We start from the raw sequence: 230686 nt of genomic DNA, 5'->3' as shown, positions 1-230686 counted from the left end.
CTCGAACAGCGACTCAGCCGCTTCCTCGGCATGGAGGACACGATCCTGTATTCGTCGTGCTTCGACGCGAACGGCGGGCTCTTCGAGACGCTGCTCGACGAACAGGACGCGGTGATCAGCGATGCGCTGAACCACGCAAGCATCATCGACGGCATCCGGCTCTGCAAAGCCAAGCGCTTTCGTTACGCCAACGACAACCTCGATGAGCTCGAAGCACGCCTGAAAGAAGCGGACGGTTGTCGCGTCAAGCTGATCGCCACCGATGGTGTCTTCTCGATGGACGGCGTCATCGCGCGGCTGAAAGAGATCTGCGATCTCGCGGATCGCTATGGCGCGCTCGTGATGGTCGACGACTCGCATGCGACCGGATTCATCGGCGCGAAAGGCCGCGGCACGCACGAACTGCGCGGCGTCATGGGCCGCGTCGACATCCTCACCGGAACCCTTGGGAAAGCACTCGGCGGCGCCAGCGGTGGATACACGTCAGGCCGGAAGGAGATCATTGGCTGGCTGCGGCAGCGCTCCCGCCCGTATCTGTTCTCGAACAGCATTCCGCCGTTCATCGCAGCCGCCAGCCTGCGAGTACTGGATCTCCTCGAGGCGGACAATGAACTGCGCCAGCGACTTCAGGAAAACGCTACCCACTTCCGAACGCAGATGTCCGCCGCCGGATTCACGCTCGTGCCGGGCGAGCACCCGATCATCCCCGTCATGCTGGGCGATGCGAAGCTCGCCTCCGAGTTCGCGCAGCGCCTGCTGAGCCATGGTGTATACGTGATCGGCTTCTCCTTCCCCGTCGTGCCGCACGGGAAAGCACGAATCCGCACGCAGATGTCGGCCGCACACACGAAAGCCCATCTGGATAAGGCAGTTGCAGCCTTTACGACTGTCGGCCGCGAACTGGGTGTCGTGAAGTAGCGCGCTCTATTGAATACAGCATCAAAGCGGTAGGCTGCGCGTCCGCTTCGACCCTCGTCACACGTCACCGGTCACTCGTCACGCTCATATGCACGCCCTCGTCAAATCCCGCGCCGCTCCAGGCATCGAGCTGCAGGACATCCCCCGCCCCACCGTGGGACCCAACGATGTGATGATCCGCGTGAAGCGCACCGCGATCTGCGGTACCGACATGCACATCTACAACTGGGACGGCTGGGCGCAGCGAACGATTCCCGTGCCGATGGCAGTAGGTCACGAGTACTGCGGTGAGATCGTCGAGATCGGCAGCGAAGTCTCTGGTTTCAAGCTCGGCGACCGAGTCTCCGGCGAAGGCCACATCACGTGCGGTCACTGCCGCAACTGCCGAGCGGGGCGCCGCCATCTCTGTCGCAACACCGTGGGCGTCGGCGTGAATCGCCCGGGATGCTTCGCCGAGTTCGTCGTCATTCCCGCGCTCAACGCATTCAAGTTGCCCGACGCGATCGACGATGAGATCGCCGCGATCCTCGACCCGCTCGGCAATGCCGTTCACACGGCACTCGCATTCGACGTCGTCGGCGAAGATGTCCTGATCACCGGCGCCGGCCCGATCGGCATCATGGCCGCGGCGATCGTGCGCTTCGTGGGCGCCCGCCACGTGGTCATCACGGACGTGAACGACTACCGCCTCGATCTGGCTCGCAAGATGGGCGCAACGCTCGCACTGAACGTCACGCGCGATTCGCTGGACGATGCGATGAAGCAGCTAGGTATGCAGGAAGGTTTCGACGTCGGCCTCGAGATGTCCGGCAACGCCACGGCATTCCGCGACCTGCTGCGCACGATGCATCACGGCGGCAGCGTTGCGCTGCTGGGCCTGCCCCCGAACGACGTCGCCATCGACTGGAACGAAGTGATCCTGAAAGGCCTCACCCTCAAGGGCATCTACGGCCGCCAGATGTTCGAGACCTGGTACAAGATGGCAGCCATCCTTCAATCCGGACTCAACATCCGCCCCATCATCACGCACCGACTGCCTTATACGGAGTTCCAGCACGCCTTCGACGTGATGGGCAAAGGACAATCGGGCAAAGTGGTGATGGATTGGACGAAGTGAGCAGCAGCGGTTAGCAAGAGTCCGGTCGTTCCGACGCCGCGCGACAGCGCGCTCCGAACTAACCGCTAACCGCCAACCGCTTCCCTACTGCGCCGAACAGGCGCAGTAGTAATACACCTGCATCGGCTCACTGAACCGCGCCAGCCGCGCCAGCTCCGTCTCGATCGGCGACAGCACCTTCCGCGCCGAAATCAGTAGATCGTCCTTCGGAACCAGCGATGCGGTGATGCGCGCGGCCATCGCCTGAGTCTGCACCGCCAGCGCCTGGCGCCAGCCGAGCGGCGGTTCGATGTATTCGACCTTGTAGTCCTTACCCAATCCGGCACGTTCTGCCGCAGCGTTCAGCGCGTCCTTGTAAGAACCCAGCTTGTCGACGAGCCCGATGCGTTCTGCATCATTGCCGGCCCACACGCGGCCCTGCGCCACTGCGTCGATTTCCTCGAGCGGCTTCTCGCGTGCCGAAGCAACGTGCCCGATGAACGTGTTGTAAGCATGGTCGATGTACAGCTGCAGGATCTGCTTTGCCTCGTCCTTCATCGTGCGCTCGACCGTCAACGCGCCGGCGAGCGGTGTCGTACCGATGCCGTCTGTCGACACGCCGACTTTGCCCAGCGTGCGCTCGAATGTCGGGAACACGGCGAACACACCGATCGAGCCGGTCAGCGTCGCGGGATTCGCCCAGATCTCATCCGCATCCATCGCGATGTAGTAACCACCCGATGCAGCCATGCTGCTCATCGACGCGATCACAGGCTTGCCCGCTTCACGCAGCGCATTGATTTCGCGCCGGATCACTTCGGAGGCCTGCATGCTGCCGCCGGGGCTGTCGATGCGCAGCACCACAGCTTTGATGGAATCGTCATAGCGGGCCTGGCGGAGCAGTCGCACCGCCGAATCCGAACCAATGGTGCCCGGAGGCTGTTCGCCATCGAGGATTTCACCCGAGGCAACGACGACGCCCACGCGATCGCCCTCGATCTGCAACGCGTGCGACGCGCGCACTGCGCTGAGGTAGTCCCAGTGATAGATGCCCTGGTAGTTGTGATCGTCCGTGTCTTCCCCTACCAGCGTCTTCAGGTACTCCTCGGCTTCGTGCCGTGATTTGAGCTCGGTCACGAGCCCGCGATCGACGGCAACGGCAGCGAGATCACCGTTCTTCTCGCGCGCCGCAGCGGCAAGTTCGTTCACGTACGCCCCTACGACAGGCGCTTCGACGCCGCGAGCGCGATTGACGGCTTCCTGATACTGGCCCCACAGCGAATTCAGCCATGCGATGCTTTCTTCTTTCTCCGTGTCCGCCATGTCGCTGCGGCTGAACTGATCCGTGTACGACTTGAACTTGCCCGCCTTGAAAATATTGACGTCCACGGCGAGCTTGTCGATCGCGCCCTTGAGGAACGTGCGGTAGTAGCCGTAGCCCTCGATGAGCAGGATGCCCTGCGGGTCGAGGAAGATGTCATCCGCGTTGGCAGCGATGTAGTACTGCGACTGATCGTAGCTCTCGCCGATCGCAACGACGCGCTTGCCCGTCGACCGGAAATCGCGCACGGCCGCGGAAATCTCCTCGAGCTTCGCAATGCCGCCGCCGGTCATCGATCCGAGATCGAGCACGAGCGCCTTGATGCGATCGTCTTTCTTGGCCGCTTCGATCGAGTCGACGACATCGCGCACCAGTGTTTCCGCGCGACCGGTGCCGTAAACCTCGGCGACTGCGCGTTCGAGCGGGTCGCCCGACAGCTGCTCGACCAGCGCGCCCTGCGGCGCGATGACGAGTGCCGCCGACTGCGGGACGATTGGAATCCTCGGCGAGAGGATTGCGCCCACGATCGCGAAGATCAGCAGCAGGACGATCAGGTGCAGCACTTTGCGCACCGAGTCGAGTGCACGCCAGATGAAACCGAAAATGGCAGCGAGAGCTTTCATGGAACATCAATCCTTCACGGCGTGGCTCAATCGATAGATCGCGCCCGCCTGATCGTCGGACACCAGGAACGAACCGTCCTCGAGCAGCAACAGATCGACGGGCCGGCCATACACTTCATCACCGCGGTTGAAGCCCGTGGCGAACGGCTCGTAGGCCACTGCCTTGTCGCCGTCGAGCTTCACGGTCGTGATGCGATAGCCGCTCTTCTCCGAGCGATTCCAGGAACCATGCTCGGCGATGAAAACGAGATTGCGGTAGCGCTCGGGGAACGCGGTACCGGTATAGAACTTCACGGCAAGCGGGGCGACATGGGCTCCGAGCAATTGGACCGGCGGCGTGATCTTGCCGCACTCGCCGAGCCGGCCGAATTCGGGATCTTTGATATCGCGCCCGTGACAATACGGGAAGCCGAAGTCGAGACCAGGACGCGGCGCGCGATTCAGCTCGCAGGGCGGCGCATCGTCGCCGAGGTGATCGCGACCATTGTCCGTAAACCACAACTCACGCGTCGTCGGATGCCAGGTGAAGCCGACGGTATTGCGAACGCCTCGCGCGAAGACCTCGCGATCCGAGCCGTCCGGATTCATGCGCGTGATCACCGCGTACTTCGGCTGATCGCACACGTTGCACGGCGCACCGATCGGCACGTAGAGCTTCCCGTCGGGACCGAACGCGATGTACTTCCACCCGTGATGACCGTCCTTCGGAAAGTCATCGCGGACCACTTTCGCCTCGGGCACTTTATCGAGCGACGACTCGATCCCGTCATAGCGAGTAATGCGACTGACTTCGGCTACGTAAAGTGCGCCGTCGCGGAACGCGACGCCGTTTGGCTGATTCAGTTTCTCCGCGATCGTTCGCACCGTCGGTTTCGCACCGCTGCCGGGCGTGCCGCTGACTGCATAGACCGCCCCTTTGCGAGTGCCGACGAACAGCGTGCCCTTGGGCCCAAGCGCCATGGAACGCGCGAACGGAACGTTGTCGGCGTATACCTCCAGCTTGAAGCCAGGAGGCAGCTTCACGTTCGCGATCACCTTGTCAGTAGCGGGACTCGCGTGTGCGGCCGCAGCGAACAGCAGGGAGAAGAGGATGCCCAGGGGGCGGGCAAGACGACGATCAGTCATTGAAGATTCCTGCAGACCCCAATACCGGTGGCGGTATGAGTGTACGCGCCCCGCGCCCCGGCCGGCATGCAGCAAATACCCGATGTCGGATCGCTGGCGCGATGACGTCCGGCTAAAGCCGGACCCACATTAGGAGACGAGCCCGGCCGCAGGAGCAAAAAAGGCGCGATGGCCTGGCCATCGCGCCTTTCGGTGCTCCGATCCGCGGCAGCGGTCACTAACCGCCAACCGCTAACCGCTAATCACTATTCCTCAGACCTTCTCTTCGATGCGCGCTGCCTTACCGGTCAGGTCACGCAGGTAGTACAGCTTGGCGCGACGGACGTTGCCGCGACGCTTGACGCTGATCGAACCGATGGACGGGCTGTAAGCCTGGAACACGCGCTCCACGCCTTCGCCGTGGGAAATCTTGCGGACCGTGAACGAGGAATTCATGCCGCGGTTGCGGCGGGCAATCACGACGCCTTCATAGGCCTGCACGCGCTCGCGATCGCCTTCCTTCACCTTCACTTCGACGACAACCGTATCGCCGGGGGAGAAATCCGGAAGCTTCTTTTCACTCGCTTCGCGCTCGAGCGTTTCGATGATGTTCATGATTGCACCGATTCCAAGTTTGACTTCGATCCGTTACTCACGGCCCGCGACTACCGCGTTCCGCCTCAACCTCTGCGACGAACTCATCGAGCAACTTCCGTTGCTCCTTCGTCAGCTCCAGCTTCGCCAGCAGGTCCGGCCTGCGCTGCAACGTCCTGCCCAGCGCCTGCTTCGTCCGCCAGCGCTGAATCGCCGCGTGGTTGCCGCTCGTTAAAACCTGCGGCACCGCCTGCTCTTCGAACACTTCCGGCCGCGTGTAGTGCGGCCAATCCAGCAGCCCCGCGACGAACGAATCCTGCTGTGCCGATTCGTCATCGCCCAGCACGCCGGGCAGCAATCGCACGATCGCGTCGATCAGCACCAGCGCAGGCAGCTCACCGCCCGACAGCACGTAATCGCCGATCGATATGCTCTCGTCGATCTCCGTCGCCAGCAGGCGCTCGTCCACGCCTTCGTACCGCGCCGCCAGCAACAACAGTCCTGGCAGCTGCGACAGCTCGCGTGCCTTGGCATGCGTCAGCGTCGCACCGTCCGCGGCGAGATAGATGCTGCGGCTACCCGCCGGCAATCTCGCCCGCGCCGCCCTCAGGGCCGTGCGCGTCGGCTCGATCTTCCACACCATTCCAGGGCCGCCGCCATACGGTCGATCGTCGACCGTCTTGTGCGCGTCCTCAGCGAACTCCCGCGGCGTGCTTGCCGCGACGCTCACCGTGCCGCGCTCTATCGCGCGACCCAGGACGCCGACCCTGACCGCATCGGTGATGAACTCCGGAAACAGCGTCACCACTTCGATGCGCATGCCGGTCTCACCAGTCCGCGGCCCAGTCGATGACGATGCTCCGGGCATCGAGATCGACCTTCAAAATCCGCTCCTTCACGAACGGCACCCAGTGCTCCTGCTCGCCCCGGATCACCATAACGGTGCCGCCGGGCGTCGACTGGAAATTGTCGACCAGGCCGAGCCGTTCGCCCGAGAAGGACATCGCCTCGATGCCTTCCAGATCGCTCAGGTAGTACTCACCCGGCGCCAGCGGTGGCAGTTCGCTGCGCCACACTCCCAGTTCGAGACCGACCTTGAGCCGGGCCTCCTCGGGAGATTCGAGTCCTTCGAGCTTGGCGAGTACTCCCTTGTCGGTGACCCGCCCTTCTTCAATCTTCACCGGCGCCCAGTGGCCCGGTCGTCCCATCTGCCAGATCCCGTAGCCGAGGATGTTCTCGACCGGATCGGTGTAGGACTTGATCTTGATCCAGCCCTTGACGCCGAAAGTGCCTGCGATCTTTCCGAGGACGACGATCCGGTCTGAGGCGGAGGCCGGTGTCGTCACAAAACTCTGCAAGGCAGTCCCGTCAGCACAGGGCTGGCGGGTCGGTTTCAGGCCGCGACGGGCTGACGACGCTGCTTCGAGACGAGCTCAGCGACGCGATCCGAGGGCTTTGCACCCTTGCTCACCCAGTAGTCCACGCGCTCGAGATCGAGCTGGAGGCGCTGCTGCTTGCCGGTCGCGATCGGATTGAAATAACCGATCTGCTCGAGCGCCGGGCCGCCCTGGCGCTTGCGGCTGTCCGTGACGACGATGTGATAGAAGGGCTGCTTCTTCGCGCCGCGGCGCGTAAGCCGGATCGTAACCATGCTGCTGTAAGCCTCAGGAATCGCGTGGGTCGGGGCGTAAGCCCCGGAAAAGGGCGCGAATGGTACTGAAAGAACGGCCCACTGGCAAACGGGCCGACCGGCAAAGTGGCCAGAGAAATCAGAGGGAAAGCCTCATTCCGTCCGGCCAGCAGGCAAACCGGCCAGCCCACCGGCCTCCTCTCACATCCCCGGCATCTTTCCCCCGAAGGCCCGCATCATCTTGGCGAGCCCCCCGCCCTTGGACATGCTCTTCATAACCTTCTGCATCTGAAGGTAATTTTTCAGGAGCTTATTGATTTCGGAGACGTGAACCCCCGACCCGGCGGCGATCCTGCGCTTGCGGGAGGCGTCGATGTTCTTGGGATAGCGGCGCTCGCCCGGGGTCATGGACCGGATGATGGCGACCTGCCGCTTGATGTCCTTTTCCCCGCCTCCCTGGGGCATTGCGCCCGCCCTGGCGGTCAAATGCGCCGGGAGCTTGTCCATCAGCGAGCTCAGCCCCCCCATCCGCTCCACCTGGGCCAGCTGGTCGTGGAGGTCTTCGAGGTCGAAATCCTTACCCTTCTTGAGCTTGCGGGCGAGCTTCTCGGCCTGCTCGCGATCGACGGTCGTGGTGACCTTCTCGACCAGGGCCAGGACATCGCCCATTCCCAGGATCCGCGATGCCACGCGCTCCGCCTGGAAGACCTCCAGGGCGTCGGTCTTCTCGCCGGTGCCCATGAACAGGATCGGCTGGCCGGTGATCTGTCGGACCGACAGGGCGGCGCCGCCTCTCGCGTCGCCGTCCGTCTTGGTGAGGACGACGCCCGTCAGCGTCAGCGCGCTGCCGAAAGCGCGTGCAGCATTGACCGCGTCCTGGCCGGCCATGCTGTCGACAACGAATAGTGTTTCCGTCGGATTCACGGCCGCGCTGATCTCGCGGATCTCCGACATCATCTCGTCGTCGACGTGCAGGCGGCCTGCCGTGTCGACGATCAGCACGTCGAACAGCGACTGCCTAGCTTCGCTCAGCGCCTCGCGCGCCAGCGTCAGCGCTGGCTTTTTCGGATCGGATGGGTAGAACGCCACGTCGAGCTGTGCGGCCAGCCGCTCGAGCTGCAGGATGGCGGCGGGACGATAGACGTCCGTGCTGGCCAGCAGGACCTTCTTTTTCTCCGTGTCCTTGAGCCACTTTGCGAGCTTGCCGGCGGAGGTCGTCTTGCCGGCGCCCTGCAAGCCCGCCAGCAAAATGACGACCGGCGGCTGCGCGCGCAGATTGATCGGCCGGACCCCCGCGCCCATCAGCGCGATCAGTTCTTCGTGGATGATGCGGACGAGCGACTGACCGGGCGTCAGGCTCTTCTCGATCTCCATGCCGACGACTTTGCCGCGGATCGATTCGATGAACGTCTTGACGACGGGCAGCGCGACGTCGGCCTCGAGCAGCGCCATGCGCACCTGGCGCAGCGTGTCGCTGATGTTCTCGTCGGTGAGTCGCCCGCGGCCGCGCAGGCTCTCCATCACGCCCTGAAGGCGTTCGGTCAGTTTGTCGAACATTGGGGAGAAGAGGATGGCGGATAGCGGATGGCGGATAGTACAAGAACTAAAGGCCTCGGAAACCGGCTGCCGCTATCCCCTGACCCGCCGCCTCATGTAGCCTTTCGCCTTCGCCCCCGGAGACCCAGCTGCCCGTGCTCTCTGTCATCGTCCTTGCCTGTTACCTGGCCTGTGCGGCCTGGCTGGCCTCGAGTGTCTACCGCGCGGAGCGCACCACCGCACGCGGGCAGCGAGTGGCGGGACTGACGCTCGGCGTGATCGCGCTCGTGACGCACGCCGTCCTGCTCTGGTATTCCCTGCTCGCGAATCCCCAGGAAGCCCTGTCGATCGCCGAGACCGCCTCGATCATCGGCTGGCTGATCGCGCTCATCGCGCTCGGGCTCTCATGGCGTCGGCCGAGGTTCGCGGGGATCGGTGCGGTGCTGCTCGCCATCGCAGGCGTCGTCGCAGCCATGACGGACGAAGGTGCCCGCACGTTCGCCCTGAAAGAGCACAACTGGGAGCTCGCCGCTCACATCATCCTGTCGACCACTGCGTACGCATTGCTCACGATCGCCGCGGCACTGGTCATTGCGCTCATGCTGCTCGACAAGCGTCTGCGCCGCCGCGAACCGCTCGGATGGCTCTCGATCCTTCCCTCGGTCGAAGCGCTCGAATCGGCGACCTTCCAGGCGCTCGGCGCCGGCTTCGCGATCCTGACGCTGGCGTTGTTCAGCGGATTCATCTTCGTCGAAGATCTCTTCGCGCAGGATCTTTCACGCAAGACGATCCTGTCGTGTCTCGCATGGATCGTGTTCGCGATCCTGCTGTTCGGTCGCTGGCGGTTCGGCTGGCGCGGCCGGACGGCAGCGCGCTGGACGCTCAGTGGGTTCTCGCTGCTCGTGCTCGCTTATTTCGGTTCGCGCATCGTGCTCGAATCCATTCTCGGCCGTCACTGGGGCTGAGGCCATCTACCTTGGACGCCGCGGTAACTCTCCTTGGACCCTGACAGTATCGAGTGGCCGGCCGCGCTTGCGGCGGGTCCCGTCGTCGTCATCCTCGCAGCGATCGCTCTCGTGGCGATGCTCACCGCCGTCGAAGCGGCGCTGCTGAGCGTCAGCCGGTATCGGCTGCGTACTCTTGCGCGGCTCGGTAATCGCAGTGCGCGCCGCGCCGAACTTCTGCTGGCGCAATCCGATCGACCCGCCGCAACGCTGCTGCTGTGCCGAGTCGCGGTCACAGTCACAGCGGGTGCACTCGCCGGCTACGTGACGACACGCCTGACCGTCGGAATGACCCTGCCGATCCTGCTCGCGATTGCCGTCGCTGCAGTCACCGTGTTGTTGATCGTCGTGGGCGACATCGCCGCACGCGCGGTGGGCGTCCGGTTCGCCGAACCGATCGCACTGGCGACAGCGTGGCTCGCCAACGCGCTCATGGTCGTGCTGCAACCCATCACCTGGACTCTGGCCGCGCTTTCGAAGGGCGTGCTGCGCGTGGTGGGCGTTTCGTCAGCGCGGACGCAGCCCTTCACCGCCGATGGAAAAGATGCAGGGCCGGAGCGGCTCTCGCATCAACGCATGCTGACGAGCATCCTCGAACTGCAGACCATCGCAGTCGAAGACATCATGGTCCCCCGCAGCGAAATCGCGAGCATCGATGTCAGCGACGATTGGGACACCACGCTCGAACTGCTGCGAACCACACCGCATACCCGCTTGCCGCTCTGTGAGGACAGCCTCGACAACGTCATCGGCATGGTGCACATGAAGAAGGTCGCTCATGCATTGGCGCGCGACGATCTGTCGAGAGAGATGCTTCTGCGAATTGCCCGCGAACGCGAAGCGTACTTCGTGCCCGAGGGCACGACGCTCGATGTGCAGCTGCAGAATTTTCAGCGCGACCGGCGCCGCATCGCGTTGGTCGTCGACGAGTACGGCGACATCCGCGGCCTCGTTACCCTGGAAGACATCCTCGAGGAAATCGTCGGCGAGTTCACGAGCGATCCCGGCACGCTGCATCGGGACATTCATCGCGATACCGACGGCAGCTACGTGATCAACGGCGCGATCAGCGTGCGCATCCTGAACCGGACGCTGGGTTGGTCATTGCCCACCGATGGGCCGAGAACGCTGAACGGCCTGATTCTCGAATACCTCGAGAACATTCCGGAGCCCGGCACGACGCTGCGGCTGGGCGATCTCTCGATCGAGATCCTTCAGGCCATCGACAACGCAGTGAAGACGGCGCGCATTCGCCCGATCGAGGAACAGGAAATCCTGCGTCGCGAAGCCTGACGCTCAGAACGCGCTGCGCAGCGCCTGATCGAGCCGCTCGACGCCGATCACTTCGAGCCCCTCGATGGCGCGGCGAGGCTTGTTCGCCTCCGGAACGATCGCGCGCGTGAAGCCGTGCTTCGCAGCTTCCTTGAGCCGCTCCTCACCGTAGGGAACGGGCCGCACTTCACCGGCCAGTCCGATCTCTCCGAAACAGACGAGCTTCGCCGCGAGCGGCTGATCGCGCACGCTCGAAACCGCGGCGAGCAGCGCAGGCAGATCGACCGCCGTTTCTGAAATGCGCACGCCGCCGACGACGTTCACGAAGACATCACGCCCCGCGGTCGACACATTGCCGTGACGATGCAGGACAGCGAGCAGCAACGCGAGACGATTGGAGTCCAGGCCGACTGCGACGCGTCGCGGATTCATGCCCTGCGCTTCGTCCGTGAGCGCCTGCACTTCGATGAGCATGGGCCGACTGCCTTCGCGAGCGACCATGACGGCGCTGCCCGCAACGGGCTGCGAATGTTGCGACAGGAAGATGGCCGAGGGATTCTTCACTTCCTTCAGACCCTGCTCCGTCATCGCGAACACGCCGACTTCGTTCGCTGCGCCGAACCGGTTCTTGACTGCGCGCACGAGGCGATAGCGGCTGCCGGCATCGCTTTCGAAATACAGCACGGTGTCGACCATGTGCTCCAGAATTCGCGGACCGGCGATCACGCCCTCTTTCGTGACGTGACCGATGATGAGCACCGAGACACCGGTCGACTTGGCAAAGCGCACGAGCGCCGCCGCTGTTTCGCGAACCTGCGTGGCCGAGCCCGGCGATGAGTCCACATCCGCAACGTGCATCGTCTGGATGGAGTCGACGATGAGCACGCGTGCGGACGTTTTCTGCGCCTGCTCGAGGATCGTCTCGATCGCCGTTTCGGCCAGCAGTTGCAGCGTGTCGCCGACCACACCCAAGCGCTGCGCGCGCAGACTGACCTGTCGCAGCGATTCCTCGCCCGTGACGTAGAGCGTCGAAGTGACCTGGCTCAGCGCATCGCCCGCCTGCAGCAGCATGGTCGATTTGCCGATGCCCGGATCCCCGCCCAGCAAGGTGACCGAGCCCAGCACCAGTCCACCGCCCAGTACCCGATCGAGCTCCTCCAGGCCGGTCGCGATTCGCGGATCGTCCTTGTTGACCACTTGCGACAGGCGCTGCGGCGCGTCGCTCGATGCGGTCAGGGACTTCCTCTCAGGGTTTCCCTTGTTTCCCTTCGCGATGCTGATGGCCTTGAGTGAATCCCCCGCACCGCACGCGGGACAGAGGCCTTGCCACTGCAGGCTCTCATTCCCGCACTGCTCACATACGTAGATCTGCCGGGTCTTGGCCATGTCGAATGAACTGCGTCGCGAAAGCGGCGGAGCCTACCTCAGCAATCCGGATTTCGGTGAGCCAATTCACACATAGCAGACTTGAAATGCAAACGGCGGGTGTGACGCCGCCAGCAATCTGCGGAAGGCCATTCGTCTATACTGCCTTCAGACATAAGAATGGGGTTTCCGTGGCTTCCAGACTGGCGCGTTTTTCCTGGCTTCCAGGCGGCATTGCAGCAGCCGCGGTGATTGCCATTGGACGGCTGGTCACGCCCTCCCCGTTCGCTCCGCTCGAGCTGGCTGCGTACGATCGTGCACAACGCTCGTCCGATCCGCCTGCCGCGGAAGACATCGTGCTGGTCGACATCGACCAGCAAAGCCTCGCGGAACTGGGCACCTGGCCGTGGCCTCATGGCGTCCATGCCGATCTGCTCCGGGAACTGACTGAAAGCGGCGCGAAGGTCGTTGCTTTCACAATGCCGCTCGGCACGTCGCAGAGCGCCGCCGAGACCGAACGGGTTCGCGCCGCGCTGACCCTGCTCGAAGCATCCGAGCTCGGCAACTCCGAAGAAGCCGTGCAACTGCGTGAGTTGCTGAGAGCGTCGGGGAACTCGGTCGATCCCGATGCACAACTCTCCGCGGCGATCCGGCAGCACGGCAACGTGGTCCTGCCGATCGAGATCAGGACGACGACCGAAACGACGGATACCGCAAATCTTCCCGACCGGCTCTTCGCAACACCGGAACGGGCCGCCCATGCAGTCGCCACTAAGGCCCGCATTACACAGTCCCTCTCCGACACACTCGCGCAGCAGGTGACGGCGGTTGGCCACATCTACATCGCCGCCGACAGTGATGGCGTCCTGCGCGACGATATCGCGGCCGTGCGCGTGGGCGAGCAGTTGCTGCCTTCCATGGCCACCTCCATCGCGGCTCGTGCCATGGACTCCGACGCGCTCTTCACTTCCGACACGACAATGCGTATCGGCAACCGCAGCATCGCTCTCGACGATCAGCTGCGCAGCCATCCGCACTTCGTTCCCAACACGGCGTTCAAACGATATTCGTACCAGCAGGTGCTCGATGGCAGCGTGCCGTCCGCCGAGCTGCGCGACAAGATCGTGATCGTGGGCATCGTGGATTCCGACGATGCGATGGCGACGCCGGTCGGCAAGCTCATGACCGTAAATGCCATCACCGCCAGCACGACGGTGAACCTGATTCAGGGAACGACATTCGCGCGGCCGGGCTCGGCGATTGCTACTGAATGGGCCGTGGCGCTCGGCGTAATTCTGTTCGCTGCGTTCATACTGCCCGCGGCAGGCCCCGCCATGGGCGCGCTCGCCACGGTGCTGGTCGCGGCGATCCTGGCTATCGCGGACTTCGGTGTGCTCGGTTCGACGAATACGTGGGTTCAGTTGCTGACGCCTGCTGTTGCAGCCGTCGCCGGCTACATCCTTTATCTGCTCGGCGATCTGGTGCGGCAAGCAAACGTTCGCGCCACGAGTGCCAAGGACCCTACGGCGAATCTGCGTTCGCTCGGCCAGACATTCCAGCGACAGGGCCAGCTCGATCTCGCATTCGAAACGTATCGCCGCTGCCCCCTCGATGCGCCGACGATGGAGCTGCTCTATTTCCTCGGCATGGACTTCGAGCGCCGGCGTCAGAATCAGAAGGCCGCGGCGGTGTACGGTCACATCGCAACCCGGGACCCGAACTATCGCGACCTTCGTGCGCGACGAGCCCGCGTCGCCGAAGATCGCCCTGCACGCGAACAGCCACAGCAACCCGACAAGACGAAGATCCGCGCCGTGCCGCCGCCGCCTCGCAGCGACCGCCGCATCGAAGACTTCAGCGACGATCCGTTCGGCGAGCAGCAGCCGAAGTCATTGGGTCGCAAGCTCGGCCGCTACGAGCTCGAGCGCGAACTCGGCAAGGGCGCGATGGGTGTGGTGTACCTGGGCCGTGACCCGAACATCAATCGCGTGGTCGCCATCAAGGCGATTCCGCTGGCCGATGAGTTCGAGGAGAACGATCTCGAAGAGGCGCGGGCCCGCTTCTTCCGTGAAGCCGAAATGGCCGGCCGGCTGAATCATCCGAGCATCGTCACCGTCTACGACGCGGGTGAAGATGCCGGACTCGCGTACATCGCCATGGAATATCTGCGCGGTCAGCACCTGAGCCACTACACGGATAGCACAAGACTGCTTCCGCCGAAAACCGTGATGACCCTCGTGGCCCGAACCGCCGAAGCCCTGCACTATGCGCACCGGCAGAACGTGGTTCATCGCGATATCAAACCGGCTAATATAATGTTCAATGCCGAGACCGATGAGCTGAAGATCACCGACTTCGGGATCGCACGACTGACCGATACAAGCCGAACGAAAACCGGAATCGTCCTGGGCACCCCTTCATTCATGTCGCCGGAACAGCTGGAAGGCCGCAGCCTCGATGGCCGTTCCGATCAATTCGCACTCGGCGTCAGCCTGTACCAGCTGTTGACGGGTCAGTTGCCGTTCCGCGCCGAATCGATGCCGCGCCTGATGCAGAAGATCGCGACAGAGCCTCATACCCCGATCCGGCTGGTGCGCCCCGAGCTGCCGGAAGGCCTCGACGCCATCATCGATCGGGTCCTCGCAAAGTCCGCGGACGACCGTTACCCCACCTGTGCCCAGTTCGCTGCCGATCTGCATGCCTGCGCCAAGAGCCTCGAGCCTGAAAAGGCCAAGAGTGAACATGAGTGGTTGCTCCCATGACCGCCGCTAGCATGATCGGGAGACCTTCATGATGCGCGGCAAGATCCGATCCGTCGGGCTGAGCGATGTCGGCCGCGTCCGTGAGCACAATGAGGACACCATCGGGGTCGATGCGGATATCGGCCTGTTCGTCCTCGCGGACGGCATGGGCGGCTACAACGCGGGTGAAGTCGCCAGCGGCATCGCGGTAAAGACCATCGTGGGCCTGGTGAAAGAAGCGATCGAACACCAGGACATGAGCACGGAAGATCCTGAGACCGGCATGCAGCGGCCCAGCATCGTCCTGCGCGACGCCATCGCGCGTGCCAACAAGATCATTTACCAGACCGCCAAGACCCAGCCCCAGTGCGAGGGTATGGGCACGACCGTGGTGGCCTGTCTGTTCTTCAACAACAAGGTCGCCATCGCCCATGTCGGCGACTCCCGGGCCTACCGGATGCGGGCGAACCGGTTCGAGCAGATGACCATGGATCACTCCCTGCTCCAGGAGCTGGTGGACCGGGGGTTCTACTCCCCGGCCGAGGCCCAGAGGGCTACAAACAAGAACTACGTCACAAGAGCGCTGGGGGTCGAACCCACCGTGGACGTCGAATTGCATGAACATGCGGCGGAAAAGGGCGATTTTTACGTCCTTTGCTCGGACGGCTTGTCGGACATGGTCGAGGACGACGACATTCACTTAACTCTCAGCACCTTTAGTGCTAGTCTTGAAACAGTCGCTAAGCAGTTGATTCAGTTATCGAACGATAACGGCGGACGGGACAACGTCTCGATTATTCTTGCGCAAGTTGTCGACTCGTTCGCAGCAAAGAACCGTGTGGTTGACAAAATCCTGCGCTGGTTCGGTTAGTTTGCTGGCGCCGGCTGCGGCAACCACTTTGGGGACGAGGCATACGACATGGCACGGTTGATCCTTAGCCTGGATGGCCAGGTGATGGCCGAATACAACATGAACAAGGAACGTTATACGGTCGGTCGCCTGCCGGATAACGATATCCGGATCGACAATCCTGCCGTCAGCGGCCATCACTCGCTGGTCATCAACATCCTCAACGATTCGTTCCTCGAGGATCTGAACAGCACCAATGGCACTTACGTCAACGGCAAGCTGATCAAGAAGCACGCGCTCCAGCACGGCGATGTCGTGACCGTCGGTCACCATCAGCTGCGTTTCGTCGATACGCAGAGCATGGACTCCGAACCGGATGAGTTCGAGAAGACCATGATCATCACGCCGGGCTCCGCAGTCGCTGCTGCTGCGGCGAAGAAGGCACAGACGATGGTGCCACCTCCTCCCGCCGCGCCGGCACCGCCGAAGGCTGCTCCCGCTGCGACACCGTCGACAGCTGCGACCGCGGCACGTCCTGGCCTGGCATCATCGAGCGCGACTGGCGAACACCCCGTCGCCCTGCCGAAGGCAAAGCTCCAGGTGTTGAGCGGCGCATTCGCGGGACGCGAGCTCGAGCTCAACAAGGCACTGACGACCCTCGGACGCCCCGGCGTCCAGGTCGCGGCGATTACTCGCCGTGCCGACGGCTTCTTCATCGTGCATGTCGACAGCGGCAAGCCGAGCGATTACCCGCAGGTGAACGGAAGCGCGATCGGAGAGCAAGCACGCAAGCTGCAGGACAACGACGTCATCCTGCTCGCGGGCGTGAAGATGGGATTCTTCGAGAGCTGATTTCTTCCGACATCTGCACAAAGGCATGGACTCCCGCCTGCGCGGGAGTGACAGACTCTCTACCTCCAGACCCGCGTCACCCGCTGCGCAATCCCGCAGACGAGCTCGTACGCGATCGTATCCGCGTACGACGCGACCCGATCGGCGGGAACTCCCTCTCCCCACAGCACGACGGAATCACCGATCTTTGCGTCCGGAACATCGGTGACATCGATCGCTGTCATGTCCATCGAGACCCGACCGGCAACCGTGGCGGGATGACTGTTGACCAGCACCGGCGCGCCGCTTCGCACATTGCGCGCGTAGCCGTCGCCGTAGCCAATCGCAGCAATACCGATCAGAGAATCCTTGGGCGCACGCCAGATGGCGTTGTAGCCAACACCTTCCCCACGCGTCACGCGACGCACGGCGATGAGCTGCGTCGTCAGTGTCATTGCGGGACGCAAGCCGAGCTGATCGGCACTCTGGCCTGGAATCGGTGAAATGCCGTAGAGCATGAGCCCCGGCCTGACCCATTCGGTCCGGGCTTCTGGCCATGCGATCAGCCCCGCGGAATTCGCCACGCTGCGATCGAGGCTCATTCCCGCGGTCATCGCGAGAAAGTCGCCGATCTGCTGACGGGTCCCTACTCCGCCCGCTTCTTCGGCGCCGAACAGATGAGTCATCAAACGAATGCGGCCGACCGCGGCGCATGTTTGCAGACGACGACGCACCTCATCGAACTCTGCCGGCGTCACTCCCAGCCGGTTCATGCCGGTATTGAGTTTCAGCCAGACATCGAAGCGATGCGCTGCGCCCGCCTGTTCAAGCTGCTCGACCTGAGCCAGCGAATGCACGACGAGCTCGAAGTTCGCCGCCGCCGCCTGCTGCAGCTCATCGTTGCTGAAAACACCCTCTAGCAGCACGATCGGCCGCGTGATCCCACCAGCGCGCAGCGCCAGCCCTTCTCCGATGCGCGCCACACCGAATGCATCTGCACTGTCGAGCGCATGCGCAACGGGCACGATGCCGTGGCCATAGGCATTCGCCTTGATGACGGCCAGGACTTTCGAAGCGGGAGCGAAACGGCGGACCGCGGCGAGGTTGTGACGCAACGCGCTCGCATCGATCGTCGCGGTGGGGAAGCTCACCGGAATGAACCGTCGCCGTAGGAAGACTCGGGTGCGAAGTTTTCGAACTTGGTGTATTTGCCCAGGAAGGTGAGCGCGATCTCGCCGATCTCGCCGTTACGCTGCTTGGCGATGATGATGTCGGCGATGCCCTTGCGGGTGGTGTTCTTGTCGTACACCTCTTCGCGATAGATCATCATGATCAGGTCGGCGTCCTGCTCGATGGCGCCCGACTCGCGCAGGTCCGACATCACGGGCTTCTTGTCCGTGCGCTGCTCGACGCTTCGATTGAGCTGCGAGAGCGCGATCACCGGCACCGCCAGCTCCTTCGCCAGCGCCTTGAGCGAACGCGAGATCTCGGAGATTTCAGTCGCGCGGTTTTCCGTGTTGCCCGACACCTGCATGAGCTGCAAGTAATCGAGCACGATGAGATCGAGCCCGTGCTCGCGCTTCAGGCGTCGAGCGCGTGCACGAACATCCGTAGGCGTCAGCGCGCCGGTATCGTCGATGTAGATCGGCGCTTCCTTCATCATGCTGATCGCCGTGTTCACGCGGGACCACTCCTCGCCGTCGATGTTGCCGACGCGAAGATGGCTCTGATCGACTCGACCAAGCGACGAGACCATGCGGAACGCCAGCGAGTCTCGCGACATTTCCATGCTGAAGATGCCCACCTTCGCCTTCTTCGGACCGAAGGCGGCGTTCTCGGCAATGTTGAGCGCGAACGTCGTCTTGCCCATCGACGGTCGGCCGGCGATGACGATGAGATCGCCCTTCTGCAGGCCTGCCGTCATTTCGTCGAGCCGCGTGAAGCCGGTGCTGATGCCGGTGAGCTGGCCTTTGTTCTGGGCCAGCATGTCGAGGCGATCGATGACGGCGCCGAGCTCGTTGCGCAGCGGGACGAAGCCCGAACCCGCCTTGTTGCCGCTCTCGGCAATTTCGAAGACGAGCCGCTCCGCTTCGTCGACGATTTCGTTCGCTTCGCGCCCTTCCGGATCGTAGGCGCTGGCGGCGATCGTGCCGCCGACATGAATCAGTTTGCGCAGGACCGAACGCTTGCGGACGATTTCCGCATAGGCCCGGATGTTGGCTGCGCTGGGAGTGTCGCGGACCAGGCCCGCGAGGTAGATGAGGCCGCCGGTCTGTTCCGACAGCGATTTGCGTTCGAGCGCTTCGGAGAGCGTGACGGCGTCGAAGGGCTCGCTGCGGGCCGCCAGGTCGGCGATGCCCTCGAAGATCAGCTGGTGATCGCGACGATAGAAATCGTCGGCCGTCATGCGATCGGCGATCGCATCCCATCCCCGGTTGTCGAGCATGAGACCGCCGAGCACGGCCTGCTCGGCTTCCACCGAATGCGGCGGCACACGGATGTCATCGACCACCGCACGGTCCCGATCGCGGCGCGAACCGCCGAACGGGACTTTTGGCTCGGTGCCCGGCATCTGTGTTGCCGCCGGTAACGCGATTACTCTTCGCCGATGATGATGACCGGCAGGTCGATCGTCAGATCGGTGTGCAGGTGGACCTGCACTACGTGCTCGCCGGCCTGACGGATCGGGCCGTTCGGCAGGCGCACTTCCGCACGCTCGATCTGGTGACCCGCCTTGCGGGCACCTTCAGCGATGTCCGTGGTGCCGATCGAGCCGAAGAGCTTGCCTTCGCCGCCGGCCTTCGCCGTGAGCGTGAGCTTGAAGCCTTCGAGCTTCGCAGCGCGAGCCTGGGCGGCATCGAGCTCGACCTTCGCGGCCTTTTCGATTTCGGCGCGACGCGACTCGAACTTCGCGACGTTCTCTTCAGTGGCGAGCGTCGCCTTGCCCGCGGGCAGCAGGAAGTTGCGGCCGTAACCGGACTTCACCTTGACGCGATCGCCGATGTTGCCGAGGTTCGCAACCTTCTGCAGCAGAATGACTTCCATAGGACACCTATGCCTTGAAACTGACCAATAGCCTTGACGCAATACTCACACAGTCTGGGCGCGGGGTCGCAACCAGTTGTCCGCGAAGCCCCAGATCGCCAAAACCAGCACCGTAACCGACATCGACAGCGGCACGACCAGCAGGACGTAGATCGCCGCCAGCCAGCCTCGATTCAACTTTCCGCCCGCCTTGCTCCGATGGGCCGCGGCCAGTCCCTGGAAGGACAAGGCTGCGAAGGCCACCCAGGCCAGCGAAGCGACCAGACCCGAATCGCTCAGGAATGCGGTCACGAACAGTACCGTTACCGCCAGTCCGAGCACCAATCCCAACCGCAGCTTGCGGTATTCGGCCCCGAACCGGCCGGGGGCGTCGAGCAGCGTCTGCCACCAGCACCCCAGGAACAGCGCCCCAAGCACTGTGGTCATCGACAGGGCCGCAAGCGCGCCCCACATCGTTCGGGCCCAGATGGCGATCATGGCCTCGGTGTCCCCACCGAAGTGCAATCCCGCCGCTTCCATCGAATCCAGCGCCCTGCGCAGCAGTTCGACCCAGATTGCGGTCGGATCCGACAGCGCGAGGTAGACCCCTATGACCGCCAGGGCAACCACCGACGCGGCGATCTGGAAACAGAGATTCAGCGAACCCGTTCGCTTCAGCAGCGCCGCCAGCAGGGCCGGCCCCACGATCAGCACGAGCAGTCCGGCGATCAACCCCGGCACCATCTCGCCCAGCGTCACCACGATCCAGATGGCAGCGGCCGCTGAGGTTGCTGCGACCGGCAACGCCTGGCGCCAGTCGGCACGCAGCATCACCAGCACCGGAATCGCTCCGGCCAGCACCATGAACGGCATCGGCATCTGCAACGACAGCGCGCCGCAGAAGGCGGCGGCGACTGCTGCATGCCAGGGACGCTGGGTCAGCCAGGCTGCGATTGCGTGATGCATGGACACACTGCCCTGAAAAGGGCGCGTGCGCCGGCCCTGCGGCCGACGCACGTTACGAAGAACGGATCAGTGCTGATCGGTGTACGGCAGCAGTGCCAGGTAGCGCGCGCGCTTCACAGCAACGGCGAGCTGACGCTGATAGTGCGACTTCGTCCCGGTGATGCGGCTCGGAACGATCTTGCCGGTTTCCGTGATGTAAGCCTTGAGAATGCCCAGATCCTTGTAATCGATCTGTTCGATGCCTTCAGCCGTGAAGCGGCAGAACTTACGGCGGCGGAAAAAACGTGACATGGCAATAACCTCTTGAACGGATGGATCAGGCGGCCGCGGAAGGCGAATCGTCATCGCCGTCATCGGCGAAGCGCTCGTCGCGGGACTCGTCAGTCGAACGCGCCATCGGCGACGGTTCGGTGACGGCCTTGTCCATCTTGATCACGAGATGACGCAGGACTGCATCGCTGAAGCGGAATGCACCGGTCAGTTCGTTGAGGGTCTTGCCGTCGCACTCGAGGTTCAGCAGAACGTAGTGCGCCTTGTGAACCTTGGCGATCGGGAACGCCAGCTGGCGGCGGCCCCAGTCTTCCAGGCGGTGGATCGTGCCGTTGCCGGCGCTGATCATGCCCTTGTAGCGTTCCAGCATGGCCGGAACCTGTTCGCTCTGGTCAGGGTGGACCAGAAACACAATCTCATAATGTCGCATTGCTGCTCCTTATGGAGATGCTTCCTGGGTGATTAATTCCAGTGAAGCAAGGAGTTAGGAAACCACGTTACCGCCGCCCCCGGATTCCGGGCGCAAAACGGGCGCGAATGGTAGCGGAAGGACCTTGAAGAAGGAAGGGGACCCGAGGAACTCACCCCCTCTGCCGGAGGGCCTCGAAGAGCACGACGCCGGTCGCGACCGACACGTTCAGGCTTTCCACTACCCCCCGCATTGGAATGCTGATCAGGGCGTCGCAGTTCTCTTTCGTCAGACGGCGCAGCCCGGGGCCTTCCGCCCCAAGGACGATGGCCAGCGGGCCTGTCAGGCTCGTCTCGTAGAGAGACTTCGCCGCTTCGTCGTCGGTGCCGACGATCCAGACCTCGCGTTCCTTGAGCCACCGCATCGTGCGCGCCAGGTTGACGACCTGGATCAGCGGCACGGTCTCGGCCGCACCTGACGCCACCTTGCGCACCACGGGCGACAATCCAGCCGCGCGATCGCGCGGAACGATCACCGCAGTGACGCCAACCGCATCCGCGGTACGCAGGCACGCCCCGAGGTTGTGGGGATCCTGAACGCCATCGAGGATGAGGAGCAGTGGCTTCTTCGCCTTATCGAGCAACTCATCGAGTGCGCCCTCACCCAGCACGCCCGACGATTTCATCTGTATGCACACGCCCTGGTGGCGATCACCCGCCGCCATGCGATCGAGCTCCGTACCGTCGCGATGAGCGATCTTCACGCCCGCTGCCTGAGCGAGCTTTACAACCTCGGCAATTCGCCCGTCGTCGCGTCCCTTCTGCAGGATCAGAAGTGACGCGCGCTGCGGATGCTGTTGCAGAAGCGTCCGCACGGCATGCAGCCCGAATACGATCGTCTCATCACTCATCGCCGGCCTCTTCGTCGCTGCCACGGACCGCGGATCACCGGTGGCCCCTGGCGTGCCTCTGCCAGTTCGAAATCGATCTTGCGCTCATCGATGATCACGTTGATCAGCCGCACGCGCAGATGATCGCCGAGCCGGAAGACCCGGCCGCTGCGTGCTCCGACGAGACGGTAGCCGGTGCGATCGCGGGAGAAATAATCAGACCCGAGCGCGCTCACATGCACGAGGCCGTCGATCTGCAATCCCTTCGCCTGCACGAACAAACCAAAGTCGACGACGCCCGTGACGAGCGCATCGAACTCCTCGCCGATCTTGTCCTGCATGTATTCGCACTTGAGCCAGGACATCGCATCCCGCGTGGCTTCGTCGGCGCGACGCTCGGTGAAAGACGTCTGCTGGCCGAGCTCGACCATGCGAGAACCGCTGTATTCGAAGTTCGTCGCCGTTCCTCCGCGCAACACATGGCGGATGCCGCGATGGACCAGCAGGTCCGGATAGCGGCGGATGGGCGACGTGAAATGCGCGTACTCCGCAAGCGCCAGGCCGAAGTGACCGACGTTCTCCGGCTGATACGCAGCCTGCGGCATGGACCGGATCACGACGGTCTGAATGAGATGGGCTTCTTCGTTGCCGACGATCTTCTGCAGCACCGCGTTCATGTCCTGCGGCTCGAGATCCCGGTCCCGCGGCAGTTCGATACCGAAACCGCTCAGGAACTGGCGCAACTGCTCGAGCCGATCCTCATCCGGCTGACCGTGGACGCGATAGAGCGTCGGAATCTTGTGCTTGCGCAGGAAGCGCGCTGCCTCCACATTGGCAGCGATCATGCACTCTTCGATCAGCCGATGCGCATCGTTGCGCGGCTGCTCGACGAACGCTGCAATGCGCCCCTCGGCATCGAACCGCACCTTCAGCTCCGGCGCATCGAAATCGAGCGCGCCGCGACGCAGTCTTGCGCTGTACAGCGCACGAAAAACGTCATGCAGGTGGCGCAGCTGTTCGCCGCACCTCGTGACGTCAGGATCGGCGCTCGCAGCAGGATTCGCGAGATACGCGGCGACCTTCGTGTAGGTCAGTCGCGCCTTCGAATTCATCAGGCCTTCGAAGAATCGCGCGCGCGTTACCTTGCCCTCCTCGTTCACGCGCATTTCACAGCACATGCACAACCGGTCGACGTTCGGATTGAGCGAACACAACCCGTTCGACAGCGCCTCGGGCAGCATCGGCAACACACGATTCGGGAAATACACCGAAGTGCCGCGATGCTGGCCCTCCTGATCGAGCGCGGAACCCGGCGATACATAGCTCGCGACGTCCGCGATCGCGACGATCAATCTCCAGCCGCCGCGGACGGGTTCACACCAGACCGCATCATCGAAGTCCCGCGCGTCCTCGCCGTCGATGGTGACGAGCGGTACGTCGCGCAGATCTTCGCGACCGCGCTTCGCTGCCGCACTCACCGAATTGCCGAACGCTTCGGCTTCGGCGACCGCGTCCGGCGGGAATTCGAAAGGCAGGCCGTGCGAATGGATGGCGATCTCGGTTTCCATTCCAGGCGCTGCATGCTCGCCGAGGACCCGGGCGACGTAACCCAGCGGTTGCGCGGTCTTCGACGGCTGCTCGAGTAGCTTCAGCAGCACTACCTGCCCGGGTTTCGCGCCGCCGAGCCGATCGCGGGGAACCAGCACTCGATGGCCGATCCGGGGATTGTCCGGCACGACGAAGCTGATCCCGGATTCGTCATAGAGACGGCCGACGATCTCGGTCGTTCCGCGCTCCAGCACTTCGACGACCGTGCCTTCGGGGCGGCCGCGGTGATCCGTCCCACTCAACCGAACGGCGACGCGATCGCCATGCATGACTTCCCGCATCTGTCGATGCGAAAGAAGAATCGGCGTCGAGCGATCCTCGGGGTGAACGAATCCGTGGCCATCGCGATGACCGGACACGGTGCCGACGATCAGCGTAAGCCGCTCACGCAGGCAGTACTCGTCGCGCCGGTTGAGAACTATGTCGCCCGCGTGCAGCAGTTCTTTGAGTTGCGCATGCATGCTGCGTCGCTGGGGACTCGTCGTCGCACCGACGCGGAGCGCCAACTGGTCGAACAGCAACGGCTGTCCGGCCTCCTTCAGGGTTTCACTGATGGAGAACTGTTCGTCCGCCTTGGTGCGCTGCTCAGCGACCTTGGCGCGCGGCGTCCGGGCGGGACGGGGCGAAGTCTTTTTCGATTTCGCCGTGGGGGTTTTTCTGGTTTTCTTTTTGCTTTTCATAACAAGTGGTTGAAGTGTAGCTCAGCCATGCCGCCAAGGCCCCGGATGGCGCTGTAACGCGCGAACGCCGGGTTTGTGCGGGATGCACTGAAAAATGGATGGATAGCTGCGTGCCGGTGGCGTCGTATGTCGACGCTTCGGATTGACGCCGCTTGGATTGACACTGCGGGATGCCGCCGGTAGATTTGCGCGCCTTGCGGGGCTGGGCCCCGCATTCCTTCCCCTGCCCAGGTGGCGGAATTGGTAGACGCGCTGGTTTCAGGTACCAGTGGAGCGATCCTTGGAGGTTCGAGTCCTCTCCTGGGCACCAAGTTCCTTATCGACAGCCGGTGACATGCACCCGACGCGGTGCGTGCTCGCGTCGGCTGTCCCGCTTGCGCCGTGCTCCAGTGGGGCGGGCCTGTCAATCCAGCGGATTGCGCAGGACGATCGTCTCGCTGCGATCAGGTCCGGTCGAAATGATCGCGATCGGCGCTCCGACGAGCTCCTCGAGTCGTTTGAGGTAGGCCTGCGCTTCGCGCGGCAACGCGTCGAACGACTTCACCCCGAACGTGCTCTCCTTCCAGCCGGAGTGTTCCTCGTAGATCGGCTCGCAGATCGCCAGCGCCTCGGCGCCAACCGGGAGGATGTCTCGCTTCTCGCCGCGCACCTTGTATCCGACGGCGACACGCACGGTGTCGAGACCATCGAGCACGTCGAGTTTCGTGATGCACAGTCCCGAAACTCCGTTGAGCTCGACCACTCTGCGCAGTCCCGCGGCATCGAACCAGCCGCAACGACGGGGACGTCCCGTGACCGAACCGTATTCGTTGCCCTTCACGCGCAGATGCTCGCCGACTTCGTCGTCGAGCTCCGTGGGGAATGGGCCGCTGCCGACGCGCGTTGCGTAAGCCTTCGCGACGCCCAGGACGTAGTGCAGATGCTGCGGACCGACACCGACACCGGCTGACGCCTGACCCGCAACGCAATTGCTCGACGTGACGAACGGATACGTGCCGTGATCGACGTCCAGCAGCGCAGCCTGCGCGCCTTCGAAGAGCAATCGCTTGCCGGCACGTATCAACGCGTTCACTTCAGCGGAGACGTCGGCGACCATCGGCTTCAGCCGGTCGGCGAACTGCAGCGACTCATCGAGCGTCTGCTGGAAATCGACCGTCTGAGCCTTGAAGTAATTGCGCAGGACGAAGTTGTGATAGTCGAGAACTTCGCCGAGCTTGGCAGCGAAACGTTCGCGCGCGAACAGATCCTGAACCCGGATCGCACGGCGGGCGACCTTGTCTTCGTACGCCGGACCGATACCGCGGCCCGTCGTACCGATCTTCGCCGCGCCCATCGCCGCTTCGCGCGCCTGATCGAGAGCGATGTGATGCGGGAGAATCAGCGGACAGGCTTCCGAGATCCGCAAGCGGCTCGGTGCGTCGATTCCCGCACGCTGCAGCTCCGCCATCTCCTCGAACAGGGCCTTGGGCGACAGCACGACACCGTTGCCGATGAAGCACGTCACGCCGTCATGGAGGATGCCCGACGGAATCAGGCGCAGGATCGTCTTCTTGCCATTGATGACGAGCGTATGGCCCGCGTTGTGGCCGCCCTGGAATCGAACGACGCCGGCGACGCGATCTGTCAGCAGATCGACGATCTTGCCCTTGCCTTCATCACCCCACTGGGCGCCGATGACTACGACATTGTTGCTCATGAGAACACACAGCTAATAAAGAAGACGGGGCCGCGAGACACACGCTCACGGCATGGATTCATTGATGCGGACGTTCGCCGCACGCCGACGATCACGATCGCACGACATACAGGAGCACCAGTCCGCCGATCATGCTGACGAGACCCCAGACCCGCAGCTGCCGGTCGGGAAGATTCGCCATCGTCAGCATGAAGCGTTTCATGGCCTGGGGATTCAGGAACGGCAGGATGCCTTCCAGCACGAGATACAACGCGAAAGCCGCGAGCAGATCTGTCCAGTTCATGGCGCCTTGACGTCAGCCGAAGCAAATCCGCGGACACGCCGCAGCGCCGTACACCGGCAGGCTCAACGCTTGCCGGAGCGATTCAGGTACTTGAAGAACTCGCTGTCCGGTGAGATCACGAGCACGTCGCTTTCCGTTCCGATCGACTCGCGATACGCCTGCATGCTGCGATAGAACGAATAGAAATCCGCGTTGCGCGAATAGGTCCGCGCATAGATCTCCGCCGACTTCGCATCGCCTTCGCCGCGGATGCCTTCGGCTTCGCGATAGGCCTCCGCAAGGATTTCGGTACGCTGGCGATCGGCCTCGGCGCGCAGCTTCTCGGCGTTCTCGTCACCTTCCGCGCGCAGCCGCTTCGCCTGGCGGTCGAAGTCCTGACGCATGCGATTGAACACCGATTCGCTGACCTCATCGGGCAGGTCGATCTTTTTCACGCGCACGTCGACGAGCGTCAAGCCCAGTCCGCGCGCATTCGCCTCGGCCAGCTTGAGAATTTCGCCCGTGAACTCGGCACGCTCCGCTGCGACGACCTGCTGGATGGTCCGGCGCGCAATCACGCCCTTGATGCCATCCTTCACGATCGCGCCCAGTCGCCCTTCGGCGATGCGCTTATCACCGCCCGAGGTCGCCTGGTAGAACGTCGAGACGTCGGAGATCCGCCACTTCATGTAGAAGTCGATGCGCAGGATCTTGCCTTCGCTCGTCAGGAACTGCTCCGGCGGCACGTTACCGGTCAGCACGCGCTTGTCGAACTTCTGCACCTTGTTCACGAACGGCGTCATGAAGTGCAGGCCCGGGCCGTAGTCCGCGCGCACGATCTCGCCGAAGCGGAACTTGATGGCCATCTCCGTTTCACGCACGGTGAACGCGGACATGGCGAACAGCAGCGCAGCCGCTGCGATAGCGATCAACACCAGAAATGCACGGTTCGCCATCAGCGTGATCCTCGCGTACGGCGATCGGTGGTCGTGTTGTCAGTCCCGGATCCCGCGGGACGTTCGATGGTCATCGATGCGTCAGTCGACTCCACCCGCGGCCGCCTCGTCTGCTCGAGCAGCTTGTCGATGGGCAGGTAGACCAGGTTGTTACCGCCACCCGAAGTGTCGAGCACGACCTTCTTGCTGGATGCCAGGACCTGCTCGAGCGTTTCGATGTAGAGACGTTCGCGGGTCACAGCCGGCGCCTGTTCGTATTCGGCGAGAAGCTTGCCGAAGCGCGCCGTTTCACCCTCTGCGTCCGCGATCTTGCGGGAGCGATAGGCTTGGGCGTCCTGAATTTCGCGGGCTGCCGAACCACGCGCACGTGGGATGATGTCGTTCGCGTAGGCCTGCGCGGCCAGCGAGAAACGATCGCGGTCTTCGCGAGCCTTGATGGCATCGGCCTGCGCGGGACCGACTTCGTTCGGCACCTTCACGTCCTGCAGGTTCACCGAGGTGACTTCGAGGCCCGTCTTGTAGGCATCGATCGTGCGCTGGATCAGCTCCTTCGTGCGCACGACGATATCGAGACGGCCCGACTCGAGAACGTAATCGAGCTTGCTGCGGCCGATGATTTCGCGAATCGCGCTCTCGCTGACTTCGCGCAACGTCGTGTCGGGCGACTCGACGTTGAAGGCCCAGTCCAGCGGATTGGCGCGACGGAATTGAACTTCGAGATTGATGTCGACGAGGTTTTCGTCCGACGTCAGCATGCGGGTGGTTTCGCTGAAGCTGTCGATCGTCTGGATATTGACGAGCTGCCGGGTTTCGATCGGCCACGGCATGTGCCAGCGCAGACCCGGTTCAGTGGTTGCGACGTGCTTACCGAACCGCAACACGACGCCGCGTTCGGCGGCATCCACCTGGTAGAGACCGGTGAAAGCCCAGATCGCGACGAGCACGAGCGCGATCGTCCCGATGCCGAATCCCCGTGCGGCACCACCGCCGGTCCCGGCGCCGCCGCGACCGCTGCCTCCGCCGAAAATGCCCGAGAGCCGGCGCTGCAGGTTGCGCACCACTTCATCGAGATCGGGGGGACCCTGATCGGGCCGGTTGCCGCCACCGCCGCCCCAGGGGTTGTTGCGCTTGCCGCCGGAATTTCCGCCGGATTCGTTCCAGGCCATAAGAAGCTCGATACTCTCCGGAAGAAAAAAGTCAGCCAATCCAGCGGGTCGGAACGGGCGATTGTAGGAATGGCCCGCCGGTGGCACAAGGTTGAAGTGGGTCGTTGGGACTAAAAGGGAGGCCTTCCGTCCGGCAAAGGTCTTCGAACGCCAGCCGGGGCATGGAAATCTCCAGATCCGTTTCGCCACCCGGAAGCGTTTTCTCCGCGAGCACCGCGCCGGCGGCAAAGAAACGCGCACGCGCCCGGCCGCGGGCGGGATCGAGCACGATGTGCCGATGCACGATCTCGGGCCCCAGGAAGTCCCCGATGGCGTTGACCAGCAAATCCGTACCCGCTCCGGTCTGGGCAGACAGCCACACGCGGCGGACGTGCCCTTCGGCCGCGGCTTCGACGCGAGGCGCCTCACCCAGGAGGTCCGCCTTGTTATAGACCTCGATCTGCGGCAAAGATCCCGCGCCGACCTCTTCGAGCACGCGATTGACCTGTTCGATCCGTTCGCCGCGCTCGGGATCAGCAGCATCCACGACGTGAAGGAGAAGCGTCGACTCGCGCGCTTCCTGCAAAGTCGAGCGGAACGCGGCCACCAGTTCGTGCGGAAGGTCGCGGACGAATCCGACCGTGTCGGCCAGCAATGCAAACCGTGCATCCGGCAGATTCAGTCGGCGGACAGTCGGATCCAGCGTAGCGAAGAGCTGATCGGCGGCGAACGCTTTTGCGCCGGTCAGATAGTTGAACAGTGTCGACTTGCCGGCGTTGGTGTAGCCCACGAGCGCGACCGTCGGAATCTCTGCGCGCTTGCGTTCACGGCGCGTGGTCTCGCGCTGGGTAAGTACCTTGTCGAGACGCGCGTTCAGCGTCTTGATGCGATTGCCCAGCAGGCGTCGGTCGGTTTCGAGCTGGGTCTCACCGGGACCGCGCAGGCCGATACCGCCCTTCTGACGCTCGAGGTGCGTCCAGCCGCGAACCAGTCGCGTCGACAGGTGCTTGAGCTGTGCCAGTTCGACCTGGAGCTGACCTTCGAACGTACGCGCACGCTGCGCGAAGATGTCGAGGATGAGACCGGTGCGATCGATGACGCGACACTGCAGGAGCGCTTCGAGGTTGCGCTCCTGGCTCGGCGACAAGGCGTGATCGAATACGACGAGATCCGCGCCCAGCGATTTGACCGCCGAGTGGATTTCCTCCGCCTTGCCGCTGCCCACGAAGAGTCGCGGGTCGGGCGCACGCCGGGTGCCGGTGATCACGCCAAGGACTTCGGCGCCGGCAGAAGCTGCCAGCGACGTCAGTTCGTTCAATTCATCCTTGCCGGGAGGCTGGCCGAGACCGATGCGTACCAGCAGAGCGCGTTCGCCGCTGCGTGGACGTTCAAACAACAGACTTCTCCGCGTATTGCGTCGGGCGTCCAGCGTGCATCGTCAGAGCATTCATCGTCCGCGGACTGTCCGCGGAGATTTCATCGCTTGAGGAATTCTCACTCGCTCGGCGTCGTCGCTTCAGTGCCATCCTCATCGCCCGTCGGCACACGAATGCTGCGCGCGGGAACGACTGTGGAAATGGCGTGCTTGTAAACCATCTGGCTTACGCTGTTCTTCAGCAGCACGACGAACTGATCGAACGAGTCGATCTGACCTTGCAGCTTGATGCCGTTCACCAGGTAAATGGAGACCGGGACGCGCTCCTTGCGCAAAGTATTCAGGAACGGGTCCTGCAATGATTGCCCTCTGGCCATCATTATCTCCTTGTTATTACTCTGAAATTCTTTGATGTTGGAACGTTTCCGGCACGCCGCTTCCATGCTTCCGGACGACAGCTCACGAACGCCATCCTCGCGTTCGTTGCAGTGCCGCAGTCTAGCACAGCGAGGTCAGGTTCGAGATCGTGCTTTCGTTTAATACTGAGCCTCAAGCGGACCCTCGGACGTTACTTATCGAATCGATCTCGCGCTCCATTAGGGCGCTCGCGGAAGATTCAAGGGCATCGATCCACTTTACATCCGCATCTGCACGTAACCACACCAATTGTCTGCGTGCGAGATGACGCGTCGCAACGATTGCGTTCGTGATCGCTTGCTGCAACGGCACAGTGCCTTCGAGATGCTCCCACAACTGGCGATACCCCACCGAACGTATCGAGGGCAATCGCGAGTGCAGATCTTCCCGCCGATGTAGATCTCCGACCTCGGCCAGCAACCCCGCTTCCATCATTGCCGCGAATCGTCGGGCAATCGCGTCATACAACCGATCGCGATCGCCCGGCACCCAGGCATAAGAGATGAAGCGCAGTCCTGGTTCCGGTGTGACGGTCGCCGCGTGAAAATCCGTCAGCGTCCGGCCGGTCAGACGGAAAACCTCCAGTGCACGCTGGATCCGTTGACCGTCATTCGGCTGGATTCGTGCTGCTGAGACCGGGTCTATGCGCGCAAGTTCAGCGTGCATCGCCGGCCAGCCGCGTTCGGCCGCCTCGGCATCGATCGCTGAGCGGAGCTCGGGGTTCGCCGTCGGCAGCTCCGCGAGACCCTGCCGCAGAGCACGGAAATACAACATCGTGCCGCCGACCAGCAGCGGAATGCGACCGCTCCCATGGCTCTCCTGGATGGCCTGCCGCGCATCGCGCACGAACTGGCCCGCCGAATAGGCTTCGGCGGGATCGAGGATATCGACCAGCCGATGCGGGAAGCGACGCAGCACATCCGGCGACGGTTTGCCTGTCCCGATGTTCATCCCGCGATACACCATCGCGGAGTCGACGCTCACGATGTCGATCGGCCAGCGGGCGGCGAGATGCAATGCGAGGTCGGTCTTGCCTGCCCCCGTCGGCCCCATGAGCAGGACGACAGGCCCCTGCGGCTTGGCCCGATCGTCCTTCATCGTCCGCGCAGAAACATTCGATCCAGATCGCTCATGCTCACGAAGGTCCAGGTCGGTCGCCCGTGATTGCATTGGTCGCTGCGTACCGTGCGCTCCATCTCTCTCAGCAGCGCATTCATCTCCGGAACGGTGAGATTGCGATGCGCACGCACGGCGCCATGGCACGCGATCGTTCCGAGCACTTCGTTCAATGCTTCTTCCACGCCGCGCGAAGTGCCATTCGCTACCAGGTCCGCACCGATGCGAGCGATCAACGCGTCGATGTCCTTCGCTTTCAGGAATGCAGGCAGCGCACGAACATGAATGCCTGCCGGCCCTGACCGCTCGATGTCCAGACCAGCCTGCCTCAGCATCGGCGCGTGCTCTTCCAGCGCGTCCGCTTCTGCCTGCGAAACGCTGATCGACAACGGCACGAGCAGCGGCTGGCTCCCGACGCCACCGTCGCCAAGCGCAGCCTTCATGCGCTCGTACGTCGTGCGCTCGTGGGCAGCATGCATATCCACAAGGATCAGGCCTTCGGGCGCCTGCGAAAGAATGTAGATGCCATGGAGTTGAGCAATCGCGAAACCCAGCGGCGGCGCCTCGGACGGTAGCGATTGCGCCATCGACGCTTCCGCCGACCCGGAGACGGCGAACGGCACCATCGCTGGCTCGGCGACGCGCAGGCTCAGCGACGACTGGCCGCCGGCGAACGATCGATTCTCATATTGCACCGGCCCGCGGGCCGGCCACACAACGCCGGCATTCGCTGCTGGCATGAATGTGTTGATACTCGCTGGCGCGGGAGCGGGCGTGCTTGCGCCGGCGTACGTGTCGCGCAGCACGCGCTCGACCGTTCGGAACAGGAAATCGTGGACGTGCCGGCCATCGCGAAACCGGACTTCGAGTTTCGCCGGATGTGCATTCACGTCGACCTGCGTGGGATCCATCTCCATGAACAGCACGAAAGCAGGCTGCCGCCCGCTGAACATGACGTCGCGATAGCCGAGCCGGATCGCGCTCGAGATCAAGCGATCGCGCAGCATGCGGCCGTTCAGATAGAAATGCTGGAGATCGGGCTGGGCACGGGCGTATGTCGGCTGGCAAAGCCAGCCCGAGAGTTTGCAGCCCGCGGATTCGTGCTCGACGAACAGCGCGTTCGCCATGAACTCATCGCCGACGATGGCGGCGACGCGGCGTTCGCGCTCGATCTGCGTATTCGCGATCGGATAGTCGGCGACGACCTTCCTGCCGACGGTGAGCGAGAATGCCGTACCGAAGCACGAAAGCGCGAGGCGCTCGATCATCCGGGTGATGTGCTGCGTCTCCGTTCGCTCAGCACGCAGGAATTTGCGGCGCGCCGGCACGTTGAAGAACAGATCGCGCACCTCGATCGTCGTGCCGAACGGATGCGCAGCCGGTGCTGCCTCACTCAGGTTGCCGTTATCCGATGCGATTTCATACGCCTGCGGGCTGCCGGCGGCCCGGGAAACGAGCCGCATGCGTGAAATCGAGGCAATACTGGGCAGCGCCTCGCCGCGAAAGCCGAGCGTTGCCACGCGCTCGAGATCGTCGATCGTCGTGATCTTGCTCGTCGCATGCCGCGACAGCGCCAGCGCCAGCTCGTCGCGCTCGATGCCTTTGCCATCGTCGCGGATCCGGCAGAGCTTCACTCCGCCCTCTTCGATCTCGACTTCCACACGCTTCGAGCCCGCATCGAGACTGTTCTCGATCAGTTCCTTGATGACGGACGCAGGGCGCTCGATGACCTCGCCGGCGGCGATCTGATGAATGAGTTGCTCGGGAAGAACGCGAATCGGCATGGGAGCGACCAGCGGGAATCAGCGGTCGCGCGAGAATACCAGAGAGGGGTCAGCGGGCTGCGGCGTTTCCGGCGGCGCCAGCGGAAGCGATCCGGCTGCCGTCGCGCTGCTGTCGCAGTTGCGCGATGTAGGAACCCGGCGGCGGATTCTCATAGAAGTACGTGCGCACGCCGGCGTGAATCGCTTCAGCCAGTCGCTGCTGGTGGCGTGTGTCCTTGAGACGCGCTTCCTCGTTTACGTTCGAGATGAACGCCGTCTCCACGAGCATCGAGGGAATGTCCGGAGACTTGAGCACAAGGAATCCCGCCTGCTTCACGCCACGTCGCGTCACGTTGCCGATGCGATCGAGCTCGCCCATGACCTTCTCGGCGGCGACAATGCTCGCGCTCATGCTGGCCCCCTGCGACAGGTCCAGGAGCACGGACGCCAGAACGTCGCTCTTGTTGTCGAGTGAAACGCCGCCAACCAGATCGGCCGCGTTCTCGCGTTCCGCCAACCACCTGGCCGCCTCGTCCGACGCTCCGCGAGCGGACAACGTGTAGACGGACGAACCGACGACCGAGCGATCCGTATACGAGTCCGCGTGGATCGACACGAACATATCCGCCTGCTGGTCGCGTGCGCGCTTGATCCGGACCCGATGTGCGAGGAAGTAGTCGCCGTCGCGCGTGAGGATCGCTCGCATGCCCGGCTCTTTGTCGATGACTGCCTTGAGCCGGCGTGCGATGGCCATCGTCACGTCCTTTTCACGCAAGCCGCCGCGCCCCATTGCACCGGGATCGTCGCCACCGTGCCCTGCATCGATCGCAACGATCACGTCACGGCCATTGCCGACCGGCGCACTCTTAACGGGAACAGGTTCAGCGACCGCCGGCTTCGGAGCCGGCGCCGCCATCTGTACGGCTCCGCCAGCGAGATCGAGCACCAGCCGATGACCGAGCTCACCCTGCGGCTCGACCATGAATGAATTCGCCGTCGCCGCCGAAGTCAGATCGACGACCAAACGCAGATCCTGACCCTGCGGGCCTGCACGCAATTGCTTTGCGAAACCCTGACCGGCGGGCATCGCGAGTGTGCCCTTCTCGAACCGGGCCGCAGTGATGTCGACGACGACACGATCGGGATTCTGGAGCGTCGTCAGGGAATAGCGCGCGGGACCGCTGAGATCGAACACGACGCGGGTGCCGTCGGGACCGGCCCACAGGCGAATGTCTTTGACGAGAACGGAAGGCGCCGCGAGCGCCAGAGAGGCAAAGAACACCGCGCAACACGCACCGAGCGCTAGCCGGAAGCGAGCCCAGAAGGACGCATGGCGCATGGCGAGTGTCATGTTGCAGCGTAATGTACCCGCAGGTAGCCAATAATTTCAATAGAAATTATGAAGATAGGGCACTTACCTTGAGTCCGATCGCACTTCGAGGACCTTCCGGAGCACTTCCTCCCCCGCCGCGGTCTGCGCCGCGAGTGAAACTTCACGGGTATCGCCCGCCGAGTAGTCGATCGAAATCGCGAGATCGGCGACGGGCAGCACTCCTTCGCCGCGCTCCGGCCATTCGATCAGCAGCGCCGAATCGCTCGTCAGAAGATCGCGCAATCCCAGCGCCTCCACCTCGCGCGGATCGGCCAGCCGATAGAGATCGAGATGATAGAAATGCCGCTGCGGCGTCTCGTACGGCTCGATGAGCGTGTACGTCGGGCTTCGCGCATTCCCCTTGAATCCCACACCGTTGAGCACACCGCCGACCAACGTGGTCTTTCCGGCGCCGAGATCGCCGCGAATCGCGACGACGATCGCCTGGCGCGATGGCATCAGCAATGCCTCGCCCAGTGCGCGGCCGAGCGCCTTCATCGCCTGGACGTCGGCGACTTTCAGAATCGTTGAGTTGGATTGACGCACGTCGGCAGATAGTTGAAGAGATCGCTCGCGAGCAAACCGCGCTCACCGCGCCGCGCCGCCATGTCGCCCGCCATCGCATGCACGAGCACACCGGCGCGAGCCGCTTCGGCAAGTTCCGCGGTCTGAGCCGCAATGCCCGCGATTACTCCGGTCAGCACGTCACCCATGCCGGGCGAGGCCATTCCCGGATTGCCCTGATCGCAGATGGAAGGCAGCGCATTGCGCTCGACGACCAGGGTGCCCGCCCCTTTGAGCACAACGGTGCCGCCATACCGATCGACGATGCCTCGCGCAGCGGCCAGTCGATCCGATTGCACCTGCGCTGTCGAGATCCCGAGCAAACGCCCCGCTTCACCGGGATGTGGAGTCAGGATGCGGTGTTCGCCCTTCGACGGCGATTGAGCGAGAAGATTGATGCCGTCCGCGTCGATGACGGTCGGCAAGGCGAGACGGATGGAATGATTGACCAGCGCTTGTGCCCAGTCGTCCTGCCCGAGGCCGGGACCGATCGCCAGTACGTCCGCACGCTCCAGTAACGGCGTCAGCTCGTCGACACGCTCGATTCCGCGACAGATCAGTTCGGGCCTCTGCCCGACGATCGCCGCAACGTTTTCGGGCCGCGTCGCGACGGTCACGAGCCCTGCTCCGACTCTGAGCGCCGCTTCGCCGGCGAGACGCGCAGCGCCGGCCATGCCCGGACCGCCGGCAACGATCAGCACGTGGCCCTGTTGCCCCTTATGTGTCGTGCGGCGTCGCCTCGGCAACAGGCGCGCCAAGGCATCATCCCCGATGCGCAGTGCGGATGGGTCCACATGCGAAAACGCCGCGGTCGGCAGCTCGAGGCCATCGAACATCACGATTCCGGTGCAGTTCGGACCTTCACCGAGATAGAACCCGAGCTTGAGGCCCATGAACGTGAGCGTGCGCTCCGCATGAATCACCGCGCCATGAATGTGGCCGGTATCAGCATCGAGCCCGCTCGGGATATCGAGCGCCAGGATCGACGCGCGACATTCGTTGATCCTGCGAATCCGCTCGCACATCGAACCATCGAGCGTGCGGGACAAGCCGATACCGAAGATCGCATCGACCACGATCTCGGCGTTGTCGAGACAGTCGTCGGACCATTCGCGCGTCACACCCCCTTCCGCAACGAAATCGGACCATGCGCGCTGCGCGTCGCCACGCAGGGAGCGCGGATCCGTCATCGCGACGACACTGACATCCAGGCGGCGAGCGCGAGCGAGCCGCGCAAGCACATAACCATCGCCGGCATTGTTTCCCGGACCGCAGAGCACGGCGATTCGCTGAGCGGCAGGCCAGTAACTGCGAAGCGTCGTCAGCGCGGCCTCGCCTGCCGATGTCATCAACGTGTAACCCGGGATGCCGAGCTGCGCGATTGCATGCCGATCGAGCGACCGGACCTGTTCGGCGGTATGAATGGCAAGCGGCAGCGGGACCATGCCGCCAGTATACTTGCGCCACGCATGTCCGGACTTTCCTCCAGTTTTTCCGCCGACACGCTCGTCGACGAGATCCGCCAGTGGGGCCAGGACCTTGGCTTCCAGCAGATCGGTATTGCGGCGATCGGGATCGATGACGATGAAGAAAAGCTCATGCGGTGGCTCGAGCTGAGCCGGCACGGTGCGATGGACTACATGCATCGTCACGGCCGCATGCGCGCCCGACCCCAGGAACTGGTGCCCGGCACCATCCGCGTGATCTCGGCGCGAATGGACTATCTCCCGCCGGACGCAGCGCCGGCCGAGGAAGTGCTAGAGAATTCTTCGCTCGGCTACATCTCGCGCTACGCACTCGGTCGCGACTATCACAAGCTGCTGCGCGCACGGCTCGCAAAGCTCGCGGACAAGGTGTCCGAACGCTGCAGCGGAACGCGCTATCGGGCGTTCGTCGACAGCGCACCGATACTCGAGAAGGCATTCGCGCGACAGGCGGGCCTGGGCTGGATCGGCAAGCACACGAATCTCATCAATCGCAATGCCGGCTCGTGGTTCTTTCTGGGCGAGATCCTGACGGACCTGCCGCTGCCGGTCGATGAACCCGCGACGGCTCATTGCGGGACCTGCACTGCCTGCATCGATATCTGCCCGACGCAGGCCATCGTCGGTCCGTACGAGCTCGACGCACGCCGCTGCATCTCCTACCTCACGATCGAACTGCGTGAGTCGATCCCACTGGAGTTTCGCAAGGCGATGGGCAACCGGATCTACGGTTGCGACGACTGCCAGCTCGTCTGCCCCTGGAACAAGTTCGCGCAGCTGGCGGTGGAGAAGGACTTCATCGTCCGGCATGGACTCGACGCACCGACGCTCGTCGGGCTCTTCGCCTGGTCTGAAGCGCAATTCCTGGAGAGGACGGAAGGCAGCGCGATCCGCCGCATCGGCTACGAATGCTGGCTGCGCAACATTGCAGTGGCACTGGGGAATGCGGCGACTTCCGACGACGTCGTTGCGGCGTTGCAGTCGCGATCCGACTGCGAATCCGCGATGGTGCGAGAGCACGTGTCCTGGGCGCTGGCCCAGCACGCGCGATAGCTAGCGCCTGCGGGAGGCTCTGACGTTGTCGATGAGACGAGCGCGGCCGATCCGTGCCGCGGTCAGGATCACGAAATCGCCGCCCGTGTCCGGCTCGCCGAGCGTTTCGGCATCGCGAATGGAAAAATAATCCGGACGAAATCCATTGCGCTTCAGCGCTTCGAGGCCCGTCTGCTCCAGGCCGGCGAAGTCGTTCGATCCCGCTTCGATTGCCTTTCGCGTGCGTTCGAGCTCCGCAAAGATCACCGGCGCGACGCGGCGATCATCCGCCGACAGATAGCGATTGCGTGAGCTCATCGCGAGCCCGTCTGTCTCGCGGGTCGTCGCCACGCCGACGATCTCCATCGGCATGCACAGATCCTCGACCGTGCGCCGGATGATCATGAGCTGCTGGTAGTCCTTCTCGCCGAACAGCGCGACATCCGGCTGCACCAGGTTGAGCAGCTTCGCAACGATGGTGGCGACGCCGGTGAAGTGACCTGGCCGAAATGCGCCGCAGAGGATGCTGTCGATCCCCGGCACCTGCACTCGCGCGGTGGCTTCCTGCCCGCGCGGATACATCTCATCGACTTCCGGCATGAACAGGACATCCACGCCGAGCGATTCGAGCAACCTGGCGTCATCCTCCGGCGTGCGCGGATAAGCCGCGAAGTCTTCGTTCGGACCGAACTGCAATGGATTCACGAAGACGCTGACGACGACCCGATCGGCAAGCTCGTTCGCGCGATGCACGAGGCTGCCATGTCCCGCATGCAGATTGCCCATCGTTGGCACGAAGGCAACGCGCTCGCCCGCCGTGCGCCATTGCGTCACGAGGCGGCGCAGATCGCTGGTACGTGTGATCGTTTGCATCGAAGCGCTTGCGGGAATCGTCAGAAGCAATGCTCGGGAGCGGGATACGTGCGCGCTTTGACAGCCTCGGTGTAAGCCTTGACCGCTTCGAGCGCACTGCCGTGCCCTTCCATGAAGTTCTTCGAGAACTTCGGTTTGCGGCCCGCCGTGATGTCGAGCACATCGTAGAGCACCAGGATCTGTCCATCTGTCTCGGGGCCGGCACCGATGCCGATCACAGGCACGTGCAGTTCCTTCGTGATGCGTGTACCCAGCGCAGAGGGAATGCACTCGAGCAGCACTACGTCCGCGCCCGCGCCCTCGAGTGCCTTCGCGTCATTGAGCATCTGCTCCGCTGCAGCGTCCTCACGTCCTTGCACACGGAAGCCGCCGACTTTGTGGACGGACTGTGGCTTCAGACCGAGATGCGCGCAGACCGCGATGTCGTGATTCGCTAGGAACTCGACGATATCGACCTGACCCGCGCCGCCTTCGAGCTTCACCATCTTCGCGCCGCCTTCCTGCATGAGTCGCACGGCGTTGTCGAGCGCCTGCTCCTTCGAGGAATAAGTCATGAACGGCATGTCGGCCATCATGAACGGGCGATACAGACCCTTCGCGACAGCGCGGCAGTGATAGATCACATCGTTGAGCGTGACGGGCACGGTGGTGTCGTGCCCCTGGATCACCATGCCGAGCGAATCGCCGACCAGCACCATGTCGATGCCCGCATCGTCGACCAGGGTGGCGAAGCTCGCGTCATACGCTGTGATGCACGCGATCTTCTCGCCCTCGGCCTTCATGCGATGCAGCGTCGCAATGTTCACTGGCGGACGCGGTGCGTACCGCTCTTGCAGATGCTTGTACATCGAATCGCTCGCGATTTGAGTGCCTGAAGTTGGCGGGGAGATCGCCGAGCCCGGCATCGATGCCAATCAGCGCGTCAACCCCCCGGCCGACGGGCGCCAAGAATGAACGACAGGCACCCAAACATCAACCGCGTGCAGGCCGGGAAATGCAGCACCGAACCCGCGGCAGGTGCGCGGGTATACCGGTATCAGTCGGCCGTGCTCTTGAGGGGATTGTAGTAGTGCCTTCCCTTGCGAACGCGCCGGACCTGCTCGAACAATTGCTCGTAGTCGCGATCATTGCTGACGAAGTCGGCCTGCGCCGCGTTGACGATCAGCAGCGGCGAGGTGTCATAAGCATGGAAGAACCGCGCGTACGCTTCCTGCAGACGCTCGAGGTACCCGCGGTCGATCTGCTGCTCATAGCGGATACCGCGTCGCGCGATCCTCTCCAGGAGCACATCGATCGGCGCCTGCAGATAGATCACGAGATCGGGCACCGGCGTGTCGATCGCAAGCCGCGCGTAGATCTGCTCATACAGTCCGAACTCCTCGTCATCGAGGGTCAGGCGAGCGAAGAGTCGGTCCTTGTCCAGCAGATAGTCGGCGACGCGCACGGTGTCGAAGAGATCGTGCTGGCGGATGTCCTCGAGCTGCCGGGTGCGCTGAAACAGGAAGAACAACTGCGTCGGCAGGGCGCCCGCGCGCGGATTCTTGTAGAACCGCTCGAGGAAGGGATTCTCCTCCGCCTGCTCGAGGATCAGCTCGCTGCCGAAGCTGCGCGCGAGGCGGCGCGCAAGACTCGTCTTGCCGACGCCGATCGGTCCTTCGACGACGACGAAACGATGCGGCGGTGGCTGAATGGAAGGCTTGTCGGACATGCGGCGGCGAATTGTTATGGAATCGGTACGAGGCCGGCGTCGCCGATACGTTCTGCGAGACTCGCCACGGAGGCGTGACCCGGAACGATCACCTCCGGCGCGATATCGCGCAAAGGATACAGGACGAAGTTGCGCTCCGGCACGCCCGGATGCGGCACTGTCAAATCAGGCTCGCTCACTCGCCGGCTGCCATACATCGACAGGTCGAGATCGATACGTCGCGGGCCCCAGCGAACGACGGGCGAGGCCCGCCCCATCGATCGCTCGATCTCCTGCAACTGCATCAGCAATTCACGCGGCGACAACTGCGTGAGCAAACCGGCGGCGGCATTGACGAACTCGGGCTGATCCTGGGGACCGAGCGGCACCGAGCGATAGAGCCGGGAAGAGACGACCAGGCGGGTTCGTTCGATCGCAGCCAGATGACGCAGCGCCGAGCGCACCTGCGCAGCGGGATCGTCCAGATTGCTGCCGATCGCGATATACGCCGGCGTCCACAGGACCGACATCGACGTCACCGATCAGGGATTGCTGACGGCAGGATGACGACGGCGGCGACGGCGACGGCGGTTTCCCGAGCGAGGCGCCTCACCCTGCACTGCTCCCGCCGGACGCTGCTCGACGCGCGCGATGCGCTCCTCCGCGGGCAGCGATTGAATCTCCGTCCACCAGTCGCCGAGTTCCGGATCCGCATCACCCGCGGCGACACGCAGCAACAGAAAATCGTACGCAGCACGGAAGCGCGGATGATCGAGAAGACGCAGCGCCCGTCGACCGGAACGCATGTTGAAGCGGGGCTGCATGCTGATGATCTCGCGCATCGGCAACGTGAAGCGCTTGGGCACGGCAACGCGTGCCTGCTGGCGCGCCGTCGCTTGTTCGCACGCCAGCGTCATCTGCTGGAACTCACTGCCCGGTTGCGGATTGAGCCGCTGATACGCGCGACTGATCGCGGGCCACAAGAGCAGCGCGAACAGAAATGTCGGCGTGACGGACTTGTCCGCGCGCACGCGCTCATCGGTTCCTGCGAGACCCAGTCGCACCAGCTGAGCAGCGACGCCATCAGGCGACTCGTTGAGCGCCTGGGTGACATCGGGAAAAAGGTGCTCGAGCAATCCGTAGCGAATCAGAAGATCGAAAGCGCTCGCCGCGCTGCCCGACAGGAACAACTTGTTCACCTCGTCGAACAATCGTGCAGGCGGAACACCGTCGAGCATCCACGCAAGCTTGCTGATCGGGGCGGCGGTATCCGCATGAATCTGAAACTCGAGCTTCGCCGCGAAGCGAATCGCCCGCAGCATCCGGACCGGATCTTCGCGGTAGCGGGTTTCCGGATCGCCGATCAGGCGCAGGACTTTCGCCTGCGCGTCCGCAACACCACCGACGTAGTCCCAGACCGAGAAGTCTTCGATGTTGTAGTAGAGCGCGTTGGCGGTGAAGTCGCGGCGCCACACGTCTTCTTCGATCGTGCCGTACAGATTGTCGCGAAGGATGCGGCCACGGTCGTCGAGGACGCGGTGCCCGCCTTCATCGACGCTGTTGTCCTCGTCGATCGGCGTATGGGCGGCGCGGAAGGTCGCAACCTCGATGATCTCGTAGCCGAACCGGACGTGAGCCAGGTGGAAGCGCCGGCCGATCAGCCGGCAGTTCCGGAAGAGCTGCTTGACCTGGTCCGGATGCGCATTGGTGGCGACGTCGAAATCCTTGGGACTCAGCCCCAGCAAGAGGTCGCGCACGGCACCGCCCACCAGGAAAGCCTGATACCCGGCCTCCTTGAGCCGATACATGACCTTGAGCGCGTTCGGCGAAATGTTGGCCCGCGAGATCGGATGATTTTCGCGCGCAACGATGAGCGGTCTGCTGGCATCACCGCCGGTTTGAGGCATTGTTGATTCGTTCAATGAGCGCACGCCGCTTGAGACAGGAACCGCGACGTCTATAATACAGCCTCGACCGGCGTTCGACCGGTCCAATGCGCTCCCATCGTCTAGAGGCCTAGGACACAGCCCTCTCAAGGCTGGTACGAGGGTTCGAATCCCTCTGGGAGCGCCATCTTTCCCGCTTCGGCCGCGATTCCCGCGCGTATACGCCCTGTCTCTGGGAGGACCATCTCAGAACTGCCTGAAGTCCCGTGCATAATGCGGCCGAAGTGACCGGGAGCTGACATGACCCCTGCGGATCGCCGCATCACCGAACTGATCGACAAGTGGCTTGCGAGCGTCGATCTGCATTTGAAGTACGCGGAGCTGAGCGATGCCGCGTACAGCCGGGCGCAGCCCTGGCCGAAGCACGACCGCCCCACCCGCTGGGTTCTCGAAGTCGCCCGCCAGAAGATCCTCGAGCTGAAGAGTCACTGCGAAACCCGCCAGGCCATGGGCGACAGCCGTTTTGCCGAATCACTGGAATTGATGGCGTTTCTCGCGAACCTCGTCGGGATCCAGCATATCCAGCGTTTTGTGCCGCTCGCTGAACCGGGGCGGGAGAACACGTCCTCGACGATGAGCCAGACCGTGGAAGCCCCTTTCATCCAGAAAGTGCAGGCTGCGGCCCGCGCTCGTCCGGCCACTGATGAGTCGACGCGGGAAATGCCCCGGCTCAGAGTTCCAGCGGTGGCAAAAGCGGCTCCGACCGCGGCACCCAAGGCCGCTGAGCCCAAGGCTCCAGAACCCAAACCCGTTGTCCGACCGACCCCGGGAGCCAGACCTGCGGCACCAGCCGCCGCGGCAGCACCCGCCAAAGCTCCCGCACCCAAGCCCGCAGCCGCCGCCGACCTGAAAGAAAAGATGCTGGCCGACGCGGTGCGCCTGCTCAAATGGGGCAAGCCGTGGCACGAACTGGCGGAGCTCATCGGTCGCATTGCCGATCGGCCGTCCGTGCCGGATATCCGCAAGTTCCTGCGGGCAAACAAGGCCGAAATCGAAGCGCGGGCGGCGAAGTCGAACTGACGTCGCCGCTCGATTCCTTAAACTATTTCTTTCTGGCGGGTCGCCGGGCCTTCTTCTTCGCGGACTTGGCTTTGGCACGCGGAACGACGCGAGCTTTCGCCTTCTTCTTGGCCGCCTTCTTGCCAGTGGCTTTCGCGGCTGCCTTCTTCTTCGGCGGCGCTGCCTTCCTTGCAGGAGCCGGCTTCTTTGTCTTCTTCGCGGACCTGGCCGGTGATGCGCGACGGCGTCGGGCGGCAGGAGCGTCGTCCGGATCGGGTTGCCCAGCCAGGCTTTCGGCGACATCGCGCAACGAATTCCATGCCTGCTCTGCCCCGGCCGAGATGCTGTCCCACGCGTCGTCGCTCGCCTCGGCGAGCCGATCGATCTGTCCCCGCCCCTGCTCGATCAATTGACTCACATGGGAAGCGCGGCGGCGGTAAACGGCCGTGGCATCGTCGCGTAGTTTGTCCGCGAGCGCCTTTCCCTGGAGCTCCTGGACCCACCGGGTCCACGAAGCGAGCTGATCCTGCAGCTGAGTGAGAAACTCCTGACGAGTCGCCATCGCGATACCTCCCGTGAGTGAACCCCGCTTCGATCCCGAGCGGCGAAATATAACGGGAAGCACACGAAACGACAGGGCAAAAAAAAGGCCGGTCATCTTGCGATGGGTCCGGCCAATCAGGGGGATTCGAGCTACGTCGCGCCACGCAAAACCGGGCACGACACTCAGCAACCTTTGCATTGACCGCCAGCGTCGGATTAGTTCCCAGGTTGTCCCTGGAGGCTTGCCGCTTCCGGCCCGCCGCTGCGTCATTTTGCGGTGCCAAATATACAGATTGCTGTCACGCAGCACAACACCCCTTTTGTGAAGGAATCGACAAAAACTTTCAAATAAATCATAAGGGAAACTACTAGCCGACCTTCGGCTGCGGCCGATGAAAGCCATTTTGGCGGTGCGAAATGAACGTCCATGACCTGGTACGGCTGGTCCGGGTCAACCGCCCCTCCCTGAAAATTAAGTCGACGTCACCGAGGCGATCGCAAACCTGTCCATCCTTGAAAAGCCCGCCGGACCCATAGAAAAATCGCCGCCCTCTCGCGGGAACACTCACCACGCTTCGCGAACCTCAACGGGTTTGCGCAGTCTGACTGCAGTCTTCGAACTACCGAAAAACGAGCGACGAACAAGACAACATGATCGAGATCAACCATCTGACCAAACGCTATGGCGTGCTCAAGGCGGTCGACGACCTGACCTTCAGCGTCGCGGCAGGAGAGGTCCTGGGATTCCTCGGACCGAACGGCGCCGGCAAATCCACGACGATGAAAATGATCACGGGCTTCCTGGCCCCGACATCGGGAAGCATCCGTGTGTGCGGCCACGATGTTGAGTCAGCGCCGCTGGCCGCGAAGACGTGCATGGGCTACCTGCCGGAAGGCGCGCCCGCGTACGCTGAGATGACGGTTCGCGCGTTCCTCGACTTCATCGCCAACGTGCGCGGACTTGCGGGCGATCGGCGCAAGAGCCGACTGGACGATGTGATCTCCCGCCTCGCGCTCGGCAGTGTGCTCGAGCAACCGATCGAAACACTCTCGAAGGGTTTCAAACGTCGCGTCGGACTCGCGCAGGCGCTGCTGCACGATCCACCGGTGCTGATTCTCGACGAACCCACCGACGGCCTCGATCCCAACCAGAAGCACGAAGTCCGCACGCTCATCAGCGCGATGTCGAAGGACAAGATCATCGTGATCTCGACGCACATCCTCGAAGAGGTGGATGCGCTCTGCAATCGCGCGATCATCATCTCGAACGGACGCATCCTTGCCGACGACACGCCGCGGAATCTGAAGGCGCGATCGGCGACCGGTCGCCTCGACGATGTGTTCCGCGCCATCACGACGGGTGCACCGGTCCAGGGAGTGGCTGCCCATGCATAACATCTGCACGCTCTTCAGACGCGAATTCGCGAGCTACTTCGCAACGCCGCTCGCGTTCGTGTTCATCGTGATCTTCCTTTTCCTGACCGGCGTATGCACGTTCGTCCTGGGCGGCTTCTTCGAGCGCGGCCAGGCGGATCTTGCGCCGTTCTTCACCTACCACCCCTGGCTGTACCTGTTCTTCATCCCTGCCCTGTCGATGCGACTCTGGGCGGAGGAACGCAAGTCAGGAACGATCGAACTGCTGATGACGCTGCCTGTCACGCTGTGGCAGGCCGTGCTCGGCAAGTTCCTCGCGGCCTGGGCTTTCGCGGGAGTCGCGCTCGCGCTGACGTTCCCGATGTGGATCACGGTCAACTACCTCGGCGATCCGGACAACGGCACGATCCTCGCTGCGTATGTCGGAAGCTTCCTGATGGCAGGCGGCTTCCTTGCGATCGGCAGCTGCATCTCCGCAACGACACGCAACCAGGTCATCGCCTTCATCCTGACGGCGATGGTGTGCCTGGTGCTCTTCCTGCTGACGGGCTTTGGCCCTGCGATCAACGCGCTCGATGGCCTGCTGCCGCAATCCATCATCGATGCGATCGCGTCGATGTCTTTCCTGACGCACTTCAGCTCGATCGCCAAGGGCGTGATCGATCTGCGCGACCTGCTCTATTTCGCGACGCTGATCGCAATAAGCCTGGCCGCGAACGCCATCGTGCTCGATATGAAGAAGGCTGACTGACATGACCTCATCTCACTCCCAGCTGTCAGCCACTGCGAAAGGCCACAAGATCTACGGTGTCGGCGCGCTCGTCGCGCTCGCAGTGTTGTTCATCGGCCTGACGATCCTGCTCACGTTCCTGCTGCGCGGAGCGCGACTCGATCTCACGGAGAGCAAGCTCTATTCGATCGCGCCCGGCAGCGAGCGGATTCTCGAATCGCTCAAGGAGCCGGTGAACCTGTATTTCTTCTTCTCGCAGGATGCGAGCCGCGAGTCGCCTCCGTTGCGTGCTTATGCGCAGAGGGTTCGCGAACTGCTCGAAGAGATGGCGCAACGATCGAAAGGCAAGCTGCGCCTCACTGTCATCGATCCGCAGCCGTTCTCCGAAGATGAGGACCGGGCGACCGAGTACGGCCTGCAGGCGGTTCCGCTCGGTGCCGGCGGCGAGTCGCTGTACTTCGGCCTCGCGGGTACGAACTCGACCGATGGCCACGAGATCATTCCGTTCTTCCAGCCGGACAAGGAAGAATTTCTCGAGTACGACGTCGCCAGCATGATTCATCGGCTCGATCATCCGCAGCGCGCGAAGATCGGCCTGCTGTCGAGCCTGCCGGTGGATGCGTCCTTCGATCCGTCTTCGGGCGGCATGCGCCCGGGTTGGGCAAGCATCTCGCAACTGCGAGAGCTGTTCGACGTGCAGACCGTCGCGACGGACTCGGCATCGATCGCTCCGGACATCGACACCCTGCTCGTCGTTCACCCGCGCGATCTCGGGCCGAAGACGCTGTACGCCATCGATCAGTTCGTGATGCGCGGCGGCAAACTGATCGCGTTCATGGATCCGCAGTCGGAGAACGATCCGCAGGCGGCGCAAATGGCGCAGATGGGCGGGATGATGGGCAACCGTTCTTCGACGCTGGGACCGCTGCTCGACGCCTGGGGCGTGAGCTATGACCCTGGCCAGGTCCTCGGCGATCGCGAACTGGGACTCACCGTCGCGCTCCAGGCGGGCCAGACGCCGTCGCAGCACATTGCGATCATCGGCTTCAATCGCGACAGCATGGACAGCAAGGACGTCGTGACCTCGGCCCTCGATTCGATCAACGTCATGACTGGCGGCGTGCTCAGGAAAAAAGATGACGCGGAGATCGAGTTCGAACCGCTGATTCAGTCGAGCACCAACGCAGCGCTGGTGCCGACGGCGAAAGTCGCATTCCTTCCGGACAGCGACGCGCTTCTCGACGGTTTCAAGGCAACGGGCGAGCGTTACGCCCTGGCCGCGCGCATTCACGGCAAGCTGAAATCGGCCTTCGCGGATGGCACTCCCGAAGGCGCCGCGCCGGGCGAAAGCCTCAAGGAGACGGCACAGGACGCGAACGTCATCCTCGTCGCGGATACCGACATCCTCGCCGACCCGCTGTGGGTTCGCAGTCAGAACGTCTTCGGCCAGCGCGTTGCCGTGGCGTGGGCGAACAACGGCGACTTCCTGGCGAACGCGCTCGACAATCTGTCGGGCAGCTCCGATCTCATCAGCATCCGCGGACGGCAGAGCTTCTTCCGGCCGTTCACGAAGGTCGAAGATCTTCGCCGTCGTGCGGATGATCGGCTGCGCTCGACCGAGCAGGAACTCGACCGCGAATTGCGCGACACCGAGCAGAAGCTGACGCAATTGCAGGCCGGCCGTGCAAATCAGGGCGATCTCGAGCTGACAGCGGAGCAGGAAGCGGAACTGACGCGCTTTCAGCAGGAACGCGTGCGCATCCGCAAGCAACTGCGGGACGTGCGTCGCAGCCTCGACGTGGAAATCGAGGGACTCGGCACGAAGCTGAAGGCGATCAACATCGCGCTGATCCCGATACTGATCGCGGTTGCCGCGATCGCATTGGCCATCACGCGTCGCCGCAAGTTGCAGGCCGGCCGCGCAGCCGCCCACACAGGTTGAGGGAGCAGCGATGACATCGAAGAGGCTTCTCCTGCTCGCAGCGGCCGCTGTTGCCGCGCTGGTGATCGCGCTGCAGCTCTCGCATCAACGCTCCTCATCCAGCGAGGCTGTGAGCGATACGCTCTACCCGGGACTGAAGGACGATCTGAAGGCGGTCACTGCGGTCCGCATCTTCAAGGCAGGCGACGAACGCGCGCTCGAGCTGGTCCACAAGGATGGGCAATGGAGCGTGACCGAACGGTCCAACTATCCCGCGGACGCCGCGAAGGTCCGCAAACTCCTGCTCGCCATTGCCGAAGCCAAGCCGGTCGAAGAGAAGACATCCAATCCGGAAAACTACGCCGCTCTCGGTGTGGAAGACGTCAGCGGGACAGCCGCCACCGGATCGAGAGTCGAACTCGAGGGCACCGCGAAGCCGGTCAATCTGATCGTCGGCAAGTCCGGCGGCGTCAAAGGCACGTACGTGCGTCGGGCCGGCGAGCCGGCAAGCTGGCTGATCAACGAGTCGATCGGCGCATCGACGACAGCGCACGATTGGCTGCGCGCCTCGGTCGTCGACGTGACTGCGGATCGCGTGCAGTCAATTCACGTGACGACGGACGCCAAGGCCTCCTACACGGCAGCGAAGAGCTCACGGGCAGACGCTGACTTCAAGGTCGAAGGCCTGCCGAAGGGCAAGGAAGCCGACGCGTTCGCGGTCAACGGGCTCGCCTCGACTCTGGCCGGACTCTCCCTTGCAGACGTGTTGCCGGCACAGGACTTCGCCAGCGAGAAGCCGTCGGCCAAGGCGACCGTGAAGACCTTCGATGGACTTGTTGTCGATCTCGACGGCTATTCGAAGGCCGACAAGCGCTATGTCGCAGTGAGGTCAACCTACGATGCTGCACTCGCGGAGCGCTTCCATGTAACGACGAAGACACCGGAACCTGCCGAGGGTGAAAAGGCTGAACCGGCCCCGACAACGCCGACCGAGAGCGTCGAAGCCGCGGCGAAGTCGACGAACGATCGACTGCAGGGCTGGGTTTTCGAGATCCCCGACTACAAGTACGAGGCGATCTTCAAGCCGGCGGATTCGCTGACACAGAAGTGACGGCTCCTGCGAGGCCCGTCTGTCGATACAGTCGGGCCCGCTACTTCTTGCGCTTCGGCAGCACAGTCACGCGCGTATCCGTCCAACGGTCGTGCCATGCGAGCCGGTCGCGGTCGATCCAGATCCATGCGTACGCGAATACGACCGGCAACAGCGAAGCAGCGATCGCCAGCCCGCGCGCCGTCCGGTCCGTCCAGTGTCCCCAGAAGAGCGCATTACCGACGAAGAACGGCACCCATAGCGCCATGACGGATAGCACACGGGCCGCGCCCTGCTTCCAGTCGATCAGCGAGCCGTCCGCTCGCTGAACACGCAACCGCCAGGCCATCATTCCGATGGTCTGGCCGCGCGTCGTCCAGAAATAGATGAAGAACCCCGCCGCCGCTGCAAGGACAAGCCCCCGATGCAGATAGGCCAGTGCCCCGACTTCAGCGGGAATAAATCTACGGCCGTTCAGGAAGGGCAGAAACGCAAACGTCACCACAACCCCGATCGCCATCATGGGAAGCAGGTCGTAGACCATTGCCATCACCCGCCGCAGCACACCAGCACTGCCAGGTAGGGCGGGATTGGAATCGGATATTGCGTCGTTCACGGACATAGCGAGTTAGCGGACACGCGCCACCACGATACTGGTGACGAGCGCCAGCACGACTGTCGGCGTCCATCCCACCACGATCGGCGGCAGATCGAACAGTGCGCCGCTGCTGTCCATCAACTTCGCCAGCAGCAGGAACACGACGCCGATCATGATGCCGACGACTGTGCGGGCTCCCGTTCCAGTCGAACGCATCGGCCCGAAGGCGAACGGCACCGCCAGGACGACGATGATCGATACGGCGATCGTTCGGGCGATGCGTGCCCACAGCGCCGTCTCCGCCGTGCGTGCATCGAGGCCGTTGCGCTTCAAGTGACCGACATAGCTGATCAGACCGCGAACCGGCATCGAGTCCGGCTTGACGGCTGCGAGTCCGAGGAACTCGGCGGACAGGTTCGTTTCGAGCGTCGTCGATGCCTGGTGCGTCGGGATGATCCGGTCGTCCTCGACACGCGATTCGCGAAAGTCGGACAGCTCCCACCGGTTGTTGTCGTCGATACTCGCACTGGTGGCGCGGCCGATGCTGCGCAACCGTCGCTGCGCATCGAACTGGAAAACGTACACGCCGCCGTAGCTCCTGTCCGCGCTCTGCCGCTGCACCGAGAAGATCGTGTCGCCGTCCTTCGCCCAGGCGCCGCGATTGCCGGCCATGCTGTAGTCCTGGAACTTCTGGAAGGTTTTCATCTCGCGTGCGTACTGCTCCATCTGCGGTGCGAGGTATTCGCCAAGCACCCACGTAAGCCCCATCAGCACCACACCCGCTCCAAGAACCCACGTCGCGATTCGCGCCACCGAAACGCCGGCCGCCCGGATGACAACCAGTTCGAGCGAGCGTGAAAGATTCCCCAGAGAGAGCAGCGATCCGATCAGCGAAGCGATCGGCAGCATGTCGAAGGCGGTCTGCCCGAGATTGAGCGCGACGAAGAGCAGTGCACTGGTCGCCGAGTAGTTACCCGTGCCGATGTCGTCCTGCTCGGTGATGAGCATGTACAGGCCGCTCAGCACGCACAGAACGAGCAAGACGAGCAGCGTGTAGCCGATCACTGCCCGCATCACATAGCGCGATAGGACCGACACGATCAGGCCCCCACCGCGACAGCGCGCGCCCGTGCAACGGGATATTCGCGAGTCAGCAACCAGGCAGCACCGCAGAGCGCGATCGCATGCACCCACCACAGGCCGACGCCCGGCGGCACGACCCCCTCTTCCAGCCACGTGCGCGCGGCAACGAGCGATTGCTGATACAGGAAGTAGACCAGGATCGCGATGCCGATCCGCCCAAACCGTCCCTGTCGCGGCCGCAGCTTCGCGAGCGGTATCGCCAGCGCCATCAGAATCACGGCGCTCACCGGCACAGCGAGGCGCCAGTGAAACTCTGCGTTGTCATCCAGCTTTCGCGACGCCAGTAGCTGCGCCGTCGTCTTCATTTCCGCCTTCGGCGCCTTGCTCGACAGTTCGCCGAGACGGATCGGAATACCACCCTCGCTGAACTTGATCATCCGGAACTCGCCCTCGCCCGGCACTCCCTCGAACCGTTCGCCGTCGTAGAGCACGAAAGTCTGTTCGGCCTGACCAGCGCCACGCTGTTCCGCTCGCGTGGCCGTCCAGATCTCGAAGCGGCCCGGCGGCCGGTTCGCTGCATTGGTCAACGGCACTTCGCCGTTCGTCTCACGGTCGCGCTCGACGAAGACGTTCACGTTGTGCAGTACGCCGTTACTGTCCACACGTTCCGCGTAGACCATTACGCTGCCGCCCGCGAAGGGACGGAATCGTCCCGGTTCCAGCAACCCGAACTGCGCTTCACGCAATGCCTCGGCCCGGATCGCCTGCGCACGGGCGCTGGCCGATGGAATGGCGACGAAGGACAGCCACGCCAGCAACCCGACGATGACGACGCACAGCACCGCGATCGGACGAAACAATCCCGAAGGGCCCACGCCGCACGACTGGATCGCCGCCATCTCGCTCTCGTGATAGAGCCGGCCGAGGCCCAGCATGATGGCCAGGAAGAAACCGATGGGCATGATCACCGACAGGTTGCCGGTGGTCGTCAGTCCGATGAGCGCGAATACGACCTCGCGGGGAAAATCGTTCGCAGCGGCCTGCGAAAGCACCCGCGCGAGCTGATTGGCCAGCAGGATGGCGAGCAGCACCACCGTCACCGCGATCCAGGTGATGGCGACCTCGCGGAAGATATAGCGATCAAGCGTGCGCAGTGCCCGTACCTCGAAAGTCCTGATCTCGCCTCGGGCCCGGGCGGCCCGGGTCGACCGAATCGGGTAGACTACGCCCGCGTTCAAATGATCCCTCACGATGCCCTGGGCGATCCCCGAAGCGATCTCTCTGACACCGGCGTCACGATGCGGATCGGCATAGCACGCGGGCTTGCGCATAAGTTAAGCGACGCGGCCCGCCCGCGTAAACCACTGAAGAGGACTGCCCATGGATTTCTTTGCGACCAGCACTTCGCCTGCGCGCCAGCGCACTGAATGCGCGATCGTCGGCGTGTACGACAAAGGCGTGCTGACCGACGCTGCCGCGGAAATCGACGGCCGGATCGGCGGGCGCATTGCTCGCCTGGTCAAGAAGGGCGATCTGCAGGGTAAAGCGGGTGACGTGGTGACTTTGTCCGATCTGGGCGCGGGTCCCGTCGAGCGCGTCGTGGTCGTCGGTCTGGGCTCGAAGAGCGGCCTGGGCCGCAAGCAATATCGTCGGGCACTGAACTCGGCACTCATTGCCATCGGCAAGACGGCGGCACGCGAGGCGATCAGCTACCTGTCACTCGAGGCCGTCACCGAAGCGGACAGCTACGCGCTCGCCCGCATCGCTGCCGAAGTGGCCGGCAATTCGGCGTATCGCATCCCCGACCACAAGACGACCGCCAGGCGCGCGAAATCGAAACTCACCCGTTTCGGGGTTGCCGCGGCGAGCCGCGGCGATCGCGGCAGTGTCGAGCGCGGCCTCGAGCATGGCCGCGGCATCGTGGCCGGCATGTCCCTGATGCGTGATCTCGCCAATCAGCCCGCGAACGTCTGCACTCCTTCCTATCTCGCCAATGCAGCCAAGGCGCTCTCCCGCGAGCATCGCAAGATCAAGACCCGCATCCTGAACGAGGCGGACTGCCGCAAACTGAAGATGGGATCGTTCCTTTCAGTCACCGCTGGCACGGAAGAACCCGCCCGCCTCATCGTCCTCGAGTACTACGGCGCCGAGCGCAGCAAGGCTCCTGTCGTGCTCGTGGGCAAGGGCGTCACGTTCGATACCGGCGGCATCTCGCTCAAGCCGCCGCCCGGCATGGACGAAATGAAGTTCGACATGAGCGGTGCCGCGAGCGTGCTCGGTACGTTCAAGTCGGTCGCCGAACTCGAATTGCCGATCAATGTCGTCGGCGTCGTTCCAGCCTGCGAGAACATGCCGAGCGGCCTCGCCACGAAGCCCGGCGACATCGTGAAGAGCATGTCGGGCCAGACGATCGAGGTCCTGAACACGGATGCGGAAGGCCGGCTGATCCTGTGCGACGCGATCACGTACGCGCGCCGCTTCAAGCCCGACACCATCATCGACATCGCAACGCTGACCGGCGCCTGCGTGATCGCCCTCGGCAATCACGTCTCGGGTCTATTCAGCAATGACGAAGAACTCAGCAAGGACCTCGCCGAAGCCGGCAAGCGTGCCGACGATCGCGCGTGGCCCATGCCGATCGGCGAAGAATGGGCCGAGGGGCTGAAGAGCAACTTCGCGGACATGGCCAACGTCGCAGGCCGCGAAGGCGGCGCCATCACCGCCGCATGCTTCCTCGCCAAGTTCACCGACGGCTTGCGCTGGGCTCACCTCGACGTGGCGGGCACGGCATATCAGTCAGGCTCGCAGAAATCGAGCACGGGCCGTCCGGTGCCGCTGCTCGTCGACTATCTGCTGAACAAGAAGAAGTGAACAGCGGTTGGCGGTTAGGAATGACAGCTGACGAATCATGAGCCGGGTCGATTTCTACGTGCTGTCGCAGGAAGGCCCCGATGCGCGGTTGCGCATCGCGTGCCGGCTGGTCGAGAAGGCGTTCGACCAGAACATCCGTGTCTATGTTCAGACCGGCTCGCTCGCTGACGCCCAGCGACTCGACGACATGCTGTGGACGTTCAACGAGCGCAGCTTCATTCCGCATGAAGTCCTGCACGGCGACGCAGCCACGCACGAGCGCGTGGCTGTATTGCTCGGCGATGCGCCGCCGCCCTCCACTCACCGGCAACTGCTGATCAATCTCACCAATGCGCTGCCGACCGAAGTCGAGAGCTTCGAACGGATCGCGGAAATCGTCGATGTCGATCCGGAGAACAAGCGGCTGTCGAGAGAACGGTACAAGGCTTATCGGGAGCGCGGGTGCGAGCTGGAGTCGCACAACCTCTAGTCACTGAATTCGCCACAGCGCGCCGACCTCACCTGCTCGCGGCCCACCCCGCGTGATCGATCGCCACTCCGCTCGCGCCTCGCGTGAGCGCATCACGGAATTGCCGCGGCAAAGCCTGCTTCTGCAGTGTGTGCGTGTCGACATGGACATAGACCGTCTCGGCGGTGGCGATGACCCTTTCCTCTCCCGCGATCCGGAACTCGGTCGCGAGCGTGAACGACGTATTCCCGAGATGCTTCGCCGCGACTGAGACTTCGAGGACCTGGTCATAGCGCGCGGGCGCTTTCCACTCGATCGTCTGCTTGACGAGCTGGTAGTCCAGTTCAGCCGTCTGTATTTCGTGCTCATAACCAAGAGCACGCAGCAGTTCCGCCGTCGCCAGATCCACGTAGTCGGCATAGCGTGCATTGAAGACGACTTTCTGCGCGTCGCACTCGCCGTAACGTACACGCAGAAAGTAGCGAAACCGTTCCTCGGACACGACTCACCTGATCCAGTAATAAACAGCCAACGCGAAGCCGACGCTCACGACGATCCAGCGCAGCGTGTCGGGCTTCATGCTCCCCGCCAACCGGCCGCCGGCTGCGCCGCCGATGAGCGCGCCGACGGCCATTGCCGCGGCGACGATCCAGATTACTTTCCCGGAGAACAGGAAGAACACCGCAGCGGCGATGTTCACGCAGAAAGCGATTGCCTGCTTCAGTGCGTTCAGTCGCGTCAGCGAATCGTCGAGCATCGAGCCCAGCACCGCCAGCACGATGACACTCATCCCCGCTGTGAAGAAGCCGCCGTAGATTCCCGCGAGCAGGACCGGAATGGCAACGATGAGCGGATCGCGCTTCGCGTGCCCGGGATCGGCAAGCCGCTTCACGACCGCATCGCGGACCTTGTTCTGCAGCGCCAGCAGCAGCGACGCTGCGAACAGCATGTAGGGCACCAGCGACTGGAAGGTTCGCTCGTGCGTGTGCAGCAGGATCACTCCGCCCGCGAGCCCTCCGATGATGGCTGCCGGGACACAGATCCAGAGTCGCCGGCGCTGCCCCCGCAGATTCTTCCACTGAGCGAGCGTCGCACCGAAATAGCCCGGCGAAAGCGCCACGGCATTGGTCACGTTCGCCATGACCGGCGGAACCCCCATGGCCAGCAGGGCGGGAAAACTGATCAGCGTTCCGCCGCCCGCGAGCGCATTGATAGCGCCCGCCCCCGCGGCTGCAAGCGCGGCCAGAAAGAGTTCGAGGGGTGTCATCGCCGGGAAGTATGAGGGGCAATACCGGGCCTGCCCACCGTCGTGCCCGGCAGACGGCCAGTCGCCCGCCCTCGTCCGCTATAATCGCCGCCCCTTTTCGCGTCTCCCGCTCCCGATTCCCATGGAAAAGACTTACACCCCCCGCGATATCGAACAGCGCATCTACGAGCGGTGGGAGGAAAATGGCTGGTTCGCCCCCCGCGAGAGCGGCGGCACCGGCAAGTCGTACTGCATCATGATTCCGCCGCCCAACGTGACGGGCACGCTGCACATGGGGCACGCGTTCCAGCACACGCTCATGGACGCATTGACCCGCCTCCACCGCATGGAAGGCGACAAGACGCTCTGGCAGCCCGGCACCGATCACGCCGGCATTGCGACGCAGATGGTGGTCGAACGCCAGCTCAACGCGGAAGGCATCCATCGTCGCGACATTGGCCGCGACGCGTTCGTCGAACGCGTGTGGCAATGGAAGGCGCAGTCGGGTGACACGATCTCCCGCCAGGAACGACGCCTCGGCAATTCCGTCGACTGGTCGCGCGATCGCTTCACGATGGACGAGGGCCTCTCCGTCGCCGTCACCGAAGTCTTCGTGCGTCTGTATGAAGACGGCCTCATCTATCGCGGCAAACGGCTCGTGAACTGGGATCCGGTGCTGCACACCGCCCTTTCCGATCTCGAAGTGCTTGCTGAACAGGAACAGGGCAGCCTCTGGCATCTGCGCTATCCGCTGTCCGACGGTTCGGGTCATCTGGTGGTCGCAACGACCCGCCCGGAAACCATGCTCGGCGATACAGCCGTTGCCGTTCATCCGGAAGACGAGCGTTATCGCCACCTGATCGGCAAGAAGATCCACCTGCCTCTGACCGATCGACTGATCCCCGTCATTGGCGACGACTACGTCGACCCGGCCTTCGGCTCGGGCTGCGTCAAGATCACGCCGGGACACGACTTCAACGACTATGAGATCGGCAAGCGCCACAGCCTGCCGCTCATCAACGTCTTCGATGCCAATGCAGCGATGAACGACGAGGTGCCCGCGGAGTATCGCGGCCTGGACCGTTTCGAAGCCCGCAAGCAAATCGTCGCCGCGCTCGAAGCGCAGGGTCTCGTCGAGAAGATCGAGCCTCACTCGCTGCCGGTCCCGCGCGGCGACCGCAGCGGCGCCATTCTCGAGCCATGGCTCACCGATCAGTGGTACGTGCGGATCGCGCCTCTGGCCGAGCCCGCGATCAAGGCGGTCGAGGATGGCCGTATCAGGTTCGTGCCGGACAACTGGGCGAAAACGTACTTCCAGTGGATGCACAACATCCAGGACTGGTGCATCAGCCGCCAGCTGTGGTGGGGACACCAGATTCCGGCGTGGTACGACGACCAGGGCAACGTGTACGTCGCGCGCTCGGAAACCGATGCCCTCCAGCAGGCGCAGGGCAACCTCGGCCGCAACGACGTCAAGCTCACACGCGATGACGACGTGCTGGATACGTGGTTCTCCTCGGCACTGTGGCCGTTCTCGACGCTGGGCTGGCCCGACCAGACGGCGGCGCTGAAGACGTTCTATCCGACGACGGTTCTGGTGACGGGCTTCGACATCATCTTCTTCTGGGTCGCGCGCATGATCATGATGGGGATGAAGTTCGCGGGCGAAGTGCCTTTCAAGGAGATCTACATCACCGGCCTCATCCGCGATGAGAACGGCGACAAGATGTCGAAGTCGAAAGGCAACATCATCGATCCGCTCGATCTCATCGACGGCATCGATCTCGAGTCGCTGGTGACGAAGCGCACCACCGGGCTGATGCAGCCGCATCTGAAGGCCAAGATCGAGAAGGCGACGCGCAAGCAGTTCCCCGAAGGCATTCCCGCCTACGGCACGGACGCGCTGCGATTCACCTTCGCGTCGCTGGCGACGATGGGTCGCGACATCCGCTTCGACCTCGGCCGCATCGACGGCTACAAGAACTTCTGCAACAAGCTGTGGAATGCAGCGCGCTACGTTCTGATGAACACCGAAGGCCACGACAACGGCTTCGACAACCAGCCGGTGGAATACTCGGTCCCCGATCGCTGGATCCGCTCGCGACTCGGCTCGACGGTCGAAGAAGTGCGGCGCCTCTTCGGCGAGTACCGCTTCGACCTCGCCGCGCAGAAGCTCTACGAATTCGCGTGGTACGAGTACTGCGACTGGTACCTCGAGCTCTCGAAGCCGGCACTGCAATCGGAAGCGTCGACGGATGCCCAGAAGCGCGGCGCACGACGCACGCTGCTCGAAGTGCTGGAAGCGTATCTGCGCCTCCTGCACCCGCTCATGCCGTTCGTGACTGAAGAGATCTGGCAGTCCGGTGCCGGGCCGCGGGTTCGCGGGTTCGACGACGATAACCCGCGAACCCGCGACCCGGCACCGCAGACGATCATGCTGCAGCGCTATCCGCTCGACTCGGATTTCCCGATCGACCAGGAGGCCGAGGAAGCCATTTCGCCGATCAAGGCCATCATCCTCGGCGTGCGCCAGATCCGTGGACAACTCGACGTCGCGCGCTCGCGTCAGTTCCCTGTGTTCATCAAGGCCAGCTCGGCCGCTGACTGGAAACTGATCGAAGGCAGTGCCGCGCTGATCCGCTTCCTGGCGAACGTCACCGAGATCCAGCCGATTGCAGACGAGGCGGCGCTGCCGCCGACGGCCATGCAACTCATCGATGGCCAGACGATCCACGCGCCGCTGGCGAGCCTCATCGATGATCCGGACGCGGAGCTCGCGCGACTTGCCAAGCGCAAGGCGAAGATCGTGCAGGAGATCGCCAAGTCGGAGGCGAAGCTCAGCAACCAGAACTTCGTGGCGAACGCGCCTCCGGCCGTCGTCGAAGAGGAACGTGGCCGCATCGCCGACCGGCGCAGCGAGATCGCCCAGATCGAGGAACAGGAACGCCGGGTGCGGCGGCTGAAGGGCGAGAATACGTAAGGTGTGAAGTGCGGCGTGCAATCGGGCCCAAAGTCCGCTACACGTTACAGGTCACCCGCTAACGCGACGGCTGCTGCTCATGGAATCACCTGTTCCGACGCTCATCACCCAGGCCGATCCGGTCGAACTGATCGGCGCCACGATCCGGCAGCTGGGCAAGATCATCCTCGGAAAGGAACAGCAGCTGCGGCTGAGCATCTCCTGCCTCCTCGCCCGTGGACACTTGCTGATCGAGGACATTCCCGGTGTCGGCAAGACCACGCTGGCCCATGCCCTCGCGGAAACGCTGGGCCTGCACTACCAGAGAATCCAGTTCACCAGCGACCTGCTGCCCGCGGACATCATCGGCGTCTCGATCTTCGAGCGTGACTCGGGCGAATTCCGTTTCCACAAGGGGCCGATCTTTTCGCAGCTCGTGCTGGCGGACGAAGTCAATCGCGCGACGCCGAAGGCGCAGAGCGCGCTGCTCGAGGCCATGGAAGAACACCAGGTCACGGTCGACGGACAGACCTATCCGCTCGCCGCTCCGTTCTTCGTGATCGCGACCCAGAACCCGGTCTATCAGATCGGCACGTTCCCGCTGCCCGAATCGCAGCTCGACCGCTTCCTGCTGCGCATCGAGCTGGGTTATCCCGATTCCCTCCTCGAGCGCGAGTTGCTGACCGGGCAGGATCGCAGGGATCTTCTCGCCACGATTCCACCGATGCTGACGCCACAGCAATTGCTGCTCATGCAGACGATGGTGCCGCGCGTACACGCGTCGGATGCGTTGCTCGACTACGTCCAGGCGATCATTCGCTATACCCGTGAATCCCGGCATTTCGAGTCCGGCCTTTCGCCGCGCGCAGGGATTGCGATGCTGCGGGCAGCACAGGCGTGGGCGCTCATTCATGGCCACGCAGGGGTTCTCCCCGAAGACGTGCAGGCAGTGCTTCCCGGCGTCGTGGGTCATCGCCTCAAGCCGCGTGACGATTCCTCAGTGAAGTCCGCGGCCGAGGTCGGCGAACTGGTGCTCAAGGCGGTCGCGGTCCCCTGACCCACCCGGAGCCCTGAAGCCGTGCTGCGTTCGCTCATTGCACGCCTGCGACGAAGAACCCGAGCCTGGGCCCGCAAACGTCACGGCATCGACGCCGACCCCACGGTCCTGTCCGGGCGCCGCATCTACATCCTTCCGACCGGCCTCGGTGTCGTCTTTGGCCTGATGATCTTCGCGATGTTCCTCGGCGCGATGAACTACGGGAACAATCTCGCGCTCGGGCTCGGCTTCATGCTGGGATCGCTGGGCCTCACGGCGATGCACTACTGCCATCGCAACATCGCATCGATCCGCGTTGCATCAGGCGCGTCGGATCCTGTGTTCGCTGGCGAGGAAGCACGTTTCCGGGTGGCGCTGGAGAACGATGCGCCGCTTGCGCGTCACGAGGTGACGATCGGGAATGACTTCGGCGTGGCCGATCCGGTGCGCATCGAACCCGGCAGCCGGAGCGTGCTGACGCTGCAGTTGCCCGCTGGCCGGCGCGGCTATCTCAAGCTGGATCACTTCGAGATCTCTACGCGCCACCCGTTGGGCCTCTTCCGCGCGTGGGCGCATCTGCACATGGACATGACGTGCGTGGTTTATCCCCGGCCAGCGGCGCGCGGCCTGGCGCCGCCTCCGGTCGAAACGGACATCGGCGGCACGCACGAATCAGCACGTGGTGACGAAGACTTCGCTGGACTGCGAAGCTTCCACTCGGGTGATTCGCCAAGACGCATCGCATGGAAAGCATTCGCGCGCGGCCAGGGATTGCACGTGAAGGTTTACGCGGGCACCGCTGTCGCTTCGCACACATTCGATTGGGAGAGCCTGCCGGGTCTCGGCACGGAAGCCCGCCTCGCGCAACTCTGTCGCTGGATCGAGGATGCGCACGCCGAAGGCCGCGCATTTGGACTCAAGCTGCCCGGTGTGGATATCCGGACGAACATCGGGGCTGCGCATCGCCAGCGCTGCCTCACCGCGCTGGCGCTCTACGGCCTCGAGGAAACGCAGTCATGATGGCTGCGCTGTCACGGCTGCCTCGATTCGGTCAGCAGCTGCTGTGGGCCATCAGCGGACTGCTGCTCGCTCTGACTCCGCACGTCGCCGATCTCCACATCTGGATCGTCCTGCTGGTCCTGGTTGCAGTCGTGGTGCGCATGACGATCGAAGTCCGGCAGTGGCGACTGCCGCCGAAACTCGTCCGCATTGCCATTGCCGTCGCGGCCATGCTGGGCGTGCTCGTGAGCTATCGCACGCTCAACGGACTCGAAGCGGGCACCGCGCTGCTGGCGTTGATGGGCGCAATGAAGCTCTTCGAGACTCAGAATCGCCGCGACCTGACAGTCCTCGTATTCGTCGCCTACATGCTGGTGTTCGCAGGCTTCCTCTACAACCAGTCGCTGCTGCGTCTTCCGTGGATGCTCGTCACCGCATGGGTGCTGACAGCCACTCTGATGCGACTCCATCAGACAGCGCCGATGAGCATGCGCGAAGCGCTGGGCCTGACCGGCAAGATGGTGCTGCAGGCCCTGCCGCTGGCCGTTCTGCTGTTCCTCTTCTTTCCGAGATTGCCGGGACAGTTCTGGTCGGTTCCTCCCCGGGGCGCGGCCACTACAGGCATCGACGATGAGATGTCGCCGGGCGACATCTCGGAACTGAGCCAGTCCTCGGCGATCGCCTTTCGGGTGCGGTTCGAAGGTGAAATGCCCCCTCCGAACGAGCGCTACTGGCGCGGCCCCGTCCTGCATCAGTTCGATGGTCGCACCTGGCGCAGGCTGCAGCAGTTCCTGCCCCGCCAGCCGCTCATCCCAAGTGGCCCCACCTACCGGTACGACATCAGCATCGAGCCGAACAATCAGTCATGGGTATTCGGCCTGGATGCGGTCACCGCATGGTCCGATCGGCGCGTGAGCCAGAGATTCGACAGCGAGCTCGTAACGTCGCACAGGATTTCAACGCTGCGAACGTTCTCGCTGGAATCGCGCACGCAGTATCGATCCGACGGGCCGCTCGCCACCACGGCACGAACCGTGGAGACGCGGCTCTCTCAACACAATCCACGGTCGAAAGCACTCGCGCAGGAGATCTACGCCCGCACGGGAAACACCCGGGGTTTCATCGACGCCGTCCTCCGGAAATTCCGTGACGAGCAGTACTACTACACGCTGGAACCGCCGCGCCTGGAAACAGACTCGGTCGACGACTTCCTGTTCAACACGCGGCAGGGATTCTGCGAGCACTTCGCTTCGGCCTTCACGACGCTGGCACGAGCCGCGGGCATTCCGGCCCGTGTCGTGGCGGGATATCAGGGCGGTGAGTTCAATCCGATGGGCGGCTATCTCATCGTTCGCCAGTCGGACGCGCATGCCTGGTCGGAAGTCTGGATCGACGGCGAGGGCTGGGTGCGCGTCGACCCGACAGCGGCTGTCGCACCGGAACGCGTCCAACGCGGCATGGCCGCTGCGCTCGGTGAAAACGAGCCGGTCCCGGACAGGCTGCTGAACGAGTTCGACGCGCTGGTGAAGCTGCGCCTCGCGTGGGATGCCGCGAACACGTTCTGGAACGATCAGATCGTCGAGTTCGGCGAACAGCAGCAGCGCTCCCTGCTCGACGACCTGGGTTTCGAGAACGCGGATTGGGAAGCCCTGGGAACGGCGCTCGTGATTTCGCTGATCGGATTCTTCGCCGTATTGACGTCGTGGCTGGCATGGCAATACCGCTCGCGGCAGCGCGATCCGGTCGCGCAGGCTTACGACCAGCTTTGCCGCAGGCTGGCGGGTCGACAACTCCCGCGCGCTGCCTACGAAGGACCGAACGACTATCTGGCTCGCGTCACTGCGGCAAGGCCCGATCTGCGGGATGGCCTCGCTGAGATCCGCGCGCTCTACCTGAGCCTGCGTTACGGTCCGACACCCCTCGACTCCCAGCTCAGCCGTCTTAAATTTCTGGTGAGCCAGTTGAAAGTCTGACCTCAGGGCAACATAGACCCAGGATGCCCGCCCTACTTCTAGCCATCGCCATCGCGGCCGGCGCACTGTTCTGGTTTCTCGCCGTACCGTGGCTGAAGAGCCGCCGGCGCGTGGCGCAGAGCCGCCAGCCGTTCCCACCCCTATGGCGCGATTGGCTTCTGGCAAGCGTCCCGGTTTATCACCGCCTCCCAGCCGACGTTCGCGAGCGGCTGCATGGCCTGATCTACGTATTCGTCAAAGAGAAATCGTTCGTCGGCTGCAACGGACTCGAAGTGACCGACCGGATGCGCGTCATCATCGCGGCGAACGCATGCCTGCTGGTCATCAACCGCCCTGGCGTACCGCGCAATCATCTCTACGACGATCTGCTCTCGATCCTCGTGTATCCCACGCCCTTCATCGTGCCTGAAACGTTCAGGGATCCCGCCGGTCTCGTCTCCGAAGGTCATCGCGTGCTGTCGGGCCAGGCATGGGATTCGCGACGCATCATTCTGTCCTGGGAAGACATCGAGGAAGGCCCCGGCGCCGGCCACAACGTCGTCATGCACGAATTCGCGCATTACCTCGACATGGAAGATGAAACGATGGATGGTGCTCCCGGACTCGGCAGCCCCGAAGCGTTCCGCCAATGGTCGCAAGTCTTCTGGAGCGAATACGACGCGCTGCGCGCGAACCTCGGTGCCGGGCTGCCGACGCTGATCGATCCGTATGGAGCCACGGCGCCCGCGGAGTTCTTCGCGGTCGTGACTGAAGTGTTCTTTGGGCGATCAGCGGAACTCGAAGCGCAACATCCGCGGCTGTATGAACAGCTGCGAAGGTATTACAGAGTGGATCCGGCGCGATGGCAGGAAAGCGCGACGTACGAGTCTTAGCCTCGGCTGCGTCACCCCGTCACGTTCCCCTGTTCCTCGCCGCGACCACCAGCATCGCCGCGCCACCGATAAACAACACCACGATCGACAGGATTGCCGAGCGCGAGTCTCCCGTCAGCAGCGCCGTGGCGCCCATCAGGAACGGTCCAAGCACAGCGGCGAACTTGCTCATCATGTTGTAGAAGCCGAAGAACTCGCCTGAACGCTCGGCGGGAATGATCGAGCCGTAATACGAGCGGCTGAGTGCCTGGATACCGCCCTGCACGCAGCCCGTGGCGGCTGCCATGATGAAGAACTCCGTCGCTGTGTTGAGCACGGTCGCATAGACCGTGACACCAGCATAGACCGCGATACAGATGAAGATGCCGACGATGGCGCTGATGCGCTGACCGATCCAGCCGAACAGCAGCGCAGCGGGGAAACCGATGAACTGCACCATCAGGATGGCCATGACGAGACTGCTGGACGGCAGGCCGATCGCAAGCCCGTAGTCGACAGCCATCTTCTGGATCGTGTTCACGCCATCGATGTACATCCAGTACGAGAGCAGGAAGAACACCACTCCGCGATAGCGACGCACTTCACGCACGGTCTTCGCAAGCTCGGCGAGGCTCTCGCGCAACGCCGGGCCCTTCCTGACGCTTGGGGCACTGCGCTCGTGCACGTTCATGAAGATCGGAATGGCGAACAATGCCCACCAGACGGCCACGGTCACGAACGATGCCTTCACGGCCTCGGTCGCGTTGGCGAGCCCGAAGAACTCCGGCTTCTGCGTCATCCAGATATTGATGGCGAGCAGGACGCCGCCACCCAGATAGCCGATCGAGTAGCCGAAACCGGAAACGGTATCGAGCTTGTCTCGCGGCGCGACGTCGATCAGCAGCGAATCGTAGAAGATGATGCCGCCCCAGAATCCGATCGAGCCCAGCGCGAACAGGATCGCTGCGAGCTGCCACTCGCCCTGATGCACGAAGGCGAGACCCGCCGTCGTGACGACGCCGAGCAGCGTGAACCCGAACAGGAATTTGAGGCGCGCGCCGCCCCGGTCACCGATCGTTCCCAGCAACGGCGCCAGCACGGCCAGCACGAAACTCGCGCCGCCGTTGGCAAACGCGAGCCACGCTGTGCTCTCGGTCGCCGAGACGTCCGCGCTCCAGTACTGTTTGAAGAAGACCGGGAAGAACACGACCATCACGGTCGTTGCAAACGCCGAGTTGCCCCAGTCGAAGAGCGCCCAGGAAACCGTCTGCTTGTTCCACACCGCTGATGCCATTTTCTTCTCCGTGGATGCGAACAGGAACGGGAGTTTCACACGGAGTTCACGGAGAGCACGGAGAGCACGGAGGCCGGATCAGAAACGTTAAAAAAATTCTTCTCCGTGTTCTCCGTGAACTCCGTGTGAAACTCCTCTTGCGACGACTAAGCCGCCGCCGCCAGATGCTCGCGCGTCTCCCTGAACGTGATGCCCGGCCAGCGCTCGAGCGTCAGCTGCAGGTTGACGCGTGTCGGCGCGAGATACACGAGCGCGCCGGAGTGATCGACCGCGAGGTTCTCGTAAGCCTTCGCACGGAATTCCTCGAGCTTCTTCGCATCGTTGCAATACACCCAGCGGGCGGTGAAGACATTCACGTTGTCGAATGTCGCCTGAACGCTGTACTCGTCCTGCAGACGGAACGCGACCACATCGAACTGCAGCTGTCCGACCGCGCCCAGGATGAGATCGTTGTTGCGCAACGGACGGAACACCTGTGTGGCTCCCTCCTCGCACAACTGATCGAGTCCCTTCTGCAGCGCCTTCATTCGCAGCGGATCGCGCAGCACGACTCGCCGGAACATTTCCGGGGCAAAATTCGGGATGCCGGTGAACATGATCGACTCGCCTTCGGTGAAGGTGTCGCCGATGTTGATGGTTCCGTGGTTGTGCAGACCGAGAATATCGCCGGCGAATGCTTCGTCCGTGTGCTGTCGGTCGGCGGCAAGGAACGTCAGCGCATCGCTGATGCGCATTTCCTTCCCGAGCCTCACATGGAACAGGCGCATGCCCTTCGTGTACTTGCCGGAGCAGACCCGCATGAATGCGATCCGGTCGCGGTGACCGGGATCCATGTTCGCCTGGATCTTGAAGACGAAACCGGAGAGCTTCTCTTCGGTCGCCGCGACTTCACGGGATGTCGTGGCGCGCGGCATCGGACCCGGCGCGGTGGCCACGAACATGGCAAGCAACTCGGTGACGCCGAAATTGTTGATCGCGGAACCGAACATGACCGGCGTCTGCCGGCCGGCGAGATACTCCTCACGCGAGAACTCCGGAGCCGCACCGCGCACGAGCTCGACCTCATCGCGAAATGCCTGCGCCTGGTCGCCCAGGAATTCGCCGGCTTCGTCGCTCTGCAATCCGTCGATCGTCGCGACAGTTCCGGCGCGGCCCTTCTCCGCCGCCTGGTAGATGTAGATCCGATCCTCGATCAGGTGATAGATGCCGCGCAGTGCGCGTCCCATGCCGATCGGCCACGTCACCGGAGCGCACGAGATCTTCAGGATCTTCTCGATCTCATCGAGCAGCTCCATCGGCTCGCGCCCTTCGCGGTCGAGCTTGTTGATGAAGGTCATGATCGGCGTGTCGCGCAGGCGGCAGACCTCCATGAGCTTGATCGTGCGATTCTCGACGCCCTTCGCGCAGTCGATGACCATCAACGCGGAGTCCACCGCCGTCAGCGTCCGGTAGGTGTCCTCGGAGAAGTCTTCGTGACCCGGCGTATCGAGCAGATTCACCATCCGTCCGTCGTACGGGAACTGCATCACCGACGATGTCACCGAGATACCGCGCTGCTGTTCGAGCGCCATCCAGTCCGACGTCGCGTGCCGGGCCGCCTTGCGCCCCTTCACCGTGCCGGCGAGCTGGATCGCGCCGCCGAACAACAGCAGTTTTTCCGTGAGCGTGGTCTTGCCGGCGTCCGGGTGGGAAATGATGGCGAACGTACGCCGACGGGAAATTTCGTCTTGAAGCGAAGGCATGGGGTACCGGGAGGGAGGATCGAGCGCGGATTGTACCCGGAAGAGAAGAGAGGATTCTCCACGGGGAGCACGGGGCACCACGGGGAAGAATGACGCCTGCCGGGAACGGGAGGATTCAGGTGGGATTATTTCTGTGCTTCCCCCGTGGCTCCCCGTGTACCCCGTGGAAAATCTTCCTCTTCGGCCCTGCTACGACGACGGGCTGACCGCACTCTTCGGCTCGAGGGCGAGCTTGTACACCAGGGCATCTTCTCGCCCACCGACGGCCTGGTAATAACCCTTGCGCACGCCGATCCGCTCAAAGCCCATCGACTCGTACAGGCGGATCGCGACGGTATTGGAGGGCCGGACTTCCAGAAAGATGTCCTGCATGTACTCATCACGCGCCCGATCCAGCAGGTAATCCATCAGGCGACGCCCGACGCCGAGCGTGCGAAGGTCCTTCCGGATGCAGACGTTGAGGATGTGGGCTTCGCCCGCGCCGAACGACATGATCCCGTAGCCACCGACTTCGCCGCGGAATTCGACGACGCGGCAGAGATAGCCGACCCGGACGCAATCCCGGAAAACGCCTTCGCTCCACGGAAACTGGTAGGACGCCTGCTCGACCGCGGCGACCAGACTGACGTCCGGAATCGTCATGGGACGGAAGCGGACGTCGCGCAGCCGGGTGGCGAGGTCGAGTTCGGCGCTCACGGTTCAGCGCTCACTGGGCCCGGCCTTTTTCCTGCGTGAGCTGTTCGAAGGTCTGCATCGCCAGCACGAGATCCGCCCACGATTTGCGCTTTTCGCCGGGGCTGCGCAGCAGGTAGGCCGGATGATACGTGACGATCATGGGACGCCCGGACGCCAGGTGGTGAAGCCTGCCGCGCAGTTTACCTATCGGCGAATCCGTTTCGAGCAGGGTTTGTGCGGCTATGCGCCCGACGCACAGCAGGAGCGTCGGGTTGACCAGCTCGATCTGCCGCATCAGGTAGGAGATGCACGCCCGGGCCTCGTCGGGGCGCGGATCGCGGTTGCCCGGCGGCCGTGACTTGAGAATGTTCGCTATGAACACATCCTCGCGGGCCAGTCCGATCGCCCGGAGCATGGAATTCAACAGCTGCCCCGCCTTGCCCACGAACGGCTCGCCCTGCCGGTCCTCGTCCGCCCCCGGAGCTTCGCCGATGACCATCCAGCGTGCGCTGCGATTGCCGACACCAAAAACCGCCTGGGTTCGCGTGGTGTGCAATGGGCAGCGAGTGCAGCTGCGCACTGTCTCGGTCAACGCATCCCAGTCCATTGCAGCCACAGCCGCATCGGGAGTCGAGAAGATGCTGTCGGCCGCCGGTTTGCGAGGCGGCTCCTCAATGACGGGCTGCGACACTGTCGCGGGTGGCACGACCGCGCTGACAGCCGGCCGCACGGGGCTGGGCTGCTGCTGCTTCTCGACGACAGCGGCCGCCTGGCGGGTCGCGATCAGCTCACGCCGTTGCCAGACGTCGATGTCGAGCGCTTGCAGATAGTGGAGACGTCGGGAATCCATGCGCTACGCGTTCTCGACCGGTCGCTTTTTCTTCGTCATCTTGACCCACAGCCAGACCCCCGGCCCGGACAGCGCGTACGTGCCGAACGCGACGAACAACGACAGCGGCGCCAGCGAAACCAGCACGTAAATCAGCGGAATGACGAGCATGTACATCCACGGGATGCGGCCGCGCACGTTCAGTTCCTTGCCGCTCCAGTAGGCGAATTTGCTGACCATCAGCGCGCCCGCGATGATCGAAACCGTGAACGCGAGAACGAGCCGCGGCAGGCCGGTGACCTCGATTTCGCTCACCAGCCAGATGAAGCCAGCGACTGTTGCCGCGGCGGAAGGACTGGGCAGCCCCTCGAAATAACGCTTGTCGGCGACAGCAGCGCGCGAATTGAAACGTGCGAGGCGCAATCCCGCGGCAACGGCATAGAAGAATGCGGCGAGCCATCCGAAGCGCGTCCAGAACTGCCCGTAATCCGCGATGCGCTCGATCCCCCACTGGTAGACGAAGATCGCGGGCGCGAGCCCGAACGCGACCATGTCGCAGAGGCTGTCGTACTCCTTTCCGAAGTCGCTCTGCGTCTTGGTCCATCGCGCGACGCGGCCATCGAGTCCGTCGAAGACCATCGCGATGAATACGGCAGTGGCCGCGCGCCCGAAATTGCCGTCGATCGCGGCCACGATGGCGTAGAAGCCCCCGAACAACGTACCCGTCGTCAGCAGATTGGGGAGCCAGTACACGCCCCGTCCGGGCCGGGCTTCCTGCGCGTTGTCCTGCTGCATTTCCGATTCCGAGTCGGCACTCATGCGATCTTCTTTCCGGCGGCGGTGTTCAATGGGGAAATGCCCGGTTGCGGCGGCGGTTCCTCACCTGACCCGAGCCGCAGGCCCAACCTGATCCTCGGTCGCTGGCCGGGGGCGGCAGTATATCGACGTTTTTCGCCATGATAGGGTGCGCACCGCGGACCCGACAACACGGAACAACCGCGGCGCTGTGACACAGGTCGCTGCAACGCCGGTGCCGCGATATCACGATGCCGCCAGGTACGGATTTCCCTCGTCATGCACGCGTTGCGCACGATTCTGCTGCTCGTTCTGTGTTCGCTCGCCGGCGCGGCCCTCGCCGATCGCCAGCAGGATCCCGAGCTCGGCAAGCTGCTGCAGCAGGCGCTGAAGGCCGAGCAGTGCTTCGAGGACAAATTCGATCAGCAGGTCTGGCTCGCCGCCATGGAGCCGCAACTCAAGCGCATCCTCAAGGATCCCGCGGAACGCGCGGAAATCCTCTATCACGTTCACTGCGAATCGAAGCGACTGAACCTGCCACCGGGCCTGGTGATGTCGGTGATCGATGTCGAAAGCCGGTTCGACCGCTGGGCCGTCTCGCATGCGGGGGCCGTCGGACTGATGCAGATCATGCCGTTCTGGCCGCGACAGCTCGGGATGACGAACGAGCAACTCGTGCGCATCCCGCAGAACATTCGCATGGGTTGCACGATCCTGAAGTTCTACCTCGATCGCGAAAAGGGCGACTACGCCCGGGCATTGGCGAGATACAACGGGAGCCTCGGAAGGCGGACGTACTCCGATCTGGTGCTGACGAGGCTGGCGAATCGGTGGCAGTACAACTGAAGAAGCTGGTAGCCGGCCAGCCGCGAGCCACTAGCCTGAAACGAGCGCGCGCCCCCTATCTCGTCGCGAAGCCCGCGGGGAGCTTTCCGAGTTCATCAAGCGCGATGTCCGACACGTCGACGTTTGTGACGTGGGCGGCGGGCGGACCGATAGCGAGCCAATCGACGAGCGATTGAACGGCGGCGGGATCACCGACCGCCAGGACCTCCACCCGTCCATCCGGCAGATTGCAGGCGTAGCCGCTCAGGCCCAGTTCGATGGCGCGCTGGCGGGTCGATGCGCGATAGAAGACGCCCTGGACCCTGCCCGAGACGAAGCAGCGGCGTGCGATCACGGAAGCCATTGTGGGAGCGGGTGAGATCCGGTCAGCCGGACTCTTTGCGGGTCGTGGGCTGGACGGCGCTCAGCGCTTCGGTGGCCCTGCCCTTGGCAGCGACGGCGCTGCGGCGGGCGCCCTTGTAGTCGCCCTTCTGCAGACTCGATTCGGCCTGTTCCAGCAGGGACTGCGCTTCGTTCAGCTTCTGCGGAGCAACTTCAGCGGCACCGGCGTCCCGTGCGGCCTTGATGGCTTGTCGCGCATTGCTCATCTCCTGGGCCGGTGCGCCCGCGCAGCCGCAGACCCCGACACACAAGAGGGTCAGCAGCAACGTACGCAACGATGCGGACAATGAGAGGTAAGCCATGAGGAGCGCTGGAATTTTCGATCGAACCTAACAACGCCAACCTACACCGTCAAGACAGCCGCGAATACAATGCTGTCGCGTTTATCGCCCGTGATGCGTTGCGCTCAACCCACACCGGTGGCGAGCGCGTCGCATCCATCGATTCAATTCACGGAGCATTTGCGGAGTTTCGTTGCGTGGCTGAAATACTGGTCGTGTTTTATTCGCGCAAAGGCAGCACTGCCGAACTCGCGCGACAGGTCTGCAGAGGCATCGAGTCCGTGAGCGGCGCGACCGCGCGGTTGCGCACCGTTCCGCCCGTCGTGACCGCCGTGGACCAGCCGCAGCCGGCGGTTCCTTCCGACGGGCCGCCCTACGCAACGCACGACGATCTGCGTGAATGCGCGGGGCTGATCCTCGGCAGCCCCACCCGTTTCGGCAACATGGCTGCGCCGCTCAAGCACTTCCTCGACGGCACGAGCGCTCTGTGGGCCGGCGGCACACTGTCCAACAAACCCGCGGGCGTGTTCACGTCGACGCAGACGATGCACGGCGGACAGGAGACGACGCTCGTCAGCATGATGCTGCCGCTGCTGCATCACGGGATGTACATTGTCGGATTGCCTTACACCGAGGCGGCACTGAATCACACGCGAACCGGCGGGTCGCCGTACGGCGCAAGCCACGTGGCCGGTGGCGAGACGCAGCCGCGCCTGTCGGATGACGAGAAGACGCTCGCTCAACTGCTCGGCCGGCGCGTGGCTGAAGTCGCAGTCAAACTGCGCGCCGCACCGTGACGCCTTCTTCGACGGCCGAATCGTTGCGAACCGCGACGATCGGCTTGCTCGCGGCACTCATCGCACTCGTGCTTGCGTGGAACCTGTGGGGCGAGATCGCAGTAGCGCGAGCCGCTGTTGCCTTGCTGCTCACCGTTCCGCTGTGGGCTCCGCTACCAGGAGTGATCCAGCGCAATCGCCGCACCTATGCGTGGGCAACGCTGTGCGTGATTCCGTACTTCGTGATGGGACTGACCGAAGCGATCGCGAACCCGCAGCGGCGTGCCTGGGCAGGAGCCTGCCTCGCGCTTGCATTGCTGCTCTTCGTTACGCTGATCGGCTATCTGCGAATGACACGCGCACCGAGCGAATGAACGTCAGTCGATCACTTGCCGTCGATCACTTCCCGTACGAACGGGACCGTGAGCTTGCGTTGCGCGGCCAGCGAGGCGTCGTCGAGCTCATCCAGGAACTCGCAAAGTGATGCCATATCGCGAGGCAATCGGCGCAAAAGGTACTGAGCCGTCTCCAGCGGCAGCTCGAACCCGCGGATCTGCGCGCGCAGACGCAACGCTTCGATCTGTTCCGATTCGTCGAGCAAATGCAGCGTGAGCACCCAGCCTCCGCCGAGACGCGATCGCAGATCGGCCAGCGCGATCCCGGTCGCCGCCGGCGGCACTACCGCCGAAACGACCAGCCGGCCCTGCCGCTCATCGAGTTGCTGATGTAGCGCGAAGAGTGCGCGCTCCCATGCAGGGTCGCCCGCGATGGTCTCGATGTCGTCGATGCAGACGCACGCGAGCTCACCGCAGCCCGTCAGGATTTCGGACCCCATCGATGCGATATCCGTAAGCGGCAGATACGCGGCGGATTGCCCTTGCCCGCCCATCCTCGCGCAGATCGCCTGCAGGAGATGCGACTTGCCAGTTCCGGCAACACCGTGAATGAACACGCAGGTGGGCGGCTCGCCCGCGCGCAGCGTGCGCAGGATTTCGACCGTCGATTCGTTGCGGCCGGCCAGGAAGCTGTCGAAGACCGAGCTGTCCCGCAGCTTCACGCCCAGGGGAAGTTGATTCGTCACGATCAGACCGGCAGGCCGCGGCGGCGGCGACTCACATGGACAGCCTTGCGCGAATAGGTCAGCACGTAATCGATGCCGCTGATGACGGTCGTCACGAACACCAGCGCCCCGAGACCGATGACGACATTCCGCGGCACGTGGCCAACCGCATGCGCGGCGACCACCAGCAGTACGAACACGATCTGGCACAGCGTGTTCACTTTGCTGATCCAGGTCGGATGACCATCGATCTCGCCGAAGAGGGCGTTATAGGTGATTGCTCCGGCCGTAATGATGACGTCGCGACCGATCGCCGTGATCGCCAGCCACAGCGGCACGAGCCCCATGATCGCCAGCGTCAGGAACACTCCCACGAGCAGGATCTTGTCGGCGAGCGGGTCGAGGATCTTGCCCAGTTCCGTCGTCCATCCGCAGCGCTTGGCGAGAAAGCCGTCGAGAGCGTCGGTAGCGGCCGCGAAGGCGAAGAGCCAGAGGGTCAGGCGGAATTCATGATTCGCGAGCAGCCAGGCGACCGGCACCACCAGGAGCATGCGCAGGATGCAGAGCGCATTCGGGATGAAACGCAGGCTGGACGACATTTCGCGAAACGCGGCGCCGGCAACTTAAGGCTGATACTGGAACTGCAGACGATCCACCGGCGCCGCCGCGTCCGCCGGCGCAAGCGGGACGAGCTTGCCGTCGAGCGCCAGTGCCCGACGCAGCGTCGTCGCGTCGCCGCGGATCGCGAGTTTGAATCGCAGTGTGTCGCCGAGCACCTGCTCCACCGCGACGCCACGAACCAGCGTCATGCCTTCGAGATAGTTGAGCGTGGTCGCATACGCACCGAGATTGCCGATCCCCGACACTTCGACCATCACGCTGTCGAGCGTCGTGCCCGATGCCGAGTACACGCGGGCGAACGTGTCGGCTGCGAGATTGACGCCCTCCTCCAGTGATCCCGCGGCACTTGCAGCGCCGTCATCGGAAGCAAGGGTCCAGCGCACGGAAAGCCCGCCCGCGCCGTCGGTTCGCGCGGTGCCGAGCAATGCTGCGTTGGCGTTGTAACGAGCTGCGGCCTGCAGCAACGCCGACGGGTCGGCGCTGGCATCGACGCCCGCATTGATCTGTGTCCGATCCTGAGTCGTCATTTCCGGCCAGATGATCGGCAGCCCACGCTGTTTGGCGGCCCGGCTGATCGCTTCCCGCTCGACGGTGGAGGCCGCGGAATCGATCCAGTAAGAGGAGCCGTCGGTGGCCTGCACATTCAGCAGGACGAGTGTCGCGGGCCGCTCGCGCCCCCAGACCGGCAACCCCGCATCGGTGAGCAGTTTGTCCACCGAAACACTGTCAAATCCGACCTGGAGAACGTTGTCGGCGGTGAAACCGAACCGCTGCACGTACTGGCGTGGATTGTTCAGCGCCCCACCCAGCCGGACCGCGGCGTCCCTGCGGCCACTGACCCGGACGACGACCACCTTCAGCGCGTCCACGAAAGCCGCATCCCGGCTGGCGGCGACCGGCATCGCGACCTCGTACAGGTCCGGGACGGTCACGGCGAACGCCGGAGCGACCGCCAGCAGCGCCGCCAACAGGAGAAACCGCAGTCGTGGGAGAAGTCGTGAAGTCATTGCTGGCCGTCGGGCAACTTTGCATCCCCGCCATGGGATATTGGCCGTGTAAAATACCACACGCTCCCATATCCGCCGGTAGCCGCCAGCCCACACGCTCTGGCCGCCGCCGCCACAAGAGGCTCGAATGTCTGACTCGATCACTTACAAAGACGCCGGCGTCGATATCGAAGCCGGCGACGAACTCGTCGAACGCATCAAACCGGCCGTCAAGCGCTCCATGCGGCCCGAAGTGCTCGCCGGCCTCGGCGGCTTCGGCGCGCTGTTCGAAATTCCCGTCGAGCGGTATCGGCGCCCCGTGCTCGTTTCCGGGACCGACGGCGTGGGCACGAAACTGCGGCTTGCGATCGAGACCGGCCGGCACGACACGATCGGCATCGACCTCGTCGCGATGTGCGCGAACGATGTGGTCGTCCAGGGCGCTGAACCGCTCTTCTTTCTCGATTACTACGCCACCGGCAAGCTGAGCATCGACGTCGCCGAGTCGGTCATCAAAGGCATCGTCGAAGGCTGCGTGCAGGCGGGCGCCGCGCTGATCGGCGGCGAAACGGCAGAAATGCCCGGCATGTACGCCGAAGGTGACTACGATCTCGCCGGATTCTGCGTGGGCATCGTGGAGAAGGACGCCATCATCGACGGCAGTCGCACGCGCCCGGGCGATGTCCTCATCGGACTGCCCTCTTCCGGCCCGCATTCGAACGGCTACTCGCTCATTCGCAAGCTCATCAAAGTCGGCAAGGCCAGCGCGACGACGAAGCTCGGCTCTGGTCTCCTTTACGACGCGCTGCTTGCACCGACGCGAATCTACGTGAAGCCGCTGCTCGCGCTCGCCAAAGCGGTGCCGATCCACGGCATCGCGCACATCACCGGCGGCGGCATCACGGAAAACATTCCGCGCGTCGTTCCCAGCGGACTCGAGGTCCAGCTGAGTGCGAAAACCTGGCAGCGCGCCGAAGTGTTCGACTGGCTGCAGAAGACAGGCAACATCGCTTCGCAGGAGATGTATCGCACCTTCAATTGCGGCATCGGCATGACAGTCACCGTCGCCGCCGAGCACGCCGACAAGGCTGTGAAGCTGCTGCGGGAACAGGGCGAACAACCGGCGGTGATCGGCGAGATCCGGCGCGGCGACGGCGGCGTGGTCATCCACGGATGACCGGCGGCACCGCGTCCGAACGATCGGCCCCTCTGCCGATCGTCATTCTGATCTCCGGCCGCGGCAGCAACATGCGAGCGATCGCGGAGCAGGCGACGAAAGGAAAGCTCACAGTCGAAATCCGCGCGGTCATCAGCGATCGCGCCGACGCCGTGGGGCTCGCGACGGCCGCCGAGTTCGGCATTCCCGCCGCAGCCCTGAGTCCACGCGACTACGCCGATCGCCCGGCGTATGACGCTGCTCTCGCCAGTCTCGTCGCTTCCTATTCGCCGTCGCTCGTCGTGCTGGCGGGTTTCATGCGTATCCTGACGCCGAATTTCATCGGCCCCTTTGCTGACCGGATCCTGAATATCCACCCCTCGCTGCTGCCGAAATACCGTGGGCTGCATACCCATCGTCGCGCGCTCGAGGCCGGTGACACGCATCACGGCGTGAGCGTGCATTTCGTCACACAGGAACTGGATGGCGGCCCAGTCATTATTCAGGCACGCGTGCCAGTGCTCGTGGGCGACACCGAAGCTGACCTTTCAGCGCGAGTTCAGCGCCAGGAGCACAGGATCTATCCCGAAGCCATCGAATGGTTTGCGCAGGGCCGGCTCGAGTTGCGCGAAGACAGGGCCTGGCTCGATGGCAGACGCCTCGATGAGCCCGTGACGACGGAAGGAGAGTGAATTGCACCGTGCCAGGTTTGCCCAATGCGCGTGGTTCGCCCGATCGCTCGCGATCGCTTCGCTCGTATTCATGAGCTTCGCGACGCAAGCGACAGCGACGCTGCCGAAGCCGTTCGTTGCCACCTATGCCGTGACTTTCCGCGGCCTGAATGCAGGCACGCTTCGCATGGAGTTCCGGCAGGACAGCAGCCCGCAACGCTACGTCCTGGAAACCCGGGCCAGCCCTTCCGCGCTGGCGAGCTTCGTCGTCAGCAGCGCTGCCTTCGAACGCACGATTCTCGAAGTGACGCCAGACGGCCTGCGGCCCGTTCAGTGGGAGCTCGATGACGGCAAGTCAGGCAACAAGGGCGACGGGCAGCTGACTTTCAACTGGACCGATCTCACCGTCAGCGGCAGCTACGAGGGCCAGCCCGTCAAGCTGGCGCTCGAACCGGGAATGCAGGATCGGCTGTCGATTCAGCTGGGCGCGATGACATCGCTGCTGCAGGGACACGAGCCCGGCACGATCGCCATGGTGAACGGCGACAACATCCGTCACTACACCTACACGCGCGGCAAGACCGAGACAGTGCAGTCCAAGCTCGGCGCGCTGGACACCGTCGTCTACGAAAGCACGCGCCCGAATTCGAATCGGATTTCCCGCGTCTGGCACGCACCATCGCTGGAGTTCATCGCCGCCCGCGCGGAACAGATACGCAAGGGGAAGGTGGAGACGGTGATGACGCTGGTGGAGCTGACGCACGGCCAGTGACGACTGACGAGCCGGCCTTCTGACTCGTCACGCGTCACCGGTCACCCATCTCCCCAATCAGGTCTTCGGCAACGTCACTCCGCGCTGCCCCTGGTACTTCCCGCCGCGATCCTTGTAAGAGGTCTCGCAGACTTCATCCGATTCCAGGAAGAGCATCTGGGCGACGCCCTCGTTCGCATAGATCTTCGCGGGCAGCGTCGTGGTGTTCGAGAACTCCAGCGTCACGTGACCCTCCCACTCGGGCTCGAGCGGCGTCACGTTCACGATGATTCCGCAGCGTGCATAAGTCGACTTGCCCAGGCAGATCGTCAGCACGTTGCGGGGAATGCGGAAGTACTCGACCGTCCGCGCCAGCGCGAAGGAGTTCGGCGGAATGATGCACACGTCCGACTGCTGGTCCACGAAGCTGCCCGAATCGAAGTTCTTCGGGTCGACGATCGTCGCGTTGATGTTCGTGAACACTTTGAATTCGTTCGCGCAGCGCACGTCGTATCCATAGCTGGACGTGCCGTACGACACGATCTTGCCGCCGTTGGCGACTCTGACCTGGCCGGGCTCGAACGGGTCGATCATCCCCTGGGCGGCCATGCGACGGATCCAGCGATCGGACTTGATGGTCATAAGGAGTAGCGGTTAGCGGTTGGCGGTTAGCGGTTGGGGGGAGTGAGACGTTAAATGTCGGGGGTTGATGCTCGATCGTCAACCTCGACGAAGAATCAGGTGTCTTCGACCTCGATGGTCGGGAACGGTGCATCGGGTTGGAAACTCCTTCGGGCGAGCCGTGCGGCGGTTCGGCGGCCGAGGTCGATGTAGGCGCGGCCCAGCGGCGAGTCGGGTTCGGCGACGACGGTGGGTTCGCCGCGGTCCATCTCTTCCCGGATCCGGATATCCAGCGGCAGTTCGGCGAGGAGATCGACGCCATACTGCTGCGCCATGCGCCGGCCGCCGCCCGAACCGAAGATGTGTTCTTCGTGGCCGCAATTCGAACAGACGTGCGTGCTCATGTTCTCGACGATGCCGAGCACCGGCACCTCGACCTTCTCGAACATGCGCAGACCCTTGCGCGCGTCGAGCAGCGCAATGTCCTGCGGAGTCGTGACGATCACGGCGCCGCTCACGGGCACCCGTTGCGACAACGTCAGCTGCGTGTCGCCGGTGCCCGGCGGCATATCGACGATCAGATAATCCAGCTCGCCCCAGCGCGTGGTTTCCAGGAGCTGCACCAGCGCCTGTGTCACCATCGGACCACGCCAAACCATCGGCTGTTCTTCGTCGATGAGAAAGCCGATGGACATCACTTTCACGCCGAATGCCTCGGGCGCGATCATCGATTTCTGATCCGGGCTCACGGGTCGCTCGCCGCCGAGGCCCATCATCCGCGGCTGGCTCGGCCCATAGATATCAGCATCCAGCAGACCGACGGCCGCGCCTTCGTGAGCGAGCGCCAGCGCCAGATTGGCGGCGGTCGTCGACTTGCCCACCCCGCCCTTCCCCGATGCGACAGCGATGATGTTCCTGATCGCCTGAATCGGACGCAGGTTGTTCTTGACCGCCTGGGATTCGACTTTCCATTGCACATCCACGTCGACTGCTTCGACCCAGCCAAGCGACCGGACCTGCTCGCTGAGCGCAGCCGTCAGTTCACTCGCGTAGCGCCGCGCAGGAAATCCCAGGCGAATGTTCAGCCGGACGTTGCCGCCGGCAACGGTCACGTTCTCGACGGCGCCCACGGCACCGAGCTCGCGGTCGAGATAGGGCTCGCGAAAAGATTCGACAAGACGGCGCACCGCCGTGTCACGTTCAGTGGTCATGTAGCGATCGGTCCCGGATGAATCCCGCATGCGCGGGAGCGAAAACGGCCGCTGAGGGAAAACCCCAAGCGGCTCGAATGGGGCACGGATTGTAGCGGAATGCGCCCGTCATGCTTCCGCGCAGCCTCGTAGCAGCACCGGAACTCGCATCTATGAGGGAAATTCTGATGCGCGGTGGGCGGTTGCTGCGCAGCAGTCGTGGCATAATCCGCGCCAGCGCTCGAATGCACCGGACAAAGGTTCATTTCGCCCCACAGCCAGAGGCGGTTACGCTTGCGAGGATCTGGCGAAATAAAACCTGGGGCGAACCAGGATTCGCATTCAAAGCCCGGCCCGGAGCGAAGGATACCGAGACGACTCGATGAGTTTCTTTTCCGACCTGAAAGCCGAACGTCTGATCGGGGAGATCAGAGCCCTCGGCGACCCGCTTCATCCGGACGCACAGAAGGCGTTCCAGAGGCTGGCCAAGATCGGCGCCGGCGCCATCCCCAAGATTCTCGACGCCGTTTCGGTCGCCGATAAGCGCGAGACCGCTTCTTACGTCGAGATCCTCGCGCAGCTCGTAGACAACAAGACGTTCCCGATCCTCGCCCAGGGCCTCGTCGATGGCAGCCCGCGCACCATCGCGGCGGTCGGCTGGGCGCTCACGGCGAGCACGAACTACAACGCATCGATGCTGATCGACCTGCTCGGCCGCGAAGAGGTCTCCAAGTCCGCGGTGATCGAGATCATCGCCGCCCAGAAGAACCGCTTCACCGTGCGCGAACTCCTGCAGCACGCCTACAACCAGGAGTCGAACGAGAAGGCCGCGCTCTTCCGCATCATCGGCGAGCTGGCGGACGCATCCACCGTCGGCGAGCTCACGAGCCGCATCGACGGCAAGGACACGACGGCGCGGATGCACATCATCGGCATTCTGTCGCGCTTCAACCGGCCCGAAGTATCGGCGGCGCTGCAGACGCAGCTCAAGGATCCGAACAAGCTGATCCGCCAGGCAGCGCTCAACGCGCTCAGCAAGATGGACGGCCCGGTGAATACGGCGCTCGTCTGCCAGATGCTGCGAGATCCGGACCTGGAAGTTCAGAACCGCGCGATCGACGTCGTCGTGCGCGCGAAAGACCCGGACACGATGAAGTACCTCGTCGAAGTGCTCAAAGACGAGAACGAATACGCACGACGCGCCGGCGTCGAGGTGCTCAATCACCTGGGAACGGCCCGGGACATCAAGCATCTCCTGCAAGTCATCAAGGATGACGACTGGTGGGTTCGCACTCGCGCCGCGGACGCCCTCGGCAAGATCGGTGGTCCTCGCGTCGTCGATGCAGTCATCGAGCTCATCAAGGACGAGGACGAGGAAGTCCGTCGCGCGGCGATCGAGATCCTCAACCAGACCAAGGACGAGCGGGCGGTCAACTTCCTGCTGGAGGCCACCCGCGACAAGGACTGGTGGGTCAGCGAACGCGCCATCGATGCGCTCGGCGAAATCGGCAGCAAGCGGGCGGTGCCCGTGCTGATCGAGCTGCTCGCATCCGACAACACCCGCTCGCTGCCCGCGGCGATTCGTGCGCTCGGCAAGATCGGTGACATCAAGGCCATCGAGCCGATGATCAAGCTGCTCGACCGGCCCGAGAAGGAAATCAAGGTCGAGGCGATCAATGCGCTCGTGCGCCTCACCGACGACAAGCGCGCGGACAGCGTGCGCAACTACATCCAGTCCGTCGGCTCGACGACCAGCGACCAGACGATCATGCAGGCAGCCGTGCACGCGGTCGAAGAGCTCGACAACAAGTACTCGAGCACGGCCATCGCGGCGCAGGCCAAGGCCAGCCGCATGGCGGAGCCGGCGCGCACGCTGCTCATCGAGAAGGGCGACGTCGATCAGGTCATCAAGAAGGCCGAGGAATCGGCAGCGACTTCGCAGAAGCTCGACGTCGCGGCGCTCAAGCCGGGCGAGATTCTCGAGGGCCGCTACAAGTTCATCGAAAAGATCGGCAAGGGCGCCTTCGGCACGGTCGTACTGGTGGAAGACACCGTCGTCGAGGAACGCCTGATCCTCAAGTTCCTGAACCCGAACGTCTCCCAGGACGAGGAGATGATGAAGCGCTTCGTGCACGAACTGCGCTACTCGCGCAAGATCACGCACCGCAACGTCATCCGCATCTACGACTTCCTTTTCATGCGCGGCAACTACGCCATTTCGATGGAGTATTTCCCGTCGCATACGCTCGGCGCCGAGATCGTCAACGAGAAACCGCTCGATCTGAAGCGCGCCGTGCAGTACGGCATCGACATCGCGACCGGCATGTCGGTCGCGCACCAGGCCGGCATCGTGCATCGCGACCTGAAGCCCGCCAACGTGCTCATCAACAACGAGCACCTGCTCAAGATCGTGGACTTCGGCGTCGCCGCCGCCCACAAGGAAGGCGATACGCAGCTGACCAAGACCGGCTACGTCATCGGTTCGCCGAAATACATGGCCCCCGAGCAGATCCTGGGCAAGAAGGTCGACGAACGGGCCGACATCTACAGCCTGGGTGTGATCCTCTACGAGATGGTGACCGGCGTACCGCCTTACAGCCGCGGCGACCACATGTCCGTCATGTACCAGCACGTTCAGGGAAAGGCCAAGTCGCCGCTTGAGGTAAATCCCTCATTGCCCAGGCCGCTCGCCGACATCGTGGTCCAGGCCATGGCCGTCGATAAGGCGAAACGGTTCCAGAGCATGGACGAGATGCGCGCCGCTCTCGAAAGGGCTCTCTGAGCTCACTCCGGGCGGGGCCACTCGTCCCCGCCATTCGCCACTTCGTCCGATGGATTGCCCGCCCCCTCCCCGCGGGAGCCAATCCCCTGTAGGCTGTTGGCAGACAAGCCATTTGAGCCCATCGCCACCGCATGGCCCGCATTGACGCCTTCCTCAAGCTCGGCACCGACCAGGGATGCTCCGATATCCATTTCGCCGTCGGCCTCCCGCCGATGCTGCGGATGTACGGCGACCTGATGCCCATCAAGTTCCGCGACCTGAGCCAGGTGGAACTGGAGGGCTATGTCGCCGAGATCATGAGCAAGCCGAACCAGGAGCAGCTGCGCCGCGGCCTCGACGTGGACTTCTCGTATGTCTCGGCCAACGGCGGCCGCTTCCGCGTCAACGTGTTCCGCAAGGACACCGGAGTCGGCGCCACGTTCCGGGCCATTCCGTCCGAGGTCCCGACGCTCGACCGGCTGGGCCTGCCGCCCACCATCAAGAAGCTCTGCGACAACCACCAGGGCATGATCCTGGTGACCGGCTCGACCGGCACCGGCAAGTCCACGACGCTGGCCGCGATGATCGATCACCTGAACCAGACACGCCGGGTGAACATCATCAGCCTCGAGGATCCGATCGAGTTCGTGCACAAGAGCAAGCAGAGCCAGGTCATCCAGCGCGAGCTGAACACGCACCTGCCCTCCTTCTCCGAAGGCGTTCGCGCAGCGATGCGCGAAGACCCCGACGTGATCCTGGTCGGTGAGCTTCGCGACGCCGAAACGATCCGCTGGGCGATGACCGCCGCCGAAACCGGCCACCTGGTCCTCGGCACCCTGCACACGACCGGCGCCGTGAAGACGATCGATCGTATCGTCGACGCGTTGCCGGCCGACGAGCGCGAGCAGACGAAGAGCTTCCTTTCGCAGAGCCTGATCGCCGTCGTCACGCAGGTACTGGTCAAGACGCCGGATCAGCGCGGCCGCAAGGCGATCTGCGAAATCATGATCGTCACGCGCGCGATCGCGAAGCTGATCATGACGGACCAGACCCATCAGATTCCCTCGCAGCTGCAGACGGGCAAGGACCTCGGCATGCAGATGCTCGACCAGGCCCTGCTCGCCAACGTGCAGGCCAAGGAAATCGACGCCGACGACGCTTACGTCTACGCGTCCGACAAGAAACTCTTCGCCCGCTACGTCACGGATACCAGCGTTCTGCCGAAGCTGGATCTGGCGCCGGGATAATTCCATGAGCACCGAAGCCACCGGCACCTCTCCCGCGACGGGCGGTACGAGCAATCAGTACGTCCCGCGCAAGATCGACGAGTTCCTGAAGGACGTGCTGAGCCGCAACGGCTCGGATCTGCACTTCATCGCCGGCGACCCGCCGCGCATCCGCCTGTACGGCGAACTGCACAACCTGCGTCCCGACGCGCTGAAGCCGGAGTTCGTGCAGGAAGTGCTCATGGAGATCATGCCCCGCGCCGCGCAGTTGCGGCTCGAGGAAAAGCACGGCGCCGACTTCGCGTACATCATTCCGGGCGTTTCGCGCTTCCGCGTGAACGTGATGCGCCATCTCTACGGACTCGGCTGCGTGTGCCGGGCGATCCCGTCGAAAGCGCTGACGCTCGATCAGCTCAACATGCCGGACGCCGTACGCAACCTGTGCAAGGTGAACAGCGGCCTGATCCTCGTGACGGGCAAGACCGGCTCCGGCAAATCGACGACGCTCGCCGCGATGATCGACGACATGAACGCGCGCCTGAAAGGCCACATTCTCACGATCGAAGACCCGATCGAATTCGTCCATCCGCGCAAGAGCTGCCTGATCAGCCAGCGCGAGATCGGCACCCACAGCCCGTCGTTCGCCGACGCCCTGCACTCCGCCTTGCGCGAAGATCCCGACGTCATCCTGGTCGGCGAGTTGCGCGACTACGAAACGATGAGCATCGCGGTCACCGCCGCCGAGATGGGCATTCTCGTGATGGGCACCCTGCACACGAACGGCGCTGCGCCGACGGTCGATCGCATGGTCAACGCGTTCCCGGCCGACAAGCAGTCGCACGTGCGCGCGATGCTTTCAACGTCGCTGCGCGGCGTGATTTCTCAGCAACTGATCCCGCGGGCCGGCAAGCCCGGCCGTGTCGCCGCACTGGAAATCCTCGTGAACACTCCGGCTGTCGCCAACCTGATCCGCCAGGGCAAACTCGACCAGCTCGAGAACACCATGCAGAGTGGCGCCTCTCACGGCATGAAGACGATGGACTCGGCCATCCAGGACCTGCTGGACAAAGCCATCATCACGGGCAAAGAGGCCTACAAGAAGGCCATTACGAAGACGAAATTCGAGCATCTGAAAGACGTGGGGTAGCGGGTGACGCGCCCCGCGCCCCCGACGGCCGCCATGGCATAATCCGCCCCCGCCTTTCTCCCGGATTTGCCAGCCTCCCCAATGACTTCCAGCCCGCGCCATCTCTTCGTCACGACGGCACTGCCCTACGCGAACGGTCCGTTCCACATCGGGCACATCATGGAGTACATCCAGGCGGACATCTGGGTGCGGTTCCAGCGCATGGTGGGCAACAAGGTTCACTGGATGGGCGCTGACGATGCGCACGGTGCGCCGATCATGCTGAAGGCGGAAGCCGAAGGGATCACGCCGGAGCAGCTCGTGGACCGGATCGCATCAGACCGGCCGAAATATCTGAACGGCTTTCACATCCACTTCGACAACTGGCATTCGACGCACTCGCCGGAGAACACCGCGCTCACGCAGCTCATCTTCCGCAATCTCGATGCGGCCGGGCTGGTCGAGAAGCGCCCGGTCGAACAGTTCTTCGATCCGGTCAAGAACATGTTCCTCGCCGATCGCTATGTGAAAGGCGAATGCCCGAACTGCCACACGCAGGATCAGTACGGAGACGCGTGCGAGGCATGCGGCAAGGCGTACGAACCGACGGATCTCATCAATCCGCGCTCGACGCTGTCCGGTGCCACACCCGTGCGTCGCACGTCGGATCACTTCTTCGTCAAGCTCTCCGATCCGGCCTGCAAGCAGTTCATGCGCGAATGGCTGAACGCGACGGTCGACGGAACGCCGCGCCTTCAGCCTGCCGTCAAGAACAAGGCAAGTGAATGGCTCGAAGGCCAGGGCGATCAGGAGCTGACCGACAAGGACATCTCGCGCGATGCACCCTACTTCGGCATTCCGATTCCGGACGCGCCGGGCAAGTTCTTCTACGTGTGGTTCGATGCACCGATCGGCTATCTCGCTTCGCTGAAGAACTACTTCGACAGCGGCAAGGCGCGTGCGAACGGCGAATCGCGCAGCTACGAGGAATTCCTCGCTGCGCCCGACGTCGAGCAGATCCACTTCATCGGCAAGGACATCATCTACTTCCACACGCTGTTGTGGCCCGCGATGCTGAAGTTCGCGAAACAGAAGGTGCCGAACAACGTCTACGTCCACGGCTTCATCACCGTGTCCGGCGCGAAGATGTCCAAGTCGCGCGGCACTGGCATCAGTCCGCTACGGTATCTCGAAGTCGGCATGAATCCCGAGTGGTTCCGCTACTACATCGCGGCGAAGCTCAATGCGAACGTCGAAGACATCGACTTCAACCCGGAAGACTTCGTCGCGCGCGTGAACTCGGATCTCGTCGGCAAGTACGTGAACATCGCCAGCCGGATGGCGCCGTTCCTTGCGAAGTTCTTCGACAACCGCATGCCCGCCCTGCCTGCGCAGACCGCGGCCCTGAGCGCGGCCTTCGAGCGCGCGAATGAGATCCGCGAGTCGTTCGAAGAACGCGAGTTCAGCCGCGCGATCCGCCTTGCGATGGAGATCGCCGACAAGGTCAATGCCGAAGTCGACCAGTACAAGCCTTGGATCCTCGCGAAAGACGCGGCCAGCAACGCCGCCAATCTGCAGAAACTCGGCGAGATCTGCGCGTCCGCCATCGCGACGTTCAAGGCACTCACGCTGTTCCTGAAGCCCATCCTTCCGGCGCTGGCCGAACAAGCGGAGGAGTATCTGAACAGTGGCCCGCTCACGTGGGATCTGTTCGCCCAAGGCTCGACGCCGGCGAAGTTCCTGCCGACCGGCCATGCCTTCGGCACCTTCAAGCCGCTGATCACGCGCGTCGACCCGAAGCAACTCGATGCTTTGTTCGAAAGCGCGAACGAAGCCGCAAAGAAGCAACCCGAGGCTCCGGCCAGCAGCCAGCAAGCCAGTAGCCAGCAGCCCCCCGCAGGCGAAATCACCGTCGACGACTTCGCGAAGATCGACATCCGCGTCGCGAAGATTCTCGCGGCCGAGTTCGTCGAAGGCGCGGACAAGCTGCTGAAGCTCACGGTCGACATCGGCGATGCGCAACGCACGGTGTTCGCGGGTATCCGTTCTGCGTACACCCCGGACCAGATCGTCGGCCGCCTGACGCTGGTGCTTGCCAATCTCAAACCCCGCAAGATGAAGTTCGGCACGTCGGAAGGAATGGTTCTCGCCGCGGGCCCCGGCGGCAAAGACATCTTCCTGCTGTCGCCGGACGCAGGCGCCACCCCGGGCATGAAAGTGAAGTGACCAGTGGTTAGCGGACGCCCCTTCGGGCTCTTGCGAACCGCTAACCGCCAACCGCCAACCGCTTCTCCGTCATGTCTTCGCTCCTTCTGATCTTGCTCAGCGCCGTCCTGGTCTGCCACTACGCGCCGGCGCTGACGGGATTGAGAGCGTTCGAACAGACCGATGAGTTCGATGCGACCACTGGGATCGCTGTCGGCTCGCTGGCCCTCCTGTCCGTCGTCGCGCCGCTCGGCTACGCACTGGAGAGATTGATCCTCGAGCCCTTCGCTTTGGGCTACCTGCGCACCTTCGCCCTCGTCATCCTCATTCTTCTCCTGGCGCAGATCCTCTCATCAGTCATGGCGAGATCCTCGCGCTGGACACCGGTGCAGCCGATGTTCACCCTGCTGATGACATCGAACAGCGCCGTGCTCGGCGTGGCGCTGCTGAGCACCGGGATCGATCGGTTCAGCAATGCAGTCTGGGCCGGCATCGGGCTCGGTATCCTGTTCGCACTCCTGCTGCTCGCATTCACGACGTTGCAGCAGCGTATCCGCCAGGCGAATGCGCCGGCCGCCTTCCGCGACGCGCCGCTCGCCCTCATCACGACGGGCTTGATGGCGCTCTCGCTGATGGGACTGATCGGCATCCTGGGCGACTGACGCATGTTCGCCGCATTCGCTCTCACTTTCGCCCTGGTCTCGCTGCTGGCAGTCGCCCTGTTGTGGCCGCGCGAATCACCAGCGAGCAACGAGAGTCGACTGATCGATCGCATCAACGATCTTCTGCCGCAGACCCAATGCCGCCGCTGCACGTTCGAAGGCTGCAAGCCGTATGCGACCGCGATCGCTCGTGGAGAAGCCGGCATCAACCAGTGCCCACCCGGCGGCGAACGCACGATGATCGAACTCGCCGAGTTGCTGAAACGCGAGGCGATCGCCGTCGATCCGAAATTCGGCGTCATGCCGGCGCAACCCGCGGTCGCCTGGATCGATGAGGCCGTCTGCATCGGCTGCACCAAGTGCATTCAGGCGTGCCCGGTGGATGCCATCATCGGCGGTTCGAAGTTCATGCACACCGTCATCACGGATGACTGCACCGGCTGCGAACTGTGCATCCCGCCCTGCCCCGTCGATTGCATCGAGATGCGGCCGAAGGCGGCGATGACCGGAGCAGTGACGTGATCCGCGCAATGACGGGCGGCGGCCTGCGCCTGGAAACGAACAAGGAGCGTTCCACAGCCGCGCCGCTTCGTGCGGCGTCCGTGCCCGCCGAAGTCATTCTTCCGCTGGATCAGCACGCGGGCACAGCGGCGCGACCGCTCGTGAAGGTCGGCGACGCGGTACTGCTGGGACAACCCATCGCCGAGCCCACGTCGGACATCAGTGCGTGGGTGCATTCGCCAGTTTCCGGCAGCGTCATCGCCGTGGAACCCCGGCCAGTCGCGTATCACGCTGCGTCGTCGCCTTGCATTGTGATTCGCAATGATTTCGCGGACCGGCGCGACAACGCCAATACAGCAGTCGACTACGCGTCGATGTCGCCGGCGCAGCTCAGTGATCACATTGCACGCGGCGGGATCGTCGGACTCGGAGGCGCGACGTTCCCGACAGCCAGCAAACTCTCGCAAGCGGTTGCGCAGCCCGATCTGCACCTGCTTCTGAACGGCGCGGAATGCGAACCCTGGATCAGCTGCGATGACATGCTCATGCGCGAGCGGGCAGCGGATATTGTCTTCGGGGCGCATGTGCTCATGCACGCGCTGGGAACCGTGTCATGCACGATTGCTGTCGAAGATGACGTTCCGCAAGCCATTGCGTCACTGCGAGCGGCAGCGGCGCAGGTTCAGCCGCACATCCGCATCGCCACTCTGCCGGACGTTTATCCCGCAGGCGGCGAGCGGCAATTGATCCTTGCCGTCACCGACCGCGAGGTTCCAGCCGGCCGGCTGCCTTCCGACATCGGCATCCTCTGTCAGAACGTGGGCACTGCCGCCGCCGTCGCGCGATGGATTCGCGATGGCGAGCCATTGATCACCCGCATCGTGACGATCACCGGCAGCGGCGTGCGGGAGCCGGCGAACCTGGAGACGCGGCTCGGGACGCCGATCGCCAGCCTGATTGCGGACTGCGGCGGCTACACGACCGACGACCGACGCCTCATCATGGGCGGGTCGATGATGGGCCTGGCGTTCAGCGACGACCGGCTGCCGATCGTGAAGGGCTCGAACTGCGTCATCGTGCCCTCGCCCTCGGACCTGCACCCGCGCAGCGCTGAGATGCCCTGCATCCGTTGCGGCAACTGCTCCGAAGTCTGCCCTGCCTGGCTGCTGCCGCAGCAACTGCACTGGCAGGCACAAGCCCACGATGTCGCTGCGCTCGAGTCCTTCGGACTCATGGATTGCATAGAGTGCGGCTGCTGCGACTATGTATGCCCGAGCCAGATCCCGCTCACGCAACGCTTCCGCGAAGCCAAGGTACCCGTGCAGGCCGAGCTTCTGGCGCGCAGCGAGGCCCATCTGTCGCGGCAACGTTACGAGGCACGAGGCGAACGGCTCGTGCGCATCGAAAATGAACAACGAGCGCGACTGGAACAGAAGCGACGCGAAATCACGGGGCGCAAATCGCCGCCATGACCGCCGCGCCACACACCGTTGCTCCCGCGAACACGGTCGGTCGCGTCATGCGACAGGTGCTCTACGCCCTGCTGCCCGCGATCTGTCTGCACATCATCTTCTTCGGACCCGGCCTGGTGATCCAGATCCTGCTCGGAGTCACAGCCGCAGTCGCAGCGGAGTCCCTCGCACTGCGCCTGCGTGGCCAGCCGGTGCAGAAGTTCCTGATGGACGGCAGCGCCGCGATCACTGCCGTACTGATCGCACTGTGCCTGCCACCGCTCGCTCCCTGGTGGCTGATCGTCAGCGGCACCGCTTTCGCGATTCTCGTGGCGAAGCATCTCTACGGCGGACTCGGTTCGAACCCCTTCAATCCCGCGATGGTCGGCTACGCCGTACTGCTGGTTTCGTTTCCGGCGCAGCTCACGCGCTGGTTGCCGCCGGACATCTCCGGGCTGCAAACCGTTGCGTTCAGCCTCCCTGAGACGCTCCATACGATCTTCACGGGCTCGCTGCCGACCTCGCTGCAATGGGACGCAGTCACGTCGCCGACGCCGCTGAACGCGCTCAGAACCGGTGTGGCCATGGGCCAGACGCTGCAGGAAGCGACCGCCCAGCCGATCTTCGGCATGCTCGGAGGACGAGGCTGGGACTGGATCAACGTTGCACTGCTTGCCGGCGGTGTATGGCTGCTTTCACAACGCCTCATCCGCTGGCATACGCCCGTCGCCATGCTCGCCGGGCTGACGATTCCCGCCGCGATCATGTCGGCCGTCGATCCGGGCAGTTATCCGGGACCGATGTTTCACCTGACCGCGGGTGCAAGCATGCTCGGGGCATTCTTCATCGCGACGGATCCAGTCACTTCAGCGACCAGCGATCGCGGCAAGCTGATCTACGGCGCCGGCATCGGCGTGATCACGTACGTCATCCGCAGCTGGGGTGGTTACCCTGACGGCATCGCATTCGCTGTGCTGTTGATGAACCTCTCGGCGCCGTTGATCGACCGCTTCACCGTGCCCCGCATCTATGGCCACTCGCGCTGATTCCTTGTCGCGTCCCGCATCGGCAGCGATCCTGATCGCGTGCGCCGTCGCGTTCGCGGCGGTGTTGTCGCTGGTGGCCGGGGCGACGCACGACCGCATCGAGCGCAATCGACAGGCATGGATTCAGCAGCGCCTCGACGCGCTGGTCGCTCCTTCGTCGCACGACAACGATCTGCTCACCGACCGGATCGACGTCGTGTCGCCGGACATCCTCGGCATCCCCCAGCCGGTGCCGATCTACCGCGCACGCCGCAATGGCGAACCCGTCGCTGCGATCCTGCACACCGTCGCACCCGATGGCTATCACGGGCCCATCGGGTTGCTGGTTGCAATTGCCTACGATGGTTCGCTCATCGGCGTGCAGGTCGTCCGCCACCAGGAAACACCGGGCCTCGGCGATCAGTTCGAGAACCGTCGCCGCGACTGGATCGAGAACTTCCGCGGCCGCTCGCTCGCCGATCCGCCTCAGCAGCGGTGGAGCGTTCGCAAGGACGGCGGCGACTTCGACAGCTTCACCGGCGCGACACTGACGCCCCGAGCCATCGTGAAGGCAACACGCCGTGCTCTCGAGTACTACGGAGCGAGACGCGATCAGATCTTTGCGACCTCCTCTGGAGCGTCGCCATGAACCAAGCGACACCGACTGGACTGCAGTCAACCCGCTGGCTCGTCGTAGCGCTCTGCCCCGCCGTAGCGATGAGCGATACGCTCGCGAGCGCTTTCGGCATCGGTGTCGCCCTGCTGTTCTCGTGGATTTTCGTCGCGCTCACGGCGGCTTTGCCTGCGTCGTTGCCATCGCGCATAACGCACGCGTTGCGGATGCTCATGCTCGCGACTGTCATCGGCTGCATGTCGCTCTGGCTCGATGCAGGATTGCATGGTCTTTACGACACGCTCGCGTTCTTCCTGCCGCTGCTCGTAGCGAATCTCGCACTGCTGACGCTGCCTCCCGGACAATCCGTACGCATCGCACTCACCAACGCCGCGCGCCGTGGCTTCTCCGTGCTGCTCGTCCTCGTGATTCTCGGCGCCGCGCGCGAGTTCGTCGGCCGTGGCTCATTGCTGCATGCCGCCGAGTGGACAGGCATGGATCGTGTGCAACTGTTTCCTTCCGACATGGGATTCCTGCTGGCCATGCTGCCGCCCGGCGCATTCATCGCGCTCGGCCTGCTGCTCGCAGTCCGCAACTGGTTCCTGAATCGTCACCGGCATGAACCCGATCAAAATCGCTGAGATCTTCAAGCGCCTGAAAGCCGCTCGCCCGCATCCGACCACGGAGCTCGAGTATCGAACCCCGTTCGAACTGCTCGTCGCGGTGATCCTGTCCGCGCAGGCAACGGACAAAGGCGTGAACGCGGCGACGCGAGTGCTCTATCGCGAGGCGAACACGCCGCAAGCCATCCTGGCGTTGGGTGTGGAAGGTCTGTCGCGCTATATCAAGACGATCGGCCTGTTCAACACGAAAGCGAGGAACGTCATCGCGACCTGCCGGCTGCTCATCGAACGTCATGGCGGCGAAGTCCCCGAATCGCGGGAAGCACTCGAGGCGCTTCCGGGCGTCGGACGCAAGACAGCCAACGTGATCCTGAACACTGCGTTCGGCCATCCCACGATCGCTGTCGACACGCACATCTTCCGCGTCTCGAATCGCACCGGCATTGCCCGAGGAAAGGACGTTCGTGCCGTCGAGGACAAGCTGCTGAAGGTAGTCCCTGACGAATTCAAGCAGGACGCTCACCACTGGCTGATCCTTCACGGCCGCTACGTCTGCCTCGCCCGCAAGCCCGGCTGCCCCGAATGCCTCATCGCGGACCTGTGCGAGTTCAAGGACAAGACCAAGGCGGCGGCGCCGGCCAGGCCATCCAGCACGCCGATCGGCGCTCGCATCGCGGCACGATCGCAGACGCGGTCGAAGAAGCGCTGACGACACTCTAGAATCCGACCCATGCCCTTCTTCGACACTCAGTCCCGCGACCAGCTTCGAGCCGTCTACATCGATGCCTGGCGCAAACGCCGCGCCGGCCTGCCGATGGAGCCGCTCGAGATGCAGGTGGCCGACGTCATCGACCTGCATCCCGAATACCAGACCGCACTCGAGGCGCGCGACGATGTGATCGATCGCGACTACACGCCCGAGGGCGGCCAGTCGAATCCGTTCCTCCACATGGGCCTGCACCTTGCCATCCGCGATCAACTCGCAACGGATCGACCGCCCGGCATTCGCAAGGCATTCGACGACGTGGTGAAGCGCATGGGCGATCCCCATGAGGCCGAACACCGCCTGATCGACTGCCTCGCCGAGACGTTGTGGGAAGCACAGCGCAGCGGCATGCCGCCGGATGAGCAGAGCTACCTCGAACGAGTGCGAAGATTGAGATGAGGGAAGCGGTGAGCTATGAGCTGTGAGCCAGAAATCCGAGTAGCGCAGGCTGGCAGCCAGCGTCGCCCCTCTGGCTAGCAGCTCGCCGCTCACCGCTCATAGCCTTCCTCCAGACACGCAGCACCGCCTCACTCGCGGCTCGCATTTCTCGCCAGCCGCAGCTCCAGATGCCGCTTCACATCCGGCCACTCGCTCGCGAGCACGCTGTACATGACGGTGTCGCGAACGGTCCCATCCTTGCGTGCCTGGCTGTGACGGATCACGCCGTCCTTCTTCGCACCGAGCGCCTCGATGGCGCGCTGGGAGCGGAAGTTGAAGTTGTCCGTTCTCCAGCCCACGACCTTGCAGCCGAGCGTATCGAAGGCGTGCATCATCAGCATCAGCTTGCACGTCGTGTTCACGCTCGAGCGCTGGCGGCTCTGCGCATAAAACGTGTAGCCGATCTCCACGCGATCGACCGGCGCAATGATGTCGTGATAGCGCGTGCTGCCTACGATCTCGCCGCTGGCAAGTTCGCGCACTGCCCACGGCAGCATGTGGCCGGCCTTCAGGCCTTCCATTGCGAACTCGAACCATTTCCTCACACCATCCGGGGTCGGTACAGCCGTAAACCACAGCTTCCACAGCTCGCCGTCCGAGGCTGCTTTGGCGATACCCGGGAGGTGCTCCTCCGTCAGCGGCTCGAGGCGGATGCCACGGTATTCCAAGACGATGGGGCGGGGTTCGATCATGGAGACTCCAGCGAAGGGCGATTCAGGCGGCGCGGGTAACGGTAACCGTGCCGCAGGCCAGGATTAATAGGCACTTGCGCACGGGCAAAGCCAGCACAGTGCTGGAGAGGCGACCGCCATCCTTCCCCCGTCCGGGCCGGCGATGGTAGATTCCGGGCCCGTTTTTCTGCGATTTCCGCGATCAGAACCATGTCTGCCAAGCCCCAGCCTGCTGCCGCCTCGGGCGGCGTGATCCGCCAGGACGATGTGATCCAGAGCGTCGCCGACGCCCTGCAATACATCTCGTACTACCACTCCCCCGATTTCATTCGCGCCATGGCGACAGCCTATGAGCTCGAAGAGAGTCCCGCGGCGAAAGACGCGATCAAGCAGATCCTGGTGAACTCGCGCATGTGCGCCGAAGGTCACCGGCCCATCTGCCAGGACACCGGCATCGTCACGATCTTCGTCAAGGTCGGCATGAACGTGCGCTGGGACGCGACGATGAGCCTCACCGACATGATCAACGAAGGCGTGCGTCGCGCCTACAACCATCCGGACAACATGCTGCGCGCATCGATCGTCGATGATCCGTACTTCGAGCGCAAGAATACGAAGGACAACACACCGGCCGTGATTCACATGGAAGTCGTGCCTGGCCATGAAGTCGAAATCGCACTCGCGGCCAAGGGCGGCGGATCAGAGAACAAATCGAAGCTCACGATGTTGAACCCTTCAGACTCCATCGTGGACTGGCTCGTGAAGACGGTGCCGACGATGGGTGCCGGGTGGTGTCCGCCGGGCATGCTCGGCATCGGCATCGGCGGAACCGCCGAGAAGGCCATGGTCCTCGCCAAGGAGTCCTTGTTCGAGACGATCGACATCCACGAGATTCGCGAACGCGGCCCGCGCAACAAGCTCGAAGCGCTGCGCCTGGAAATCATGGACAAGGTGAACGCACTCGGCATCGGCGCACAGGGCCTCGGAGGCCTCACCACCGTGCTCGACGTGAAGATCAAGACGTATCCTACGCACGCAGCGTCGCTCCCTGTCGCCGTCATTCCCAACTGCGCGGCGACGCGCCATGCGCACTTCGTGCTCGACGGTTCCGGCCCGGTGAAACTCGATCCGCCCGATCTGGATCTATGGCCGAAACTCACGTTCCAGGCATCGGCGGACGCGACGCGCGTCAATCTCGACACGCTCACGCCGGCGGAAGTCGCCGCCTGGACACCCGGCCAGCGCCTGCTCCTGAACGGCAAGATGCTCACGGGTCGCGATGCAGCTCACAAGCGACTGCAGACACTCATCGACAGCGGCCAGCCGCTGCCTCCCGGACTCGACTTCACGAACCGCGTGATCTACTACGTCGGCCCGGTCGATCCAGTGAAGGACGAAGCGGTCGGTCCGGCGGGGCCGACGACGGCAACGCGCATGGACAAGTTCACCGAACTGATGCTCGGCAAGACCGGCCTGATCGCCATGATCGGCAAGTCCGAGCGCGGCCCGGAAGCGATCAAGGTCATCAAGAAATACCAGCGGGCCTACCTGATGGCCGTCGGCGGCGCTGCCTATCTCGTTTCGAAGGCGATCAAGTCGAGCCGCGTCGTTGCATTCGCGGACCTCGGCATGGAAGCGATCTACGAGTTCGACGTGAAGGACATGCCCGTGACTGTTGCGGTCGACTCGAAAGGCACGTCAGTACACGAGACGGGACCCGCGGAGTGGCAGAAGAAGATCGGGAAGATTCCGGTGAAAGTGGAAGGATAGAGACCAGGAACAGAAACAGGATTCTCCACGGGGTACACGGGGATCACGGGGAAAGAGCAAGAAAGGTTCGAAGAACAAGATCCCCCCGTAATCCCCGTGGAGAATTTTTTCCGGAAGGAACATGACCCTCGACACTGCCATCCTGCTGCCGCCCATCGCCCTGGCGTTCCTCACCGGATTCGTCGCGATGCGCATGCTGTCGACACGCATTCACGAGATGCGCACGCATCGCATCCATCCAAACCATGTGGCGCTGTCGTCGCAGGCGGCTGAAAAATTTCAGGACACGCGCGCGGCGGACAACTTCCGCAACCTGTTCGAAACGCCCGTCCTGTTCTACGCGCTGTGCGGCTTCCTGGCGATCACGAAGCTGACCACGTTGCTCCTGCTCGCGTGCGCGTGGGGCTACGTGTTCCTGCGCGCCTGCCACTCCGCGATCCATCTGACGAACAACAAGGTCATTCGACGCTTCCAGTTGTTCGTGGCCAGCACGATCGTGCTGTATGTGATGTGGGGAATCTTTGCGGTCAGGTTGCTGACGAGCGGTTGATCCGGATGGATTCTCCCCACGGGGAGAATGACGGACGGGACCCTATTGCATCACTCCCACCTTCACATCCTCCTGCGTCAGCAAGCGAATGGGGACAGCGGGCGCTTTCCAGATATCGTCGCAATACTCGCGGATCGTGCGATCGGACGAGAACTTGCCTGAGCGGGCGCTGTTGAGGATCGACATCCGCGCCCAGTGATCGCGGTCCTGGTACGCAGCGGAAACCTGCTGCTGCGCCTTCGAATACGAGTCGAAGTCCGCGAACACGAGATATGGATCGTGGTGGACCAGGCCGTCGATCAGCGGGCGGAACAGCTCGGCGTCGCCTCGGGAGAAGAAACCACTGCGGATCAGTTCCACCACTTCCTTCAGCTCGCCGTCCAGGTAGTTCGCAGGGTTGTAGCCCGATGCCTTGAGCGCGCCGACTTCCGGCGTCGTCAATCCGAACAGGAAGAAGTTCTCGGCGCCGACCTCCTCCCGGATTTCGATGTTGGCGCCGTCCATCGTGCCGATCGTCAGCGCGCCGTTCATCGAGAACTTCATGTTGCCCGTTCCGGAGGCTTCCTTGCCCGCGGTCGACACCTGCTCCGAAAGATCGGCGGCCGGATAGATGCGCTGGCCGTTCTTCACGTTGAAGTTCGGCAGGAACACGACCTTGAGCCGGTCGCGCACGGCCGGATCGCGGTTCACCACGTCGCCCACCGACGTGATGAGCTTGATGATCAGCTTCGCGATGTGATACCCGGGCGCCGCCTTGCCGCCGAAGATGAACGTTCTCGGCGTGATGTCGACGTTCGGATTCGAGCGCAGGCGGTGATAGAGCGCGACGACATGAAGAATGTTGAGATGCTGGCGCTTGTACTCGTGGATGCGCTTCACCTGCACGTCGAACAGCGAATCCGGATCGATGGTGATCCCGGTCTTCTTCAGCGCCACCGCGGCGAAATCGCACTTGCAGGCGCGTTTGACGTCGAGCCACTGCTGCCTGAACCCTGCATCCTCCGCGAGCGGTTCGAGCCGGCGCAACTGGCTGAGGTCCGTAATCCACTCATCGCCGATATGTGAGGACACGAGCTTCGTCAGCCGCGGATTGCTGAGCGCCATCCAGCGCCGCGGCGTGACGCCGTTGGTCTTGTTGCCAAACCTCGTCGGCCAGAGCTCGTAGAAATCGCGGAGCACATCCTGCTTGAGCAGCTCTGAATGCAGCTCCGCCACGCCGTTGATGGCGTGACTGCCCACGCAGGCGAGATGAGCCATGCGGACGTAACGCTCTCCCCGCTCATCGATCAGCGACATGCGCGCAATGCGCTCTTCATCGCCGTAGAACCGGATGCGCACCTCGTCGAGGAAGCGCGCGTTGATCTCGAAAATGATCTCGAGATGCCGTGGCAGCAGCTTCGCGAACAGCGGCAAAGGCCAGCATTCGAGCGCTTCCGGCAGCAACGTGTGATTGGTATACGCAAAGGTCCTGCGCGTGATGTCCCAGGCCTGTTCCCATGGCACGACGTTCTCGTCGATGAGCAGCCGCATGAGCTCCGCCACCGCGATGGCCGGATGAGTGTCGTTCAACTGCGCGGCAAACTTCTCGTGGAACCGTTCGACCGGGATCTTCTGGATCTTGAGAATCCGGAACATGTCCTGCAGCGACGCCGAGACGAAGAAATACTGCTGAGACAGGCGCAGCTCCTTGCCCTGCAGCTGCTCGTCGTTCGGATACAGCACCTTGCTCAGATTCTCCGACGACACCTTCTGCATCACTGCGCCGTAGTAATCGCCGCGGTTGAAAACCGCGAAGTCGAACGATTCGGGCGCCTCGGCCTTCCATAGGCGCAAAGTGTTAGCTGTATTCGTGTGGTAGCCGAGGATCGGCGTGTCGTACGGCACCGCCGCGACGAGCCGGTCCGGCACCCACCGGACGCGATGGCGATAGAACTCGTCGCGATACGGCTCGGTGTATCCACCGAGCTTCACATGCACCGCCCACTCGGGTCGCGGGATCTCCCAGGGATTTCCGAAGCGCAGCCACTTGTCCGTGCGCTCGGTCTGCCAGCCGTCGACGATCTCCTGGTGGAAGATGCCGAACTCGTAGCGAATGCCGTAGCCGAGCGAAGGGATCTGCAGCGTGGCGAGTGATTCGATGAAACAGGCCGCCAGCCGGCCGAGGCCGCCGTTGCCGAGACCGGGTTCATCTTCTTCGAGCAGCAATTCGTTGAAGTCCAGTCCCAGCTCGGTGACGGCCTTGCGCACCTCGTCGTGGATCCCGAGATTCACGAGATTGTTGCCGAGATGTGGCCCCATCAGGAACTCGGCGGAGAAGTACGCGACTGTACGCGAGCCCTGCTTCGTATAGGCCGCTGCCGTGCTGATCCAGCGTTGCAGCATGCGATCGCGCACGACGAACGCGAGCGCCTGGTAGTAGTCGTTCTTCGTGGCGAGCGTCGGAAACTTGCCCAGGATGTAGAACAGATTGTTGAAGAAGTCGCGTTGAAACGCCTCCTTCGTCAATGCAGTGCGTTCATCCTGGGGTTCGGTCCTGTGTTCGACTGCGACGAGCGGAGTAGCCATCTTTGGCACCGATGAGGTTGCGGTCTGTGACGGCAACCTCAGGTGCAAGATTCGTGCGCGGGAAAAACAGGTGCGTCAGAGGTCTGGACGCACCATCGTGGGGTAGTGGTGGAGATGGCGGCGCTGTTTGGGGGCAGATCACGCCCCCGGCAACACATATCCCTCGAACTGCTTCCTCAACTGCAGCTTGCTGAGCTTGCCGGTGGCCGTCAGCGGCAGCTTCTCGACGAACACGACGTCGTCGGGAATCCACCACTTCGCGACCTTGCCGAGGAAGAAGTTCAGAACATCCTCGCGGGTGAGGGACTCGCCTGGCTTCAGCACGACGACGAGCATCGGGCGTTCCTGCCACTTCGGATGCGGGATCGCGATTGCGGCAGCCTGGGCGATCGCGGGATGCGAGACGGCGAGGTTTTCCAGGTCGATCGAGCTGATCCACTCGCCGCCCGATTTGATGACGTCTTTCGTCCGATCGGTGATCTGCATGTAGCCGAGCGGGCAGATCGTTGCGACGTCGCCGGTGCTGAACCAGCCTTCCTGGTCGAAAACCTCGTCGCTGTCGCGGCGGTAGTAACCGGACGCAACCCAGGGGCCGCGAACCTTCAAGGCGCCGAAAGACTTGCCGTCGTGCGGGAGCTCCTTACCGTCGTCGTCGACGATCTTGAGCTCTATTCCGAAAATCGAGCGACCCTGCTTGGCGCGCAGCGCATCGCGTCGATCGCCCGGCAGTTTGTTGGCCTCGTGCGACCAGGTGCACACCGTGCCGAGCGGGCTCGTCTCCGTCATACCCCACGCATGCACGATGTGCGCGCCGTACGGATCGCGCAGAGCATCCGCTAGCGCGAGCGGCACCGCGGATCCGCCGCAGAGCACGCGCTTCAGCGAATCGACACGCTTACCAGTCTTCTGCAGATAGGCAACGAGGCCTTGCCACACAGTGGGCACGGCAGCAGCGAAGTTCACCTGCTCTTCTTCGATCAAGGCCTGCAAGGTCGGGGGATCGCCCATCTTCGGGCCGGGGAATACGATCTTCGTGCCGACCATCGCGCATGCGTACGGCAAGCCCCACGCGTTGACGTGAAACATCGGCACCACGGGCATGACGACATCATTGCTCGAGAGACCGCTCGCATCCGGCAGCGCCATTGCATAGCAATGCAGGATCGTGGAGCGATGGCTGTAGAGAACCCCTTTCGGGTCGCCCGTGGTGCCCGATGTATAGCAAAGCGAGCTCGCGGTGCGCTCATCGAAGTCCGGCCATTCGAATACGTCGGACTCGCCCGCGATCAATGACTCGTAGCTGCGAGCTCGCGGCAGCTTGGTCTCAGGCATGTGCGCATCATCGGTGAGGATGATGTAGCCCTCGATCGTCTTGAGCGAAGGCTGGAGCTTCTCCACGAGCGGAACGAACATCGGATCGATGAAGAGCCAGCGATCCTCGGCGTGATTGGCGATGTAGATGAGCTGGTCTTCGAACAGCCGCGGGTTCAACGTGTGACAGACGAAGCCCGAGCACGAAACGGCGTAGTAGGTTTCGAGATGCCGATAGTCGTTCCACGCGAGCGTGCCGATGCGGTCACCCGGCTTCGCACCCATTCGAGCCAGGGCATTGGCCAGCTTGCGCACGCGCGCGAATGCGTCCCGAAAGGTGTATCGATGCCTCGCCTGATCACCCGTAACGGAGACGATCTCACGATTGGGATGCTGAAGCTCCGCGTGCCGCATGACTGAACTGATCAGCAGCGGCCGGTCCATCATCTGTCCGAACATGAGATCCCCCGTCGGTCGTTCTGTAGTAGTACGGGGATTTAATCATCCTTCTGCCGCCGCGGAAAAGCCGGAAGCACGAGTTTGACACTCGTCGACGAAGACGGACGCTGCTCAGCGCAGAGCGGTAGCCGGCCCGCCGAACGGCGCTCCCGGCGATGCGGCCTGGATGCCGCCGTCACTTCCCGAAGCCTGCGTCATGACGGGATGGCTGACGACGGGCATCGGTGCAGGCGGTACAGGATCCTCGTCAAACGAGTACTGGACAACGATTCGCGCGATATGCGGATGCTGACTGCTCCACTGCATGAAGTTCACGCAGACGGCCTTGGCGTTCTGGCCCTGCGCGTACTCGAACGTCCGACCCGTGAAGCGTGCGCCGCCGATATCGGCTTCGAGCGCCGCAACGTGCTGGTCCCAGGGATGCTGCACAGCGTCGGGTTGCGCAAACAGCTGCACGCCCGCGACGTTGGCATGAGCCGGAACCGTGCCGCAAAGCGCAATGCGCTGCGCATCTGCCTCCTCGCACTGGACCCCTGCCCCCTCTGACGTTGTCGCATCGCCGGCGCGGCAGGCGGGCACGTAGGCGATCGATTCAGCAACACCCGCTTCCGGCTCGAGACTGACCGGAACGGCAGGCTGTGCCGATTCGACCTTCGGGGGTTCGGAGTGCGCGACATCAGCCAGCTGCTGCACTGATTGGTTCAGAGGCCGGCCATCCAGCACACGCGATGCCGTCAGATCGCGAAGCTCGCGCAGTTCCTGGCGCATCGCACGAATGTCTTCACCCGCCCGTTGTTGCAGGAACTGGGAATAGAGGAAGCCGCCGCCCGCTGAAGCAATCATCAGCGCAATAACGGAAAAAATGGAACGCGCGGTGAGACCGCGTTTCGGCTTGATGTCGATGCGGCCCTTCTGCTTGAAAGCAGTCAGCAACTGGAACAGCGCCGTCCCCACGGTGGCCAGCGCACCGATCATTGCCGCGATGATGGTCTCCGAGAGGTCCATGCAGTCTCCTCGCTGCTGCGCGCTTTGAATATGTTCAATTACATATCCCGAACCGCAGCGCCGACTGTAAGCCTGTGACGCACGTCACTCTGGTACGCAGTTCGCGTTTTCCGGGTAGCACGGAGGTTTCACACGGAGATCACGGAGTTCACGGAGGTCAGAGCCCCCAAATCGCTCTGGGCAAATCCCGGCCTAGCATCCTCCTCTCCGCCTTTGCGAGCTCCGTGATCTCCGTGACCTCCGTGTGAAACTCCTCTCTCCTCTCCGTGGCAGCCATCAACGCACAGAGCACACCGAACGAAGGACGGCGCGCTGCGAATGACGTTCGATGGCCAGGTCGATCAGCCTGGAAATCAGTTCGCGCGGTGACACGCCGCTAGCGGCCCATAGCTTTGGGTACATCGAAATCGCCGTGAATCCCGGCAGTGTGTTGATCTCGTTGACGAACAACTGGCCGTCGCCTCGCAGGAAGAAATCCACGCGCGCCAGTCCGCTGCACTCGAGTGCGCGGAAGGTTTCGAGCGACAGGCGCTGCACTTCACTGGCGGTGCGATCATCCAGGCTCGCCGGAATCTCCAGTCTCGAACCATGATCGTCGAGATACTTCGCGTCGTAGGAATAGAAGCCGTCCGGATGCGTTACAACGATCTCGCCAGGCACTGAAGCCACTGGAGCATCGTTGCCAAGCACGGAGCATTCGATCTCACGGCCGGTGATCGACTCCTCCAGGATGACCTTGAGATCGTAGGCGAAGGCAGTCTGCAGCGCCGACGGGAGCTGCGCCCGCGACAGCACACGCGTGACACCCACGGAGGAGCCGAGATTCGCTGGCTTCACGAACAGTGGATACCCAAGTGCGTCCGCACGCGTCAGGACGGCAGCCGGATCGCGACGATACTCGCTGTGCCGCGCAACGGCGAAACGCGCCACGGGAATTCCTGCGTCGCGCAGCAAGCGCTTCATCACATCCTTGTCCATGCCGACCGCGGAGCCCAGAACGCCGGCGCCGACGTACGGCACACCCGCCAGCTCGAGCAGGCCTTGCACCGTGCCATCCTCTCCATGCGGCCCATGCAGGACCGGGAAGATCACATCCAGCCCCGCACCTCGCGGACCCGCGTTGGCTGCTTCGGAAGCGCCGTTCGCGAGCAGTGAAACTTCGGGACCATCGACGCAAAGCTGCACGAATCGCGGGTCGCCCTTCTCACGCAGCAATCGCTGCGTCGATTGCTGAATCCAGCGGCCACCTCGCGTGATGCCGATCGCCACAGCGTGGAATCGCTCCGGATCGAGCGCTGCAATCACATTGCGCGCCGACAGAATGGACACCTCGTGCTCGGCCGAGCGACCGCCGAAGAGCACACCTACTTTCAACCGGGCTGCTGCGTTCATGTTCGCAGGCTAACCGCCAATCGGGCAGCGGCCGCGGCGAAATGTGATGAATTGTGGCGGGGGAACCGGATACGGAAACGGATACGGATACGGATTTCACACGGAGTTCACGGAGCACACGGAGAGAGAAAGAGAGAAAGAGAGAAAGAGAGAGAGAGATGAATGCCAGTGCGGGACATCTCACTACTCCATCTCCGTGAACTCCGTGAACTCCGTGTGAAACCTTCTCCTTCCTATTTCCTGAGGTACGCACGCCAGTTGCCCAAGGAAGTGATCTCCTCGGCACCCTCGATTGCCCACGCTTCGCAGACGAAGCCGCTGCACGAGATGGCGTCCTCCAGCTCCACTTTGCCGATGCCGAGCGGTGAAGGAATGCCTGCGACGAAGGTCCCGAAATGCTCCTGAGGCACTGCCCACACTTCGACATCGATCGCTGCTCCTGCTTCGTTCGTTCGAACCAAGCCTGGCCGCTGTGGCGGCCCGCCGGGAAGCGCGTAGAACCGGTAACGCGGCGCGGTTCGTGTGGCACGCACCAGGAATCCCTTTCGCTGGGTCAGTTGATGATTCAGCGGCAGACCGCTCATGTGGGCACCGCATACAGCGACGTGCACGTACCCCGACGCCGTGGTCTGTTCAACCGGTGAGGGGACCGCATCATTCGTGGTTCCCAGTCGCGATGAACTCACCGCATGAAGTCGCGCACCGATGCCGACCAGCGCCTTATCGGTCCCTGCCGGAGCGATCAGCGTCACACCGAACGGCAGACCGTCGCTCCGAAAACCCGCCGGCACGGCAATCGCGGCGAGGTCGAGCAGATTGACGAAGTTCGTGTAGTGCCCGAGATTGGAGTTCAGCGTCACGGGATCGGCGAGAACGTCCGCGATCCGATAGATCGTGCCCGCACTCGGCACCATCAACGCATCCACCTGTTCCCAGACGGGCGCGGTTGCACGCTGCAGTGCTTTCAGTCGATATTGGGCACGGAAGGCGGCAGCCGCCGTTGCCTGCGATCCCGCCCCGATGATCGACGCTGTGACTGGATGCAGTGCCTTCGGATGCGCCGCGAGGAACTCCTCTATCGCCGCGAAGCGCTCGGCAACCCAAGGTCCTTCATACAAAAGTCGCGCGGTTTCGAAGAAGGGCCGGAAGTCGAGCTCGACCACCGTACAGCCGATCGACGCTGCCTGCCGGTGCGCTCGTCCAAACAGCTCCGCGTATTCAGTATCGCCGAAGAACTCCAGTTGATCGCGACGTGGAATGCCGATGCGCAGGGCGTGAGGCAGCCCACGTGCCGGCAGGTCTCGCGAATAAGCATCTGCTGCATCAAATCCCTGCGCGACATCGAGCACGCGCCGCGCATCGCCCGCGCTCAGCGAAAAGATGGAAACGCAGTCGAGCGATCGGCAGGCAGGCACAACACCCGCCGTGCTCAGTGCGCCGCAGGATGGCTTCAGGCCCACGATGTTGTTGAAGGCAGCCGGCACCCTTCCGGAGCCTGCGGTATCCGTGCCGAGCGCGAAGCTCACGAATCCTCGCGCCACGGCAACCGCGGACCCGCTGCTGGACCCGCCGGAGATGTAGCGCGAATCGAAGCTGTTCTCGCACGCGCCGAACGGTGATCGCGTTCCAACCAGCCCGGTGGCGAACTGATCGAGGTTCGTCTTTCCGATCGGGATCGCACCGGCAGCGATCAATCGCTCGACGACGAAAGCGGATTGCGTCGGGACGTAAGCGAACTCAGAGCACGCGGCGGTCGTCGGCACACCCGCAAGATCGATGTTGTCCTTGATCGCGAACGGCACACCATAAAGCGGCAACTCATCCATGGACTTCTCCCGGAGCCGTGCCGCATACGCCATCACCTGATCCCGCGCCAGCCGGTGAATCCACACGTTGCCCGCCGGCGCGGCGTCGATCCGGTCGAGGAGCGCACCGATCATCGCCTCGACGGTTGAGCGCCCAGTGCGATAGCCGTCGAGCACCGATTCGATCGTCAGTGCGGTCATGCCACCACCTCGGCGACTTCTGCCTTCATCACCACGAGCACGTCGCCAGCGTTGACTGCTTTACCCGCCTCACAGCGCAGCTCGGCAACGATGCCGGCAGATTCCGCAACGATGGGGATCTCCATCTTCATCGCCTCTACGATCAACAGTTCCTCGCCCTCTTCCACCGCCTGCCCGGGCTTCACGGCAACCTTCCAGACGCTGCCCGTCACCGGAGATGACGCGGCAACGCTGCCTTCGGGAAGCGCCTGCACTTCTTCTCGTTCCGATACAGCCTGAGCTTCGGAGTGGAACGTCAGTTGTCCATTCGCACGCCAGCGTTCGCGCTCGGCATCGAATGCCGCCTGCTGTCGCGACTTGAAGGCGGCAATGGAATCGCGGTTGGCCGCGAGGAAGTCACGGTACTCGGACAACCGCAATGTCGCGGGCTCGACCTTCAGCTCGAATCGCCCGCGAATGAAATCCTCCCGAAGCTGCAGCAGCTCCTCGGCGCTCACCGGGTAGAACCTGAGCTGGTCGAAGAATCTCAGCAGCCATTGTTTACCGTCGGTGAAGTCACGCGTCTGTCGATAGCGATTCCACATCTGCACGGTTCGGCCGACGAACTGGTAGCCGCCCGGCCCTTCCATGCCGTAAACGCACAGGTACGCACCGCCGATACCGACAGCATTTTCGGGTGTCCATGTTCGCGCGGGGTTGTACTTCGTCGTAACGAGCCGGTGACGCGGATCGAGCGGCGTCGCCACGGGAGCGCCGAGGTAGACGTCACCCAGTCCCATGACGAGATAGCTGGCATCGAACACGATGCGCTGCACATCCTCGATGGAATCGAGTCCGTTGATCCGGCGAATGAACTCGATATTGCTCGGACACCAAGGCGCGTCCCTGCGAACCGACTGCGAGTATTTTTCGATCGCGAGGCGCGTTGCCGGATCGTCCCACGACAGCGGCAGGTGAACGATGCGGCTCGGCACCTCCACATCGTCGACCCCGGGCAGCTCGGCCTCCCCGCGCTTCAGGACATCGACCAGCGCCTTCTGAGAGATCACCCGACTGTCGTAGTGGATCTGCAGCGATCGGATGCCCGGCGTCAATTCCTGGACACCGCGCACGCATTCGCGTTGCAGCCACTCCATCAACGAATGCACACGGAAGCGCAATTCGAGATCGAGCACCGGATCGCCGTATTCCACGAGCAGGTACTTGTCGCCAGCCTGGCGGTAGCAGACCGCAGGGCCCGGCTGCGCCGGCGAGCCCGCGAGGATCGCGGACGGCGTTGTCGCATCAGATGAGCCGAGGGTCGGATGGCCATGCAGCGCTGCGATCGACTCCTCCATGCCGCGCTCGAGCAGCGTCGCCTGTTCGACTGAGACGCGCTTGAACCGAACGCGATCGCCCGGCCGCAGCTGCCCGACCTTCCAGAGTTCCGCCCGCACGATGGTCGCGGGGCACACGAATCCGCCCAGACTCGGCCCGTCCGGCCCGAGGATGACAGGCATATCGCCGGTGAAATCGATGGCACCAATCGCGTACGCGTTGTCATGAATGTTCGAGGGATGCAGCCCTGCTTCGCCGCCGTCGCTGCGCGCCCACTGAGGCTTCGGACCGATGAGCCGGACACCGGTGCGACTGGAGTTGTAATGGACTTCCCAGTCGGCGTCGAAGAACCTCTGGATGTCGGCCGGCGTGAAGAATTCCGGCGCCGCATGCGGCCCGTACATCACACCGATCTCCCAATCGGAGCCGTAGTGCATCGCCATGTCGGTTGAAACTTCCGCCTTCGCGTCAATCGTCGGCAAGTTCGCCATGCGCAATGTGTCACCGGCGCGCAAGGCACGGCCCGCGTGCCCGCCAAACTGCCCGAGAGTGAACGTCGCCCGACTTCCCATGTACGGCGGCACATCGAAACCACCGCGAATGGCCAGGTACGTTCTCTGACCGCCGCCCGTGATCTGGCGCAGTTTCAGCGTACTGCCCGCCACGATCGCGACGGGCCGGTAGTACTCGACAGGTGCACCGTTGAGATCGGCTTTCATTCTCGCGCCCGTCAATGCAATCACCGTCGGCGCGTTGAACCGGAGCGTCGGTCCGCTCACCGTCAGCTCGAGGCCCGCGGCGTGTTCCTCGTTGCCCACCAGCCGATTCGCGACGCGAAAGGCCAGATCATCCATCGGACCCGAGGGGGGCACGCCGATGTCCCAGTAACCGATCCGTCCCGGAAAATCCTGCACCGTCGAATGAGTGCCGGGCTGAACGACTTCCACAGTGGCGGGCTGGTATTTGAAGTTCGACAGATAGCGCGTGAACTGCCGGCCTTCGGCGAACACGCTGTCGTGCACGATCGCACGCAGATAGGCCTGATTGGTCTCGATGCCGTGCACCTGCGTCTGTGAGAGTGCACGATCGAGGTTCGCCAGCGCTTCCTCCCGCGTCTGACCATCGGCGATGATCTTCGCGAGCATCGGGTCGTAGTGAGCCGGCACCTCGGTGCCCGTTTCGATCCACGAATCCACGCGAGCGTCGCGCGGCAACTCCACATGCGACAGCAATCCGCTCGAAGGCCGGAAGTTGTGCACGGGGTCTTCCGCGTAGAGCCGGACCTGGACCGAATGTCCTCGCGGTGTGTGAACATGGCTCGAAAGGTCGGGCGGCTCGTTCGCGGCGACGAGGATCATCCATTCGACGAGATCGATGCCGGTGACCTGCTCGGTCACCCCATGCTCGACCTGGAGCCGCGTATTCACTTCGAGGAAGTAGAACCGCCCCGACGTGTCGTCATAGACGAACTCGACTGTACCGGCGGATCGATAGCCGATCGCCTCACCGAGCCGCTGCGCACTGCGCAACAGTTGCGACCGGACGTCTTCACTGAGATGCGGCGCCGGTGTCTCCTCGATCACCTTCTGATTGCGACGCTGCACCGAGCAATCGCGCTCACCGAGCGCCACGACCTTGCCGCGACCGTCGCCGAAGATCTGCACTTCGATGTGGCGCGCCCGCTCGACGTACTTTTCCAGGAAGACGCCGCCCTGGCTGAAATTGCTTCTCGCCAGCCGCTCGACCGAATCGAATGCGTCGCGCAGTTCTTGCTCCGAACGGCATAGCTGCATGCCGATGCCGCCGCCGCCCGCCGTGCTCTTCAGCATCACGGGCCAGCCAATGCGCCGCCCTTCTGTCAGCGCATGCTCGATATCGTCGAGAAGACCACTGCCCGGCAGCAGCGGCACTTCGTGACGAAGCGCCAGCTCACGGGCCGTGTGCTTCAATCCGAAGTCCCGCATCTGGCCCGGTGTCGGCCCGATGAACGCGATCCCGGCCGCCTCGCAGCGCTCTGCAAACGCGGCGTTCTCGCTCAGAAAGCCATATCCCGGATGAATCGCCTGCGCACCACGCTCTCGCGCAGCTGCAATGATCAGATCCTGTGCCAGATAACTTTGCGCAGCCGGCGCCGGCCCGAGCCTCACGGCTTCATCGGCCAGCGCCACATGCATGGAATGCCGGTCAGCATCGGAGTAGACGGCGACCGAGCCGATCCGGAGTTTTTTCAGCGTGCGAAGAATGCGACACGCGATTGCGCCGCGGTTGGCGATCAGCACCTTGTCGAACATGGAGCACCGTGAGGCCCAAGGTGCCGGGTCGTCCCGGCGTTGTTTGTTCGGCTCGCGGGTCGTCCCGCGAGGAGTGACCCGTCACCTCAATCCCACACCATCACTTCCACAGGCGTCGGGTTGTATCCGTTACATGGATTGTTCAGCTGCGGGCAATTCGAGATCAGGATCGTGACATCCATCTCCGCCCGCATCTCGACGTACCGGCCCGGCCCCGAGATGCCGTCGGCGAAGGTGAGCTTGCCGGCGGGTGTGACGGGCACATTCATGAAGAAGTTCACGTTGCTCGACAGGTCGCGTTTGCTGAAGTCGCGGCCGAACGTCGAGCCCCAGCGAGCGAGTGCGATGAGAAAGCTGTCGCGACAGCTGTGCATGTGCCGCTTCTCGTGCGCATACCGCACCGTGTTGCTCTCTGCCGAACAGGCGCCGCCGAGCGTGTCGTGCCGGCCGCAGGTGTCGGCAACGATCGTCAGCATCGTGTTGCCTTCGTTCGACAACAATGGCGTGCCAGCCGTGAGATAGATGTTTCCCTGCGCGCGAATCGTGTCCTGCGCGCTGTAACGTTCTTCGAGCGTCCCCGAGCGATAGAACAATGTATCGACAGCCTGATTGCCCTCGAGATCGAGAATGCGGAAGGACTGCCCGGCCTTCACGGTGCCGAGCCAGGGCTCGCCGGCAGCGATGACCACGCGGTGAATGGCATTACCGGGATCGAGCTTGCTTTCAACGAGGGGCATGGGCACTCACGTCACTCATCGGAACCATACTTCCGTATTCCTGAACCCGCGTTCGTTCTCCGGGCACTTCATCCGGCAAGGATCGTTGCGCGGGGCCGGCCGCGAATGCCACGCAGTGAGCTGCATTTCCCGCGGCTGGTAAGTCGTCGCCGGGTCGAGAGGGTGCTGGCAGGTCGAAAGCACCAGCAGCACGTTCATCTCGAAACGCAGGTCGACGTAGCTGCCGGCCTTCGAGTTGCCGGACTGGTAATGCAGGTGACCTTCGTCGTCGACGGTCACCTTGCTGAAGAAGTTGATGTTGGCGCTGAGGTCGCGCTTGCCGAGGCCGTACTTGCCCAGTTCAGTGAGCAGGCTCTCGTAGCCGCTGCGATACCAGTTGTTGCGACTCTCCTGGTAGCGCGACACGCCGTACTTCTTCTCGACATCGCCGGGCGAAGTCACACCACAGATCGTGTCATGCCAGCCGCAGGTGTCATCCGTGATGGAACACAGCACGCGCCCCATGTCCGAGTAGCACACGAAACCAGACGTCAGATAAGCAGTGTGCTGCGCCTTGAGCGTGTCCGGCATGTTGTAACGCTCGAGGCGATCGTCGTAGTTGAAGAGCAACGCAGATACGTTCGCACCGCCCGCCACATCCGTCAGGCGCAGCGTCGTCCCCCGCCGCAACAGGCCCGACCAGTGCGCGCCCGAAGCAACGTGTTCCTCCCAGAGCATCCAGTAAGGAGCGCCTTCCGCCATTGATGTAGACGACCTCGAATCAGTTTGTTGTCACGGAGGAGGAGCAAGGAACGGGCCAAAACGGGCAATGGGCGGTGAGCGACGAGCGATGAGCCGGAGGGAGACGCAGAGACGTTGGTGCACGCTGCATCGGGAGCAGCGCCGAGAAGTTGCATCGTGCATGTGCGCGTGCTTCGGGTCGCACCATCCCCGAGCACTTCCAATCGACTTCGCCCCACGAAGCAGCAGAACGAGATCGCACAAATGCCCTTCCGGCTCACAGCTCGCCGCTCGCAGCTCGTCGCTCCCTCCGGCACGTCCCTTGCACTTCCCCTCCCACAACAATGTGCGTCTAGGGTTCCGGCTGCGCAGCGGTGCGTGGTGCTGGTCCGAGAGAGGCAGTCCGGGCAGCGATCGCTGACGGATACACGGCGGGATAAAAGCCCGGGAGGTCGGGAGCCTTTGACTTGGGCTCCCTTGGAACGCGGCGCTGACAGCGTGCGGGACCGACCGATCCCCGTGGACCGACCGATCCTCGAGTTGCGGTGCTGCGATGTCCGACCGGCAACGATCACTTCGTTTCGGTCGGCCCCTGACTGGACCGCAAACAACGAGGAGTCGCCGCATGCATTCGTCCTTGAGAGCCCTGGCCCGCGCATCGATCGTGGTCTGCGCCCTTCTGGCCGCCACGTTCACCCCCACTGCTTCGGCCGCGGAGAAGAAGTCATTCAAAGTCGCCTGGAGCATCTACGTTGGCTGGATGCCCTGGGACTACGCGGCCGAGAGCGGCATCCTGAAGAAGTGGGCCGACAAGTACGGCATCAAGATCGAGCTCACGCAGATCAACGACTACGTGGAGTCGATCAATCAATACACGGCGGGCAGCTTCGATGCCTGCGTGATGACGAACATGGACATGCTGACGATTCCGTCAGCGGGCGGCGTCGACTCCACCGCGCTCATCGTCGGCGACTTCTCGAACGGCAACGACGGCGTCGTGGTGAAGGGCAAGGGCAAGAAGCTCGCGGACATCAAGGGGCTTCCCGTCAACCTGGTCGAGCTTTCGGTCTCCCACTACCTGCTCGCCCGCGGTCTCGAAACTGTCGGCCTCAAGGAACGCGACATCAAGGTCGTGAATACCTCCGATGCCGACATCGTCGGTGCCTATGCCGCGGCCGACACGAAGGCTACGGTGACGTGGAAACCCCAGCTCAGCGAGATCCTCGCGTCGCCCGACGCGCAGCTCGTCTTCGACTCGAGCAAGATCCCCGGCGAGATCATCGACCTGATGGTCGTGAACAGCGCGACGCTGAAGGCCAACCCCGCCTTCGCGAAAGCACTCGTCGGCGCCTGGTACGAAACCATCGCCCTGATGGCGAAGAAGGATCCAAAGGCTCTCGCCCACATGGCGAAAGCCTCCGGCACCGATCTCGCCGGCTTCAACGGCCAGCTCGCAACCACCAGGATGTTCTGGACGCCCGCTGAATCGCTCTCCTTCGTGACCGGCCCACAGGTACAGACGACGATGGACCTCGTCCGCAAATTTTCCTTCGACCACGGCCTGCTCGGCGAAGGCGCCAAGACCGTCGATGTCGTCGGCATCGAGTTCCCCGGCGGCAAGACCCTCGGCAACGCGAAGAACATCAAGATGCGCTTCGATGCGACGTATGTGAAATTGGCGAGCGAAGGGAAACTGTGAACGGGAAGCGGGGAAGCTGCGAGCGACGAGCCGCGAGCCAGAGCGGAACCCTCTTCTCTGCCTCTGGCTCATAGCTCACCGCTCACAGCCTCTTATGCCCCGCCTCATCAACCTCCACCCCCCACGCGGCAGCGCGGCGTTTCTCGCCGTGCTGCCGTTTCTCGTTCTGATCGCCGCCTATCTGTTCGGGTCGAATACGCGGCTCGAGGCGAATCCTGACGACAAGCTGCTGCCTTCGGTCGCCACGCTCGTGGATACGGTGCACGCCTATGCGTTCGAGGAGGACCGACGCAGCGGGGAGGTCTTGCTCTGGGTCGATACGTGGGCGAGCCTCAAGCGCATTGTCGTCGCGCTCGGGATCAGCGCAGCGATCGGCCTGGGCCTTGGCCTCACGATCGGTGCGATTCCATACATACGTGCGCTCGCTGCGCCGTTCGTTGCAGCCGTATCGATGATTCCGCCGCTGGCGATATTGCCGGTGCTGTTCATCGTTCTCGGACTCGGTGAAGTGGCGAAGATCGCGCTCATCGTCATCGGCGTCACGCCGGTGATTGCGCGTGATGTCGCGTTGCGAGCGGGCGAACTGCCAACCGAACAGTTGATCAAGGCACAGACGCTCGGTGCTTCGAGCTGGCTGCTGTCGACACGCATCATCCTTCCGCAATTGTGGCCACGACTCATCGATGCAGTGCGACTGCAGCTCGGCTGCGCGTGGCTGTTCCTGATCGCGGCCGAAGCGATCGCTTCGACCGAAGGGCTCGGCTATCGCATCTTCCTCGTGCGCCGCTATCTCGCCATGGATGTGATCCTGCCCTACGTCTTCTGGATCACGCTGCTCGCGTTCCTGATGGACTGGATGCTGCGCATCGCGCGCCGACGGCTGTTTCCCTGGGCGGAGTCGCAAAGATAAATGGCGAGCGTCACGGTCAAGCGATTGTGGAAGGAGTACGGCCGGCAGGTCGTGCTCGAAAACCTCAACCTCCGGATCGAGGACGGCGAATTCGTCACGATCGTGGGTGCATCGGGCTGCGGCAAGACGACGTTCCTGCGACTGCTGCTCGGAGTCGAGAAGCCGACGCGCGGCGAGCTGCTGATCGACGACAAGCCCATACCGCCCGAGCCGGGACCGGATCGCGGCATCGTCTTCCAGAGGTACTCCCTCTTTCCTCATCTGACGGTGACCGAGAACCTGCTGCTCGGCCTCGAGTTCACCGGGTCGCGATTTCTCGGTCGGCTCTTCGGAGCGAAGCGTCGCACAGCGCTGGAGAAGGCGAATGCGCTGCTCGATTCGATTGGCCTCTACGCCGCGCGCGACAAGTATCCCTCGCAGCTCTCAGGCGGCATGCAGCAGCGCCTGTCCATCGCCCAATCCGTGATCTGCGAACCTGAGATCCTGCTGCTCGATGAGCCGTTCGGCGCACTGGATCCCGGCATCCGCGCCGACATGCACGAGATCATCCTGCGCCTGTGGTCGCAGAACCGGATGACGGTCTTCATGATCAGTCACGATCTGAAGGAGAGCTTCCAGCTCGGAACGCGACTGCTCGTGTTCGACAAGCGCCGGCAAGACCCGCAGGATCCGGATGCCTACGGCGCAACCGTGACGTACAACCTGCCGCTCAAAGCAAAGGCAACCGACCGCCTGGCAGCGTGAGACACCCCCGTCGCGGGCCGACGCACCGCAGCAGCATTTGACAGTGGTCTCATCGCTTCCCTGACGACCGTCAAAAATTGCGACCTGTGTCCCCTTCTGCAGCGAAGGCGCTCAATCACACCCGGCCCGTGCCGTTATGGGAACCAACGCCGCTCCCGCCTGCTGTTTAACGAAGAACACGCACGCAGGTACCGGTATGGCAGTTACCTCAAGATCGGAGCGACGAGCGATGTCCGGTGCACATCAGCAGACAATCCTGGCCGTAGATGATTCAGCGTCCATGCGGCAAATGGTCCGCTTCACTCTCGAAGGCGCGGGCTACAAGGTCGTGCAGGCCGCCGACGGCGTGGAAGCCCTCGAAATGGCCAGGGGTGCCTCTGTGGACCTCGTGCTGACCGACGTGAACATGCCGCGCATGGATGGCATCTCACTCGTCCGCGAACTGCGCACACTCGATTCTTACAAGTTCACCCCGATGCTCGTGCTCACGACCGAATCGGGTCAGGAAACGAAGATGCGCGGCAAACAGGCCGGCGCCACGGGATGGATCGTCAAACCCTTCAACCCGGAACAGTTGCTCGCGACCATCAGCCGCGTGCTCTGAAGCGTTTCCAATCATGTCGGCGAGCACGACAGACACCTCCGTCACCCAGCAGCTGCGAGTCCTGACCGACTGGTCGCCTGAGCGCCAGCTCGCGCTCATGCTCGGGCTCTGCGAGGCGCAGATGGACTCCGCGATGCAGGAGTCCGACCAGGCGGTCGATACGCTGATCCAGGCGTTCACCAATCTGGTCGACAGCGCGAAGGCCGTTGGATCGGTCGCCGAAAGCCTGCCCGAAGAAGTGAAGGCGCAGCTCGCACCCGAGCTCAGCGCGCAGCTGGCAGTGTTCTCGCGCCAGATGGCCTCGGCCGTCGTTGCCTTCCAGTTCTACGACAAGCTCTCCCAGCGCCTCGGCCACGTGCGCTACAGCCTCTCCGCCCTCGCCCTGTTCGCCTGCAACCAGGAACAGATGCAGCAGCCGGAGCAGTGGACCCGCCTGCATTCGACCCTGCGCCGTCTGTATCGCACGCAGGAAGAACGTGAAGTCTTCCAGGTCGTCATGGACAGCGAAGCTTCCGGCTTCGTCCACGGCTCTCCTCCGCCGCCGTCGGTGATGGCGGGCGAACGCGCCAAAGCGGGCGAGATCGAATTGTTCTAGTCACTCCCCTTCTTGCGCGCCTACGGTTCCGCGTCACATTCGACGATGTGACAGAACGTCATAATTTGCGCTTCTAACAGGGATTTTCCCTGTCGGGGCATCCCTGAGCGGCCGCGAAGTTGAGACGTGTGTCGCGAGTTGGCGAATGGCCCGACACACCCGAAAGGAGTGTGACCTGCCGCACGGAGTAGCCCACGCATCGGACTATCTTCGACAGCGAACACATCATTCAGTCGCGTGACCGGGAAGCTCCCGGCGCGCATCCGCAGACCGACATGCGGAAACAGGAGGCGCAATGTTGATCGAATCGCGGACTATCGTGGGTGCATCTGCCGCACTCGCCATCGTCGGCGCTGCGTTGTGGGGATCGGCTTTGATGATGGAACCGCCATCGCAGTCCGGCCGGGTCGAGATTCGGCAGGTTGAAGACAAGTCGTGGAGCGTCGAAGTGAAGGATATGGGCGGTCTCCAGGCCTCCCCTTCCGAAGCGCAGAAGACGGCTGCCGTTACGCGCTGAAGCTTTTCTGCAGATCAAGCCGCCGAGTCGCTCTCATGGGAGGGGAGCGATCGGCGGTTTTTGCTTTTCATGTACCCTCTCTGCCATGAGCACCCTCTACCTCATCCGCCACGGCCAGGCTTCCTTCGGCACCGACAACTACGATCAGCTCTCGCAGACCGGCCGCAAGCAGGTGCAATTGCTCGGAGAGTATTTCGCCGAAGCCGGCGAGCGCATCGATCGCATCTACACAGGTACCCTGCAACGGCAGAAGGAAACCGCCGAGATCATCGCGTCGGCGCTGGGTTCGACCGTTCCTCCGGTCGCAGTCGACGGTGCCTTCGACGAATACGACAGCGACGTCATGCTCCGTGAGTTCGCCGGATCGCTGACCGCTGCTGAGCTCGCAGAAGCCGGCTGGCCCGAGCTGCGCCACGATCGCCGGAAATTCCAGTTCTTCCTCGAGCGTGCGGCCCGTGCCTGGGTCGAAGCCCGCATCGAAGCCACGGCGATGCTGCCGTGGAAAAACTTTCACGGCCGGATCACCGGGGCCCTGCAGCGGATCATGCAGTCCGAGGGCCGCTCGAAGACGCTGATGATCAGCACATCCGGCGGTGTCATCGGCACGACTGTCGCTCACGTCCTGGGCTTGTCGAATCACATGGGCGTCGAGCTCAACTGGGCCGTTCACAACGCGTCGATCACGCGCCTCATCTACAGCAGCGAGAAGGTTTCGCTGTCGATGTTCAATGCCCTGCCGCATCTGGACAGGCAGGGGCGGCGGGAGTTGATCACGTATCGATAGCGTCGTGATGATGACTCGATGGCGCACCGAAAAGGGGCGCCTTGTCACCCATCACATTCCTTGCCGCACTGCCTCAAGCAGGGGCGGATCCAGCCGTTACGTTCAAGGATATAACCTGAACAATTAGGCCCGGATCCCCATGTCCCACGCTGCTGCCCGCCACATGCCGTCCGTCGAGGACTATCGGGAACGGCTGGCCAACCTGCAGGGATCGTGGGACACGCTGTCGTTGCTCTCGCACCTGAGCGGCGATGCGACCGACATGGGCGGCACGCGTGAAGCGTTCGAGTCGCTCACGGGCGAGCTCGTCAAGCATCTCGCTGCCGAAACGCATCGCAAGGTCCAGCTGGGACTGAAAGCCCGCAGCCAGATCGCGATCGACATCATCGTCCGCAATCTGTTCGAGCGCACGGCGGACATCGGCTTCCTCAGCACCGACGACGATCTGCGTCAGTACCTTCGCCTGCGCCAGCAGACCGATCTGAGCGATGCCGCTCAGTCGCGCGCGTTGAACCAGTCGCGCGACCGCCTGCGGATGCGCTTCCGCGAATACGTCGCGAAGTACTCCGTGTATCAGGATGTGATCCTTCTCTCCCCCGACGGCGAAGTCCTCGCGCGTCTCGACGATCGCACGCCGATCACTCATACCCGTGACCCGCTCGTTGCTGAAGCTGTCACGACGCGTGGCGCGTATGTCGAAACTTACCGTCACTTCGATCTGCTGCCGGACCAGGAACGCAGCCTCGTCTACTCCTTCCGCGTCGTCGATGCGGGCCGGACACTCGGCGTGCTGTGCCTCTGCTTCCGCTTCGAGGATGAAGTGGCCGGCATCTTCTCGCAGCTGCGCGAGCCGACTGACTGGAGCATCTTCACGCTGCTCGACGCTCAGGGTCGCGTCATCGCCAGCAGCGATCCGTGGCAGGTACCGCTGGGTGCGGCGATGCCGACCGCAAGCGAAGCTGACGGTCGCATGATGAGATTCGGCGGCCGCGAGTACCTCGCTGCAACCTGCCGCACACAGGGCTTCCAGGGCTACATGGGCCCGGGCTGGTGTGGTCACGCGATGATTCCGGTCGAACACGCGTTCTCCCGCGACGATGCAAGCGCTGCGAGCGAAATCACGCCGGCACTGCTCGAACAGCTTCGGCAAAGCACCACCATCTTCTCCGACGGACTGCGCCGCATCCCATTGCAGGCCGAGCGCATCCAGCGCGAACTGAATCGCGCGGTATGGAATGGAAACATCCGGCTCGCGAAGCGAGCCGATGCGACCGTGCACTTCGCCCGGGTGTTGCTGTGGGAGATCGGCAATGCCGGTCGCCGCACCCAGGCCACGTTCGAACAATCCATCAACGACCTGCAGGTCACTGTCGTTTCCGCGATCCTCGACGATGCGCAACTGCTCGCGTCGCTCGGCGCCGACGTGCTCGACCGCAATCTGTACGAGCGCGCGAACGACTGTCGCTGGTGGGCACTGAACGCCACGCTGATGGAGCAACTCGCCGGCGGCGCGCCCGACCGCGATGCGATCACGTCGATCCTGCAGCACATCAACAGTCTCTACACCGTCTATCACGACATCCTCCTTTTCGATTCGCATCGGCAGGTCGTTGCCGTATCGAACACGAACCACCAGCGTCGCGTCGGCCAGCGACTCAGCGACGCATGGTGCGGCGACACACTGGCGCTGCGCAGCTCCCAGGATTTCAGTGTTTCGACATTTGCGCCGAGCGCCTTCTACGCAGACCGTCCCACGCTCGTCTACGGCGCAGCGGTGCGCGGCCCGACCGGCCGCACTGTCGGCGGCATCGGCATCGTCTTCGATGCGCAGCCGCAGTTCGATTCGATTCTTCGCGATGCACTGCCCGTGACCGAAGGCGGCTCGGTTCTCGAGGGCGCGATCAGCGTCTTCGTCGATGCGAACCTGCGGGTCATCGCCGCTTCATCGCGCTACAGTCATGGCGACACGCTGCTCTTGCCGCGCGAAGTCCTGAGCAAGGGCGACGATCAGTCCGCGCACATCGTGGCGATCGATGGTATGCACTACGCGGTTGGCGCCCGGCACACCTCTGGTTATCGAGAGTACCGTGCCACATCGCTCTGGTGTCTCGTGCTGATTCCGCTCGGTGCAGCAACCGCCCACGCGAGCAAGCCGCGCCAGTTCGATCGTCAATCGCAGCAGCGCCGGGCTGGCGGCACCGATCTCCGCAACGAACAGGTGATCGACATCGCCACGTTCAACAGCAACGGCCAGTGGCTTGGACTGCTTCGCGAGCAAGTCGTCGAAGCTGTCGACGGAGTGGGTTTGCGCCCCGTTCCCAACACACCTGCATGGCACGCGGGCCTGCTCATGTATCGCGACCAGCCCATTCCAGTCGTCGATCTGGCACGCCTGATGGACAATGCCTCGTCCACGCAGGGCTCCGACGTCGTCGTTGTGCGTGCAGGCAACGATGCTGCGATCGGCTTGCGCGTCGACGATCTCGCCGACATTCCAGCGATCCCTGTAAGCCGTCTTCTGCCGATGGCGGATGCAGCTCAATTCGCCGGCGCTGGCGTCGTCGATCGCGCAGTGCGGCCGGAACGACCGGACGACCCGATGCTGCTCATCATCAATCTCGAACAACTGCTCCTGCTCACGCGCACGCTGTACGGGTCGTCCGCAAAGTCTGTACACAAGGGCGACGCGACGAAGAGCTGATCGACTCGGAGATTTCACACGGAGTACACGGAGCACACGGAGAAAAACGGTTCGAACGATCTCCATGATCTCGGTGAACTCCGTGTGAACCTTCTTCCTTCCGGCGGCCTTCCTTTGTGTATACACGCGAGCAGGCCTTTCGCTTGCTGCCGTGCGACGGTGCTATGGTCCACCCATGGCGAACCAACCGGTTGCACCGACTCATAATCCCGTCGCATTGCGAGGCGACTACTCGCGCGCTGCCGCCGACTACACGGTCGAGCAGGAATGGGATCGTTACACCGAGGAAGATCATGCGATCTGGAAGACGCTCTACGCGCGCCAGAGCCAGATGATCGAAAAGTACGCTGCCCCGGAATTCATCGCGGGCACGAAGACACTGAGCGCTTCTCCGGATCGCATTCCCCGCATCGAAGACACGAACCGGATTCTCGAACCGATCTGCGGCTGGAAGATCGTCGCGGTACCGGGACTGATTCCGGAAGAACAGTTCTTCGCTCATCTCGCAAACCGCCGCTTCCCGGTCACGGTGTGGATCCGCAAACGCGAAGAACTCGACTATCTGGTCGAGCCCGATATCTTCCACGACTTCTTCGGTCACGTACCGCTGCTGACCAACCCGCTCTTCGCGCGCTTCATGCAGGCGTACGGCGAGGCGGGCCCAAAAGCGATCGCAGCCGGCGCGCTGAAGATGCTCGCAAGGCTCTACTGGTACATGGTGGAGTTCGGCCTGATCATGACGCCGAAGGGTCTGCGTGCGTACGGCTCGGGCATCCTGTCATCGAAAGGTGAAACGGCTTACTGCCTCGAAAGCCCGAAGCCGAATCGCATCGCCTTCGATCTCGAGCGCGTGCTGCGCACCGACTATCTGATCGACGATTACCAGCAGACCTACTTCGTCATCGAGAGTTTCGAGCAGCTCTTCCACGCGGGGTACGACACGGATTTCGCGCCGTTCTATAAACAGTTCGCGGGGACGAAGGGAATCGAGCCGAATGTCGTGCTGCCGACGGACCGCGTGGTGCGGCCCTGATGAGCAGATGTGGTGATGACGACGCAAGAGACGTCCCTCTTCCTGTGGGTCCGGCTTCAGCCGGACGTTAGCCGGCGCAGCCGGCTCTGTCGCCTTCGGCGATGACGTCCGGCTAAAGCCGGACCCACAGCAGGATGGCGCAAGCTCCTGCGTCATCCTCTCATCATGCGTCACGCTCGCTACGCGAGCGTGATTCCCTCCGCCGACAACGGCAGCACCCTCACCGGCTTCCCATTCGCCAGCGCCAGCGCATTCGCCAACGCCGGCGCGATCGGCGGCGTACCGGGTTCACCGACACCGGTCGGCTTCGCAGTGGAAGGCAGGATGTGCACGTCGATCGCAGGCATCTGGTTCATGCGCAGGACCGGGTAATCGTCGAAGTTGCTCTGCTCGACGACGCCGTCCTTGAGTGTCACCGCTCCAGTCAGCGCAGCGGCGAGGCCGTAGCCAATCCCGCCTTCCATCTGCATCGCGACGATGTTGGGATTCACCGCCAGGCCGCAGTCGACGGCGCAGATCACTTTCGCAAGCTTCAGCCCGTTCGAAGTGCGCTTCAGTTGCACAACCTGCGCGACGACGGAATTGAAGGACTCATGCAGCGCGAGCCCCCAGACCTCGTCCTTCGGACGCGCCTGGCTCCAGCCCGACTTCTGAGCGACGAGATCGAGCACCGCGTTGTGGCGCGGATGTTTGTCCGTCAGCAACGATTTTCGCAATGCGTAGGGATCCTGCTTCGTGTGGCGCGCGATGTCGTCGAGGAAGCATTCGGTGGAGAACGCGGTATGTGTCGAACCCACTGACCGCCACCACTGAACCGGCACGCCGTTCTTCGTGGTGTGCAGCTCGACTGCAAGATTGGGAATCGCGTACGGGAGGTTCGAAGCGCCTTCGACGGAGGTGGCATCGATCGGGCCCGGGCCGCCGAACGGAGTGCCGGCCACGATCGACTGGCCGACGATCCGATGCTGCCAGGCGACGATCTTGCCCGCCTTGTCCAATCCTGCCTTCAACGTGTGGACGTAGAGCGGGCGGTAGTAACCGGCACGCGTATCTTCCTCACGTGTCCACACCATCTTCACGGGAACATCAACGCCGGCTGCCTTCGCAATCGCAGCAGCCTCCACGACATAGTCCGCCTGCGGATTCGCACGCCGGCCGAAGCTTCCGCCCGCGTAGAGCATGTGGATGTTGACGCTCGCAGGCGGCAAGCCGACCGTCTTCGCCACCGCGAGCTGATCAACGGTCTGGAACTGCTCACCGTTCCAGACTTCGCAATCCTGCTTGCCGATCCGCACCACGCAATTCAGCGGCTCCATCGACGCATGAGCGAGATAGGGGAACTCGTACGTCGCTTCGAGCACCTCCGCCGCCGAAGCGAACGCTGCATCCGGATCGCCTTCCTTCTTCGCTGAAGCACCCGGCTTCTTGGCGAGCTCGCGGTATTCCTTGTAGAGCTCCGTCGTGCTGCCGCGATATGCCGCGGACTCGTCCCATTCGACGGTCACCAGATCGCGGGCCTTCTTCGCGGTCCAGAAATCGGTGGCCAGCACTGCAATTCCCGAGCGCACGGGCGTTTCGAACGCGACCACGGACTTCACGCCCTTGACGGCCTTGGCCTTCGTCGCATCGAAGCTCTTCACGCGCGCGCCGAAGCGCGGCGGATGAACAACGGCCGCTGTCAGCATTCCTGGCAACTGCACATCCTGAGTGAAGAGCGCCTTGCCGGTGGACTTGTCGCGGCTATCGACGCGAGCCGCGTTCTTGCCGATCAGCGTGTACTTCGAAGGATCTTTCGGCTTTGCATCGGCGGGTACCGGCAGCTTCGCAGCGTCCGCTGCGAGCTCGCCGAATCCTGCGCTGCGATTGGACTTCGCGTGCGCGACGACACCGTTGACGACGGACACTTCGCTTGCCGGAACGCTCCACTTCTGCGCCGCCGCGGCGACGAGCATTGCGCGAGCCGCCGCGCCGGCGTTCCGCAACTGATCGAAGGAATTGCTGATGGACGAGCTGCCGCCCGTGCCCTGCATCGGGCCGAAGTTGAGGTTGTTGTAACGCTTCGCATCAGCGGGTGCGCCTTCGACGCGAACCTTCGTCCAGTCGGCGTCGAGCTCTTCGGCGACGATCGTCGCGAGGCCCGTGTACGCGCCCTGCCCCATCTCGATGTGCTTCGAAACGACCGTCACGATGCCGTCAGCGCCAATGCGAATGAAAGCGTTCGGCTCGAACACGGCACCTGTACCGCCGTTCGCGAGCGCCTTGCCCGCGGGCAGCCAGAACGCAACAGTCAGCGCGGCCGTGCCTTTCAGGAGATCGCGGCGATCCACCTGCGGGAAGATGTCTTTTTCAGCAGTGCTCATGGCGTCTCTCCCGTTCAGGCCAGCGATTCGGCGGCGCGCTTGATCGCGGTCCGAATCCTGACGTAGGTCGCGCAGCGGCAGATATTGCCGGACATGGCGGCATCGATATCCGCATCGCTGGGCTTCTGGTTGGTGGTCAGAAGCGCTGTGGCGCTCATGACCTGGCCGGACTGGCAATAGCCGCACTGCGGCACGTTTTCGGCGACCCAGGCGTCCTGCACTGCCTTGCCGATCGCCGAGTCACCCACGGCTTCGATCGTCGTGATCTTCATCCCCGACGCCGCGGAGACCGGAAGGACGCAACTGCGCGTCGCTGCGCCGTTCACGTGGACGGTGCAGGCACCGCACAGCGCCTTGCCGCAACCGTACTTGCTGCCGGTCATGCCCAGGTGATCCCGCAAAACCCACAAGAGCGGCGTATCCGGCTCAGCGTCGGTCTGCACCTGCTTGCCGTTGATGTCGAGCGTGATCATGGCGATACCCTTGAATTGCTGGCTTGTTGGCTGGCGAGAACGGATCGACCGGCGCTGGGCGATTCGCGACGAGACTGATTCTACTCTTACAAATTACGGGCCCGCAGCCGGTGGACGACTGCAACGCAGACCGTTGCGTGTCGTCGCCGCGAGTCCACACTCCTTCATTTGCTCCCGCAGCATCAATCTGCGTACAGTCGCACCTTCGTGTAACACGTCGAAGGAAGATCAGTCGTGCCACTGAATGTTCGTGCCGCCATCGTTCACGCCCCGAACGAACCGTTTGCCATCGAAACCGTGCAGCTCGAGGGCCCGCGCGAAGGCGAGGTTCTGATTCACGTCAAGGCAACCGGCCTGTGCCACTCCGACCTGCACGTCTATGAAGGCAAAGTGCCCTGGCAATTCCCCGCGCTGCTCGGCCATGAAGCCGCTGGCGTGGTCGTCGAGGTCGGCCCCGGCGTCACGAAGTTCAAGCCCGGCGATCATGTGATTCCTTTCCTCATTCCACAATGTGGAAAGTGCAACTACTGCGCGTCCAACAAGACCAATCTCTGCGTCGAAGCCTTCGCACGATTGCGCCCGCGCGAGAGCCGCTTCTCGCTCGACGGCAAACCGGTCACGCAGTTGTGGGGCCTCGGCACGTTCGCTGATTACACGGTGCTGCCGATCGACACGATCGCGAAAGTCCGCGACGACGCACCGTTCGATCCGATCTGCTACATCGGCTGCGGCGCAACGACAGGCATCGGCGCTGCGCTGTTCGCAGCGAAGATCGAAGCCGGCGACTCCGTCATCGTCTTCGGTCTCGGCGGCATCGGCCTCAACGTCGTCCAGGGCGCGAAGCTCGCCGGCGCGAAGACGATCATCGGCGTCGACATGAATCCCGCCAAGGAACAGATCGCGCGCCAGTTCGGCGCCACCGAGTTCGTGAATCCGAAGCAGGTCGAGAAGATCGTCCCTCATCTGCTGAAACTCACCGGCGGCGGCGCCGACTACACGTTCGAATGCATCGGCATCCCGCAAGTCATGCGCCAGGCGTTCGAATGCACCAATCCCGCCTGGGGCAAGAGCTACGTCATCGGCGTCGCGCCGCAGGGCTCGGAAGTGAACGCGATCCCCGGCATGCTCATGATGGGTCGCCACTGGACGGGCTGCTACATGGGCGGCGCCCGCGTGAGCCGCCTGCCGGAGATCGTCGACTGGTACGTGGAAGGCAAGATCCATCTCGATCCGCTCGTCACGCATCGACTGCCGCTCGAGCGCATCGGCGAGGGGTTCAGGATGATGCAGACGGGGGAGTCGATTCGGACGGTGGTGGTGATGTAGCCCCAGCTAACGCCTCACCGCCATCTTCACCACGTACATCCTCTCCCCGCTCGATCCATCCGATCGAAACAGATGCAGGTCCGCGATCCGTGTCATGTTCATTCGCCGATCGCGTGGCGCTGATTCGATATCCGCCAGCGGAATGCTCACGACCTGCCGGCTGCGCGGTGCGAGTGCGAAATCGCGATTGAACCGGTCCGCATACTCATTGTTGTGATTCACGTCGTGGATGCGCAGGGTCAGCCGCAGCTCTGAGTCGCCGGGGTTCACGAGGTCGAGCTCGAGCGTTCGATAGCGGCTCCAGTCGGTGAACGGCTCGAAGAAATCGACGCCGGGCCAGCGTTCGTTGGTGAAGTCCACGCGTAACGCGGTGTCGCCCGTCGAAGACCAGTCCGAGGGCAACGGTTCGATGCGCGCATGCGAACGCAGTGGGTCGATGAAGTAGAGATCCCTGGCCGTCGAGAACTGCGCGAGCGTTGGCTCGAGTGACGCTCGATATTGATACGCACGGATGGCGTCGAGTCCGGGTTTCGAATGCCAGACCAGCAACGCGATCGCCACGACGATGCCGGCCGCACGCACGCGAGGAGTGAACGTCCGATCGAATGCAGCGCACAGGCCCAGGAATGCGGCGGCTCCGATGATGTCGCTGCGCAGATCGATCCAGGATGCATCGCGGCCCTCGATCCATTGAATGATCTCGGTCAACGCTCCCAGAACCACGGCAACTGCAAGAGCCAGCAGATAAAGCTGCCATGCAGGACGTTTGGCCAGTCCGTCCGACGCCCGCAGAATCAAGAGCACTGCGACCGCGACGCATCCGAAGATCGGCGCGTGAGCGAAATCGTGGAGAACCGTTATCCAGCGTTCACGCCCGGGCACTGGCACAAGGATGACCGCTGCGAGCAGAATGCCCGTCACCGCTGCGGGGATGACACTATTCTTTTTCACGGAATCCGCATGGCATGACGGCGTCACCCGACGATACACGCTCTGCTGCTCCGGCGACACCACGCGCCGCGGCGACGATCCTGCTGCTGCGGGAGATCGAAGATCGAGCCGAAGTGCTCATGGTGCGCCGGCACGCGAATCTCGCCTTCATGGCCGGCATGTGGGTCTTTCCGGGCGGTGCGCTGCATCCGTCGGACTGCTCCCCCGCCGCGCTGGCGTTGATCGACAGCGGAGCGATCGTCCGTCGGCTGGGCATGCGTGATCTGCGTGATCAGCCGTTGGCAACGGCCCAATCGGCCGGTCTCGCATTCGCTGCTTGCCGCGAGACCTTCGAGGAAACCGGCGTGCTGCTTGCGACACGCGCGGATGGGAGTGCCTGCGATGCACGCACCCTCGATCGCATCCAGCAATCGCGGGAAGCAGTCGCCAGCAACGCCACGTTGTTCGTCGAACTTCTGCAACGAGAGCAGTTGCGCCCCGATGTGTCGACGTTGCTGTACTGGGCCCACTGGATCACTCCGTCGAGCGCCCCCAAGCGCTTCGACACTCGCTTCTTCGTGCTGCGCGCACCTGAATCCCATCTCGCCAGTGCCGACACGAGTGAGACCGTCGAATCGGCATGGATGACACCGGCTGCTCTTCTGGACGCGGCACACGACAACGCAATGCCGATCTCCCATCCGACGCAATGCAATCTGCACGATCTCAACGAAGCGTTGCGGCGACACGGCTCACTCGATCGACTGTTCACCGCCGAAGCCACTCGTCCGGTTCCTCCGATCCTCCCGAAGATGTTCCCCGAGGCCGAACGCACGACGATCGTCATGCCGTGGGATGCGGCATACGAGAAGGCTCCGGGCGAAGGTGTCGCGATCACCCGCGAGAACAGCGGAGCACTGGGATCACTGCCGTCGAGAGTGACAGTCGACAAAGCCAGGTGACGCTCCGCGCCTGAAGGGATGCGGCGCAGCGGACGGCTGTAAAGAATCGCGACGGGTGCCACGATCCGAAAAGAGCGCTACGCTCGTCCCCGACGGTTGACGAGACCGTGAGGGGGATCGATTCGATGAAACGCTTTCTGTGCGCCGCGATACTCGCTGCAGTTGCCTTCACAGCCACGGCGGCCGCGACGAAACTCGGATACGACCCGGAAGCGGATCCGTTCGAGCAATATCACGCCGCAATCGCGCAGGCGCAGTCGGAAGGCAAGCTCGTTCTCGTCGTCGCCGGCGGCGACTGGTGCAGCTGGTGTCACCGGCTCGACAGTTTCATTTCACGTAATAACGATGTGAATTCGGCGCTTCACGACACGTTCGTCGTGATGAAGGTGTACGTGGGCGACGAGAACTTCAACGAGATGTTCTTCTCGCAGTTGCCCGAGGCCCGTGGCGCACCGCACTTCTGGGTGATCTCGCCGGACCGCAACGTGCTGGCCTCGCAATCGACCGGCATGTTCGAGCACGGCAAGCGCGCTTACGACAAGGATGCTTTCCTCGGCTTCCTGCGGCATTGGAAGGAAGCTCCCAGGGAGCTGCCGGCCTTCGCGGGAACCCTGCCGGAGCGTTGACAGCGGCACCCTGCCCTGCGAAAAGGCGGCCATGACGTCCAATCATGGCGCCGCCGGCCCTTCGCTCAGCCAGCTCGGCTGGCGTCCCTTCTACGCGCAACAACTGACACTCCAGGATCTCGAGGCGGGATTCCCGGCCCGGGTTGCGAGCGTCCATCGCAGTCGCATCGACGTTCTGCACGAAGGCGGCGACGCGAGCGTTACACTTCCAGGCAGCCTGCTCGCCGATGGGTCCGCATCCGTCACGGTGGGCGATTGGGTTCTCGTGGAATCCGGTACGGATCGCATGCTGCGCCTGCTCGAACGCGCATCGCTGATCGCGCGCATCGCCGCCGGTTCGCAACACGAGATGCAACCCATCGCAGCCAACCTGGATACGCTGCTCATCGTCAGTTCCTGCAACGCGGATTTCAACCTGTCGCGCCTCGAGCGCTACCTGAGCGTGGCCCTCGATGCGCGCGTCGAGCCGGTCATTCTTCTCACCAAGGCCGATCTCTGCGATGACCCGCGGGAGTACCTCGATCAGGTCGCCCAGGTTGCTCGCAACGTCGCAGCAATCGCTCTGAATGCACTAGGAGACGAGACACCAAAGAGACTCGCGCCGTGGCTCGGCGCCGGACAGAGCGTGGCGTTCGTCGGTTCATCAGGGGTAGGGAAATCGACGCTCGTGAACACGCTGACGCTGTCGGCACAGCAGGCCACTGCAGGGATTCGGGAGGACGACGCGAGAGGCAGGCACACCACGACGGCGCGCAATCTCATCGCAATGCCGGGCGGTGCCTGGCTCATCGACACGCCCGGCATGCGCGAACTGAAGATCGGCGCAGTTGAAAGCGGCGTGAGTGCGGTGTTCGACGATGTCGAAGCGCTTGCGAGCGCCTGTCGGTATCGCGACTGCAGCCATGAAGGGGACGAAGGCTGCGCGCTGCAAGCTGCGTTGGAACGCGGCGAGATCGATGAGCGTCGCGTGACCAGCTATCTCAAACTTCAGCGTGAAGCCGCCAATGCAGCACGCACCACACGCGAACGTCGCGAGCGAGAGCGGTTCTTTGGGCGTCAGTACAAGGCTGTGCAGGATCAGCAGAGGAAGGAGAAGCAGGGGCGGTGAACGCGGTCCCGTCATCCCCGCGATAGCCTGCGTCATTATCCCCGCGATAGCCTGCGTCATTATCCCCGCGATAGCCTGCGTCATTCCCGCGAAAGCGGGAATCCATCCGGATGGATCCCCGCTTTCGCGGGGATGACGGAGCGACTACCAGCGCAGGTCGTCTGGTACGACGAAATCCTTGTACGGATCATCTTCGGCCGGCTTCGCCTCGGATTCCGACTGATTCAACGTCACCACCGCGCGTGCACTGCGCTCGCGGACCTTTTCCGCGATGTCCTTCGGAACGACCTCGTAGCGCCCTTCGAGGCGCACGATCATCAGCGTGCCCGCCATGATCTGCTCGCGCCGCTGCGCATCCACCGACATACGGCGGACTTTGCCCCGGTCGACGTAGTTGAAGTAGTCGTCCGTCTCGAGCTTCGGCAGCCGGTTCTCTTCGATCAACTGCTTGACCTGGGCTGCGCGGGCTTTCTGCTCAGCCTGTTCCTGGCGCTGCCGATTGAGCTCCTGGTCGCGCGCCGCCTTGGCGGCCTGCGCTTGCTGCGCAGCGCGTTTGGCCGCTTCGTCCTGCGCGGGTTTGCCGCTCTTCGCGTGGTGATGGTGCTTCTGCTTCTGTTGCTTCTCAACCTGTTCAGCCTGTTTCTTGCTGACCAGGCCCGCGGCCAGAAGCTGCTCGCGCAACGACATGCTCATGGAGGAATCCCGAATCGCGTCGACCGGCCCGCATTTTACGCGAGCCGGACGGCGCTGCCACACCCTGGCGGATGAATGAAGGGGTCAATTCGAGGGGGACAGGAATTTACCCAAGAAACCTTCCAGTTCCTGCAGCACGCGCATCCGGGTTTCGCTACGCGACAGCGCGTGATCTTCGCCGTCGAGTTTCGCGAATGCGTAGGATTTTCCCGCTCCCTTCAGCGCGCTTGCCATCAATTGCGACTGCATGATCGGCACGATGGTGTCATCCGTGCCATGGATGAGCAGGACTGGCGCCTGGATGGTCTGCGCCGAGCGGGCCGGCGACCTTCCGATGACGAGCGGATCCTGCGCGGAGCCGATATGAGAGGTCCAGTAGGCCACGGTATTCGATTCCTCGCCACTGCGCTTCAGCGCATGTCCGAGCATTCCCGGGAGGTCCGTCACGCCGTTGATGCTGACGGCGCAGGCGTACAACTCCGGTGTGAATGCAGCGCCAGCGAGCGCCGCGTATCCACCGTAACTCGCACCGACGATGCACACTCGCCGCGGATCGACGATCCCCTGATCGATCATGGCCTTCACGCCGTCCGTCACGTCGTTCTGCATGACGCCGCCCCATTGACGGTAGCCCGCAAGCCGGAAGGACTCGCCGAAGCCGGTGGATCCGCGGAACTGAGGTTGCAGCACAGCGTATCCCCGGGATGCGATGAACTGCGCCATCCAGTCGAATGCGAGCTCGTCTCTCGCCTGGGGTCCTCCGTGGGGCAGCACGACCAGGGGCAGCTTGTTCTGCTCGAGCCCGGCCGGTACGGTCAGGTACGCGGGAATATCGACGCCGTCGCGGGACTTGTACGACAGGACCTGAACCTGCCCCAGGGTCACGCCAGCGAGCTCCGGATAGTCCTCTCCAACGATATCCGCCTTGCCCTTGGCGAAATCGACGAGGTAGTAGGTCGTCGGTGTCGAGGGCGACCCCACCCGTGCAATGACACGGGTGTTCGTGCTGTCGCGGGTCTGGATGGAGACCGACAGGCCGCCGAATGTCTTCGACAATGCTTTGTGACGAGCCTCCGCGTCCGAATCGAGCCAGCGCCGCACGGGGTCCGCGCCGCCGACCGATGCAGCGACGGGCTGCCAGTTGTAGCCGTCGAGCACGATGTGCTCGATGTCATTGACCGGATCTTCCAGAAGCAGCTTCGCTCCGGAACCATCGAGCGCGATCTCCCAGAGCGCGGATCGGCTCAGGCCATTCGGCCCGACCGCCACCAGCGACTTGCCGTCCCTCGAGAGGCCGGCGATACCCAGCGTCGTGCCATCCTCCAGTTTGTGAATTTCATTCCACGTGTCTCCTCGCTTGTGCAACACGCGGAAGAGACTGCGCTCCGGCTCCCATTCGGTCCGCCCGATCGCCTGACCGTTCAGATCGAGCACCCAGTCCGCGGTGTAGGGCCCTCCCATCTCGACGCGGGTGCCCTTGCCGGTGATCGTGCTGACCTCGAAGAGACTCAGGACCCAGCCGTCATCCTTGCGGCCGCCGCGCAGGCGCGATCCGATCTCCTCCGTGTATTTCGTGGCGGCGAAATCCCACGTCGCCATCATCACCGTCTTCGGCTTGGACGTCCGCAGCGCCAGCAACCTCGATCCCGTCGTCAGCGAGCGCGTGCCATCCATCAGCAACATGCGCATGTCGCCGCCGCCGGTATCGACTGCAAGCGTGCGCCGCCATTCATATTTGTCGAGCGCCCGGCTTCCCACACTGTGTGTGAAGCTCAGGCTGACGAGCAGTGTCTCGTCGTCGTGCCAATCGAGATCCCGAAGTTTCGAGTCCGCGGGCATCGTCAGGCGCCGCTTCTCGGCACCCCGATCGACATCGAACATGACGACCTGCTGTTTGCCGGTGCTCGAATCCGCCCATGCGAGCAGGGTGCCGCCCGGGCTCACCACGACGCTCTCGACGCTGGGAATCCTGCCGAATGCCTCGACGCGGGGCGGCGGCGCAGCGCCCGCCTGGCCGAAGGTGAAGAGGAAAACGATCGCCGCTGTCCATGTACCGCGCATGCGGTCTCCCTGCTGTAATTGTTCTTGCGAAACGCTGAATCGCAATCTTAGCGGACGATCCCTCCTCGTTTGCGAGATAGGGGTGTCCTGTATCGGCGGTGCAGGTTATCCCCGATGCGTCGGGTGATTATGTTGCAGCCGGGCTCTACCGCAACAGCGCTTCGACCGACTCCGGAGGCCGCCCGAGGATCGCGCGCTTGCCGCTGATGACGATCGGCCGCTCGATCAGGATCGGATCCTTGACCAGTGCCGCGATCCATTGCGCGTCGGTCAAAGTCTTGCCCGCGTATTTTTCTTTGTAGATCTCCTCGCCCTTGCGCACGAGATCCTGCGGCTTGATGCCCAGCTTCGCGACGATGTCCTTCAACTGCGCCGCCGTGGGCGGCGTCTTCAGATACTCGATGACCTTCGGTTTGACGCCGTGCTCTTCGAGCAGCGCCAGTGTTTCACGGCTCTTGGTGCAGCGCGGATTGTGATAGATCGTGAAGTCAGCCATGCCGTTGCGCCTCACACGGGAAAATCCCGGGTCTTGATCAGGGTTCGCGCCCGCATGATGAACTGTTGCGGATCGTGCGGCGTGATGACGATCGTGCGCTGCGGATAGCGCAGGACGATCGCCCGCGACGGATCGGTTGCCAGCGCGCGAAAGCGACCGAGCTTGCGGTTCCAGAACTCGCCGCTGAACGAGAACAGGCCGCCGTTGCCGAAGACCCGGAATGCTCCCTGCATCGCATGCGCATCGCCGGTCACCGAATGCAATCCGTCGAGAGTCAGTCGCGTCCGCCAGACCAGACGTTTTACGAAGATGGCGTCCTGCGTCAGGACGTAGCCGCGGACGGTAAAGAACAAGGCTGCGACCAGAATGATCGCCGGCACGCTGACCGCAACGATTTTCACGACCGGTTCGCTGCCGCCGAAGACGAGAATCCCCGCCGTGACGACAAAGATCAGTCCCACGGTCAGAACCGTTGCCGTCTTCAGCACCTTCCCCCACGGCGCCCCGAATTCGATCTGCTGCATCATCGCGGCACGAAGATTTTTCCGGGATTCATGATGCCGGCGGGATCCCACGCGGTCTTGATCGAGCGCATGAGATCGATGACCTCGGAACCGTATTCCTGAACGAGCTTCGCGCGCTTGCCGATGCCGATACCATGTTCGCCCGTGCAGGTGCCCCCGACATGCAATGCGCGATCGATCATCGCGTCGTAGACCTCATCCGCACGACGCCGTTCATCCGGGACCGCCGGATCGAGGAGGAACATGACATGGAAGTTGCCGTCGCCGACGTGACCCACGATCAAGGCCAGCAAGCCTGCTGCGTCCACATCCCGCCGTGCCGCGGCCACCGCTTCCGCGAGCTGAGAGATCGGCACGCATACATCGGCGATCAGGCAGTCCGCGCCGGGTCGGAACGCTCGCGCCGCGAAGTACGCCGAGTGCCTGGCCTTCCAGAGGCGCGCACGCTCGCTCTGTTCGGTCGCCCACTGGAAGGCAGCACCCCCGTGTGAGCGTGCAATCGCTTCCGCCTGCTCGATCTGGGGCGCAAGCGCATCACTGGTGCCGTGGAATTCCAGGAACAGCGTCGGCTGTTCCGGCATCGACAGCTGCGAATACTTGTTGCTCGCGCGTAACTGATACTCGTCGACGAACTCCATGCGAGCCACCGACACACCTGACTGAATGATCTCGACGACCGTATCGACGGCGCCTGGCAGATCGGGAAACACGCACGTTGCCGCGGACATCGTTTCCGGGATGCCGTAGAGCCGCAGCGTGATCTCGGTGATGATCCCGAGCGTTCCCTCCGCGCCGATGAACAACCGGACGAGGTCGTAGCCGGTTGATGATTTTGCCGCACGCGTTCCGACTCGCACGACGCGTCCGTCGGCGAGCACGACCTGCAAGGCGAGCACGTTTCGGGTCATCGCGCCGTAACGAATCGTCGTTGTACCCGACGCGCGCGTCGAAGCCATGCCGCCAATGCTCGCGTTCGCGCCCGGATCCACCGGGAAAAACAATCCTGTATCGCGCAGATAGTTGTTCAGTTGTTCGCGCGTAACACCAGGCTGAACCACGCAGTCCGCGTCCGCTTCGCGAACCTGCAGCACCTGGTTCATCCGCGAAAGATCCAGGCAAATGCCGCCGTACGGCGCGCTGACGTGACCTTCGAGCGAAGTCCCGGCGCCAAAGGCAATCACTGGCACCTCGTGCGCGGCACAGGTCTTCACGATCCTGCTGACTTCCTCGGTCGTCTCCGGCCAGACGACTGCATCAGGCGAGTACGTGCGCAGGGACGCTTCGCCATGCCCGTGCTGCTCGCGTACGGTTTCGTTCACGCTCAGGCGCGAACCCAGCCATTCGCTCAGCTCGCGTACGACACGCTGCGCACGCTCTCGTCCCGAAGGGCTCAGGAACCTGGAGACAAATTCATCAGAGGCCGCGGGATCACTCATCAGGCTCTCTCCGACCGTCAACCGCCAACCTTCAGAATGATCTTTCCTTTGTGCGTACTGCTCTCCATGTGGGCGTGAGCCGCCGGCGCATCCGCGAGATCGAACACCTTGTCGACGACGGGACGCAGCGTGCCATCCGCGATCAGGGGCCAGACGTGCTGCAGGAGTCTCTGCTTCATCTCGCGCTTGAACTCGACGGCACGCGTGCGCAGCGTCGAGCCCGTCACGACGAGACGTTGCTGCATGATCCGCAGGACGTCGATCTCCCCTTTCGCACCGCCCTGTGTCGCAATCATGACCAGGCGTCCTTCGGTCGCAAGCACCTGCAGATTGCGCGCGACGTAGCTGCCGCCAACCATGTCGAGAACGACGTTGACGCCCTTGTTCGCAGTCAGCGCCGCAATCTCCGCAACGAAGTCCTGGGTCTTGTAATTGATGGCGCGAGTCGCACCGAGCTGTTCGCAGAAGCTCGCCTTGTCATCGGTACCGACCGTCGTGAACACCGTGCTGCCGAGCGCCTTCGCGAGCTGGATCGCTGAGATGCCGATGCCGCTGGACCCGCCGTGCACGAGGAGTGTTTCGCCGCGCTGCAATCGTCCGAACTCGTAGAGATTGCTCCACACCGTGAAGTAGGTTTCGGGCAGCGACGCCGCTTCGATGAAGTCGAGCGACCCAGGAATGGGCAACACCTGCCCGACATTGACAGCGACGTATTCGGAATAGCCGCCGCCCTGCAGCAAGGCGCAGACACGATCGCCGACTTTGAATTCGCGAACATTGCGCCCGGCCGCTGCGACTGTCCCCGCAGCTTCGAGGCCGGGATTGGGCGGCGCGCCCGGAGGAGACGGATAGGCGCCGCGGCGCTGCAGGACATCGGCCCGATTCAGGCCGGCCGCGGCAACCCTGATCAGGACATCATCATCGCCGAAGGCGGGTACCGGGCGTTCGGCGAGCGTGAGCGCGTCCGGGCCGCCGGGCTTCGGCACGTCGATCACACGCATGGCGGAGGGAATGGCAGTCATCGTCGGTCACTCGTAACGGGTCGGGGTCATTCTGCCCCGACGCCCGCCACTCGTCACCCGCGATGACTGCCCACGACGATTGCCCGCCGTGCGCGGGCTCAATCAGTTCGTCTTGACGCCCTCGCCCTTCAGGTCTTCGAGCCCGCCCAGGTCGACTTGCGACACGGCATCCTTCAGATCGTCGATGCTGCCGGCGCTGCCGCTCACCTTGACCGTGAAGCGATCGCCGACAACGGTCGCGTACTCGCCGCTGTCGCCGTGCCATTCCTCGTGAATGATGCGTCCATCTTCACGGTAGGTTTTCTCGTAACCGCTGCCGGTCTGCTTTTCGCCTTCGACGCCCGCCCAGCCCGCGAAAGCCAGCAGCCCCTTCGCGGAGCCCGTGTCCGTGATTTCGAGCCGCAGGGTCTCACCGGCTTCGTTCGCGTAGGAGGCGCGCGCTTCGGAGATCTGCAGTCCCATCGCGGCGTTGCGCTCGACCGAAACGTCACCGCGAGTGCGGCCGTCGAGCGACTCGGGCAGGAACGCCTTGAGACGATCCGGCTCGAGGGATTCCACGTTACCGCCGCCAAGCGCCGCACCCATCAGGGCCTTCATGGCATCGGCCTGCGCCTGCTGATTGCCCGACTTCTCCGCGGCCTCCATCTGCTTGCCGGCCTTCTCGACTTCCTTGCTCCACTGCTCGAGCTTGCCGAGCGAGCTGTCCTTGTCGAACTGGACGTCGTCGCCGCCGGAGCTGAACGTGGCGCCCGACATCACCGAACTGACACCGCTCACGGCGCCGGCCACGATACCGATGACGAAGCCCAGAACGATCGCGATGATGATGGCCACCACCGTGTAGCCCGGCGCTTTCTCCTGCGGGCACTTCATCGTGTGGGGCAGACCGAGATAGAGCAGATAGATGCCGTAGATGCCGCCGGCCAGCATCACCAGCCAGCCGATCCACGGCAGGAAGTGCGCGAAGCCCGCAACCCAGCTTGCGGTGTAGGCGTAGGCAACGGTCTTGAGCGCCTGGGTCTGGTCCTTCTGTCCGCCGAACGACGGCGCCAGCGCATCGATGATGAGCGCCATGACGAAGACCATCACGAGCGACAGGCCGTAGGTCACGAGCATGTTGACGAGCCCCGCGCCGAAGCCGATCCGGATGGTGCCCGCGAACGGAATGCTGATTCCGATCACACTCATCTTGATGAACCCGACGATCGCCGGAATCGCAGCGAGCAGGAGGATGTAGTTCTTGTAGAGATCCGCCGTCGTCGCGGGTTCGCCCGCGATCACCGGCCATTCGGTCTTGGGCGTCAGCAGAATGGCTTTGACGCGCGCAATCAGCTTGTTGAAGTCCACGCAGGGCCTCCCCGTTTTGGTTGGTATCGGACGCGGCGAATCTTACGCCGGCGGATTCGGGTTGGCTCTGGCCCCAAAGAGCCAGAGCTGACCGCGCTGCGGAGCGCGCTACGGAGATGCGGGAGGGCTGCTGGCTACTGGCTGCTGGCCAGACCGGGGATCGGAGGCGGCTGTTTGCGCTGGTTGTGGGTCCGACTTTAGTCGGACGTCATGCCGAAGGCATGCTTCGCATTACGTCCGGCTAAAGCCGGACCCATAGGCGAAGCATCCGTCACTCCCGCGCAAGCGGGAGTCCATCTGGAGAAAGGCATGGATTCCCGCTTTCGCGGGAATGACGAAGTGACTAGCTGGCTAGCCGGCTAATGGCTAGCCGGCTTCTTCTTCGGGATATACAGGTCCGTCAGCGTCCCTTCGAACGCTTCCGCCGCCATTCCGACCGTCTCCGACAGCGTCGGATGCGGATGCACGGTCAATCCGATATCCGCGGCGTCGCAGCCCATCTCGATGGCCAACGCGACTTCCGCGATCAGATCGCCTGCATTGGGCCCGACGAGGCCGGCGCCCAGGACGCGATGCGTCTGCTTGTCGAAGAGAAGCTTGGTGAGGCCTTCGTCGCGGCCCAGCGTGAGCGAACGTGCGTTCGCCGCCCACGGGAAGCTCGCCTTCTCGTAGTCGATGCCCTTCGCCTTGGCGTCCGTCTCGGTGAGACCCACCCACGCGATCTCGGGATCCGTGTAGGCGACGGACGGAATCACGCGTGCATCGAAGAAGCTCTTCTCGCCGTAAGCCACTTCGGCTGCGACCTTGCCTTCATGCGACGCTTTGTGTGCCAGCATCGGCTGGCCGACGATGTCGCCGATCGCGAAGATGTGCGGCACGTTGGTGCGCATCTGCTTGTCGACGGGAATGAAGCCTCGTTCGTTCACCGTGACGCCTGCTGCTTCGGCGTTGATGCGCTTGCCGTTCGGGCTGCGGCCCACGGCAACCAGAACCTTGTCGTAGACCTGCGGCTCGGGCGCCTTCTCGCCTTCGAAAGTGACCTTGAGACCTTCCTTCAGCGCCTCGACCTTCGCGCACTTCGTCTTCACGAGAATCTGCTCGTAGCGCTTCGCGATGCGCTTCTCGAGCGGGCGCACCAGGTCGCGATCGCATCCGGGAATCAGACCGTCGGTCAGCTCGACGACGCTCACCTTCGTTCCCAGGGCAGCGTAAACCGTCGCCATCTCGAGGCCGATGATGCCGCCGCCGACGACGAGCAGGCGCTTTGGCAGATCGAGTTCGAGTGCGCCGGTGGAATCGATGATGCGCGGGTCGTCCGGCAATCCCGGCAGGCGGATCGATTCAGAGCCGGCTGCGATGACGCAATTCGCGAAGGAGACTTTGCGTCCGCCGGACTTCGGCGCCGATTGCTGTCCGACCGCCGTGGCGGTATCGCTGACTTCGATCTCATGCGGCGACGTGAACACACCCGTGCCGCGAATGATCTCGACCTTGCGCTGCTTCGACATCATCGCCAGACCACCAGTCAGACGACCGACGACCTTGCTCTTCCAGTCGAGGAGCTTCGTGCGGTCGATCTGCGGCTTGCCGAAGCTGATGCCCGCGACGTGCATCTCTTCCGCGTCTTCGATGACCTTCGCGGCGTGCAGCAATGCCTTCGAGGGAATACAACCGACGTTGAGGCAGACGCCGCCGAGCGTCGGCCAGCGTTCGACCAGCGCGACCTTCATGCCGAGATCGGCAGCACGGAACGCTGCGGTGTAGCCGCCCGGACCGGCACCGAGCACGACGACATCGAAGTCATAGCTCTTCTGCTCACCCGTGGATTTCGCCGGAGCCGCTGCCGGCGCAGGCTTGGCTGCCGTTGCACCCGACGGAGGTGGTGGCACAGGCTCGATACCGCGCACGAGCGTTTCGGTGAACGTCTTGTCGTCCTTCGGTGCGGCCTTCGGCGCCTCGGCGCCCGCCTCCACCGTGACCACGACGCTGCCCTTGGAAACACGATCGCCTTTCTTTACGGCAACCGATTTGACGACACCGGCCGCGGACGACGGCACATCCATCGTCGCCTTCTCGGTCTCGAGCGTCAGCAACGGCGTTTCCAGGTCGATCTTGTCGCCCGGCTTCACCAGCACGTCGATGACTTCGACCTCTTTGAAGTCACCGAGGTCAGGAATCAGTACATCAGTTGCCATCGTCTTCGTGTCTCTTCTCTGGCTACTCGCTCGCAGCTAGCGGCTCGCGGCTTCTCTTACGGCACCGCCTCGAGCAATCCCTTCGCATCCGCGAGGGCATTGCCGAGGAACGTCGTAAAGCGCGCGCCTGCCGCGCCGTCGATCACGCGATGGTCGTAGGCGAACGTGAACGGCAGGATCAGCCGCGGCACGAACTGACCGTCCTTGTAGACAGGCTTCATCGACGAACGCGCGACGCCGAGGATTGCGACTTCCGGTGCGTTGATGATCGGCGTGAACGACGTGCCTCCGATGCCGCCCAGGCTCGACACCGTGAAGCTCGCGCCCTGCATTTCGGTCGCGCTCAACTTGCCTTCGCGGGCCTTGGCCGAGAGCGTGGCGAGATCGCGCGCGATCTCGTAGACGTCCTTGCGATTGGCATCGCGAATCACCGGCACGACCAGCCCGTTCGGCGTGTCCGCCGCGAATCCAAGGTGGATGTACTTCTTCATCACCAGGTTCTGTCCGGCGCCGTCGAGGGAGCTGTTGACGGTCGGGAATTCCTGCAGCGCTTTGACGCAGGCACGCAGGATGAACGCGAGCGGCGTGAGCTTGACGCCTTCCTTCGAAGCCTTGTCCTTCAGTCGATTGCGCTCGGCTTCCAGTTCCGTGATGTCGGCTTCGTCCATCTGCCACACGTGCGGGACGTTGAGCCAGCTTGCCTGCAGACGGGGACCCGAAATCTTCTGAATGCGACCGAGCGGTTTGACTTCGACCGCACCGAACTTCGAGAAATCGACTTCTGGAATCTTCGGCAGGCCCGCGCCGATGCCTGCTGCCGCGCCGCCCGATGTGAGCGTCTGCTTGACCCAGCCTTTGACGTCCTCTGGCGTGATGCGACCTTTGAGTCCGCTGCCTTTGACGCGCGTCAGATCGACACCGAGCTCGCGAGCGAATCGACGAACCGACGGGCTTGCATGTGCGCGTGAGAAGCCTGCTTCGTCGATCGGCGGCAATCCTGATGACGACACAGGCGCGGGAGCTTGAGGCGCAGGAGCTGCTGCCGCTGGCGCGGGGGCCTTCGGTGCTGCTGGCTCTGCTTTCGCAGGCGCCGCAGCTGCCGGTGCAGCGGATGGAGCGGCGCCGCCGCCTTCGACAGTGAGAATCACGCTGCCCTTGGAGACGCGATCGCCCTTCTTCAACGCGACCGACTTCACGACACCCGCGCCCGTCGAGGGCACGTCCATCGTTGCCTTCTCGGTCTCGAGCGTGAGCAGCGGCGTATCGACGGAAATCTTGTCGCCCGCCTTCACGAGCACGTCGATGACTTCGACGTCGTGGAAGTCGCCGAGATCAGGCACCGCAACTTCGGACACTCCACCTGCCGGAGCAGTGGGAGCAGCCTTTGCACTCGGCGCAGCAGCCTGTGCGGGAGATGCCGGCGCCGCAGCCGCCTCAGCTTTCGCAGGCTTCTGTTCAGGCGCTTTGGCTGCAGGCTGGTCACCCGCCGCAGCCTCGAGCTCGAGCACGACACTGCCTTTGGATACGCGATCGCCCTTCTTCACCGCGATCGACTTCACGGTGCCGGCGCTGGATGAAGGCACATCCATCGTCGCCTTCTCGGTCTCGAGCGTGAGCAGCGGCGTATCGACGTCGATCTTGTCGCCCGGCTTCACGAGGACGTCGATCACTTCGACATCGTGAAAATCGCCGAGATCGGGAACGGTGATTTGAGGCATAGAAGAAGGAGAGAAGCGGTTAGCGGTTAGCGGTTAGCGGTTGGTTCAGAATCGGAAGAACGGTTGGCGTGCAGGGGCTTCGGCTCTGGACTAACCGCTAACCGCCAACCGCTAACCGCTTCTTCTTTCTTCACTGCGTCACCGGATTCGGCTTCGCCGGGTCGATGTTGAACTTCTTCATGGCGGCCTTGACGGTCGCCATGTCGAGTTTGCCTTCGTCGGCCAGCGCGCGCAGCGATGCGACGACGATGTGAGGAGCATCGACCTCGAAGTGATGTCGCAACTGCTCGCGATTGTCGCTGCGGCCGTAGCCGTCCGTGCCCAGCACCACGTAGCGTCCCGGCACCCACTGACGGATCTGGTCAGCGAGGATCTTCATGTAGTCAGTCGCCGCAATGAAAGGTCCCGTGCGGTCGCCGAAGCACTCGCGAACGTACGGTTGCTTCGCCGGCTTGTCCGGATTCAGGCCATTGGTGCGCTCGACATCGAGTGCTTCGCGGCGCAGTTCGGAGAAGCTCGGCACACTGAAGATGTCGGCAGGCACGCCGTAGTCCTTCTCGAGGATCTCGGCCGCCTTGATGACTTCGTTGAGGATCGTGCCGGCGCCGAGCAGGTTCACGCGAACCTTGCCCTTGCCGCCGCCCTGCAGCAGATACATGCCTTTGAGAATGCCCTGCTCCGCGCCTTTCGGCATCGCGGGGTGCAGGTAGTTCTCGTTCATGCAGGTGATGTAATAGAAGATGTCTTCCTGGTCCGCATACATGCGACGCAGACCGTCCTGCACGATCACTGCGAGCTCATAAGCGAACGTCGGATCGTACGAGACGCAGTTGGGCACAGTGGACGACATCAGGTGGCTATGGCCGTCCTGGTGCTGCAGGCCTTCGCCCGCGAGCGTCGTGCGACCCGCGGTTGCACCGACGAGGAAACCGCGAGCCTGGCTGTCGCCGGCCGCCCAGATGAAATCGCCGACGCGCTGGAAACCGAACATCGAATAGAAGATGTAGAACGGCACCATGTTCACGTTGTGGTTCGCATAGGCCGTGCCTGCTGCGACGAACGACGACAATGCGCCGCCCTCGTTGATGCCCTCTTCCAGGATCTGACCCTTCTTGTCCTCTTTGTAGAACATGAGCTGGTCGGAATCCTGCGGCGTGTAGAGCTGGCCCATCGACGAATAGATGCCGATCTGGCGGAACATGCCTTCCATGCCGAATGTGCGGGCTTCGTCGGGGATGATCGGCACGATGTGCTGGCCGACGTTCTTGTCCTTCACCAGCGTCTGCAGGATCCGCACGAGCGCCATCGTCGTCGAGATTTCGCGATCGCCAGAGCTCTGCAGCAGCGCATCGAATGCCGACAGCTCCGGCACCTTCAGCGACGGTGCAGTGCTGCGACGCTGCGGGATCGAGCCGCCGAGCAGCCCACGGCGCTCGCGCAGATATTTCATTTCGGGGCTGTCGTCGGCCGGTCGCTTGAACGACGCCTGCGACAGTTCTTCATCGGTGAGATCGATGAAGATGCGCTTGCTGAACTCGCGCAGCGCCTCGTCATCGAGCTTCTTCTGCTGGTGAGTCGGGTTCTGGCTCTCGCCCCAGCGACCCATGAGGTAGCCCTTCACCGTCTTCGCGAGAATGACGGTGGGCTTGCCGTTCTGTGCGGAAGCGACGTTGTACGCGTTCCACACCTTCTTGTAGTCGTGACCGCCGCGGTTCAGGCGCCAGATCTCGTCGTCCGACATCGTCGCGACCATTTCCTTCAGCTCGGGATACTTGCCGAAGAAGTTCTCGCGCGTGTACGCACCGCCCTTCGCCTTGAAGTTCTGGTATTCGCCGTCGACGCACTCTTCCATTACGCGACGAAGCAGTCCCTTCGTATCGCGTGCGATGAGCGGATCCCAGCGCGAACCCCAGATGACCTTGACGACGTTCCAGCCGGCACCGAGGAACGCAGCTTCGAGTTCCTGGATGATCTTGCCGTTGCCGCGAACCGGACCATCGAGACGCTGCAGGTTGCAGTTGATGACGAAGACGAGATTGTCGAGCTTCTCGCGCACCGGCATGGTGATCGCGCCCATCGATTCAGGCTCGTCCATTTCCCCGTCGCCGAGGAACGCCCAGATCTTGCGATCCGTCTCCGGCACGATGCCGCGGTGCTCGAGATAACGCTGAAAGCGGGCCTGGTAGATGGCCATCATCGGGCCGAGACCCATCGACACGGTCGGGTACTGCCAGAAGTCCGGCATCAGCCAGGGATGCGGATACGAGCTCAGGCCCTTCTCGCTCTTCACTTCCTGCCGGAAGTGATCGAGATGTTCGTCGGTCAGCCGGCCTTCGAGCCAGGCGCGGGAATAGATGCCGGGCGATGCGTGGCCCTGGAAATAGATCATGTCGCCCGGATGCTTGTCCGACGGCGCACGCCAGAAGTGATTGAAGCCGACTTCGTAGAGCGTCGCGGCCGATGCGTAGCTTGCGATGTGGCCGCCGTATTCGGAGCTGCGACGGTTGGCGCGAACGACCATCGCCATCGCGTTCCAGCGGATGTACGCCTCGAGGCGCCGCTCGATCGTGCGATCGCCCGGATAGTCTTTTTCCTGGGCGCCTGAGATCGTATTGAGGTACGCCGTGTTCGGCTTGTACGGCAGGTACGCGCCGGAGCGCCGCGCGTGGTCGATCAGACGTTCCAGCAGGAAGTGCGCGCGTTCGGCCCCGTGGGTCTTGAGAACCGAATCGATGGATTCAAGCCATTCCCTGGTTTCCTGCGGGTCCAGATCATCCAACCGGGAGGGTTCAGACATGCGTTTGCTTCTATCGGTGACTGTTTGATCGAAAGCGGATGGAAAGGCCTGCGCAACCGGTGTCAAAAACAGCGCCGGAACACTTGGATTTCGTCACCAGGGGTTTCGTCGCTCGGATGCGGGCGCCGGCACCTACCGCGCCGGGCTTCGGACTCGCTTCATTGCGAGGCACTTCAGGCGCTTGGAGGCTAAATTCCAACCCGCAGAAGAGCCCGCGTATCATCGGAGTTTGCATTTTTGACGTCAAGGAATCGGGCACGTGGAATTGCTTCCCGCAGAGCGCAACGCGCGCATAGAACAGCGAAAAACAAGGCTCAACGAACGGCTGCTGCGTGAGCACGATGGGTCGGTGATCTTTTGCGATGCCTCATCGCAGCCGGACGGGCATTCGCAGGGACCGTCTCTCGCCACCCTGCCCTTCGCCGCGCTGATCGAGAAGCTCCATCGGGAAGCTCAGCGATCCGGCCCCGTCGGCATGATCGCGACGCGCGTTTCGCCCGATGCGCTGCCGCTCACGATCGTCTTCGTCAAACCCACGGCATCCGCATTCGAGCTGCTCACCGCGGCGGCCAGAGCATGGAAGACATTTGCCGGGAGTTCGATACGCAATCTCCTCGTCGCATCGCACGGGCTGGAACCAGCGTTTTCATCACGCGTCCTCGAAGCGATGACCACGGCAGCACTGGCCGCGACCGCGGCAATGCCGGCACTGAAGTCGAAACCGCCCCGACACGTCGACATCGAACGCATCACGCTGAACGGCGAAGGCGGGATCGACGCCGATCGCGTGCTCGCAGTCGACCGCGGCAATCATCTCGCCCGCTGGCTCACGACGCTGCCGCCGAATGTGCTGACGAGCGGCAACTACCGACGTGCGCTTACGACGCTTGCACGTAGATGTGGGTGGGGATTCTCGTTCTTCAATGAGGCTGCATTGCGGAGGCTCGGCGCCGGAGCCTTCCTGGCCGTAGCACGTGCCAACGAGCATCGGGATGCAGGCATCGTGCGTTTGCGCTATCGCGCTCGCGACCGACGCCGCGTCGCGGGGAAACTCGCACTCGTCGGCAAGGGAATCTGCTTCGACACCGGCGGCATCAACCTGAAGCCGCACAAAAGCATGTATCAGATGCACGAGGACATGCAGGGCAGCGCCGTTGCCGTCGGCACGTTGCGCGCGCTGACCGATCTCGACGCCCCCTATGACATCGACTGCTGGCTCGCGTTGACGGAGAACGAAATCGGACCGCGGGCATATCGGCCACAGGAAGTCATTCGCGCCTCCAACGGCGTGACGATACAAGTGGTTCACAGCGACGCCGAGGGCCGGATGGCATTGGCGGACACGCTCGCGCTCGCCACGCGCGAGAAGCCGTCGCTCGTCATCGATTACGCGACACTCACCGGCGCCTGCGTCATGGCACTCACGGAACGCTTCAGCGGCGCATTCACCAACCGCCCGGATTGGCGCACGCAGATCGAGCTCGCGGGCAGGGCGAGCGGCGAGCGCGTCTGGACATTCCCGATGGATGAAGATTTCGACGCCGATCTTGATTCGCCCGTCGCCGATGTCCTGCAGTGCACGCTCGACAGCAAGGGTGATCACATCCTCGCGGCGAGATTCCTCAACCGATTCGTTCCGGCGGAAACGCCCTGGATCCACATCGATCTCGCCGCGAGCAACCGCAGCGGCGGCCTGGGGCACATCCCGACGGACTTCACGGGTTTCGGCGTGAGATACACGACTTCATTGCTGCTGGATCAGCAATTGCTCGGGGATCGGCCGCACAAGAAGGCGACTGGCAAACAGGCTGCTGGTAAGCTGGTCAGACTTCGGAAATGACCGCCCTCTGAGGCTTCTGGCCAGCCAGCCAGCAGCCAGTAGCCAGCAGCCCTCTTCAATGTCCCAACTCACGATCCTGCGTCCCGACGACTGGCATCTGCATGTGCGCGATGGCGCCGCGATGGCGAGCGTCATTCCTTTCACAGCCAGGCAGTTCGCGCGGGCCGTGATCATGCCGAATCTGAAACCGCCGGTGACGACGGTCGCTCAGGCGAAGGCGTATCGCGAACGAATTCTTCAGGCAGTTCCAGCAGGTTCGTCCTTCGAGCCGTTGATGACGCTCTATCTCACCGACAGCACGGCGCCGGAGGAGATTCACGCGGCACGCGCCAGTGGCTTCATCGTCGGCGCGAAACTCTACCCCGCCGGTGCGACCACGCATTCGGATGCGGGCGTGACGTCCATCGAGAAGATCTTCCCCGCCCTCGCGGCGATGGAGGAATCAGGGCTGGTTTTCCAGGTGCACGGCGAGGTGACAGACCAGGACATCGACATCTTCGATCGTGAGTGCGTCTTCATCGACCGCACACTCGCACAGGTCGCGCAGCGCTTTCCCCGCCTGAAGATCGTTTTCGAGCACGTCACGACCCGCGAAGCTGTGCAGTTCGTAACCAGCGCACGGGCCGGCGTCGCAGCGACGATCACGCCGCAACATCTGCTGCTGAACCGCAATGCCATCTTCCAGGGCGGCATCCGGCCGCACAACTACTGCCTGCCGGTGCTCAAGCGCGAGCGGGATCGCCGCGCGCTCGTCGAAGCGGCAACCAGCGACGATCCGCGCTTCTTCCTCGGCACAGACAGCGCGCCGCACGCACGCCATACCAAGGAAACGACCTGCGGATGCGCAGGGATTTTCTCGGCGCACGCCGCCATCGAGCTCTATGCCGAAGCGTTCGAGCTCGCCGGCCGCCTCGATCGTCTCGAAGCGTTCGCATCGCTGCGCGGACCTGATTTCTACGGACTGCCGCGAAACACTTCGCGAATCACGCTCGAACGCTCGGCGTGGTCACCGCCCGCGAGCTATCCGTTCGCAAGCGATGAGCTCATCCCATTCCGCGCGGGCGAAAGCATCGCGTGGCGGCTGACCGGGGGCGCTGCAAATTGAACGACAAGCAGCTGATGTCCCGTCGCTTCCGTGGCTTCCTGCCTGTCGTCGTCGATGTCGAGTGCGGCGGTTTCAATCCAAACACCGATGCCCTGCTCGAAATCGCGGCGGTGCTCGTCGAAATCCAGGGTGATGGCACGCTCAAGACTGGAGAGGGCTGGCGCTATCACGTGCAGCCGTTTCCCGGTGCGAATATCGAAGACGCCTCGCTTGCGGTGAACGGGATCGATCCGCATCACCCGCTGCGGCCCGCGATCCCCGAGAAGGACGCATTGGGCCGCCTGTTCCGCGACATCCGCCAGGCGATGAAGGACAACGACTGCACGCGCGCCGTTCTCGTCGGCCACAACGCGTACTTCGACCTGAATTTTCTGAATGCCGCGGTCGCCCGCACCGGCATCAAGCGCAATCCGTTCCACCCGTTCTCGAGCTTCGACACAGCGACCCTCGCGGGCGTGGTCTACGGACAGACAGTGCTCGCAAAAGCACTACATGCAGCGGGAATCGAATGGGATTCGAATGAGGCGCACTCGGCGCTCTATGATGCCCGGCAGACGGCGGAGCTGTTCTGCCGGGTGTGCAACAAGGTGGGGCCGATCGTCACGGAGTGACGCGTACGCGTCACCCAGCGCGACGCGTCGCGATCACTTCGCTTCCGCGAGCACCTTCTCCAACTCCCCGCTGTTGTACATCTCGATGATGATGTCGGAGCCGCCGATCAGTTCACCGTTGACGTAGAGCTGCGGGTAGGTCGGCCAGTTGGAGTACTGCTTCAGCGCTTCGCGCAGCTCGGGATCTTCGAAGATGTTCACGTGGCCGAACGACGCACCGGCGGCGCTCAACGCCCGAACGGCTGCAGCCGAGAAGCCGCACTGGGGGAAATCCGGCGTGCCCTTCATGTACAGCATGACCGGGTTGGATGAAAGCTGGGATTTGATGCGCTCGATGACGTCCACGGAGGAATACCTCAAAAGGGAAAAGGGTCTAAGGCGAGACCGCGGTGGCGCGATGCAGGCGCCTTTGCTCGGCCTTGCGACAGACTTCGCGCTGCTCGTCGGCCGACATTCGCGACCAGTTGGCGATCTCGTTCAACGCGCGGCCGCAACCCAGACAGACGCCTTCGGTATCGAGCGTGCAGACCTTGGTACACGGCGAAGACACGGTGGGCGGAGGCGGCTGCAGCATGGTGATCGGTGCACGCGCGCGTGCATGCCGTTGAATTATGAGGACCGCCCGCCTATTCTTCAACGCCTCCGGAAAAAGCCTAGGACACCTTAAGGGTTTTCATCCGGATGCCGGGCCGCAGGGCCCGGGCGCCAATAAGAACCGTCCGGCAACGTTCCTCGACTGCTGGGAGACAAGAAATCATGAATCCGCTGACTTCCGTCCGGGGTGCCATCATCACCGGCATCGTGCTCACGATCGTCCTGATCCTGGTGATCACCGGCCAGGGCCCCGAGCTGCAGGGCGTGCATATCGATCGATGGATCCACATCGTGTCCGGCATCACCTGGATCGGCTTGCTCTACTATTTCAACCTCGTCCAGATTCCGGGACTCGCAGCCGCTGCGGCCGATTCCGGCGGTCCGGGCGGCGCTGGCGTCACGAAGTACATCGCGCCTCGCGCGCTGCTCTGGTTCCGTTGGGCGGCTGTCGCGACCTGGATCAGCGGTGCGTACTACCTGGCGTCGGGCTACGGCGATCACGCGAACTTCATCAAGGCGATTACGTTGCAGCCGGGGTTCCGCACGATCGGCATCGGCGCCTGGCTCGGCACGATCATGTTGTTCAATGTGTGGGTCCTCATCTGGCCGAACCAGAAGAAGATCCTCGGCCTCGTTCCAGCGACCGATGCTGAGAAAGCCAGTGCCCGCAAGACTGCGCTGTACGCCTCACGCACGAACTTCATCCTCTCCCTTCCCATGCTGCTTTGCATGGGCGGCCAGAGCCACGGCCTCGGGTTCTGACGTAAGGGAGGGCTCGAGGCGTGAGGCACGAGGCTCGCGCCAGAGCCAGGAAAGGCGCGCTCCCCTCTGGCTCGCGCCTCGTGCCTCACGCCTCGAGCCTCATGCTGTGCTCTAATCCGGCGCATGAGCCCCATCCCATTACCGCCCGATCTCGAAAAGCAGGTCGCGCGCGCCATCGCTGAAGACGTCGGCAACGGCGACCTGACAGCCTCGTTGATTCCCGCCGACAAGAAGGCTCGCGCGACAGTCATCTCGCGCGAACCCGCAGTATTATGCGGTCGTGCGTGGTTCGACGACGTATTCCGCCAGCTCGATCCGCATGTCACAGTTGTCTGGCTGGCCGGTGAAGGTGCGAAGGTCGTCGCCGACCAGACGCTGTGCAAACTCGCAGGCCCGGCGCGTTCGATCCTTACGGGCGAACGAACAGCCCTCAACTTCCTGCAGACACTATCGGCAACAGCAACGCTCACGCGACAGCACGTCGATGCGATCGCGGGAACGTCGACGCGCGTTCTAGATACCCGCAAGACAATTCCGGGTTTGCGTCTCGCGCAGAAGTACGCCGTGCGCTGCGGCGGCGGCGTCAATCACCGCATCGGGCTCTTCGATGCCGTGCTCGTGAAAGAGAATCACATTGCCTCGGCAGGCTCCATCGCAGCCGCCGTGGCGCAAGCGCGCAAGGTTGCCGGGAAAGCCGTCGTCGAAGTGGAAGTCGAGAATCTCGATGAACTGCAGCAGGCACTGGCGACCGACATCGATCGCGTCCTGCTCGACAACTTCAGCCTGGAGTTGCTGCGCGAAGCAGTCGCACTCACTCACGCACGCGTCGGTCGACGCATCGAACTGGAAGCCTCAGGGAACGTATCGCTGCAGACGATCCGGTCAATCGCGGAGACCGGCGTGGACTACATCAGCGTCGGCGGGCTGACGAAGCACGTGCAGGCGGTGGATCTGTCGATGAGATTCAGTCTGGAAGCGTGACGGGCGAAGAAGGTTCTCGGCCCGTCACACATCACCGGTACGGCTTACTTCAGGTTCGCCGCCGCGAACTCATAGTTCGCGAGCTTGTTCAAAAAGTTGTCCGTGAAGTCCGGACGCCGGTTCCTGAAGTCCACGTAGTACGCGTGCTCCCACACGTCCAGCACGAGCAGGGGCTTGCCCTCGCCGCTCGCGATCGGCGTGCCGGCGTTCGGTGACTTCGTCACTTTCAGCTTGCCGTCCTTGCCGAGGACCAGCCACGCCCAGCCCGAACCGAACTGGCCGAGGGCCGCGGCCTTGAACTGCGCCTTGAACTGATCGACGCCGCCGAAATCCTCCACGAGCTTGCGCTCGAGCTGCGGCGGAATGACGCCGCCCTCCGGCGACAGCGATTCCCAGAAGAAGCTGTGATTCCAGTGCTGGCCCGCGTTGTTGAACACCGGCGTCAGGTCTTCCTTGCCCGCGGAGAGCTTCACGAGCTCCTCGAGCGACTTGCCCTTCAACGCATCGTTCTTCTCCACCAGGCCATTCAGTGCGGTCACATACGTCTGGTGATGCTTGCCGTGATGCAGCTCGAGCGTTTCCTGGCACATGCCGCGCTCGGCAAGTGCACCGATCGCGTACGGAAGGGTGGGCAACGTAAAACTCATGAACAAATCTCCACAGTTGGCGATGGCTGGCCCACCTCCGTATCGAACGGAATGTCGCGCGGATCGACTCTCGAGAACGGCGATGAGGTGCGCGGGAAACCGCGGCGAGAACTATCGAACGATGATCGTGAGGCGGGGTGCGAAAGGCAGGCGGGTGAACAGATTGCGTCGGGGAAAATACAGGCCGTCAGCGCTCATCGCAAGCGTCGTGGCCACGCGCTAACTCAGTGCGGATCGGAAGGCAGAGAACTCGGATTCTCCACGGGGGACACGGGGTATCACGGGGAAGAAACTACAATATGAAGACGCATGAGCCTTGGCGAAGGATCAAACTAGCGCGGGCGACTCAGCGTTGAGTAGCGGAGTCTTACTAAGAGAAATCTTTCTTCCCCCGTGGCACCCCGTGCTCCCCGTGGAAAATCTTCATCCTCTCCGCCTTACCCGCCGCCCGCCGCCGCCCGCATGACCCGCTGCGGCGTGGCGATACCGAAGCCCTGCGCGTAGTCGACACCGAGGCTGCGAAGCATCTCGATGATCTCGGCATTCTCGGCGAATTCGGCGATCGTCTGCTTGCCGGTGAGATGACCGATTTCGTTGATCGACCGCACCATTTCGCGATCGATGGGATCGTGCAGGATTTCCTTCACGAAACTGCCATCGATTTTCAGGAAGTCGACGGGGAAGTGCTTCAGGTAACCGAACGACGACAGGCCGGTGCCGAAGTCATCGAGGGCGAAGCGGCAACCGAGCTCCTTCAGCGCATGAATGAACCGGTTGGCCTGCGAGAAGCTGGCGATCGCCGCGGTCTCCGTGATCTCGAAACAGATCTTCGATGCATCGATGCCGCTGCGATGGAAATGATCGATCACGAACGGCAGGAACTTGTCGTCGCCGAGACTCTGGCCCGAGAGGTTGATCGAGCACATCGCGAGCTTCTCGCGCTCATCGGCTTCGGAGACCAGCCACCGCAACGCGTGCTCGATCATCCAGCGATCGATGTTCGGCGTGAGGCCGTAGCGCTCGGCTGCGGCGATGAACTGGTCGGGTGCAACGATCTTTCCCGCCTCATCGCGCATGCGCAGCAACAGTTCGTAGTGCAGACCCTGATCCGGAACCTGCAGTGGCTGGATCACCTGGCGATAGATTTCGAAGCGGCTGTCTTCGAGTGCGTTGTTGATGCGCGCGGCCCATTGCATTTCGCGGCGGCGGCGCATCAGGTCGATGTCGTTTTCCTGGAAGCTGTAGACGCGATTGCGGCCGCTTTCCTTTGCGGCAGCACAAGCGCTGTCAGCGGCGGACAGCAGCGACGCTACGTCCTCGTTCTCAGGCGACAGCGGCACGACTCCGATGGATGCACCGAGCCGGAACGTGCGCTCCTCCCAGACGAACTTGTAGTTGCGGATCGCCTCGCGCAACGACTCGGCGCTGCGGATCGCTTCTTCCAGCGAGCAGCTTTCGAGGAGCACGCCGAACTCATCGCCGCCGAGACGCGCGACGGTATCGCGCCAGCGGATCTTCGACTTGAGCAATGCGCCGACCTGACCGAGCAACGCATCGCCGGCGCTGTGACCGCAGTTGTCGTTGATGATCTTGAACTGATCGAGGTCGATGTGGCAAAGCGCGAATGAAGCTTCGCGAGCCCGCGCACTCTTCATCGCCCGCTCGAGCCGCGATTCGAACTCGCGACGATTCACCAGACCGGTGAGGATGTCGTGGCTCGCGTGATAGGAAAGCTTGCGATTGAGCTCGCGGCTTTCGCTCACATCATGGAACACGAGCACGCCGCCGCAGATGACACCTGAACCGTCGCGGATCGGCGAGGCGCAGCTTTCGATGTAGAGCTCGTTGCCGTCGCGGCGAATCAGCAGCGTCGGACGAACAGACTTGATGGCGCGGGTGCGTCGGATCGAAACGGCCAGCGGATTCTCGAGCGGCTCGCAGGTCTCCTCGTGGAAACTGCGGAAGATCTCATCGATCACGCGACCCTGGGCGTGCTCGAGACGCCAGCCCGTGAGCTGCTCGGCCACCGGATTCAGATATTCGATACGGCAGTTCGAGTCGGTCGTGATGACGCCGTCACCGATCGACTGCAACGTGATCTGGGCGCTCTCCTTCTCGCGGAACAGCGCCTCTTCGTAGAGCTTGCGTTCAGTCACGTCGAGATCGACACCGACGATTCGACGCGTGCGACCGTGCTCGTCGACTCTCGCCTTCGCGCGACTGACGACCCACAGCCAGACGCCGTCGCGATGCTTGAGGCGATGCACGCTCTCGAACATCGGCTCCTTGCCCGACAGGTGATCGCGCAATGCCGACTGCACCCGCGGCAGATCTTCGGGATGAACCAGCTGCTGCCAGTCGACGAGCGGTTCGACCTCTTCGTCCGAATAGCCCAGCATCGATTTCCAGCGCGGCGAGAAATACGTGGTCGTCTTCTCGAGATCGAAATCCCAGAGACCGTCATTGGCGCCGTGCAGCGCGAGCTCGCTGCGTTCTTCCAGGTCGTCGAACTGGCTGCGGAATTGTTTGCGCTCGAGCCCGCTCGCATAGCTCGACGCGAGCAGCTTCAGCGCGAGATGCAGGTTCGCGTCCCAGCTTTCGCGCGGACGCGTCGAACACATCGCGATGAATCCCGTGATGCGTCCGGCGACCGCATAGCCGGCGAGCAGAACCGCGCCCACCTGCAACCCGGCGAATCGCTTCGACTCGGCAGTCAGTTCACGACGCGGGTTGGCGGTATCGCGAATCTCGACGACGCGGATGTGCTCGAGCCGGTCGCGCAGGTACGGCAGATCGTCCAGCATCTGGCCGTTGAAAATTTCCGGATTGAAGGTTGCGAACAGGCTCGCGCAACCGATCACCTTGTTGATGACCTGGTTCTGGTGATCGAAGTGGGCAATGAAGAACGTGTCGAGCCCGGCGGCTTCGCGGACGGCGTCCAGATTCTGTCGAATCGTCTCCTCCGCACCGGTGGCCGGGGGATTCTGGAAATCGACGGCTGCCTTCGTCAGCAGCACATCGAGACCCATCTTCGAGCGCCGGCCCGCAGGCGGGCGCGTGATGAAAAGATTGCCTCCGACCGCCATGGGGATCGGGTCGACAGCTTTTGTCGGATCGATTGCCATCAGTGATGCAGCTGGGTGAATCGCCGCCGGATCAACGCCCGCAGGCGCGACTATCGACCGCGCATGCGCGGCCAACCGGTGCTGCCCATGAATTGTTCTTTCGGCCCTGTTGGCTGGGCCGCTTGGTGGCAGTCATTGGACGATCCTCCCGCCACCGTCGTCCCGACAGTTATTTCCGATCGTTATCGGATTTTGGACAGACGCTGGCTTCGGCCGATTGTGGCACAGCCTTGAGCGCAGATCATAGCTGTCATCAATGACATACAGCGATTTGTCCGGGAATAAGGTGAATCTTTCAAGGCGGCGCATAGGGGATCGCCGCAGCTTCCCTCCCTCGCGCGATGCATGAGGCCTCCGGCTGGCCTTCGACCAGGAACCATTCGGTGCGATTCGCCCTGCCGACGCTGCGTGCCCGGGCCGATTTGAAGCACCCATCCACGACCGTGCGATCCGCGAGCAGGAGCCGGTCGCCACTTCGCGACAGCCACAGTGCAGCATCGGCTGCTTCCTGGTCTCCTTCGCGCCAGCGGGCGTGGCCGAAGTTCGTGATCGGCCGCTGCAATTGCAGCAGGTACTGCTCTTTGTAGCCCACGAACCCCAGTTCCCGCCCTGCAGGCACAGCGGCTTCGACCTGACCAACGAAGGCGGCGCCGGAACGGATGGGATCGATCACAGGGTTGATCCAGAACCCCACGATCACGAGCACCGCCGCCAGGGACAGCGCATAGGCCATGAATCCGCGCGCGGGTCTCATCGCGGCGCAGATCACGGCAACGACGGTCCCGATCGCAAGCAACGGCCCGACGCCGTCGATACCGTAGTCGTCGATTACCGTCTGGCGCATTTCGGGCGCGAAAAGCAGGAAGGCTCCTCCCACCAAACCGATGAAGATCAGCACGCACGTCAGTGCGAAGAGGATGCCTTGCGCGCGAGCGCGGTGGGCGATTGAAGACAGATGTGGGGCCGCCATCAGTGCGAGTGCGGGCACGGCCGGCAACACATACACGCCGCGCTTACCACTGCTCAAGCTGAAGAACAGGACGACCAGCAGCAGCCAGCACAACGGCAGCGCTGTCCGCGGATCGCGGTTTCGCCAATCGTTCCGCCAGCGCGGAATCAGCCAGGGCAGCAGGACCGTGAACGGCAGCCAAAGACCGGGGATGACTTCGAGGATGAAGTACCAGAACGGTTCATGGTGATGCCACGCGGCGGCGTAACGCGTCACCGTCTGCGAGAACAGAATCTCGTCGCGATACGCGCCCAGGACAGGATTCGACGCTGAGGCCAGCAGCATCGGCACCAGCCAGACCGAAACGGCCGCGAGCAGCGCGGCGGGCCCAATCCACCAGCGCCAGCCTCCTTCGAAAGCGGGACGCGGCTGCCACGAACCTCTGCGAAAGAGCGCGTACGGCAGCAGGATCAGCAACGGCAGGAAGCCCACGCCCTTCGTGATGATGCCGAAGCCAGCGGCGGCCCAGCCGATCGCATACCACTTCCATTGCGGCCCGAGCAGACAGTGACGCAGGAGCCCGTAGAGCGACAGCGTCGTAAAGAAACACAACGTCGCATCGATCTGAGCCTGCCGCACCTGCCAGAGGAATTGCAGGCAGAAAAGCAGACCGAATCCGGCCCACAACCCCACCTCGCGATTCCACGAGCGACGAGCGAGGTCATACACGAGCACGACACAACCGATCGCAGCCATGAGCGACGGCAGCAGGAAAGCGAGCCGCAGCGATCCTGTCAGTTCGAGACCCAGCGCGATCAGCCAGAAGAACAGCGGCGGCTTGTCGGGATAGACGTCGCCTCCCACGGAGGGAATCAGCCATTGATGGGTCGCGACCATGTCGCGCGCGATCAGTGCAAAGCGCGGCTCATCGGCGGGCCAGGGATCGCGCAGCCCGATGCCGGATGCGACCACGATCAGCACCAGCCCGATCAGCCAGCACAGATCGATGCGCACATCTCGAGCGCTCTCGCGACCTGGACGCAGCAGGAATTCCGGCAGGTGCTGCATTCAGCCGCTACTGCTCGGACACGTCCGGGCGCGGCGGATTCCGGCGCATGATCCAGCGCACTCCGAAGAGATCGACGATGCCGACCCAAAGTCGATTCATGACGCCGTACTTCGAAACGCCCCGCGTCCGCGGACGATGACGCACGGGCACCGAAACAACGTGTGCGCCCGCGTTGAGGAACAGCGCGGGGAGGAAGCGATGCATGTGATCGAAGCGCGGCAGCTCGAGGAAAGTGGCCCGATGCAGCAACTTGATTCCGCAGCCTGTGTCTGGCGTGCCGTCCTTCAGGAACCAGCCGCGGACACCATTCGCCACGCTCGATGAAATCTTGCGCAACCAGGTGTCCTTGCGCGCTGCCTTGCGGTTTCCCATCACCAGCTTCAATCGCTCGCCACCTTTGCGTTGCGCGACGATCAGCGCTGGGATGTCCGCTGGATCGTTCTGTCCATCGCCATCGAGTGTGGCGATCCACTCTGCGCGAGCGGAGCGGATCCCCGTGTGAACAGCTGCACTCTGGCCGCAGCGTCGCGAATGCCGCAGCACTCGTACTTCGGGGACCGACCCCGCTTGCAGCGCCCGCAACTCCGCGACCGTTCCATCGGTGCTGCCGTCGTCGACGAAAATAATCTCGAACGGCCCGTGGCCGGCAAGCGCCGCTCGAGTCTCCAGGGCGAGCGGGCCCGCGTTGCCTTCTTCGTTACAGACAGGGATGACGACCGAAATTTTCATGTCCCCAAAACTTCCATATCCATTGAGCCGACGTGTCTACGGGTCCGCCGCGAACGCTCCGCATCGCCGACGGATTGCAGCGACGATAGGGATTCTTCGCAACAGGTAAATAGGGCCTTTCGCAACTGGCGTTCTTCGATGCGCTGGCCCGGTGCGTTGGACGACCGCTGTCGGCGCAATCAATCGCGCAGACCGGAAAGGTACCCTTGTAATGCCGCCGAGGTGACTTATCCTGCTGTAATGCAAGCTCATTCGCATGATCACGGCGGCCATGCCGGCCACGCGCACGGTCATGACCATGGCGGCCATTCACATGATCATGGCCATACGAGCGCATCGGGCACTCTCCTCGCCATCGCACTGACGCTTACCGCCGCCTTCATGGCAGTCGAGTTCGTGGGTGGTCTGTGGGCAGGCTCTCTCGCACTGCTGGCCGATGCGGGTCACATGCTGACCGATGCCGCCGCTCTGGCGATCGCCTGGGCAGCGGTGCGCATCGCCATGCGCCCAGCCGACCTCCGCCGTACGTTCGGCTATCAACGCCTGCGTGTCATTGCGACGTTCGTCAACGGGTGCGCCCTGCTCTTCATCACGGCCTGGATTGCCATCGAAGCGGTGCAGCGGTTCTTCAACCCCGCACCCATTCAGGGTTCCATCATCTTGTGGATCGGCAGCGCGGGTCTCGTGGTGAATCTCATCGTCTTTGCGCTGCTACGTCGAGGCGATTCGCACGACATGAACATCGCGGCCGCCACGCTGCATGTATTGAGCGACCTGCTCGGCTCGGTCGCCGCCATCGTGGCGGCGCTCGTCATCATCTACACCGGCTGGACGCCGATCGATCCGCTGCTCTCGCTGGTCGTGTGTCTGCTGATCGTGCGCAGTGCGTGGTCGCTGATTCGCCGCTCGACCCACATCCTGATGGAAGGCTCGCCCGAAGGCCTCGACGTTGCGGAACTGCGGCGTACGCTGGAAGCGCGCGTCCCCGCGATCCGCGACGTTCACCACATTCATTCATGGCTGGTCGGTCCGCAGGAGAAGCTGCTGACCATGCACGCGTCGGTGACGACCACCGCCGACCACGCGAGCGTGCTGCGAGAAGCAAAAGCGGTTCTCGCCGAGCGTTACGGCATCACGCACGCGACGATTCAGATCGAGGCGGAAGAGTGCGCGGATGAGGACTGCGGCAAAGTGACGAAGTGACGAACCGTCACTTCCTCTCCAGCTCCGCCTTCGCCATCCGATACGTTTCCAGCATCCGCCTCTCCATCTCCCGCTGCGCCTCTTCCATCTGCTCATCGCTCATGTCGCGCTGGGGATAGAACGGCTCGCCCGCGGCAATACAGATTCGGCCGAACGGCACCGGAATGACGAATTTGTCCCAGGTCTTCAGCACCCAGGCGGGCCTGGCCGCGAATGCGATCGGGATGACTGGCCTGCGTGCGATTTGCGCGGTGTAGATCGCACCGGCCTTGAACTTGAATCGCGGACCCTTCGGGCCATCGGGCGTGACGGCCGCCGAGATGCCTTCCTTTTCGATAGCCTGCTTGATGCCGCGTACTGCGCGCATGCCTGAGTACGTGCTCGATCCACGCACCACGTGAACCCCATACGCCTGGGCCAGCCAGGTCGGCGCTTCGCCATCGACGGAGGGCGAAATCATGAAGCCGGGTTTGAGCGGCGGTGAGATGTGCTTGCTGACCAGGAAGCGCGCGCAGATCAGCAGATGCTGGTGCCAGCAGACGGGAATGACAGCTCCGTGCTCGTCGACCAGCTTGCGGAAACGATCGATACCGACGTAGCGGAACCGGCAGGTGAAGAACAGCACCTCCAGGATGAGCATCGCCACGCCGACCGCGATCCGGTAAACGAATACACGGCCCCATGTCAGCTTGCGGCTCGATCTGGACTGGGCAGGTGTCGTCACTAAGACCCCATAACGCAAACGCCGCGCTGGGCGCGGCGTGCGAGGAGAAAAGTGGTGCCGGAGAGAGGACTTGAACCCCCGACCCGCGCATTACGAATGCGCTGCTCTACCAACTGAGCTACTCCGGCGCGAGGGGGGCGAAGTATAAGGAAAGAAGTGACTAGCGGATAGCGGATGGTGACTGGCCGGAATGACCGAATCGACAAATCCGGGATTCCAGCCGCTGGCCTGGTGGGCCTAGCGGGCCTTGAGCGGCTTCTTCCGGAGCCGGATCACGACTTCGACGGATTCAGCCTCCATCCCTTCCGGCAGCTCCGGAAAGCGGCTGAATGCGATGTCCTGCGGCGGAATATCGAGCAATTCGCCCGTATCCAGGTCGTGGAAGTGGTGGTGCGGCGCGCGGGTCGAGTCGTAGACCGACCGTTCCGGATCGAGGTGGATCTGGCGCACCAGGCCCGTTTCGGCCAGCACCTTCAGGGTGTTGTAGACCGTGGCCTTGGAAACGCGGTCACCGCTCTGCCGAACGACCGCCAGGATCTGGTCGGCGGTCATGTGCGTCGGCGCCCGCATCAGGATTTCCGCCACTCGCAGGCGCTGGCCGGTGGGTTTGAGCCCATGAGCCTGCAATTCCTCGGCGATCGCCTGGCGCGAGAGCGAGGGCTGCGGGTAGGCCTGATACAGACTGGTCACGCGAAAATCCGGCTGAAGAACGATTGGAGTGAGCATACCCGTCTGCTGGAGCCGTGGGTATGTCCGGAGCCGCCGGATGGCCGGCGGAGTACGAACGGATTCCCTCCGGACGCGAGATTCTGTCCAAACGTCGAGAAAACCTCCGGCAAACCCCTCCGCCGGCACCCTATCTTTCGCTTCAGGATTCAACCGACAGGCACCGGGGGCGCACGGATGCGCGGAACACGTCAGCAATCGGCGGGACTCACGCTGGTCGAGATCGTCACGGTGATCGCCATTGTGGGGATCGTGGTCGGGATGGCCACCCCTTCGTTCGCCGGTCTCATGCGGGACACCGGCAGGACGACCGCGGTGAACGGGTTCATTCACTCGCTCTACCTCGCGCGCAGCGAAGCGATCAGGCGCGCCAAGGTCGTGAGCATCTGCAAATCCAGCGACGGGAAAACCTGCGACGTGCGACTGGCCGCGCCGTGGAACAAAGGCTGGATGGTGTTCGTGAACCGGGACCGCGACGAGCCGCCGCAGCGAGATCCCAATGAGCCGGTGTTATCGGTCAATCAGGGATGGGAATCCGGAGACATCAGCTCCAATCGTCGCGCCTACTCATTCAGACCTCATGAACAAGGCGTCGTGAACGGGACGATCATCTTCTGCGATCCGCGCGGCAGCGCGCACGCACGCGCCATCATCATCAATCACGTGGGCCGGCCGCGAATCTCGCAGCGTGACGCCAGCAACCGGCCGTTGCGCTGTTCATCTGGATGAACGCTTACGGTGCGCGGTACCCTTCCCCCTTCGCCCCAACGAAACCGCATCCAGTGGCGCTCTTCAACGCAGGCCAGACAACGCACTCACGCCGATCTCCCGCCAGCGCCAGGCTTGCCTCGGGCTTCACGGTCGTCGAGATCATCGCGGCGATTGCGGTGGTCGCTATCGGGCTGATCGGCATCGCAGCGCTTTACGGCGAAGCTTTGCAGACGGAAATCAGCACCGAACCTCGTGCGCAAGCAGCACGCCTCGCGCAGGACATGTCGGATCGCATCGTCCGCAACACAACAGGCCGCGCAGGCTATGCCAGTGTTGTCGGCGTGCTTTGCACGACCGAGACGCGTGATCCGCGCCCGCTGAACGCGGCTTCCCAGGAAGCTGCCTGCTGGCAGGACGAGGTTGAAAAGCAGCTGCCGAACGGAAGCGGAGCAATCACACGCGATCTGATGACCAACCCGCCGACGTATGTCGTGTCGGTCAGCTGGTCAGCGCCTGGTTCAGGTGCGTCGTCGTATGTGCTGAGAGTTCAGCCGGTCAAGTGATCGTCAGCGCGCCGGTACGGGTACGCGCAGCTCGCGCGGCAGGCTGAACACGACGCTCTCCTGCTGACCAACCAGATTGACGGGGGCCTTGCCGCCCCATTCGCGGATCTTTGCGACCACCCGCTCGACCAGAATCTCCGGTGCCGATGCGCCTGCGGTCACGCCGACGCTCTTCTTACCTTCGAACCACTCGCGCTTCAGGTCCTCCGGACCATCGATCAGATAGCCGGGAATGCCCGCCTTCTCCGCAATCTCGCGCAGACGGTTCGAGTTCGAGCTCGTGGGCGAGCCGACGACCAGGATCAGATCGCAGCGCTGCACGAGCTGCTTCACCGCATCCTGGCGATTCTGTGTGGCATAGCAGATGTCTTCCTTGCGGGGATTCGCCATGTCGGGGAACCTGCGGCGCAATGCATCGACGACGAGCTGTGTGTCGTCGACCGAGAGCGTGGTCTGCGTAACGAATGCGAGCTGCGATGGATTGCGGACATCGAGATGATCGATGTCTTCGGGCGTTTCCACCAGGAGGATGCGGCCGCCGAACGACGTGTCGAACTGCCCCATCGTCCCTTCGACTTCCGGATGCCCTTCGTGGCCGATCAGGATCACGTCGCGTCCTTCACGCGCGTAGCGCGTCACTTCCATGTGGACTTTGGTTACCAGCGGACAGGTCGCATCGAAAACTTTGAGGCCGCGGCTGCGCGCTTCGTCCTGCACGGCGCGTGATACGCCGTGCGCGCTGAAGATCACCGTTGCGTCCGCCGGAACTTCACCCAGTTCCTCGACGAAGACCGCGCCCATGTTGCGCAGCCGATCCACGACGTAGCGGTTGTGGACGACTTCGTGACGCACGTAGATGGGCGCCCCGAAGAGCTCGATCGCGCGCTCGACGATGTCGATGGCCCGATCGACACCGGCACAGAACCCGCGCGGATTCGCCAACAGGATATCCACTACTTTTTCTCCGCCTGTGCTGCGTCGGTCGCAGCCTTCGCCTTTTCTCGACTGCTTTCGCGGAACGCATCGATCAGCAGGCAAGCTGCGCCGATCGAGATCGCGGTGTCCGCAATGTTGAACGCCGGGAAGTCCCACGTCCGCCAGTGGAAATAAATGAAGTCGACAACGTAGCCGTGCCACACGCGGTCGATCACGTTGCCGAGCGCACCGCCAAGCACCAGTGACAGTCCCACCGCGAGGATCGTCTGCTCAGGCGTCCGCAACCGGCGCAGCCAGATCATCAGTACCACGCTCACGACGAGCGCCAGCGCAATGAAGAACCAGCGCTGCCAGCCGCCGGCGTCGTGCAACATGCTGAAAGCAGCACCGCGATTCTCCAGATATACGATCTCGAGGATCGGCAGCAGCGCAAAGCTCGCCTTGCCTTTGACGGCGCCGACGACGAGTGCCTTCGTGACCTGGTCCATCAGCACGACGAAGAACGACAGCCACAGCCAGTTGCTCGCCCCACGCGTGGGATGGAACCAGACCTTCGACAGGGAACCCTTACTCATTAGCCATTGCTCAGGTGTACTTCCGGACTTCGCCCGCTGTCTCGATGTTCGTCACGCAACGCCCACACAGCTCCGGATGTTTCGTGCTCTGACCGACATCGGGTCGCTTGTGCCAGCAGCGCACGCATTTCGCAGCTTCAGTCGGACGCACCAGGATCCAGGCCGCGTTGCTCTCATCTTCCTGAGCAGGCGCCGCTTCCGCAGGCCGACCCTCGGACGGATGAACGCGCGCACCGGACGTGATGAAGACGAACCGCAGCTCCTCGCCGAATGGCTTCAGCGTCTGCAGTAGCGCCGGCGCACAGTAGAGATCGACTTCCGCGTCGAGCGACGCGCCGATCGCGCCGCTGTTGCGAAGCCTTTCGATCTCGCGTGCAACGGCACTGCGTAATTCGAGGATGGCATCCCAATCGACGGTCGGCCGGACAGCCGCGCCCTGCGGGAACTGCGCCCATGTTTCGAAGAACACGGACTGGCCGCGCTTCCCTGCAGCCGTCGTCGGCGACAGATGCCGCCAGATCTCTTCGCCGGTGAACGACAGGATCGGCGCAATCCAGCGCGCCATCGCCTCCGCGATCCAGTACATCGCCGTCTGCGCGGAGCGGCGTGCCGCACTCTTCGCAGGCGTCGTATAGAGACGATCCTTCAGCACGTCGAGGTAGAAGCCGCCCAGATCGACGCTGCAGAAGTTGTGGACCTTCTGATAGATCAGATGGAACTGGTAGTCGCGATAGGCCGCGACGACTTCTTCCTGCAATTGCTGCGTCCGCCAGAGCGCCCAGCGATCGACTGCAACGAGATCATCGAGCGCCATCGCATCGGTCGCCGGATCGAAGCCGGCGAGATTGCCGAGCAGGAAGCGTGCCGTGTTGCGGATACGTCGATACGACTCCGCGACCCGCTTCAGGATCTCATCCGACAGACTCATTTCGTTCGAGTAGTCGGTCGCGGCGATCCACAACCGCAGCACATCGGCGCCCAGGGAGTTGAAGACCTTTTGCGGAACGATCACGTTGCCGAGCGACTTCGACATCTTGCGGCCCTTCTCGTCGATCGTGAATCCGTGCGTGAGCACGGCACGATACGGAGCGCGGTCGTACATCGCTGCGGAAGTGAGCAACGAGCTGTGGAACCAGCCGCGATGCTGATCGGAGCCTTCGAGATAGAGATCCGCGGGCGCAGTGATCTCCGGACGCGCCTGCGTTACGCAGTGATGCATGACGCCGGAATCAAACCAGACGTCCATGATGTCGGTGACTTTCTCGTACTGCTCCGCCTCAGCGCCGAGCAGCTTCGCAGGATCCAGGTCCGCCCAGGCATCGATCCCGTCCTTCTCGACGAGCGTCGCGACCTGATCGAGCAGATCCGCCGAACGCGGATGCGCTTCGCCCGTTGCCTTGTGCGTGAACAGCGCGATTGGCACGCCCCACGTGCGCTGACGCGAGATCACCCAGTCCGGGCGATCCGCGATCATGTTGCCGATGCGCCGCTCACCCCAGCCTGGCATCCACTTCACCTTGCCGATCTCGCGCAACGCCGACTGGCGCAGGCCCTTCTGCTCCATGCTGATGAACCATTGCGCGGTGGCGCGGAAGATCACCGGCGTCTTGTGGCGCCAGCAATGCGGATAGCTGTGACGCAGCGTCTCTTCGTGCAGCAGCGCGCCGCGCTCCTTCAGCACTTCGATCACGTGCTTGTTCGCGTCGAACACGCGCTCACCCTCGAACAGCGGCGTGCCTGCAACGAAGCGGCCATCACTGCCGACGGGATTGTCGATCTTCAGTTTGTACTTCAAGCCGACAACGTAGTCTTCGTGACCGTGTCCGGGCGCCGTGTGCACCGCGCCAGTACCCGCATCGAGGGTGACGTGCTCACCGAGAATGACCGGCACGGCGCGTTCGTAGAACGGATGCGCGAGCAGCAACCCTTCGAGAGCCGAACCGGCGGCCTGCGCAAGCACCTTCGAATCCGTCACGTCGGCGCGCTTGAGCACCGCTTCCGCGAGCTCGCTCGCAAGAACCAGCAACTCCGAGCCCGTATCGATCAGCGAATACTTGATGTCGGCGCCGAGCGCGACTGCCTGGTTCGCCGGCAGCGTCCAGGGCGTCGTCGTCCAGATCACGAGACTTGCGCGCGACGCCGACGAGCCTTGAGCGCCAAAGCGCTTCGCGAGATCGGCCGTGTCCTTCACCGCAAAGCGAACGTCGATGGCGGGCGAGTTCTTGTCTTCGTACTCGACTTCCGCTTCAGCAAGCGCCGAGCGGCAATCGAGACACCAGTGAACGGGCTTCAGGCCCTTGTAGACGTGACCATTGCGCCAGATCCTTGCGAACGCACGCAGCTGCTCCGCTTCGTAGCGCGGCTGCATCGTCATGTACGGACGATCCCAGTCGCCCATTACGCCGAGCCGCTTGAAATCTTCGCGCTGGATATTCACCTGCTCCATCGCGTATTCGCGGCACGCCTGACGGAATGCACGCGCATCGAGCGATTTCACTTCCTTGCCGCGCGCCTTCTCGATCTGATGTTCGATCGGCAGACCATGGCAGTCCCAGCCCGGCACATACGGCGCGTCATAGCCGTCGAGCGTGCGCGACTTGACCACGACGTCCTTCAGCACCTTGTTGATGGAATGCCCAAGGTGAATCGCGCCATTCGCATACGGCGGCCCGTCGGCCAGGATGAAAGTCGGCCGACCTTGCGCAACCTCGCGCAGCTTCGCGTAGATCGAATTCTCTTCCCACCACTTGAGCATGTCGGGCTCACGACGAGCCAGATCCGCCTTCATCGGGAAGTCGGTCTGCGGGAGATTCAGGGTGTCTTTGTATTCCATAGGGAGGAGCGGTTAGCGGTTGGCGGTTGGCGGTTGGCGAGAAAAAGATGGGAGACCAGCGGGAACCGAAAGTCCGGCGCTAATCACGTAGTCATTGCGAGCTTCAATATTCATTTCAACCATCCAACTCTTGATCCGAAATCCGCGACAGCGGCAACTAACCGCCAACCGCTAACCGCTTCGCAGGACGCGGCGCGCCAGCGCTGCGTCCTTATGCATCTGCTCTACCAATGCATCCATGTTCGGAAACCAGACTTCGTCGCGCAGACGCGCGATGAAGTCCACGTGCACATACTGCCTGTACAGGTCGCCCGCGAAATCGAACACATGCGCCTCGAGCAGCAACTCTTTGCCGTTCACAGCGGGACGCGTCCCCAGATTCGCCACGCCCGGCGCATTGTCGAGTCCCGCGCCGGACACCCGTACGGCGAAGACGCCGGCCAGCGGCGTCGCCCTGCGATGCAATCGCAGGTTCGCGGTCGGAAAGCCGAGCTGGCGACCCAGCTTGGCACCATCGATCACCTTGCCAGTAATGCGGTACGGCCGCCCGAGAAATTTCTCGGCACGCGCCATATCGCCTGCTTCCAGCGCTTCCCGGATCAGCGAACTGCTCACGCGTTCGCCATCGATCTCGAATGGCGCGATCTCCGTGACGCCGAAGCCATGACGCGGCCCGACCTCCCGCAGCTTTGCGACGTCCGCCTGGTCGCGGCCGAACCGGAAATCGTGTCCGACCACCATGTGGCGCACGCCGAGCCCGTTGACCAGCACCCGCTCGATGAATTCCTGGTGGCCCAGCCCGCGAATCTGCTCGTTGAACGGCAGCACCACGAAGCGATCCAGCCCGTACCGGGCGAATGCCTCGAATCGTTCGCGAAACCGCGTCAGCCTCGCGGGCGGCACGCCCTTGGCGAAATACTCCCGCGGCGTGGGTTCGAATGCCATCGCTGCAGCGGGCACGCCACGTTCGGCGGCGCAGTCGCGCACCATCCGGATCATCTCCTGATGGCCCCGATGCACGCCATCGAAGGCGCCGACCGTCAACACGCAGCCGCGATGCTGCGGACGCAGATTATGCAGGCCCCGCACCAGTTCCATCGCGGCCTTTGAACCCCGGATCGTCGAAAGGATGGGTGGGATTATAGGCAGGAGTCCGTCATTCCCGCGCAAGCGGGAATCCATCCGGGAAAAGCATGAATTCCCGCGTGCGCGGGAATGACGGACTGGATTCCCGCCTACGCGGGAATGACGAGCGGCCTTGGTTCATTTCGCCCCCACCAACCTGAACTGCCCCGGCCGCACACCCATGGCCAGCAGCGCCACGAAATAAACCGCCGCACCCCCGGTCACGATGGCTGCCAGCCAGCCCACACGATGCATCGTCGACGCCACCAGCCAGGACTGAACGTCGCCACCGAACCACACCAGAAACGCCGCCATCAGCGCACTCGCGACGACGATCTGTATGAGCAGCTTGCGTCCCCCGGGCTGCTTTATCAGCACGCCTTTGCGCACCAGACCGACGTACAGCAATCCCGCATTGAAGATCGCGCCAACGCCGTTCGAGAGCGCGAGCAGCGCGTGCATACCAGGATCCTGCAGCCGATCGGTCAGCGCGAGTGCGACGACGACCAGCAGGTTCAGTGCCATCGTCAGCACCAGCGCCCGCATCGCGACTTTGACCGGCCCCTTCGTGTCCTGCCGGGCGTAATAACCGGGCGCGAGCACCTTGATCAGGCTCCAGCCGAGCAGCGCGAAGGAGAACGCCATCAGCGCGGTCCGCGTCATTTCCACGTCGAACGCCGTGAACTCACGACGATGATAGATCGCCACCGTCAGTGGACCGGCGAGTGCGAACAGCGCGACCGAAGCAGGGATGACGATGAGGCACACCAGACGAATCGCCCACGAAAGCGTCTCCGAAAAATCGCGCGCCGACTGCGTCGCGTGATGCGCCGAAAGGCTCGGCAAAATCACGGTCGCAAGCGCGATGCTGAAAACACCGAGCGGAAACTCCACCAGCCGGTCGGCGAAATACAGCCACGTCATGCTGCCGTCCGCGAGCAGCGAGGCGATGCCCGTGCTGATCATCACGCTCAACTGCCCCATCGAAGAGCCGATGATCGCAGGCCCCATCAGTCTGGCGATTCGCTGCACCGCCTCGTGATTCCAGTTCCAGCGCGGTCGGCGCAGCAGTTTCATGCGCAGCAGCGGCGGAAACAGCAGTGCGACCTGCACGATGCCGCCGACGAACACGCCAATCGCCAGCGCCACGACCGGCCGCTCGAAATACGGCGAAATCCAGGCCGCGAAGATGATCATCACGACGTTCAGCAGCACCGAACTGAACGCCGGCAGCGCGAACTTCTGGTAGCTGTTCAGCACGCCGCCCGCGAGCGCGGTCAGCGACACGAACAGCAGGTACGGGAACGTCCAGCGGAGCATCTCGACCGCGAGATCGAACTGGCCCGCGTCCTTCGTATGAAATCCCGGCGCGCAGATGAGCACGATGATCGGCGCGATGATCACGCCGAGGATCGACACGATCAGCAGGAAAAGACCGAGCGTCCCGGTAACCGAATCCACGAGCTCGCGCACGTCTTCCGTCGAACGCTTCGCGCGGTACTCGGCAACGACGGGCACGAATGCCTGCGAAAACGCGCCTTCCGCAAACAAGCGCCGCAGCAGATTCGGGATCTGGTTTGCCAGCACGAACGCCTCGAGCGCGACGGCCGGGATCATCGACGCGTAGACGACGTCCCTGATCAGCCCCGTGATGCGGGACAGGAGAGTCGTGATTCCGACGATGGCGGTGCTGCGGAAAAAGGCGCGGCTCATGCGCGGCGCCCGGATCGGGGGAGGAACTGGTCAGAATTCATGGGGCGGCAATAGTAGTGGTTGCGCTCGTAAAACCCGAGTGAAGCACCGAAATCTGGCAAATCAGGGCGCGTTTCTGAGGGAATGACTGACCGGCCGGGGTCATTCCGCGGCAGTCAGCCCTCGAAACCTTGCCCGGAAGCCCGTTTCGCCGTTTTTCTGCTTGCCTTGGGCAAGGCGCATCGGCAGAATTCGCGCCTCTTTTTTGGAGTCGATCCGTCCGTGGCCAATATCAAGTCAGCCGAGAAGCGTGCCCAACAGACCATCAAGCGCCGTGCCCGCAACATGGCCGCCCGGTCGAAGCTGCGCACCGCCATCAAGAGCGTCGTGAGCGCCGTGCAGGCGGGCGACAAGGCTGATGCGGCTGCGAAGCTGAAGGCTGCTGCCCCGGTCATCGACTCGATGGTCAACAAGGGCGTAATCCACCGCAACAAGGCAGCTCGTCATAAGAGCCACCTGAGCGCGCGCGTGAAGGAAATGGGCGCCGAATAAGCCCGTTTCGAAGGGATCGAATGAGAAAGGCCGGGCAATGCCCGGCCTTTTTGTTTTTACTGTTCTTCGGCTTCCCGCCGGTCCCGCTCGAGGTCTTCGAGCTTCGTCATCACGGCCTGACACAGCTCCTCCGTGCCCTGGCGCGCGATACCGGAGATCCGGAACACCGGCCCCTTCCAGCGCAGCCGACGCACGATGTCCCTGCAGAGCTTGTCAGCCTCATCGGCTGGCAGCAGATCGACCTTGTTCAGCACCAGCCAGCGCTCTTTCTTGGCCAGATCGGCGCTGAACTTCTTCAATTCCGCCGCGATTGCCTTGGCATCCTTCACCGGGTCGGCTTCGGGGTCCGGCGGAGCGATATCGACCAGGTGCAGCAGCACCCGGGTCCGCTGGAGATGCTTCAGGAACTGAATTCCGAGGCCCGCACCGTCCGCGGCGCCCTCGATCAGCCCCGGAATGTCCGCCATGACGAAGCTGCGCAGCTCACCGACGCGAACGACGCCCAGATTCGGGTGGAGCGTGGTGAAGGGATAGTCGGCAACTTTGGGCTTCGCCGCCGAAACCGCGCGGATCAGGGTCGATTTGCCCGCATTGGGCAAACCCAGTAGCCCGACATCCGCCATGACTTTGAGCTCGAGGCGAAGCTCGCGCTTCTCGCCTTCCAGCCCCGGCATCGCCTTGCGAGGGGTGCGGTTCGTGCTCGTCTTGTAGCGGGCGTTGCCCCAGCCACCCTTCCCGCCTTTCGCCACCAGCAGGCGCTGGCCAACGGCAGTGACGTCGCCCAGCTGCTCCTCGGTATCGACGTCGGTGATGACCGTGCCGATCGGCACTGGAACCACGAGGTCTTCACCACCCGCACCCGTGCAGTCGTTGCTGCCGCCAGGCTGACCGTGCGGCCCCTTGTAGGTGCGATTGAAGCGGAAGTCAGCGAGCGTGTTGATGCCTTCGACGCCGACGAGATAGATGTCCGCGCCCTTGCCGCCGTCGCCGCCGTCCGGGCCGCCGAAAGGAATAAATTTCTCGCGCCGGAAACCTACGGCGCCGCGACCGCCGTGACCGGCGTTGACCTTGATGGTGGCTTCGTCGACGAAACGCATAAGGAGGAGTGACTGGCGGTTAGCGGTTGGCGGTTAGCAAGAAAAATTCACGTCACTCCCGCGAAAGCGGGAATGACCGTGCGGCCTATCAAACAAAAAGCCCCGGTCGAGGCCGGGGCTTTTCGATCTGGCTCGAACGTCCGTCCGATTACTCGGGGATGACGCTCACAAACGTATGCTGCTCGACGCCCTTCTTCTTGAAGAGGACGCGGCCATCGGCCTTCGCGAACAGCGTGTAATCCGTGCCGGTGCCGACGTTGTCGCCCGCACGATAAACCGTGCCGCGCTGACGAACGATGATGTTGCCCGCGATCACGCTCTGACCGCCGAACTTCTTGAGACCAAGTCGCTTCGACTCTGAGTCGCGACCGTTCTTGGTACTACCGCCTGCCTTTTTATGTGCCATGGCTGATCTCTCTCAATGAATGTGTGCGTGGATCAGGCAGCAACGATGCTGGTGATCTTCACTTCGGTGTACTGCTGACGATGCGTGCCCTGGCGCAGGTAGTGCTTGCGGCGGCGGAACTTCACGATCGTCTTCTTATCGTCCTTGCCGTGCGCCTGCACGGTGGCGATGACCTTGCTGCCGCTCAGGAACGGCGAGCCGACCTTCACCTTGTCGCCTTCGCCGACCAGCAGCACCTGATCGAACTCGACGTTGGCGCCGGCGTCGGCTGCGAGCTTTTCAACGCGCAACACCGCACCTTCGGCAACACGATACTGCTTACCACCCGTGGCAATTACGGCGTACATGATCTCAAGGACTCCGGACTGACCCGGGGAACCCGGGCGAGAAAAGGCCGCGAAGTGTACGGAGCCGAAGCGTCCGTGGCAACTGGCTGGGTGCGTCGGACAGGAAAAAAAGGGGCATTTCAGCCAATCACTTAGGAGGTGGGGGCCCTCCGTCACTCCCGCGCAGGCGGGAGTCCATCTTCGCGGGGCGAAAATCGCCCCTTCACCACCGAAAGCGGGAACCCGTGTTTTGCCCCGGATGGATTTCCGCTTTCGCGGGAATGACAGGGCTCCTTCTCTACCGTTCCTGCCGAATTCTCCTACGTCGAGTTGCCCAATCACGTGCCTCAACCCGTCGTCATTCGGCTACCATCCGCGCTCCCTGAATTTCCTTGCCTTACATGAGCTTCGAGTCAGCCAAACAACTGGTCGCCGCCGATCTGCAAGAAGTCGATCGCGTCATCCGAAACCGCCTCGCCAGCGACGTCGTCCTGGTCAATCAAGTCGCCGAATACATCATCGGTAGCGGCGGCAAGCGCCTTCGCCCGCTGGTCGTGGTGATCGCCGCCAAGGCCTGCGGCTCGACAGATCAACGACATACAGAAGCCGCGGCGATCATCGAGTTCATCCATACAGCCACCCTGCTCCACGACGACGTGGTCGACGGCTCGAGCCTTCGCCGCGGCCAGGACACCGCGAACGCGGTCTGGGGGAACGAAGCCAGCGTGCTCGTCGGCGATTATGTCTACTCGCGCTCCTTCGAAATGATGGTCTCGTTGGGCAGCATGCGGATCATGGACGTCATGTCCCGGGCGACGAACCGCATCGCCGAGGGTGAAGTCCTCCAGCTCATGAACGCCCACGACCCGGATTGCACCGAAGAGCGCTATTTCGAGGTCATTTACCGCAAAACAGCGCAGTTGTTCGAAGCTGGCACCCAGATCGCGGCGATTCTCACCAACAGCCCGCCGTACATCGAAGAAGCGATGACGAAGTACGGCCGCCATCTCGGCACAGCCTTCCAGCTCGTCGACGATGCCCTCGACTACCGCGCCGATCGCGACACGTTGGGCAAAAACCTGGGCGACGACCTCGCCGAAGGCAAGCCCACCCTCCCTCTTATATATGCGTTGAAGCACGGGACCGACGAGCAGCGCGCCCTGATCCGCACGAGCATCGAAAATGGAAGCGCCGAAGCGCTGCCGCAAATCACCACTGCAATTGAATCGACTGGGGGCCTTGCGTACACTGCGCGCCTCGCGCGGCAGGAGGCCTCTCTCGCCATCGAAGCGCTCGCTGTATTGCCGGACTCGGAATACAAGCAAGCCTTGCGCGAACTGGCAGATTTCGCAGTCGAGCGTACTTACTGATCCCGACGCCTCGACCCCATCCGCCACTCTCTTCTGCTTCGGGGTGTAGCTCAGCCTGGTAGAGCGCTACGTTCGGGACGTATAGGTCGCAGGTTCAAATCCTGTCACCCCGACCATCTCTATCTGCGGCCCTCAACTGCGCGCGTCGGGCTGTGCCGCGAACTCCCCTTGAAGCATCCTCCTCAACTCAGTCCTGGCGTCGCGGCTAACCGCTGGGCTCCAGAGGATCGAGCAGGAGATCAGAACCAGAATGATGTAGACCACCGTGTGAGGCGCCCAACCGGCCCTCCAGAAATAGAACAAGAACATCGTTGGCAAGGGAGCTACCAGGAGAATGATCGCAGTGGACACGACCAATCTTGGAAGTGCTTCAGTCCAGCTCTTCCAGTAGGGGATGCAGCGCCCACGGCTGAGACCGCCAAACGAATCCTGGTCACTTACGTCAACGAATGGGGCGTGCTTCAGACACACCGTCTCCGACCAGCGCCCTCCCCTCTCAATCATCTCGGCTTCTGTTCTAAGCGCCGTGCTTCCCTCAGAGACGTCCACCAGAATGATCTTCGCCCGGAGGATCAACTCATCGGCTACATGCTGCCAGTCGTCATCTCGTGCACGAAGGACCATTGGAACACTCCGCAACGGATGCAGGAGTTTCAGGCCAGCGAATCCAACCACAAAGGGATTCCAGTCTTTGGGTCTGCTTCGTGTAGGCGTCAGAAATACGACGGGTACACCGGGCTTCGCCAGCCTCAATATCAGAGCCACGAGCGTTCGATCCGCGAAGGTCGAGAACCGTCTGAGAACCAATACGAAAGGACGATGCAGAAACGCTCCAGGCCTGCGATGCCGGAGGATCAACGGGCCGACCGCCCCAACTGCCCAGAGAATGGCGAATAGCCTGCTGACGGCTACTGCCGCATCCTCCATAGCTGGGGGAAAGACATCTTCTGCAAATAAAAAAACAGTGACGATGACATCCGCGAACCACCATACCAGACAAAAAATGCCGACAAGCAGAGCGCAGACGAAAATGAGCTGATGGATTTTCGTCCGATCCCAAGGCTGTGGTGGCATTGCACGCAGCAGGAACCGCCCGAATGCAATCCCGAGGGCGAAGTTGCAGATAGCGCCAACGCACATGACAACTGGCGCGCCGGCAAGCGAAGGCAGCTCATCGAGGGGGAAAAACGTTACGACGAGGTAGATGAAAACGCCGATCCACAGCACTTCGAGCACACAGAGCACGAACCCGCACCAAATCGCTGAGAGGTAGCTCAGGAATCTTGCTGTCGTGCCGTATCCGCCGCGTAGCGAACTGGCAGTTTCGGAACTCCGTCCGTCAGCTTCGACATTCATGAAAGTCCACGCTGCTCGAAGCACTCGCTCTTGAGATGCCACTCGCTGCATCTCTCAACTCTCATTACGACCACTCATCCAGGCGGCCAAGCCACCTTCCTCGCGACAGCGCAGTAACCCCTGGGCAGCGGCGGTCGCACTGAGAGTGTCATCCAGGACAGCGTCGACGGTCGCAGCACCTGTTTCGTAGCCCGTGCTGGAAAGGAACCGGGCATAGTGAAAAATGTTCGCGAGCCGAACGGATGTCCGCGGTGGCGAAGTCGTTACGCCCGCCTCCACGAGGGCGAGGCGCAGGGCCTCGAATCGATCGAGCAGCGCGACACCACGTCGTTCTGCCGCGGCCAGACCTGCTGGACTCGCGAGCAACGACTCGGCTTTGCCCGGCTCGGTCCGGGGATTCGGAAACATTCGGGACTTCAGCGCGGCTCGAAGCGGGCCGAACTGGATGATCTCCTCACGTACGCGCGCAGAGAGCGTCATGCCGCTCAACATACTTTCCATTGCCCGCTCGACACGGTCATCGAGGTGCGCGAAGTATCGATTGATTCCAGCACGCGCCGTGGTCGTGACCGCGAAGTTCATCCACGCGGGATCAAGAACGTCTCCCTGGGCAGACTTGCGAATCCACACCTGGCAGCCGTGATGCAATTGCTGGTCGAGGGGGGCTTCGACACCGTCGATCGTCCCTCCGGCGCACTGATAGCCAACATGAGTGTGCAAGCGGAAAGCGGCATCAAGCAGTGTGGATCCCCGAACCATCAACTCCGCGCGCTTGCCGACGAACACAAGCACGCGGTTTGAATCAACCACGCAATCGTGGAATGAGGCTGCCTCGGCGGAGCAATGCCACAATTGCGCTCCCCGAAGATCGCAACCAGAAAGGTCTGCGCCGTCCAAGCGGGCAGCGCGTATCGAACAATCACGCAGATCGCTGCCGGTCAGTTTCGCGTTGCACAGATTGGCATTGTCCATGTTGCCTCCACGGAGACTGCCACCGAGAAGCGTGAACCCACTCCAATCCCTGCTGATTCTGTTGGCAACCGTGGCGGCATTGCCGCCCAGGAAAAGGGGCACTTGAATCGTCGCGGTCCGCGCGATCACGTCCACCAGGGCAGCACGGTCCACTATGTTTTCCAGAAGCTCTGCCATTGCCGAGCCAATCGGTGCAGCGCCGATACTCATGGCGTTCTCTTCAGCCGGCTCCGGCAGGAATCGACGCAAAGGAGCAATCTGAACTGGGCGTCCAGCAGAGTCCCGCTCGCGCTGGAAGTACTTCGACCATGTGTAGTCCCGCGGAGCCAGGCGATTGTCGATATTGCTCTGGCTCCTGCAGAGCTCCAGGAAGTCATCGGCCAGGCCGCCAAGCTCAGCGGCGTACTGGTAACTTGCAAAGAACTCCACCAAGGAACGATGCGCGGGCGCATAGTCGCCATCGGCATTTCGAATCATCATGGTCTGACCCATCATGTCGTAGTGCCAGTGATCGAGGTCCTTCTGCTCGAGCGCTGCCCCGCCGAACAACTGCCGAATGCGGTCAGGGAAACTGCGATAGTTCAGCGCCATCGCGTGAGTGCGCAGCATCTCGACGGACACTTCGCACAGGAAGTACAGCTTGTCCGCCAGCGATGTAAATGTCCGCTCCGCGCGAATATCCCGGTTCATCTTCCTCTGCACCGCGTACAGATAGATGCGGGAAAGATCTATGGGCTTGCCGGCGTCGACGTCGGGAAGCGCATCGATCACAAAGCTTGTCATCACCGGGCGGCGAGCGAGGTCGCGGAGATGAGGGTTACTCATGATCCGATTCACCGTCGGCTCATTGGCCCGGCGACGAAGCACCCGCCGTATCTGCTCATCGCTGAAAGTCTCCAGTTCGACGACTTCGAACTGCGGCGGCTCGACGACCAGGTTCGTGGTCGAGCCGGGGAGCTCAGCTCCCAGCAGCTCGCGACCCGCCATTGCCTCTGGAAAATGCTCGGTTCGGCAGGTGAGCACTGCCTTTCCGCCCGGCACCACGACTCGCGCGAGCTCCCAGAAGTTGTCGATCATTTTCTGGCGGTCCACACGAGCAGCCATTTCGTCGAACCCGTCGAAGATCAGAAGCAACTTGCCCATTCGATTCAAAGCCTCGAATGCCGAGTATCCCGGTAGCGGAATTTCAAACTTCCGGAAGAAGAACTCGGACAGCAGAGATTCGACGCTTACAGCTTTCGCGTAATCCCTGAGCGGGATGACCAGCGGCAGTCGCGGTCGCTGCGTGCCGCGCTCCTTGGCCTCCCTGTACCGGGCAAGAGCACCGGCTGCATAGTGCAGGCAGAACCAGGTCTTTCCGGTGCCAAATTCGCCGAGAACCGAAATGTGCTCTTTGGAAGGATCATCGAGCCAGCGATCGATGTAGCCGTCAATCCCACGATTCGACTCCGCGTAACGACTCGTTGCGGTCTTGCCGCTGACCGGGTCCATTTCTTCTTTCCTGCATGCCAAGGTCTCGTACTCGTGCTCGATACCAAGGCGCTTGATCTCCATCTCCAGCCAGTTCAAGTAGCCTGTGAAGTCGGCGCTCTCATCCAGCAATTCGTCGAACGTGTAACAGAGAATCGATTTGTAGCGCCCCTTTCCAGCTTGATCGCGAACAGCTTGACTGATGCGACGATGAGCCACGAGCCAGCCCTCATCGCAGTGCTCCTGTTCGACTGTGCCTTGCAGCTTCTCGAGATCCGAAAGCAGGGCTTCTCCTTCCACGGCGCGTACGACAATTCGGTCATACCCGCGACGATTGGGAACATTGAGAATCTGCTCGATGGAATCGTCCACTCGCGCTTCGTATGCCTCGTGGCGATAGCCGAGGGTCTGAAACCAGGAGTTCATCTGGCGTACGAGATTATCGACCGGCTGGCCCTCGGGCAGGGCTGTCGTCGTGGATGCCTGGAGCAGGCTTGCCCGCGTACGCAGGCGATGCTCTTCGAAGCGTGAGTTCTGATGCTCGTTGATCTGCGCGGTGAGCTCTCGGTACGACTTCACCAGCCATGCCAGAATATCGTCAGCGACACGCTCCGCGAACTCGACCGCGTGCTCAAAGTAGTGATATCCGACGCCTTCTGAAAGATGCGTAACTTCCCGGCCGAGGAAATCCGATAGCGCCGGCTCCCGTTCGATCGAACGGCCCCGAATGTAGACGAAACAGGGTTTTCCGTTCTTCCTTGCGAAGCGATACTCCTCCGAGGTCACTTCGCCGAATTGTTTCCAGAAGACGCCGACGAACACGTCCGAGGCCGCTACTTCCTCGAGGGAGTGATAACGCGTGGCTTCGGGAACAGGCCTCGCGCTCGTTTCATACAACCAGGCATTGACGCCGCGCACACTGAGACGACTCTCGAGCACCGCGCGCAGGTCCCGCAGTTCCTCCATTGTCGATCCCACGAAGACACGCAAACGCCCGGAAGTCACTTCGTTCACGACTCACTCCGACGTTTCGACATCAATGCCGGCACACAGCGCATCCTTGAAGCAAACAGCAATCTCCGGTCTTGCAGTGCATTGCGGCCAGCACGCTTGAACTCGCTCCGGAGTATCCTCCCGGCTTCATTTATTGCAAGGTATCAAAGGGCAAGGCGCGCAGGTGGCCAAACGCCGAGGAACCCCCAGGCGGACCTGAGAATTGACCAACCAACCTCGAGGGAATCGAGCATGTCGATTAAAGTCATCGTCGCCACAGTTCAGGCGATCTGCATTTCTCCGGTACTAGCCGCTCCGTGCGAGGCACCCCCCATGATCGAACAGAGCGCGAGTCCCGCAGAAGTCCGCCGGTTCTTTTCGTCGAAAGAATGGCAGGTGGTGACGTTTCTCGGTTATTCGGGAGCTGGCTACGAGAACAACAGCGAAATGCTCGCCCAGGCTGATCGAATTCTCCAGCGGCTCAGTCCCGACAAGACCATAGTCAACATCGGTGCAACCGCGGAAGGTATCGGCGCAGTGTACGAAAGGGCAAAAGCGCGCGGACTCCGGACGTCCGGCATCGTCTCCTCCATCGCCAAGGGAGAGGTTGCGCTGTCGCCATGCGTGGACTACGTCTTCTATGTCCCTGACGAGACGTGGGGTGGCTATGACAAGAATGGCAAGCTGTCACCAACGTCGGAAGCGATGCTGGCAGTCAGCGACGAGCTGATTGCAATCGGCGGTGGTGACATAGCGCGCGATGAGCTTGTCGAGGCGCGAAAGCGTGGAAAGCCCGTGACTTTCATCCCTGCTGACATGAACCACGAGAAAGCGCGCAAGAAGGCAAAGGGTGATAAGCCTGTTAATTTCCAGGGCAGCGCGAGCGAAGCGATGTGGGCGGACAACCAGAAATAGTCTGCCCGATCGCACTCGAGATCATCAAGCGGGCGTGATTCCAATCACTTGGACTGAAGCATCGCCGGCTCTGTGCAACCAGGTTTCGTCGCTGCTCCAAGCTGGAGGAGCAGCTCACCTTCGCTAACGCGCCTTTGCGCAATGCTGCGCCCGGTGAGCATCTCGACACTCGTGCAGTCGGGAGAATGCTCTTTGGGAGGCCTGCGCACGAACATGTTACTCGCGCACGCGTTGCCGTATGGACTGCAGCGTACGGCGACCGAACCATCGGCCGCTATCTGTGCAGAACTGATCCAGTCCCTCCGCGCATCGAGAGCCTCTCCGAGAAGCGATGCGGGCTCGAATGCCTCGGTGAGCGCTAACCCAGTGCCGCTGTCAAAGAGCTGAATCATCATCCCTTGCGTGACCGCGAAGTAGCTGCCGGCAGGCGCTGTCCACAGATTCGGCTGGACATTGTCGATCTTTGTCTTCATCTCGGGCAGCGTGGAGACCCAGCCAATGCTCTGCCCTTCCACATCGACGGCAAACATGTTCGCCGCTTCGGTTCCGATGACGTGGCGGTCGTCGACGAAGACTAACGTCTGCCCGCGCTCGCAAGCATCCTCGTCCGTCGCGAGCGCAGCGCCCGGAAGAGCGACGACATTGGCCAGTCGTGCTCCCTGCGGCTGCGCCAGCTGGTATGTCCATAGTTCGTGCTGATCAGTCAGTGCGGTGAGCAGGGTTGAAGCACGATTGAAGGCCAGCGCCAGCACCAGCCCCGGAGGCACCGGAATCTTCTCCTCGGTAAACGCCGTCATGTTCAGCAGCTGAAGGGAGGGATATCTGCTCTCGCAATTACGCTGCGCCACGAATCGATTGTCGCCGGACTCTTCGGTCTCGGAGCTGATTGCCCCGAGAGACATGTCCTTGCATTCCTCGATCACTCTGGCCCGGTCGAATCGGCAATGGATGAGTCGCGACCACGAGTTGCCGCCAGGAGCAAAGGACCACACGATCCCGCCTTCGGACAGCTCGATCTTGTCCTCAACCATGATGAGCCAGTCCGAGTATGAATCCCCGTCAGCGGCAGCGATACGCGAAAAATCGCGATCAGCAATTACCGGCGCTTGCCATGGTGGTTCAGGAGGGACGGGCGCAAGGCTCCACAGATCTTTCTCGCGCCGCAGATCGGGGAAGCGCAATTCCATCAGTCTCTCTTGCGGAGCGATCGTGCGCTCAACGTTGCGACCCGAGGATTCGGCCGAGCTCTGACTGATCGTCAACCCTTCGGAGTCGACACTGACCATCACGGTATCGCTGTAACCACCCCCGCATTCGTCCTCGAACGAACAGTCCAACTTGCTGTGAACGTAGAGGTCACGATCATCGGTCGCGAGACTGACGAGCCGGTGGTTCTCCTCTAGTTGTAGCTCCGCGAGCGCGAAGCCGTTGGCTACAGCCATTCTGCCTTCGGCACAACGCGCTGGATCAGCTCCGTAGCGCTTGTCGACGCAGACAGGCGTTCGCGACGACTCCACGGGAAATGCAACGTACACATAAGTGAAAACACTTTGAGGTTCGTCTTCGTCGTTGTTCACGACGCGCCGTTCCGCGACCACTGCCGCGAGTGCAGGCTTGGCCACGTCATATGTACCGAGAACGTGGGAGCGCTCGTCTATGGTCAACGATACGAGCGGATCGTGCGAGCCCACCTTGTGCAGGCTCACTCCAGCCGCATCCGCCACTACTGTTGCATTCAGCGTCGGAGCGAAGTGAACGGAGTAGTACCCCTTCGGCGTCAGCGGCTGCAGCGCACCCGACTGCAGTTTGATGGCGGGCCGATCGTTCAGAAAAACGAGCGACGGTGACGCAGCGGCGCGTGAGACCTCGGGCAGCGGCATCAGTCGATCCGACCAGAAGCGCAACAGATTGTCCGCGGTTTGTGGCCATGACGTGGTGGCTCGGGAACGCGCCAGTCGTTGCAACGCTTCGCGAGATGCCAGCGGCGTGACAGTCGCAACGGCACCCGGAACGTCACCGCCTCGCAAGTAAGTGCCAGTCTGCTCGACCAGACGACGCGCCGACTCCTGCTGGCGGGCCAACCAGGTAGTGACGCCTATGCCGATGATCACTGAGATTGCCGCGGTTGCGCTGAGGCCGATCAAGAAGCGCCGGCGCGCAGCGCTGCGGCTTGCGATCAGAAGCGCGGATTGCGCCTCCGTGAGTTCAGGGCGCCGACCTTGATACTGCAATGCCATCTTCTCGGCATGGGTCAGCTCCCTTCCGCGGAGTATTGCCGATTTGTCGTCCTTCCATGCAATGGCTCGCAACAGTAGCTGGGTATGGAACTCGGCCCAGGTCTGATCCTCCTGAAGCGCCACAGAAATCTGACGCGCCAGCTCCCCTGGCGCGACACCCTTGCCGTCCAACCATTGGAATGCGCCCACCGACTCCGGAATCTCGACCCCTGGTGCCGTTCGCAGCAGGACAGGGATCAGACGCTTGCTGAGCGTGTTGGAATAATCCAGCTCCCAGCGACAGTATGTGGATATCAGAGAATCGGGACTGACCAGGAAAACAATGTTGTCCGCGTTGTTGATGATCGACTTCAGCTTCCGCCGCCAGTCTTCACCACCGCGGATGCCATCGACGTCGATTTCCACGGAATGGCTCAGGCCACGCAACGCCACTGCGATAGCTTCAGCGGTATCGCCGTCTTTGCGCGAGTAGCAGATGAAGCAATGGCTCGTCATCGCATCAGTTCACGCGATCGCACGCACATTGTAAAGCGCGTCGACAGCGGGCAACGCAGCCACCCTCACGCACGAACATCCATTGCAAAATTCGGATGCCGGGAGCAGATTCCTGCTGGCGCTCGAACAATCACATCCAACGAGCCGCACACGGACGACTGAACCGACAACCTCGCCGAGCGGAACGAGTTGGAACGGACCAATCCCACGAACTCGAGGTGAATAGTCATGCCCGAGAAAGAACGCGCGGTTGTTTTCGTCCATGGGCTGGCAAAGAAGCCGGCGCCCGACAAGCTCCTGGAACTCTGGCTCATGGGCATCTCCCGCGACAATCCGCGTCCGGATGTCTTCGATGCACCCAACAAGGGCATCAATCTGCTCAGTTACGGCGTCCCTCACGTCTTCAACTACTACGCTGACGTGTTCTATGGCGAGGAGTATGAGACCGATTTCACGTCGTATTTCGAAGCGGAAGGCAATGCGGACGCCGAGATTGCCGCCGACCATCTCGATGACCCGGCGCCCATCACTGTGCCGTCGCCTGCCAATCCCGAAGAGCAGAGGTTCCTGGAAAATTTCCAGGCCAAGCTCAGAGAGACCGTCACGGAGAAACCACCCCAGGCAGCGGCCACGGATCCCACTCCTTCCGCCGAGCTTGAGCTTGCTGGCTTCCTGCCCGCGCCGATTCGCGAAGCGATCATCAAGAAAGCGGCGATGGAGGCGTACTACTTCCTCTTCGACAAGGAATACACCCGCAAGGACGGCGCGAAGTTCAAGGTCCGCAGCGAGTTGCGCAATCGGCTGCTGAAGGTGTTGCACACCGCCGCATCGAAGGGAGAAAAGATAGTCCTTGTGACCCACAGCATGGGAACGATGGTCGCCTACGACGTGCTGCGCAATTGCGCGGACTGCCCCACGATAGACACTTTCATCACGCTGGGCTCACCGCTCGGCGTCAAGGAGGTGCAGGCGGAGTTGCGAGCCCCGGGCTCCGCAAGCGTCGACTTCCCGGTGAAGGCCAATCGCTGGGTCAACATCTATGATCCCCTCGATCCGATCTGCGCCGCCGATCCGAAATTTGCGAACGACTACAAAGCGGTGAATGGCAAGAGTGTCGAAGACATCGAGGAATCGAACTGGAGCAAGTGGCGCCACACCATCACGCACTACTTCGCGGGCACTCTGTTCCGTAAGACCCTGAGAGAGTCCCTGGGGCCGGCACTATCATGAACCTCACGAGCCCCGCGGACATCGCAAATGCACTGAAGGCGGGGAAATACCCGCCGGTACCGTCGTGGCTGCTGGCCGAGGGCGCGCAGTTCATCGCCGCCGAGATCGCTCCTGCAACTTCCGCCGTGACCGCACAGCAACTGCGCAACGCGTCGTCAGTGTTGAACGAATACTGTCATTTCGACCTGACACAGATCGTTGCGCAAGCCTGGGTGGATCGGCACGGCTTTGACCTGACCATCCAGAGACGCCAGACGCAGGCGCTGATCAACACCGGCCGGCTCGATGAGGCAGCCAGGCTCGCGGCCCAAGGTGAATCCCTTGCCGCCACGGACCGCGCCGCCGATGGCGAACTCAGCGAGTACCGTGGCCTGATCGGCAGGATTGGCAAACAGCGGTTCGTGAACACGAATGACCGCGGTGCACTGCTCGAGGCAATGCAAAAGTATTTCGACGAGTACAAACGCAAGCCTCGCAACTATTGGCATGGCATCAATGCGCTGGCCTGTCAGACACTGGAAGGCGGTGCACCGCTCCCAGGAATGCCTCTACCGGACAAGCTCGCGGAGCAAATCCTTGGCACAGTCACTCAGTCATTTGCGAAGAAGCCAGGCTCGTGGGAAGCAGCAACTGCATCGGAGGCCAGCCTGGCACTGGGTAACTGCGATACCGCGGAGCTTTGGCTCTACCGGTTTCTCGCGCGCGAAGATACGTCGCCATTCCACATCGACAGTTACGCTCGCCAGTTGCGTGAGGTCTGGGGCGGCGATCCGTTGTCTGGAACGAGCTGTGCCGATCGTCTGTCTGGAATCATCGCCCGCTACATCGCTCGCGCCCAGTCGCGTGTGACCTTCGCTCCGTCGCAGATAGCCGAGATCAAGGCGACTCTCGAACAGGACGGCGCCGACCTCGAGAAGAATTTTCTGGGTGAATCGGCCTTCACCGTCGACTCCATACGCTCGCTCATGAAAGCATTTGAATCGATCGGCTGCGTCATGAACGAGAAGGGAGAACGCCTCGGGACGGGATTCCTCATCAACGGCTCCTGGCTCAAGCCCGAGTTCGGCGATTCCCCTGTATTCATCACGAATGCTCACGTCATCAGCAAGGACTTCGCCACGGCCATCCGGCCCGAGAACGCACGCGTGACGTTCGAGCTCGACACCGGTACCGACGGGAACCGACCGCAATACAAGGTCGAGAAAATTCTGTTCTCATCCCCTCCCGGAAAGATCGGGATCGTCGATCCGGGCGGCAATGGTCTCGACTGCACGATCGCTCGCCTCGAGGGTCTGCCGCCGGGCGTGGCAGCGCTCGAGGCGCGCCGCAATCTGCCGGGGATTTCGCCTAGTTCCAAAGTGTTCGTGGCGGGTCATCCGCGCGGCGCGGGGCTGCAGATTGCCCTTCACGACAGCCTGCTGCTCGACATCGACGACCTCAAGCAGCTTGTCCACTATCGCACCCCTACCGACCCAGGCAGCTCAGGCAGCCCCGTCTTCAACGAGGATTGGAAGGTCATCGCACTCCATCACGCCGGCACAAGCGCGACGCCGCGGTTGCGAGGCTCCGGCACATACGAGGCGAACGAGGGTATCGCGCTTGCTGCGATCCGCAGCAAGCTCAATCCGTAGCGTCGCCGTCGATCAGGTGCTCGAATGGCTTGCGCACCAACGCGCCATCCTCAGGAGTCGGATTGAGCTTTGCCAGCAGCCGGCAGACCTGTCGCCAGCTCGATCTGTGCGAGCCTGTTTCACTCCGCGCCATCGCCACAGCAGCCTCGTAGTTGCGACCCGCCTCCACGTAGTTCTGCTGAAGCAGCAACGCCTCAGCCACTGTCGCCGTCATCCAGTAGTCGCCTCGCGGTTCCGTACCAACAATCTCTTGCACTCGCGTCGCCAGCTCCGCCGCTCGGGCCAGATCGCGAGGCGAACCAAGGAGCACACTCTTGGCCGCTGCGTTGATCCCCGTATAGTAATCATCGCGAGCAAGCTCGAACGCCTCTGCGTACAAGTCACGCGACTGCTTCAGGTGCGCAATATGGTTCGAGCGCTCAAACCGCTCCATCCAGGTGGAGGCATAGATACCGAGCGTCTCCGGATCCTTCTCCCCCGCTTCATACAGTTCGCCGACAATTTCCTGTGCCGCGACCACATCCGCATCCGAGCCACCGTTCCTCGCCTTGCGCACCAGCGCGAGCGCATGCAGCTGCTTGGGGCGAATTGCCCGGGGAAACTCTTGCTGCAGCGAAACAAGCAGCGCGATGGCGTCGTCGTATGCTTCCAGCTTCGTCAGTCCCTCCGCAGCCTTGCACCCGAGGGCCGCCGAGACGCGCCATGGAGCACCCCGCTCCGCGAACAGCTGCTTGATACGATCCGGAGCACTGTTGCGTACAGCAGCACCAAGCTGAGCCGCCGCCCTTTTCGACGCTTCGTCGAACTCGAGAGCAATGCGTGCGGCATCCTCACTCAACGGCTGACCGACAACGGCATGCAGCAAGCGCAACAACTCGCCACCGTTAGGTCCATCGGGATAGGCACTGAAGTCGAGGAACACGCGCAACGACGCAAACGTCGGCAGTTCCGTCGCATCGACTCGAACCGGTACGAAGCGGAATCCCCTCTTGCGGCCGAGCATCTGCTCCATTGTCTGGTATTCCCGGCTGACCCATTCCGAGTCGCGAGCGGCGCTTGACCAGACGAGCACGCCAGCCTGGCTCGACGACAAACCACTCTCCAACCGGCTGACCAACTGATCGCCTCCAACCAGCGTCACCTGATCAAGAAACACCTTGTGGCCATAGCGACGCAGCACGTCGTACAGGTTCAGCACCCAGGCACGATTCGCTGACCTATAGGAGAGGAACACGTTCCATTGCTCGCCGGCAGCGAGCGGCCGAGGTTGGGGAACCTGCTTGATCCATTCTTCCGTGTTGCTCATTGGCGATTCCCCTGACATTCGTTGTCTGATTGGGCCACACGTATGATGCGCCGGCCTGAGCTCAGCACAATACCGGACATCTGGGCATGCCCAAGCGTCCGCTGGCCTCCTATCGAGCGCATCTCACAGTGTTCGTATTCTTGTAGTTCCAGACTAGCGTCTGCCGCTCCTGCGAATACGGCGACAGATACGCTACTGATATCCTCAGCCGCTCGAAAAAATCCTTCCGCGCCTTGTCCGAGATACATCGCTCGCCGTTCGATACGTGCCTCGCGGGGATTCCGAACAGAGCGACCCCTCGCCCTGGCGGTATCTTTTGGCCTACCTTGAGCTTGAAGTGAACGATGCCCAGCTCCTGCATCTCGAGAAGCAACTTGCTCTCCGGGCTGGATAGATCTCTCCCGTCATGCGTAATCGAAACATCGGCGACAGTGGCTACTCCCGAACCCAGGTTCTCTATTCTCAGATAGCCGGCATTGCGCTGATCGATCCCTAGTGCATACGCAAAATCCAGCTCCGACGAGAGAATGTCGCGCACCTGCTCGATGACCTGACCTACTGTCTGGTTGTTCGCAGAAAGTGTGGACGACACTTCCCCAAGCTGCGTCATCTGACTGCGGGACTGCTCTTCGCTTGCCTTCCGAAACTCCTTCATTGCCCCAATCTGTTGTTCGGCGTTGGCGATCAGACGGAACAGGAACGTAATCGTCAGAGCGGCAAATGCCGTGGACGCGAGAACCCAGCGCACATCCCATGCGCGCTCGAGCAATCTCCTGGATCTGGAGGGCACCAAAGCCTGGACCCGATGCACGACGTTGCGGATGCCTGGCGCCGACGCATCGCCGAGGAGGCCGCTCACTACGGTGGCTTGAATCCGGGAATACGGGTCCTTGAGATCAACGGTCTCCAGCAACACGGGCACGTAGATGCCGCGTGCGATCGCTTGGGACGCCTCGTGCCGCACCCAGATCGATTCAGCAGACTTTCGCGACCAGAGAACCACCACGCAATCGCAGGACTGAAGAGCCGCATCTATATTGCCGTGCCAGTCCGTTCCGTTCGTGATCTTCGCGGCCCACCAAGCTGTATAGCCCGCGTCGTTCAGCGCCTTCTCCAGGTTTTCCGCCGCCGCGTATTCTTCGCTTTTGACGCTGATGAAGACTTGACCAAGCGATTGTTCTGTTCTCACTTGCAGGGTCTCCCAATGGTCTGAAGTGACTCAACAATGTATGCCAATAGGCACCTTCACCGACCTCGCGCGGATCGAACTCTGCATACTTGTGTCAGCCGCTCGAACGACTGCTGCGCTTCTTGCTCCGAGCGCACTAGCGTCACCGCCTGCGAAAGCCCCATCGTTGATTGGTATCAATCTCGGTGCAGTCAGTATTTGGACTCAAGGTCACATTCGGCCACTGCTGGCCATCTCCCCATCGCAATGTGCCGCTCCATTCGGTACCCGACCATGCGAACGAACCGATGGCGAACTTGTCGTTGCGCACAATATGGAGCACCCCGGATGAATCCAGCGAGAAACTCCACGTGAACGTGTCACTGGGCGGTTGCGTTATCTCGCCCCAAGAACCGCTCAGACATGCGGACGCGTCCGGCGGGGGCGACGAAGCGCTGACGACCGTTAGCAGAGCCCGACTGCTGGCGCCCCCTCCCGAGCCAGCAGAATCCCGCAGCACTTCCCCAAAGAACGTCATCTGCAGCTTCGCGTTGAGGGGTCGTGCCGAGTCGGCAACATAGTGCACGATGATGTCGCAGCCGTCGTTCGATCCGACCGTCTGGCCCGTGCACCCATCGTCGACCTTGAATGCCTGCAACGTGGCCGAACCCTCTGAACGGCTGCTTCCGATCCGCACGGCGCGTTGGAGTGTATTCGTCAGTTGCACGCGCCGTATTTTTCCTTCCGGCGCTGCCATGCTCTTGCTCGTGAATTCGACGCGCAGCGCGGTCTCCGTGGGCGCAAGCTGATCGCCACGATCCTGTGCTTGCGCATCCCGGCTCCCCATTCGTTGTGATTCACCCTCCCCTGTTATCCTGAAGAACCAGTCGGCGCTGCCTGTGAGCGACAATGCGAGATCGCTGCGGCTGCTCCCGGCAAACGCGTCGGCCTTGCCTGCTGCATCGCTGCTCGCGATCAGCATCAGCCTGCCGGTCTGCACACCCGGAGCATCCGGTGAATAGATCACGCTGATTTCGCAGGCACTACGGGCAGCGACGCGCTTACACCCGCTAGCCAGAAACGTCCCGGTCTCGCTCTCGTCGAGCTGAGAGCGCAGATTCCACGCGCGGTCACTGTCGTTTGTGACACGCACTACCTGCGGTGTCGACTGGGTAGCGATACGCTGCAAGGGGAAGCTGAGCCCAGACGTGCTGAGCTTGAGTTGTTCGGCACGCTGCGCCGTCGGGACATCGACGGGTGGCGCGTTGGAACCATCGGTCAGCTTGGGTTGAGGGAAGCGGAATACGGCGTCGTTTGGTCGGCCGACCACATGATCGTACGCAACCACCCCGGCCAGCCGCGCCGCGATGTCAGCAGCGGTCGGTAGTGTGGTCGACTCCCGCAGGACGCGGATCAGTCCTCGCGGCAGTTCGCTGCTCGTCCCCGAGATGACGTCTCGCGCCTTGGATATGTCCGCGGAGGCTTCGTCCGCGGGTCTCGACATCAACGGACTCTCCGCAATTGTGGCGTCGATGATCAGCAACTGGCGCGCATGCAGCTTCTCCAGCTTTTCGAGCGAAACGCTGCCGGCCGCATCAGTCCCGTAGCCGTCGCCGGTACGCGCTCCGCCGCCCAGGATATAGATCAACAGCTGGTCTTCGGGTCGGAGTCGGGTCGCCAAAGCATCGAGCGCATCGCTTACATCTCCGGCAGAGGCCGCTGCCAGAACCGTGACACCGAACTCAAAGCGCTCGCGCAACAATACGGCCATATCGTCCGCCAGCTTCGCTACGCCGAGATCACGCACGCCCGCCTGCCCGAGAATGAACAGCGCGTACGAACGTTGCGTCACGGTCGACGGAAAGCCCTCCGGAATGCTCCAGATGCTGACGGCGCCGTCGAAGCCTACAGCAGCCAGCGTCCTGCTATCGTTGCTGAAGGCGGTGCTGACATACGCGCGTTCATCGGACGCGAACCATTCGTTCAGGGGTGCACCGCGCGTGAGGTCGACCAGCTGTACGCTGCCACGAATCGGGAGCCCACTGCTCTGGTCCTCCTCGTGCGCCTCGCTGAATGCCAGCAAACGCTCGTCCGGACTGATAGTGAGTCCCAGCGGCACCCCAGTCTCGCTGATGCTGACGCGGGCGGGTACCGGTTGGCTGCTACTGAGATCGATCACCCCGACGTCTGAGCCCTCAGAAAGTGCCAGCCAGCGGCCCGACCTGCTGAGGTCGATGGTGCCGTCGCTACCGTCGTTGAGGATTCGCGAGGGCGTGCCGCTGCTCAAGTCCCACATTACGAGGGCATCTCTTTGCAGGACAGCCAAGGAGCGGCCATTGCCGCTGAATGCCAGCGCTTCGGGCGTTGTGACAGCTGGCTCTTGCAGCGTGCGAGCGATCCGCCCGTTCGCAACGTCCCACAGCACGACACTGTCTCCTGCAGTGGACGCGTACGCCAGGTACCGACCATCAGCGCTGAAGGTGGCGCACCGCCTGAATATCGGCTCGCTGCACTGGGCCGGGAAGCTACCCACCCTGGCCATGCGGTCGAGGTCCCACACTGCGATCGTGTCGTCGTCGGAGTTGGCCACCGCCAGCCACCGCCCATCGCTACTTATCTCCAGCGGTGCTCCGGCCTCCTTGAGGAGTCGCGTCCTGACTGCCGATTCGCGCAGATCGAACGTTACCGTGCCCGTCAGCGCGAGCAGACTATCGCCCGCCTCTTCGCTATCGACTCCCGACACGAATGGGACGATAAGAGTCGCGTCATTCGCACTGAAGCGTGCGTGCGTGGCGACGGTGTGATACTGACCGGTACGAATAGGGTTCGTGGCGACCGCGATGAAAATGCTGGCAATGCAGGCCAATGCGAACACGAGCGTGGGCCGGAAGCCGAGCAGCGGGCTGCCCCCGCGGAACAGCAGCTGCAGCAACGAGGCAGGCGCAGCAAGCGACAGTCGTCCGAGCTTGCTGCCTGAGAGGAATCGCAGGAACACGTAGTCACGCAACGGGCTGTCGGGAGTTGCTGCGCGAACAATCGCCTCGGAGCGCCGCCACACTTGCCAGCGTCGCCATTGCTCGCGGATTGCTCGGGTGACAGCAGCAAACCGCCCAGTCGCTGGTGGCGGTGCAAGCGCGATGCGCAATGGAATCTCACCGCCCGCCGCACTCGAGACGCTGGCGAGCATGGTCTGCAGCAGTGCGCGAGTCTGCGCCTCGTCCTCTGGCGAGAGCTCGTCGAGCAACGCCTCGCGAAGCCAGTCCGGCATGAATGCCTCGCGGAACCAGATGAGGCGCGCCAGGCGCGGCAGCGCGCTCTCCATTTCAGAACGATCGGGAAGGAGCGCTACACCGAGCCTCAACGTGACGCCCCAATGGACCTCTGGATATGCGGCGCAGGCGGCGAGCCACGCGAAGCCTCGGCGCCCCAGGTCGCTCCGTAAGTCCGCCAGCAGGCGCGCAACTTCGGACGCAGACGGCGCGTCTCGTTGCACGAAGCGTCGTGCGCCCAGCTCGTAACTGCGCTCGGGCGGGCGATGAGCCGTCGGGCCAGTGAACTTGCGTTCGGGCGCGCCCGCGAAAACTCCCATCAAGACGAGCAGTCCGTCGCGAGTCACCGGCAGCACGGTGCAACCCAGCCGGTCGAGTGACCATTCTCTTTCGCCCCATTGCACCAAGGGCTTCGGCGTGAGCAACGTCGGTTGCGTCCACTTCATCAACGTCTCGACAGCATCGATCGATGAGCCGTCAAACGCATTGAACAGGCCCGCACCATCGCTGAAGATCAACAGGCGATGATCCGGATGCTGGGCATGGAGTTCCTCGAGACTTACGATTGCCTGGGCCCGCAGACGCTGCGCAGCGTTGCTCGCGCGCGCCGGAGTGAACGGCAGTCCTTGAAGGGAAAGCTTCCGACACAGCGCCGGGTTCTTGTCGAACGTCCAGCGCTCGATCTGTACGTCGCTGCGTGTCAGATCGTTGATCAGCTCCTGCGCAAGTCGTGCCTGGTGGTCGGATTGGCATGCCGTGTCCACCAGCACGATATAGTCAGGTTCGCGATTCGCACCACGGATCGGCGTGAAGACTCCGCCCTTCATCACCGTCGCGGCGATAGTTGGCTCGACGCGCAGATCGTCCGACTCGACGAGCCGACGCCGACGCAGTGCTTGAGCGAGACGACGCAGCGGCAGCGACTCCGCGAACGTCGCTGCCCCGTTTTGCAGGTGTACATTGCTGAGCTGCGGGGGCGTGCTGCTCGTCAGCCGTTGCAGCACTGGCCGGCGCCGACGCCGCCACCCTTGCCAGGCGAGAAAAGCGAAGACCGGCGCGGCAGCGAGCGCCGCATCCCTCCATATGATGAGCTTCCACCAGCGCAGCGGAGGCACGATCGCCTTGAGATCGAAAGTGCGGGGCGCACCGATGCGGATCGCGGGCGCCTGGGCGACCGGTGGTTCCTCAATAGAAATCTTGGTTGTCGTTGGCTCCGGGGGAGTTGGAAGGAGCGCGAAGTTCGCTTGAGCCAGAGGCTCCAGTCCCGTTCTAAGATATAGAAGTTCGCGCTGCGCGGCGAAGTCCGTGCCGATAGCAAGCGTACTCGGCTCGTAGCCATCCAGTGTCGCTGTCGCTAGTGCGGGGAATGAACTTGCGCGCACCGGCAAGGAGTAACGCCCGTTTGCGTCGGTGACGGCTGTCGCGGCTCCAAGCGTTATTACCGCACCCTCCAGCGGAGGGGCCTGGTGCGCTGTTGACTCCTGTTCGAAAAAATCGCCAAGCACCGTGACGACGCCGGTCAGCTCGCGCTCGCGCCAATGCTGCCAAGCAGCCCAGCCCACTATGAGCGCGAATAAGATTGCGAACAGAGCGATGAAGACCTGCCATCGCCATCGCCCCTTGCCGAAGCGCCGCACTTCGGGTGCCACGCGCGCGGTTGGCTGCGGAGTCGATGCAGCAATTGCCGCAGGGTAGCGGCGTTCGAGCCAGCGTCGATAGACGGCCGGGAAACGACGCTGCTCAGCGGCGCTGGTGCAGAAAATAGGTGCGAGGAAGCTGCCGACACGCTCGAGATCCAGCCGTAGAGGTGCGTCGCAGATCGAGAGATGCAACAGCACTTGACGGGCAGCAAGGTACTGGTGCGACGCGAGACTGAACTTGTCGCGACGCAGTTCGCGACCGAGGTCTACCAGGTCTTCTACCGTCAGCATGTCGTGCCGCCGGTTAGTTCGCCGCCGTCTTCTCGCCCAGGAACTCCTTCACGAGCAGAGCGAGCTCGTCGGCGTCTTCGCGAGTCTTCGCGAGAGTCGAGATGCTGGCCTTGAGCGCAGGTGCAGCCTCCTTGAGTGTCTGATCGCTGCGCGCGCCGGCGGCGGTCAATGCATGCAGCCAGTTGATCAGCTCCGCGGTTGCGGGTGTCTTGCGCAAGAGGCGGGAGCGCACCGTCTTGAAGAATGAGAGTGCGCTTTCCAGGAGCGGGCAGGTGCCGTCCGCAAACGCGCCCACGCGCTGTCGCACGATCCTCACGAGCCGGTCGCCCTCCGGGAGCGGTATGTTGTAGAACACACAACGCCGCAAGAACGCATCGGGCAGGTTCTTTTCCGAGTTGCTGGTGAGCACCAGCACAGGACGCATGTTCCTGGCTGCTTTCACCTCCACGTTGCGCAACTCAGGGATGCGGAAGGACATGTTGTCGACTTCATGTAGGAGGTCGTTCGGGAAGTCGCGGGGCGCCTTGTCGATCTCGTCGATCAGCACCACTGAGCGGCGCGGGCCAATGTGCTCAAACCCTTCCGGGAGCACGTTGGCCACTGCGCTGCGGGGATGTGATTGCAAGATCGCTTCGCCGAGTGCGTTGTAAGTGAGGTAGTCGAGGTTGTTGGTGCTGCCCTCCCCGGTCTGAGCGGCATGAAATCGGCGCAACGTGTCGAACGCGTAGAACAGGTCGCGCGCCGCGCTGGTCGATTTGGTATTGAAGATGAGCGCCTTACCGAACCCGAGCTGCCAGGCCAGGCGGTGCCCTAGCTGGGTCTTTCCGGTCCCTGCATCGCCCATCAGAAGCAGCGGCCGTCCGAGCAGTAGTGCCACGTTGATGGCATCAACCAGCGGCTGGTCCAGCAGATAGCCGGCGGGATCGTCCTGCCTCTCGATATCGGGAGCAGGCAGGTCGAGTGGTTCTCCTGGGGGGACGGCATCAATGCCAATGAAAGGGAAGTCGCCCTTGATCGTTGAGTCGCTCATGCTGTGTTCACACTCTGGCCGATCCAGTTCTGCAGGTAGTTGATCACCGCATCCATCGTTGCAACATCAGCGTGGCCGAACATTTCTACATAGTCGCTTTCAGCGAAATGCCGGGGCAGTTTGGTGCGCACCGTACCCACCCATTGCTCGAGATCCTGCTTGGTCACCGACTGCAGTTCGGGCAAAACGCAAACCGGTGCTTGGCTCATCGTGCCGTTGCGTTGCTGCAGCTCGCGTAGGGCAAGGCGGATCGCGTCGCGCGCTCGCTCGCGCTTGGTGCCAGGCAGCCAACTCATGAGTCCGGATTGTTCGGCGTCGTCATACTTCACCGAGATGATGCACCCCACCAGCATCTGCCTGGCGGTCGCCGGAAAGTTGCGCCAGTAGCCATGAATAGCGTCGAAGATCGCCGCCGGTGCGCGCCTGCATTCCTTTGCGCGCACCTGTACAACGGCGATCAGGGCTCCAAGCCGCGAATCCTGCAACGATTCGATCAGCTCACGGTCGTTCGCGAACTGCAGTTGCAGCTTGTCGCCCATCTCCATCCGCAACCCGCGCGCGAAGGCATCCACTTCCGCGGGCTCGAGGCGATCGAGATAGGCAAACCGACTCTCTCCACGCAACTGCACACGCGGCAGCAGTTCGGGCAGCAGTTGTTCTTCGACTCGCTCGACAAATGGTGCATGTGCCTCACGGGCATCGCCGTGAACGACACATAGCAACGGGCGCGTGGGGTTCCAACGAATGTGTTCGGCAATCCTGAGACGCAGAATGAAGGACTGCAGACTTCGGTCGCACAGGTATGGCAACTTCCGCGGCAGAATCGTCGCGAGGGTACGCTGCCGATCGCCGGCCCCAAGTGCGTTGGCACGCGCGTGCTCGATGTTCTCAGCCGCTGCCCTCAGGCCGGCTTCCAGCTTCTGCAGGACCGAACCCGGCTCCTCCGTGAAGAAGGCAGCGATGGTTTCGCCAACTTCCGCGCGGAACTCAGCGATCTCCGTCTGCCGCGTGGCTTCAAAGCACTTTTCGAGCCACGCGACGGACCAAGATCCCTTGGGGTCGGAGAGCAGCGGCACGACCGGCTTGCCGAGTTCACGGGCCCACCGATACTCCAGCCAGGTGATGCTGGTGCGACCGTCGCCGTCCTGTCGAACAGGAGGTACCCAGCCGTAGCGATGCGCGACCAGCAGTACAACGATGTCGCACTCTTCGAGCTTCTTCCGGCATGCGGCGACGCTGCGCTCACCGGTAGGAGCCCAGTCTCGGTGATCGATCGCAATCCATTCCATCTGCCGCAACACGTCGACCACGCTGTCGGCGTGGGCGCCCAAATCTTCGGCGGTAAACGAAATGAACACCCTGCGTGGTCTTATAGCCATGCCCGCTTGCCGGTTCCGTGCGTGCCATACCTGGAGCGTGCGCTCCACCATACGAGTATCCGCGCGGAATGGTGGAAAGCAAGCGACTGAAGTGTCATGCGGTGGTGGGGCGTGTCCGGGGCCGGCTCCATTGACCCTTTGGACTGATACCCGGAATCATCTTTATAGTGTCACGGCCCTCGGTTCTGTCTCATCTGTCAGCTAGGATAATTGGTCCTTTAGGATGAGACCGGCATGGCCGGCCAGGGATTGTCCAAGGCGTTTCGGCCGCCTTGGCCGGACCTGCAGAACGTCCGCCCGGCTTTCCCATCTCGACGTCTCTCCCCGCCTGCTCGCACTGACGGTGCTGCCGCCTTCGCCTATCGCGAGTTCGAACGCATCAGAGCCTTCTGCGCGTAGCTGGCCCTATCTCGCGGGCTCGAACAGTTCGATCGGATTCCCATCCGGATCCTCGATCTGAATCTGCTTTCCGCCCGGGCCGGATTCGACGGTGTTGCGAAACCGAATTCCTGCGCTCTTCAGTTCGTCGATGAACGACAGCAGGTTCTTTACCCTGAGCACGACACGATTCCACCCACCCGGCTCCTGATGCTTCCCATCCGGCATGGGCCGCGAGCCGGATGCATCCGGCCCGCTCAACAGGATGCTCACGTCGCCGAATGAAACGTTCGCGAATGCCGGCAGCTGACGGTGCTTGAGATCGAAGCCCAGATGCGTCGTGTAGAAGGCCACGGCTCGCGCGACGTCTTTCGTGTGATATCGAACTCCGTGCACCGACTCGACGAAGTCATGCGCACTGCCGTTGTTGGTCGATGTAGTCATCCGGCCGCCCTCCTGTCAGTGTCGACTGATGTGATCGCCACGTAAGCGTATTGAGGGAACGTGCTCCGTTGCGATGGGTTCCGATGACGCAACGCACTCCTTCGCAGCTGTTTGCGATTGGCGTCAAGTATGCAATTCGACCGCGCTATTTCTCGGCGGGCGTGGAACTCAGCTGTTTCTTCAGCGCGTACTCACGCCACAGGATCAACAGGCCTGCACCCACGACGAGCGGTGCACCAATCCAGACATAGACAGTCGGAATCTCGCCGAAGAACAAATACCCCAGCACGACAGCCATGATCATGTTGCTGTAGTCGAGCGGCGCAATCGTCGACGCCTCCGCGTAACGATAGGCGTACGTCATGAGCAATTGGCCAAACACACCGAACAGGCCGGCGCCCAGAATGAACAGCCACTGCATCGGCGTTGGCATCGGCCAACCCTGCAGCGAAGTGAGCCCGGCGCAGATCGTGAATGTCAGCGAGAAATAGAACGTGATCGTGACTGCATGCTCTCCGCCGCTCATGCGACGCAGGAAGATCATTGCGACCGCGGAGAACAGCGCACCACCCAACGCGGTGAGCACACCGGGGGTGGCTTCTGCGTCGAAAGTCAGATGCGGGCCGATCATGATGATGACGCCGAGGAATCCGAACCCGAGCGCGGTCCAGCGAAAGCGATGAATTCGTTCGCCGAGAAAAATCATCGCCAGAACCGTGATGAACATCGGCGTCGTGAACGAGATGGCGGTGACGTCCGCCAGCGGGATCATCGTCAGCGCGTTGAACAGACAGAACATGCTGGCCGTGCCCGAGAGCGAACGGCGTGCGTGCGATTGCCAGTTGTTCGTCTTCAGCAAATGCAGCGCGTTCGTGCGCCATGCGATCAGCGCAAGAACCAGCATCGAGACGAGGCCGCGGACGAAGATCGTCTGGCCGGCCGGGATCTCCCGTCCCAGGAACTTCACGCAGACCGTCATCCCGGCAAACAGGCAGACCGAAGCGAGCTTGAACGAGATGCCGAGGACCGGGCGGTGGTCCGTGGGGTGGGGAATCGCCAAAGTGTTGATATTGCTGATGAGAGAATACGGGAGCTTACTGCCGCGAAAGCGGAAATACACGCCTTGGAGCCAAGATGGATTCCCGCGTGCGCGGGAATGACCAGTGGCTGTCAGCCGCCGAGCCCTTCGCAGAACTTCGCAAACTCCGCCTCCGTCGCATACGCCTTCTGCGTCCCACGACGTGTGACCGAATCCGCGGCGTAGCGCACCGCCCGACCGAGCGCTGATTGCAGCGACTCACCGGCCGCGAAATACCGCGCAAAGCTCCCGACGAAAGCATCGCCTGCGCCAGTCGTATCCACAGCCTTCACGCTGATCGGCTCAATGCGCTCGACCTGCGTCTTCGTAACGAGCAGCGCGCCACGCGCACCCATTGTCACGATGACTGTACCGACGCCTTGCGCGACCAGGCTCTTCGCGGCATCGGCAATATGCGCTTCCGTCTCGACCGGCATGCCTGTGAGAATCGCCAGCTCCGACTCGTTCGGCACGAAGAAGCTCGCTTCGCTGACCTTGCTTCGGTCGAGCCCAGGCGTTGCCGGTGCCGGATTGAGCAGCGTCTTCACTCCGTTCGCCTTACCGAAAGCCAGCGCCTCATAGACAGTCTCGAGTGGCACTTCGAGCTGGAGCAGGATGAGGTCGCAAGTCTTGAGATCTGCTGCCGCACGCTGCACGTCGGCTGGCGAAAGATCGGCGTTCGCGCCCTTGACGATCAGGATCGAGTTCTCGCCCGACGGTTCGACCATGATCGGCGCCACACCACTCGGCTTCCCGGGGACTCGCTCGACGTATTTTGTGTCGACGCCGAACTTCTGCAGGTTGCGGATCGTGTTGTCGGCGAACATATCGTCGCCGACCTTGGTCACCATCAGCACTTCGGCACCTAGTTTCGCGGCTGCGATCGCCTGGTTGGCGCCCTTGCCACCGTGTCCGATCTCGAAGCTCGGCGCTTCGACCGTTTCGCCCCGAGCGGGCATGCGGTCGACGTACGTAACAAGATCGACCATGTTGCTGCCGATCACTGCGATGCGCGGCTTGCGTTGAGTCATAGCCATTCCGTCACTCGCCGTAAGGCACCCAGATATTCTTTACTTGTGTCGCGCGGCGCAGGAAACCACGACCCTGGGCACCGGCGTCCGTCCATGCAAGTGCTCGGCCGTAGTTGACCCAGGTCGATTTGATATTGCCGGCGGCAGCCTTCTCGACCATCGCGCTGCCCACCTGCGAACCGAAGTACCAGACCGCTGCAACCTCATCGTGCTCCGCGAGCGTTTTCACCAGCACGTCGCGTTCGCCAGTCACGATGTTCACGACACCGTCCGGCACATCGGACGTATCGAACACAGTATAGAGATCCGTCGCCGCCAACGGATGCCGTGATGAGGGCACGGCGATGACACGGTTGCCCATTGCGATCGCCGGCATCACCAACGAAACGAACCCGAGCAGCGGCGCCTCATCGGGACACGCAATGCCCATCACGCCCCACGGCTCATACATCGCGAGCGTGACATTCCTCGTGCGTGTGGCATGCACGGCACCATCGAACTTGTCAGCCCAGGCGGCGTACCAGAAGGTGCGTTGCACGGCGAGTGCGACTTCATCTCGCGCCGCATCGGCGGTGCAACCCGTCATCGTGCGCAATCGCGTTTCAAACTCCGATGCGCGCGAGGCGAGATTCTCAGCGACGTAGTACAGCACCTGCGCACGATTGTGTGCGGTCGCTGCGCCCCAGCCGCTGGCCTTCGCTGCTGCTTCCACGGCATTGCGGACATCTTTGCGATTGCCGAGTCCCGCAAGACCAACAGAGCCGGCGGGACCATGAACTGCATAGCTGTTGCCACCGTCCGGCCTCGCCTGTTTGCCACCGATGTACATTTTGGCAGTGCGATCGATGGCGACTGCTTCGCCCGCGTGCGCATCCGTTGCCGGCGACGCTGAGAGGACTAATGCCGGTGAGTCCTTACCTGCGACGCCACTCTTCTCTGCCTTGTGGACGAGGTACTCACTCATTCCCTCGCGACCGCCTTCGCGCCCGAAGCCGCTTTCGCGATAACCGCCGAAACCCGACGCGGCATCGAAGAGGTTCGTGCAGTTGATCCAGACGACGCCCGCCTTCACCTTCGCCGCCACTTCGAGCGCGCGATTGAGATTCTCCGACCAGATCGACGCGGCCAGTCCGTAGCGGGTATTGTTCGCAAGCTCCACCGCCTCGCCTGGAGTACGGAACGTCATCGATACAGCGACCGGTCCGAAGATCTCCACTTCAGCGATCGTCGACGCCGGCTCGACTTCCGTGAAAAGGCTCGGCGGAAAGAAGCATCCAGCGCCGGGCATCTGCGTCTTTGGCTGCCAGAGCGTGGCACCCTCGGCCTGCCCTTTGGCCACGAGCTCGCGGATGCGCTGTAACTGCACCGGTGCGACGATTGCACCGATATCAGTGGACTTATCGAGAGGATCGCCGACGCGCAGCGTTTCCATACGCGCCCGAAGCTTCGCGTAGAAGCGCTCGGCGACGCCCTCCTGCACGAGCAAGCGGGAGCCGGCACAGCATACCTGGCCTTGGTTGAACCAGATCGCGTCGACGACACCTTCGACCGCTGCATCGAGATCAGCGTCTTCGAACACCACGAACGGCGACTTGCCGCCGAGCTCGAGTGTCAGCTTCTTTCCCGTGCCGGCGGTCGACTGCCGGATGAGCCTGCCGACCTCCGTCGAGCCCGTGAACGCAATCTTGTCGACATCGGGATGAGCAACGAGCGCGGCACCCGTAGCGCCATCCCCCGTCACGATATTCACAACGCCCGGCGGCAGGCCCGCCTCCTGGCAGATTTCCGCAAACGCCAGCGCGGTGAGCGGCGTGAATTCGGCGGGCTTCAACACCACTGTGTTGCCCGCAGCAAGCGCCGGCGCGATTTTCCACGCGAGCATGAGGAGCGGGAAGTTCCAGGGAATGATCTGTCCGCACACCCCCAGCGGCGCATGATCTGGAAACTCGGTCTCAGCCAGCTCCGCCCAACCGGCATGATGATAGAAATGCCTTGCAACCAGCGGCACATCGATATCGCGCGACTCGCGGATCGGCTTGCCGTTGTCCATGCTTTCGAGCACGGCGAGAAATCGTTCGCGCTTCTGGACGAGCCGCGCAAGTGCGTAAAGGTGTCGTGCCCGCTGATGGCCCGTAAGCTTCGACCAGCCACCGTATGCTTTGCGTGCAGCAGCGACGGCGTTATCGATATCAGCAGCGGTGCCTTCGGCGACGCGCACGAGCACAGTGTCATTCGCCGGGTTGTGAACTTCGAAGCTGCCGCCTCCCGAAGAAGGCACGAACGCACCGCCGATGTAGTGGCCAACGCCTTTTCCGTGATGGCTGAGCCAGGTCTTCACATGGTCATTCACCTCGGGTGCGGGGCCGTAATCCATGGAGACCAGCAACTCTTTGATATTCGTCATCGGCTTCTCTGGTTCTGCTGATCAGGCCATCGCGTGGTGCGAGATCGACGCGTAGCGTCCGGTTACGTAGTGCTCGAGCTGGCGTTCGATGTCACCGAGCATGGAGCTCGCACCGATGCGGAACAGTTCGGGCTCGAGCCACGGCCGCCCCAGCTCTTCCTTCATCAATGACAGCCAGGTCAGCGCATCTTTCGCGGTACGCAGTCCACCCGCTGGCTTGAACCCGATGCGATGACCTGTGAACTCACCGTAGTCACGCAATGCGCGAAGCATCGTGAGGCCCACTGGCAGCGTCGCGTTCACATCCTCTTTACCCGTCGACGTCTTGATGAAGTCCGCACCCGCCTGCATCGCCACCATGCTCGCCTTGTAGACGTTGCGCAGCGTCTTCAGATCGCCCGTCGCGAGAATCGCCTTGAGATGCGCTTCACCGCACGCTTCGCGCATTGACTTCACTTCGTCGTAGAGCGCCTGCCAGTTCTGGGTCAGAACGTGAGCACGCGATATCACGATATCGATCTCGGCAGCGCCCTCTCCCACCGCGTAACGAATCTCGGCGAGACGCTGCGGCAACGGCGTGAGTCCTGCCGGGAAACCTGTCGCGACGGAGGCCACCGGAATTCCCGACCCGGCGAGTGCTTTGACTGCCGGTGCAACCATCGTCGGATAGACGCATACCGCACCGACAGTTGGCGGCGAATCAGACAAGCCGAGCGCTGCAACGATGTCATCGCGAATCGGCCGGCGCGCCTTCATTGCAAGCCGGTGAACCCGACCCGGCGTGTCATCACCAGCGAGCGTCGTCAGGTCGATGCACGTGACTGCCTTCACGAGCCACGCCGCCTGGTATTCCTTCTTCACCGTGCGGCGCGTGCCGAGCGTAGCGGCACGACGCTCGGCGGCCGAGAGATTCACCTGGATGCACTCGAACCATTCCGGCGTGAGCACGGTCCCGGGATTGCGATCGATGGTCGTCATAAAATCTTCCAGCCGCGACTCACTTGCAGGCGGGCTTCGCCTTGTTGCAAGCGGCCACCAGTTCCTTCGGCGGTTCCTTCTTGAACACTGTCTTGTACGACTCGAGCACGTTGCCTTGCACGACTGGCAGCGACTGCACGCCGACCCACGCCGGCGGCGTCTTGCCAACGAGCGCCTTCATCATCGCGAGCGCTTCGGCGACACCCTGATCGTACGGACGCTGCGAGCCCGTCGCCTTGAGCGGACCACCCTTCGCGATCTCGATTGCCGATTGCAGACCGAGATCCACCGTCGTGATCGGAATATTCACGCCCTGCGCACGCATCGACGAAATCGTGTCCAGCGCGGGCTGATCCCACACAGCGAACAGCGCTTGAACATCGGGATTGGCCGTGAGGAAGTCGCCAGCGATCTGCGAGACCTTCGACGGATCCGTGAAGTCGACCTGCTTGATCTTGATGTCAGGACGATTCCTGGCGAGCCAGTCCTTGACCGCTTTCGTGCGCTGGTTGGTGCTGAAGTAATCGACTCCGAAATGCACGATGCCGAGCTTGCCGCCCTGCTTGATGCAGGACGCCGCAATCTGCGCAGCGATCCAGCCGTTGCCCTGACTGTCGGCCGACACCATCGAGGCATAGTGCTCCGGGTGTTTGAGGCCGGCCGGCACGTTGTCCATGAAGACCAGCTTGATGCCCGCAGCCGACACCTTCTTATATGTAGCGGCGGTGGCGACGCCGTCGACGGGAATCGAAATGATCCCGTGCGGCTTGCGCTGAATCGTGTTCTCGATATCGGCGATCTGCTTGTCGACCTGGTATTCAGCCGAGGTCACGCCGATGACTTCGACACCGTACTTCTTCAGCGTGTCGGTAATTCCCTGTACCTGCAGCTGCGACCAGTCGAGATTCACGGTCTGCATCGTAATGCCGACGCGGAACTTGCCCGCCTTGATCTTCGCGATCTCATCCGGTGTCAGTTGCAACTGGTCGACCGAAGCCGCTTTTTCGCCGTTTGGCCCCTGGCCAATGATCGTCTTCGGCCCCAGCGTTGCGAGATCGAGTCCGGTTGCACACCCTTTCGGTGCCTGTGCGTAGGCCCCCGTCATCGCGAACGTCAGCGCACCCGCCAGAATCAGGGCGGATCGGAGTTTCGGTCGTCTGCTCATGGCCAGTGATCCCTTATGCCGGTGCGATGTGGGCCGAAGCGATAGCGGCTCGATCACCGTTTGGTGAAGGCTACCGCGGCCACGATGATAGCGCCCTTGATGACCAGCTGGAGCGATGAACTGACCCCCAGCAAAACCAGGCCGTTATTGAGAGTGCCGATGATAAGGCTGCCCAGTACGGTCCCGAGGATGAAGCCCCGGCCGCCGAACAGACTGCATCCGCCGAGAATCACAGCGGCAATCACATCCAGCTCGATCCCCTGAACGACGTCCGGCCGCGCGGCATGGGAACGGGCCGACAGAACCAGCGCCGCGAGCCCGGCCAGCATGCCCGTGAACACGAAGGCCAGCGTCGTGACGCGCCGCGTGTTGATGCCTGAATACAATGCGGCGGTCGGATTGCCGCCCGCCGCGTAGATCTGCCGGCCGTAGATACTGAAGTGCAGCAGCAGAATGCCGATGACGATCGCGAGCAGCGTCCAGGCGATCGGTGCCGGGATCCCGAGGAATGTCGTCTCGCCGAACAGCTCGATATATGGGTCGCTGGTGATGATCACGGGCTTCGTATCCGTGATGAGCATCGCCAATCCCCGTGCTGCGCTCAGCGTTCCGAGCGTCACCAGAAACGAGGGGATCGCGAGGCGAGTCGTCAGCACGCCGTTGATGAATCCGACCAAAGCGCCCGTGCCGATTCCCGCCACGGCACCGACCAGCCAGCTGTCGTACACATGGGCCATCGCGAGCGCGGCACACATTCCCGACAATGCGAGGGTCGAGCCGACGGACAGATCGATCTGGCGCGCAATGATGACGAACGTCATGCCCACCGCCATGATCGACACCAGCGCCGTCTGCCGGCCGATATTCAGGAAGTTATCGAACGACAGGAAGTGAGGCGACGCCGCGCTGAAGACGACGAGCATGATGACGAACGCGACGTACAGCATGTACGGCTGATCGCCCTGCAAGAGCTGACTCACGAGCTGGCGCGCCCGGGGTGGTGCCGCAGCTGCGACTGTCGTGGAGCTGGATTCCGTCATGATGCCTGTGCCGCGGCTCGCGGAAGTTGGATCAGATGATGAAGCGCCTCGGTACCGTCGATTGCTTCGCGCCCGACCGTCTCGACAATCGCACCGTCGGCAACGATGGAAATACGGTCGCACAGGCGCAGCAACTCGGCCAAGTCGGAAGATACGACGAGCACTGCCGTGCCGGACCGGGCGGCCTCATTTACCAGCGCGTAGATTTCCTCTCGCGCGCCCACGTCGACACCTACAGTCGGCTCGTCGAGCAACAGAACGCGTGGGCGCGGTTGGTGCCACTTGCCGAACACGACTTTCTGCTGATTTCCGCCCGACAGATTCTTGACGACAGTGGAAGCACTCGGCGCCTTCACCGCGAGCTTGCTCACGACAGCTCTTGCTTGCGTCATGGCGCCGATGCGATCGAGCCAGCCCAATCGAGAAAAGTGCGGCAGTCGTGGCAGCGTGAGATTTCGCTCGATTGCATGGTCCAGTACGAGCCCCTGCACTTGCCGATCCTCGGGCACCAGCGCAACGCCTTGCTCGATGGCGGTGCGTGGTTTTCTGTTCGAGAGCGCAACGCCTTCGATCCGAATCTCACCTTGCTCGACGGCCCGAAGCCCGAAGATCGTCTCGAGAATCTCGGTTCGTCCGCTGCCGATCAGGCCCGCCAGACCGTGGATCTCGCCGGCGTGCACATTGAGGTCGACGCAGTTGAGACAATCGTTCGTCACGCGGGACAACGTCAGCACTGGCTTGGAGGCCGACACAGCAACCTCCCGTGTCTTCTGGATAGGCGCGTCAGCGCCCAGCGCCGCATGCCCTGGCCCAACGATTGCCGTGACCAGTTGCTTCATATCGGTCTTCGCCGTCACGAAGCTCCCAGCATTCGCGCCATCGCGAAACACCGTTACGTTCTGGGAAATCCGGAATACTTCGTTGAGTCGGTGAGTGACATAGATGACGCCGACGCCACGCTGCGTTACGGTGCGGACGGCATCGAACAGGATCTTTTCCTCGCCCTCGGTGAGCGCCGAAGTGGGCTCATCCAGGATCAGGATTCGCACATCGCCCATCAACGCCTTGGAGATCTCCGTCATCTGCCGGTAAGCGAATGGCAGCGAGCCGACTGTAGCGCGAGGATCGAGCGGAATCCCGTGCTCGCGCAGGAACGCGCTCACCTCGGTCATGAGCTGGCGCTTCTTGAGGAAGCCGAATCGGGTTTGCGGTTCACGCCCCAGCATCAGGTTGGCCCCGACTGAGAGCGATTCGACCAGGCTCAGGTCCTGATAGACGACCGCAACACCTGCAGCGCGCGACTCAGCGGGCGACGCGAACCTGACTTCGCGACCGGCGATCTCGATACGGCCGCTGTCATGCTTGTGAACACCGCTCAGGATCTTGATCAGCGTCGACTTGCCGGCGCCGTTCTCACCGAGCAGAGCGTGGACTTCACCGGGAAAGACTTCGAGGTCGACACCGCGCAGTGCGTGCACACCACCGAAGCTCTTCGTGACGCCGCTGACTCGGACCAGCGGCGTCTGAGGGGAAAGCTGAGCCGGGGAGTTCATCGAATTGGAAGTGGCTGTGGAACTGATTCCGTCACTCCCGCGAAAGCGGGAGTCCATGCCTTTCACAGATGGATTCCCGCTTTCGCGGGAATGACGGAATCACTCTTCTCACAACCTCAGAAGTTCGCCTTCAGCTGCACACCCACCGTCCGCGGCTCATTGATGAACCCCGTCAGGTTGTTGAAGTCGATGGCGCCGACCGCGATCTCCTCGTCCGTGATGTTGCGGCCGAACACCGCGACTTCGTACTTGCCGTCGCTCCAGTTGTAGCCGATGCGCAGGCCGCCCTCGAGCAGTTCCTTGCCGGTGAACTCGACCGACTCGTACAGGAAGAAGTTCACCTCGCTGCGATATGCCCAGTCGGTGTAGGCGAACAGCTCGCCGTTGCCGAGCGGGATGCCGTAGCGCAGCGTGAAGTTCGAGATCCATTCGGGCGCCTGCGGCAGCTGATTGCCGTCGATGACCGCAAGGCCGCCAACGATCGGGTCCGTGACAGTGCACGCGAAGCAGACGCCGACCGCGATATCGTCATCCTCGATCTCGGTATCGTTGTAGCTCGCGCCCAGTGTCACCAGCAGGTTCTGCGTCAGGTACGCCTGAAAGTCGAGCTCGGCGCCCTGACCCACCGTCTTGTCCGCGTTCAACAATCGCACGGCGTTGCTTGCACCGCCGACGGCGGTGAGCTGCTGATCCTTCACTTCATAGCGATACAGATTGAAGTACAGCTTGGCGCGACGATCCATCAGATCAGCTTTCACGCCGACCTCAACGGAAGTGTTGTTTTCCGGCTCCGCGACGGATTGATTGCCGAACGCTGACGCGGGCTGCACGCTGGCGCCGCGGAAACCCGTCGCGACGCGCGCGTAGAGATTGACAGCGTCGTTGATCGCGAACGTGCCGCTCACGTCCCAGTTCACTTTGCTGTCGCTGAGGCTCGCGGTCGTCGGCAACGTCGGATCCGGGAACGTGAAGCCTTCCGGCACGCCCGTTACGAAGTCTTTCTCGTCGTTGGTGTAGCGAACGCCGGCGCTCAGCTCGAACGCATCGGTCATTGCATAGCTGATCGAGCCGAACAGCGCGTACGCCGTATTCGTCTGATTCGAGCGCAGATACTGCGTCTGCGCGCCGGTGCCGAGGCTGTCATAGGCGAAGCTCTCGATGTCATAGTCCTCATCGAAGTAGTACACGCCCGCCTGCCAGTTGAACGCACCGTCCGACTGCGACTCGAGGCGCAGCTCCTGCGTGAACTGATCGAGCGAGGGAACACCGTCGGCTGTTTCGCTCGGGAACGGAATGAAGCCCGGGCCGTTCGGCAGACCGCAGAATCCGCAGCCATAACCGCCGTCGATGTCGCCGCGACTGTAAGTGTCGAGCGTTTCGTAACCCGTGATCGAGTACAGCGCGACATTACCGAAGTCCCAGCGCAACCGGATGTTGCCGCCGTAGATGTTCAGCTCCTGTTCGTTGCGACCGTCGATCGAAATGGTGTCCGGATCGAACCCGCTGACAAGGTCGTTGCTGCCCGACTGGATGATGTTGGCGCGGAACAATCGTGCAGTGCCATCCAGGCTGCGCATGTGCGCATTGAACAATGCGCTGAACGTCTCGCCCGGGTCGTACATCAACTGCACGCGTCCGGCGCGATCGTCGTAGCCTTCATAGACATCGTCTTCGCCCGTGAGCGCGTTGCCGACGAAGTCGTCACGGTGCTGGTACATTGCCGAGAAGCGGGCCGACCAGTTCGCACCCAGCGGGACGTTGATCGCGCCTTCGATGTTGGCCGTGTTGTACGTGGCTTCGGATGCGTTGATATAGCCGCCGAATTCCTTCGACGGCTTGACCGAGTCGAACTTCACCACGCCACCGGGCGTGTTGCGGCCGAACAGGGTGCCCTGCGGTCCGCGCAGCACTTCGATCTGGTCGACGTCGAAGATCGGAAAGCCCTTGAGGATGGGATTTTCCTGGACGACTTCGTCATAGATCAGCGAAACGGGCTGCGATGCGTTCAGTCGAAAGTCCGTATTGCCATAGCCGCGAATATAGAAGCGCGGAAAGGCTCGGCCGAACGACGATTCCACGTTGAGGCTGGGAATGCGCGCAGCCAGCAGGCGCACGTCCTGGCCACCGGACGCGAGAACATCGAGATTCTCGCCGCTCACGGTCGAAACGGAGATCGGCACGTCACGGATGTCTTCAGCGCGTCGCTCAGCGGTGACGACGACCACTTCGAGCTCCGGCGGTGCCTGCGCGAATGCTGCTCCGAGCGGCAACGCAAGAGCCGCCCCCAGAAGAATCGTATTTCCCCCGCACGTCATGGCTTTCCGTTTGCGCATGTTCATGGATGCTGGCTCCCGCTTATTGTTTCGCGACCCCTGATGCCCGGCGAGGATACACCTGTCGCCGCTCGCATGGCACACCGACCCGGCTATGGGTCGTCGGGCGATTCCATTCGGAGCATGTCCTTGCCCAGCGCGACTTTGCCGGAGGCAATCAATGCTTCGCCGGCGCCGACCCGATCGCGCGTCTCGCGGTTCTGGCTGAGCTTGAACTTGCCTTCCAGCCGGGTGATTTCGACTTCGATTCCCACGATCGCCTTCAGGAGCGCATCGATGTAGTCCGGCGGCGCATCCGTCATCTTCCAGGGAACGCTCCGTGAACCCTCGTGCACTCTGGTCAATCGGGCGACAACGCCGCGCACGTGCTTCTCGTCGTCGTGAATGGTGATCCGCCCATGAACATGCACGACGCTGTAGTTCCATGTCGGCACCTGCTTGTGAGCTTCGTGTTTGCTCGGATACCAGTTCGGAGAGATGTAGGCCTCCTCTGCCCGAAACACGACCAGCACATTCGCACCGCTCTCCACCGAGTGCCACAGCGGATTGCTGCGAGCGACATGCCCTCGCAATAGGCCATGCGGTCCGACGTTGGAGTCGAGGTCGAACGGCAAGTGGTTGGCATCGAGCCCATCGCCGCCATGCGTGACGAGCATGCCCAGCGGATGTTCGCGGATCAGGCGATGCAGGACCTCGGGACGGGATTCTGCAAAGTGTTTGGGGATATACATTGCCAATGCACTGTGGCTAATTCGACACGCTGTGCAGCACGCCACGACGCTGCATCGAACTGGCAAACCAGAGCTGAAAAAGCGCGAAGCCGACGATGAAGAGCGTCAGCGGCAGATTGAAGAAGCCCTCCGGCGGCGGATTCGTGATGTATACCATCGTGTTCGCGATCGCCCCGAACAATGAAGCGGCGAACGCCGGTACGGCGAATCGACTGCGCAGCAGAAGCAGGATTGCCCCCACGAGTCCGCCCACGACGCCGAGGCCCCACGTGAGCGTGCTCCAGAAAGGCAAGCTGCTCACGTAGTCGCGATGTGCTGCCGGCATTCCCTCGAGGAACGCGTCAGCCGCGAACGTCGAACCGGCCCAAAGGAAGACACCGGATGCGTTCCAGAGAAGCGCCATAACGCCGACGACCCACAGATGCCAGGGGGCCGACCCGCTTCGCGCCGATTGATTGTCTGACACCGACACCCCTCCCTTCCTTCGGCAAAGGATCGGCGCCGCTTCCCGGCGTGTCAATCGCGCATCGAGACGATCTAGAACGTAATCTTCACCGAGCGCGCATTGCGCTTGGCCTCACCGTGGTACACAGCTTCGATGTTGTTGCCGTCCGGATCCAGCACAAACGCCGCGTAGTAACCCGGATGGTAAGGACGCTCTCCGGGCGCGCCGTTGTCCTTGCCGCCGTTGGCCAGAGCTGTCTTGTAGAACGCGTCGACCACGGCCCGGCTGTCTGCCTGGAGCGCAAGATGGTGGCGGCCCGTCAGCTCTCCGCGTGCGCCCTCCCAACCCGCGTTGGAAATGCACAGTTCGTCAGCCCAGAAATATTCGTCGCCGCTGCCGCCGATGGGAATGCTCAGACTCTTGAAGATCGCCTCATAAAATTTCCGCGAGGCAGGCAGATCCCGGACGACGAGTTGAACGTGGTCGATCAGTCGACCCCTGTGCAGTTCCTGCGTTTCCATTCCTTCCTCCTGGCGGTTGGCGCGTGCAAGACGTGACCCCAGGGACTGAACCCGTACCCAAGCGACGAGTTCCATTGACCTGCATCCGTATGTGCTCAGCAGAACGATCGGTCGTATGTAGCGGGCTGCGCTGTAGTTGTTTCTTTCAGCAGTGCTGGACCAACGACACAGGCTATCCACCGCGGGAGGCATCCTGCTGCATGCCGTTTCCTTCCTTGTTGAAGATGTCATCGAGCAAGTGCGGCAGCTCCTCGATCGCATTCGGCTTGAGCGCTATCGCCCGAACGCCAGCCTCGTAGGCTCTCGCGCGTTCCTCGTCCAGCAAGTGCCCCGATACCAGAACGATGGGCAGCTCCGGGCGGAGCTGCACGATCAGGCTGGCGAGTTCGAACCCTGTCATGCGAGGCATTGCAAGATCGGTGATGACTGCGTCGAAATCGCTCGGATGTTCGCGGATCGCGGCGAGTGCCAGCAGCGGGTCGGTGAACGTCGTCACCCGGTAGTTCCAGCGCTTGAGCGCACGCGCGACGAGGGAGACTATGGATTCCTCGTCGTCCACATAGACCACGTGCTGGCGCTGACCGGGTCGGGCAACTCGTGCCACGTCTGCATCCGCGTTCTGCGACGCATGACTGATGGGCAGCAACACTTCGATGCTCGTGCCCACACCTGGCTCAGTTGTCACGTCGACAGTGCCGCGGTGTCCCTGCACGATCCCGTGCACGACTGCGAGGCCCAGACCGGTTCCTCCTGTGCCTTTCGTCGTGAAGAATGGCTCGAACATGCGAGCACGCGTCATTGCATCCATTCCCGGCCCGCTGTCGCGAACCGTCAACCGGATGTACGACGCTGACTCCGCTTCCACCTGATCGACAGATACGTGCACGACTCCGCCCCGCTCGCCGATGGCCTGCGCCGCGTTCGTCACCAGATTCATTACCACCTGATGAATCTGTCCGGCATCGGCCATGATCTTCGGTAGCGATGCTTGTACATTTGGACGCAGCTCGATCATGGCAGGCAGCACCGCACGCAACAGGTTCAGAGCTTCGTTGACCACTGACTCGATGGCAGTGGGCTGCTGCTCGCGCGCAGAGGGGCGAGCGAAGGTCAGGATGCGACGTACCAGTCCGCTCGCGCGTGCACGTGCCTTCTCGATCTCCTGGAGATTCAATCGCAGCGGACTGTCGGGCGAACAATCCTCCAGCGCCAACTGTGCGTTGCCGCCGATGGCCAGCAGGATATTGTTGAAGTCGTGCGCGATGCCGCCGGCCAGCTTGCCGAGTGCGTCGAGCCGTTGAGCCTGCTGCAATTGCGCTTCGAGCTCCACTCGTTCCTGCGCGGCCATCACTTGCAGGGTAATGTCCTGCACCACGCCGAGCACGGAATGCACTTTGCCGACTTCGTCTCGCTCCATCTGGAACATCGACGAAAGATGGTGAACGCTTCCATCAGGATGGATGATGCGAAACTCGTGACGCGCGAGCGACTCGTTCGATCTCAACGCATCGATGTACTCCCGCTGCACCCGCGGACGATCGTCGGGATGTAGCAGCGCCATGTGCTCCGCCACCGTCGGCACCGGACCTCGCTGAAGACCATAGAGTTCGAACATGCCCGAGGACCAGCACGTGCCTTCGTCTGCGGTCCAGGTCCAGGTCGCAAGCTTGGCCAGACGCTGCGCCTGTCGCAGCAGCGATTCGTTCGCGCGCAGCGACTGCACCATCGCGTGACGCTCCGTCGTATCCCACACGACCCCGGCAAACACCCCTCCCGCGGCGGCCGCCCCGACGAAACTGCTGCTGGCACTGAGCCAGCGGACACTCCCATCCGCCCGGAGAACCCTCACTTCCATGAACGCCGGACGCAGCTCCGTCGGCTGCTTCATCTGCTGGAGGATCCCTTCGCGATCCTCGGGGTGCATCAGGTTGATGGCATCCATCGGCTTGCCCCCGAAAGTGCCGGACGGCAAGTCGTACAGCGCGTGCATGCGCGCATCCCATTCCATGGCGTTGGTGGTCGTGTCCCACCGCCACACGCCAAAGCCGGCGAGGCGCAGCGCCTCCCGTAACTCCCGATCGCGATCGGCTGAGTCGGCCATGGGTACGTTTTGTTCGGAAAAACGGACTTTCCGCCGCATGATACGCCCGGCCCTGCGCTCGCAACCTGCGTCTTCTTCTTAGGAGGATTCTCGCCGTGCAGCAATCGTAAAGGTTGCCGACGGTGAGGCGCCGGACTCTCAACGGCTCAGCGTCTGCCACCCCCCGTCGACGACCGTTCCATCTGTGCGCACGAACTCCAGGCGATACTCGATCGCATCCGCACCGGTCGGCGCGCTGAACTCGAATGGATGAACTCGGTCCGCGAGCTTGCGCTCCGATCGTCCGTCTTTCAGCGTCGCGCGTACCTCGCGGACATCGCTGTCCGAGGCCGACGTCCACAGGTAGAAGTCCCGCTGCCCTGCGAATGAAAGGAACATCGCGGTCGCGTCGCCGACCGGCGTCTTGTCCGTCCGGAAGCCGTTGCCGCCAGCCCTCGTCTTCTTGCTGGTATCCGCGAAGTAGTCGGCGTGCAGGCGCTTGAACACAGGCAGGTCATCCACCGCGATTGCAGTCAGTCCCTTCGCAGACAGCTGCAGTTTGACGATGCCGTTCACCACTGTCGCCGTACCCGACGGCTTGCCATCGGTCCATACCCGCGCCGAGTAGCTGCGGCCGGGTACGTACGGAACTCGTTCACGGTCGAGTGTGACCGTCACGGACCGGGTCTTCGGGGACTCATTGCTCAACGCGAGATAGAAGCGCCCGTTGCCGTAGCCGGTGAGATAGTTCGCCTGCGGATCGTCGGTGCTGACGATGTGCCGCGGCATCCACAAGTGAACATTCTCTTCACCCATGAACTTGCCCGCTCGATCGCCGTACACTTTGCTGCGCAGATATGCATAGCCCTGCGCGTAGCGCGCGGGAAACAGGATGGCGCCCTTCGATCGGGTCTCGAAGTCCGACATCAGGTAGTCGGTCAGCAGTGCGATGTGCGGCCAGACGTGGTTGTAGTAGATCTCGTTGTAGTTGAGCTGCGCGAACGGACGATTCTGGAAGTCCTGGCGGGCGTAGACATTCGAGAACCTGACGTTGATGTCGTAGCCCGGATAGGTCTTGTAGCGACCGACGATGGCCGACCGCGCGGCATCGTGCAGGAACGTGTCATTCGTCGCCGCAGCAATGCGCAATTCGTAGGCAGCCTGATGCGCGAGGAAGACGCCCGGATTCAGGTGATACGTCGTCTGCGCTTCCGGTGTGAGTCCGATCTGCGAGACCTGCCATGCCGGCAGCGCAACCTCCGGGGTCGGGATGCCCTTGTCATCAGGTTTCGCAGTAAACAGCCCGACAGGAGCGATGCCGCCACGATCGACCGTGACGTCACCTTGCGGAATCTTCGGGAAATACCACGCGTAGCTTGCGTAGCTGCGAGCGCCCGCGCGGGCAGCGGCGAGATAGCGCGGCTCGTTCGTCTCCTGCCACAGCTCGAACAACTCGACGAAGCGTGGTGCGAAGTCCGACCAGAACTGTCCGCCCTTGTCGAGATGCACATCGCTGAAGTCGCGCTGCGGAGTGTCGATGCGTGCCTTGATGTACGCATCCGCAAGGGTGCGTGCTTTCGCGAGGCGCGCCGCATCCCCAGTGAGCCTGTACAGGGCGAGTTCATCCCAGAACGTCGCGCCATCACTCACCATCAGCAGATTCAACCGACGCGGCTTGCCGGCGAGCTCCAGCGCGTAGTGACGGAAGACCGGCGTCTGCCCGTGCGACATCTGATAGAGCTCGGCGAGTTCGGAAACTTCCGCAGCCGGGCCCTTCATGTCGCGTGCGGCGTTCTGACCCGCTTCTTCCGGCAGCGCGTTGTAGAGGTACTTCGTGCGCGACATCAGGAATTCGGTGATCGGCAGCGCACGCAGGCGATATATCTCCGGATCGTCCTGAATCAGCGCGAGCGCCAGCGGATGCAGCGCGGAGACGACTTTCACCGTTCCCTTGACATCGGTGTTGTAGTCGAACCCCCTGAGATCCGCGTTCCAGCCCGAATGCGCATCGTCCATCGCAAAGTCGACCATGCCGTCGATCGTCGCGTTGAGGGACTGATCGACGTTCTGACGGATGTCGGCGAATCCGAAGAGAGTCCGTGCGACTTCGGCGAACGCATCATTCACATCGCCGGCGACGATCACGGGCCGGACCGCGAACGTCGCACTCTGCCCTGCTGCGAACTTCGAATCCGTCTGGCCGAGCAGCGGCGCGAACGCCGATGGCTGCGCTTCGCCTTTGAGATTGCGCAGCACGACACCGAATCGCGCATTCGCGATCGTCGGCAGACGATACGGGCTTTCGCGCGGATCGACGCTGAGGCCGTAGGTCATCTTGTCGCGGGTCACCAGCGTCAGCGGCAAGCCGCCCATGCTTTCTGCCGTCATCAAGGGCGCGCGCGGAAAGCGCTTCTCCTGCCAGATCAAGGGCTGGAGGAACGCGTCGTCGGCCGACGGATCACTCGCTGGCGCGCCTGTGTACCCGACCGTGTACCAGCCAGGCTTGCGGGCCGTGAATCTCCATGAAATACGCGGCGACTCGCCGGAGACAGGACGGACTTCAGCGTCCAGCGTGAAGTTCGGATCAGATGCGAAGGTCCATGCAACACCACCGCCATCGAGCGGGCGACTGCTGGTCGCGCGAATGCTCGTCACCACGCCCGCGTCATAGACAACGTCAGTGAAGCCGTTGCCGCTCGCGGCGCGCCACCTCGGCAACGGATAGTTCTCGACGTTCACGCCTTCGAGGCTTTCACCCGGCGTCGAAGCGAAGTGCGACAAGCCCAGCTGCGGATCCGCATCGGCGCGGATCACGGTAAAGACAGGTTCAAACGTTGCGCGTTTGTCGTCGCGCTCGATAGTGACGGCATTGGCGGAGGAAGAGCTGATCCGATAGGACGGCGCCTGTTGTGCGCTGGCTGCGAATGCGGTGAGGGACAGCAGGACGCAGGAGAGACCGCGAGTCCGGTTCTTCATTCTTCAACCTCGACGAAAGTCAGATGAGCGGGACGCGGATCAGACCGCGTGACGAAGCAGCGCTTTGGCGTCCAGCCCAATACCCAGGCCTGCGCCGGCCGGAGCAAACAGATAACCATCCTTCACTTCCGCAGGCGTCGCCGCAATCGACGCGCCAATCGGGTTCTTGCCGATCCAGTATTCGCACACGATGCTGTTCGGCATGGCGACCGCGAGATGCGCGCTGGCCGCCACATGCACAGCAGAGCCGATGCTGACGTGCGGCTGGAACGCGAGCCCGAAGCAATCCGCCAGCTCGGCGATGCGCCGGCATTCCGTGATACCACCGGCGCGACACACGTCGGGCTGCACGATGTCGATCGCGCGATTGCGGATCAGCTCCACGGTTTCATGCCGCGTCATGATCGAATCGAGAGCGATGGGAATCGACAGCCGTTGTGCCAGCTCGGCGTAGCCTTCGACGTCCTCGGGCGGAATCGGCATCTCGAAGAAGCCGACACCGAGCTCCTGCATTGCCTCGCCGATCAGCATCGCATCGGCCCGCGAGTAGACGCCGGCCGCGTCGGCGTAGATCGTGAAGTCGTCACCCAGCGCATCGCGGATCGCACGGATAGTGCGCAGATCCCCTCGCACTCCGCGACCGATCGCCATCTTCACGCCTGTGTATCCGTCCTTGCGCAGCCCGCGCGCCTCATCGACAAGCCCTGTGACCGCCTCGTCCGGCGCTTCGATCGGCAGCGAGGGAATGCCGGACGCATAGACGCGCACGCTTTCGCGCATCTTCCCACCAAGCAGCGTGGAGATCGGCGCATTCGCAGCCTGCCCTGCCAGATCCCAGAGCGCGATGTCGACGCCTGCAATCGCTTCTATATAGAAGCCGGCTCGATGGCCGCGCACGCGCATCCCCGCGTACATGCGCTCCCAAAGCACTAGAACGTCGCGCGGATCCGCACCGATGAGAATGTCTTTGAGCAGCAGGTCGATGATCTTTGCCGTGGCCTGCGGCGCAACCGGCGCCTTGGCTTCACCCCAGCCGACATGGCCACTGTCGGTTTCGATGCGCACGATGACAGTATCGATCGTCTTCGAGTAGACGAAGCGGCGGCGCAGCGGAACCGGATACTCAGTCGACAGCTCCGCCTGACCGGCGGCCCGAACCGAACCCCAGGCGCGACTGCCCCAGTAGCCGCGGCTATCGATCGGCTCCGCCTGGATGGGGAACGCTTCGACCTTCACGATCTTCATGCAGCCTCCTGACAAAGCGCCAGCAAGAGAGGGCCCTGGCCCCAGGGAAATGTGCCGAAGGGTCGCGTCGCGTAGACGTGTCGCGCACCCACCGGCGTGGCATCGCTCACCAACGCGAGCGTCCCATCAGGGGCGATCTGCGAATGCATCGCTGCGCGGGCTTTGCGCTCCATCTCGATGTAACGAGTCGCATCGAGCACGCCGTGTTTGCTGCCTTCGCGAAGCGCATAGGCCGCCATCGTCGCGAGCGTCGATTCCTGGTAGGTCGCAGGATCGTCGATCACCGTGTGCCACAGGCCACTCGGGCACTGCGTAAGTGCGAGCGCGTCACAGAGCGCCAGCGTTCGTTGATGCAACTCTGGCCACGCAACGTGAGTCCGTGGGAGCAACGCGAGCGTGTCGACGAGCCCCATCAATGCCCAGCCATTGCCTCGTGCCCACAGTTCGCCGTTCCTTCCGCAATCACGCTCGAAGCCGTGAAACAGCAATCCGCTGTCGGCTTGCAGTGTTCGCGCATAGCCGAGCAACTCGCTCACGGCCTGATCGAAGTAGTGTTCCTCACCCGTCTCGCGCGCGAGTGCCGCTAGAAACGGGCCATCGACGTCCATGCAATCGACCCAGATCTGCCAGCGCCAGCCGGACGTATCACCACGGTGATAGCGGATGCCGTTCGGTCCACTCGGAAAGCCCGCATTCAGCGCCGCGAGTTTGCGCGCGGCATCGAGGAACTGCGGATCGCCGGTGCGTCGATAGAGTTCGAGCAGCTCCCTACCGGCACCGACGTGATCTTCATTCGTGCGGCCAACGCCGCGCCCCAGCCAGCTTCGTAGTATTCCGTGCACAAAGCCGAGCGGCGCCGCATCACCGAGCAGATCACCGGTGCGAATCAGACCGCGAAGCGCGATCGCTTCGCCGAAGCCCCAGACCCGGTAGTTCCAGCGCATCGCGACATCGGCGACGGCCCGTAGTTCTTCGCGACTCATGCGGCTTCCAGGAGAACTTCGAACAATCCGCCCGAGGCGGGGCGGTCGATCAGCGCCTGCGGACTCAGCCGCATGCGCGAGGTTGTAACAAGGAGTCGATTCGATCCCGCGAAGCACACGCTGCTCACGTGCGGCGCAGGAACCGCGATGCTGCGCAGATAGGCGCCGTCGGCTGCGAGTTGCACCACGCAACTGCCGCCCCACATCGCTACCCAGAACGTTCCATCGGGAGCGATGGTCATTCCGTCGGGCTTGCCCGCCAGACCGAGGAAATCTGAAACGATGATCGGCTCACCCAACGCACCGGCGTTTGCGGGGTAAGCCAGCAAAGTTCGCTCGAGCGTGTCGACGACATACAGCGTGCGGCCATCGGCGGAGAACTTCATGCCGTTCGGGACGCCAAGTCCCCGCGCGACGCGCTGTGGCTGATCCCGCAGCGAAGGTGCGTGAAAGATCGCGCCGCGTGTCGAAAGAATGCCCCGGTGCATCATGCCGACCCACAGGCCGCCGCTCTGATCGACCGTCATGTCATTGAAGCGGCAGCCAGCGTCGATTGCGGCTGCCGGGCCCGCATCGATCTCGCCCGATGCGCCAACCGAGCAGAAGCGATCGTCGAGCGATCCGATCAGTCCGCCATCAGGCCATGCAGCGAGCGACCAGATCGAGGCGGACATCTCGATCGAATCGAGTTCGCCCTGCCATACCGTGAGCAGCCTTCGTGACACCGGATCGGTCCAACGCACCCGGTCGCCCAGCCAGGCCGGGGATTCGCCGATGGTGGCGCCGGCATCGCTGATGAGACGAACCGTTGGCGCGTCAGCCATGACGCGCCCGATGCAGTGCATAGAATCCGCGCACACAGGCCGCGCGGGATTCCACAGGTTCACTCGACACGCCCACGGAGCGCAGCGCACTCGCGTACAGGGCACAGAGCGGACCGTTGCCGACGAGAGGAACGACGCCGTTCACGAGCGTTGGATACACAGCCAGGGCGTCGGCGATCTCTGAACCGATCAGCAGCCCGCGAATGTAAGAGGCAGCATCAGGCTTCGCGAGCAGGCCGCGCATCACCCTTGCACGAGCACCGAAGAGCAGCGTTCCGAGACTCAGTTGACGTGCACGACCGGCGGTGACGCCCGCGTGGAACGCCTCACCGTCTGCAGCGTCGCCCGCCACGATCGAGGCGAGAAGCCCCTTCGCTGTCAGTCGATCGAAAATCTCACCCGACATGCTGGTGAAGAAGTCGAGCACCCGACCGCCCTCCAGGCGTACCCACTTGGTGTGTGTGCCCGGCAGCGCGACCCATCCATCAACGACGCGCAATGCGGCGAGACCCAGCAACTCGATTTCTTCTCCGCGCAGGATGTCCGGCGCACCGTCGAAGCTGCGTCGACAAGTGATGCCGGGCACGATGTGCGCAGGCACATTGCCGATCTGCGTTGAAACTGCCGCTGCCGCCAGATCGGTGCGACCCGCCGGAGCCTGCGCATAGGGCACTTCGATCCAGCCCACGTTCGAACCGATCATGCCGGAAGCGTAAACCGGCCCGGTTCGCGGCCAGCGCGATGTGAGCTCGTCCATCATCGCAGCCATGCCGCTGCGATCGAGCGCAGTGACACCGGCCGGCGCCGAGTATTCGTCGATCGCCCTGCCCTCCGAGGAAATCAGGAAGGCGCGAAAATTCGTACTGCCCCAGTTGATGCCGACAAATGTGTCGGACTCAGCGCCGTGTGACACCGGCACCTCCGTCGATAGCGTAAACCGACCCTGTGATCCATTGCGCACGATCGGAAGCGAGGAACAGCGCAAGATCCGCCACCTCCTCCGCCGTGCCCAGTCGTCCGAGCGGATGCCGCCCGATGTTGCGGACCCGCGCGTCCTCGGCATCCCCACTGCGAGCGAACGAAGCACGCAGTGCCGGCGTATCGATACTCGCCGGTGCAATAGCGTTGATGCGGATGTTGCGGGGCGCGAGTTCGAGCGCGGCCGTCTGCACGAGATTGTTGAGTGCGGCCTTGGTCGCCGCATAAGCCGCGAGACTGGGCGTCGCGAAGCCGGCGTTGATCGACGACAGCACGACGACCGATCCGCCGCGCTCAGTCATCTGGGGAGCACAGAGCTGCAGGAGCCTGGCTGCACCAACAACATTGACATCGTAGAGGTCGAGAAACGTCGAAGGGTGTGTATCGAGCACGCCACCCGGGAAGCTCGCAGCCGCGGCATGAACCAGAATGGTCGGCGCGCCGATCGACGAGACCATTTGCTTCAGCGCATTCTCCAGCGCCTCCGTCGATCGCAGATCCGCACTCAGGTTGAGGTCGCTCGCGAAGCCGGAACTTACGTCCATCCCGGCGACGCGTGCGCCCTCATCCTGGAATCGCCTGACGATCGCCGCACCGATGCCGCTCGCCGCGCCGGTAACCAGCGCGACATGACCGCTCAACTGTTTCAAGGCGTCTCTCCGGCTGTCAGAACTTCAGACTGACGTTCGCCTTGTAGATTCGCCCGAAATACAGGTTGGTACGCAGCGCCTCTTCGACACCATCGTACGTGCGCTGCTTCTCGTCGAGCAGATTCAGCGCCTCGAATCCCAGCGATACGTTCGAAGTCAGATCGTACCGCAGGGTAGCCGACACGTCGGTATACGGACTGTTGTAGATGCCGGTAGCGGCTGCCGAGAGACCGAGCAGGTAGTCGTCGCGCCAGTTGTAGGCGAGTCGTACGCTGACGGGGCCCTTCTCGTAGTAGCCGACGAGATTCACGTTGTTCGGCGACAGGCCGGGCAACGGCAGCGTGCGGCCAGCCACGTCCTTGATCGGCGTGCTGGAATCGATATACGAGTAGCTCGCGATGACACCGAATCCGTCCCATGCGCCCGGGAGGAAGTAGAACGGCAGCTGCACCAGGGCCTCGACGCCCTGCACTTCGGCACCCTCGCCGTTGACCTTGCGGTTGATCAGGTAGTTCACGCCGCCGTAGGTTTCCGGGCTCTGCTGCTGGACGATGAAGGTCGACACATCCTTATAGAAGAGTCCGAGCGAAACCAGCGCCTGGCCGCCGAAGTAGTACTCCGCCGAAAGGTCCACCTGATCCGCCTTGAAGGGATCGAGATCCGGTGCGCCGCCGCTGCCGGTACCGAGGACGGTCTGCACGCCGCCAACGAAAACCGCGTTGTTCGCCAGCGTCACACCGCTGTTGAGATCGACCGTGTTCGGATAGGCGATCACTCGCGCAGCACCGAGGCGGAAGACCAGATCATCGTTCACCTCGAGTTTCGCAACCGCCGATGGAAGCACGTCGGAGTCCGAACGCTCGAAGGTGCTCGGTATCGCACCGCCCGTGGGGGCGATCTGATTGCCGATCGACTCGAGGTCACGCCCCACATAGCGCACGCCAATGTTGCCCGAGAGACCGGAACTGCCGATGTCGGTAGCAAAGTCGAGCTTGGCGTAGCTCTCGGTGAACTGTTCCTTGATCTCGAACGTGCTCGACAGCGCATTCGTGTTGTTGCGCGGATCCAGGCACTGCACGTTCTGGGAAATAGCAGGCACGTCGGTGAATGCCGAGCAACTGCTCACCAGCGAATTCGCGGCGACGAATGAACGCGGCAGACCTGCGAACTCGCCGTCAGCGAAATCCGGGTTGGAATGCAGCGTCAGGTAGCGCGACAGCGAGGTCGCCGGAATACCGCCCGCTGGCCGGATGTCCGCACGCTTTGGATTCTGCTCGGAATCGATCTCGTCGTAGCGAACGCCAGCGCTCACGCCTTTCAGGAAGCCGCCGTCCAGATCGTAAGTCCAATCCGTGCGAACGACCTTGTCTTCGCTCTGCACGTCGTACGTGTTATCGAAGAGGATCGTGTAGCGAAGCTGCGCCGGATCGCTCAGATCGATGCCGCTGATCTGATAGGAGCCGAGATCGCCGGCAGTGAAATCGAAGTTGACCGTCGGGGTGATACCGACGATCGGCTGCAGGCGGAAGTACATCTGATGGGCCGTCGAGGCAGATTCGGTGTAGTCGACCTCGACGCTGCCGCGGAAGCGATCGGTCACATCGAACTTGGCCGTGAGCGCCGAAGACAGGATGTCGGCATCCGTATCGAGGAACTCCGTGTTCGTGAGCACAGGCCCCGTCGCCGTTCCCGACAACAGAATGTTGTTGGGCGAGTACGTTGCATTGCTCAGGCCAGCGGTCGGCGTGAACGACAACCACCAGCGATTGCGATCCGACTCGAGCTTCGAATAGAAGGTGTCGGCGATCAGCTGGACGCTGTCGGTGGCCTGCCATTGCACTACAGCGTTGAGGCCGACGTTCTCGCGGTTCTCGGCGATCTCTTCGGGACGCGCATCGGAGTGACCGAACCGCACCGTGCCGGTGCCGTCGGTGAAGCGCGAGTAGCCCGAGAACGTATCCAGGCCCTGCTGCGACAGATCGCGATTGTTGTACGACGCCGAGACCAGAACGCCGAGCGTGTCGTCAGCGAACTTGTGCGAGGCGAGCACGAAGCCTTCGTAGCCGCCTTCCGAAGCCTGATCGTAGTAGACCCCACCGACCTTGGCGCCGAGACGATCCGGACCGTCGAGCGGCATCGGTGTCTGCACGTCGACGATGCCGCCCAGCGCACCGGCGATCTGGTCCGAGCTTGCGAGTTTCGTGAGCTCCAGACGTGCGATCAGTTCAGAAGGAACCAGTGACAGCAATCCGTATGTGGAGCTGCCCAGCGTGTCGAGGCCTGCACCGCCGCGTCCCGTCGGATCGATGATCTGGCGGCCATTGAACAGGTAGACGTTCTGGCGCAGGCCGCGCACCGAAACGCTGCTGCCTTCGGCGATACCGCGATCGACCTGCACGCCCGAAACGCGGGCAAGTGATTCGGCCACGTTGCGATCGGGGAGCTTGCCGATGTCATCGGCCACGATGGCGTCGACGAACTGCGTGGCTTCGCGCTTGATGTCGCGAGCCTTGTTGAGACTTTCGCGAATACCAGTGACGACCACCTCTTCAACGCCCGAGCCCTCGGAGCCGGCGCTGACATTCTCGGAGGCGCTCTGCGCATGAGCGACGCCGGCAAGCAGCACCGCCGGACTCAAAATCGAGTACGCCACGCTTGAGAAAAAACGATTCGGCAGGTTCTTCTTCACGATCAATTCCCCCGGTTTGCTCAATGCGCTGCTCGGATGCGACGTGTTCCGGCAGTGTCGATGATGTGATACTAATATAGCAACGACAATGACAAAGCAATAGTCGGGAGATGAGGGTCTTTCATGACAACCAGGGCGCAGAAGCGCTGCCCGCAGCATATTTTCAGCCTTTCCAGCTGGATAGACGATGCCGCATCGCGCCCTGGGTCAGCATTGACATCTTCCCTCCCGGCGATGCATCTTGCACATATAGCAACACTTGGCCGCGAAGCGCGGCGTTCCAGGAGCATTCGAGCATGGCGACTCTGAGCGGCGTTCTGCCGATCCTTCCCACCATCTTCACGACGTCGGGAGCGATCGACGAAGCCGGCACGCGGCGGGTGGTCGACTACATCATCGGCGCAGGCGCACGCGGCATCGTGTTTCCCGGCCTGGCCAGCGAATACGACACACTCACTCGCGATGAGCGCCTGCACCTGACCCAGCTGCTCGGCGGATGGATCGGCGGTCGCGTGCCTTTCGTCGTCGGCGCAAGCGCTGCGTCGACAGATGACGCCATCGCATACGCTGCGGCTGGAGCGAAAGCCGGCGCAGCCGCTTCGATGATCCTCACACCGAAGACATTCGCGGATGACCCCGCCGGCATGCGTGATTTCTATCGCGCCGTGCATGACGGCTCCGGTATCGACATCATGCTGCAGAACGCGCCGGCCCCGATGGGCATCGGTTTGTCGCTGGAGAAAGTCGCCGAGCTGGCCAAGGCCGTGGACGGCATTCGCTACGTGAAAGAAGAAGCACCGCCCTCGGGACAGCGCATCACCCGCCTCTCTGAACTGGCCGGCGATTCACTGCGCGCCGTATTCGGCGGTGCTGGCGCACGCTACGTCATCGACGAATTGCTGCGTGGTGCAAAGGGAACGATGCCGGCGTGCGAAATCACCGAGCTGCACGTCGCCATGTTCGATCGATTCGAACGCGGCGATGAGGCAGGCGCACGCGATCTTTTCGAGCGCACATTGCCGCTGCTCAACATGCAGGCGATCTTCCGGTGGCGCCTCACGAAAGCCGTTCTTCAGCGCCGCGGATTGATCGAAAGCACTTTCGTACGCGCTCCGGGACCGGAGTTCGATCGTTACGACTGGATGGAATTCAATGCACTCGTTGCGCGGCTGGATGACCTGATGCCCCTCGAGGCTGCTGCGTGAGCCGCGTCGCTTCCATCGAAACGTTCATCGTCACGCTGCCGCGTGACACGCCGTATCTCGGCCCACTGGCTGCGGGCGAGCACATCAACACGCGCGGTTACGTCGTAAGGCGTGGGAACGGAACGATCTACCCGACGGTCGATCGTTCGATCGTCGTGCGCGTGACTGCGGACGATGGAACGATCGGCTGGGGCGAGACCTACGGCATCTGCGCGCCGCGCGCGACTTGCGAAATCATCAATGACCTGCTCGCTCCGGTAACGCTCGGTGCAAATCCTGCGGATGTGGAAAGCATCTGGGATGAGCTGTACGGACTGATGCGCGTGCGAGGCTGCAGCGGCGGCTTCCATGTGGATGCGATTGCGGCAATCGACATCGCGCTATGGGATCTCCATGGCAAGCAGCGCGGTCTGCCGATCCGCGACCTGCTCGGCCCGACGGCGAACAAGACAGTTCCCGGCTATCTCTCCGGCCTGCCGGCTGCCACGCTCGATGAACGCGTCGCACTGGCCGTCGCGAAACACGCAGAAGGTCATCGCGCATTCAAGTTCGCCGCCGTCGTGAGTCACGAGGGCATCGTGGCTGAAATGGCGGCCTTGCGCCGAGCGCTCGGCGCCGACGCGCAGATCATGATCGACATGCACTGGAAATTTTCGGCAGCGGAAGCGCTCGAACTGATTGAAGCGCTGAGACCCTATCGGCCGTTCTTCATCGAGGCGCCTGTCAAGCCGGAAGACCACGCAGGGCTCGCCCGGATCGGGCGCGAAAGCTCACTGCCGGTCGCTGCAGGCGAAGAGTGGTACACCGCCTACGAGGCGGCCAACCGCCTTGCGGCCGGTCCGATCGCCTTCCTGCAGCCGGAAATGGGACACACCGGCATCACCCAGTTTCAGCGCATCGCCCGGCTGGGCGCCGGCCACAAGGCCGCGATCGCGCCGCATGCGACGATCGGCACCGGACTATTCCTTGCAGCGAGCCTGCAAGTCTCGGCAACATTGCCTCACCTGTGGAAGCATGAATGGCAGCACTCCGTGTTCGAGCGGAACCTGGCTCTGCTCGACAGCGACATGAGCTACGCCGGCGGTGCCTACGTGCTGCCGACAGGTCCCGGTCTGGGCGCGGCTCCGAACGCGCGGCTCTGGGACTTCGCCGAGCGCATCACGTGACAACAACTCGAATCAACGCATCGCCGCCCACGGACGACCGCTGACATGCGACCCAAACTCAACGCACAGCCGAACAAGAGCCTGATCGATGGTATCGCCACGCTGCAGGCGCTCGCGACCTCGCCCGATCCCGTCGGCTGTCGCGAACTGGCGCGGCGCCTCAACATCGATTCGGTGAAGGTCAATCGGCTCCTGAAGACGCTCGCGTACCTCGGCATCGCGCGCCAGACGGCCGATCGCAAATACACCGCTGGCCCCGGCATGCATGTGCTGGCGGCGCAGAGCTTGTTCGCATCCGGCCTGATTCGCAACGCCCTGCCCGTCCTCGAAAACCTGCGCCGCTTCGGCCATACAGTCGCACTCGGCGTGCTCTGGCAGGACAACGTCAGCTATCTGTTTCACGCACCGCCGGGTCTCGAAGCTTCGCGAGGTCTCGGTCGTATCGGTCTGCTTCCTGCCACGACCAGCGGCATCGGCATCGTACTGCTCTCCGAATACGACGATGCCGACATACGCGAGCTGTACCAGGGCCGTGACATCCCCATGTTCCCCGAAGGCATCGAACAGTTGCTCGCGAAGCTCGCCGAAGTCCGTCGGCTGGGCTACGCGCGCGTGCATGTCGCCGACGATCGTGATCATCACATCGTCGCGCTATCGACCGGCGATCCTGCGCATGCAGGCGTTGCGATGTCGGGCTGGATTCCTGAGGCCGCTACCGCGCCTCTGATCGAAGCACTGCGCGCAGCGGCAACAGAGATCGGCGGGTAGAGATGCAGGAGCCTTTGACTGCGGCGTCACCTTCCGAAGCCACCCACTCCGGCAGACTTCGCTGGGCGATCCTCGCGCTGCTCTTTGCAGCGACCGTTCTCAACTACGTCGATCGGCAGACGCTGTCCATCCTCGCATCTCAGGTGCAGAAGGATCTCGGCATCGACGATGCGGGCTATGCGCGCATCGTGCAGTACTTCCTGATTGCGTACGCCATCTCATACATCGGCGCAGGCTGGGTCACCGACAAGCTCGGCGCAAAGTGGACGCTCGCGCTGTTTCTCGGCTGGTGGTCGCTGGCGAACATGGCGACCGGCTGGGTGCGCAACGCCGCGCAACTGGGCTTCGCGAGACTCATGCTCGGAATCGGCGAACCCGGTGTCTACACAGCCGGTCCGAAAGCCGTCGCTGAGCACTTCCCGTCCGAGCAACGCGGCTTCGCCATCGGCATCTATACAGCTGGCGCAATGGTCGGCGCCACCATTGCGCCGCCGCTCATCGCCTTCCTGGCCCTGCAATACGGCTGGCGCGCTGCTTTCATCATCACCGGCGCTGCGGGATTCGTGTGGCTCGCGATCTGGCTGGTCGTTTATCGCTCGCCAGATGGCGCAGAGCCCGCGCGAACGAAGGAGCCGATCCGATGGGGTCCGATCCTGCGCGATCGCAGCGTCTGGGGCCTGGCCACGGCGCGGCTGATCGCGGACCCTGTCTGGTACTTCTACCTTTTCTGGTTCCCGAAGTATCTGACCGATGAGCGCGGCATGGGACTGATCCAGGTCGCAAGCCTTGCATGGATCGTGTATCTCGCGGCTGATGTCGGCAGCATCGGCGGCGGCTGGTTTTCCGGTCGGTTGATCCGCTCCGGCATCGCCCCGCAACGCAGCCGGATCATCGCGATGGCCTGTGCGGCCGCGCTCGCACCGTTCGGCATGGCGATTGCACTCAATCTCCACATCGGTCCGACGCTCGCGATCGCCGCGCTCGTTGCATTCGCGCACCTGGTCTTCCAGATCAACATCGGTGCGCTGGTCGTCGACCGATATCCGATGAGCCACGTCGCGACGGTATTTGGTCTCATCGCGGCCGGCAGCGCACTTGGCGGATTTGCTTCGACTCACGTGGTTGGTCAGCTCGCGAGCACCGGCAACTACGATCGCGTGTTCCTGCTGATGGGCGCGCTGCATCCCGTCGCCTGGTTCATCGCCTGGATCTCGACGCGGAGCAGACAGTGACTCACGTTGCCGCTTTCGATGCAGCGTTCAAGCGCTGCCCGCTCATCGCGATCCTTCGCGGCGCAAGACCCGATGAAGTCGTCGCCATTGGTGAGTCGCTGGTCGACGCGGGCTTCAGCATCATCGAAGTGCCATTGAACTCGCCTGATCCGCTCGAAAGCATCTCGCGGCTTGCATCGGCCTTCGCTGGCCGCGCTGTGATTGGCGCGGGCACGGTTCTGTCGGTGGAGCAGGTATCGCAAGTCGCTGCAGCGGGTGGCACGCTGATCATCTCGCCAAACACGAATCTGCAGGTTATTGCTGCCGCATCTCGAGCTGGATTGGTATCGCTGCCTGGCATCGCCACGCCGAGCGAAGCGTTTGCAGCACTCGATGCCGGCGCTACTGCACTGAAGCTGTTTCCGGCGGAGGCCTTTCAACCTGCGGTTGTGAACGCCTTGCGCGCAGTGCTCCCTCGCGGCACGCGATTGATTCCCGTAGGCGGCATCACACCAGAGAATCTCGCGCCCTGGGTCAAAGCCCAGGCAGCCGGCTTCGGCCTCGGATCTGCGCTGTACTCCACGGGCCTCAACGCCTCGGAAGTGGGCATGGGAGCGCAGAAGTTCGTGGCTGCACTGCGAGCGGCTCACGACACCTGAGCCCGGCCGCACCTCGCGGCCACATATAGATATAGGAGACGGCCGACCATCGCCGTCCGGGGCGACTCGATGCAGCCGTCCAGCTAAACCGCCGGACGTGGCCGGCGACCCCATTCCTGTGCAGAATCAGTCCGATGAAACTCCGGGCATCTCCTGCCTTCCGGATGGGCCTGTCGATCGCGGTGGCGACCGGCCTCTACGGCATTTCCTTCGGTGCGCTCAGCGTCGCTTCCGGACTCACCGTCTGGCAGACGATCGCATTGAGCGTCCTCATGTTCACAGGCGGATCGCAGTTCGCATTCATTGGGGTCATCGGTGGTGGTGGCACGGGTTCAGCGGCATTCGGAGCCGCCGCTTTGCTCGGCGTGCGTAACGTAGTCTACGGGATGCAGATCAATCGCATGCTCAGCCCGCGTGGCTGGCGGCGACTGACTGCCGCGCAAATCACAATCGATGAATCGACCGCGACAGCGGCAGCACAGGCCGATGCCGACGAGCAGCGACGCGGCTTCTGGGCGGCGGGTGCTGGCATCTACATTCTGTGGAATCTATTCACGGCACTCGGGGCGGTGCTCGGAGATGCGATGGGCGACCCGAAACGCTGGGGTCTCGATGGTGCCGCGGTCGCCGCATTCCTGGGCTTGCTGTGGCCGCGACTTCGCGGGCGGGAGCCGGTCGCGATCGCCGTCGCTTGTGCCGTAGTGACAGTGGCAGTCGTACCGCTCACGGCGCCCGGAGTTCCGATTCTCATCGCTGCTGTTGTAGCCGCAGTCTGGGGATGGTTGCGACACGAACCGAGAGCGCAACTCGCGGCCGGTTCGGAGGAGCGCTCGTAATGTCGTTATGGGGATGGATTCTTCTGGCGAGTTTCGTGGCCTACGTCACGAAGTTCTCTGGCTATCTCGTTCCCGCGCATCTGCTGCAGAACGAGCGCATGAACTATGTCGCCGCGACGCTGACGATCGGTCTGCTCGCATCACTTACTGCGATGAATGCGTTCAGCGCCGGGCAGACATTGGCACTCGATGCGCGTGCGGGATCGTTGATTGTCGCGGCTGTTGCGCTGGCGCTGCGAGCGCCATTTCTTGGAGTCGTGATTGTCGGCGCGGTGACTGCGGCGGCGCTCAGAGCCGCGGGCGTCGCGCAGTAACCGGCCCGCCCCGCGCTGCCGTCATTCCCGCGGCTCCGTCATTCGAGCGGCTCCGTCATTCGAGCGGCTCCGTCATCCCCGCGAAAGCGGGAATCCATCTTGCGAAAGGCATGGATTCCGCGTGCGCAGGAATGACATTCACTGCGCGAGTACGACGAGCGGCTTCCCTTTCTCGACAATGTACGTCGCGAGCTCTGAACCCTTCGTGCTCCCGACGTTCCTCGCTCCGTGCTTCACGCCAGCCGGGATGAACAGGACTTCGCCTGCCTTCACGGTGATCTTGCCCTTCCCCTCGACCTCGTACTCCCACACGCCTTCCAGCACATAGATGATCTCTTCACCCGGATGCGAATGCAGAGGGAACGTCACTCCCGGGTCCAGGTCGACTCGCACCTGGATCATCTCGCGGCCCGGGGTGCTGAGATCGTGGCGTTGCAGCTCGGTGCGCTTGATGCCCGGTTGCTGCGCCACTGCAGTGATCAATCCGGCACTGCCCGCGAGGACGAGGACCGAAGCCGGAATGATTCGAGAGATTTTCATGGAGATCTCCGCGCGCGCGTTTGAACGGATTCGCTAACCGAACGGCGCATCGATTGACGTCGACGGAAGCGTGAACCACTTCGGCCCCTGCTCCGTCATGTAGAAGTGATCCTCCAGCCGGACGCCGAAGCGGCCGGGTATGACGATCATCGGTTCATTCGAGAAGCACATTCCGGGAGCGAGCGGCGTGCGATCGCCGCGCACCAGGTAAGCCGGTTCATGAATGCTGAGTCCTATTCCGTGGCCCGTACGATGCGGCAAGCCCGGCAATTGGTAGTCCGGACCGAGGCCCGCACGAGTGAGCAACTCACGGGCAGCAGCATCGACAGCCTGGCATTCGACGCCCAGCTGGGCGCTCGCAAACGCCATTGCCTGGGCCGCGTGTTCGAGATCCCAGATTCGGCGCTGTTCGTCGGTCGCTTTGCCGAACACATACGTGCGTGTGATATCGGAGTTGTAGCCTTCAACGCTGCAGCCCGTGTCGATCAGGACAACGTCGCCTTCGCGCAATCGCTGTTCGCCCGGCAGGCCGTGCGGATACGCAGTCCCTTCACCGAACTGCACGATGCAGAAACTGCTGCCGGCAGTGCCGAGCGCGCGATGCGCGTCATCGATGAAGCGGCGCACTTCTCCGGTCGAGATGCCGGGTGCCAGAACCCGCGCTGCCCGGCGATGTACTTCGAGCGTGAGGTTCTTCGCATGCTGCATGAGCGCCAATTCCGCGTGCGACTTGTACATGCGGCAACCGTTTACGACCGGCGACGCATCCTGAAGCCGCAATGCCGGTGCCGCGGCGCAGAGCCGGCCAACCATTTCGAAGGGAAACGCAGGGTCGACTGCAACAACCGTCGAATGCCAGGCGCGCAATGAGGACGCGACGAGCGTGAATGGATTCTCGTCCTCTTCCCACAACTGGATGTCCGCCTCGATCTCGAGCACGGCTTCGAGCGAACCCTTCTCGAAGCCGGGACAAACGAACACAGGCTTGCCATTGACCGGCAGGATCATCGCAACGAGACGCTCGCTGGCGCCCCAGGGAACACCGGCGAAGTACCGCAGGCTCGCGCCTGCACCGATGAGCAATGCATCCGCGCCGGAGTCGCGTGTCAGGCGTCGTGCTCGTTCGAGCCGGCGCAGGCGTTCATCGGCACTGATCGCCGGCGGCGCGGCACGATTGACCTTGATGTCAGCCAGCTCGGCTGCGACTGTCGATCCGCCGATACTCATGATTCGTCTCCCAATCTTTCGCGTAGTGTCAGTCGTCAGCTCATCCGAAACGATCGGGCGAATACGCATGCGAATCGATGAACGGCGCACGTTCCATCGCAAGATCGGCGATCAAGCGCCCGGTCGCCGGCGCAAGCGTCATGCCCAGCATGTTGTGGCCGGCTGCGATCAATGCATTACCCAGCTGTCGCGGCCTGCCGATGATCGGCAAGCTGTCCCACGTCATCGGACGCCACCCCGTCCAGCGCTGGCGCGGCGACCGGTCAACGGGCATTTCGATGTAGTCCGCTGCCGCGCCGATCAACTGGTTCACGCGCCATTCTGGAATCGAGCCGTCATAGCCCGCGAATTCCATGATCGACCCGAGGCGCACGCTTTGAGCGAACGGTGTCGCCACGATGTTGCGCTCAGGGAAAAGCACGGGCAACGATGGCGTGTTGACGGGGCGATCGACCAGAACAGAGTAACCCTTGCCAGGCTCGATCGGGATGTTCACGCCCAGCCACTGCTTGAGTTGCGGGCTCCACGAGCCGAGTGCGAACACATATTGATCCGCCGTCAGGTCGCCTTTGGAGGTTGCGACTGACTTGATGCGAGGGCCGGCGACGGAAATGCCCTGCAGGGCCGTGTTCTCCAGCACCGTCACGCCGTCAGCCTTCAATTGCGCGAGCCAGCTGCTCGTCAACTGATCTGGTTGAACGAAGGCGTCACCGCGAAAGAGCACTCCACCGCGTACGTGCGGCGATATGCCTGGAGTCAGCTTGTTGATTGCAGCTGCGTCCAGCAGCTCGGCTCCGACGCCCAGCTCACGCTGCAGCACCACCTCGGAAGCTTCGTACTCCTGCAGCGCGTGCTCCGAACGGAATACGCAAAGCGTGCCGCCTTCGCGCCAGGTTGCAGCGATCCGTGGATACGAGAGGAGCCCACGATACTCAGCCATCGAAGCATCGAGAATGCGCTGCAGATTCAGCGTGGACTGTCTCGCCTGTTCAGCGGTGCAGCGTCGAGCGAACTGATACAACCAGCGATACAGCGCCAGTCGCGCCTGAGGCTTGATGCGGAAAGTCGCTTGCTGATCGAACAGCGAGCGCAGCCCCTTCCCCACGGCGCCGGGCATCGTCAGCGGCAGGATATGACTCGGACAGATCAGTCCGCAGTTGCCGAACGAGCAGGCCTGCCCCGGCTCTGCCTGGTCGATCAGCGCGACCTTCAAACCGGCGCGATGCAGATAGTGAGCACACGCAATGCCGACGACGCCGGCCCCGATCACCAGCACTTGATTCGGCGAGGAGCTCACTTGGAAGGGATACCGTTGATGAACGGATCGTTGGGCTGCCGCACGATCGTGCCTTCGGAACAGATGTACGCACGCCCGCGAATGGTGGGCACGACACGCCCTTCTGCATTCAATTGATAGCTCGCCTGGAAACGCCCACCGATGACGCTCTCCTGGGTCCAGATCTCGCCGGGCTTCAGTTCTGCGTGCGCCGCCAGGCAAGCGAGCTTGGCGCTGGTTCCGGTGCCGCACGGCGAACGATCGTATTCGCCACCCGGGCAGAGCACGAAGTTACGACTGTCCGCGCCGCTGTCATCGGCGGCGCAGAATAGCTCGATGTGATCGATCACTCCGCCGTTCGCTCCGGTAATGCCCCGCTCCTCCAGCGCCCGCCGAATCTGCAGGCAAACCTGCGTCAGCTTCGGAATGAGCTCCGGCCGTATCGGCGTGTGCGTCCAGTCCACGAGGAAGAACCAGTTCCCACCCCAGCCGATGTCGCCCCGCAGTGGCGGATAGCCGTCGATCGCAATCGTGACTCCCGCCTGGTGTACGTAGCTCGGGACATTCTGCAGCGATGCTTCGTTCGGTCCGAGCATCTCGAGTGACACGACGCCTACTGGCGTTTCGAGTTTGAGCTGCGAGCCTTTCACCCGATCGAGATACGCCAGCGTCACAGCGACGCCGATGGAGCCGTGTCCGCACATGCCGAGAAAGCCAGCATTGTTGAAGAAGATGACGCCGGCGTCGCAGCTCGGATCCGTGGGCGGACACAGCAACGCGCCGACCAACGCCTCTGACCCTCTCGGCTCGAGGATCAATGCCCTGCGGACATCGTCGAAGTCACGCGCGAAGCGGTCCAGTTGCTGCCTGAGGCTACCGCCGCCAAGGTCGGGGCCACCCGAGATCACCACTCGGGTCGGTTCACCCTCGGTGTGCGAGTCAATGAAGCGCATCGTGCATCCTCACGCCTTGCGTGCCGGCCATTCCTTCCACCAGGTCTGGAAGCGATTCCAGGCATCCTCTACAAACGCCTTCTGCGTGGGACTCAATCGATCCTCGGCGTTGATGTGCCGGGTGTACTCGGGATTGCCCGCAAGCACCATCAGATGCTTGTAATAGAGCACCAGGTCCGTTCCTTCATCGAATTTCGACAGCACGCTCAGCGCCTGATCGAGCTCCGCCGCGTGCCGGTATGCCTGCACACTCCCCTTCGCCGCTTCGACGCAGAGTTCGATCAGCCGCAGGACCTGCAGCGGCAGCGCATTGCCGACACCAGTGATCGCACCCTTGGCTCCGCACCGCACGTAGCCGTGCACGACCTGCGTGTCGACGCCCACCATCAGCGTCAGCGTTGGATCACCGCTGGTAATGTGCTCCGCGGCGTAGGTCAGCGAAGCACCGCCGCCGAACTCCTTGAAACCCACGAGGTTCGAGTGCTCGCGACGCAGATCGAAGAACAGCTCGCGGCGCGTCTCGAAGCCGTAATAAGGACTGTTGTAAATGACTGCCGGCAATCCCTCCGCCGCCGTCAACACGCGTGCGAAATGCCCACGCTGAGCATCCGGCGAAATTCCCCGAGACAGCAGACGAGGAATGACCATGAGCCCCTGCGCACCGCACTTGCGCGCATGCGCTGCGAATGATGCGGCACGCGCGGTGCTCTGCGCTCCCGTCCCAACGATGACCGGCACACCCTTCGCCACGAGTGCTTCGACGCCGAGTTTGCGCTGTTCGTCGGTGAGCAGCGGCCAGTCACCCATCGAGCCGCAGTAGACGACTGCGCGCATTCCAAGATCGACCAGCTCCCTCCCCTTGGCGGCAAGCGCGTCATAGTCGGGCTCACCCGAAGCAGTGACCGGGGTCATCAGGGCCGGAATGCATCCGGAGAACAACGGTGTGGATTGCTGCATGGGCGCGGGAGAGGAGTAGGTGTGGGGAGACGTCAGGCCGCGATAATAGGAGTAACCCGCCGGCCCCGTCTTGCCAATCGGTGAACCCGCCACTGAAGTTTTGGCATAATTTTGCCGTGGACGCCGCCCCCAAAATCGCCTCGTTTCTCAGCCATCTGCGCGATCCTTTCACGGCGGCTGCGCTGTTCGACCACCTGCCGGACATCGTCTATTTCATCAAGGACGCTGGCGGTCGCTACCTGGAAGTCAACGAGACCCTCGTGCAGCGTTGCGGCTGTACCAGCAAGAGCGATGTCATCGGCCGTACACCGCTTGAACTGTTCGGCACCGACCTCGGTGATCACTATGAAAAGCAGGACCGCACGGTCCTGGTTCGAGGACGCTCGCTCGTGAACCTTCTGGAGCTGCACATGTACGACACCCGGCACGTAGGCTGGTGTCTCACGACGAAGCTGCCGCTGTACGACAAGCGCAACGCCATCATCGGTCTCGTCGGCGTGTCCCAGGATCTGAAGATGCCGGACGTCAGCTCCGAGGACTTTCAGCGCATCGCATCAGCGATCGAGGTGGCGCAGGAAAATCTCTCCGCATCAGCCACAGTGGCGAGCATGGCGGCAACCGCCGACATGTCGCCGTATCAACTGGATCGCCGGATGAAGCGCGTGTTCGGAATCTCGACGGGTGAGTGGCTGCTCAAGACGCGGCTGAGTGCCGCACGCGATCGGCTCGTGGAAACCGACTTGCCCATCGCAACCATCGCGCTCGAAGTCGGCTATGCCGATCAAAGCTCCTTCGCACGGCAGTTCCGGCAGACCGTGGGTTTGCCGCCGCTGCAGTTTCGCAAGCTGGCGGGGCGGGACTAGACGGTAAGTTACGCGCTGTTACTTCCGCACAACGCGGTCTGCCGTGATCCTTCCCCGGTGTCGTATACGTTCCCAGGGAGACACCGATGAACAAGATGAGCAGCCTGGCTCTGTTTGCCCTCGCAGTCGCCGTTCCGGCGTTGTCGGCAGACGCGCCCGCGACCAAGCCTGCCGCCGCGCCGACCACAGAGCAGGTGCTGGAGCAGTTTCGCACCGACATGCAGGCCACTGCGGCCGATGTCATGGCGAAGGGACTGACCCTCAGCGGCGATCAGGCCGCCAAGTTCTGGCCGATGTTCGATGCGTTCCAGAAGGAGCAGAAGGCGATCATCGACGAGCAGCTCAAGGCCGCGATGGCGTATCGCGAACACTTCGCATCGCTCAACGATGCCGACGCAACCGCGTACATCAATTCGCTGCTCGATCGCGATCAGAAGATCCATGACCTGCGGGCCAAGTACCTCAAGAAGTTCCAGGAGGTCGTGCCGACGAGGATCGCCGCCCGCGCCATCCAGATCGACCGCCGGCTGGGCCTGGTCAGCCAGGTGAAGATTTCGTCACAAATCCCGCTGATCCGCTGAGCGGCCGGAAGCGCCCGGGGCGTCCAATCACCAAGGGTTGGACGTCTCCAGGCTCACGTGCGGTCCGACTCCCGCCTCGCCAGCGCGCTGATGTACGCGCCGAACTCCTGATCCTCCCCTTCGAGCAGGGTCGGCAAGAGATCACGGAAGTCTTCGCGTCGGCACCACTCACGCATGTAGTCCTCCCACGATGCCCATCGACGCGCCTGTCGTGCGGACATGTTCGGCTCGTACAGCAGGATGTATGCGCGCTCGAGAAGTGAGATCAGCATCCTGAAGATGATGAGTTGAACCTCGCGCTGCTCGGCGGAGAGCTCCGGACTCTTCAGGGCCGAGAAGAGGCGCAGGTCCGGATGCTCCAGCGCGACTTTGAGGAAGTCCTGGTAGTTGTCCGAAAGGAGCTGGTAGACCTCCTCTTCTTCGTTGTTGCGTTCCTTCCGCTGTTCGTAGAGGAAGACCGCGATCGCCACCGGCAGACCGATCGCCGTGACGATGTAGCTCGTCAGTTCGAATGCTTCGATCAACGACATTTTCGATGCCTCCCTGCGCGGCATTGTCGTCGACGGCGTCGCTTAGCCAAGACCGTATTACTGCCGATGGTTCGGCGGGCTGGCGTCGCCTTTCGCCACCCGCTTTCCGGATGTCCGTTGACGAAGCACCATGCCCTACTGTCGGACAGTTTCCCTTAAACGATATGGTTTGCTATCGTTGCCGAAAAGCACCTGCGTCACACTTTGTGCCTTGAAAGCAACATCATCCGTCCCCTGATTGCAGTCGGTTGACCGGTGGAGTATCAACGCCGGCGCGGTGGGGAAATCAACGAACAACGGCAGCTCAGCTTCGATGCTCTCAAGCCTGTCCCGATTGATTGATGTGATGTCCGCAATGGCGGACTCATCGCGCGAGCGCACGGCAGCGGATCGTCGCTTGGAGCGCATCGTGCGCGCATCGTGGCTGGGCGCTGTGTTGTTTATGTGCAGCGCAGCTTCGCTCGCTGCCGAGGGCGACAAACTGTTCGCATCCTGCATCGCCTGTCATGGCAGCAAAGGCGAAGGAAACGCGGCGCTGAATGCACCGGCGATCGCCGGCCAGGATGCAGCTTACGTCGAGCGCCAGTTGCTGAACTTCCGCAATCGCCGGCGCGGCACGCACAAGTCCGATGTCTTTGGCGCGCAGATGCAGGCTGCCGCGACGGTCCTTCCCGACGATACAGCGGTCGCAAAGGTCGCGAGCTACGTCGCCAGTCTTCCGAAGAACGTCATTGCCAAGCCCGCCACGGGCAATCTTCACAACGGCAAGAACCTGTACAACGGCAAGTGCGGTGCCTGTCACGGCGGAGTCGCCGAGGGCAACCAGGCGCTGAAGTCGCCGCGACTCGCGGGCCTCGATGCGACCTATCTCAAGCTGCAGTTCGCGCACTTCCGCGATGGCGTGCGCGGCACCGATCCACAGGATACGCCCGGCCGTCAGATGGCGATGATGGCGAAGACGCTGCCGGCGGAACGCGATATCGACGACATCATCGCGTTCATTCACCAACAGGGCCGGCCGAAATGATTCGCGCGCTCGCGTTGGTCATCGCGGCCATGGGGACCGCTGGCGCAACCGGGCCGGCACCGACCGACTTCACGCTCAACACGAATTGCCCGCCGGGATTCGAAAAGACGGGCGGCGTGTGCGAGCTTCGCACCCTTTACCAGTTCTACGACTCGCTCGAGAATCGCGGCCTCGGCGGCACGCGCACCTCCCTACCGCCGCATCGCGACGGCTTCACGCCGAATCAGATCGACCTCGGCCGCTATCTCTTCTTCGATCCGGTGATGTCCGGCGATCGCACGCTCTCCTGCGCGAGCTGCCACGATCCTGCGCGCGGCCTGTCCGACGGACGCCCGCGATCGATTGGCATTCATGGCGAGGACGCGGGTCGCGCAGCGCCAACGTTGTGGAATGTGGCCTTCCTGAAGCGCTTCTTCTGGGATGCACGCGCGGACTCGCTGGAAGCGCAGGCATCCGGCCCGCTCTACTCGCCCAAGGAGATGGGCAACACGCCGGATCAATTGCTCAAGAGCCTGAACGACAACGCGACGTATCGTCGGCTGTTCAAGGAAGCGTTCCCCCAGCAGCGCGGCCCGATCGCCGAGCAACAGGTTTTCACGGCGCTCACCGCTTTCCAGACTTCGCTCGTCTCGCTCAACAGTCGATACGACCGCTACGTTCACGGATACGACGCCGCACTCTCCCAGCGCGAGATCGAAGGCCTGAACGTATTCCGCTCGTTCGTCGCGCGTTGCTCCGAGTGCCACACACCTCCGCTGTTCACCAATGAACAGATTGCGGTGATCGGCATGCCCGAGCCTGCCGGCCAGCCGTTCGATGTCGGTGCCGAGGCCATCCTGAACAGCCCGAAACTCAAGGGCGGATTCAAGGTGCCGACCCTGCGCAACATCGCGCGCACCGCGCCTTACTCCCATTCCGGTGCATTCGCCGACCTGCGCGGCGCCGTCGACTTCTACAACAAGGGGCGCGGCAACGCCGTGCCCAAGGGCATGACGCTCTATCTGCATTGGCACATCTCGGATCCGAAGCTGACGGAAGCCGAGGTCGATCGCATCGTGGACTTTCTGGGCGCATTGACGGATGAAACTTTCCTGCCGCAAACGCCGGCACGAGTTCCTTCCGGCCTGCCGCCAACCAAGCGAGGAGAATGAAGATGAAGAAGGGGCTCATCCTGGGAGTGCTGGTGGCCGCAGTGGCCTTCGGCGCTGGTACGTACTTCGGCCGCAGCGGCAAACAGGACCTGACGATCAGTTCGTCGACAAGCGGCGCCAGCTACAGCGGCGGCTTCAAGGCGGATGCCGCCACCAAGCCTGAGGGCGTCATCCGCTCGGTGGCCGGACCGGCGCCGACGAACATCGTCGTCGTCAAGGACGGTGAATCGATCCAGGCAGCGATCAAAGCGGCTCCGAAAGGAACCATCGTGCGCGTGATGCCCGGCACGTATCACGAGACGGTGTACATCGACAAAGACGACATTCGCATCATCGGTGTCATCGAAGAAGGTCGCCGACCCGTGCTCGATGGGCAGAAGAAGCTCAACGACGCGATTCTCTATTCCGGCAACAACTTCGTCGCCGAGAACCTCGAGATCCGCAACTACAAGGGCAACGGGATCATGGGCCAGGCCGGCAACAACTTCGAGATCCGCAACAACGTGATCGCGGAGTCCGGCGTGTACGGCATCTTCCCGCAGCTCGGCCAGAACGGCATCGTCGAGCACAACGTGGTCTCCGGCATTGCCGATGCC

Annotated in this window: 200 protein-coding genes, 4 tRNA genes, 1 pseudogene and 1 riboswitch (2 of these 206 running past the window's edge); of the genes and pseudogenes, 81 read left to right on the top strand and 124 right to left on the bottom strand. The window is 62.8% G+C overall.

Annotated elements, in window-relative coordinates; all coding sequences use genetic code 11:
• A protein-coding gene (locus HNQ60_RS01690) for a glycine C-acetyltransferase (RefSeq protein ID WP_184329285.1) crosses the window boundary here: on the top strand, positions 1-918 show its 3' portion. The gene continues 273 nt to the left of window position 1, outside the view; only the last 918 of its 1191 coding nucleotides appear in the window; its start codon lies off the left edge, out of view; the stop codon is at positions 916-918.
• 88 nt (positions 919-1006) lie between these two features.
• Complete coding sequence (gene tdh / locus HNQ60_RS01685; RefSeq protein WP_184329284.1) at positions 1007-2035, top strand: L-threonine 3-dehydrogenase; 1029 nt, start codon at positions 1007-1009, stop codon at positions 2033-2035.
• Positions 2036-2119: 84 nt separating this feature from the next.
• On the opposite strand, the gene sppA is transcribed toward tdh, so the two are convergent.
• The 7 genes from sppA to ffh form a co-directional block, all read right to left on the bottom strand.
• Entirely contained in the window at positions 2120-3958 is a 1839-nt protein-coding gene (sppA, locus tag HNQ60_RS01680; RefSeq protein ID WP_184329283.1) for a signal peptide peptidase SppA, read from the bottom strand.
• A gap of 6 nt (positions 3959-3964) precedes the next feature.
• Positions 3965-5083 carry a PQQ-dependent sugar dehydrogenase gene (locus HNQ60_RS01675; protein ID WP_184329282.1) on the bottom strand — a complete coding sequence of 373 codons (1119 nt, stop codon included), beginning with the start codon at positions 5081-5083 and terminating at the stop codon, positions 3965-3967.
• 252 nt (positions 5084-5335) lie between these two features.
• Entirely contained in the window at positions 5336-5677 is a 342-nt protein-coding gene (gene rplS, locus HNQ60_RS01670; RefSeq protein WP_184329281.1) for a 50S ribosomal protein L19, read from the bottom strand.
• 37 nt (positions 5678-5714) lie between these two features.
• Positions 5715-6476: a tRNA (guanosine(37)-N1)-methyltransferase TrmD gene (trmD, locus tag HNQ60_RS01665; RefSeq protein ID WP_184329280.1), complete on the bottom strand. Its 762-nt coding sequence runs from the start codon at positions 6474-6476 to the stop codon at positions 5715-5717.
• Between the two features lie 7 nt (positions 6477-6483).
• The gene (rimM, locus tag HNQ60_RS01660) at positions 6484-7002 is read right to left on the bottom strand and encodes a ribosome maturation factor RimM (RefSeq protein ID WP_184329279.1); all 519 of its coding nucleotides are present in this window, start codon (positions 7000-7002) and stop codon (positions 6484-6486) included.
• A gap of 47 nt (positions 7003-7049) precedes the next feature.
• The gene (gene rpsP, locus HNQ60_RS01655) at positions 7050-7307 is read right to left on the bottom strand and encodes a 30S ribosomal protein S16 (RefSeq protein WP_184329278.1); all 258 of its coding nucleotides are present in this window, start codon (positions 7305-7307) and stop codon (positions 7050-7052) included.
• Positions 7308-7487: 180 nt separating this feature from the next.
• A complete protein-coding gene (ffh, locus tag HNQ60_RS01650; protein WP_184329277.1) occupies positions 7488-8843 on the bottom strand; it encodes a signal recognition particle protein in 1356 nt (451 codons plus the stop codon).
• A 134-nt stretch (positions 8844-8977) separates the two neighbouring features.
• Here ffh and HNQ60_RS01645 point away from each other — a divergent pair, with 134 nt between their 5' ends.
• Positions 8978-9787 carry a cytochrome C assembly family protein gene (locus HNQ60_RS01645; protein ID WP_184329276.1) on the top strand — a complete coding sequence of 270 codons (810 nt, stop codon included), beginning with the start codon at positions 8978-8980 and terminating at the stop codon, positions 9785-9787.
• A 33-nt stretch (positions 9788-9820) separates the two neighbouring features.
• Complete coding sequence (locus HNQ60_RS01640; RefSeq protein ID WP_184329275.1) at positions 9821-11119, top strand: HlyC/CorC family transporter; 1299 nt, start codon at positions 9821-9823, stop codon at positions 11117-11119.
• Positions 11120-11122: 3 nt separating this feature from the next.
• On the opposite strand, the gene radA is transcribed toward HNQ60_RS01640, so the two are convergent.
• A complete protein-coding gene (gene radA / locus HNQ60_RS01635; RefSeq protein ID WP_184329274.1) occupies positions 11123-12484 on the bottom strand; it encodes a DNA repair protein RadA in 1362 nt (453 codons plus the stop codon).
• Positions 12485-12654: 170 nt separating this feature from the next.
• Here radA and HNQ60_RS01630 point away from each other — a divergent pair, with 170 nt between their 5' ends.
• The 3 genes from HNQ60_RS01630 to HNQ60_RS01620 are packed head-to-tail and all read left to right on the top strand — an operon-like array spanning position 12655 to position 16906.
• Positions 12655-15225, top strand: a complete 2571-nt coding sequence (locus tag HNQ60_RS01630) for a CHASE2 domain-containing serine/threonine-protein kinase (protein WP_184329273.1) — start codon at positions 12655-12657, stop codon at positions 15223-15225.
• A 28-nt stretch (positions 15226-15253) separates the two neighbouring features.
• Entirely contained in the window at positions 15254-16075 is an 822-nt protein-coding gene (locus HNQ60_RS01625; RefSeq protein WP_221303966.1) for a Stp1/IreP family PP2C-type Ser/Thr phosphatase, read from the top strand.
• Between the two features lie 48 nt (positions 16076-16123).
• Positions 16124-16906 (top strand): FHA domain-containing protein, encoded by a 783-nt coding sequence (locus HNQ60_RS01620; protein ID WP_184329272.1) that lies wholly within the window; start codon positions 16124-16126, stop codon positions 16904-16906.
• Between the two features lie 59 nt (positions 16907-16965).
• On the opposite strand, the gene alr is transcribed toward HNQ60_RS01620, so the two are convergent.
• From alr to rnr, 8 genes are all read right to left on the bottom strand, one after another.
• A complete protein-coding gene (alr, locus tag HNQ60_RS01615; protein ID WP_184329271.1) occupies positions 16966-18036 on the bottom strand; it encodes an alanine racemase in 1071 nt (356 codons plus the stop codon).
• Complete coding sequence (gene dnaB, locus HNQ60_RS01610; protein ID WP_184329270.1) at positions 18033-19457, bottom strand: replicative DNA helicase; 1425 nt, start codon at positions 19455-19457, stop codon at positions 18033-18035. The genes alr and dnaB overlap by 4 nt, the downstream gene beginning before the upstream one ends.
• A gap of 23 nt (positions 19458-19480) precedes the next feature.
• Positions 19481-19930, bottom strand: coding sequence for a 50S ribosomal protein L9 (rplI, locus tag HNQ60_RS01605; protein ID WP_184329269.1), 450 nt, complete (start codon positions 19928-19930; stop codon positions 19481-19483).
• A gap of 45 nt (positions 19931-19975) precedes the next feature.
• Complete coding sequence (locus HNQ60_RS01600) at positions 19976-20875, bottom strand: hypothetical protein (RefSeq protein WP_184329268.1); 900 nt, start codon at positions 20873-20875, stop codon at positions 19976-19978.
• Positions 20876-20941: 66 nt separating this feature from the next.
• Positions 20942-21166 (bottom strand): 30S ribosomal protein S18, encoded by a 225-nt coding sequence (rpsR, locus tag HNQ60_RS01595; protein ID WP_184329267.1) that lies wholly within the window; start codon positions 21164-21166, stop codon positions 20942-20944.
• A 25-nt stretch (positions 21167-21191) separates the two neighbouring features.
• A complete protein-coding gene (rpsF, locus tag HNQ60_RS01590; protein WP_184329266.1) occupies positions 21192-21575 on the bottom strand; it encodes a 30S ribosomal protein S6 in 384 nt (127 codons plus the stop codon).
• Positions 21576-21726: 151 nt separating this feature from the next.
• On the bottom strand, positions 21727-22464 hold the full coding sequence (gene rlmB, locus HNQ60_RS01585) for a 23S rRNA (guanosine(2251)-2'-O)-methyltransferase RlmB (protein ID WP_184329265.1): 738 nt from the start codon (positions 22462-22464) through the stop codon (positions 21727-21729).
• Complete coding sequence (rnr, locus tag HNQ60_RS01580; protein WP_184329264.1) at positions 22461-24731, bottom strand: ribonuclease R; 2271 nt, start codon at positions 24729-24731, stop codon at positions 22461-22463. The genes rlmB and rnr overlap by 4 nt, the downstream gene beginning before the upstream one ends.
• 225 nt (positions 24732-24956) lie before the next feature.
• On the opposite strand from rnr, the gene HNQ60_RS01575 reads away from it, so the two are divergent.
• Positions 24957-25041, top strand: a tRNA-Leu gene (locus HNQ60_RS01575).
• A gap of 93 nt (positions 25042-25134) precedes the next feature.
• On the opposite strand, the gene HNQ60_RS01570 is transcribed toward HNQ60_RS01575, so the two are convergent.
• The 11 genes from HNQ60_RS01570 to HNQ60_RS01520 all read right to left on the bottom strand — a co-directional run bounded on the left by HNQ60_RS01570 (position 25135) and on the right by HNQ60_RS01520 (position 36842).
• Positions 25135-26427, bottom strand: a complete 1293-nt coding sequence (locus HNQ60_RS01570; protein ID WP_184329263.1) for an adenylosuccinate synthase — start codon at positions 26425-26427, stop codon at positions 25135-25137.
• A 91-nt stretch (positions 26428-26518) separates the two neighbouring features.
• Positions 26519-26710, bottom strand: a complete 192-nt coding sequence (locus tag HNQ60_RS01565) for a DUF2065 domain-containing protein (RefSeq protein ID WP_184329262.1) — start codon at positions 26708-26710, stop codon at positions 26519-26521.
• A gap of 62 nt (positions 26711-26772) precedes the next feature.
• Positions 26773-27645: a protease modulator HflC gene (gene hflC, locus HNQ60_RS01560; RefSeq protein WP_221303965.1), complete on the bottom strand. Its 873-nt coding sequence runs from the start codon at positions 27643-27645 to the stop codon at positions 26773-26775.
• Positions 27645-28811 carry an FtsH protease activity modulator HflK gene (gene hflK / locus HNQ60_RS01555; RefSeq protein ID WP_184329261.1) on the bottom strand — a complete coding sequence of 389 codons (1167 nt, stop codon included), beginning with the start codon at positions 28809-28811 and terminating at the stop codon, positions 27645-27647. The genes hflC and hflK overlap by 1 nt, the downstream gene beginning before the upstream one ends.
• A 31-nt stretch (positions 28812-28842) precedes the next feature.
• Positions 28843-30186 carry a ribosome rescue GTPase HflX gene (hflX, locus tag HNQ60_RS01550; protein WP_184329260.1) on the bottom strand — a complete coding sequence of 448 codons (1344 nt, stop codon included), beginning with the start codon at positions 30184-30186 and terminating at the stop codon, positions 28843-28845.
• Positions 30187-30284: 98 nt separating this feature from the next.
• Positions 30285-30542: an RNA chaperone Hfq gene (hfq, locus tag HNQ60_RS01545; protein ID WP_184329259.1), complete on the bottom strand. Its 258-nt coding sequence runs from the start codon at positions 30540-30542 to the stop codon at positions 30285-30287.
• Positions 30543-30714: 172 nt separating this feature from the next.
• Positions 30715-31680 (bottom strand): tRNA (adenosine(37)-N6)-dimethylallyltransferase MiaA, encoded by a 966-nt coding sequence (gene miaA / locus HNQ60_RS01540; RefSeq protein ID WP_184329258.1) that lies wholly within the window; start codon positions 31678-31680, stop codon positions 30715-30717.
• Entirely contained in the window at positions 31677-33482 is a 1806-nt protein-coding gene (mutL, locus tag HNQ60_RS01535) for a DNA mismatch repair endonuclease MutL (protein WP_184329257.1), read from the bottom strand. Before mutL ends, miaA begins: the two co-directional genes overlap by 4 nt.
• A gap of 49 nt (positions 33483-33531) precedes the next feature.
• A complete protein-coding gene (locus tag HNQ60_RS01530; protein ID WP_221303964.1) occupies positions 33532-34812 on the bottom strand; it encodes an N-acetylmuramoyl-L-alanine amidase in 1281 nt (426 codons plus the stop codon).
• A 63-nt stretch (positions 34813-34875) separates the two neighbouring features.
• Positions 34876-35379, bottom strand: coding sequence for a tRNA (adenosine(37)-N6)-threonylcarbamoyltransferase complex ATPase subunit type 1 TsaE (tsaE, locus tag HNQ60_RS01525; protein ID WP_221303963.1), 504 nt, complete (start codon positions 35377-35379; stop codon positions 34876-34878).
• Positions 35352-36842, bottom strand: a complete 1491-nt coding sequence (locus HNQ60_RS01520) for an NAD(P)H-hydrate dehydratase (protein WP_184329256.1) — start codon at positions 36840-36842, stop codon at positions 35352-35354. Before HNQ60_RS01520 ends, tsaE begins: the two co-directional genes overlap by 28 nt.
• Positions 36843-36866: 24 nt before the next feature.
• Between HNQ60_RS01520 and queG the strand changes: the two genes are divergently transcribed.
• On the top strand, positions 36867-37934 hold the full coding sequence (gene queG, locus HNQ60_RS01515) for a tRNA epoxyqueuosine(34) reductase QueG (protein ID WP_184329255.1): 1068 nt from the start codon (positions 36867-36869) through the stop codon (positions 37932-37934).
• Here queG and panC read toward each other — a convergent pair whose 3' ends face one another.
• The 5 genes from panC to pcnB all read right to left on the bottom strand — a co-directional run bounded on the left by panC (position 37935) and on the right by pcnB (position 42380).
• Positions 37935-38786, bottom strand: a complete 852-nt coding sequence (panC, locus tag HNQ60_RS01510; RefSeq protein WP_184329254.1) for a pantoate--beta-alanine ligase — start codon at positions 38784-38786, stop codon at positions 37935-37937.
• 20 nt (positions 38787-38806) lie between these two features.
• Positions 38807-39634, bottom strand: a complete 828-nt coding sequence (panB, locus tag HNQ60_RS01505; RefSeq protein ID WP_184329253.1) for a 3-methyl-2-oxobutanoate hydroxymethyltransferase — start codon at positions 39632-39634, stop codon at positions 38807-38809.
• Positions 39635-39822: 188 nt separating this feature from the next.
• Positions 39823-40494: a deoxynucleoside kinase gene (locus HNQ60_RS01500; RefSeq protein ID WP_184329252.1), complete on the bottom strand. Its 672-nt coding sequence runs from the start codon at positions 40492-40494 to the stop codon at positions 39823-39825.
• Positions 40495-40508: 14 nt separating this feature from the next.
• Positions 40509-41003 (bottom strand): 2-amino-4-hydroxy-6-hydroxymethyldihydropteridine diphosphokinase, encoded by a 495-nt coding sequence (folK, locus tag HNQ60_RS01495; protein WP_184329251.1) that lies wholly within the window; start codon positions 41001-41003, stop codon positions 40509-40511.
• Positions 41004-41015: 12 nt separating this feature from the next.
• Positions 41016-42380, bottom strand: a complete 1365-nt coding sequence (pcnB, locus tag HNQ60_RS01490; protein WP_184329250.1) for a polynucleotide adenylyltransferase PcnB — start codon at positions 42378-42380, stop codon at positions 41016-41018.
• Positions 42381-42470: 90 nt separating this feature from the next.
• On the opposite strand from pcnB, the gene HNQ60_RS01485 reads away from it, so the two are divergent.
• A tRNA-Glu gene (locus tag HNQ60_RS01485) sits at positions 42471-42546 on the top strand.
• Positions 42547-42659: 113 nt separating this feature from the next.
• Complete coding sequence (locus HNQ60_RS01480) at positions 42660-43439, top strand: hypothetical protein (RefSeq protein WP_184329249.1); 780 nt, start codon at positions 42660-42662, stop codon at positions 43437-43439.
• Positions 43440-43461: 22 nt separating this feature from the next.
• Here HNQ60_RS01480 and HNQ60_RS01475 read toward each other — a convergent pair whose 3' ends face one another.
• On the bottom strand, positions 43462-43980 hold the full coding sequence (locus HNQ60_RS01475) for a sll1863 family stress response protein (RefSeq protein WP_184329248.1): 519 nt from the start codon (positions 43978-43980) through the stop codon (positions 43462-43464).
• Positions 43981-44612: 632 nt separating this feature from the next.
• On the opposite strand from HNQ60_RS01475, the gene HNQ60_RS01470 reads away from it, so the two are divergent.
• From HNQ60_RS01470 to HNQ60_RS01455, 4 genes are read left to right on the top strand one after another with little or no spacing between them, the layout of a single operon-like run.
• On the top strand, positions 44613-45356 hold the full coding sequence (locus HNQ60_RS01470; RefSeq protein WP_184329247.1) for an ABC transporter ATP-binding protein: 744 nt from the start codon (positions 44613-44615) through the stop codon (positions 45354-45356).
• Positions 45349-46086, top strand: coding sequence for an ABC transporter permease subunit (locus HNQ60_RS01465; RefSeq protein WP_184329246.1), 738 nt, complete (start codon positions 45349-45351; stop codon positions 46084-46086). The genes HNQ60_RS01470 and HNQ60_RS01465 overlap by 8 nt, the downstream gene beginning before the upstream one ends.
• 1 nt (position 46087) lies before the next feature.
• A complete protein-coding gene (locus HNQ60_RS01460; protein ID WP_184329245.1) occupies positions 46088-48007 on the top strand; it encodes a GldG family protein in 1920 nt (639 codons plus the stop codon).
• A 10-nt stretch (positions 48008-48017) separates the two neighbouring features.
• Entirely contained in the window at positions 48018-49097 is a 1080-nt protein-coding gene (locus HNQ60_RS01455) for a DUF4340 domain-containing protein (protein WP_184329244.1), read from the top strand.
• A gap of 40 nt (positions 49098-49137) precedes the next feature.
• Here the strand turns inward: HNQ60_RS01455 and HNQ60_RS01450 are convergent, their stop codons facing one another.
• The 3 genes from HNQ60_RS01450 to lptF are packed head-to-tail and all read right to left on the bottom strand — an operon-like array spanning position 49138 to position 52088.
• Positions 49138-49692 carry an RDD family protein gene (locus tag HNQ60_RS01450; protein ID WP_221303962.1) on the bottom strand — a complete coding sequence of 185 codons (555 nt, stop codon included), beginning with the start codon at positions 49690-49692 and terminating at the stop codon, positions 49138-49140.
• A gap of 12 nt (positions 49693-49704) precedes the next feature.
• Entirely contained in the window at positions 49705-50772 is a 1068-nt protein-coding gene (lptG, locus tag HNQ60_RS01445) for an LPS export ABC transporter permease LptG (protein ID WP_184329242.1), read from the bottom strand.
• Positions 50773-50774: 2 nt separating this feature from the next.
• Positions 50775-52088 (bottom strand): LPS export ABC transporter permease LptF, encoded by a 1314-nt coding sequence (lptF, locus tag HNQ60_RS01440; protein ID WP_184329241.1) that lies wholly within the window; start codon positions 52086-52088, stop codon positions 50775-50777.
• 49 nt (positions 52089-52137) lie between these two features.
• Here lptF and HNQ60_RS01435 point away from each other — a divergent pair, with 49 nt between their 5' ends.
• A complete protein-coding gene (locus tag HNQ60_RS01435; RefSeq protein WP_184329240.1) occupies positions 52138-53628 on the top strand; it encodes a leucyl aminopeptidase in 1491 nt (496 codons plus the stop codon).
• Between the two features lie 37 nt (positions 53629-53665).
• Positions 53666-54097 (top strand): DNA polymerase III subunit chi, encoded by a 432-nt coding sequence (locus HNQ60_RS01430; RefSeq protein WP_184329239.1) that lies wholly within the window; start codon positions 53666-53668, stop codon positions 54095-54097.
• Between the two features lie 28 nt (positions 54098-54125).
• Here the strand turns inward: HNQ60_RS01430 and HNQ60_RS01425 are convergent, their stop codons facing one another.
• Together HNQ60_RS01425 and HNQ60_RS01420 are read right to left on the bottom strand one after the other, a co-directional pair.
• Complete coding sequence (locus HNQ60_RS01425) at positions 54126-54578, bottom strand: acyl-CoA thioesterase (RefSeq protein WP_184329238.1); 453 nt, start codon at positions 54576-54578, stop codon at positions 54126-54128.
• Between the two features lie 3 nt (positions 54579-54581).
• Positions 54582-55343: a sulfite exporter TauE/SafE family protein gene (locus HNQ60_RS01420; protein ID WP_184329237.1), complete on the bottom strand. Its 762-nt coding sequence runs from the start codon at positions 55341-55343 to the stop codon at positions 54582-54584.
• Between the two features lie 121 nt (positions 55344-55464).
• On the opposite strand from HNQ60_RS01420, the gene HNQ60_RS01415 reads away from it, so the two are divergent.
• From HNQ60_RS01415 to HNQ60_RS01395, 5 genes are all read left to right on the top strand, one after another.
• Positions 55465-58302 (top strand): valine--tRNA ligase, encoded by a 2838-nt coding sequence (locus tag HNQ60_RS01415; RefSeq protein WP_184329236.1) that lies wholly within the window; start codon positions 55465-55467, stop codon positions 58300-58302.
• 79 nt (positions 58303-58381) lie between these two features.
• Positions 58382-59338, top strand: coding sequence for an AAA family ATPase (locus HNQ60_RS01410; protein ID WP_184329235.1), 957 nt, complete (start codon positions 58382-58384; stop codon positions 59336-59338).
• Positions 59339-59359: 21 nt separating this feature from the next.
• Positions 59360-60337 carry a DUF58 domain-containing protein gene (locus HNQ60_RS01405; RefSeq protein WP_184329234.1) on the top strand — a complete coding sequence of 326 codons (978 nt, stop codon included), beginning with the start codon at positions 59360-59362 and terminating at the stop codon, positions 60335-60337.
• A complete protein-coding gene (locus HNQ60_RS01400; RefSeq protein ID WP_184329233.1) occupies positions 60334-62289 on the top strand; it encodes a transglutaminase TgpA family protein in 1956 nt (651 codons plus the stop codon). The genes HNQ60_RS01405 and HNQ60_RS01400 overlap by 4 nt, the downstream gene beginning before the upstream one ends.
• A 23-nt stretch (positions 62290-62312) precedes the next feature.
• Positions 62313-63161, top strand: coding sequence for a M90 family metallopeptidase (locus HNQ60_RS01395; RefSeq protein WP_184329232.1), 849 nt, complete (start codon positions 62313-62315; stop codon positions 63159-63161).
• 19 nt (positions 63162-63180) lie between these two features.
• On the opposite strand, the gene HNQ60_RS01390 is transcribed toward HNQ60_RS01395, so the two are convergent.
• The 5 genes from HNQ60_RS01390 to HNQ60_RS01370 form a co-directional block, all read right to left on the bottom strand.
• Positions 63181-64434 (bottom strand): MFS transporter, encoded by a 1254-nt coding sequence (locus tag HNQ60_RS01390; protein WP_184329231.1) that lies wholly within the window; start codon positions 64432-64434, stop codon positions 63181-63183.
• Positions 64435-64580: 146 nt separating this feature from the next.
• Positions 64581-66176, bottom strand: coding sequence for a peptide chain release factor 3 (locus HNQ60_RS01385; protein ID WP_184329230.1), 1596 nt, complete (start codon positions 66174-66176; stop codon positions 64581-64583).
• A 189-nt stretch (positions 66177-66365) separates the two neighbouring features.
• Positions 66366-66872, bottom strand: a complete 507-nt coding sequence (gene rimI / locus HNQ60_RS01380) for a ribosomal protein S18-alanine N-acetyltransferase (RefSeq protein ID WP_221303961.1) — start codon at positions 66870-66872, stop codon at positions 66366-66368.
• Between the two features lie 10 nt (positions 66873-66882).
• Positions 66883-67701, bottom strand: a complete 819-nt coding sequence (locus tag HNQ60_RS01375; RefSeq protein ID WP_184329229.1) for a uracil-DNA glycosylase — start codon at positions 67699-67701, stop codon at positions 66883-66885.
• A 3-nt stretch (positions 67702-67704) separates the two neighbouring features.
• Positions 67705-68499 carry a CDP-alcohol phosphatidyltransferase family protein gene (locus HNQ60_RS01370; RefSeq protein ID WP_221303960.1) on the bottom strand — a complete coding sequence of 265 codons (795 nt, stop codon included), beginning with the start codon at positions 68497-68499 and terminating at the stop codon, positions 67705-67707.
• A gap of 255 nt (positions 68500-68754) precedes the next feature.
• Here HNQ60_RS01370 and HNQ60_RS01365 point away from each other — a divergent pair, with 255 nt between their 5' ends.
• The gene (locus HNQ60_RS01365) at positions 68755-69321 is read left to right on the top strand and encodes a transglycosylase SLT domain-containing protein (RefSeq protein WP_184329228.1); all 567 of its coding nucleotides are present in this window, start codon (positions 68755-68757) and stop codon (positions 69319-69321) included.
• A 55-nt stretch (positions 69322-69376) separates the two neighbouring features.
• On the opposite strand, the gene HNQ60_RS01360 is transcribed toward HNQ60_RS01365, so the two are convergent.
• Together HNQ60_RS01360 and HNQ60_RS01355 are read right to left on the bottom strand one after the other, a co-directional pair.
• Positions 69377-69664, bottom strand: coding sequence for an acylphosphatase (locus HNQ60_RS01360; protein WP_184329227.1), 288 nt, complete (start codon positions 69662-69664; stop codon positions 69377-69379).
• A gap of 22 nt (positions 69665-69686) precedes the next feature.
• Positions 69687-70004 (bottom strand): DUF4398 domain-containing protein, encoded by a 318-nt coding sequence (locus tag HNQ60_RS01355; RefSeq protein ID WP_184329226.1) that lies wholly within the window; start codon positions 70002-70004, stop codon positions 69687-69689.
• 176 nt (positions 70005-70180) lie between these two features.
• Here HNQ60_RS01355 and wrbA point away from each other — a divergent pair, with 176 nt between their 5' ends.
• Both wrbA and HNQ60_RS01345 read left to right on the top strand, forming a co-directional pair.
• Positions 70181-70780 carry an NAD(P)H:quinone oxidoreductase gene (gene wrbA / locus HNQ60_RS01350; RefSeq protein ID WP_184329225.1) on the top strand — a complete coding sequence of 200 codons (600 nt, stop codon included), beginning with the start codon at positions 70181-70183 and terminating at the stop codon, positions 70778-70780.
• Positions 70777-71133 (top strand): DUF2069 domain-containing protein, encoded by a 357-nt coding sequence (locus tag HNQ60_RS01345; protein ID WP_184329224.1) that lies wholly within the window; start codon positions 70777-70779, stop codon positions 71131-71133. The genes wrbA and HNQ60_RS01345 overlap by 4 nt, the downstream gene beginning before the upstream one ends.
• Before the next feature lie 11 nt (positions 71134-71144).
• On the opposite strand, the gene hda is transcribed toward HNQ60_RS01345, so the two are convergent.
• Genes hda through HNQ60_RS01330 form a run of 3 tightly spaced genes read right to left on the bottom strand, consistent with a single transcriptional unit; the run spans position 71145 to position 73447 of the window.
• Positions 71145-71840: a DnaA regulatory inactivator Hda gene (gene hda, locus HNQ60_RS01340; protein ID WP_184329223.1), complete on the bottom strand. Its 696-nt coding sequence runs from the start codon at positions 71838-71840 to the stop codon at positions 71145-71147.
• Positions 71841-71842: 2 nt separating this feature from the next.
• Complete coding sequence (locus tag HNQ60_RS01335) at positions 71843-72418, bottom strand: CDP-alcohol phosphatidyltransferase family protein (RefSeq protein ID WP_184329222.1); 576 nt, start codon at positions 72416-72418, stop codon at positions 71843-71845.
• 24 nt (positions 72419-72442) lie between these two features.
• Complete coding sequence (locus HNQ60_RS01330; RefSeq protein ID WP_184329221.1) at positions 72443-73447, bottom strand: DUF2066 domain-containing protein; 1005 nt, start codon at positions 73445-73447, stop codon at positions 72443-72445.
• A 127-nt stretch (positions 73448-73574) separates the two neighbouring features.
• On the opposite strand from HNQ60_RS01330, the gene purM reads away from it, so the two are divergent.
• Genes purM through HNQ60_RS01315 form a run of 3 tightly spaced genes read left to right on the top strand, consistent with a single transcriptional unit; the run spans position 73575 to position 76025 of the window.
• On the top strand, positions 73575-74603 hold the full coding sequence (purM, locus tag HNQ60_RS01325; protein ID WP_184329220.1) for a phosphoribosylformylglycinamidine cyclo-ligase: 1029 nt from the start codon (positions 73575-73577) through the stop codon (positions 74601-74603).
• Positions 74600-75274: a phosphoribosylglycinamide formyltransferase gene (gene purN / locus HNQ60_RS01320; RefSeq protein ID WP_184329219.1), complete on the top strand. Its 675-nt coding sequence runs from the start codon at positions 74600-74602 to the stop codon at positions 75272-75274. Before purM ends, purN begins: the two co-directional genes overlap by 4 nt.
• A 1-nt stretch (position 75275) precedes the next feature.
• Positions 75276-76025, top strand: a complete 750-nt coding sequence (locus HNQ60_RS01315; RefSeq protein ID WP_184329218.1) for a DUF3108 domain-containing protein — start codon at positions 75276-75278, stop codon at positions 76023-76025.
• A gap of 57 nt (positions 76026-76082) precedes the next feature.
• On the opposite strand, the gene dcd is transcribed toward HNQ60_RS01315, so the two are convergent.
• Entirely contained in the window at positions 76083-76646 is a 564-nt protein-coding gene (dcd, locus tag HNQ60_RS01310) for a dCTP deaminase (RefSeq protein WP_184329217.1), read from the bottom strand.
• Positions 76647-76741: 95 nt separating this feature from the next.
• Positions 76742-77836, bottom strand: a complete 1095-nt coding sequence (gene apbC / locus HNQ60_RS01305) for an iron-sulfur cluster carrier protein ApbC (protein WP_184329216.1) — start codon at positions 77834-77836, stop codon at positions 76742-76744.
• Between the two features lie 361 nt (positions 77837-78197).
• On the opposite strand from apbC, the gene HNQ60_RS01300 reads away from it, so the two are divergent.
• The 12 genes from HNQ60_RS01300 (at position 78198) to HNQ60_RS01245 (ending at position 91173) form a co-directional block, all read left to right on the top strand.
• Positions 78198-80597 (top strand): HEAT repeat domain-containing protein, encoded by a 2400-nt coding sequence (locus HNQ60_RS01300; RefSeq protein ID WP_184329215.1) that lies wholly within the window; start codon positions 78198-78200, stop codon positions 80595-80597.
• Between the two features lie 131 nt (positions 80598-80728).
• Positions 80729-81823 (top strand): type IV pilus twitching motility protein PilT, encoded by a 1095-nt coding sequence (locus tag HNQ60_RS01295; RefSeq protein ID WP_184329214.1) that lies wholly within the window; start codon positions 80729-80731, stop codon positions 81821-81823.
• A gap of 4 nt (positions 81824-81827) precedes the next feature.
• On the top strand, positions 81828-82949 hold the full coding sequence (locus HNQ60_RS01290; RefSeq protein WP_184329213.1) for a type IV pilus twitching motility protein PilT: 1122 nt from the start codon (positions 81828-81830) through the stop codon (positions 82947-82949).
• An 81-nt stretch (positions 82950-83030) separates the two neighbouring features.
• Positions 83031-85154, top strand: a complete 2124-nt coding sequence (metG, locus tag HNQ60_RS01285) for a methionine--tRNA ligase (protein ID WP_184329212.1) — start codon at positions 83031-83033, stop codon at positions 85152-85154.
• Between the two features lie 71 nt (positions 85155-85225).
• Complete coding sequence (locus HNQ60_RS01280) at positions 85226-85795, top strand: Rnf-Nqr domain containing protein (protein ID WP_184329211.1); 570 nt, start codon at positions 85226-85228, stop codon at positions 85793-85795.
• Positions 85796-85798: 3 nt separating this feature from the next.
• Complete coding sequence (locus HNQ60_RS01275; protein ID WP_184329210.1) at positions 85799-86317, top strand: RnfABCDGE type electron transport complex subunit B; 519 nt, start codon at positions 85799-85801, stop codon at positions 86315-86317.
• Entirely contained in the window at positions 86314-87768 is a 1455-nt protein-coding gene (rsxC, locus tag HNQ60_RS01270; protein ID WP_184329209.1) for an electron transport complex subunit RsxC, read from the top strand. Before HNQ60_RS01275 ends, rsxC begins: the two co-directional genes overlap by 4 nt.
• Entirely contained in the window at positions 87765-88793 is a 1029-nt protein-coding gene (gene rsxD, locus HNQ60_RS01265; protein WP_184329208.1) for an electron transport complex subunit RsxD, read from the top strand. Before rsxC ends, rsxD begins: the two co-directional genes overlap by 4 nt.
• Positions 88777-89421: an electron transport complex subunit RsxG gene (gene rsxG, locus HNQ60_RS01260; protein WP_184329207.1), complete on the top strand. Its 645-nt coding sequence runs from the start codon at positions 88777-88779 to the stop codon at positions 89419-89421. The genes rsxD and rsxG overlap by 17 nt, the downstream gene beginning before the upstream one ends.
• Complete coding sequence (locus HNQ60_RS01255; protein ID WP_184329206.1) at positions 89418-90026, top strand: Rnf-Nqr domain containing protein; 609 nt, start codon at positions 89418-89420, stop codon at positions 90024-90026. The genes rsxG and HNQ60_RS01255 overlap by 4 nt, the downstream gene beginning before the upstream one ends.
• Positions 90004-90717 (top strand): endonuclease III, encoded by a 714-nt coding sequence (gene nth, locus HNQ60_RS01250; RefSeq protein WP_184329205.1) that lies wholly within the window; start codon positions 90004-90006, stop codon positions 90715-90717. The genes HNQ60_RS01255 and nth overlap by 23 nt, the downstream gene beginning before the upstream one ends.
• A 21-nt stretch (positions 90718-90738) precedes the next feature.
• Positions 90739-91173: a DUF1841 family protein gene (locus HNQ60_RS01245; RefSeq protein ID WP_184329204.1), complete on the top strand. Its 435-nt coding sequence runs from the start codon at positions 90739-90741 to the stop codon at positions 91171-91173.
• 128 nt (positions 91174-91301) lie between these two features.
• Here HNQ60_RS01245 and HNQ60_RS01240 read toward each other — a convergent pair whose 3' ends face one another.
• Positions 91302-91904, bottom strand: coding sequence for a GNAT family N-acetyltransferase (locus HNQ60_RS01240; protein ID WP_184329203.1), 603 nt, complete (start codon positions 91902-91904; stop codon positions 91302-91304).
• Positions 91905-92093: 189 nt separating this feature from the next.
• Between HNQ60_RS01240 and HNQ60_RS01235 the strand changes: the two genes are divergently transcribed.
• A complete protein-coding gene (locus HNQ60_RS01235) occupies positions 92094-93653 on the top strand; it encodes a fumarate hydratase (RefSeq protein WP_184329202.1) in 1560 nt (519 codons plus the stop codon).
• A gap of 121 nt (positions 93654-93774) precedes the next feature.
• Positions 93775-94203 (top strand): MAPEG family protein, encoded by a 429-nt coding sequence (locus tag HNQ60_RS01230; RefSeq protein ID WP_184329201.1) that lies wholly within the window; start codon positions 93775-93777, stop codon positions 94201-94203.
• Positions 94204-94245: 42 nt separating this feature from the next.
• Here HNQ60_RS01230 and HNQ60_RS01225 read toward each other — a convergent pair whose 3' ends face one another.
• The 8 genes from HNQ60_RS01225 to HNQ60_RS01190 all read right to left on the bottom strand — a co-directional run bounded on the left by HNQ60_RS01225 (position 94246) and on the right by HNQ60_RS01190 (position 108027).
• Positions 94246-96768, bottom strand: a complete 2523-nt coding sequence (locus HNQ60_RS01225) for a glycogen/starch/alpha-glucan phosphorylase (protein ID WP_184329200.1) — start codon at positions 96766-96768, stop codon at positions 94246-94248.
• Between the two features lie 138 nt (positions 96769-96906).
• A complete protein-coding gene (locus HNQ60_RS01220; protein ID WP_184329199.1) occupies positions 96907-98538 on the bottom strand; it encodes a 3-(methylthio)propionyl-CoA ligase in 1632 nt (543 codons plus the stop codon).
• Between the two features lie 111 nt (positions 98539-98649).
• Entirely contained in the window at positions 98650-99543 is an 894-nt protein-coding gene (locus HNQ60_RS01215; RefSeq protein WP_184329198.1) for a hypothetical protein, read from the bottom strand.
• Between the two features lie 276 nt (positions 99544-99819).
• The gene (locus HNQ60_RS01210) at positions 99820-100935 is read right to left on the bottom strand and encodes a D-alanine--D-alanine ligase family protein (protein ID WP_184329197.1); all 1116 of its coding nucleotides are present in this window, start codon (positions 100933-100935) and stop codon (positions 99820-99822) included.
• 233 nt (positions 100936-101168) lie between these two features.
• Positions 101169-102941 (bottom strand): allophanate hydrolase, encoded by a 1773-nt coding sequence (atzF, locus tag HNQ60_RS01205; RefSeq protein WP_184329196.1) that lies wholly within the window; start codon positions 102939-102941, stop codon positions 101169-101171.
• Positions 102938-106549, bottom strand: a complete 3612-nt coding sequence (gene uca, locus HNQ60_RS01200; protein WP_184329195.1) for an urea carboxylase — start codon at positions 106547-106549, stop codon at positions 102938-102940. Before uca ends, atzF begins: the two co-directional genes overlap by 4 nt.
• 86 nt (positions 106550-106635) lie before the next feature.
• Positions 106636-107286: an urea amidolyase associated protein UAAP2 gene (locus HNQ60_RS01195; protein WP_184329194.1), complete on the bottom strand. Its 651-nt coding sequence runs from the start codon at positions 107284-107286 to the stop codon at positions 106636-106638.
• 15 nt (positions 107287-107301) lie between these two features.
• Positions 107302-108027, bottom strand: coding sequence for an urea amidolyase associated protein UAAP1 (locus HNQ60_RS01190; protein WP_184329193.1), 726 nt, complete (start codon positions 108025-108027; stop codon positions 107302-107304).
• 320 nt (positions 108028-108347) lie between these two features.
• Positions 108348-108459: riboswitch (guanidine-I (ykkC/yxkD leader) on the top strand.
• 172 nt (positions 108460-108631) lie between these two features.
• Between HNQ60_RS01190 and HNQ60_RS01185 the strand changes: the two genes are divergently transcribed.
• The 9 genes from HNQ60_RS01185 (at position 108632) to phhA (ending at position 117593) form a co-directional block, all read left to right on the top strand.
• The gene (locus tag HNQ60_RS01185) at positions 108632-109705 is read left to right on the top strand and encodes a putative urea ABC transporter substrate-binding protein (protein ID WP_184329192.1); all 1074 of its coding nucleotides are present in this window, start codon (positions 108632-108634) and stop codon (positions 109703-109705) included.
• Between the two features lie 94 nt (positions 109706-109799).
• The gene (locus tag HNQ60_RS01180; RefSeq protein ID WP_184329191.1) at positions 109800-110615 is read left to right on the top strand and encodes an ABC transporter permease; all 816 of its coding nucleotides are present in this window, start codon (positions 109800-109802) and stop codon (positions 110613-110615) included.
• Positions 110616-111359 carry an ABC transporter ATP-binding protein gene (locus HNQ60_RS01175; RefSeq protein ID WP_184329190.1) on the top strand — a complete coding sequence of 248 codons (744 nt, stop codon included), beginning with the start codon at positions 110616-110618 and terminating at the stop codon, positions 111357-111359.
• A gap of 229 nt (positions 111360-111588) precedes the next feature.
• Positions 111589-111963, top strand: a complete 375-nt coding sequence (locus HNQ60_RS01170) for a response regulator (protein ID WP_184329189.1) — start codon at positions 111589-111591, stop codon at positions 111961-111963.
• A gap of 13 nt (positions 111964-111976) precedes the next feature.
• Positions 111977-112558, top strand: coding sequence for a hypothetical protein (locus HNQ60_RS01165; RefSeq protein ID WP_184329188.1), 582 nt, complete (start codon positions 111977-111979; stop codon positions 112556-112558).
• A gap of 295 nt (positions 112559-112853) precedes the next feature.
• Positions 112854-113075, top strand: a complete 222-nt coding sequence (locus tag HNQ60_RS01160; RefSeq protein ID WP_184329187.1) for a hypothetical protein — start codon at positions 112854-112856, stop codon at positions 113073-113075.
• A gap of 85 nt (positions 113076-113160) precedes the next feature.
• Complete coding sequence (locus HNQ60_RS01155) at positions 113161-113859, top strand: histidine phosphatase family protein (protein WP_184329186.1); 699 nt, start codon at positions 113161-113163, stop codon at positions 113857-113859.
• Positions 113860-113998: 139 nt separating this feature from the next.
• Positions 113999-116560, top strand: a complete 2562-nt coding sequence (locus HNQ60_RS01150) for a chemotaxis protein CheW (RefSeq protein ID WP_184329185.1) — start codon at positions 113999-114001, stop codon at positions 116558-116560.
• 175 nt (positions 116561-116735) lie between these two features.
• On the top strand, positions 116736-117593 hold the full coding sequence (gene phhA / locus HNQ60_RS01145) for a phenylalanine 4-monooxygenase (RefSeq protein ID WP_184329184.1): 858 nt from the start codon (positions 116736-116738) through the stop codon (positions 117591-117593).
• A 179-nt stretch (positions 117594-117772) separates the two neighbouring features.
• On the opposite strand, the gene HNQ60_RS01140 is transcribed toward phhA, so the two are convergent.
• Both HNQ60_RS01140 and HNQ60_RS01135 read right to left on the bottom strand, forming a co-directional pair.
• Positions 117773-119953, bottom strand: a complete 2181-nt coding sequence (locus HNQ60_RS01140) for a xanthine dehydrogenase family protein molybdopterin-binding subunit (protein ID WP_184329183.1) — start codon at positions 119951-119953, stop codon at positions 117773-117775.
• A gap of 14 nt (positions 119954-119967) precedes the next feature.
• On the bottom strand, positions 119968-120426 hold the full coding sequence (locus tag HNQ60_RS01135) for a (2Fe-2S)-binding protein (protein ID WP_184329182.1): 459 nt from the start codon (positions 120424-120426) through the stop codon (positions 119968-119970).
• Positions 120427-120666: 240 nt separating this feature from the next.
• Here HNQ60_RS01135 and HNQ60_RS01130 point away from each other — a divergent pair, with 240 nt between their 5' ends.
• Positions 120667-121752, top strand: a complete 1086-nt coding sequence (locus HNQ60_RS01130; RefSeq protein ID WP_184330148.1) for an alcohol dehydrogenase catalytic domain-containing protein — start codon at positions 120667-120669, stop codon at positions 121750-121752.
• A gap of 6 nt (positions 121753-121758) precedes the next feature.
• On the opposite strand, the gene HNQ60_RS01125 is transcribed toward HNQ60_RS01130, so the two are convergent.
• Positions 121759-122703, bottom strand: coding sequence for a VanZ family protein (locus tag HNQ60_RS01125; protein ID WP_184329181.1), 945 nt, complete (start codon positions 122701-122703; stop codon positions 121759-121761).
• A gap of 14 nt (positions 122704-122717) precedes the next feature.
• Here HNQ60_RS01125 and HNQ60_RS01120 point away from each other — a divergent pair, with 14 nt between their 5' ends.
• From HNQ60_RS01120 to rsgA, 3 genes are all read left to right on the top strand, one after another.
• The gene (locus HNQ60_RS01120; protein ID WP_184329180.1) at positions 122718-123644 is read left to right on the top strand and encodes an NUDIX hydrolase; all 927 of its coding nucleotides are present in this window, start codon (positions 122718-122720) and stop codon (positions 123642-123644) included.
• A gap of 125 nt (positions 123645-123769) precedes the next feature.
• A complete protein-coding gene (locus tag HNQ60_RS01115) occupies positions 123770-124270 on the top strand; it encodes a thioredoxin family protein (protein ID WP_184329179.1) in 501 nt (166 codons plus the stop codon).
• 31 nt (positions 124271-124301) lie between these two features.
• Positions 124302-125378 carry a ribosome small subunit-dependent GTPase A gene (gene rsgA / locus HNQ60_RS01110; RefSeq protein ID WP_184329178.1) on the top strand — a complete coding sequence of 359 codons (1077 nt, stop codon included), beginning with the start codon at positions 124302-124304 and terminating at the stop codon, positions 125376-125378.
• 144 nt (positions 125379-125522) lie between these two features.
• Here rsgA and HNQ60_RS01105 read toward each other — a convergent pair whose 3' ends face one another.
• The 10 genes from HNQ60_RS01105 to aceE form a co-directional block, all read right to left on the bottom strand.
• Positions 125523-126071 carry a DUF2058 domain-containing protein gene (locus HNQ60_RS01105; RefSeq protein WP_184329177.1) on the bottom strand — a complete coding sequence of 183 codons (549 nt, stop codon included), beginning with the start codon at positions 126069-126071 and terminating at the stop codon, positions 125523-125525.
• Positions 126072-126155: 84 nt separating this feature from the next.
• Positions 126156-128132, bottom strand: coding sequence for an alpha/beta hydrolase family protein (locus HNQ60_RS01100; RefSeq protein ID WP_184329176.1), 1977 nt, complete (start codon positions 128130-128132; stop codon positions 126156-126158).
• 145 nt (positions 128133-128277) lie between these two features.
• Positions 128278-128628, bottom strand: a complete 351-nt coding sequence (gene arsC / locus HNQ60_RS01095; RefSeq protein ID WP_184329175.1) for an arsenate reductase (glutaredoxin) — start codon at positions 128626-128628, stop codon at positions 128278-128280.
• Positions 128629-128639: 11 nt separating this feature from the next.
• Positions 128640-129155 carry a PH domain-containing protein gene (locus HNQ60_RS01090; RefSeq protein WP_184329174.1) on the bottom strand — a complete coding sequence of 172 codons (516 nt, stop codon included), beginning with the start codon at positions 129153-129155 and terminating at the stop codon, positions 128640-128642.
• Positions 129152-130588 carry an FAD-binding oxidoreductase gene (locus HNQ60_RS01085; protein ID WP_184329173.1) on the bottom strand — a complete coding sequence of 479 codons (1437 nt, stop codon included), beginning with the start codon at positions 130586-130588 and terminating at the stop codon, positions 129152-129154. The genes HNQ60_RS01090 and HNQ60_RS01085 overlap by 4 nt, the downstream gene beginning before the upstream one ends.
• 17 nt (positions 130589-130605) lie before the next feature.
• Positions 130606-131610, bottom strand: coding sequence for an NAD(P)H-quinone oxidoreductase (locus tag HNQ60_RS01080; protein WP_246433350.1), 1005 nt, complete (start codon positions 131608-131610; stop codon positions 130606-130608).
• A 102-nt stretch (positions 131611-131712) separates the two neighbouring features.
• Positions 131713-132957 carry a Yip1 family protein gene (locus HNQ60_RS01075; protein WP_184329172.1) on the bottom strand — a complete coding sequence of 415 codons (1245 nt, stop codon included), beginning with the start codon at positions 132955-132957 and terminating at the stop codon, positions 131713-131715.
• A 359-nt stretch (positions 132958-133316) separates the two neighbouring features.
• Positions 133317-135152: a dihydrolipoyl dehydrogenase gene (gene lpdA, locus HNQ60_RS01070; RefSeq protein WP_184329171.1), complete on the bottom strand. Its 1836-nt coding sequence runs from the start codon at positions 135150-135152 to the stop codon at positions 133317-133319.
• Between the two features lie 56 nt (positions 135153-135208).
• Positions 135209-136870: a dihydrolipoyllysine-residue acetyltransferase gene (aceF, locus tag HNQ60_RS01065; RefSeq protein WP_184329170.1), complete on the bottom strand. Its 1662-nt coding sequence runs from the start codon at positions 136868-136870 to the stop codon at positions 135209-135211.
• 130 nt (positions 136871-137000) lie between these two features.
• Positions 137001-139667, bottom strand: a complete 2667-nt coding sequence (aceE, locus tag HNQ60_RS01060; protein ID WP_184329169.1) for a pyruvate dehydrogenase (acetyl-transferring), homodimeric type — start codon at positions 139665-139667, stop codon at positions 137001-137003.
• Positions 139668-139926: 259 nt separating this feature from the next.
• Between aceE and HNQ60_RS01055 the strand changes: the two genes are divergently transcribed.
• Genes HNQ60_RS01055 through rnt form a run of 3 tightly spaced genes read left to right on the top strand, consistent with a single transcriptional unit; the run spans position 139927 to position 143223 of the window.
• The gene (locus HNQ60_RS01055) at positions 139927-141507 is read left to right on the top strand and encodes a M17 family metallopeptidase (RefSeq protein WP_184329168.1); all 1581 of its coding nucleotides are present in this window, start codon (positions 139927-139929) and stop codon (positions 141505-141507) included.
• Positions 141508-141565: 58 nt separating this feature from the next.
• Entirely contained in the window at positions 141566-142612 is a 1047-nt protein-coding gene (gene pyrC, locus HNQ60_RS01050) for a dihydroorotase (protein WP_184329167.1), read from the top strand.
• 14 nt (positions 142613-142626) lie between these two features.
• Positions 142627-143223 (top strand): ribonuclease T, encoded by a 597-nt coding sequence (rnt, locus tag HNQ60_RS01045; protein WP_184329166.1) that lies wholly within the window; start codon positions 142627-142629, stop codon positions 143221-143223.
• Between the two features lie 33 nt (positions 143224-143256).
• Here rnt and grxD read toward each other — a convergent pair whose 3' ends face one another.
• Positions 143257-143568, bottom strand: a complete 312-nt coding sequence (gene grxD, locus HNQ60_RS01040; RefSeq protein WP_184329165.1) for a Grx4 family monothiol glutaredoxin — start codon at positions 143566-143568, stop codon at positions 143257-143259.
• A 28-nt stretch (positions 143569-143596) separates the two neighbouring features.
• On the bottom strand, positions 143597-143797 hold the full coding sequence (locus HNQ60_RS01035) for a DUF1289 domain-containing protein (RefSeq protein WP_184329164.1): 201 nt from the start codon (positions 143795-143797) through the stop codon (positions 143597-143599).
• Between the two features lie 182 nt (positions 143798-143979).
• On the opposite strand from HNQ60_RS01035, the gene HNQ60_RS01030 reads away from it, so the two are divergent.
• The gene (locus HNQ60_RS01030; RefSeq protein ID WP_184329163.1) at positions 143980-144579 is read left to right on the top strand and encodes a urate hydroxylase PuuD; all 600 of its coding nucleotides are present in this window, start codon (positions 143980-143982) and stop codon (positions 144577-144579) included.
• A 123-nt stretch (positions 144580-144702) separates the two neighbouring features.
• The gene (gene nadC / locus HNQ60_RS01025; RefSeq protein ID WP_184329162.1) at positions 144703-145560 is read left to right on the top strand and encodes a carboxylating nicotinate-nucleotide diphosphorylase; all 858 of its coding nucleotides are present in this window, start codon (positions 144703-144705) and stop codon (positions 145558-145560) included.
• A gap of 44 nt (positions 145561-145604) precedes the next feature.
• On the opposite strand, the gene HNQ60_RS01020 is transcribed toward nadC, so the two are convergent.
• From HNQ60_RS01020 to HNQ60_RS01005, 4 genes are all read right to left on the bottom strand, one after another.
• Positions 145605-146207, bottom strand: coding sequence for a superoxide dismutase (locus HNQ60_RS01020; RefSeq protein ID WP_184329161.1), 603 nt, complete (start codon positions 146205-146207; stop codon positions 145605-145607).
• Between the two features lie 437 nt (positions 146208-146644).
• Positions 146645-149332, bottom strand: a complete 2688-nt coding sequence (locus HNQ60_RS01015; protein ID WP_184329160.1) for an EAL domain-containing protein — start codon at positions 149330-149332, stop codon at positions 146645-146647.
• Between the two features lie 295 nt (positions 149333-149627).
• Positions 149628-151349 (bottom strand): ArnT family glycosyltransferase, encoded by a 1722-nt coding sequence (locus tag HNQ60_RS01010; protein ID WP_184329159.1) that lies wholly within the window; start codon positions 151347-151349, stop codon positions 149628-149630.
• A 7-nt stretch (positions 151350-151356) separates the two neighbouring features.
• Positions 151357-152079, bottom strand: coding sequence for a glycosyltransferase family 2 protein (locus HNQ60_RS01005; RefSeq protein ID WP_184329158.1), 723 nt, complete (start codon positions 152077-152079; stop codon positions 151357-151359).
• 240 nt (positions 152080-152319) lie between these two features.
• On the opposite strand from HNQ60_RS01005, the gene HNQ60_RS01000 reads away from it, so the two are divergent.
• The gene (locus HNQ60_RS01000; protein WP_184329157.1) at positions 152320-153282 is read left to right on the top strand and encodes a cation diffusion facilitator family transporter; all 963 of its coding nucleotides are present in this window, start codon (positions 152320-152322) and stop codon (positions 153280-153282) included.
• Between the two features lie 7 nt (positions 153283-153289).
• Here HNQ60_RS01000 and HNQ60_RS28015 read toward each other — a convergent pair whose 3' ends face one another.
• The 3 genes from HNQ60_RS28015 to HNQ60_RS00985 form a co-directional block, all read right to left on the bottom strand.
• Positions 153290-154006, bottom strand: a complete 717-nt coding sequence (locus HNQ60_RS28015; RefSeq protein ID WP_184329156.1) for a lysophospholipid acyltransferase family protein — start codon at positions 154004-154006, stop codon at positions 153290-153292.
• Positions 154007-154058: 52 nt separating this feature from the next.
• Positions 154059-154134, bottom strand: a tRNA-Thr gene (locus HNQ60_RS00990).
• A gap of 109 nt (positions 154135-154243) precedes the next feature.
• Positions 154244-154732, bottom strand: coding sequence for a Fur family transcriptional regulator (locus HNQ60_RS00985; protein ID WP_184329155.1), 489 nt, complete (start codon positions 154730-154732; stop codon positions 154244-154246).
• 177 nt (positions 154733-154909) lie between these two features.
• Here HNQ60_RS00985 and HNQ60_RS00980 point away from each other — a divergent pair, with 177 nt between their 5' ends.
• Positions 154910-155461, top strand: a complete 552-nt coding sequence (locus tag HNQ60_RS00980) for a GspH/FimT family pseudopilin (RefSeq protein WP_184329154.1) — start codon at positions 154910-154912, stop codon at positions 155459-155461.
• A gap of 53 nt (positions 155462-155514) precedes the next feature.
• The gene (pilV, locus tag HNQ60_RS00975; RefSeq protein ID WP_184329153.1) at positions 155515-156006 is read left to right on the top strand and encodes a type IV pilus modification protein PilV; all 492 of its coding nucleotides are present in this window, start codon (positions 155515-155517) and stop codon (positions 156004-156006) included.
• Positions 156007-156009: 3 nt separating this feature from the next.
• Here pilV and ispH read toward each other — a convergent pair whose 3' ends face one another.
• From ispH to murJ, 5 genes are all read right to left on the bottom strand, one after another.
• Entirely contained in the window at positions 156010-156960 is a 951-nt protein-coding gene (gene ispH / locus HNQ60_RS00970) for a 4-hydroxy-3-methylbut-2-enyl diphosphate reductase (protein WP_184329152.1), read from the bottom strand.
• The gene (gene lspA, locus HNQ60_RS00965; protein ID WP_184329151.1) at positions 156960-157517 is read right to left on the bottom strand and encodes a signal peptidase II; all 558 of its coding nucleotides are present in this window, start codon (positions 157515-157517) and stop codon (positions 156960-156962) included. Before lspA ends, ispH begins: the two co-directional genes overlap by 1 nt.
• A gap of 10 nt (positions 157518-157527) precedes the next feature.
• The gene (ileS, locus tag HNQ60_RS00960) at positions 157528-160350 is read right to left on the bottom strand and encodes an isoleucine--tRNA ligase (protein ID WP_184329150.1); all 2823 of its coding nucleotides are present in this window, start codon (positions 160348-160350) and stop codon (positions 157528-157530) included.
• Positions 160351-160521: 171 nt separating this feature from the next.
• A complete protein-coding gene (locus HNQ60_RS00955) occupies positions 160522-161448 on the bottom strand; it encodes a bifunctional riboflavin kinase/FAD synthetase (RefSeq protein WP_184329149.1) in 927 nt (308 codons plus the stop codon).
• Positions 161449-161613: 165 nt separating this feature from the next.
• Entirely contained in the window at positions 161614-163188 is a 1575-nt protein-coding gene (gene murJ, locus HNQ60_RS00950; protein ID WP_184329148.1) for a murein biosynthesis integral membrane protein MurJ, read from the bottom strand.
• Between the two features lie 261 nt (positions 163189-163449).
• Between murJ and rpsT the strand changes: the two genes are divergently transcribed.
• Positions 163450-163719: a 30S ribosomal protein S20 gene (rpsT, locus tag HNQ60_RS00945; RefSeq protein ID WP_184329147.1), complete on the top strand. Its 270-nt coding sequence runs from the start codon at positions 163450-163452 to the stop codon at positions 163717-163719.
• 56 nt (positions 163720-163775) lie between these two features.
• Here the strand turns inward: rpsT and cgtA are convergent, their stop codons facing one another.
• The 3 genes from cgtA to rplU form a co-directional block, all read right to left on the bottom strand.
• On the bottom strand, positions 163776-164816 hold the full coding sequence (cgtA, locus tag HNQ60_RS00940; protein WP_184329146.1) for an Obg family GTPase CgtA: 1041 nt from the start codon (positions 164814-164816) through the stop codon (positions 163776-163778).
• A gap of 148 nt (positions 164817-164964) precedes the next feature.
• Positions 164965-165222 carry a 50S ribosomal protein L27 gene (gene rpmA, locus HNQ60_RS00935; protein ID WP_184329145.1) on the bottom strand — a complete coding sequence of 86 codons (258 nt, stop codon included), beginning with the start codon at positions 165220-165222 and terminating at the stop codon, positions 164965-164967.
• 32 nt (positions 165223-165254) lie between these two features.
• Complete coding sequence (gene rplU / locus HNQ60_RS00930; protein WP_184329144.1) at positions 165255-165569, bottom strand: 50S ribosomal protein L21; 315 nt, start codon at positions 165567-165569, stop codon at positions 165255-165257.
• A gap of 380 nt (positions 165570-165949) precedes the next feature.
• Here rplU and ispB point away from each other — a divergent pair, with 380 nt between their 5' ends.
• Together ispB and HNQ60_RS00920 are read left to right on the top strand one after the other, a co-directional pair.
• Positions 165950-166918 (top strand): octaprenyl diphosphate synthase, encoded by a 969-nt coding sequence (gene ispB, locus HNQ60_RS00925; RefSeq protein ID WP_184329143.1) that lies wholly within the window; start codon positions 165950-165952, stop codon positions 166916-166918.
• Between the two features lie 39 nt (positions 166919-166957).
• Positions 166958-167034 (top strand) — tRNA-Pro (locus HNQ60_RS00920).
• 16 nt (positions 167035-167050) lie between these two features.
• On the opposite strand, the gene HNQ60_RS00915 is transcribed toward HNQ60_RS00920, so the two are convergent.
• From HNQ60_RS00915 to HNQ60_RS28230, 3 genes and pseudogenes are all read right to left on the bottom strand, one after another.
• Positions 167051-168274, bottom strand: coding sequence for a hypothetical protein (locus HNQ60_RS00915; protein WP_184329142.1), 1224 nt, complete (start codon positions 168272-168274; stop codon positions 167051-167053).
• A gap of 54 nt (positions 168275-168328) precedes the next feature.
• Entirely contained in the window at positions 168329-170800 is a 2472-nt protein-coding gene (locus HNQ60_RS00910) for an NACHT domain-containing protein (protein WP_221303956.1), read from the bottom strand.
• Positions 170801-170899: 99 nt separating this feature from the next.
• A pseudogene (locus tag HNQ60_RS28230) lies at positions 170900-171142 on the bottom strand (NACHT domain-containing protein); the annotation flags it as partial.
• Between the two features lie 819 nt (positions 171143-171961).
• Here HNQ60_RS28230 and HNQ60_RS00905 point away from each other — a divergent pair.
• Positions 171962-172624 (top strand): hypothetical protein, encoded by a 663-nt coding sequence (locus tag HNQ60_RS00905; protein WP_184329140.1) that lies wholly within the window; start codon positions 171962-171964, stop codon positions 172622-172624.
• 44 nt (positions 172625-172668) lie between these two features.
• Here HNQ60_RS00905 and HNQ60_RS00900 read toward each other — a convergent pair whose 3' ends face one another.
• Complete coding sequence (locus tag HNQ60_RS00900) at positions 172669-175356, bottom strand: toll/interleukin-1 receptor domain-containing protein (RefSeq protein ID WP_184329139.1); 2688 nt, start codon at positions 175354-175356, stop codon at positions 172669-172671.
• A 228-nt stretch (positions 175357-175584) separates the two neighbouring features.
• Here HNQ60_RS00900 and HNQ60_RS00895 point away from each other — a divergent pair, with 228 nt between their 5' ends.
• Positions 175585-176586 (top strand): PGAP1-like alpha/beta domain-containing protein, encoded by a 1002-nt coding sequence (locus HNQ60_RS00895; protein ID WP_184329138.1) that lies wholly within the window; start codon positions 175585-175587, stop codon positions 176584-176586.
• The gene (locus HNQ60_RS00890) at positions 176583-178217 is read left to right on the top strand and encodes a serine protease (RefSeq protein ID WP_184329137.1); all 1635 of its coding nucleotides are present in this window, start codon (positions 176583-176585) and stop codon (positions 178215-178217) included. Before HNQ60_RS00895 ends, HNQ60_RS00890 begins: the two co-directional genes overlap by 4 nt.
• Here HNQ60_RS00890 and HNQ60_RS00885 read toward each other — a convergent pair.
• The 25 genes from HNQ60_RS00885 to HNQ60_RS00765 all read right to left on the bottom strand — a co-directional run bounded on the left by HNQ60_RS00885 (position 178207) and on the right by HNQ60_RS00765 (position 214826).
• Complete coding sequence (locus tag HNQ60_RS00885; RefSeq protein WP_184329136.1) at positions 178207-179523, bottom strand: toll/interleukin-1 receptor domain-containing protein; 1317 nt, start codon at positions 179521-179523, stop codon at positions 178207-178209. The genes HNQ60_RS00890 and HNQ60_RS00885 overlap by 11 nt on opposite strands.
• Before the next feature lie 109 nt (positions 179524-179632).
• The gene (locus tag HNQ60_RS00880; RefSeq protein WP_184329135.1) at positions 179633-180712 is read right to left on the bottom strand and encodes a toll/interleukin-1 receptor domain-containing protein; all 1080 of its coding nucleotides are present in this window, start codon (positions 180710-180712) and stop codon (positions 179633-179635) included.
• Positions 180713-180854: 142 nt separating this feature from the next.
• Positions 180855-185891 carry a beta-propeller fold lactonase family protein gene (locus tag HNQ60_RS00875; protein ID WP_184329134.1) on the bottom strand — a complete coding sequence of 1679 codons (5037 nt, stop codon included), beginning with the start codon at positions 185889-185891 and terminating at the stop codon, positions 180855-180857.
• 13 nt (positions 185892-185904) lie between these two features.
• Complete coding sequence (locus tag HNQ60_RS00870) at positions 185905-186921, bottom strand: AAA family ATPase (protein WP_184329133.1); 1017 nt, start codon at positions 186919-186921, stop codon at positions 185905-185907.
• On the bottom strand, positions 186918-188300 hold the full coding sequence (locus tag HNQ60_RS00865; RefSeq protein WP_184329132.1) for a DUF4062 domain-containing protein: 1383 nt from the start codon (positions 188298-188300) through the stop codon (positions 186918-186920). The genes HNQ60_RS00870 and HNQ60_RS00865 overlap by 4 nt, the downstream gene beginning before the upstream one ends.
• A gap of 405 nt (positions 188301-188705) precedes the next feature.
• On the bottom strand, positions 188706-189122 hold the full coding sequence (locus HNQ60_RS00860) for a VOC family protein (protein WP_184329131.1): 417 nt from the start codon (positions 189120-189122) through the stop codon (positions 188706-188708).
• 145 nt (positions 189123-189267) lie between these two features.
• Positions 189268-190182 carry a DMT family transporter gene (locus tag HNQ60_RS00855; protein WP_184329130.1) on the bottom strand — a complete coding sequence of 305 codons (915 nt, stop codon included), beginning with the start codon at positions 190180-190182 and terminating at the stop codon, positions 189268-189270.
• A 110-nt stretch (positions 190183-190292) separates the two neighbouring features.
• Entirely contained in the window at positions 190293-191237 is a 945-nt protein-coding gene (rbsK, locus tag HNQ60_RS00850) for a ribokinase (protein ID WP_221303954.1), read from the bottom strand.
• Positions 191238-191241: 4 nt separating this feature from the next.
• Positions 191242-193635 (bottom strand): aldehyde dehydrogenase family protein, encoded by a 2394-nt coding sequence (locus HNQ60_RS00845; protein WP_184329129.1) that lies wholly within the window; start codon positions 193633-193635, stop codon positions 191242-191244.
• A gap of 21 nt (positions 193636-193656) precedes the next feature.
• Positions 193657-194613, bottom strand: coding sequence for a deoxyribose-phosphate aldolase (deoC, locus tag HNQ60_RS00840; protein ID WP_184329128.1), 957 nt, complete (start codon positions 194611-194613; stop codon positions 193657-193659).
• Positions 194614-194632: 19 nt separating this feature from the next.
• Complete coding sequence (locus HNQ60_RS00835; protein WP_407676427.1) at positions 194633-195718, bottom strand: substrate-binding domain-containing protein; 1086 nt, start codon at positions 195716-195718, stop codon at positions 194633-194635.
• A 113-nt stretch (positions 195719-195831) separates the two neighbouring features.
• The gene (locus HNQ60_RS00830) at positions 195832-196818 is read right to left on the bottom strand and encodes an ABC transporter permease (protein WP_184329126.1); all 987 of its coding nucleotides are present in this window, start codon (positions 196816-196818) and stop codon (positions 195832-195834) included.
• On the bottom strand, positions 196815-198371 hold the full coding sequence (locus tag HNQ60_RS00825; RefSeq protein ID WP_184329125.1) for a sugar ABC transporter ATP-binding protein: 1557 nt from the start codon (positions 198369-198371) through the stop codon (positions 196815-196817). The genes HNQ60_RS00830 and HNQ60_RS00825 overlap by 4 nt, the downstream gene beginning before the upstream one ends.
• 116 nt (positions 198372-198487) lie before the next feature.
• Complete coding sequence (locus HNQ60_RS00820; RefSeq protein WP_184330145.1) at positions 198488-200704, bottom strand: TonB-dependent receptor; 2217 nt, start codon at positions 200702-200704, stop codon at positions 198488-198490.
• 92 nt (positions 200705-200796) lie between these two features.
• Positions 200797-201435: an FMN-binding negative transcriptional regulator gene (locus HNQ60_RS00815; protein ID WP_184329124.1), complete on the bottom strand. Its 639-nt coding sequence runs from the start codon at positions 201433-201435 to the stop codon at positions 200797-200799.
• A 16-nt stretch (positions 201436-201451) separates the two neighbouring features.
• Positions 201452-201901, bottom strand: a complete 450-nt coding sequence (locus HNQ60_RS00810) for a hypothetical protein (RefSeq protein ID WP_184329123.1) — start codon at positions 201899-201901, stop codon at positions 201452-201454.
• Positions 201902-201972: 71 nt separating this feature from the next.
• The gene (locus HNQ60_RS00805) at positions 201973-202401 is read right to left on the bottom strand and encodes a VOC family protein (protein WP_184329122.1); all 429 of its coding nucleotides are present in this window, start codon (positions 202399-202401) and stop codon (positions 201973-201975) included.
• A gap of 172 nt (positions 202402-202573) precedes the next feature.
• Positions 202574-204502, bottom strand: coding sequence for a hybrid sensor histidine kinase/response regulator (locus HNQ60_RS00800; protein ID WP_184329121.1), 1929 nt, complete (start codon positions 204500-204502; stop codon positions 202574-202576).
• 138 nt (positions 204503-204640) lie between these two features.
• Complete coding sequence (locus HNQ60_RS00795) at positions 204641-207457, bottom strand: hypothetical protein (protein WP_184329120.1); 2817 nt, start codon at positions 207455-207457, stop codon at positions 204641-204643.
• 39 nt (positions 207458-207496) lie between these two features.
• On the bottom strand, positions 207497-208702 hold the full coding sequence (locus tag HNQ60_RS00790; protein WP_184329119.1) for a mandelate racemase/muconate lactonizing enzyme family protein: 1206 nt from the start codon (positions 208700-208702) through the stop codon (positions 207497-207499).
• Entirely contained in the window at positions 208699-209685 is a 987-nt protein-coding gene (locus HNQ60_RS00785) for a glycoside hydrolase family 88 protein (protein WP_184329118.1), read from the bottom strand. Before HNQ60_RS00785 ends, HNQ60_RS00790 begins: the two co-directional genes overlap by 4 nt.
• Positions 209682-210509: an SMP-30/gluconolactonase/LRE family protein gene (locus HNQ60_RS00780; RefSeq protein ID WP_184329117.1), complete on the bottom strand. Its 828-nt coding sequence runs from the start codon at positions 210507-210509 to the stop codon at positions 209682-209684. Before HNQ60_RS00780 ends, HNQ60_RS00785 begins: the two co-directional genes overlap by 4 nt.
• Positions 210502-211422, bottom strand: coding sequence for a 2-dehydro-3-deoxygalactonokinase (locus HNQ60_RS00775; RefSeq protein WP_184329116.1), 921 nt, complete (start codon positions 211420-211422; stop codon positions 210502-210504). Before HNQ60_RS00775 ends, HNQ60_RS00780 begins: the two co-directional genes overlap by 8 nt.
• Positions 211406-212137 carry an SDR family NAD(P)-dependent oxidoreductase gene (locus HNQ60_RS00770; RefSeq protein WP_184329115.1) on the bottom strand — a complete coding sequence of 244 codons (732 nt, stop codon included), beginning with the start codon at positions 212135-212137 and terminating at the stop codon, positions 211406-211408. The genes HNQ60_RS00775 and HNQ60_RS00770 overlap by 17 nt, the downstream gene beginning before the upstream one ends.
• Positions 212138-212153: 16 nt before the next feature.
• Entirely contained in the window at positions 212154-214826 is a 2673-nt protein-coding gene (locus HNQ60_RS00765) for a TonB-dependent receptor (protein WP_184329114.1), read from the bottom strand.
• A gap of 296 nt (positions 214827-215122) precedes the next feature.
• Between HNQ60_RS00765 and HNQ60_RS00760 the strand changes: the two genes are divergently transcribed.
• The 7 genes from HNQ60_RS00760 to HNQ60_RS00730 all read left to right on the top strand — a co-directional run bounded on the left by HNQ60_RS00760 (position 215123) and on the right by HNQ60_RS00730 (position 220985).
• Positions 215123-216031, top strand: a complete 909-nt coding sequence (locus tag HNQ60_RS00760) for a dihydrodipicolinate synthase family protein (RefSeq protein ID WP_184329113.1) — start codon at positions 215123-215125, stop codon at positions 216029-216031.
• Entirely contained in the window at positions 216028-217197 is a 1170-nt protein-coding gene (locus HNQ60_RS00755) for a mandelate racemase/muconate lactonizing enzyme family protein (RefSeq protein ID WP_184329112.1), read from the top strand. Before HNQ60_RS00760 ends, HNQ60_RS00755 begins: the two co-directional genes overlap by 4 nt.
• A 45-nt stretch (positions 217198-217242) precedes the next feature.
• On the top strand, positions 217243-217965 hold the full coding sequence (locus HNQ60_RS00750) for an IclR family transcriptional regulator (RefSeq protein ID WP_184329111.1): 723 nt from the start codon (positions 217243-217245) through the stop codon (positions 217963-217965).
• Between the two features lie 2 nt (positions 217966-217967).
• Positions 217968-219197 (top strand): MFS transporter, encoded by a 1230-nt coding sequence (locus HNQ60_RS00745; protein ID WP_184329110.1) that lies wholly within the window; start codon positions 217968-217970, stop codon positions 219195-219197.
• Positions 219194-219835 (top strand): 2-dehydro-3-deoxy-6-phosphogalactonate aldolase, encoded by a 642-nt coding sequence (locus HNQ60_RS00740; protein WP_184329109.1) that lies wholly within the window; start codon positions 219194-219196, stop codon positions 219833-219835. The genes HNQ60_RS00745 and HNQ60_RS00740 overlap by 4 nt, the downstream gene beginning before the upstream one ends.
• Positions 219836-219969: 134 nt before the next feature.
• Complete coding sequence (locus HNQ60_RS00735; protein ID WP_184329108.1) at positions 219970-220671, top strand: AzlC family ABC transporter permease; 702 nt, start codon at positions 219970-219972, stop codon at positions 220669-220671.
• A complete protein-coding gene (locus HNQ60_RS00730) occupies positions 220671-220985 on the top strand; it encodes an AzlD domain-containing protein (RefSeq protein ID WP_184329107.1) in 315 nt (104 codons plus the stop codon). The genes HNQ60_RS00735 and HNQ60_RS00730 overlap by 1 nt, the downstream gene beginning before the upstream one ends.
• A gap of 138 nt (positions 220986-221123) precedes the next feature.
• Here the strand turns inward: HNQ60_RS00730 and HNQ60_RS00725 are convergent, their stop codons facing one another.
• From HNQ60_RS00725 to HNQ60_RS00705, 5 genes are read right to left on the bottom strand one after another with little or no spacing between them, the layout of a single operon-like run.
• A complete protein-coding gene (locus HNQ60_RS00725; protein WP_184329106.1) occupies positions 221124-221525 on the bottom strand; it encodes a cupin domain-containing protein in 402 nt (133 codons plus the stop codon).
• Between the two features lie 33 nt (positions 221526-221558).
• Positions 221559-222752 carry a M24 family metallopeptidase gene (locus HNQ60_RS00720; protein ID WP_184329105.1) on the bottom strand — a complete coding sequence of 398 codons (1194 nt, stop codon included), beginning with the start codon at positions 222750-222752 and terminating at the stop codon, positions 221559-221561.
• A 40-nt stretch (positions 222753-222792) separates the two neighbouring features.
• Entirely contained in the window at positions 222793-224049 is a 1257-nt protein-coding gene (locus HNQ60_RS00715) for an NAD(P)/FAD-dependent oxidoreductase (protein WP_184329104.1), read from the bottom strand.
• Complete coding sequence (locus HNQ60_RS00710; protein WP_184329103.1) at positions 224046-224981, bottom strand: proline racemase family protein; 936 nt, start codon at positions 224979-224981, stop codon at positions 224046-224048. The genes HNQ60_RS00715 and HNQ60_RS00710 overlap by 4 nt, the downstream gene beginning before the upstream one ends.
• A 9-nt stretch (positions 224982-224990) precedes the next feature.
• Complete coding sequence (locus tag HNQ60_RS00705; protein WP_221303952.1) at positions 224991-225893, bottom strand: dihydrodipicolinate synthase family protein; 903 nt, start codon at positions 225891-225893, stop codon at positions 224991-224993.
• A 161-nt stretch (positions 225894-226054) separates the two neighbouring features.
• On the opposite strand from HNQ60_RS00705, the gene HNQ60_RS00700 reads away from it, so the two are divergent.
• Entirely contained in the window at positions 226055-226801 is a 747-nt protein-coding gene (locus HNQ60_RS00700) for an AraC family transcriptional regulator (protein ID WP_221303951.1), read from the top strand.
• Between the two features lie 86 nt (positions 226802-226887).
• Positions 226888-227382 (top strand): hypothetical protein, encoded by a 495-nt coding sequence (locus HNQ60_RS00695; RefSeq protein ID WP_184329101.1) that lies wholly within the window; start codon positions 226888-226890, stop codon positions 227380-227382.
• A gap of 53 nt (positions 227383-227435) precedes the next feature.
• Here the strand turns inward: HNQ60_RS00695 and HNQ60_RS00690 are convergent, their stop codons facing one another.
• A complete protein-coding gene (locus tag HNQ60_RS00690; protein ID WP_184329100.1) occupies positions 227436-227912 on the bottom strand; it encodes a hypothetical protein in 477 nt (158 codons plus the stop codon).
• 355 nt (positions 227913-228267) lie between these two features.
• On the opposite strand from HNQ60_RS00690, the gene HNQ60_RS00685 reads away from it, so the two are divergent.
• The 3 genes in view from HNQ60_RS00685 to HNQ60_RS00675 are tightly spaced (at most 2 nt apart) and all read left to right on the top strand, a layout consistent with a single transcriptional unit that may run on beyond the window.
• Positions 228268-228939 carry a c-type cytochrome gene (locus tag HNQ60_RS00685; protein WP_184329099.1) on the top strand — a complete coding sequence of 224 codons (672 nt, stop codon included), beginning with the start codon at positions 228268-228270 and terminating at the stop codon, positions 228937-228939.
• Positions 228936-230090: a cytochrome-c peroxidase gene (locus HNQ60_RS00680; RefSeq protein WP_184329098.1), complete on the top strand. Its 1155-nt coding sequence runs from the start codon at positions 228936-228938 to the stop codon at positions 230088-230090. Before HNQ60_RS00685 ends, HNQ60_RS00680 begins: the two co-directional genes overlap by 4 nt.
• 2 nt (positions 230091-230092) lie before the next feature.
• Positions 230093-230686: the 5' portion of a parallel beta-helix domain-containing protein gene (locus HNQ60_RS00675; protein WP_184329097.1), read on the top strand. The gene runs 924 nt beyond the window's last position; the window shows 594 of its 1518 coding nt (coding positions 1-594); the start codon lies at positions 230093-230095; its stop codon lies beyond the right edge, outside the window.

The organism is Povalibacter uvarum, from assembly GCF_014202975.1.
GTDB classification, from domain to species: Bacteria; Pseudomonadota; Gammaproteobacteria; order Steroidobacterales; family Steroidobacteraceae; genus Steroidobacter; species Steroidobacter uvarum.
Note: the sequence above shows the minus strand (reverse complement) of the source record. Positions and strands in the feature narration are given on the sequence as shown.

Coding starts and splice junctions, on each gene's coding strand:
- trmD (WP_184329280.1), bottom strand. CDS start 6,476: ATGCGCATCGAAGTGGTGACGCTGTTTCCGGAGTTCATCACCGATGCG.
- HNQ60_RS00705 (WP_221303952.1), bottom strand. CDS start 225,893: ATGACCCCGGTCACTGCTTCGGGTGAGCCCGACTATGACGCGCTTGCC.
- HNQ60_RS01480 (WP_184329249.1), top strand. CDS start 42,660: ATGACCCCTGCGGATCGCCGCATCACCGAACTGATCGACAAGTGGCTT.
- HNQ60_RS01135 (WP_184329182.1), bottom strand. CDS start 120,426: ATGATCACGCTCGACATCAACGGCAAGCAGGTGCAGACCGACGCTGAG.
- HNQ60_RS00875 (WP_184329134.1), bottom strand. CDS start 185,891: ATGCTGACGGTAGAAGACCTGGTAGACCTCGGTCGCGAACTGCGTCGC.
- rplI (WP_184329269.1), bottom strand. CDS start 19,930: ATGGAAGTCATTCTGCTGCAGAAGGTTGCGAACCTCGGCAACATCGGC.
- HNQ60_RS00800 (WP_184329121.1), bottom strand. CDS start 204,502: ATGGCCGACTCAGCCGATCGCGATCGGGAGTTACGGGAGGCGCTGCGC.
- panB (WP_184329253.1), bottom strand. CDS start 39,634: ATGTACAAGCATCTGCAAGAGCGGTACGCACCGCGTCCGCCAGTGAAC.
- sppA (WP_184329283.1), bottom strand. CDS start 3,958: ATGAAAGCTCTCGCTGCCATTTTCGGTTTCATCTGGCGTGCACTCGAC.
- HNQ60_RS01475 (WP_184329248.1), bottom strand. CDS start 43,980: ATGGCGACTCGTCAGGAGTTTCTCACTCAGCTGCAGGATCAGCTCGCT.
- HNQ60_RS01530 (WP_221303964.1), bottom strand. CDS start 34,812: ATGACACTCGCCATGCGCCATGCGTCCTTCTGGGCTCGCTTCCGGCTA.
- HNQ60_RS00815 (WP_184329124.1), bottom strand. CDS start 201,435: ATGTATATCCCCAAACACTTTGCAGAATCCCGTCCCGAGGTCCTGCAT.
- HNQ60_RS00785 (WP_184329118.1), bottom strand. CDS start 209,685: ATGAGTCGCGAAGAACTACGGGCCGTCGCCGATGTCGCGATGCGCTGG.
- HNQ60_RS00905 (WP_184329140.1), top strand. CDS start 171,962: ATGTCGATTAAAGTCATCGTCGCCACAGTTCAGGCGATCTGCATTTCT.
- HNQ60_RS01160 (WP_184329187.1), top strand. CDS start 112,854: ATGTTGATCGAATCGCGGACTATCGTGGGTGCATCTGCCGCACTCGCC.
- rbsK (WP_221303954.1), bottom strand. CDS start 191,237: ATGGCTATGACTCAACGCAAGCCGCGCATCGCAGTGATCGGCAGCAAC.
- HNQ60_RS00985 (WP_184329155.1), bottom strand. CDS start 154,732: ATGCTCACTCCAATCGTTCTTCAGCCGGATTTTCGCGTGACCAGTCTG.
- HNQ60_RS00845 (WP_184329129.1), bottom strand. CDS start 193,635: ATGACGAATATCAAAGAGTTGCTGGTCTCCATGGATTACGGCCCCGCA.
- HNQ60_RS01465 (WP_184329246.1), top strand. CDS start 45,349: ATGCATAACATCTGCACGCTCTTCAGACGCGAATTCGCGAGCTACTTC.
- HNQ60_RS01455 (WP_184329244.1), top strand. CDS start 48,018: ATGACATCGAAGAGGCTTCTCCTGCTCGCAGCGGCCGCTGTTGCCGCG.
- HNQ60_RS01400 (WP_184329233.1), top strand. CDS start 60,334: ATGATGGCTGCGCTGTCACGGCTGCCTCGATTCGGTCAGCAGCTGCTG.
- HNQ60_RS01180 (WP_184329191.1), top strand. CDS start 109,800: ATGCCCCGCCTCATCAACCTCCACCCCCCACGCGGCAGCGCGGCGTTT.
- HNQ60_RS01220 (WP_184329199.1), bottom strand. CDS start 98,538: ATGTTCGGACAGATGATGGACCGGCCGCTGCTGATCAGTTCAGTCATG.
- deoC (WP_184329128.1), bottom strand. CDS start 194,613: ATGACGACCATCGATCGCAATCCCGGGACCGTGCTCACGCCGGAATGG.
- folK (WP_184329251.1), bottom strand. CDS start 41,003: ATGTCGGTCCTGTGGACGCCGGCGTATATCGCGATCGGCAGCAATCTG.
- HNQ60_RS01520 (WP_184329256.1), bottom strand. CDS start 36,842: ATGGTCCCGCTGCCGCTTGCCATTCATACCGCCGAACAGGTCCGGTCG.
- HNQ60_RS01165 (WP_184329188.1), top strand. CDS start 111,977: ATGTCGGCGAGCACGACAGACACCTCCGTCACCCAGCAGCTGCGAGTC.
- HNQ60_RS01395 (WP_184329232.1), top strand. CDS start 62,313: ATGCCCGCCCTACTTCTAGCCATCGCCATCGCGGCCGGCGCACTGTTC.
- purN (WP_184329219.1), top strand. CDS start 74,600: ATGACCGGCGGCACCGCGTCCGAACGATCGGCCCCTCTGCCGATCGTC.
- mutL (WP_184329257.1), bottom strand. CDS start 33,482: ATGCCGATTCGCGTTCTTCCCGAGCAACTCATTCATCAGATCGCCGCC.
- HNQ60_RS01460 (WP_184329245.1), top strand. CDS start 46,088: ATGACCTCATCTCACTCCCAGCTGTCAGCCACTGCGAAAGGCCACAAG.
- HNQ60_RS01470 (WP_184329247.1), top strand. CDS start 44,613: ATGATCGAGATCAACCATCTGACCAAACGCTATGGCGTGCTCAAGGCG.
- HNQ60_RS00795 (WP_184329120.1), bottom strand. CDS start 207,457: ATGAAGAACCGGACTCGCGGTCTCTCCTGCGTCCTGCTGTCCCTCACC.
- HNQ60_RS01295 (WP_184329214.1), top strand. CDS start 80,729: ATGGCCCGCATTGACGCCTTCCTCAAGCTCGGCACCGACCAGGGATGC.
- HNQ60_RS01140 (WP_184329183.1), bottom strand. CDS start 119,953: ATGAGCACTGCTGAAAAAGACATCTTCCCGCAGGTGGATCGCCGCGAT.
- HNQ60_RS01355 (WP_184329226.1), bottom strand. CDS start 70,004: ATGGCTTACCTCTCATTGTCCGCATCGTTGCGTACGTTGCTGCTGACC.
- HNQ60_RS00865 (WP_184329132.1), bottom strand. CDS start 188,300: ATGGCTATAAGACCACGCAGGGTGTTCATTTCGTTTACCGCCGAAGAT.
- HNQ60_RS01500 (WP_184329252.1), bottom strand. CDS start 40,494: ATGTCCGACAAGCCTTCCATTCAGCCACCGCCGCATCGTTTCGTCGTC.
- HNQ60_RS01365 (WP_184329228.1), top strand. CDS start 68,755: ATGCACGCGTTGCGCACGATTCTGCTGCTCGTTCTGTGTTCGCTCGCC.
- HNQ60_RS01255 (WP_184329206.1), top strand. CDS start 89,418: ATGAACCAAGCGACACCGACTGGACTGCAGTCAACCCGCTGGCTCGTC.
- HNQ60_RS00710 (WP_184329103.1), bottom strand. CDS start 224,981: ATGCGCTTCATTGACTCGCACACCGAGGGTGAACCGACCCGAGTGGTG.
- rpsF (WP_184329266.1), bottom strand. CDS start 21,575: ATGCGACATTATGAGATTGTGTTTCTGGTCCACCCTGACCAGAGCGAA.
- HNQ60_RS00690 (WP_184329100.1), bottom strand. CDS start 227,912: ATGTCGTTGATCGAAGCATTCGAACTGACGAGCTACATCGTCACGGCG.
- HNQ60_RS01235 (WP_184329202.1), top strand. CDS start 92,094: ATGTCTGCCAAGCCCCAGCCTGCTGCCGCCTCGGGCGGCGTGATCCGC.
- HNQ60_RS00750 (WP_184329111.1), top strand. CDS start 217,243: ATGCGACCCAAACTCAACGCACAGCCGAACAAGAGCCTGATCGATGGT.
- HNQ60_RS00725 (WP_184329106.1), bottom strand. CDS start 221,525: ATGAAAATCTCTCGAATCATTCCGGCTTCGGTCCTCGTCCTCGCGGGC.
- HNQ60_RS01300 (WP_184329215.1), top strand. CDS start 78,198: ATGAGTTTCTTTTCCGACCTGAAAGCCGAACGTCTGATCGGGGAGATC.
- HNQ60_RS01675 (WP_184329282.1), bottom strand. CDS start 5,083: ATGACTGATCGTCGTCTTGCCCGCCCCCTGGGCATCCTCTTCTCCCTG.
- HNQ60_RS01170 (WP_184329189.1), top strand. CDS start 111,589: ATGTCCGGTGCACATCAGCAGACAATCCTGGCCGTAGATGATTCAGCG.
- rnt (WP_184329166.1), top strand. CDS start 142,627: ATGTCCCGTCGCTTCCGTGGCTTCCTGCCTGTCGTCGTCGATGTCGAG.
- HNQ60_RS01415 (WP_184329236.1), top strand. CDS start 55,465: ATGGAAAAGACTTACACCCCCCGCGATATCGAACAGCGCATCTACGAG.
- HNQ60_RS00915 (WP_184329142.1), bottom strand. CDS start 168,274: ATGAATGTCGAAGCTGACGGACGGAGTTCCGAAACTGCCAGTTCGCTA.
- HNQ60_RS00890 (WP_184329137.1), top strand. CDS start 176,583: ATGAACCTCACGAGCCCCGCGGACATCGCAAATGCACTGAAGGCGGGG.
- HNQ60_RS00735 (WP_184329108.1), top strand. CDS start 219,970: ATGAAACTCCGGGCATCTCCTGCCTTCCGGATGGGCCTGTCGATCGCG.
- HNQ60_RS01020 (WP_184329161.1), bottom strand. CDS start 146,207: ATGAGTTTTACGTTGCCCACCCTTCCGTACGCGATCGGTGCACTTGCC.
- pyrC (WP_184329167.1), top strand. CDS start 141,566: ATGTCCCAACTCACGATCCTGCGTCCCGACGACTGGCATCTGCATGTG.
- HNQ60_RS01000 (WP_184329157.1), top strand. CDS start 152,320: ATGCAAGCTCATTCGCATGATCACGGCGGCCATGCCGGCCACGCGCAC.
- HNQ60_RS01100 (WP_184329176.1), bottom strand. CDS start 128,132: ATGCGCGGTACATGGACAGCGGCGATCGTTTTCCTCTTCACCTTCGGC.
- ispB (WP_184329143.1), top strand. CDS start 165,950: ATGAGCTTCGAGTCAGCCAAACAACTGGTCGCCGCCGATCTGCAAGAA.
- dcd (WP_184329217.1), bottom strand. CDS start 76,646: ATGACCATCAAGTCCGATCGCTGGATCCGTCGCATGGCCGCCCAGGGG.
- HNQ60_RS01080 (WP_246433350.1), bottom strand. CDS start 131,610: ATGACTGCCATTCCCTCCGCCATGCGTGTGATCGACGTGCCGAAGCCC.
- nth (WP_184329205.1), top strand. CDS start 90,004: ATGAACCCGATCAAAATCGCTGAGATCTTCAAGCGCCTGAAAGCCGCT.
- rpmA (WP_184329145.1), bottom strand. CDS start 165,222: ATGGCACATAAAAAGGCAGGCGGTAGTACCAAGAACGGTCGCGACTCA.
- HNQ60_RS00955 (WP_184329149.1), bottom strand. CDS start 161,448: ATGGAACTGGTGCGGGGCCTGCATAATCTGCGTCCGCAGCATCGCGGC.
- HNQ60_RS01225 (WP_184329200.1), bottom strand. CDS start 96,768: ATGGCTACTCCGCTCGTCGCAGTCGAACACAGGACCGAACCCCAGGAT.
- HNQ60_RS01230 (WP_184329201.1), top strand. CDS start 93,775: ATGACCCTCGACACTGCCATCCTGCTGCCGCCCATCGCCCTGGCGTTC.
- HNQ60_RS00720 (WP_184329105.1), bottom strand. CDS start 222,752: ATGAGTATCGGCGGATCGACAGTCGCAGCCGAGCTGGCTGACATCAAG.
- ffh (WP_184329277.1), bottom strand. CDS start 8,843: ATGTTCGACAAACTGACCGAACGCCTTCAGGGCGTGATGGAGAGCCTG.
- HNQ60_RS01175 (WP_184329190.1), top strand. CDS start 110,616: ATGGCGAGCGTCACGGTCAAGCGATTGTGGAAGGAGTACGGCCGGCAG.
- HNQ60_RS01150 (WP_184329185.1), top strand. CDS start 113,999: ATGTCCCACGCTGCTGCCCGCCACATGCCGTCCGTCGAGGACTATCGG.
- HNQ60_RS01030 (WP_184329163.1), top strand. CDS start 143,980: ATGAATCCGCTGACTTCCGTCCGGGGTGCCATCATCACCGGCATCGTG.
- nadC (WP_184329162.1), top strand. CDS start 144,703: ATGAGCCCCATCCCATTACCGCCCGATCTCGAAAAGCAGGTCGCGCGC.
- HNQ60_RS00760 (WP_184329113.1), top strand. CDS start 215,123: ATGGCGACTCTGAGCGGCGTTCTGCCGATCCTTCCCACCATCTTCACG.
- rnr (WP_184329264.1), bottom strand. CDS start 24,731: ATGAAAAGCAAAAAGAAAACCAGAAAAACCCCCACGGCGAAATCGAAA.
- HNQ60_RS01005 (WP_184329158.1), bottom strand. CDS start 152,079: ATGAAAATTTCGGTCGTCATCCCTGTCTGTAACGAAGAAGGCAACGCG.
- rsxD (WP_184329208.1), top strand. CDS start 87,765: ATGACCGCCGCGCCACACACCGTTGCTCCCGCGAACACGGTCGGTCGC.
- aceF (WP_184329170.1), bottom strand. CDS start 136,870: ATGCCTCAAATCACCGTTCCCGATCTCGGCGATTTTCACGATGTCGAA.
- HNQ60_RS01185 (WP_184329192.1), top strand. CDS start 108,632: ATGCATTCGTCCTTGAGAGCCCTGGCCCGCGCATCGATCGTGGTCTGC.
- HNQ60_RS01155 (WP_184329186.1), top strand. CDS start 113,161: ATGAGCACCCTCTACCTCATCCGCCACGGCCAGGCTTCCTTCGGCACC.
- HNQ60_RS00885 (WP_184329136.1), bottom strand. CDS start 179,523: ATGAGCAACACGGAAGAATGGATCAAGCAGGTTCCCCAACCTCGGCCG.
- tdh (WP_184329284.1), top strand. CDS start 1,007: ATGCACGCCCTCGTCAAATCCCGCGCCGCTCCAGGCATCGAGCTGCAG.
- HNQ60_RS01245 (WP_184329204.1), top strand. CDS start 90,739: ATGCCCTTCTTCGACACTCAGTCCCGCGACCAGCTTCGAGCCGTCTAC.
- ileS (WP_184329150.1), bottom strand. CDS start 160,350: ATGGAATACAAAGACACCCTGAATCTCCCGCAGACCGACTTCCCGATG.
- arsC (WP_184329175.1), bottom strand. CDS start 128,628: ATGGCTGACTTCACGATCTATCACAATCCGCGCTGCACCAAGAGCCGT.
- HNQ60_RS00685 (WP_184329099.1), top strand. CDS start 228,268: ATGGCGGACTCATCGCGCGAGCGCACGGCAGCGGATCGTCGCTTGGAG.
- aceE (WP_184329169.1), bottom strand. CDS start 139,667: ATGTCTGAACCCTCCCGGTTGGATGATCTGGACCCGCAGGAAACCAGG.
- HNQ60_RS01435 (WP_184329240.1), top strand. CDS start 52,138: ATGGATTTCTTTGCGACCAGCACTTCGCCTGCGCGCCAGCGCACTGAA.
- HNQ60_RS00895 (WP_184329138.1), top strand. CDS start 175,585: ATGCCCGAGAAAGAACGCGCGGTTGTTTTCGTCCATGGGCTGGCAAAG.
- HNQ60_RS00825 (WP_184329125.1), bottom strand. CDS start 198,371: ATGAACTCCCCGGCTCAGCTTTCCCCTCAGACGCCGCTGGTCCGAGTC.
- lptF (WP_184329241.1), bottom strand. CDS start 52,088: ATGCGCAAGCCCGCGTGCTATGCCGATCCGCATCGTGACGCCGGTGTC.
- HNQ60_RS01195 (WP_184329194.1), bottom strand. CDS start 107,286: ATGCCCCTCGTTGAAAGCAAGCTCGATCCCGGTAATGCCATTCACCGC.
- rplS (WP_184329281.1), bottom strand. CDS start 5,677: ATGAACATCATCGAAACGCTCGAGCGCGAAGCGAGTGAAAAGAAGCTT.
- rplU (WP_184329144.1), bottom strand. CDS start 165,569: ATGTACGCCGTAATTGCCACGGGTGGTAAGCAGTATCGTGTTGCCGAA.
- purM (WP_184329220.1), top strand. CDS start 73,575: ATGTCTGACTCGATCACTTACAAAGACGCCGGCGTCGATATCGAAGCC.
- HNQ60_RS01625 (WP_221303966.1), top strand. CDS start 15,254: ATGATGCGCGGCAAGATCCGATCCGTCGGGCTGAGCGATGTCGGCCGC.
- lpdA (WP_184329171.1), bottom strand. CDS start 135,152: ATGGCAACTGATGTACTGATTCCTGACCTCGGTGACTTCAAAGAGGTC.
- atzF (WP_184329196.1), bottom strand. CDS start 102,941: ATGACCGCACTGACGATCGAATCGGTGCTCGACGGCTATCGCACTGGG.
- HNQ60_RS01280 (WP_184329211.1), top strand. CDS start 85,226: ATGTCTTCGCTCCTTCTGATCTTGCTCAGCGCCGTCCTGGTCTGCCAC.
- HNQ60_RS00780 (WP_184329117.1), bottom strand. CDS start 210,509: ATGGCTGACGCGCCAACGGTTCGTCTCATCAGCGATGCCGGCGCCACC.
- HNQ60_RS01565 (WP_184329262.1), bottom strand. CDS start 26,710: ATGAACTGGACAGATCTGCTCGCGGCTTTCGCGTTGTATCTCGTGCTG.
- apbC (WP_184329216.1), bottom strand. CDS start 77,836: ATGACCACTGAACGTGACACGGCGGTGCGCCGTCTTGTCGAATCTTTT.
- HNQ60_RS00900 (WP_184329139.1), bottom strand. CDS start 175,356: ATGACGAGCCATTGCTTCATCTGCTACTCGCGCAAAGACGGCGATACC.
- HNQ60_RS01335 (WP_184329222.1), bottom strand. CDS start 72,418: ATGTCGTCCAGCCTGCGTTTCATCCCGAATGCGCTCTGCATCCTGCGC.
- HNQ60_RS00745 (WP_184329110.1), top strand. CDS start 217,968: ATGCAGGAGCCTTTGACTGCGGCGTCACCTTCCGAAGCCACCCACTCC.
- pcnB (WP_184329250.1), bottom strand. CDS start 42,380: ATGCCTCAAACCGGCGGTGATGCCAGCAGACCGCTCATCGTTGCGCGC.
- HNQ60_RS01010 (WP_184329159.1), bottom strand. CDS start 151,349: ATGCAGCACCTGCCGGAATTCCTGCTGCGTCCAGGTCGCGAGAGCGCT.
- HNQ60_RS01570 (WP_184329263.1), bottom strand. CDS start 26,427: ATGAGCAACAATGTCGTAGTCATCGGCGCCCAGTGGGGTGATGAAGGC.
- HNQ60_RS00980 (WP_184329154.1), top strand. CDS start 154,910: ATGCGCGGAACACGTCAGCAATCGGCGGGACTCACGCTGGTCGAGATC.
- HNQ60_RS00860 (WP_184329131.1), bottom strand. CDS start 189,122: ATGACTACATCGACCAACAACGGCAGTGCGCATGACTTCGTCGAGTCG.
- HNQ60_RS00805 (WP_184329122.1), bottom strand. CDS start 202,401: ATGGAAACGCAGGAACTGCACAGGGGTCGACTGATCGACCACGTTCAA.
- rpsP (WP_184329278.1), bottom strand. CDS start 7,307: ATGGTTACGATCCGGCTTACGCGCCGCGGCGCGAAGAAGCAGCCCTTC.
- HNQ60_RS01375 (WP_184329229.1), bottom strand. CDS start 67,701: ATGGATTCCCGACGTCTCCACTATCTGCAAGCGCTCGACATCGACGTC.
- HNQ60_RS01385 (WP_184329230.1), bottom strand. CDS start 66,176: ATGCCTTCGCTTCAAGACGAAATTTCCCGTCGGCGTACGTTCGCCATC.
- phhA (WP_184329184.1), top strand. CDS start 116,736: ATGGCGAACCAACCGGTTGCACCGACTCATAATCCCGTCGCATTGCGA.
- HNQ60_RS01240 (WP_184329203.1), bottom strand. CDS start 91,904: ATGATCGAACCCCGCCCCATCGTCTTGGAATACCGTGGCATCCGCCTC.
- HNQ60_RS00820 (WP_184330145.1), bottom strand. CDS start 200,704: ATGCGCAAACGGAAAGCCATGACGTGCGGGGGAAATACGATTCTTCTG.
- cgtA (WP_184329146.1), bottom strand. CDS start 164,816: ATGCGTTTCGTCGACGAAGCCACCATCAAGGTCAACGCCGGTCACGGC.
- miaA (WP_184329258.1), bottom strand. CDS start 31,680: ATGAAGGACGATCGGGCCAAGCCGCAGGGGCCTGTCGTCCTGCTCATG.
- HNQ60_RS00730 (WP_184329107.1), top strand. CDS start 220,671: ATGTCGTTATGGGGATGGATTCTTCTGGCGAGTTTCGTGGCCTACGTC.
- HNQ60_RS01370 (WP_221303960.1), bottom strand. CDS start 68,499: ATGAGTGCCGACTCGGAATCGGAAATGCAGCAGGACAACGCGCAGGAA.
- uca (WP_184329195.1), bottom strand. CDS start 106,549: ATGTTCGACAAGGTGCTGATCGCCAACCGCGGCGCAATCGCGTGTCGC.
- HNQ60_RS01390 (WP_184329231.1), bottom strand. CDS start 64,434: ATGGCATCAGCGGTGTGGAACAAGCAGACGGTTTCCTGGGCGCTCTTC.
- metG (WP_184329212.1), top strand. CDS start 83,031: ATGACTTCCAGCCCGCGCCATCTCTTCGTCACGACGGCACTGCCCTAC.
- HNQ60_RS01620 (WP_184329272.1), top strand. CDS start 16,124: ATGGCACGGTTGATCCTTAGCCTGGATGGCCAGGTGATGGCCGAATAC.
- HNQ60_RS01275 (WP_184329210.1), top strand. CDS start 85,799: ATGTTCGCCGCATTCGCTCTCACTTTCGCCCTGGTCTCGCTGCTGGCA.
- HNQ60_RS00680 (WP_184329098.1), top strand. CDS start 228,936: ATGATTCGCGCGCTCGCGTTGGTCATCGCGGCCATGGGGACCGCTGGC.
- HNQ60_RS00830 (WP_184329126.1), bottom strand. CDS start 196,818: ATGACGGAATCCAGCTCCACGACAGTCGCAGCTGCGGCACCACCCCGG.
- HNQ60_RS00790 (WP_184329119.1), bottom strand. CDS start 208,702: ATGAAGATCGTGAAGGTCGAAGCGTTCCCCATCCAGGCGGAGCCGATC.
- HNQ60_RS01360 (WP_184329227.1), bottom strand. CDS start 69,664: ATGGCTTCCGTGATCGCACGCCGCTGCTTCGTCTCGGGCAGGGTCCAG.
- HNQ60_RS01115 (WP_184329179.1), top strand. CDS start 123,770: ATGAAACGCTTTCTGTGCGCCGCGATACTCGCTGCAGTTGCCTTCACA.
- HNQ60_RS01120 (WP_184329180.1), top strand. CDS start 122,718: ATGACGGCGTCACCCGACGATACACGCTCTGCTGCTCCGGCGACACCA.
- HNQ60_RS01210 (WP_184329197.1), bottom strand. CDS start 100,935: ATGAACGCAGCAGCCCGGTTGAAAGTAGGTGTGCTCTTCGGCGGTCGC.
- hflK (WP_184329261.1), bottom strand. CDS start 28,811: ATGGCCTGGAACGAATCCGGCGGAAATTCCGGCGGCAAGCGCAACAAC.
- lspA (WP_184329151.1), bottom strand. CDS start 157,517: ATGAGTAAGGGTTCCCTGTCGAAGGTCTGGTTCCATCCCACGCGTGGG.
- hfq (WP_184329259.1), bottom strand. CDS start 30,542: ATGGCCAGAGGGCAATCATTGCAGGACCCGTTCCTGAATACTTTGCGC.
- queG (WP_184329255.1), top strand. CDS start 36,867: ATGTCCGGACTTTCCTCCAGTTTTTCCGCCGACACGCTCGTCGACGAG.
- HNQ60_RS01420 (WP_184329237.1), bottom strand. CDS start 55,343: ATGACACCCCTCGAACTCTTTCTGGCCGCGCTTGCAGCCGCGGGGGCG.
- HNQ60_RS00835 (WP_407676427.1), bottom strand. CDS start 195,718: ATGACGGGGGCCTACGCACAGGCACCGAAAGGGTGTGCAACCGGACTC.
- HNQ60_RS01290 (WP_184329213.1), top strand. CDS start 81,828: ATGAGCACCGAAGCCACCGGCACCTCTCCCGCGACGGGCGGTACGAGC.
- rpsR (WP_184329267.1), bottom strand. CDS start 21,166: ATGTCACGTTTTTTCCGCCGCCGTAAGTTCTGCCGCTTCACGGCTGAA.
- HNQ60_RS01035 (WP_184329164.1), bottom strand. CDS start 143,797: ATGCTGCAGCCGCCTCCGCCCACCGTGTCTTCGCCGTGTACCAAGGTC.
- HNQ60_RS01430 (WP_184329239.1), top strand. CDS start 53,666: ATGAGCCGGGTCGATTTCTACGTGCTGTCGCAGGAAGGCCCCGATGCG.
- HNQ60_RS00910 (WP_221303956.1), bottom strand. CDS start 170,800: ATGGAGATCAAGCGCCTTGGTATCGAGCACGAGTACGAGACCTTGGCA.
- HNQ60_RS01215 (WP_184329198.1), bottom strand. CDS start 99,543: ATGGACCTCTCGGAGACCATCATCGCGGCAATGATCGGTGCGCTGGCC.
- radA (WP_184329274.1), bottom strand. CDS start 12,484: ATGGCCAAGACCCGGCAGATCTACGTATGTGAGCAGTGCGGGAATGAG.
- panC (WP_184329254.1), bottom strand. CDS start 38,786: ATGCAAACGATCACACGTACCAGCGATCTGCGCCGCCTCGTGACGCAA.
- murJ (WP_184329148.1), bottom strand. CDS start 163,188: ATGAGCCGCGCCTTTTTCCGCAGCACCGCCATCGTCGGAATCACGACT.
- HNQ60_RS01105 (WP_184329177.1), bottom strand. CDS start 126,071: ATGAGCATGTCGTTGCGCGAGCAGCTTCTGGCCGCGGGCCTGGTCAGC.
- dnaB (WP_184329270.1), bottom strand. CDS start 19,457: ATGCCGGGCACCGAGCCAAAAGTCCCGTTCGGCGGTTCGCGCCGCGAT.
- HNQ60_RS01410 (WP_184329235.1), top strand. CDS start 58,382: ATGGAATCACCTGTTCCGACGCTCATCACCCAGGCCGATCCGGTCGAA.
- rlmB (WP_184329265.1), bottom strand. CDS start 22,464: ATGAGTGATGAGACGATCGTATTCGGGCTGCATGCCGTGCGGACGCTT.
- HNQ60_RS00695 (WP_184329101.1), top strand. CDS start 226,888: ATGAACAAGATGAGCAGCCTGGCTCTGTTTGCCCTCGCAGTCGCCGTT.
- HNQ60_RS01330 (WP_184329221.1), bottom strand. CDS start 73,447: ATGACTTCACGACTTCTCCCACGACTGCGGTTTCTCCTGTTGGCGGCG.
- HNQ60_RS01190 (WP_184329193.1), bottom strand. CDS start 108,027: ATGGCGGAAGGCGCTCCTTACTGGATGCTCTGGGAGGAACACGTTGCT.
- HNQ60_RS01085 (WP_184329173.1), bottom strand. CDS start 130,588: ATGAGTGATCCCGCGGCCTCTGATGAATTTGTCTCCAGGTTCCTGAGC.
- hflC (WP_221303965.1), bottom strand. CDS start 27,645: ATGGCGAACCGTGCATTTCTGGTGTTGATCGCTATCGCAGCGGCTGCG.
- HNQ60_RS01015 (WP_184329160.1), bottom strand. CDS start 149,332: ATGGCAATCGATCCGACAAAAGCTGTCGACCCGATCCCCATGGCGGTC.
- rsxG (WP_184329207.1), top strand. CDS start 88,777: ATGGCCACTCGCGCTGATTCCTTGTCGCGTCCCGCATCGGCAGCGATC.
- HNQ60_RS01090 (WP_184329174.1), bottom strand. CDS start 129,155: ATGATGCAGCAGATCGAATTCGGGGCGCCGTGGGGGAAGGTGCTGAAG.
- rsgA (WP_184329178.1), top strand. CDS start 124,302: ATGACGTCCAATCATGGCGCCGCCGGCCCTTCGCTCAGCCAGCTCGGC.
- HNQ60_RS00870 (WP_184329133.1), bottom strand. CDS start 186,921: ATGAGCGACTCAACGATCAAGGGCGACTTCCCTTTCATTGGCATTGAT.
- HNQ60_RS01600 (WP_184329268.1), bottom strand. CDS start 20,875: ATGCATCACGCAATCGCAGCCTGGCTGACCCAGCGTCCCTGGCATGCA.